The following is a 224242-nucleotide window of genomic DNA, read 5'->3' on the forward strand; positions in this document are numbered from 1 at the left end:
CGGCCGGCTCGAGCAGCAGCACCGCCGCCCCGGCGCGCACCGTGGCGCCGGGCGTGGCCAGCACGCGCAGCACGGTGCCGGTGGCAGGCGCGTCGAGCGTGTGCTCCATCTTCATCGCCTCGATCACCGCCAGCGGCTGGCCGCGCCGCACCACATCGCCGACGGCCACCTGCACCGCGGCGAGCGCGCCGTCCATGGGCGCGGCCACGGCGAGGGCGTGATCGGGCATGGGCTCGCCGGCCTCGGGCGCCGGCCCGGCCGTACCGGCGCGCGCACTATCCGCGCGCGCGTGCAGGGCGGGGTGCGGGTCGGCCGCCGCGGCACGGGCCGCCAGTGCCGGCAGGGCCTCGTCCAGGTACTGTGTGTGCACAGCATTGGTCCGCACGGCATCCTGCTGCAGCAGTTCCTGCAGCAGGCGCCGGTTGGTTTCGATGCCCTCGATGCGGAATTCGCACAGCGCGCGGTAGGCCAGCGCCAGCGCGCGGCCGTAGTCGCCGCCGGGCTCATGCACGATCAGCTTGGCCAGCAGGGAATCGAAGCGCGGGTTGACCGCCATGCCGGCGAAACCCGCGCCGTCGACGCGCACGCCCGGGCCGCTGGGCGGCTCGTAGGCGGTGAGGGTGCCCGCGGCCGGGCGCAACTGGCCGCTTGCATCGACCTGTTCGGCATTGACGCGCAACTGCACGGCCACGCCACGCGGCGCCGGCGGCGTGGCCAGTCCCAGCCCGGCCAGGGTGGCGCCGCCGGCCAGGGCGAGCTGGAGCTGCACCAGGTCCACGCCGCTGACCATCTCGGTGACGGTGTGCTCAACCTGCAGGCGCGGGTTGGCCTCCATGAACCAGATCGCGGGTTCGTGCCGGCCGCCACGCGCTGGCTCCACCAGGAACTCGAAGGTGCCGATGCCACGGTACGCCGACGCGCGCGCCAGGGTCAGCGCCGCCTGCGCCAGCCGTGCGCGCGTACGCTCGTCCAGCGCGGGGCTGGGTGCGATCTCCACCAGCTTCTGGTGGCGGCGCTGCAGGCTGCACTCGCGCTCGCCCAGCGCGATGGCAGCGCCTGCGGCGTCGGCCACTACCTGCACCTCGATGTGGCGCGGGGCGTCCACGATGCGCTCGACATAGACGGCGCCGTTGCCGAAGGCCGCGCTTGCCTCGGATACGCAGCGGGCGTAGGCCTCGTCGATCTGAGAGGCGTCGCGCACCGCGCGCATGCCGCGCCCGCCGCCGCCGGCCAGTGCCTTGATCATCATGCCGGCGCCGGGCACTTCGGCCTGCTGCGCAGCGAAGAAGGCGTGGGCGGCAGCCAGCGTGGTCGGACCGGTGCTGCCCGCGACTACCGGCACATCGTGCTCGCGCGCCAGCGCCCGCGCGCGCGCCTTGTCGCCGAACAGGCGCAGCACGTCGGGCGCCGGGCCGATGAAGGTGAGCCCGGCATCCTGGCAGGCCTGGGCGAAGTCGGCGTTCTCCGACAGGAAGCCGTAGCCGGGGTGGACCAGGGTGCAGCCGGCGGTGCCCGCCGCGGCCACGACCTGCTCGATGTCGAGATAGGCGCGCGGGCCGGTGCCGGGCAGCGCCTGCGCCGCATCGGCCTTGCGCACATGGAGCGCGTCGCGGTCGTCCTCGCTGTAGAGCGCGACGCTCGGGATGCCCATCGCGGCCGCGGCGCGGGCAAGACGGATGGCGATTTCGCCGCGGTTGGCGATCAACAGCTTGGGGGTGGTCATGATACGGGAGTCGAAGCGAAGGAGTGGAATCGGGAGCCGGCGCGCGCGTTGCCGGCCGGGGGGCAGCGCCCCCCGTCAGCGGACTAGCTAGCTAGCGCACCTGGGCGGCGACATCGGCCAGGTCCTGCTTGCGCACCTTGCCGGTGGCGGTCAGCGGCAGGGCATCGACGATGCGCAGCAGCGGTACCTTGTAGATGGCCATATTGGCGCGGCACCAGGCGGTCAGCGCGGCCTCGTCGAGCGTGCCTGCGGCCTCGGGCTTGAGCATTACGAAGGCGACCGGCAGCTGGCCGCGGTCTTCGTCGGCGCGGCCCAGCACCGCGGAGCCCAGCACGGCGGGGTGCTGGCCGAGCAGGGCCTCGATCTCGGCGGGAAACACGCTCATGCCGTTGACCTTGAGCATCTCCTTGCGCCGGCCCAGGTAGTGGATGTAGCCCTGTTCGTCGATCACGCCGATATCGCCGGTGTGGAACCAGCCGTCGCGCAGCGACTCGCGCGTGGCCTCGGGCTTGTTCCAGTAGCCCTTGAGCAGCGTCGGGGTGCGCACGCACAGCTCACCTTCGCTGCCCGGCGGCAGCAGCGCGCCGCTGTCGAAGTCGCAGATCTTGAACTCGGTGCCCGGCACCGGCAGGCCGACGAAGATCGGCTGCGAGCGCAGGTCGAGATCGTCGTCCTGCATGCCCAGCGTGAAGGTGTTGCAGGTCTGGGTCTCGGTCATGCCCCAGGCGGTTTCGGCGATGGTCGCGCCGGTCAGCGCCTGCCAGCGGCGGCGGTAGTCCAGGTTCAGCTTCTTGACGAAGGACGACACGCCGACATGCCGCAGAGACTGCAGCGCATATTGCGATACGTTCGGGTGATCCATCACCTCGACCACGCTGTCGACCAGCATCGAGGCGTTGGTGACGCGGTAGCGCTGCACCGCCGCCATGAAGGTCTCGGCGTCCCAGCGCGCGAGCAGCACCAGCGGCACGCCGAAGAAGGCGGGGAAGATCAGGCACAGGTTCTCGCCGGCGATCCAGAACTCGGGGAAGAAGCCGAGCATCACCGCGTTGTCGTCCAGCGGCAGCGAGACTGCGCCGAAGGCAGCCGCCATGTCGACCATGTCGCCCTGGGTGTGGATGCAGCCCTTGGGCAGGCCGGTGGTGCCGCCCGTGTAGTTCAAGGCCGCCACGGCATCGAGCGCGGGCGGGACCTGCGGCGCCGGCGCGGTGCACGAGGCAAGGGCGGGCAGCAGGTCGATGGCGCGGTCTTCCGGCTCGGCGGGGCAGCGCGGCGCCATGGCCATCGGCGGCAGCGGCAGCGTCGGTTCGGCCGGTGCCACGTCGGCGAAGCTGGTGTAGAACAGGCTGGCGATGGGATCGTCGGCGCCTAGGGCGGTGCGCGTCTCGCGTACCAGCGGCAACAACTGGTCGAGCGTGACCAGGGCGCGCGGCGTGCTGTCCCGCAGCGCATGCAACAGCTCGGCGCGCTGGGAGAGCGGGCTGATCGGCACGTAGACCGCGCCCAGTTTCAGGATGCCGAAGAAGACGATATGGAACTGGGGGCAGTTGGGCATCAGCACCGCCACGCGGTCGCCGGCGCGGATGCCTTGCTCGGCCAGCAGCGCGGCGCAGCGGTCGCTCTGAGAGTCGAGTTCGTCGTAGCTGGTGTGGTGCCCATAGAAGATCACGGCAGGCCGGTCGGGGCGCACGCGTGCCCAATGGCGCAGCGATTCGCTCAGCGGCTGTCGTCCCAGCGGGTAGCGCGGTTCGCGCGGCGTGCCGGCAGGCCAGGCATGCTGCCAGCGCTGGTGCAGGTCGGCGAGATAGGCGGCTTCGTCGGCGGCCGCTGCCGGCCTCTTTGCGGTCTGGTCCATCGGTGCGTGTCTCCTCGCGGAAGGCGGCGCGCCGGTGATGCCTGCGCACCTACCTTTTGGTATATTTATTTACCTGTTGGTACAATGCTAGGGAGATCGCCGCGCGCCGTCAAGCGGCGCGCCGCCGCCAAGTGGCGTCGGTGCGCTGGCGTGCGAGAATTCCGACATGTCCATTCCACAGAACTCCGCACTCGTCGAAGCCGTTCCCGCCCGCTCGCATATCGCGGAGCGGCAGGAGGCCCGGCGCCGACAGATCCTGGACACGGCGGCCCAGCTCTTCTACACCAAGGGCTACCCCGGCATGACGATGAACGACTTGTGCCGCGCGCTGGGCGTGACCAAGCCGGCCGTCTACTACTACTTCACCGACAAGTACGAGATCTTCGACATCTTGTGCCGGGAATCGGCGCAGACCTGTCTGCCGGTGATCCGGGAGACGGCGGACCCGTCGCTGCCGGTGCGTGAGCGCCTGGAGGCGTGCCTGCTGGAAATGGCGCGGCGCTGCATCGCCTGCTACGTGCCTGCGACGCTGAGCTTCCGCGACCACCAGTACCTGCGTCCGGACACCTTGGCCTGGCTGGGCGAGATGGCACGCGCCTTCTACCGCGACCTCTACGCCCTGCTGGAGGAGGGCAAGCGCGCCGGCGTTTTCGCCTATGGCGAGGCGCGCGTGACGGCCCACGCGATCGGCAGCGTAGTCGGCTTCATGTACACGTGGCACGACCCGCGCCGCCTGGATGGCGAGGCGCTTGCGCGCGAACTGGCCACCAATATGATGAAGCTGGTGCTGCCGGGCTGAGCCGCCCTGAGCCACCCTGGCAGCGCCAGGTAGGAATCTTCCGAGTGGGTCGCTGGGCTCTTCCTCATCAGGGTATTCCCGAGACTGCCAACGTCCGGTGACGCCAGATCCACGATATGCTGTCCCTGGTTTCCCGAGGACTTCATCTAACGGTGTTGTCGAACCCCGGTGGCGCGTTTAGCATCGCAAAAATCGAACGACCATTCAGAAATCAGAAAACAGGAGACGGTGGCTATGGAGAGATTTTGGCTGAAGCAGTACCCGACGGGCGTCCCCGCCGAGATCGATGCCAGCCAGTACCGCTCGCTTGCCGAGCTGCTGGAAGAGTCTTTCCGCACCTATGCCGGCCGCCGCGCCTTCGTCTGCATGGACAAGGCCATCACCTACGGCGAACTGGACCATCTCTCGGCGCAGTTCGCGGCCTGGCTGCAGTCGCGCGGGCTGCGCCCCGGCGCACGCGTCGCCATCATGATGCCCAATGTGCTGCAGTACCCCGTGGTGCTGGCGGCGGTGCTGCGCGCGGGTTTCGTGGTGGTCAACGTCAACCCTCTCTACACGCCGCGCGAGCTGGAGCACCAGCTCAAGGACAGCGGCGCGGAGGCCATCGTCCTGCTGGAGAACTTCGCCACCACGCTGCAGCAGGTATTGCCGAACACGCCGGTCAAGCATGTGGTCGTGGCCAGCATGGGCGACCTGCTGGGCGGGCTGAAGGGCGCCATCGTCAACTTCGTGGTGCGCAACGTCAAGAAGATGGTGCCCGCCTGGGAACTGCCGAACTGCGTGCGTTTCAATGACGTGCTGCGTGAAGGCAGCCGCATGCAGCTCAAGCCGGCGTCGACCGGTCCGGACGATATCGCCTTCCTGCAGTACACGGGCGGCACCACCGGCGTGTCCAAGGGCGCGGTGCTGCTGCACCGGAACATCGTCTCCAACGTGCTGCAATCCGAAGCCTGGATGCAGCCGGCGCTGCACAAGGGCGGCGAGATCGACCAGGTGATCACCATCACCGCGCTGCCGCTGTACCACATCTTCGCGCTGACGGTCTGCTGCCTGCTGGGCATGCGCAGCGGCGGCATGAGCGTGCTGATCCCGAACCCGCGCGACATTCCCGGCTTCGTCAAGGAACTGCAGAAGTACAAGTTCCACATGTTCCCGGCGGTCAACACGCTGTACAACGCGCTGCTGAACAGCCCGGACATCGGCAAGGTCGACTTCTCCAAGCTGCGCGTCGCCAACGGCGGCGGCATGGCGGTGCAGGAAGCCGTGGCCAAGCAATGGCTGGCCAAGACCGGCTGCCCCATCATCGAGGGCTACGGTCTCTCGGAGACTTCGCCTTCGGCCACCTGCAACCCGACCGATACCGACGCCTTCTCGGGCACCATCGGCCTGCCGCTGCCGTCCACCGACATCGCCATCCGCGACGACGACGGCCGCGACGTGCCGCTGGGCCAGCCCGGCGAAATCTGCATCCGCGGCCCGCAGGTGATGGCCGGATACTGGAACCGGCCCGACGAGACCGCCAAGGTCATGACGCCGGACGGCTTCTTCAAGACCGGCGACATCGGCGTGATGGATGCGCGCGGCTACACCAAGATCGTCGACCGCAAGAAGGACATGATCCTGGTGTCGGGCTTCAACGTCTACCCGAACGAGGTGGAAGCCGTGGTGGCCGAGTGCCCGGGCGTGCTGGAGGTGGCCGCCGTCGGCGTGCCGGACCAGCACTCGGGCGAGGTGGTCAAGCTCTTCGTGGTGAGGAAGGATCCGGGGCTGACCGAGGCCGATGTGATTGCCTTCTGCAAGGAGCGGCTGACGGGCTACAAGCGGCCGAAGTACGTCGAGTTCCGCAGCGAGCTGCCCAAGACCAATGTGGGCAAGATCCTGCGCCGCGAGCTGCGCGACAGCCGCCAGGCGGCCTGATGTCCCTGCGCCCGGCACCCCGGTGCCGGGCATCCGCCGGCGGCGGTGCCAGCGCGGCGCTCAGTGGGGCACTCAGGGCGCGATCAGGCTTGCCTTGAGCCGGCCCAGCAGCTTGAACAGCGCACGCCTGTCGGCGGCGCCCAAGCCGGCCAACATCTCCTCGATCCACTGCTCGTGCGCGCGCGCCATGCGCGAGAAGGCCGCGCGGCCGGCCGGCGTGAGCCGGATCAGGTAGGCGCGGCGGTCGCTGGGCAGCGCCTCGCGCGAGACCAGGCCTTCCTGCTGCAGCTGGTCGGTGATGCCGGTCACGTTGCCGCCGGTGACCATCATGCGGCGTGACAGCTCGCCCATCTTCAGGCCTTCGGGATGGCGGTCGAGCTGGGCCATCAGGTCGAAGCGCGGCAGCGTGCAGGCGAATTCCTGGCGCAGCCGGGAGCGGATGTCGCCCTCCAGCAGGTTGGTGCAGGTCAGCAGGCGCAGCCACAGGCGCAAGGCCTCATGGCCGCTGTCGTCGGCACGGGTTTCGAGGTCTAGCGGCGCCAGTTCTGCGCCCGCATCAACGGGGGAGGGGTTGGGCATCTCTTCAGGCAATCTTTGTGCTGCCGGCCGCCGCCTTCGGCGGCCGGTTATTTCATGCCTCAAGTATATATGCCCTGGCGTCTCAATCCACCTTGGCGCCGGAGTCCTTGACCACCTTGGCCCACTTGATGTGCTCCGCGCGGATAAAGGCGGCGAACTGCTCAGGCGTGTTGCCGACCGGTTCGGCGCCTTGTGCCTGCAGCTTCTCGCGCATGGCCGGCGCGGCCAGGGCCTTGGCCACTTCCTGCTGGATGCGCGCCACGATGTCGTGCGGCGTGCCGGCAGGGGCCAGCAGCCCGAACCATGAGCTGGCTTCGTAGGATGGCAGCTTGGCCAGTTCCGCCACCGTGCCGACCCCGGGCAGCGCGGCGGACGGCTTGGTGCTGGTCACCGCCAGCGCCTTCAGTTTGCCCGCCTTGATCAGGGCCATCGAGGAAGGCAGGTTATCGAACATCAGCTGCATGGTGCCGCCGGCCAGGTCGGTCAGCGCGGGGCCGCTGCCCTTGTAGGGGAAGTGCACCATATAGATATGCGTCTGCGTCTTGAAGAGCTCGCCCGCGAGGTGGATCGAGGTGCCATTGCCGCTAGACGCCATGTTCAGCTTGCCGGGATGGGCGCGCGCATAGGCGATCAGGTCATTGACCGTGCCGATCTGGTTCTGCTGGGCGAAGGCGGGGTTGACCACCAGCACGTTAGGCACGGCCGCCACCTCGGTGATCGGGGCGAAGTCCTTGATCGGGTCGAAGGGCAGCTTGCCATAGAGCGACTGGTTGATGCCATGCGTGCCGACCGTTCCCATCAGCAGCGTGTAGCCGTCGGGCGCGGCCTTGGCGACCATGTCGGTGCCGATATTGCCGCCGGCGCCGGGGCGGTTGTCCACCACAATGTTCCAGCCCGGCAGCTTGGACAGCTCGGCGGCCACCGCGCGCGCCAGGATGTCGGTAGTGCCGCCGGCCGGGAAGGGCACCACCAGCCGGATCGGCTTGGCGGGATAGGCGTCGGCGGCCGCGGCGCCGCTGGTCCAGGCAAAACCTGCGATCGAACCGAGCATCAGCACCAGAATGCTCCTGAGAATTCTGCGCATAAGTCTGTCTCCGGAATTCAGCCACTTCTGGCCGGGTTGGAAGGTGCAAGCATTGTAGGCAGGCCGCATCTGCCGCGCGGAGTGGGTGATGCCCTAGGTGCCAGGGCAGCCGCGGCCATGAAAAAAGGCACCCGAAGGTGCCTTTGCAAGGTACGACGGATGTTCTTGTTAGAACTTGTGGCGCAGGCCGAGAGCAACGCCGGTCATGTTGCTCGAGCCCGGAGCCGGCGTATAGCCGTTGGCGAAGCCGATGGTGGCGTTGTCCAGTCCCAGGCCCGCGTTCTTGGCGTAGGCGGCCATCACGTACACGTCGGTACGCTTGGACAGGTTGTAGTCGGCGACCGCCTGGATCTGCCACGGGTTGGCCGGCTTGACCGTGGTTGTCGGGTTCAGCGCCACGCTCTTCACGCGATCGTAGGTGTAGCCCAGGGTCAGGCCCAGCTGGGCGTTAGCCTGCCAGTTGACGCCAGCCCAGAAGTAGTCGTCGCGGTACGAAGTGAGCGGCGAGGCCAGGCCGGCTTGCGTCTGTGCGTGACCCCAGCGGTAGCCACCCATGACCTTGATGGCGCTGCCGAAGGTGTAGCTGGCGGCGACGGCTGCCTTGCGGATCGTGCCGGTCGCGCCGCCGGCGCCGTTCAGCGACGGGTTGAACTGGTCATAGGCCGCACCGACGCCGAACGGGCCGGCGATATACGAGGCACCCGCACCGTAGCCGGTATCGCGGCGGAACTGGCCCGGCACCTCGCCGGCGCCGAGTGCGCCGTTGCCGAAGGACCAGTGGCCCTCAGCGGTCACGGGGCCGAAGTTGCCGGTGTACTTGGCGGTATTGTCGGAGCGGAAGTTCAGGCCCAGCTGCTGCACCACCGGTTCCCACAGCGTGGCGTAGCCGGTCGGCGAGAAGTTGGCGAGAATATCGAAGATCGTGGTGTACTGGCGGCCCAGGGTCACCTTGCCGTAGGCATTGTTGTTCATGCCCACGAACGCTTGACGACCAAACAGGCGGTTGCCTTGCTGGCTGGCGCCGGTGCCGATGCCGAAACCGCTTTCCAGCACGAACAGCGCCTGGTTGCCGGCGCCGAGATCCTCAACGCCGCGCAGACCCCAACGCGAGCCGGACAGGCCGCCGCCGTTCGCAATACGGAACACATTGCCGGAGCCACCGCTCGGCGTCACCATATGGCTGGCGTACTCGATGGGTGCGTCCACCACGCCGTACAGGGTCACGCTCGACTGCGCCTGTGCCGCGCCGGCGCAAGCGCAGAGCGCCGCTGCCGCGATAAGCGATTTCTTCATGCTCGTTGATCTCCATTTAGAAATTATTGGTGTCATACGGCGAAACCTCCTGTTTCCTCTCCATCCGCCTGCACGACAAACTTCGCAAGAAGTTGCCAAGTAATGTAACAAACAACTTTCTGTTCACCATTAGGCCGCGCCCGGCCTTGTCTGCTTTTCACAACTCAGGGTTTTGGAGCACCGTATACGGCATCTCCCGGCCTGATGCGGCCTGGCGGCCAGGGGCCGTTCGGGCGCAAGGCGCTACAATGCGGGTAATCCCGAGGAATAGACGGACGCTCACGACGGCCGGGTTTCCCCCTCCCTGGTGGGGGGGCGGACCCATGGCAAGCGCAGAACGGATATGGACACCCTGATTCGAGAATTCGATGTCGCCCTGCGGGCGATCGCTGGTGCGACACGGGCCGCGCGCCCGAATCCCGCCGACGCACTGGCGCCGGACGATGCAGCGCTGCAGGAGGGCGAGCGCCGCCATGTGGCCGGCCTCATGCGCATCAATCACGTGGGCGAGGTCTGCGCCCAGGCCCTCTACCAGGCACAGAAGCTGACCGCGCGCACGCCCGAGGTGCGCGCGCAGATGGACACCGCAGCGCGCGAAGAGGAAGACCACCTCGCGTGGTGCGCCGACCGCCTGCGTGAACTCGGTTCGCGCCCGAGCCTGCTGAACCCGCTCTGGTATGCGGGCGCCTTCGCCATCGGCTGGGTGGCCGGGCGCGCCGGTGATCGGGTCAGCCTCGGCTTCGTTGCCGAGACTGAGCGCCAGGTCGAGCAGCACCTGAGCGGCCACCTGGAACAGTTGCCGGAGACTGACTCCCGCTCGCGCGTCATTCTCGAGCAGATGCGCGACGACGAGGTGCGCCATGGCGACGCGGCCCGCCTTGCCGGCGGCATGGATCTGCCGGCCCCGGTGCGTGCCGCCATGCGGTTCGCCTCGCGCGTGATGACTACCGCCGCCTACCGTCTCTGACCGTGCTGGAGCGGCCGGCCAGGCCGGTCCGCACAGGTCGCGCCGCCGGCGTCGAATGTAAAACGTTGTATCCTTCCACTCGGCCGGCGCGCATGGATTTTGCTGGCCGGCGGCAGTCCCTCCCTCTGTAGTTCTCAGGTGGTTTCTCTGCTTTCCTCCATAAGATCTTCATTTCATTAGGAATTCACTTTCGTGGTGCGTGAAGTGTGCGCGCTAAGTCATTGTTCTGATTCAGAAAAACGCGGTTTGCTGCGTCACAGCGAGCCTTGACCCGCTAAATCGCTTCCTCTAAAGTGGGAAATAGTGTGAGGAAGTGTATTTTTGTGTGAGGGAGCGAGGGGTTTGTGGGATCATTTTCCGCAGGCCGAAGCTGGAAGGTTCAGGGCAGGAGCCGGCGGTGACGCCGTCGGCAACAGTCGGGGGCGAGATTGTTTCAGGGAGCTTCGGCGCTGTCGCTGGATGCCAAGGGCCGGATGTCGATTCCGGCGCGGCATCGCGAAGCGCTGCAACAACAGGCCGAGGGCCGGGTAACGCTGACCAAGCACCCGGATGGCTGCCTGCTGCTCTTTCCTCGTCCCGAATGGGAAACCTTCCGTAGCAGGATTGCGGCGCTGCCGATGGATGCGCACTGGTGGAAGCGCATCTTTCTGGGCAACGCCGCCGACGTGGATATGGATGGCGCGGGCCGGGTGCTGATCGCCCCGGAGCTGCGCAGTGCCGCCATGCTCGACAAGGAAGTGATGCTGCTCGGCATGGGCAGCCACTTCGAAGTCTGGGATGCCGCGACCTACACCGCCAAGGAGCAGCAGGCGATGGCGCAGGGCATGCCGGACGCATTGAAGAACTTCTCTTTCTAATTAGGTCATGAGCCCAACCGTAACGCCGGGAACCACCGCCCTGCGCCATCGCACCGTACTGCTGGACGAGGCCGTCGAGGCCCTCGTCTGGCGTGCCGATGGCGTGTACGTGGACGGTACCTTCGGGCGCGGGGGGCATAGCCGGGCCGTGCTGGCCCGGCTCGGACCAGCCGGAGCCCTGGTCGCCTTCGACAAGGATCCGGCAGCAATCGCAGAAGCGGGCACCATCCAGGATGCCCGCTTCTCCATTGAGCACGCGAGCTTCGCGGAAATGGCCACGCGTATGGCGGGCCGTCCGCCCCTGGCCGGCGTGCTGCTCGACCTGGGCATCAGCTCACCGCAGATCGACGAGGCGTCACGGGGGTTCTCCTTTCGTTTCGAGGGGCCGCTGGACATGCGCATGGACACCACGCGCGGCATCACGGCTGCCGAGTGGCTGGCGCAGGCAGATGAGAAAGACATCGCGAGGGTGATACGAGACTATGGGGAAGAACGGTTTGCTGTACAGATTGCAAAGGCGATTGTTGCTCGCCGGCGCGAACCCGGCGATGGCGGACCCATCACCACTACTTCCGATCTTGCCGCGCTCGTGGCGAAAGCCGTCAAGACACGCGAGAAGGGTCAGGACCCTGCGACCCGCACCTTTCAAGCTCTACGGATTCACATCAATCAAGAGCTTGCGGACCTCGAAAGAGGTCTGAGCGCGGCCTATGACCTGCTGGAGGTAGGGGGGCGCCTGGTGGTGATCAGCTTTCACTCGCTGGAGGACCGCATCGTCAAGCGGTTCATGCAGGCGCACGCCCGCCCCCAGCAGGATGCTGACCCGGCGCTGCGCCGCGCACCGCTGCGCGCCGCCGACCTGCCGCAGCCCACGCTGCGTCTGCTCGGCCGCTACAAGCCGGGCCCCGAGGAGGTCGCGGCCAATCCGCGTGCGCGCTCGGCGGTGATGCGCGTGGCCGAAAAGCTGCCTGCGGCGGGAGCGCGCACGTGAACCGCCTGGCCTTCTTCCTGCTCGTGGCGCTGATGCTGTGCGCGCTGTCGCTGGTCAGCGCCCAGCACCAGGCGCGCACGCTCTTTGTCGCGCTCGAGCGGGCGCAGAGCGAGGAGAAGCAGCTCGACGTCGACTGGTCGCGCCTGCAGTACCAGCAGAGCGCGCTCAGCAAGAGCGCGCGGATCGCCGATGCCGCGCGCACCCAGCTCCAGATGTCGCCGGTCAGCCCGGGCCGCACTCAATACCTCTCTGGCATCGTGCTGGCGCCCGCCAGAACCGCGGCGGCCACACGCCCCGAGGCCGGCGCGGAGGCTCAGCCATGACCATGGCCCGGCCCGGCAATGGCATCGGGGGCGCCCGCGCCGAAGGCGCTGCCGCCCGCCCGCGTCCGCGCAGCGGCCAGTTCTCGGCCAGCCCGGTGCTCGGCTTGCGGCTGCCGATGTGGCGCTCCAAATTCGTCGTGTTCCTGATGTTCGCTGCCTTCGTGGCGCTGGCGGCGCGCGCGATGTGGATCCAGGGGCCGGGCAACCGGTTCTATGAGGCGCAGGGCAAGAAGCGCTTCCAGCGTACGCTGGAACTGCCGGCCACGCGCGGCAAGATCCTCGACCGCAACGGCCTGGTGCTCGCCACCAGCCTGCCGGTGCGCGCGATCTGGGCGGTGCCGGAGGACGTGCCCGACCAGGTCGAGCTGGACAAAATCCGGCGCCTGGCCAAGCTGCTCGGCATGTCCGAGAAGGAACTGAGCAAGAAGCTCTCCGAGGACAAGGGCTTCGTCTACCTGAAGCGCCAGGTGGAGCCCGACGTGGCGGAGAAGATCGCCGACCTGAAGATCGACGGCATCCACCAGACCCGCGAATACAAGCGCTTCTATCCCGAGGGCGAGGCGATGGCCCACGTGGTGGGCTTCACCAACGTCGAGGACAAGGGCCAGGAAGGCATTGAACTGTCGCAGGAGTCCGTGCTGGCGGGCAAGCCCGGCGCGCGCCAGGTGATCAAGGACCGGCTGGGCCGCGTGGTCGAGGACGTCGGCGTGCTGAAGGCACCGCGCGACGGCACTGACCTGCAGTTGTCGATCGACGCCAAGATCCAGTACCTGGCCTACAACGAGGTCAAGGCGGTGGTCGAGCGCAACAAGGCCAAGGCGGCCAGCGCGGTGGTGCTCGACGCCCAGACCGGTGAGGTGCTGGCGCTGGCCAACTGGCCTACCTACAACCCGAATGACCGCAGCCGCCTGTCCGGCGAGCAGCTGCGCAACCGCGTGCTGACCGACACCTTCGAGCCGGGCTCGATGATGAAGCCGGTCACCATCGCCCTGGCGCTGCAGCTCGGGCGCGTGACGCCTTCGACCGTGATCCAGACCACCGGCAAGTTCACCTACGAAGGCGCCACCATCACCGACACGCATAACTACGGGGCGCTGACCGTAGCCGGCGTGATCCAGAAGTCGAGCAACATCGGCACGATGAAGATCGCCATGCAGCTCAAGCCGCAGGAAATGTGGGACATGTTCACCAGCGTGGGCCTCGGCCAGGCGCCCAAGCTGGGCTTCCCCGGCGCGGTGGCGGGCCGGGTGCGGCCCTGGAAGAGCTGGCGGCCGATCGAGCAGGCCACCATGTCCTACGGCTACGGCCTGTCGGTCTCGCTGCTGCAGATGGCTCATGCCTACACCATCTTCGCCCATGACGGCGAGCTGATGCCGCTGTCCATCTTCCGCACCAGCGGCGCCGCCACCGGCGAGCGCGTGGTCTCGCCCGAGGTGGCGCGGCAGGTGCGCGCCATGCTGGAGACGGTGACGGCGCCTGGCGGCACCGCGCCACAGGCGCAGGTCATGGGCTACCGCGTCGGCGGCAAGACCGGCACGGCGTACAAGCACGTCGGCCGTGGCTATGACCGCAGCAAGTACCGCGCTTCCTTCGCCGGCCTGGCGCCGATGTCGAATCCGCGCGTGATCGTCGCGGTCAGCGTCGACGAGCCGACCGCGGGCAGCCACTACGGCGGCGCCGTGGCCGGCCCCGTCTTCTCCGCCATCACCGGGGGCGCGCTGCGCGCGCTGAACGTGCAGCCCGACTCGCCGGTCCAACAACTGGTGGTGAGCGACGGGGTGCAGGAAAGCGAGCCCTGGGGCGGAACCCAATGAGCGACAAGGCCATGCTTCCCATCGAACTTGCGGCTGAGGCCGATACTGCGCTGGCGTGGCTGCGCGCGCATGCGCCCGCCACGGCGAAGCTGAGCGGCGACACACGCCGGCTCGCCCAGGGCGACGTATTCTTCGCCTACGTGCTGGGCAACACGCGCCTGTCCACGGATGGGCGTCCCCATATCGCCCAGGCCATCGCCGCCGGCGCTTCGGCCGTGGTCTACGAGGCCGACGGCTTTGCCTGGCCGCATGGTGACGCCATCGCTCATCTCGGCATCCAGGGCCTGCACCGCCTGGCCGGCCCGATCGCCGCCGGCTGGTACGGCAACCCGACGCAGCCGCTCGCCGTGACGGGCATCACCGGTACCAACGGCAAGACCTCGTGCAGCCAGTGGCTGGCCCGTCTGCTGCAGGCAGCGGGCACGCCCTGCGCCGCCATCGGCACGCTGGGCACCGGCTTCCCCGATGCGCTGAAAATGACCGGCTTCACCACGCCCGACGCCGTGCAGCTGCAGGCCAGCCTGGCCGAGCTGCGCGCCGCCGGCGCGCGCGCGGTGGCCATGGAGGTGTCCTCGCACGGCCTGGAGCAGGGGCGGGTGGCGGGTACCCAGTTCGACGTGGCGGTGCTGACCAACCTGACCCAGGACCATCTCGACTACCACGGCAGCATGGCCGAATACGAGGCCGCCAAGACGCTGCTGTTCCAGTGGCCCGGCCTGCGCACCGCCGTGATCAACCGCGACGACGCCATGGGCCGCCGCCTGCTGGCGGCCGGTGGTGCGAAGATCTCGGCGCCGCAGGTGATCGAGTACGGTATCGACGGCCCGGCGGCGGCGAGCATCGCCGGTGCGCGCGGCCAGTGGCTGCGCGCCAGCGCGGTGCAGGCCACCACCGGCGGCACCAGTTTCCGCATCGACGGCAGCTTCGGCAGCGCCGAGGTGGTGACGCCGATGATCGGCGCCTTCAATGTCAGCAACCTGCTGGCCGTGCTGGGCGCCGCCCTGGCCAACGGCGTGGCCTGGGACGCCGCGCTGGCCGCATTGCGCGGGCTCGCGCCGGTGGACGGCCGCATGGAGTTGTTCGGCGGTCATGACGGGCCGCTGGCGGTGGTCGACTACGCCCACACGCCGGACGCGCTCGAGCAGACCCTGGCCGCGCTGCGCCCGGTGGCGCAGGCGCGCGGCGGGAGGCTGTGGTGCGTGTTCGGCTGCGGTGGCGACCGCGACCCGATCAAGCGCCCGCTGATGGGCGCGGTGGCCGAGCGCCTGGCCGACGAGGTGGTGCTGACCAGCGACAACCCTCGCAGCGAGGACCCGCAGGACATCCTGGAGGCCATCGCCGACGGCATGCAGGAGCGCACGCGCGCGCGCCAGATCGAAGACCGCGCCGCGGCCATTCTTTACGCCATCCGGCACGCCGGCACGGCCGATGTGGTGCTGGTGGCCGGCAAGGGTCACGAGGCCACGCAGGAAGTGCAGGGCCGCAAGCGGCCTTTTTCCGACCGGGAACATGTGCGCCTGACGCTGGGCGCGCGCGGAGTCTCGGCATGAGCAGCATGAACACCGGACACACCGAACAGATGACCACGATCGCCCAGGCGGCAGCCTGGATCGACGGCGCCGGCGTGCGCGGCGACGGCGCGCGCAGCTTTTCCCGTGTGCATACCGACAGCCGCACCGCGGCGCCGGGCGATCTCTTCGTCGCGCTCAAGGGCGAGCGCTTCGATGCGCACGATTTCCTGCCCGAGGTGGTGGCACGCGGCGTGGCCGCCGTGCTGGTCGCGCAGGAGACCGATGCCGGCGTGCCGGCCATCGTCGCGCCCGACACGCGGTTGGCACTGGGCCAGCTCGCTGCCGGCTGGCGACGCCAGTTCCAGCTGCCCACCGTGGCGGTGACCGGCAGCAACGGCAAGACCACCGTCAAGGAAATGATCGCGGCGATCTTCGCCGCGGCGGTCGGCACCGAGCAGCGCCTGGCAACCGGCGGCAACCTGAACAACGATATCGGCCTGCCGCTGACCGTGCTGCGCCTGCGTGCGGAGCACCGGCTGGCCGTGCTCGAACTGGGTATGAACCACCCGGGCGAGACCGTCTACCTGGCGGGCATCGCACAGGCCACGGTGGCGGTGATCACCAACGCCCAGCGCGAGCACCAGGAATTCATGGTCAACGTGGAAGCGGTGGCGCGTGAGCACGCCGCCGCCATTGCCGCGCTGCCGGCCGACGGCGTGGCGGTGATCCCGCACGACCCCGAGGGCGGCTGCGCGCATGCGGCGATCTGGCGCGAGGCCGCCGGCGCGCGCCGGGTGCTCAGCTTCGGCCTGGCGCCGGGCGCCGACGTGGGCGCGGACGTGACACTCGAAGACGGCGTGCAGTGCCTGCAGGTGCGCTCGCCGGCAGGCGGGTTCACGGCGCGCCTGCCGCTGCTCGGCGCGCACAACGTGCGCAATGCGCTGGCGGCGATCGCCTGCGCGCTGGCGGCGGGCGTTGCGGTGCCGGCCATCCAGCAGGGCCTGGCCGGCTTCAGCGCGGTCAAGGGCCGGCTGCAGGTCAAGCACGGCCAGCGTGGTGAGCTGGTGATCGACGACAGCTACAACGCCAACCCGGATTCCGTGCGGGCGGCGGTCGATGTGCTGGCGGGTTTCGCTGCCCCGCGCCTGCTGGTGCTGGGCGACATGGGCGAGGTGGGTGACCAGGGCATGCCCTTCCACGCGGAGATCGGTGCCTATGCGCACGAGCGCGGCATCGAGGCGCTGTGGGCGACGGGCGAACTGGCGACCCATGCGGTGCAGGCCTTCGGGCCGGGCGGCCGCCATTTCGCGCGCGCGGAAGACCTGGCGCAGGCGCTGGTGTCAGATCAACAAGGGACGGTGACGCGGGCAGCCGCGGTGCTGGTAAAGGGATCGCGCTTCATGCGCATGGAACGGATGGTGGATGCGCTGGTCGGATCACCCATCGCTCAGTGAGCCGCTGGATACCCCGGCGGTCTTCGAAAGGAATACGGAAACACGATGTTATTGGCTCTGGCCCAGTGGCTGCAAGACGACTACGGCTTCCTGCGGGTCTTCAACTACCTGACCTTCCGCGCGGTGATGGCCAACCTCACCGCGCTGGTGATCGGCCTCGCGCTCGGGCCGTGGGTGATCCGCAAGCTCACCGAGCTGAAGATCGGCCAGGCCGTGCGCACCATCGGCCCGCAGACCCACCTGGTCAAGGCCGGCACGCCCACCATGGGCGGGGTGCTGGTGCTGCTGTCCATCGCGATCTCGACCGTGCTGTGGTGCGACTGGGGCAACCGCTTCATCTGGGTGGTGATGCTGGTCACCCTGGGCTACGGCGCGATCGGCTGGGTCGACGACTACCGCAAGGTGGTCTACCGCGACCCGCGCGGCATGTCGAGCCGCGAGAAATTCTTCTGGCAGACGCTGATCGGGCTGGTGGCTGCCATCTACCTGGCCTTCTCGGTGTCGGAAAGCAGCAACGTACGGGTCTGGCAGTTGTTCCTCGGCTGGGTGGAGAGCGGAATGTCGCTGGACATGCCCTATAAGTCCAACCTGATCGTGCCCTTCTTCAAGGAAGTGAGCTACCCGCTCGGCGTGGCCGGCTTCATCGTGCTGACCTATCTGGTCATCGTCGGCTCCAGCAACGCGGTCAACCTGACCGACGGCCTCGACGGCCTGGTCATCATGCCGGTGGTGCTGGTCGGCAGCGCGCTCGGCGTGTTCGCCTACGTGATGGGCAGCGCGGTGTACAGCAAGTACCTGCTCTTCCCGCACATCCCCGGGGCAGGGGAGCTGCTGATCTTCTGTTCGGCGATGGCCGGGGCGGGCCTGGCCTTCCTCTGGTTCAACGCGCATCCGGCCCAGGTCTTCATGGGCGACGTGGGCGCGCTGGCGCTGGGCGGTGCCCTGGGCACGGTCGCCGTGATCGTGCGCCAGGAGATCGTGCTGTTCGTGATGGGCGGCATCTTCGTGGTGGAGACGCTGTCCGTGATGCTGCAGGTGACCTGGTTCAAGATCACCAAGCGGCGCTACGGCGAGGGCCGGCGGCTGTTCCGCATGGCACCGCTGCACCACCACTTTGAACTGAGCGGCTGGAAGGAAACGCAGGTCACCGTGCGCTTCTGGATCATCACCATGCTGCTGGTGCTGATCGGGCTGTCCACGCTGAAGCTGCGTTGAGCGCACGCTCGAACAGCGGTTATCGGATCCACAACAGGTAAGAAGGCAGGAATACAAAGTGTTTGGCGAGTTGCAACAACCTCATGTGCTGGTGCTGGGCCTTGGCGAATCGGGCCTGGCGATGGCGCGCTGGTGCGGCCGGCACGGCTGCGCCGTGCGCGTGGCCGACACGCGCGAGGCGCCCGCCAACCTTGTCTTCCTGCAGGCCGAGCTGATGACGGCCGAGTTCGTCGGCGGGGCCTTCAGCGAGGCGCTGCTCGACGGCATCGGGCTGGTGGCGATCAGTCCTGGCCTGTCGCCCAACGAGGGCGGCACCGCCGAGCTGCTGGCGGCGGCGCGCGCGCGCGGCATTCCGGTGTGGGGCGAGATCGAGCTGTTCGCCCGCGCCCTGGTGCAGCTGCAGGCCGACATCGGTTACGCGCCGCATGTGCTGGCCATCACCGGCACCAATGGCAAGACCACCACCACCGCGTTGACCGGCAGGCTGGCCGAGCGTGCTGGCAAGACCGTCGCCGTGGCCGGCAATATCAGCCCCTCGGCGCTGGACAAGCTGGCCGCCTGCATCGCCGCTGACGCGCTGCCCGAGGTCTGGGTGCTGGAACTGTCCAGCTTCCAGCTGGAAACCACGCACACGCTGTCGCCGCACGCCGCCACCGTGCTCAATGTGACGCAGGACCACCTGGATTGGCACGGCAGCATGGAGGCCTATGCCGCTGCCAAGGCCCGCATCTTCGGGCCGGCGGGCACCAGCGTGCAAGTGCTCAATCGCAATGACCGCCTGACCATGGCGATGGCCCGGCCCGCATCCGTGCCCGTCACCTTCGGCACCGACCTGCCCGAGGTACCCGGCAGCTTTGGCATTCTGCGCGAGGGCGGCATGCCCTGGCTGGTGCTGGCCGAGACCGACAGCGAGGCCGAGGCGGAAGCCAAGCCGCGCCGCCGCAAGGCCGCCGCGGGCGCTGCGCAAGAGGCGGTGCCGGTGCGGCACAAGCGCCTGATGCCTGCCGATGCGCTGCAGATCCGCGGCATGCACAACGCCACCAACGCCATGGCCGCGCTGGCGCTGTGCCGCGCCATCGACCTGCCCTTGAACGCACTGCTGCATGGCCTGCGCGAATACCGCGGCGAGCCGCACCGCGTCGAGCATGTGATGACGCTGGACGATGTCGAATACTTCGACGACAGCAAGGGCACCAATGTGGGCGCCACCGTCGCCGCGCTGTCCGGCCTGGACAAGCGCGTGGTGCTGATCGCCGGCGGTGAAGGCAAGGGCCAGGATTTCTCCCCGCTGGCCGCGCCCGTCGCGCAGTACGCGCGCGCCGTGGTGCTGATCGGCCGCGCTGCGGGCGAGCTGCGCGCGGCGCTGGAGGGCAGCGGCGCCGAGCTGGTCGACGCTGCCACGCTGGAAGAAGCGGTGAACCTGGCGTCGCAGCGGGCCCAGCGGGGTGATGCCGTGCTGCTGTCGCCCGCCTGTGCCAGCCTCGACATGTTCCGCAACTACGTCCACCGCGCCGAAGTGTTCCGCGCCGCGGTGGAAGAACTCGCGCTATCCCGGGGGATCATGCCATGAGCGACTCGCAGGTCAAGCGCAGCGGCTTCATCGGCGCCACCATCGGCAACGCCTGGGGTGGCCTGCGTGACGCGGTTTCCGGCGTCAAGCCGACCCGTTCGCGCATGATGGAATACGATCAGCCCCTGCTGTGGGTATCGATCGTGCTGCTCGCCTTCGGCCTGGTGATGGTCTACTCGGCATCGATCGCGCTGCCGGATGCGCCGCGCTATGCGAACTACGGCGAGGGCCATTTCCTGATGCGGCACGCGTTCGGGCTGTTGGTCGGCCTGTCCTGCGGCCTGGTCGCCTTCCAGATTCCGGTCAAGTTCTGGGACCGCTACGCGCCCAAGCTGTTCATTCTCGCGCTGGTGCTGCTGGTGGTGGTGCTGATCCCGCACGTCGGCAAGGGCGTGAACGGTGCGCGCCGCTGGATCCCGCTGGGCGTGATGAACTTCCAGCCGTCGGAACTGATGAAGCTGGCCGTGGTGCTCTACGCAGCCAACTACACCGTGCGCAAGCAGGAATGGATGCAGACGGTGTCCAAGGGCTTCCTGCCGATGGGCGTGGCCGTGGTGGTGGTGGGCATGCTGCTGCTGCTCGAGCCCGACATGGGCGCCTTCCTGGTGGTGGCCGCGGTGGCCATGGCCATCCTCTTCCTCGGCGGCATCAACGGCAAGCTGTTCGCCGGCCTGGTGGGCGTGGCCATCGGCGCCTTCGCGCTGCTGATCACGGCCTCGCCGTGGCGGCGCGAGCGGATCTTCGCCTACCTGAACCCGTGGGAGGAGAGCAATGCGCTGGGCAAGGCCTACCAGCTCACCCACTCGCTGATCGCCTTCGGCCGCGGCGAATGGAGCGGCGTCGGCCTGGGCGGCAGCATCGAGAAGCTGCACTACCTGCCCGAGGCGCACACCGACTTCATCCTCGCCGTGATCGGTGAGGAATTCGGCTTCATCGGCGTGCTGGTGATGATCGTGCTGTTCTACTGGCTGGTGCGCCGCGCCTTCGGTATCGGCCGCACCGCGCTGCAGCTCGACCGCACCTTCGCCGGCCTGGTGGCCAAGGGCATCGGCGTGTGGGTCGGCTGGCAGACCTTCATCAATATGGGCGTGAACCTGGGCCTGCTGCCCACCAAGGGCCTGACGCTGCCGCTGGTGAGCTATGGCGGCTCGGGCATCCTGATGAACTGCGTGGCGCTGGCGATCCTGTTGCGGATTGACTATGAGAATCGTGTGCTGATGCGTGGAGGGAAGGTATGAGCGCGGCGCATCGCACCCTGCTAGTCATGGCCGGTGGCACCGGGGGGCACGTGTTCCCCGGGTTGGCGGTCGCGCGCGCGCTGCGTGAACAGGGCTGGCGGGTGGTCTGGCTGGGCAACCGCACCGGCATGGAAGCCACCCTGGTGCCGAAGTACGACATCCCGATGGAGTTCATCCAGTTCGGCGGCCTGCGCGGCAAGGGTCTGATGACCAAGCTGCTGCTGCCGCTGAACCTGCTGCGCGCCTTCTGGCAGAGCCTGGGCGCGCTGCGCCGCGTGCGCCCCGACGTGGTGCTGGGCATGGGCGGCTATATCACCTTCCCGGCCGGCATGATGGCGGTGCTGGTCGGCCGGCCGCTGGTGCTCCACGAGCAGAATTCCATCGCCGGCCTGGCCAACAAGGTGCTGGCCAAGGTGGCCGACCGCGTGCTGTGCGCCTTCCCCGATGCGCTGCCCGATGCCGAATGGACCGGCAACCCCGTGCGCGCCGAGGTGGCCGGCCTGCCGGCGCCCGAGTCGCGCTACGACGGGCGCAGCGGTCCGCTGCGGGTGCTGGTGGTGGGCGGCAGCCTGGGCGCGGCCGCGCTGAACGAGGTGGTGCCCAAGGCGCTGGCCCTGATGCCGCAGGCCGAGCGGCCGCGCGTCATGCACCAGGCCGGCGCCAAGCAGATCGATACCCTGCGCGCGAACTACGCAGCCGCCGGCGTCGAGGCCGAGGCGGTGCCCTTCATCGATGACATGGCGCGCGCCTACGCAGAAGCCGACCTGGTGATCTGCCGCTCGGGCGCGATGACGGTCTCGGAGGTGGCGGCAGCCGGCGTGGCGGCACTGTTCGTGCCGTTCCCGCATGCGGTGGACGACCATCAGACCACCAATGCCGAGTTCCTGTCGCGTCAGGGCGCGGCGCTGCTGGTGCAGCAACACGAATTGGGGCCGGAGGGACTGGCGCGCACGCTCGCCGGCCTGCAGCGGCCGCAATTGAAAGAGATGGCGCGCCTGGCGCGCGGCCTGGCCAAGCCGGATGCGACCCGGCGCGTGGCCGAGGTCTGCGCCGGCATGGCCAAGCCTTGAAAGCTACGTATTTATGAAGCATATCGTCAAAAACATTCACTTCGTAGGCATCGGCGGCGCCGGCATGAGCGGCATCGCCGAGGTCCTGCTGAACCTGGGCTACAAGGTCTCGGGCTCCGACCTGGGCAGCAATGCCGCCACGCAACGGCTGAGCTCGCTCGGCGCCAAGGTCATGCACGGCCACGACGCAGCCTACGTCAACGGCGCCAATGCCGTGGTGATCTCCACGGCCGTCGGCGACGACAATCCCGAGGTGCTGGCCGCGCGCGCCAAGCGCATCCCGGTGGTGCCACGTGCCGTCATGCTGGCCGAACTGATGCGCCTGAAGCAGGGCGTGGCCATCGCCGGCACCCACGGCAAGACCACCACCACCAGCCTGGTGGCCTCGGTGCTGGCCGAGGGCGGGCTGGACCCGACCTTCGTCATCGGCGGCCGGCTGAATTCGGCCGGCGCCAATGCGCGCCTGGGCACCGGCGACTTCTTCGTGGCCGAGGCGGACGAGTCCGACGCCTCCTTCCTGAACCTGTTCCCGGTGATGGATGTCATCACCAATATCGACGCCGACCACATGGCCACCTACGGCCATGACTTCGCGCGCCTGAAGCAGGCCTTCATCGAATTCACGCAGCGCCTGCCCTTCTACGGCATTGCCGTGCTGTGCGTGGATGACCCGAACGTGCGCGAGATCCTGCCCTTCGTGTCCAAGCCCATCGTGCGCTACGGCTTCGCCGAGGACGCCCAGGTGCGGGCAGTCAATGCACGCGCGGTCGACGGGCAGATGCATTTCACCGTGCTGCGCCAGCTCAACGGCCACGCCGAGCCGCCGCTGGACGTGGTGCTGAACCTGCCGGGCCTGCACAATGTGCAGAACGCCCTGGCGGCGATCGCCATCGCCACCGAGCTGGAGGTGCCCGACGCCGCCATCGTCAAGGCGCTGCGCGAGTTCCACGGCGTCGGCCGCCGCTTCCAGCGCTATGGCGAGGTGGCCACGGCCGACGGCGAGGGTACCTTCACCCTGGTCGACGACTACGGCCACCATCCGGTCGAGATGGCGGCGACGCTGGCCGCTGCGCGCGGTGCCTTCCCCGGGCGCCGCCTGGTACTGGCCTTCCAGCCGCACCGCTATACGCGCACGCGCGATTGCTTCGAAGACTTCGTCAAGGTGCTGGGCAACGTCGACGCGCTGCTGCTGGCCGAGGTCTATGCCGCGGGCGAGGCGCCCATCGTTGCCGCCGACGGCCGCGCCCTGACGCGCGCGCTGCGCGTGGCAGGCAAAGTCGAGCCCGTCTTTGTCGAGCACATCGACGAGATGCCGGCCGCCATCCTCGCCGCGGCGCGTCCCGGCGATGTCGTCATTACCATGGGCGCCGGCTCGATCGGCGCCGTTCCCGGCCAGGTGGTGTCGCACCAGCTGCCGGCAGGAGGTCAGGCATGAGCTTCGTCGCCCATCCCAATATCGATCCGAAGTCGCTGGGCAAGGTCGGCGTGCTGTTCGGCGGCCGTTCGGCCGAGCGCGAGATCTCCCTGATGTCGGGCGGCGGCGTGCTGGCGGCGCTGCAGGCGCGCGGCGTCGACGCGCACGGCTTCGACCCGGCTACGCAGAATATCGCCGAGCTGGCCGCGGCCGGGTTCGACCGCGTCTTTATCGCGCTGCATGGCCGCTACGGCGAGGACGGCACGATGCAGGGCCTGCTCGAGCAGCTCGGCATTCCCTACACGGGCAGCGGCGTGCTGGCCTCGGCGCTGGCCATGGACAAGCAGGCGACCAAGCGCTTGTGGATGACGCATGACCTGCCGACGCCGCGCTTCGCCATGCTGCATGCTGGCAGCGATTTCGCCGCCGTCGCGGCCGATCTGGGCCTGCCACTGATCGTCAAGCCGGCGCGCGAGGGTTCGTCGATCGGCCTGAGCAAGGTGACCGACGCCGCCCAGATGCGCGAGGCCTACGAGAAAGCCGCGGCGCTGGATCGCGATGTCATCGCCGAGACCTTCATCGACGGTGCGGAGCTGACCTGCCCGATCGTCGGAGAAGGGGAGGGCGCCGCCGCGCTGCCGGTGATCCGCATCGTTGCACCTGGCGCGAACTACGACTATCAAAATAAGTACTTTACTGACGATACCCAATACCTGTGCCCATCGGGTTTGCCGGCCGAGGTCGAGCGCGAGGTGCAGGCCCTGGCCGTGCAGGCCTACCGCGTGCTGGGCTGCCGCGGCTGGGCGCGGGCGGACGTGATGCTGCGCGCCGACGGCAAGCCTTTCCTGCTGGAGATGAATACCTCGCCCGGCATGACCGGCCATTCGCTGGTGCCGATGGCGGCGCGCGCGGTGGGCATCAGCTATGAGGATTTCGTGATGCAGGTGGTGGCGACCGCGGCGCTGGACCTGCACCCCAACGAACACTGGAAACCCGAGTAAGGCGGGGGAGCCCGCACCGGACCGACAGCCGGAAGACGAACGAAATAGGCGAAGCAACTGAACCGACCAACCGAAGCACTGACAAACACTGGCTAGACCGATACCCGACATGTGGCACAACGCACGCCTGCTCAACCTGATTGCCTCCGCGCTCTATGCGCTGGTGGCGCTGATGGCGCTCGCGGCCGGCCTGCTCTGGCTGGCGCAGCGGCCGGTGTTCGGCATCACCCATGTCGAGCTGACGGCCATGGACGGCGCGGTGCTTCGCCACGTCAACGCGCCCAGCGTGCGCACCAATGCGCTGGGCAAGTTGAGCGGCAATTTCTTCACGCTGGACCTGAACGCGGCGCGCCAGGCCTTCGAGGCGGTGCCCTGGGTGCGCCGCGCCAGCGTGCGGCGCGAATGGCCGAATGGCCTGGCGGTCGAGGTCGAGGAGCACGAGGCGCTCGGCACCTGGGATGGCGCCGACAGCGGCCGGCTGATCAACACCTATGGCGAAGTCTTCGTCGCCAACACGGCGGAAGCCGAGGAGGACGCCCAGCTGCTGGCCCTGGAGGGCCCCTCCGCAAGCGAAGAGGACGTGGTGGAAAAGCTCGAGGTGATGCGCGAATGGTTCAAGCCGCTGCAGGTCGAGCCGCTGGCGGTTTCGCTGTCCGGGCGCTATGCCTGGCGCGCCAAACTGTCCAACGGCATGGTCGTCGAGCTGGGCCGTGAACAGAACGACGAGGACCGGGCCGCCATGGACCAGCGTGTCAGGCGCTTCGTGGCAGCATGGCCGGAAGTGACCAAGCAGTGGGGCAAGCAGATCGAATACGCGGACCTGCGTTATCCGAACGGCTTTGCCATCCGCGCCGCCAACATCCGCTTCCTGACCGATGCCCAGGCAGCGGCTGCAGCAAAAGCCAAGGCATCCCCGGCTAAACCAAGCAATAACAATACGACGCGACTGAAGAGCAAGAACGCGGAGAAATCGCGATGAGCAAGGAATACAAGGACCTCCTGGTCGGTCTCGACATCGGCACCTCGAAGGTGGCGGCGGTGGTCGCGGAATTGCGCCCCGACGGCAGCTACGAAGTCATCGGGATGGGCCAGTCCGAGTCAAAGGGTCTGAAGAAAGGGGTAGTGGTCAATATCGAGGCCACGGTGCAGTCCATCCAGCGCGCGCTGGAAGAGGCCGAACTGATGGCCGACTGCAAGATATCCGAGGTCTTTACCGGCATTGCCGGCAGCCATATCCGCAGCTTCAACTCCAGCGGCATGGTGGCGATCAAGGACAAGGAGGTCACCCAGACCGATGTGGCGCGCGTGATAGAGACCGCGAAGGCGGTCAATATCCCGACCGACCAGCAGATCCTGCACATCCTGACGCAGGAATTCATCATCGACGGCCAGGAGGACGTGCGCGAGCCCATCGGCATGAGCGGCATCCGCCTGGAAGTGAAGGTGCATATCGTCACCGGCGCGGTCAGCGCGGCGCAGAACATCGTCAAGTGCGTGCGCCGCTGCGGCCTGGAGGTGCACGACCTGATCCTGCAGCCGCTGGCTTCCAGCCTGGCGGTGCTGACCGAGGACGAGAAGGAGCTGGGCGTGGTGCTGGTCGACATCGGCGGCGGCACCACCGACATCGCCATCTTCAGCGAAGGCGCGATCCGGCATACGGCGGTGATTCCCATCGCCGGCGACCAGATCACCAACGACATCGCCATGGCGCTGCGCACGCCGACGCCGGACGCCGAGGACGTCAAGATCCAGTACGGCATCGCCAAGCAGGCCATCGCCGATCCGGAGGACATGATCGAGGTGCCGGGCGTGGGCGACCGCGGCACGCGCACGCTGTCGCGCCAGGCGTTGGCGGCCGTGATCGAGCCGCGCATCGAGGAACTGTTTTCGCTGGTGCACCAGGTGGTGCGCGAGTCGGGCTATGAGGAGATCCTTTCCTCGGGCGTGGTGATCACCGGCGGCACGGCGATGATGCCGGGCATGGTGGAGCTGGGCGAGGACATCTTCCTCAAGCCGGTCCGCGTGGGCGTGCCCGAGTACCGCGGCAACCTGCACGAGGTGGTGAAGAGCCCGCGCTACTCGACCGTGATGGGCCTGCTGCTGGAAGGCCGGGTGCAGCGCATGCGCGGGCGCAAGGTCGCCGTGCAGAGCGGCTCGGTCAAGCAGGTGTGGGGCCGCATGAAGGATTGGTTCGTCGGCAACTTCTGAGCGCGGAGGCCGTGCCCCCGGCACGGCCGCCAAGCGCGGGCCGGATGGAATTTTGCAGGGCAGAGGGTTTTCTTAATCGTTGGTTTCTTGTTCAGGAACCAAGGGCTGCGGCGGGGAGGCTGCAGCGTTTGGGGACTGATTCTTCTTGGAGGCAGTGATGGACTTTGACATGATCGAAACGGAAATGCAGGACGGCACCATCATCAAAGTGGTCGGCGTGGGCGGCGCGGGCGGCAATGCCGTGCAGCACATGATCAGCCGCGGCGTGCAGGGTGTGGAATTCATCTGCATGAACACCGATGCGCAGGCGCTCAAGCGGTCTTCCGCCGAGCGCGTGCTCCAGCTCGGCAATACCGGCCTGGGCGCCGGTGCCAAGCCCGAGGTCGGCCGCAACTGCGCCGAGCAGGCGCGCGATCAGATCGCCGACTCGCTGCGCGGCGCGCACATGGTCTTCATCACTGCCGGCATGGGCGGCGGTACCGGCACCGGCGCGGCGCCCATCGTCGCCCAGGTGGCGAAGGAAATGGGCATCCTGACCGTGGGCGTGGTCAGCAAGCCGTTCGAATTCGAAGGCGCGCGCCGCGCCAAGGTCGCCGAGCACGGCTCGGGCGAGCTGGAGTCCTGCGTTGACTCGCTGATCGTGGTGCTCAACGAGAAGCTGTTCGAGGTGATGGGCGACGACGCCGAGATGGACAAGTGCTTCCAGTGCGCCGACGACGTGCTGCACAACGCGGTGGCGGGCATTGCCGAGATCATCAATGTCGATGGCCTGGTCAACGTCGACTTCGAAGACGTCAAGACCGTGATGGGCGAGCAGGGCAAGGCCATGATGGGCACGGCTACCGTGTCCGGCGTGGACCGCGCGCGCCTGGCCGCCGAGCAGGCCGTTGCCAGCCCGCTGCTGGAAGGCGTGGACCTGTCCGGCGCGCGCGGCGTGCTGGTCAACATCACGGCCAGCCACTCGCTCAAGCTGTCGGAAACCAAGGAAGTCATGAACACCATCCGCAGCTATGCCGCGGAAGACGCCACGGTCATTTTCGGCACCGTGTACGATGACTCCATGGGCGACGCGCTGCGCGTGACCGTGGTGGCGACCGGCCTGGGCCGTTCGGCCAAGAAGCAGCAGCCGATGACGCTGCTGAAGACCGGCACCGACAACATGCCTGTGCAGATGATGGCAGCCATGGCCCCGGTAGCGCAGCACACCCCCGACTACAGCGGCCTGGACACGCCGGCGGTGTGGCGCAGCTCGCGTGAGTCGGCGTCGGCCCACGTGGCAGCGCTGCAGGAGAAGGGCGTCGACACCTACGACATCCCGGCCTTCCTGCGCAAGCAGGCGGACTGAGCCGGCCCGGCAGGGCGGTATGCTCGCCGGCCGGCTGGCTGGCCAGCGATCCGATGCGGCGAAGCACGCAGGCGCTCCCTCGCCCGTGCATAGCCCGGATCGTGTTGGCCCGCTTAGCCCGCACGGCAGATCCCGCTCGCGCTGAAGCCTGCCTCCTCCCCATCCCGTCGCCGGGACAGGCGTGCCACGGCTGCCTCCCCGGAATGGTTTCCTGCCTGTCTGGCCGGGATGCGCCGTGGTCCGCGCGCTGCGCCGCAAGGTGCACCGCGCGGCGCAATCTTCCCCCTCATCGCCAACTGTCCGCGCTGCCGCCCCCGGCTTTGAGCGCAGCCTGTGGCGACCTATGATGCAAACTGTCACATTACGACGACATGGTCGCGCGCGGTCCTTTCTGCGCCGGCAAGTCCCATCTACCGCAGTACCGAACAGAGTAGAGCGCACATGATTGCCATCGGAGACCGCGTACCGGACGCGAAGCTGAACGAATTCCTGGACACCGAGCGCGAAGGCTGCAGCCTGGGTCCGAACGCATTTGCCGTGTCCGAGCTGGTCCGGGGCCGCAAGATCCTGGTGTTCGGCCTGCCCGGGGCCTTCACGCCGACCTGTTCCGCCAAGCACGTGCCGGGCTATGTCAGCCTGGCCGAGCAGTTCCGCGCAGCCGGTGTCGATGAGATCTGGTGCGTCTCGGTCAATGACGCCTTCGTGATGGGGGCCTGGGGCCGCGAGCAGCACGCCGGCGGCAAGGTCCGCATGATGGGCGACGGCAGCGCGCACTGGACGCTTGCCCTCGGACTGGACCAGGACCTGGGTCCGCGCGGCATGGGCATCCGCTCGAAACGCTACGCCATGCTGCTCGACGACGGCGTGGTGAAGAGCCTCGAGGTGGAAGCCCCAGGGGAGTTCCGTGTCAGCAGTGCCGAAGCCATGCTGGCAGCGTTGCGCGGGTAAGACACGCTTGCCGGGAAAAATGTGGTGCATATGCATCACATGCAACACGTCTAACACGGCGAAACAAAATGGTGCGGCGCAAGAGACCAAGGAGTGGTAAGATTACTTATTGAATCAAGTATTCAATAGCTTTTAATAATAACTGAGGCCGTCATGCTCAAACAGCGCACCATCAAATCCCTGGTGAAGACGGTCGGCATCGGTTTGCACTCGGGGCGCAAGGTCACGCTGACGCTCAGACCCGCCGCCGCCGATGTCGGCATCGTGTTCACCCGCGTCGACCTGCCCGAGCCGGTGGAGATTCCCGTCTCCGCGATGGCGATCGGCGACACGCGCCTGGCCTCGGTGCTGCAGAAGGATGGCGCGCGTGTTTCTACAGTCGAGCACCTGATGTCGGCCTGTGCCGGCCTGGGCATCGACAATCTTTATGTCGACGTCGACGCCGAGGAAATCCCCATCCTGGACGGCAGCGCGGCGTCCTTCGTCTTCCTGCTCCAATCCGCCGGCATCGAAGAGCAGCCGGCGGCCAAGCGCTTTATCCGGGTCAAGAAGCCGGTCGAGATCCGTGAAGGGGATAAAGTGGCCCGCCTGGAGCCGTATTTCGGCTTCAAGCTCACCTTCACCATCGACTTCCGCCACCCGGCGGTGGACAAGACCGGGCAGACCTTCTCCATCGATTTCGCCGACACCAGCTATGTGCGCGAAATCGCGCGCGCGCGCACCTTCGGCTTCGCCCACGAGTTCGAGGCCCTGCGCGAGATGGGCCTGGCGCGCGGCGGCAGCCTGGACAACGCCATCGTGCTGGACGAGCACCGCATGCTGAACAATGAGGAACTGCGCTATGGCGATGAGTTCGTGCGCCACAAGATCCTCGACGCCATCGGCGACCTGTACGTGGTCGGCCACCCGGTGATCGGCGCCTACGTCGCGCACAAGTCGGGCCACGGCATGAACAACCAGCTGCTGCGCGCCCTGCTGGCCGACCAGGAAGCCTACGAAATCGTCAGTTTCGACCGCGTCGAAGACGCGCCGCACGCCTTCCTGCCGCAGGCGCAGCCGGCCTTCGGCTGATCCCCCGCCCGCGCCGGGGCGACGCCGTAAGAATCTCCCGCTGTAAGAATCTCCGCTTGTCAGCAAGCTGAAGCCGATCCCTGGATCGGCTTTTTTCATGGGCATCGGCGCACCGAAGGGCGCCCGCGCGATGGACGCCGCCGCAGGCTGACAGGCTGCCTGGCCGCGGCGGCCCGCTTCAGCGGTGGTGGGAGAGCAGCGTCTGCAGGGCGTCGCGCAGCGGCGATTCGGGTAGGCTGCCGGCCAGCTCGCTGATGCTGGCCAGCCCGGCGGCAGTCATGCGGCCGGTGCGCGGCCGTGCAGCGGGCGGTGCGTCCCATTCGCCACGGCGCGAGACGTCCGGCTGGATGCGCACGCGGATGGCGGTGATCGTCGAGCCGCGCTCTTGCAGCCGGGCAAGCAGCGTGGGCACCACCTGGCGCACGCGGGCGGCAGCGGCGCCATGGGCGGCCAGCAGCAGCAGGGTCTGCTCCTGCGGGTTGCCCCGGTTGTCGCGCTTGACGCCAGCCACGGCGATGCCGGCGCGCAGCCCGGGCGGCAGCAGGGCCAGCACCTCGCCCTCGAGCTGGGCCAGCTCGCGCGCGGTCTGCATCAGGGCGGAGACCGGGCCGGCCCGGTCGAGCCAGTCATTGAGCGGCTTGGCGACAGGGGGCTTGAGGGCGTGGTGAGTGAACAGGCGCATGCGCGCATTCTAGCGTGGCGGGGCGCCGCCGGCTGGCTATTGAACCCGGCCGCCGCGCCCCGATCTCAGTTTGAGCGGCGGGCGCCGTGGACCGGGCTCCGGGTGGGGCGCGGCCCAGGTGGCGCCTCGCCTGGCGGCCGGGGCGCGCGGGCCTCCAGGCGCCCAGGAATTGCCTCGCGCGCATGATAAACTCGGCGTTTTGCGCCAACTCTCCATATCCGCGCGCCCGCTCCCGGACCAGCCCGCTCTGCTGGCGGCCAGGCCGGTCTCGCGCAGGTGAAAGCAATCGATGATCACGGGCCTTCTGAAGAAAGTCTTCGGCAGCCGCAATGAGCGGCTGATCAAACAATATCGGCGGACCGTTGCGCAGATCAATGCGCTGGAGCCACAGTTCGAGAAGCTGTCGGACGATGAGTTGCGGGGCATGACCGAGACTTTCCGCCAGCGCCACGCGGCCGGCGAGTCGTTGGAGTCCATGCTGCCCGAAGCCTTCGCGGTGTGCCGCGAGGCCAGCAAGCGCGTGATGAAGATGCGCCACTTCGACGTGCAGCTGATCGGCGGCATGGTGCTCAACGACAACAAGATCGCCGAAATGCGCACCGGCGAGGGCAAGACGCTGACCGCCACCTTGGCGGTCTACCTGAACGCCATCACCGGCAAGGGCGTGCACGTGGTCACGGTCAACGACTACCTGGCCCAGCGCGATGCGGAGTGGATGGGGCGCCTGTACAACTTCCTGGGCCTGTCGGTGGGCGTGAACCTGTCGCAGATGGCGCACGACCAGAAGCAGGCTGCGTACAACTCCGACATCACCTACGGCACGAACAACGAGTTCGGCTTCGACTACCTGCGCGACAACATGGTCTACGATCCGTCGCAGCGCGTGCAGCGCCCGCTGCACTACGCCATCGTCGACGAAGTGGACTCGATCCTGGTCGATGAGGCGCGCACGCCGCTGATCATCTCGGGCCAGGCGGAGAACCAGACCGACCTGTACCAGCGCATGAACGGCATTCCCAAGCTGCTGGAGCGCCAGATCGGCGAGGAGAAGGCCGACGGCACCGGCGTGGAGAAGCCCGGCGACTACTACGTCGACGAGAAGGGCCACCAGGTCTACCTGACCGAGTCCGGCCACGAGAAGGCCGAGGTCATCCTGTCCGAGATGGGCCTGATCGGCGAGGGCGAGTCGCTCTACGCGCCGCAGAACATCACGCTGATGCACCACCTGTACGCCGCCCTGCGCGCCTACAGCCTGTTCCACCGCGACCAGCACTACGTGGTGCAGAACGACGAGGTCATCATCGTCGACGAATTCACCGGCCGCCTGATGACGGGCCGCCGCTGGTCCGACGGCCTGCACCAGGCGGTCGAGGCCAAGGAAGGCGTGACCGTCCAGCAGGAAAACCAGACGCTGGCCACCATCACCTTCCAGAACTACTTCCGCATGTACGAGAAGCTGGCCGGCATGACCGGCACGGCCGACACGGAAGCCTATGAATTCCAGGAGATCTACGGCCTGGAAGTGGTGGTGATCCCGACCAACCGCCAGGCCCAGCGCAAGGACCTGCAGGACCAGATCTACAAGACGTCCAAGGAGCGCTACGACTCCGTGGTGCGCGATATCCGCGAGTGCTACGAGCGCGGCCAGCCGGTGCTGGTGGGCACCACCTCGATCGAGACCTCGGAATACCTGTCCGACCTGCTGAACAAGGAAAAGCTGCCGCACCAGGTGCTCAACGCCAAGCAGCACGCGCGCGAGGCCGAGATCGTCGCGCAGGCCGGCCGGCCCAAGATGATCACCATCGCCACCAATATGGCGGGCCGCGGCACCGACATCGTGCTGGGCGGCAACGTGGAGAAGCAGGCCGGCTTCATCGAGGCCGACGAGAGCCTGTCCGATGCCGAGAAGTCGGCGCGCATCACCACGCTGAAGGACGAATGGACGTCGCTGCACGAGCAGGTCAAGGCTTCCGGCGGCCTGCACATCGTGGGCACCGAGCGCCATGAGTCGCGCCGCATCGACAACCAGCTGCGCGGCCGTGCCGGCCGCCAGGGTGACCCGGGCTCCTCGCGCTTCTACCTGTCGCTGGATGACCAGCTGCTGCGCATCTTCGCCGGCGACCGCGTGCGCGCCATCATGGAGCGCCTGAAGATGCCCGAGGGCGAGCCGATCGAGGCCGGCATCGTGACCCGCTCGATCGAGTCGGCGCAGCGCAAGGTGGAAGGCCGCAACTTCGACATCCGCAAGCAGCTGCTGCAGTACGACGACGTCGCCAACGACCAGCGCAGGGAAATCTACAAGCTGCGCAATGAAGTGCTCGAGGCCAATGAGGTCGGCGAGTTGGTGAAGAACCTGCGTGAGAGCGTGATCGAGGAACTGTTCCGCGAGCACGTGCCGGCCGACACCATGGAAGAGCAGTGGGACGTCCGCGGCCTGGAAGCCAAGCTGCGCGACGAATGGGGCCTGCAGGTACCGCTGGCTTCGACCATCGAGGCGGCGCAGAGCATCGAGGACGAGCAGCTGCTGACCATGATCATGGGCGCCGCCAACGAGCACTATGACGGCAAGGTCGCCCTGGTCGGGCGCGAGTCCTTCTCGGGCTTCGAGCGCTCGGTCATGCTGCAGAGCATCGACACGCACTGGCGCGAGCACCTGGCCGCGCTTGACCACCTGCGCCAGGGCATCCACCTGCGCGGCTATGCGCAGAAGGATCCCAAGCAGGAATACAAGCGTGAATCGTTCGAGCTGTTCGCGCGCCTGCTGGACGTGATCAAGAACGAGGTCACGCGCGTGATCTTCAACGTGCAGATCCAGTCGCCGGAAGAACTGGAACAGGCATCCGAGCAGATCGAGGAAGGCCTGTCGCACCTGGAGAACGTGCAGTACAAACACGACGAGCTGGACGAGGGCGGCGAGCCGATGGAGGAGGCGCAGCCGGCACGCACGGCGATTGCCGCCGGCGCCGCGGCTGCCGCGGGCATGGCCAAGGTGGGCCGGAACGACCCCTGCCCGTGTGGCTCGGGCAAGAAGTACAAGCAGTGCCACGGCAAGCTGAGCTGAAGCCGCGTGCACAATAAGACGAATATGCCCGCGCAAGCGGGCATATTCGTCAGGCGGACCAGGCCGCCGCGGCCGCCGCGGACCGCTCCTAGGCCGGCTGAGGCGCGGCGCGCCAGCGGGCTGCCCAATCCGAAACATCGAGCTTTAGAGCAAACAGAGCAAACAGAGGAAACATCATGGCCGTCAACCTGCCGCTGCCCCTTGCGGAAAACCTGAAACCCGTCGCTGGCTTCGATCTGGGCTGGGCCGAGGCGGGCATCCGCAAGGCCAACCGCAAGGACGTGCTGGTCGCGCGTGTGGCCGAAGGCAGCACGGTCGCCGGCGTGTTCACCCGCAACCGCTTCTGCGCGGCGCCGGTCCAGGTCTGCCGCGAACACCTGGCCGCGGGCCAGGGCATCCGCGCGATCGTGGTCAACACCGGCAATGCCAATGCCGGCACCGGCGAGCCGGGCCTGGCCAATGCGCGCGCCACCTGCGCCGCGCTGGCCAAGGAACTCGGCATCGCGCCCGAGCAGGTGCTGCCGTTCTCGACCGGCGTGATCCTGGAGCCGCTGCCGGTCGACCGCCTGGTCGCCGCGCTGCCTGCCGCCATCGCCAATGCGCGTCCCGACAACTGGCTGGCCGCCGCTGAATCGATCATGACCACCGACACGCAGCCCAAGGCGGCTTCGCGCACGGTGCAGATCGACGGCAAGACCGTGACGCTGTCCGGCATCAGCAAGGGCGCGGGCATGATCCGCCCGAACATGGCCACCATGCTGGGCTTTATCGCCACCGACGCCGCCGTGGCGCAGCCCGTGCTGCAGGCGCTGGTCTCGCACGCCGCCGACCACTCCTTCAACAGCATCACCATCGACGGCGACACCTCGACCAACGACTCCTTCGTGCTGGTCGCCACCGGCCGTGCCGGCGTCGCCATCGACCGTGCCGAGGGCGCGGCCTTCGAGGCACTGCGCGAGGCGGTCACGTCGCTGGCGCAGGAACTGGCGCAGATGATCGTGCGCGATGGCGAAGGCGCCACCAAGCTGATGACGATCCGCGTTGAAGGCGGCGCCAATGTGGCCGAATGCCGCCAGATCGCCTATGCGGTCGCGCACTCGCCGCTGGTCAAGACCGCCTTCTATGCCTCGGACCCCAACCTGGGCCGGATCCTGGCAGCGGTCGGCTACGCCGGCGTGGACGATCTCGACGTCGACCGCGTCAACCTGTGGCTGGACGACGTCTGGGTCGCGCGCGACGGCGGCCGCAATCCGGAGTACCGCGAGGAAGACGGCCAGCGCGTGATGCAGCAGGCCGAGATCACCGTGCGCATCGCGCTGGGCCGCGGCGACGCCACCGCCACCGTCTGGACCTGCGACCTGTCGCACGACTACGTCTCGATCAACGCCGACTACCGCTCCTGAGGCTCCTGAGCCGCCGCCCCAACCGCCAACGGAAACCACGCAGCCATGTCTGACCTCGCCGCCCGCCTCGACAACTTCCTTGCCCGACTCGAACAATGGCTGCCCCCGCAGCTAAGCGAGGCGGACTGGAACGAGGCAGTGGCCTTCCGTTGGCGCAAGCGGCAGAGCCTGTTCGGCAACATCGGCTATCTGCAGGCGATCCGCCAGCTTCCGCCGATCCACCTGGACGACCTGAAGAACATCGAGCGCCAGAAGGACGCGATCGTGGCCAATACGCGCCAGTTCGTGGCCCGGCTGCCGGCCAATAACGTGCTGCTGACCGGCGCGCGCGGCACCGGCAAGTCCTCGTTGATCAAGGCCTGCCTCAATGCCTTCGTCAAGGAAGGGCTGCGCCTGGTCGAGGTGGACAAGGACGACCTGGGCGACCTGGGCGACATCGTCGAGCTGCTCGCCGGGCGGCCCGAGCGCTTCGCGATCTTCTGCGACGATCTCTCCTTCGAAGAAGGGGAGTCGGGCTACAAATCGCTGAAATCCGCACTGGATGGCTCCGTCGCGGCGCAATCGGACAATGTGCTGATCTACGCGACCTCAAACCGCCGCCACCTGTTGCCGGAGTACATGCGGGACAACGAGAGCTACCGGCACACCGACGACGGCGAGATCCATCCCGGCGAAGTGGTCGAGGAGAAGATCTCGCTGTCGGAGCGCTTCGGGCTCTGGCTGTCCTTCTATCCGCCCAAGCAGGACGAGTACCTGACCATCGTCGGCCACTGGCTCAAGCACTTCGGCTGCAGCGATGACGACATCGCCGCGGCGCGCGGCGACGCGCTGGTATGGGCGCTGGAGCGCGGCTCGCGTTCCGGCCGCGTGGCCTGGCAGTTCGCGCGCGACTGGGGCGGCAAGCACGGCCGGCGTGCCGTGACCGCAACGGAGCAGTCATGAGCCGTGCGGCTGACATCGCGCCGGACGGCGTGCGCAAGGTCACCGAGGTGGCGGTGGGCGTGCTGGTGCGCCCGGACGGCAGTTTCCTGCTGGCGCAGCGCCCGGCGGGCAAGCCCTACGAGGGCTACTGGGAGTTCCCCGGCGGCAAGCTGGAGCCGGGCGAGTCGGTCGAGTCAGCGCTGGCGCGCGAGCTGCACGAGGAACTCGGGCTGGACGTGACGCGCAGCGAACGCTGGAAGGTGCTGGAGCACGACTATCCGCACGCCTATGTGCGGCTGCATTTCTGCAAGGTGGTCGGCTGGCTTGGCGAGCCCCACGGCCGCGAAGGCCAGGCATTCTCCTGGCAGCACGCGCCGGTCTCGGTCGGGCCGCTGCTGCCGGCGACGATCCCGGTGGTGGAGTGGCTGGCGGCGGAGGCCGCCTGAGCCGGCACGACGCCGGCGCGGCCCATCCCGCCTAGTCCGCTGAATCATTGAAATGGGAGGTGAAGGCCATGCCATGCGGGAATCAGCGCTAGGCGCAAAGCGCAGCAATAGCACGGCTATTGCGAGCATTTGCAACGACGCGATGAGCCCGCATGGCGTGGCAGGCACCGACCGATTTCAGTGATTCAGTGGACTAATGGTCTTCGTCGTCGGGCAGGTCCGGCGACGGTGTCTCTTCGGGCTTGCCGCCGATCACATACTTCTCGGCGGCCCAGGCGCCCAGGTCGATCTGCTTGCAGCGTTCGGAGCAGAAGGGGCGGAAACGATTCTCCGTCACCCAGGCCACATCCTTGCCGCAAGTGGGGCATTTGACGACGGTCGGCATGGTATTGCGATGAACTTCAGCGATGAACTTCAGAAATTGCAGAGCTTGAGCAGGAAGGGGATGTCCGCATCGACCGATTTCGGTCGCAGGTCCCCATCCTGTTGCGTGAAACGCACCCACAGCATGTACTTGTTGGCGCTCATCTCGGGAATGAAGGCCAGCAGCGAGTCATCGAGCAGCACCTGCATCAGCTGGTAGCTGCGCCCTGACAGCATCTGCTGGTAGCTGCCGCCAGTGGCGATGACCTTGCCGCTCTGGCTGGACTCCCGCAGCAGGCGCAGGACCGTGGACGTGCCTTGGCGCAGCGGCAGCAGCGGGCGGGCCCATTTGACGATATCGATGCGGCGCTCTTCGGCGGGACGGTGCTGCCATGCATAGTAGGCGGGCAGGTCGAACTCGCAGGTGCCGCCCGGGATGATGGCGCGGCTGCGGATGCTGGTCAGCCATTCATTGTCGACCAGCAGCTGGCCGGCCTTGCCCACGGTCTGGTTGAGCAGCGCGATGGCCTGTTCGATCTCTCCGATCACCGCATCCAGCGCCTTCTGGTCGATCTGCGGGTTGGCGCGCAGTACCGACAGCGCCTGGCGCTGGCGTTCCAGCTCCTTGATCAGGTCGGTCTTGAGGTCGGCCCGGCCGGCCACGTCGATGATCTCGAACAGCGTCGTCAGCGCAACGTGGTGCTGCAGCGCATGATCCTGGCCGAGGAAGAAATCCAGGCGATCGAACAGGTCCTCCAGGCGCAGGAGAGTCCTGATGCGTTCGTTGAAAGGATATTCGTACAGAATCAAGAGAATGTCCGTGCAGCGTGTGGGTCGGCGCGCCAGCTGCGGCGCGGCTCCCACTTGGAAACCATTCGGCGCGGGAATGTTCCCGGCACCGGACTTCGGGTTATCGGGTACTGGCGGCGGGCGGAATCTTGCCCGCCATGATCAGCGCATTCTATGCGAGTCCGCGCCGCGCGACAACGTAAGGTGCGTGATGCACCATGCTCGTTTGATACGGCCTGTCTGCGGCCTGTCATGCGGCCGGATGTGGGCGCGCTGCCGCCGCAGGCGAGCGGTAGATGCGATCCAGCCGCGCCACCTGCGGCTCGAGCGCCTCGGGCGGCCCCTCGTTGTCGATCACGTCGTCCGCGTGGGCCAGCCGCTGCTGGCGCGTGGCCTGGCGGGCCATGATGGCCTCCACCTGGGCCTGGCTGAAGCCGTTGCGCGCCATCACGCGCGCGATCTGCGTCGCCTCGCTGCAATCGACCACCAGCACTCTTCCGACGCGCTGGCGCCAGCTCCCCGATTCCACCAGCAGCGGCACCACATAGATCAGGTAGGGATGTGCGCCGCCCGCCCGCACGGCGGCGGCGCGGCTTTCGGTCAACTGGCGGATGAGCGGGTGAGTGATGCCTTCGAGGCGCGCCTTGGCCGCCGGGTCGGCAAAGACCAGGGTTCGCATCGCATCGCGGTCCATGGCGCCGTCCGGACGCAGGCATTGCGGGCCGAAGGCTTCGGCCAGCGCGGGGATGGCCAGCCCGCCGGGCGCGGTGATCTCATGGGCGAGCTGGTCCGTGTCGATCACCGCGGCGCCGTGCGCGGCGAACAGATCGGCCACGCGGGTCTTGCCGGAGCCGATGCCGCCGGTCAGTCCGATTTCAAGCATGGGGGGAGTACCGTGTAGATTGCCTCGTTGACGCGAGTCTAGCCTAGTGTCTGCATCGTTGGCGCGGATCGGAGGCGCCAGGCGGACTTACCGGCCATCAGGCTATGCGCCCGGCATGCCCAGCACGAGCGGTAGCGCGCCGGCGCCGAAGAACAGGACCAGCAGTCCGGCGCCCGCGATGAACGGGCCGAAGGGGAAGGGCGTGTCGCGCTGCTGCCGGCGCAATGCGATGCGCGCCAGGCCGAACAGCAGGCCCACCACGGAGGACAGCAGCACCAGCGCAGGCAGTGCCTGCCAGCCGAACCAGGCGCCCAGCGCGGCCATCAGCTTGAAGTCGCCGTAGCCCATGCCCTCCTTGCCGCGCAGCAGCTTGAAGGCCCAGTAGACGCTCCAAAGCAGCAGGTAGCCGGCCATGGCACCGATCACGGCGTCGGCCAGCGGCACGAACACGCCGGCGAGGTTCAGCAGCAGGCCCAGCCAGAGCAGCGGCTGGGTGATCTGATCGGGCAGCAGCTGGGTGTCGGCATCGATCATGGTCAGCGCCAGCAGCGCCCACACCAGCACCAGCGCCGCCAGGGCCTGCCAGGTCGGACCGAAGTGCCAGGCCGTCAGCACGCACAGCACGGCGCTGGCCAGCTCCACCAGCGGGTAGCGCATCCCGATCGGCGCATGGCAGGCCGAGCAGCGCCCGCGCAGCAGCAGGTAGCTGAGGACCGGGATGTTCTCCCAGGCTGCCAGTGTGTGGCCGCAATGCGGGCAGGCCGAACGCGGCACCGCCAGGTTGTAGCGCGCGGGATGGGGCAGCGGTTCGTCGCGCAGCGAGGCGATGTAGTTGGCCTCGTCGTGCTCCATCATGCGCGGCAGGCGGTGGATCACCACGTTGAGAAAGCTGCCGACCGCCAGGCCGAGCAGGCCGGCCACCAACAGCAGGAACCAGGATGGCAGCGGCGCCAGCACCGCCACCGTAAAGCCGCTGTGCGGCAGGAATGCAGACCACATGCCTCAGACCACCTGTCCCAGTTTGAAGATCGGCAGGTACATGGCGATCACCATGCCGCCGATCAGGACACCCAGCACCACGATGATCAGCGGCTCGATCAGGCTGGAGATGGCCGCCACGGCATCGTCGACCTCCCGCTCGTAGAATTCCGCCACCTTCAGCAGCATATTGTCGAGCGCGCCCGACTCTTCGCCGATCTGGGTCATCTGCAGCACCATGTTGTCGAACACATGGGTGGCCTGCATCGCGTTGGTCAGGCTGGTGCCGATGCGCACCGCCTGCTCGATCTCGCGCGTGGCGTCATGGTAGACCCAGTTGCCGGCCGCGCCCGCCACCGATTCCATCGACTCCACCAGCGGCGTGCCGGCAGCGAACATGGTGGCCAGGGTGCGCGTCCAGCGTGCGATCACGGCCTTGCGGAACAGGCTGCCGAAGATCGGCAGCTTCAGCAGCGCCCGGTCGGTGCCGCGCTGCACCTTTTCCGACTTGCGCAGGGCGCGCAGATAGAGCGCGATGCCCGCGACCGGCACGCCGATCATGATGTACCAGTAGGCGACGAAAAAGTCCGAGATGTTGATCACGACCAGCGTGGGCGCCGGCAGGTTGGCGCCGAAGCTGGCGAACACGCCCTTGAAGGCCGGGATCACGAACAGCATCAGGATCACCGTCACGGCAAAGGCCACCGTCAGCACCGCGATCGGGTAGATCATGGCGGACTTGATCTGGCTCTTCAGCGCGATCGTCTTTTCCATGTACAGCGACAGCCGCTCGAGCAGCGCATCCAGGATGCCGCCCTGCTCGCCCGCGTCGATCAGGTTGCAATAGAGCGTGTCGAAGTACGTGGGGTGGCGGCGGAAGGCCTGCGCCATGCTGCTGCCCGCCTCGATGTCGAAGCGGATCTGCGACAGCAGCTGCGTGAAGTTCGGGTTGGCATGGCCGCGCGCGATGATGTCAATCGACTGCAGCAGCGGCACGCCGGCCTTGAGCATGGTGGACAGCTGGCGCGTGAAGTAGGCGATGTCCTTTTGCGTGATCTTGCGGCCGCGCGCTGCCTTGCGCCGCTTCATCTTGACCACGGTCAGGCCCTGCTTGCGCAGCGTGGCGTTGACCTCGGCCTGGTTCTCGGCACGCAGCTCGCCGGTGAAGGTCTTGCCCTTGCGGTCCTTGCCTTCCCACTCGAAGATGTACTGCGTTGGCGCCTTGCGGCTGGCCTTGCCTCGCGACGGCGCCGCCGTCCGGGCCGCCGCGGCTGGTGCACGCGTTGCCATGATTGACCCCCGACAAAGTGTTCTTGTTTTACATATTCGTTGTTGCCAGCACTTCTTCCAGCGAGGTGACGCCTTGCTTCACCTTGAGCAGGCCGGCTTCCCGCAACGATAGCACGCCGTCGTGACGCGCCTGTTCGGCGATCTGCAAAGCTGTGCCATGCGACAGGATGATCTGCTGCATCGCCTCGGTAATGGGCATCACCTGGTAGATGCCGCAGCGGCCCTTGTAGCCGCTGTGGTTGCAGCGCTCGCAGCCGACCGGATGGTAGGGCTGCCAGCTGCCATCCAGCGCGCTTTCCTGGAAGCCCGCGTCGAGCAGCACGTCGCGCGCCAGCGCCCCGGAACGCTTGCAGGTGCAGAGCCGGCGCGCCAGCCGCTGGGCCGTGATCAGCAGCACGCTGGAGGCGATATTGAAGGGCGCTACGCCCATGTTCATCAGCCGCGTCAGCGTGGTCGGCGCGTCGTTGGTGTGCAGGGTGGACAGCACCAGGTGGCCGGTCTGCGCGGCCTTGATCGAGATGTCGGCGGTTTCCAGGTCGCGGATCTCGCCCACCATGATGATGTCCGGATCCTGGCGCAGGAAGGAGCGCAGCGCGGCCGCGAAGGTGAGGCCCGCCTTCTCGTTGACATTGACCTGGTTGATGCCGGGCAGCTGGATTTCCGCCGGGTCCTCGGCGGTCGAGATATTGATGTCGCCCTGGTTGAGCAGGTTCAGGAAGGTATAGAGCGACACCGTCTTGCCGCTGCCGGTCGGGCCGGTCACCAGGATCATGCCGTAGGGGCGCTTGATGGTGTCGAGCAGCAGCGCCTTCTGCTCGGGCTCATAGCCGAGCTGATCGATGTCGAGCTTGTCGGACGAGGACTCGAGAATCCGCATCACGATCTTCTCGCCGAACAGCGTGGGCAGTGTGGAGACGCGGAAGTCGATCGCCTTTTCCACCGTCTCCTTGTTGTCCTTCGCGTCCTTGTCCTTGGGCAGCGGGATCAGCAGCTTCATGCGCCCGTCCTGCGGCACGCGCTTCTCTGAGATGTCCAGGCGGGACAGCACCTTGATGCGCGTGGCGATCTTGTCGCGGATGTCGAGCGGTGGGCGGGCTACCTCCTGCAGCACGCCGTCGACGCGGAAGCGCACGCGATAGAAGGTCTCGAAGGGTTCGAAGTGCAGGTCAGAGGCGCCACGATGGAAGGCCTCGGTCAGCAGCTTCTGCAGGAAGCGCACGACCGGCGCGTCGTCAATGTCGTTGGGCGCCTTGTTGCGCTGGGAGGCGGCCGAGGCAACCGGATCGTACTCGATCAACTTGCGCTCGCTCGCCACTGGTCCGGCCGTGCGCAGCGTGCCGGCTTCCGCGCCGGCCGAACGCACATACTTCATCAGCTTGTCGTGCTCGACCACGACGGTGTCTACCGGCAGGTTCAGCTTCTGCTTGATGGCGTCGACGCCCGCCTGGTTGGACGGGTCAGACAGGGCCACGATCAGCCGATTGTCCCGCCGCCCCAGAGGCAGCAGCCGGTGGGCATGGAACTCGCGGTTGCCGGCCAGTGCGGGCGGTACCGTGGCGAAGTTGAACTGGCTCAGGTCGAGCAGCGGCAGCTGGTATTTGTCAGCGGCGAAGGTGGCCAGGTCGCGCGCGCTCATGGTGCCGCTGGCCACGATCTCGTCGATCAGCTGGGACTTCTTCTCCCGAGCCGCCTGTTCGAGCTGGGCAAGAAGGGCCGGGGCGATGCGGCGGCTCTGCGCGAGAGCGAGACCTAGTGTCATGGCAAAAGCAGGACGGCCCGCGAGGGCAGCGAGGCAGGGCGCACGCCCTGGACCGCGGCAGTTTGCAGCCGGGGTCACTTTTTGTAAAGGCGTGCGCGGGCGCGCGTTGGCATTTGTGCGACAGCGAAGCAACCCCGCTTTGGGGTGGGGGAGGGCGCCGATGCCTGCGGGCCGGCGCGGGCGGCATGGCGATGTCGCCGCCGCGTATCAGGCCGGGCTGCATGACGGCAGGGCGTGATTTGCTTCTGTCTGGGACAACGACCGGAGGCAAAGACAGAAACAAAAAAGGCCGCACTTTCGTGCGGCCTTCTTGTGGTCTCAATGACCAGGAAACTGGTCGGGGTGAGAGGATTCGAACCTCCGGCCTCTACGTCCCGAACGTAGCGCTCTACCAGGCTAAGCTACACCCCGTTTTTTGTTTTTCTGCGCTACGACTGTCGTTGCAGCGAGAAAGCACACAAGTGTATCAGCGTTTCTTTCAGTTGTGAAGAGGGAAATTGCATTGCGGCTTTTTCCGCTGCTTCTGCCTCGCGCTGCGCGGCCTGGAAGGTGACCTCCAGCGCGCCGCTGGCGTGGATCGCGGCGAAGACGGCGTCGAAATGCTCGGTGCCGCCTTGCACGATGGCTTCGCGCGCCAGTGCGCGCTGCTCGGCGGTGCCGTGCTCGATCAGGTGCAGCAGCGGCAGCGTGGGCTTGCCTTCGCGCAGGTCGTCGCCGGCGTTCTTGCCCATCTGTTCGGCGCTGGCCGTGTAGTCGAGCATGTCGTCGATCAGCTGGAAGGCGGTGCCGATGCGGCGGCCGTACTCGGCGGCGGCTTCTTCCAGGGCGGCGTCGGCGCCGGCCAGCACCGCGCCGATCTGGGCCGAGGCCTCGAACAGCTTGGCGGTCTTGTAGCGGATCACCTTGAGGTAGCGCTCCACGGTGACGTCCGGGTCGTGCATGTTCAGCAGTTGCAGCACCTCGCCTTCGGCGATCACATTGGTGGCGTTGGAGAGGATCTCCATGATGCGCATGCTGCCGGCTTCCACCATCATCTGGAAGGCGCGCGAGTAGAGGAAGTCGCCCACCAGCACGCTGGCCGCGTTGCCGAAGGCCGCGTTGGCGGTCTCGCGACCGCGGCGCAGCTCGGACTCGTCCACGACGTCGTCATGCAGCAGCGTGGCGGTGTGGATGAACTCGACCACGGCGGCGAGGTCGTGGTGGCGGTTGCCATCGTAGCCCAGCGCGCGCGCCACCAGCAGCAGGATCACTGGGCGCAGGCGCTTGCCGCCGGCGCCGATGATGTATTCGCCGATCTGTTCGATCAGCGGCACCTCGGAGGCGAGGCTGCGGCGGATGACTGCGTCGACGGCGCGCATGTCAGCAGCGACCGGGGCGAGCAGGGCAGTGGCGGAAGACTGGGACAAGATGATCACCGTTGCGCAAAACCGGACGATTATATGCGATGGACGTGTATGTATGTCCGTCCTCCAGGGGGCTTTCGGGCGCGGGTGGCGTCCCGGAGACGGAGGAGGCGGGGCTGCTAAGATCACGGCCTGGGCAAGTCCGGCAAATCCTGCCGTCGTACCCGCCGCGCAGCCTGGTGGCTGGCCTTCACGCCCTGGCGGGATTCCTGCTGGCCGGCCCGATCTGAGCCCGGCAGTGCAGGGCTCGCAAGGCACAAAGTGCGCCGGGCGACGCCGCCTTGGCTATGTGCCTGTTTTCTTTGCGCTTTTCTCTGGTTTCGTATAGAATGCGCAGTTCTCTCCGGTAGCTTTCGTGCAGCGTGCCGGCCATGCGCTTCCCAGTGTTCACTAGCGGTTCACCAGCGGGGGTATGCAGCGGCCCGGTTGGCGCGGTATGTGGGGCGCAGCTTGCCCCGTTCGTGCACCGGCGGGAGATAACCGGGCCAGCCTGATGGCCGCCGGTTCCGGCTTCGTCCACGACGAAGCTGCGTGGCGGTGCCGGTGCTGGCATTCGGCGTTTCATACACATCGAGAGGTTCGACAATGTACGCGGTCGTAAAAACCGGCGGCAAGCAATACAAGGTTGCTGCTGGCGAAAAACTGAAAGTAGAACAGATACCGGCTGACATTGGCGCTGAAATCACGCTCGACCAGGTGCTCGCAGTGGGCGCAGGCGACCAGATCAAGTTTGGTACGCCGCTGGTTAGCGGGGCTTCCGTCAAGGCTACCGTTATCTCCCAGGGTCGTCACGACAAGGTGAAGATCTTCAAGATGCGCCGTCGCAAGCACTACCAGAAGCGTCAAGGCCATCGTCAGAATTACACCGAGCTGCGCATCGAAGCCATCGTTGCCTGAGCCTCTGCTCAGTCTGCATCGAAATCGAGCGTAACCAGGTAAAGCGACAGGAGTTAAGTCATGGCACAGAAAAAAGGCGGCGGTTCCACCCGGAACGGCCGCGATTCCGAATCGAAGCGCCTCGGCGTGAAGGTGTTTGGCGGCCAGGCCATCAATGCCGGCGGCATCATCATCCGCCAGCGTGGCACCCGCGTGCATGCCGGCGAGAACGTCGGTGTGGGCAAGGACCACACCCTCTTCGCCCTGGTGGACGGCCACGTGCAGTTCGCCGTCAAGGGCGCTGCGAAGAAGCAGCAGGTCAGCGTCGTCCCGGCAGCCTGATCTCCGCCTTTGCAGCACGAAGGCCCCGCAACGCTTGCGGGGCTTTTTCTTTTCTGGCGACAATATCGATGCTCGCCATCCGCCGCGGCCGCCCGACATCTGCAGGCGCAGCGGCCCGCACCAGCCACGGAAACCCAACATGAAGTTCATCGACGAAGCCCGAATCGAAGCCATCGCCGGCAACGGCGGCAATGGCAGCGCCTCGTTCCGGCGTGAGAAGTTTGTGCCCTTCGGCGGTCCGGATGGCGGCGACGGCGGACGTGGCGGCAGCGTGTTTGCCGTGGCGGACCGCAATATCAACACCCTGATCGACTTCCGCTATGCCAAGAAGCACGTGGCGAGGAATGGCGAGAATGGGCGCGGTGCCGACTGCTACGGCGCGGCGGGCGACGACGTCACACTGCGCATGCCGGTGGGCACGCTGATCGCCGACATGGACACCGGCGAACTGATCGCCGACCTGACCGAACACGGCCAGACGGTTTGCCTGGCCGAAGGCGGCATGGGCGGTTGGGGCAACCTGCACTTCAAGTCGAGCACCAACCGTGCGCCGCGCCAGCAGGTGGACGGCAAGCCGGGCGAGCGCCGCATGCTGAAGCTGGAACTGAAGGTGCTGGCCGATGTGGGCCTGCTCGGCATGCCCAATGCGGGCAAGTCGACCTTCATCTCGCATGTCTCCAACGCGCGCCCCAAGGTCGCGGACTATCCCTTCACCACGCTGCACCCGAACCTGGGCGTGGTGCGAGTCGACCACCAGCAATCCTTCGTGGTCGCCGACATTCCCGGCCTGATCGAGGGCGCGGCCGAAGGGGCGGGCCTGGGACACCAGTTCCTGCGCCACCTGCAGCGTACCGGCCTGCTGCTGCATATCGTCGACCTGGCCCCCTTCGACGAGGCGGTCGACCCCGTGGCCGAGGCGCGCGCCATCGTCAACGAGCTGAAGAAGTATGACGAGACGCTTTATGAGAAGCCGCGCTGGCTGGTGCTGAACAAGCTGGACGTGGTGCCCGATGAAGAGCGCGAGACGCGCGTCAAGGACTTCATCAAGCGCTACAAGTGGAAGGGGCCGGTGTTCCGCATCTCGGCGCTGACCGGCGAGGGCTGCCGCGAGCTGATCTACGCGATCAAGGACCATCTGGCGGCGATCAAGGCCGAGGAAGCGGCCGCGCTGGCCGAGCCGGACATCCGGCTGGACGACCGGCTGCACAACGTCGCCCGGGACGGCAGCGAGCCGGCCTGAGCGCGGCCGCGCGGCGCTTGCGGGCGCCGCCGGATGGTGGTGGCAGGACAATCACAAGAAAGAGGCGGCGCACCCGCGCCCGCCCTGCAGCATTCTCCCAATCTCCTCGAGACAGGAAGTTCACCATGCAATCGGTCATCGCGCAGGCAAAGCGCATCGTCGCCAAGGTCGGATCCAGCCTGGTGACCAATGACGGCAAGGGGCTGGACCATGAGGCCATCGCCCGCTGGGCGGCGCAGATCGCCAGCCTGCGCGCGGGTGGCAAGGAAGTGGTGCTGGTCAGCTCGGGCGCCATTGCCGAGGGCATGCAGCGCTTGGGCTGGAGCAAGCGGCCGCGCGAGATCCACGAACTGCAGGCCGCGGCCGCCGTCGGCCAGATGGGCCTGGCCCAGGTCTACGAGAGCCAATTCGGCAGCCACGGCATCCGCACCGCGCAGGTGCTGCTGACCCACGCCGACCTGGCCGACCGCGAGCGCTACCTGAACGCGCGCTCGACCTTGCTGACGCTGCTTGCCCTGGGCGTGGTGCCGATCATCAACGAGAACGACACCGTGGTCACCGACGAGATCAAGTTCGGCGACAACGATACGCTGGGCGCGCTGGTGACCAACCTGATCGAAGGTGATGCGCTGGTGATCCTGACCGACCAGCGCGGCCTCTACACCGCCGATCCGCGCAAGGACCCGGCCGCCGAATTCGTGCACGAGGCACTGGCCGGCACCCCCGAGCTGGAAGCCATGGCAGGCGGCGCCGGCACGTCGATCGGCCGCGGCGGCATGCTGACCAAGATCCTGGCCGCCAAGCGCGCAGCCAAGTCCGGTGCCCATACGGTGATCGCTTCCGGACGTGAGCCCAAGGTCCTCGAGCGGCTGGCGGCGGGAGAGGCGATCGGCACGCAGCTGCTGGCGCCGACCGGCCGCCTGACGGCACGCAAGCAGTGGATGACGGATCACTTGCAGATGCGTGGCCGCGTGGTCATCGATGCCGGCGCGGTGGCCAAGCTGACCGCCAGCGGCACGTCACTGCTGCCGATCGGGGTGGTGGAGGTGCAGGGCGAATTCGCGCGCGGCGAGGTGGTCGCCTGCGTCGACCAGGCTGGCCGCGAAGTGGCGCGGGGCATGAGCAACTACTCCAGCGCCGAGGCGCGCCTGATCGCGCGCAAGCCTTCATCGGAGATCGAGGCCGTGCTCGGGCACGTCTACGAGCACGAGCTGATCCATCGGGACAACCTGGTCCTGATGTGATGCCGCGGCCGGGATATCACCCGGCCGCATCATTGCAGGCGGCGGTGCCTGGTCCGATTCAGCGGACTAGCGATAGGTATCCCGCGTCGGCTGGTCGCTGCGCAAGCGCTTGACGATGTCCTTGGCACTGCCGAAAGCTGAGCGGCCATCGCAGAGGTAATCGCGCCCCAAGGCGGCCGCGTAGTTGTTGCGGGCGCCCTGGCTGAGGCGCAGCCAGCCTTCGCGGCCATCGCTGCGGTTGCGCACCCAGGCATTGGCGCCCGGCGGCAGCGTGGCGTAGAGCTTGCGCTCGAAGGTGTCGCAGCGCAGGCCCTCGAAGCTGACATTGCGCACGCCGCTGGGGCTGGTGATGACCACCGTGTAGCGCACTGCGCCGTCGGCGCCGACCAGGACCGACTTGGCGTCGACCGCGAACTGCAGCGTCGTGTTGGTCGGGCCGAACTCGAAGGGGATCAGGTCCGCATCCTGGGGCAGGGCCGGCAGCGAGACTTCGACTTCCGTGAAGGGCTTGCCGCCGAACAGGTCGTCGAACAGGTCGCCCTTCTTGGTGGGAAGGTCTTCCTCTTCTTCCTTGACGGGCTGGGGTTTGCTCGGCGTGCTGCTGCAGGCAGCCAGGCCGAGGCAAGCGGCGGCCACTGCCAGCAGGCAGAAGGCACGCAGGCGCGGGTAATGGCCGCGCCCGGCGAAATCAGTCATCGGTACTCCGTTCAGGATTCGCCGGCACGGCCGGCGGGATCAGGCTTGGGTTGCAGCCGGCGGCATGGCGGCCGTGGTGGCCATGGTGGACGTGTCCGCCATAGGGGCTCTGCGGCGTGCGGCCGCGCTGCAGGAAGCGCGACAACTCGGTCAGCGCCATCTGGTAGACCTCGCGCTTGAATTCGATCACGGCCTCGAGCGGCACCCAGTACTGGCTCCAGCGCCAAGCGTCGAACTCGGGGTGGTCGGTGGCGCGCAGGCGGATGTCGCAATCGCGCGCAGCCATGCGCAACAGGAACCAGATCTGCTTCTGGCCCCGGTAATGGCCGCGGATCTCGCGGCGGATGAACTTGTCCGGCACCTCATAACGCAGCCAGTCGCGCGTGCGACCGACGATACGGACATGTTCGGGCAGCAGTCCGACCTCTTCATGCAGTTCGCGGTACATCGCCTGTTCCGGCGTCTCGCCGTATTTGATGCCGCCTTGAGGAAACTGCCACGAATGTTCGCCGATACGTTTGCCCCAGAACACCTCGTTCCGTGCGTTGATGAGGATAATGCCGACGTTCGGGCGAAAGCCTTCACGATCGAGCATGACTGCACCTCGAATCCTTTAGAATTACGTCGATTATAAAGGATGCGCGCGGTACGGCCGGAGTGGGCGGGTGCTGGTTTTCCCCAGCCGGAAGCGCCGCTTCAGGCGCGTGCGCGCAGGATTTGGTGCGGTGGCATCCCGGATTCCTCCGGAGATGGCCGGACCCTAAGAGAAAGCTACGGATGAAAGCCTCGCAATTCTTCATTTCCACCCTCAAGGAAGCCCCCGCCGACGCGGAAATCGTGTCGCACAAGCTGATGACGCGCGCCGGCATGATCAAGAAGCTGGGCGCGGGCATCTACAACTACATGCCGATCGGCCTGCGGGTGATCCGCAAGGTGGAGAACATCGTGCGCGAGGAGATGAACCGGGCCGGCGCGGTCGAGCTGTCGATGCCGGTGATCCAGCCGGCCGAGCTGTGGCAGGAAACCGGCCGCTGGGACAAGATGGGCCCCGAGCTGCTGCGCCTGAAGGACCGGCACGAGCGCGATTTCGCCGTGCAGCCGACCTCCGAGGAGGTCGTCACCGACATCGCCCGCAGCGAGATCCGCAGCTACAAGCAACTGCCGGTCAACTTCTATCAGATCCAGACCAAGTTCCGCGACGAGCGCCGGCCGCGCTTCGGCATCATGCGCGGGCGTGAGTTCACCATGAAGGACGCCTACTCCTTCGACCGTGACCTGGACGGCATGAAGGTGTCCTACCAGAAGATGTTCGACGCCTACGTGCGCATCTTCCAGCGCTTCGGCCTGGAATTCCGCGCGGTGGCGGCCGACAACGGCGCCATCGGCGGCTCGGGCTCGCATGAGTTCCACGTTATCGCCGACACCGGCGAGGACGCCATCGTCTACTGCCCGGACTCCGACTACGCCGCCAACATGGAAGCGGCCGAGGCGCTGCCCCTGCTGGACAGCCGCGCCGCGCCGGCCGAGCCGCTGGTCAAGGCCTCGACCCCGGAAAAGGCCAAGTGCGAGCACGTGGCCGAGTTCCTCGGCATCCCGCTGCAGCGTACCGTCAAGTCGATCGTGCTGGCCACCGACAGCGAAGCCGGCACCCAGATCTGGCTACTGCTGATCCGCGGCGACCACGAGCTGAACGAGATCAAGGCGTCGAAGGTGGCCGGCCTGGCCGACTTCCGCTTCGCCACCGAGAACGAGATCGTCGATACCTTCGGTTCGCCGCCGGGCTACCTGGGCCCGGTGGGCACCAAGAAGCCGGTCAATCTGGTGGTGGACCGCACCGTCGCCAATATGAGCGATTTCTGCTGCGGCGCCAATGACCGCGACTACCACTACACCGGCGTCAACTGGGGCCGCGACTTGCCCGAGCCGCAGGTGGCCGACCTGCGCAACGTGGTCGAGGGCGATGCCTCGCCCGACGGCAAGGGCCGCCTGTCCATCTGCCGCGGCATCGAGGTGGGCCACGTGTTCATGCTGGGCACCCGCTACTCGGTGGACATGAACGCCAACTTCCTCGACGAGAACGGCAAGACCCAGCCGATGCAGATGGGCTGCTACGGCATCGGCATCACCCGCATCCTGGGCGCCGCCATCGAACAGAACTTCGACGAGCGCGGCATCATCTGGCCAGCGGCGATCGCCCCCTTCACGGTGGTGGTGTGCCCGGTCGGCTATGACCGCAACGAGGCCGTCAAGGCCGAGGCCGACCGCATCCACGCCGAGCTGCTGGCAGCCGGCGTCGACGTGATCCTGGACGACCGCGGCGAGCGCCCCGGCGTGATGTTCGCCGACTGGGAGCTGATCGGCGTGCCGCACCGCGTGGTGGTGGGCGACCGCGGCCTGAAGGAAGGCAAGGTCGAGTACCAGGGCCGCCGTGACGCGCAGGCGACTTCGGTGGCGGTGGCGGACGTGGTCGGCCACGTGCGCGGCCAGCTCGCCAACTGACGCGCGCCGACGGTGCAGCCCGCCCGCCACCCCGCCGGTACTGCTGGCTTCCGGCCTGGTGACGGGCGTGGGCGGCTTGCCCGCGCCGGCGGCGCGCTGCTGCTGGCCCTGGCCGCCGCAAGCGCCCAGGCCGGGGCGCAGAAGGAAGAGGACCTGGCGGACTCGGTACGCGGCGCGCTGGCGGCAGCCATTGCCGACGGCCGGCCGGTGCGGCCGGTCTTTGCCACGGGGGGCGAGCGGCTTGCCTACCTGAAGTGGCTGGGTGAGATGTCGCGCCGGCTGGAAGGCCGCATCCCCGAAGCGCAGCCGCGCATCGAACTGATCGAGACCGCCTACTACGAAGCCAAGCGCGCCGGCCTGGAGCCCGCGCTGGTGCTGGGCCTGATGCAGGTCGAGAGCAATTTCCGCAAGTACGCGATCAGCGGCGCGGGCGCGCGCGGCCTGATGCAGGTGATGCCCTTCTGGACCCACAGCATCGGCGACGGCGACGCGCGCAAGCTGTTCCACCTGCAAAGCAATCTGCGCTACGGCTGCAGCATTCTTCGCTATTACCTGGACCGCGAGCAGGGCGACCTGTTCCTTGCGCTGGGCCGCTACAACGGCAGCCGCGGCCGGCCCGAATATCCCAATGCGGTGCTGGCGGCCTGGAAGCGCTGGCAGTACTCCGAAGCGTCGGTCACCGTCGCCGGCGACCCCGTTGCCGGCGGCCAGCGCGTGCTGCCGCGCGAGGCGCCGGCACGCAACCCCTTCTCCGCGCAGCGCCTGGCCAATCCGTCATGAGCGCGCGGACCGCCAAGCCGGCCGGCGGTGCCGGCCACGCGATCTCGTCGCCGGAACTGGAGCGCTGGCTGGTGCGCCACGTTGCACTGGGCTTCGGTGCCGACGCGCTGGTGCAGTCGATGTGCCGCGCCGGCTACGAGGCCGGCTTCGCCCGGGCCACTGTGCTGGCCGCGCTCGCCGCGGCACAGGGGAGCGCGCCGCAAGTGCCGCCGCAGGCCAAGGCCGCCGCCGCGCAGGCGGCGACCGCTGCGCGGCCCGCGCACAATATGCTGCACCACACGGACCGCGACGTCCCCGTTCTGTTCTCGCTGCAGGCGCCGCGCATCACGCTCTACCAGCAGTTGCTCGACACAGGCGAGTGCGATGCCCTGGTGGCGCTCGCGCGCGGCCGGCTGGAGCGCTCGCCCGTGGTCAATCCCGATACCGGCGACGAAAACCTGATCGACGCGCGCACCAGCATGGGCGCGATGTTCCAGGTGGGAGAACATCCCCTGATCGCGCGCATCGAGGCCCGCATCGCCGCGCTGACCGGCGTGCCCGCCGAGCACGGTGAGGGCCTGCAGATCCTGAACTACAAGCCTGGCGGCGAGTACCAGCCGCATTTCGATTTCTTCAATCCGGCGCGGCCGGGCGAGGCACGCCAGCTGCGCGTGGGCGGCCAGCGCATCGCCACGTTGGTGATCTACCTGAACAGCCCGCCCGCGGGCGGCGCCACCGCCTTCCCGCGGCTGGGCCTGGAGGTGGCGCCGGTCAAGGGCAACGCCGTGTACTTCGCCTACCGCATGGCCGATGGCCGGCTCGACGAGCGCACCTTGCATGCCGGGCTGCCGGTGGCGTCGGGCGAGAAGTGGATCGCTACCAAGTGGCTGCGCGAGCGGCCGTACCGGAACGCGCCATGACTGCCAGCCGGGCCGCCGCCGCACGCATCTGGTTCGACCCCGCGCTTCCGTTCGCGGAGTACCGGCAGGCGAGCGACAGCGGCGCCGCCTACCTGCCGCACACCCATCCGACCCTTTCGGTGGGCGCGGTCGACAGCGGCGGCAGCGTATTCCAGTGGGCCGGCGGTACGGCGCGTCTCGCGCCCGGCGCTGTGGTGGTGGTGCCGGCGGACCGCGTGCATGCCTGCAATCCGCTGCCGGACGGCCGCTGGGGCTACCAGATGCTGCATCTCGACGCGCGCTGGGCGCGCGCCGTGCTGGCGGAGATCGCGGCCGACGGCGGCGTGGCCGAGCGGCTGGCCGAGGTCGGCGTCAGGCGCGATGCGGCAAGCTACCGGGCGCTCGGCACCTTGCGCGACCAACTGTTCGCGCCGGCCGATGCCGAGGCCAAGGAGGCGGCACTGGTCGGCCTGGTCGGCGACCTGTTCGCCGGCCATTGCGCGGGGGCGTGCCGCCAGGAGGCCGGCGCTGCCGCGCCATCCGGGGCAGGCACGGGCGGGCAAGGCCCGCGCCTTTCCGCTGCGCGGCTCGCGCACCTGAAGGCGCTGCTGCAGGCGCGCCACGCCGAGCGCCTGCCGCTTGCCGAGCTGGCACGGGAGGCCGGACTGAGCCGCTACCACCTGATCCGCGCCTTCCGCGCCGAGACCGGCATGACGCCGCACGCCTACCAGCTCGACCAGCGCATCAACCACGCGCGCCTGCTGCTGCGGGCGGGCGGAACGCTGGCCGACGTCGCGCAGTTGCTGGGCTTCGCGGACCAGAGCCATTTCCAGCGCGCCTTCAAGCAGCGTGTGGCGATGACGCCGCGGGCCTACCAGCTCGGCCCGGGCCGGACCGCGGCCTAGGCGGCCAGGGCGCCGCACGGGCATGCCATGCTTGGTGTCCATCTATCCATTCCGCAGGAGACGTCTATGAGTACCCGAGGCAAGGACTGCCAGATCGACAATATCGAGTTCAACGTCGGCGATATCGAGCGCAGCAAGCGCTTCTACGGAACCGTCTTCGGCTGGACGTTCACCGACTACGGGCCGGGCTATTGCGAGTTCAGCGACGGCCGCTTGAGCGGCGGCTTCACCACGGGCGAGGCGGTGCGCCCGGGCGGGCCGCTGGTCATCCTGTACGCCGATGACCTGGCGGCTGCGCAGCAGCGCATCGTGGCCGCAGGCGGGCGCATCAGCCGCGAGGTGTTCGCCTTCCCCGGCGGCCGCCGTTTCCACTTCACCGATCCGGACGGCTACGAACTCGCGGTCTGGACGGCGCCGTAGGCCGGCATCCGAGCAATTTCCTTCAATACGCCGCCGCGCCGCGGGCCGACACTGCCGTCTTCCGATGGAGGATGGATATGGATCTGTTGAACGCAACCGGCGGCCTGGCGCCGCAATTCGCCATGGTGGCCGGCGCTCACCTGCTGGCCCTTTTGAGTCCGGGCCCCGATTTCCTGCTGGTGGTGCGCAGTGCCCTGGTGCACGGCCCGCGCAAGGCCGGCGGCGTCTGCCTTGGCATTGCGCTGGGCAATGGCGTCTTCATCGTGCTGGCGCTGGCCGGCCTGGCCGCCAGCCGCGCCAGCCAGGGCTGGCTGGACGCGCTGCAGTGGGCCGGCTGCGCCTATCTTGCCTGGCTGGGCTGGCGCTTCCTGCGCGCGCGCGGCGGCTTCGCCATGCCCGGCGCCGGCACGCGTTCGCAGCCCCCAGCGGGCGGCGAGCGCGTGTCCTTCGCCGCGCAACTCGGCACCGGCATGCTGTCGGCGCTGCTCAATCCCAAGAACGCCTTGTTCTACGCCAGCCTGTTTGCCGTGCTGGCCGCGCACGGCACGCCGTTCGGCGTGCAGATCGGCTACGGGCTGTGGATGTTCTGTGCCGTGCTGGGTTGGGACCTGCTGGTGGCGCGCGGGGCGGGGCATCCCGCAGTCGCGGCGCGCTTCGCGCGCTCCACCGTCGCGGTCAGCCGCTGCACCGGCATCGCCTTGTGGGGCATTGCCGCCGCCGTGGCGGTCCGCTCGTGGCGGGCTTAGGCCACAGGGCGCAAGGCATATAGGCACATTTCAGGGCAACTGTACCGGTACTGTTCTGGTCTCCGTCGCTAGACTGGAAGCAAATTCCATTTGCCCCCTAGACGGAGTCTCCCCATGGCGCTGCTTCCGCTCGCTGCCGGCTCCGGCGTGTTCGCCGCCTTCTGCGGCTTCGCGCTGGTGTCCTCGGTCACCCCCGGTCCCAACAACACGATGTTGCTGGCCTCAGGCGTCAACTTCGGTTTCGCGCGCACGATACCGCATCTGCTCGGCGTCAGTATCGGCTTTGCCTTGATGGTGGCGCTGGTCGGACTTGGCCTGGGCTCGCTGTTCAGCGCGCTGCCGTGGACCTGGCAGGTGCTGCGCGTGGTGGCCACGGCCTATCTGGTCTGGCTGGCGTGGAAGCTGGCCACGGCCGGTGGCGTGCAGGAGCGCCAGGTGGCGCAGCCGATGGGCTTCCTGCGCGCCGCCGCCTTCCAGTGGGTGAACCCCAAGGCCTGGGTGATGGCGGTGAGCGCGTGCAGCACCTACGTGCTGCACGGCAATCTGTGGATCAACGTGCTGCTGCTGTCCGGCATCTTCGCCGTGATCAACTTGCCCAGCGTGGCGATGTGGGTAGCGTGCGGCTCCGCACTGCGGCGCTGGCTGGCGCGCCCGCGCGTGCTGCGGGTGTTCAACGTGGCGATGGCATTGCTGCTGCTCGCCTCGCTGTGGCCCATCCTCAGCGCAAGGCCCTGATCGAATCGAGGTTGCGCCAGTAGCCCTTGGCGTCCATGCCGCAGCCGAAGACATAGCGCTCCGGCACGCTGAAGCCGCAGAAGTCGGGGTGCATCGGCTTGGCCTTGGCCAGCGTCTTCTCGCACAGCACGGCCGCGTGGAATTCGCGCGCGCCCATGTCCATGATGCGCTCGCGGATGGCCGCCATGGTCTCGCCCTCGTCGAGGATGTCGTCGAGCACCAGCACCACGCGGTCCTTGACCGACTCGCGCGGCGCCACGCGCCATTGCATCTCGCCGCCCACGGTCTTGTTGTTATAGCGGGACAGGTGGATGTAGTCGAACTCCAGCGGGAAGGCCAGCTTGGGCAGCAGCATGCCGGTGAAGACCACGGCGCCGCCCATCACGGACAGCACCAGCGGGAAGGTGTCGCCGATCTTGGCGGTGATCTCGGCCGCCATGCGGTCGAGCGATTGCTGCACGGCTTGCGCGCTGACGATTTCCTCGGAATTGGCCCACAGTTCGCGGGCCTGCTCGGCGGTCAACATGGTGATTCTTCCTATCTCGTTCTCTTGCGGGGGCGTACTTTCAAGGGCGCGGGCGGGGCCGCGCAGGCGGGCCGACGAGTTCAGCGGTTGAACAGGCCCTTCATCCCGCCCTTCATGGCGCCCATCGAGCGCATCAGCTTCATCATGCCGCCGCCCTTGAGCTTCTTCATCATGCTTTGCATCTGGTCGAACTGGTTGAGCAGGCGGTTGACCTCCTGCACCGGCACGCCGGCGCCGGTGGCGATGCGGCGCTTGCGGCTGGCCTTGATCAGGTCGGGCTTGGCGCGCTCGGCCGGCGTCATGCTGTTGATGATGCCTTCCATGCGGCGCACCTGCTTCTCGGCCTGGTCCATGTTGGCACCCTGGGCCTGCTGCGCGAACTGGGCCGGCAGCTTGTCCACCAGGCTGCCCAGGCCGCCCATCTTCTTCATCTGGCCGATCTGGGCCTTGAAGTCTTCCAGGTCGAAATCGCCGGTTTTCTTGATCTTCTTGGCCAGCTTCTCGGCGGCTTCCATGTCCACGCCGCGCTGCGCTTCCTCGACCAGGGCCAGGATGTCGCCCATGCCCAGGATCCGCTGGGCCATGCGCTCGGGGTAGAAGGGCTCCAGGCCGTCGAGCTTCTCGCCGACGCCGACGAACTTGATTGGCCGGCCGGTGATGTGGCGCACCGACAGGGCCGCACCACCGCGGGCGTCACCGTCGAGCTTGGTCAGCACCACGCCCGTCAGCGGCAGCGTGTCATTGAAGGCCTTGGCCGTGTTGACCGCGTCCTGGCCCAGCATGGCGTCGACCACGAACAGGGTTTCGGCGGGTTTGAGCTCCGCGTGCAGCGCGGCGATCTCCTGCATCATCAACTCGTCGATGCCCAGGCGGCCGGCCGTATCGACGATCAGCACGTCGACATAGTGCTTGCGTGCCCAGTCCACCGCCGCGCGGGCGATGTCGACCGGCTTCTGGTCGGGCTGCGAGGGGAAGAACTCGGCGCCGACCTGCTCGGACACGGTCTTGAGCTGGGCGATGGCGGCGGGGCGGTAGACGTCGCAGGAGACCGTCATCACCTTCTTCTTCTTGTTTTCCTTGAGCCACTTGGCCAGCTTGCCGACCGTGGTGGTCTTGCCCGCGCCCTGCAGGCCGGCCATCAGGATGATGGCGGGAGGCTGCACCGCCAGGTTCAGCTCGGCGCCCTTGCCCTGCAGGCTTTCTTCGCCGCCGATCACCGCGGTCAGCTCGCGCTGCACCACGCCGACCAGGGCCTGGCCCGGCGTGAGGCTGGTGACCACCTCTTCGCCCACGGCCTTTTCCTTCACGCGTGCGACGAACTCGCGCACCACGGGCAGCGCCACGTCGGCCTCGAGCATGGCGAGGCGCACTTCGCGCAGCATTTCGGCGGTATTGGCCTCGGTCAGGCGAGCCTCGCCGCGCATGGTCTTGACGACCCGCGCCAGGCGTTGAGTGAGATTGTCCAGCATGGCAGAAATCGGGGGGGAGGGTAGGCGCTCGGGCGCGGCGTTACCGGTACGCCACCAGCATGGGGCGCTAGGGTAAACTGTGCAAATGGCCATTGTACTGTATGCCTTGACGGCACTTCTCTATTGCGGCCTGGCCTATCACGGCTGGGCGGCGCGGCATGCCAGGCTCGCGGCCCTGGCACAGGGCGGCGGCGGCTCGGCCTTGCTGCTGTCTGGCGCGGCCGGCTCGGAAGAGGCGCAGCCGGCCTGGTGGCACGTGCTGATGGTGGCCGTGCTGGCGAGCCACGGCCTGCTGCTGCACGAAACCATCTTTCCCGCCGACCGCATGATGTTTGGCTTCGCCTATGCGCTGTCGGCCATGCTGTGGCTGGGCGTGGGCATCTACTGGATCGAGAGCTTCTTCTTCTCGCTGGCCGGCCTCGGCCTGATCGTGATCCCGGTCGCGCTGGTGGCCAGCCTGTTGCCGCTGGCCTTTCCCGGCTCGCAGATCCTGGGCTACGCTGCCAAGCCGCTGTTCAAGATGCACTTCATCATCGCCAACGTGGCCTACGGATTGTTCACGCTGGCTGCCTTCCACGCATTCCTGATGCTGCTGGCCGAGCGCCGCCTGCACGGCTTCAACCGGCCGACCGGCGCCGCAGGCCAGGCCGAGCCGCGCTGGCTGGGCCGCTGGCTGGATCTGCTGCCGCCGCTGCTGACGCTCGAGAAGCTGCTGTTCCGGCTCATCGGTGCCGGCTTCGTGCTGTTGACGCTGACCATCGCCTCCGGCCTGCTGTTCTCCGAGCAATTGTTCGGCAGTGCCTTCCGGCTCGATCATAAGACGGTCTTCGCGCTGCTGTCCTGGGGCATGTTCTGCGGCATCCTGATCGGCCGGCGCTTCTACGGCTGGCGGGGGCGCGCCGCGCTGCGCTGGGTGATCGCCTCCTTCGGCACGCTGCTGCTGGCCTACGTCGGCAGCCGCTTCGTGATCGAAGTGATCCTGCATCGCGTCTGAGACCTGGCCATGGCACGCATCCTTCTCGTCCTTGCCGTGGTGCTGGGATTCTTCTGGTGGCTGCGCAGGCGCGCCGAGGAGCGCCTGCGGGCGGAGCGCCGGGCCGCGCGCCCGGACCCGGCCCCGCGCGGCGGCGAAGCGATGGTGCAGTGCGCGCAGTGCGGGGTGCATGTGCCCCTCAGTGAGGCGATCGCCTACCGCGGCCTGCACTATTGCCGGCGCAGCCATCTGCCGGACGACAGCGGTCCGGCCGCATGAAGGCGCGGCCCACCGCCGCGCCGCGCGCGGGCGTGCTGCACGCCCTGCTGCGGACGTGGCGCCAGCCGGAACCGCCGGAGTTCCATTGGCGGCTGCTGCGCTATTTCTGCTGGACCCGCCTGGCCGTTGCGCTGTTGCTGTTCGGCTACAGCTGGCTGCCCGCGCAGCGCGGTGATGTCCTTCCCGGCGGCCTGCCCGAGGTCTGGCCCGGCGCCACCCCGACGCATGCGGTGCTGTCCTATGTGGTGGTGGCATTAGCGATGGCGGCCGGCGCGCTGTGGCGCCGCCAATTCCATTTCCGCGTGCGGCTGCAAGTGCTGGCCGACCTGGTGCTGCTGGCCTGGCTGTTCCATGTGCTGGGGCGGCACGGCGACGGGCTGGCAATGATCTTCCTGCTGCCGGCACTGGAGGCCGGTGCGCTGACCAGCCTGCCCTTCGCGCTCTTCGCCGCCGCCATCTCGGCGCTGACCGTGCTCGGCGAGCCGATGATGCAGACCTTGGTGGCCCGCCAGGCCGCGCCGGCCCTGCTCGGCGCCGGGCTCTATGGCCTGGTGTTCATGATCGCGGCGCTGCTGATGTACCTGCTGGCCAACCGCCAGCTCGCCCAGGAGCAGCTCGCGCTGGCGCGCGAGCAGGAGCTGCGGCTGCAGCAGCTGGTCAACCGGCTGATGGTCAACGACATGCAGGACGGCGTGATGCTGCTACGCGCGAGCGGCGCCGTGGTGGCGGCCAATCCCGCCGCGATCGTGCTGCTCGGCGTGCAGCCGTCCGAGCGCGGCGGCGACCCCAGGGCGCGGGGCGGGCAGCACGACGCCGTTCTCTTCGACCTGCGCCGCATCCCGCGGCTGCAGCCGCTGGCGGAGATGCTGCGCGACTGGCTGCGCAGCAAGGACGACGCGCCGCGCCTCCTGCAACTGCTGCCGCTGCCGCTGCGCCCTTCTTCCAGTGGCGTGCCGATCCTGCATACGCGCTTGCGGCTGCGTTTCCTGTTGCCGGGCGTGGCCGGCCTGCGCTCGACCTTCGCCGCCTCGCTGCCGAATGCGTTCAGCACCACGTCCGGCATACGTACTGCCGCCTGGAACGAGATGACGCCGGAGGCGGCGGCGCGGCTGCGGCTGGCCATCGCGCAGAACGAAGCGATGGCCTGGAGCCCGGAGGACGAGGCGCTGCTGCGCAGCGAGATGCGCGATACCGTGCTGGTCCATATCGAAAGCTGGGAGCGCATTGCCGAGCAGGTCCAGCAGGAAAAGCTGGCGGCCATGGGCCGGCTGGTGGCCAGCGTGGCGCACCAGATCCGCAATCCGCTGGCCGCCATCAGCCAGGCCAGCGAGCTGTTGGCGGATTCGGGGCGGCGCGGCGCGCGCGCCGAGGGCGACGTGGATGCGCGTCTGCTGCGCATCATCAGCGACAACGTCAGGCGCTTGGACCAGGTGGTTTCAGACGTGCTGCAGATGTCGCGCCGGCCGCGCACCGAGCGCAGCGCGGTGGACCTGAACCAGGCGCTGCCGGAGATCGTCACGCGCTGGCGTACCGAGATGCGTTCGCGCGCGGCACCCACCGGCAGCGCCGGCGGGGAGCGCGAAGTCAATGCCAATGCCATCCGGCTGACCGTGGACGTGGCCAGGCCCGTCATCTTCGAACTGTCGCAGCTCCAGCAGGTGGTGGGCAATCTGCTCGACAACGCCTGGCGCTACTGCAGCCGCCTGCCCGGCGCGATCCGGCTGCTGGCGCACGCGCTGGACCAGCATCACGTCGAGCTGATCGTCTGGAACGATGGCGCCGAGGTCTCGCGCGAACATCAGCGCAGCCTATTCGAACCCTTCTTCACCAGCAATGCCCAGGGCACCGGCCTGGGGCTCTTCATGGCGCGCGAGCTGTGCGGCGCCAACGACGCCCAGGTGCGCTACGGCACCATCTCGCTGGAGGCCCTGCTGGCGCGCACGGGGATGCTGGCACCGGCCGCGCGCGATACACTGCCGAGCAAGGCCTTCGTGCTGACCTTGCGCATCGATGTACCCGAGGCGGCCGCCGCTGCCGGCTGAGGCCGGCGCCAGCCTTTCGAGCACACACTCAGCCGACCCCCGCGACGATACAGGCGCCAAGACGACCAGACCGACGACCGCACGCCGCCCATGCCACCCAGACATCCAGGCCCAGACCCCATCCTCGTCATCGACGACGAAGCCGACCTGCGCGAATTGCTAGACATCTCGATCCGCCGCATGGGCCACGACGTGGTGCTGGCCGGCTCGCTGGCCGAGGCGCGCGAGAAGCTGGCCCAGCGCCGCTACAGCCTGGTGCTGACCGACATGCGCTTGGGCGACGGCCTGGGCATCGACATCGTGCGGCAGTTGTCGAGCGCGCCCGAGCGCGTGCCGGTGGCCGTCCTGACCGCCTACGGCAGTGCGGACAACGCGGTCGAGGCGCTCAAGGCGGGCGCCTTCGACTACATTGCCAAGCCGATCTCGCTGGAGCAGCTGCGCAACCTGATCCTCAACGCGCTGGGACGGCAGCAGCGCGAAGGCGCGGAAGGTGCTGAGGGCGCGCAGGCGGCGGAGGGCGGCGAGGCGGCCGAGCGTGCCGCGGAACTGCTGCCGGGCCACTCGGTGGCGATGCAGGAGGTGCGCCGCGCGCTCGCTCGCCTGGCGCGCAGCATGGCGCCGATCGTCATCAGCGGCGAGTCGGGCAGCGGCAAGGAGCGCGCCGCGCGGGCCATCCACGCGATCAGCGGGCGCGCCGCCCATCCCTTCGTGGCGGTCAACTGCGGCGCCATTCCGGAAACGCTGATGGAGTCGGAGTTCTTCGGCTACGTGAAGGGCGCCTTCACGGGTGCCGACGCCGAGCGCGGCGGCTTCTTCCAGGCGGCCAATGGCGGCACGCTGATGCTCGACGAGGTCGCCGACCTGCCGCTGGCGATGCAGGTCAAGCTGCTGCGCGTGCTGCAGGAGCGGCGCGTGCGCAAGATCGGCGCCAGCCGCGAGGACACAGTCGACGTGCGTGTGGTCTGTGCCAGTCACAAGGACCTGGCCGCCATGGTGGCGGCCGGCCAGTTCCGCCAGGACCTGTTCTACCGGATCAATGTGCTCGAGCTGCGCATGCCCACGCTGCGCGAGCGTGCCGAGGATGTGCCGGTGCTGGCGCGCGCCATCCTCTCCTACCTGGCCAGCCGCTACGGCGACCCGCGCCCCAAGCGGCTGTCGGCGGCCGCGCTGGAGCGGCTGGCGGCCTATCCCTTTCCGGGCAATGTGCGTGAACTCGAGAACCTGCTCGAGCGCGCCTACGCCTTTGCGGAGGGCGGCGATATCGAGGTGGCCGATCTCGGCCCGCTGGAAGTCAGCATGGAGCGCTCCGGCCTGCTGGCCCCGCCCGCGGCGGCGCTGGCTTACTACGCGCCCTGGCCGGCCGGCGGCCCGAGGGCGGCCGCGCCGGCGGTCGCCGCCGCGTTTCTCCCCGCAGCCCTGTCGGCCGCGCCGGAGCCCGCGCCGGCCCCGGCGGCTGCGCCCGCGGCAATAGAGCCAGAGGCGATGATGGCCGGCACGGTCACGTTCCCGATCGACCTGCCCGCGCGGCTGGAGACGCTGGAGCGCGCGCTGATCCTGCAGGCCTTGCAGCAGACCGGCTTCAATCGCACCGCGGCGGCGCCGCTGCTCGGGCTGAGCTTCCGTCAGTTGCGCTATCGCCTGCAGCAGCTTGGCATCCGCGGTGATGGACGGGAGGACGGGCGCGAGGATGGGCGCGAGGACGGCGGCGAGCCGGCCGAAGGCGCCAGCATGCTGGCCGCGGGGAGGACCGATGCCTGAGCACCAGCCACGCCATCGCAAGCAGGATCCCGCCGGCGCGGAGCGCGCATCCGTGCTGCGCCCCGGCCCGGACGGCTGGGTCGCGGCCGCGCGCCGCGTGCCTTCGCCGAACTTCGATGCGCGCCCCCAAGGCATGCCCGTCGAACTGGTGGTGCTGCACAACATCAGCCTGCCGCCCGGCCAGTTCGGCACCGGCGACATCGAGGCCTTCTTCCAGAACCGGCTCGACGCCTCGCGCCATCCATTCTTCGCCACCATTCACGAGGTCCGCGTCTCGGCCCATTTCCTGGTGACGCGTGGCGGCGAGCTGGTCCAGTTCGTTTCATGCAATGAGCGCGCCTGGCATGCGGGGCAGTCGTCGTTCTTCGGCCGGCCGCGTTGCAACGATTTCTCGATCGGCATCGAGATCGAGGGCTGCGACGACCTGCCGTTCACGCCTGCGCAGTACGCCACGGTGGCGGCGCTGGCGCGTGGCCTGCTGGCGGCCTATCCCTCCGTGGGCGCGCTGGCCGGCCACAGCGATATCGCGCCTGGCCGCAAGACCGATCCGGGCCCGCACTTCGACTGGGACCGGTTCGCGGCGGCGGCGGGCCTGGCCCCGCGCATGCTCCCATACCGCAACGATGGGCCGTCCGGCAAGTGAAACCCCCTGCCGTCCGGGGCTATCGGCTGCCGGAAGGCAATCAAAAAAATTTCTCTACAATGTGCGCTTGCGCACGATGCGGCGCCAAGCCTTGCGCTGGCTGGAATTGCGGACTTGCGGCAGTGCGCAAGGGCCGCGCCGCCGGTCAAAAAACGGCTTGTCAAGACTGGTCAAGCCGCGCTATTTCACTATACTTAGTCCAGTTTTTGGCGCCGGCCACTATATCTAGTGGTCGGCGCGGCGCGCTGGCCTAGGTGTGATCTGTGGGCCGCAGCTGCACGCGATGTTCGAACCGCGGCGGCATGCGGCCTGGCGCACAGGGCAGCCCGTCCTCCGAGTCCCCAGCAGATGTAGCAAGCAACTTGCCGTACCGGCCCTGAGCCGGTGGTGGGATACCTTCAATGCGCATTTGCTGGGGACTCTGTCATTTTTATCCCCGGGAAACAGGAGTGCTTCATGCAGACGGCCCAGAACGAAATCACAGCCGGTGTGGCCAATGCCGCCGGCGCTGCAGCGCCCCAGCAGTCGACTGCCGCCGGCAACACCGGCTACCAGGATTACAAGATCATCCGCCGCAACGGCGCCGTGGTGGCGTTCGAGCCTAGCAAGATCGCGGTGGCCATGACCAAGGCCTTCCTCGCCGTCAACGGCGGGCAGGGTGCCGCTTCCGCGCGCGTGCGCGAGCTGGTCGAGCAACTGACGCAGAACGTGGTGCGCGCCCTGCTGCGCAGCCGTCCGAACGGCGGCACCTTCCATATCGAGGACGTGCAGGACCACGTCGAGCTGGCGCTGATGCGCTCGGGCGAGCAAGAGGTGGCCCGTGCCTATGTGCTGTACCGCGAGAAGCGCGCGCAGGAGCGTGCCCAGGCCAGCGCGCAGGCGGTGGCCCGCGTGCAGCAGGGCGGCGTGTCGGTCAATGTGACCGACGGCGGCCAGACCTACGCGCTCGACCTGGCGGCGCTGCATGCCCTGATCGACAACGCCTGCAGCGGCCTCGGCCAGAACGTCAGCGCCGAGCCGATCCTGAAGGAAACGCTGAAGAACCTGTACGACGGCGTGCCGATGACCCAGGTCTACGACTCGGCCATCCTGGCCGCGCGTACCCTGATCGAGAAGGACCCGGACTACAGCCAGGTCACGGCCCGTATCCTGCTGCACACCATCCGCAAGGAGATCCTCGGCGCCGAGGTGACCCAGACCGAGATGGCTGCGCGCTACGCCGAGTACTTCCCCAAGTTCATCGCACGCGGCATCGCGGCCGAGCTGCTCGACGAGAAGCTGGCCACCTTCGACCTGGCCCGCCTGGGCGCCGCGCTGGATGCCTCGCGCGACTTCCAGTTCAACTACCTCGGCCTGCAGACGCTGTACGACCGCTACTTCCTGCACATCGATGAGGTCCGCATCGAGATGCCGCAGGCCTTCTTCATGCGCGTGGCCATGGGCCTGGCGCTCAACGAGAAGGACCGCGAGGCGCGCGCCATCGAGTTCTACCAGCTGCTGTCCTCGTTCGACTTCATGTCGTCGACGCCGACGCTGTTCAACTCGGGCACCCAGCGCTCGCAGCTGTCCTCGTGCTACCTGACCACCGTGTCGGACGACCTGGAAGGCATCTACGAGGCGCTGAAGGAAAACGCGCTGCTGTCGAAGTTCGCCGGTGGCCTGGGCAACGACTGGACCAACGTCCGTGCGCTGGGCTCGCACATCAAGGGCACCAACGGCAAGTCGCAGGGCGTCGTGCCCTTCCTGAAGGTGGTCAACGACACCGCGGTGGCGGTCAACCAGGGCGGCAAGCGCAAGGGCGCGGTGTGCGCCTACCTGGAAACCTGGCACCTGGACATCGAGGAATTCCTCGAGCTGCGCAAGAACACCGGCGACGATCGCCGCCGCACGCACGACATGAACACGGCGAACTGGATTCCCGATCTGTTCATGAAGCGCGTGATGGAAAACGCCGAGTGGACGCTGTTCTCGCCGTCGACCTGCCCGGACCTGCACGACAAGGTCGGCAAGGCCTTCGAGCAGGCCTACCTGGGCTACGAGGCCAAGGCCGCCCGCGGCGAGCTGAAGCTGTTCAAGAAGATCCCGGCGGTGCAGCTGTGGCGCAAGATGCTGGGCATGCTGTTCGAGACCGGCCACCCCTGGATCACCTTCAAGGATCCGTGCAACATCCGCAGCCCGCAGCAGCACGTGGGCGTGGTGCACAGCTCCAACCTGTGCACCGAGATCACGCTGAACACCAATGAGAGCGAGATTGCGGTCTGCAACCTGGGCTCGGTCAACCTGGTGGCGCACCTGAAGCAGCAGGCCGACGGCAGCTATGTGCTCGACCACGCCAAGCTGCAGAAGACCATCCGCACCGCGATGCGCATGCTCGACAACGTGATCGACATCAACTACTACGCGGTGGAGAAGGCGCGCAATTCCAACCTGCGCCACCGTCCGGTCGGCATGGGCATCATGGGCTTCCAGGACTGCCTGCACGTGCTGCGCGTGCCGTACGCCAGTGACACCGCGGTGAAGTTCGCCGACACCTCGATGGAAGCGGTGTGCTACTACGCCTACCAGGCCTCGACCGAGCTGGCTGAGGAACGCGGCCGCTACAGCACCTACCAGGGCTCGCTGTGGGACCGCGGCATTCTGCCGCAGGACTCGCTCAAGCTGCTGGCCGAGGAGCGTGGCGGCTACCTGGACGTGGACCTGTCCTCGAGCATGGACTGGGACAGCCTGCGCGCCCGCATCAAGCAGCACGGCATGCGCAACTCGAACTGCATCGCGATCGCGCCGACGGCCACCATCTCCAACATCATCGGCGTGTCGGCCTGCATCGAGCCCACCTTCCAGAACCTGTACGTCAAGTCCAACCTGTCGGGCGAGTTCACCGTGGTCAACGACTACCTGGTGCGCGACCTGAAGGCACTCGGCCTGTGGGACGAGGTGATGGTCGCCGATCTGAAGTACTTCGACGGCTCGCTGGCCCGCATCGACCGCATCCCGCAAGACCTGCGCGACATCTACGCGACGGCCTTCGAGGTGGAGCCGACCTGGCTGGTGGAAGCGGCCAGCCGCCGCCAGAAGTGGATCGACCAGGCCCAGTCGCTGAACATCTATATGGCCGGCGCTTCGGGCAAGAAGCTGGACGACACCTACAAGCAGGCCTGGCTGCGCGGCCTGAAGACGACCTACTACCTGCGCACCATGGCGGCCACCCACGTGGAGAAGTCCACCGTGACGCGCGGCTCGCTGAACGCGGTGTCCTCGGGTAGCGACGGCGCCTCCGCGCTGGATGCAGCCGCGGCCGCGGCCCCGGCCATGCCGGAAGCCGAAGGCGCGGTCTGCACGATGCGCCCGGGCGACCCCGGCTTCGAGGAATGCGAGGCCTGCCAGTAAGGCAGGGCGCGCGGCGCTGCCGCTGACCTGCGCGGTCGCGGTGGTGTCGCCAGCCTGCACGGGCCGGTGCCGGGATGTCCCGGCACCGGCCCGTTTCATTTGGGCGGGCCGGTAAGCGCCACCGCCCTGGGCCCGCCTTCCGCCCGCCGCACGGCCTTTCCCGCTTGGCCTAGACTGAAGCAGTAGCCGCGCGGCTCAGGCTGATGCCGCGGTGCGCGGCGGCATGGGGGCATATCGTGGAAGGCTATCAAGTCACCCTGTACACGGTCGAAAGCCGGCGCCACCACGGCAAGCAGCTTTCCCACTGGCTGTTGCAGCTGATGCACGAGTTGAACCTGCAGGGCGCCACGCACCTGGTGGCGGCCGAGGGCATCGGCCATCACCACCGTTTCCATAGCTGGCATTTCGTCGAACTGACAGACCGGCCGGAGCAGATCACGCTGATCGCCACCGCCGCGGAAGTCGAGACGCTGTTCGCGCGGCTGGCGCAGGAAGACGTGGAAATCTTCTATACCCGCTCTCCCGTCGAGTTCGGCCTGGTGGGCGGCGCGGCGGCCAGCTTGTACTGAGCGCGGCGCGGGCTCAGGTCCGCGCGGCCAGTTCCGCGTCGAGCGCCTGCGCCCGCTGCACCGCGGGGCGGGCCTGGAAGCGCTCCAGGTAGGCGGCCACCGCCGGCGAGCGCGGCATCAGATTGAAGGCGCAGATCCAGCCGAGCGCGCTGCCCCACAGCACGTCTGCTGCGGTAAAGCGTTCGCCGAGCAGCCAGGGGCCCGGCCGCAACTGCTGTTCGACCGCGTCCACCACTGCCTCATAGCTTCCATAGGGCGACGTGCTGGCCGGTCCCGCCTCGCGCTGCATGGCGCGATCGACCATGGCCGGCTCGAAGCAGGAGCCATAGAACACCATCCAGCGCAGGTAAGCGCCGCGCAACGGATCGCCGGGGGCAGGCGACAGGCCGCGCTCGGGGTAGAGCTCGGCCAGGTACATGTAGACCGCGGCCTGTTCGGTGACGATGGTGTCGCCGTGGCGCAGGGCTGGCACCTTGCCCATCGGGTTGATGGCCAGGTAGGCCGGCTCGCGCTGCTGTAAGGCCTTCAGGTCCAGCACGTGCAGGTCGTGCTCGGCCTGCAGTTCCTCAACCAGGATGCGCGCACCGGCGGAGCGGCTGTTGGGGGAGTGGAAGAGCGTAATATGGCGGTCTGTAGACATCGTGGGCTCCGCAAGGTGATGGAACTCTCTCGAACTGTCTTTATAGTCCGCGCCGCCTTACCGGTCTTGGAAAAACGCGCATGAGCGCACCGTTGCAGGCAGTGTCCGAACGGCCCAAGGGCGTGGTCGCGCCGGCGCTCGCCAGCCAGGTGTTCCGCCTCGCGCGCTACCAGCCGCCGCCGGAGCTGGCGCCGTTTCTCGATCATTTCTGGCTGGTGGCCTGGGATCTGCGCGGCAAGCCGGCGTACACGCAGCGCACCCTGCCATACCCCTGCGTCAACCTGGTATTCGATGCGGGGCGCACGGCCGTGTTCGGCGTGGTGCGCGGCGTCTTCGACTACACCCTCTCCGGCAAGGGCTGCGCGCTGGGCCTGCGTTTCCGCCCCGGCGCCTTCCGCGCCTTGCTGGGTTGGCCTGTCCATACCATCACGGACCGCGTGCTGCCGCTGCCTGAGGTGTTCGCCGACCTGCGCGAGGATGCCGTTGGCGGTATCGAGCGCAGTGTGCTCGAGGCCGGCGACGATGCCGCCATGATTGCCGCGGCAGCGGAATTCCTGCTCCCCCGATTGCCCGCGCCCGATCCGCGCGTGGAGGCTCTGCAGGCCATCATGGCGCTGGCCAATGAGGACCCACTGCTGACCCGGGTGGAATGGCTTGCCGAGCGGGCCGGCATGGGGGTGCGCGCCCTGCAGCAGCTCTTTTCCGACTATGTGGGCGTAAGCCCGAAATGGGTGATCCGGCGCTATCGCCTGCATGAAGCCGCCGACCGGCTGGCGGGCGGCGAAGCCGTCGACCTGGCCCGACTGGCGCACAGTCTCGGCTACTACGACCAGGCGCATCTCACACGCGATTTCCAGCGCCTGGTGGGCCAGCCGCCGCACGCCTACCGCCGCCAGCAGGCGGGCGCCTGAGCGGCGCAACGGCCGGCACGGGCACAAAAAAAGCGACGCTGACAGCGTCGCCTTCTTCGTGCTTCGTGCTTCGGGGCCGGCACGGCGCCGGACCCGTGCCGATCAATCCCAGGACAGCGCGCCGCCGGTCTGGTACTCGATCACGCGCGTTTCGAAGAAGTTGCGTTCCTTCTTCAAGTCGATCATCTCGCTCATCCACGGGAAGGGGTTTTCCTCGTTGGGGAAGAGGGTGTCGAGGCCGATCTGCTGGCAGCGGCGGTTGCAGATGAAGCGCAGGTAGCTCTTGAACATCGGCGCGTTCAGGCCCAGCACGCCGCGCGGCATGGTGTCCTCGGCATAGCGGTATTCGAGGTCCACGGCCTTCTTGAACAGCTCGGTGATCTCGGCCTTGAACTCGGCGGTCCACAGGTGCGGGTTCTCGAGCTTGATCTGGTTGATCAGGTCGATGCCGAAATTGCAGTGCAGCGATTCGTCGCGCAGGATGTACTGGTACTGCTCGGCGGCACCGGTCATCTTGTTCTGGCGGCCCATGGCCAGGATCTGGGTGAAGCCCACGTAGAAGAACAGGCCTTCCATGATGCAGGCGAACACGATCAGCGACTTGAGCAGCTTCTGATCGTTCTCGGGCGTGCCGGTCTTGAAGGACGGATCGGTCAGCGTGTCGATGAAGGGGATCAGGAACTCGTCCTTGTCGCGGATCGACTGCACTTCGTGATAGGCGTTGAAGACCTCGCCCTCATCCAGGCCCAGCGACTCTACGATGTACTGGTAGGCGTGGGTGTGGATCGCCTCTTCGAAGGCCTGGCGCAGCAGGTACTGGCGGCATTCCGGCGCGGTGATCTGGCGGTAGGTGCCCAGCACGATGTTGTTGGCGGCCAGCGAGTCGGCGGTGACGAAGAAGCCCAGGTTGCGCTTGATGATGCGGCGCTCGTCCTCGGTCAGGCCGTTCGGGTCCTTCCACAGCGCGATGTCGCGCGACATGTTGATTTCCTGCGGCATCCAGTGGTTGGCGCAGCCGGCCAGGTACTTCTCCCAGGCCCACTTGTACTTGAAGGGCACCAGCTGGTTGACGTCGGTGGAGCCGTTGATGACGCGCTTGTCGGCGGCATTGACGCGGCGATTGCTCTGCACGGCAGCGGCGTTCGGGTTGTTGCCCAGGATGCCTTCCGGCTGCTCGGCGCTCGACGCCACCGGTTGCAGCGCGGGTTGCGGGGCAGGCTGCGGCGCAGTCTGCGCAGTGGCTTGAACGTCGTCGTCCCAGCTCAGCATGGTGATCTTCTCCGTGGATGCTTTCGATTGCGGGCGGCGCCGCGTGGTCGCGCGGCCGTCGCTACGGCTATGGATGGCTCGAGGCCAGGAGTGCGATTGCTGCGGCGATGCTAGCCGCAGCAACCTTTGTCTGCGTCACTTCTCCGGGGGGCGCGGATGCCTCGCGGGCGGGACCATTGCATGGCTTTTCGCATTGCTGCTCCCTCGTGAACCGAATGCAGGGAATTCTAGCACTGCGCTTGGCGCGGGGAAAGGAAAAGCCACTATGTATAGTTGCGAAGAATCTCTTGACTACTATCCATAGTGCTGTCCTGCAGCAACCGCGCGGTCTCGCGCCGGGCCGGGCGGCGGCCCGCCCGGCCGCGCCGGACAAGGCTTTTCGCGGGTGGGGCTCAGGCCTGGCGTTCGCCGCCCAGCGCGAGCACCAGGTCGCCCAGCATGCCCGAGAGCTCGCCTGCCATCAGGGCGAAATCCGCGTCGAAGCGCTCGTCCTCGTCCTGCGCGCTGCTGTCGGCCTGTTCCTTGATCACATCCAGCGGCGCCACGCGCTTGACCGCCAGCGATTCGGTCAGCACGAAGGAGACCCGGTCGTTCCAGGTCATCGCCAGCCGCGTGCAGCGCTTGCCGGCGGCGATATGGCGGCGCAGGTCCTCGGGGTCGAGGGGATGGCGCACATAGCGCACGGTGGCCTTGCTCTCGCTGCTCGACTGCAGCTCGATCTCCTGGTCGACGGTGAAGCCGGCCGGGGCGGTATCGGAGGCCAGCCATTCGGTCATGGCCGCCACCGGCGACTGGTTGACCTGCAGGTTCTGCAAGGGGAGACCGTCGATGGCCTTGAACAGCAGGCCGCGCACCTCGTCGGCCTTGGCCGGCGCGGCGGCGTCGATGGCCAGCCAGCCATTGACGGGGTCGATCCACACATGGGTGTCGCGCCGGATGCTGAACGCGCGCGGCAGCAGTTCCTCGGTGACCTGCTCCTTGAGCTCCTTCAGCTGCTTGCGGCCCGGCTTGAAGCCTTGCTGTTCCTCGATCTCGGCGGCACGCGCCTTGGTGACCTGGTTGATGACGGTGGCAGGCAGCAGCTTCTTCTCGGCCCGCATGGTCAGCAGCATCTGCTTGCCCACCTGGTGCACGAGCGCGCCGTTTTCGCGCGGGGAGGCCCAGCCCTGCGTCTGCATTTCCAGGCTGGTGCCGGGATAGAAAGCATGCTTCGACAGGCAGGCTTCGACTTCATCCGCACCGAGGGACCAAGGTGCGCTCAGGCGGTGCAACTGCAGATTCTTGAACCACATAGGGAATTCGGCCAAAGGGACGCATTCTATCCGCTCGCGCGGCGCGTGCGGCAATGTGCTTGCCGCGTCGCGTCGCGCGGCCATGCGCTACAGCTCCAGCTTGGTGATCTTGCTGCCTTGGAGGTTCAGCCCGGCCATCAGGCCAGCATTGGTGACGACGAAGCCCACCACCGGCTGCTGGGCGGTATTGGTGTCGAGCATGCCGTTGGCGCCGACCGTTGCCAGTGCCACCGTGGCATCGACACCGGCGGTCCAGCCCTGGCTGCTGGTGAACTTGTCGAGCGCGTCCTGCGTCATGAACATCAGGATGATGGCCTTGGACTGCGCGCCGATCTGCCAGCCCACGGAGCCGGCCACGATGCTGTAGTAGCCGTGCGTGCTGCCACCCACGCGCAGCGCACCGTCGCCATACTGGCCGCCCAGGATGAAGCCCGCCGACAGGGCGTTGGGGAAGACAAGGATGCCGCGCGAGCGCGCGGCCAGTTCCCGCGAGCCGCCCACGGAACCATACAGCTTATCGAGCGCGCCATCGACGCCGGCATTGATCTCGCGGCGCTTGGCCGCCTTGTCGGTGGACGCGCTGGGCGAGGTGGTGGTACACGCGCCCAGCAGCATGCCGGACCCTGCCACCGCCAGCCCGGCGCCGACTGCCAGAAACGATCTCCGTTGCATTGATCTTCTCCTGTTGTTGGTAGTCAGAGCACTTGCGCCGCTGCCTGCGCGGCGGCGCGCTTCCCGCAACTTCTGGTGCCTGGCCCCGGTATCCGGCCTTGGTACGCGGCCTCAGTATCCGACATTTCCCGCAGCCGTAAGACTCCGCGACGGCATGGCTTGATCCAGGGCAGATCCCGATGCCCGCCCGATACCCGATCAATGCCCAATCGCTATCCGCCTCTCGCGGCATCCTCCGGCATGCTGCGAAGCGTGCCGTTGGCCCGCCGCAGGTCTGTCGCCATGCATGCTGCCGAGTGTGTCCTGCACGCGTGGTCGCGCCGGGGATCTGCACCCGTGGATAGGGTAAGACGGCTGCCGGTGCAGGAGTGTAAGAAAATTCTTCAGCGAGGAACCGCGCTGCGGTGCGTCGGTCGATTGAGCATGAAACCCGCTCTCGTCCTGATTCCCGTCACCTTGCTGGCGGCCGCCTGTGCCTCGCAGCAGCCCACGGATCCCCAGGCCTCGCAAGAGGCCAATGCCAACTGGCAGGCGCTGCGCGGCGCCTACACCGATTGCGCGCGCAGCCAGGCGGACGCGGCCCTGCCGCGCGGCGGTACGCCCCAGGCGCTGGCCGACGGCGCGCTGCGTGCCTGCCGGCCGCAACTGGACGCGGTCCGCGTCGCCTTCCACGATTATCTCGATGCGGAGATGGTGTCCGCGCACGGCCGCAACTCGGCGCGGCAGGCCGCCAACCAGGTCAGCCGTGACACCGAGGCCAAGACCCGCGCCTATCTGGTGCGCTATATCGAGAGCGAGCAGGCGCGGGCCTCGGCTCGCTGATCGGTGGCCTGCCGCGCCAGCGACAGGCCACCGATGATCCAGGCTTCGCGCCCGACGGCGTCCTCTGCCTCAGGTCTCGCTCCACTGCCGCAGCAGGTTGTGGTAGCAGCCGACCAGGGTGCGACGGGCGACGGCGTCCGCATCGCTGGCATTGAGCCGCTGGATGGCGTTGTCGAGATCGAACAACAGGCTGCGCTGCATGTCGTCGCGCACCAGGCTCTGGATCCAGAAGAAGCTGGCCATGCGCACCCCGCGCGTGACCGGCGTGACCTGATGCAGGCTGGTGGCCGGATAGACCACCAGGTCGCCGGCCTCCAGCTTGACGCTGTGCATGCCGTAGGTATCTTCCACCTGCAGCTCGCCGCCGTCGTAGCTGTCGGCGTCGGAGAGGAACAGCGTGGCGGAGACGTCGGTGCGCAGCTTGCGGCCGTCGTGCGGATGGATGCGCACACCGCCGTCCACGTGCGGCCCGAAGGTCATGCCCTCGCCGTAGCGGTTGAACATCGGCGGATAGACGATATTGGGCAGCGTGGCGCTGATGAACAGCGGATGCCGCTCCAGCACGCCGAGGATCAGGCGCTGGCAGGCCAGCGCCACCTCGGAACGTTCGTCGATCTGCTGGTTGAACTTGACCGGCGCACCCGAGTAGCCGGCCGAGGCGCGGCCGTCGACCCAGGCCTCGCCGGCCTGCTCCAGCCGTGTGCGCAGGGCGGCCAGCTGTTCTGCGTCGAGCACCTTGGGAATGCGGATCAACATGCGGTTTCTCGCGTCGAGGGTGGGCGGGCCGCGGCGGGCAGCCGCGGCGCTTACATGCGGTAGACGAAGGACAGCATGGCGGTGCGGCCCGTGCCGGGAACCGCGCGCCCGCCGTCCGACGCAATCAGCGCATCGTAGTACTTCTTATCGAACACATTGAACAGGTTCAGGCGCACATCGTACTTGGGCTGGTGATAGGCCACCATCGCGTCCCAGCGCACGTAGCCGCCGACCTGCACGGTGTTGGTATTGTTGGCGAAGCGCTCCGACATATAGTATGCGCCGCCGCCCACCTCCCATTCGGGCAGCACGCGGTAGCTGGTCCACAGCGTCGCGGTGTGCTTGGGCGTGTTGGCGGGCACCATGCCCTGCGTGCCGGCACCGATGCCGTTCACGATCTGGGCGTCGAGATAGGTGTAGCCGGCGAAGACCTGCCACTTGCTGGTGATGCGGCCCGTGGCGCCCGCGCGGAAGCCGCGCACGCGGATCTTGCCGGTCAGCGCATACGTGGTCGAATCGATCTGGGTGCGCGCATTGTCCTTGGTGATGTCGAACAGCGCCGAGTCCAGCGACAGGTCGCCGCCCATCAGGTCCCATTTGCCGCCCACTTCGTAGGACTTGTTCTTTTCAGGGTCCAGGTTCTGCTGCCCGGTGGTGGCGGTCAGCTGTTCCAGCGAGGGGTTGAATGAGGTGCCGTAGGAGACGTAATAGGACTGTGCCTCGGTCGGCTGCCAGATGCCGCCCAGGCGCACGCTGGTGAAGTTGACGGTCTGCTGGGCGTTGGCCAGCGCCGTGCTGAAGAAAGGAGCGCCCGCGCTGTTGCCCGAATTGATCGAATTGGTGACGCTGGCGGTGTAGCGGTCGTAGCGTACGCCGGCAACGGCCTTCCACTGCTTGGAGAACTCGATCGAGTCGTTCACATAGGCTGCCACCGTGTTGGCCGAGGCACCCTGCAAGTTGCCCGGCGTGCTCGCCGCGTTGGACGGCGAGGTGGTGTACGGCGGGTTGACCACCGGTTCGCACGCCACGAAGCCCGACGTGACCGCCGTCTTTCCTGTCACCAGCGGCTGGCCGTTGCAAGTGCCGTTGCGGTAGTAGTTCTGGTTGTTATAGCCGTCGTGGCCGAGCTCTGCGCCCAACAGCAGGGTGTGCTTGACCGAACCGGTGTCGAAGTTGGCTGTCAGCTCGGTCTGGTTGAAGATCGAGTAGTCGCGGATCTTGCGGTCGTGGCTCTGCAGGCGCACGAACAGCTGGTCCAGCGGCAGCGCGCTGACGGTCAGGGGCGTGAAGCCGCCTGCGCCGACGGTGCCCACCGAGTTGGGGGCAGTTTCGCGGGCATCGGTCTCCACATAGTTGAATTGCGTCTGGTTGCGCAGCTTCAGGTTGGGCGAGAACTTGTGGGTGATGCCGGCGTTGAGCGAGGCGATGTCCTGGTTGGTGCGGTCGTCCGTGAAGCCGTAGAAGGTATTGCGGTTGACGTTGACCGGGTGCCCGTTGAGGTTCGGCACGCCGTAGTCCGGCATGTCGTGATTGTGCTGGAGCAGGGCGGACAGCGTGATCTCGGTCGAGGTGCCGATGCCGGCGCGCCACGAGGGGGCGATGCCGAAGTCCTGCACCGTCATCTGGTCGCGCGTGCTGGGCTTGCCGTTCTGCGCCATGGCCGAGATGCGGAAGGCGGAAGTATCCGAGGTCGGCGTGTTGTAGTCGGCGGTGGCGCGCACCAGGCCGTTGGTGGTGACCGAGCCGCTGACTTCGGTGGCTGCCTTCAGCGTTGGCTTCTTGGTGACCTGGTTGATCGCGCCGCCGGTAGAGCCGCGGCCGAACAGCATCGAGGAGGGCCCCATCAGCACCTCCACCTGTTCCAGCGCAAAGGTGTCGCGATAGTACTGGCCACGGTCGCGGAAACCGTCCAGGTAGACGTCGGTGCGAGCGGAGAAGCCGTTCAGGTTGATGTTGTTGCCGATCGCGCTGCCCTCGGCGGCGCCGATCGTGATGCCGGGCACATTGCGCAGCGCCTCGGCGAGCGAGTTGGCACCCTGCGCCTCCATCAGGGCCTTGTTCACCACGGTCACCGATTGCGGCACGTCGTGCAGGTCCTCGGGCAGCTTGCTGATGGAGCTGCGCACGGCGTTGTAGTCGTCGCGGCTGCCGCTGCCCTGCACGACCACTTCCTGCAGCGTGGTAGCACCTGCGGCGGGCGCAGCGGGTGCAGGCTGGGCTTGTTGGGCGAGGGAGGCGACGGGGGCGGCGAAGAGGGCGAGCAGCGCGGTGGCGATCGGGGTGCGGCGGTTCATTTCGGATGGTCTGGTCTGGTCGGCCCTGCCCGAGCGGCGCCCGCTTGATCGCGTGGCTGCCGCTATCCGGTGGCGCGGGCCGAGGCTGCGGCATGTGCGGAATCGGCGTCGCGAAATATAAATGCGAATGATTTTCGTTGCAATTTGCGTTGCGCGTTTGAGACAGACAATATGAGAACAATCTGAATGTATTTAAGATAGATCATCTGTCATCATTTCTGACGCTGATACGGGGCATCCAGTGCAAATAAGAGTCTCATAATGCTCATATTGGCAGGCGGCAGGCAGCAAAAAGGCCCGCGCGAAGGCGGGCCTGTGCATACATTGGCCGCAGCATGCTGCGGCGGTACTTGAAAAAATCGATCAGTCCGCGCTCATGTTCGCGTTTTTCGCGATACGTCCCAGGCGCTCGCGCTCGGACTTGATGAAGGCCACGAAGCTCTCCACCGAGCCACCCGCGGGCTCGATGCCGTTGGGCAGCAGGCGCTCTCGCGTTTCCTGGGTCTGCATGGCCGCGCTCATTTCCGCGTTCAGCTTTTTCAGGATGGCCGGGTCGGTGCCCTTGGGCGCGAACAGGCCCGCCCAATGGCCGATCCGAACTTCGGGCATGCCTTGCTCGGCCGTGGTCGCAATGTTCGGCGCCGCGCTCATGCGCTTGTCCCAGGTCGCGCCGAGCGCCTTCAGCTTGCCGGCCTTGATCTGCGGCAGCACCACCACGCTTGCCTCGGAGGTGGCCGCCACCTGGCCGCCGATCACCGCGGTGATGCTCTCCGAACCGCTCTTGTACGGCACCGGGGTCAGCACCGCGCCTTTCTCCTTGAGCATCTCCTCGACGAAGTGGGGCGTGCTGCCGCTGCCCGCGGTGGCGAAGTTGACGCCGCCCGACTGCTTCTTCGAGTACGCCACCAGTTCCTTCAGGTTGTTCGCCGGCAGCGACGGCGCGGCGACAATCACCGAGGGGCTCACGGCGATCAGCGAGACCGGCACCAGGTCGTCGGATGCGTAGGGCATCTTGGTGCGGATCAGCTCATTGGTCACGGTGCCCACCGCGCCAACCAGGAAGGTGTAGCCATCGGGTTTGCTCTTGGCCACGTAGTCGGCGCCGACGATGCCGCCCGCGCCGGGACGGTTCTCGATCAGTACGGTCTGGCCCAGGCGCTTGCTGACCGCGTCCGCCGCGGCGCGCGCGACCAGGTCGTTGGCGCCGCCGGGCGTGAACGGCACGACGAACTTCACCACGTGCGTGGGCCATGCGTCGGTAGCGTGGGCGGCGGTGGCCGGCGCGAGGGCTGCTGCGAGCAGCGGTGCGGCGATGGCCAGGGCACGGCCGGTGGTGGAAATGCGCATCAGGGTCTCCTTGGACTGTTCTGGAATGACCGCGCGCGAAGGTTGCCTGAAGGGCAGGAAGGGGATCGCCCGCGGGATCGAGCGATCATACCCAGCGAAGCTGTCAATCCGCTGAATGCGCGCCCGTTCCGGCGCGCACCAGGCCGGCGGTGCCGCAGCGCCTGGCGTGCGCGTTGCCGCCCGGATTTGCACCGGGCAGGGGCGGCTAGCGGTCGCGCACCCAGGTCTGCGTGCGGCCGATCAGGCTGATGCCGATGAAGCCGCGCACGTTCAGCTTGCTGCCGCCGTCGGCGAGCGACATCTTGCTCTTGTAGATCTTGCCGTTCTCGGGGTCGAGGATTTCGCCGCCGCTCCATTCGTTGTCGCCCGTCTTGCGCAGGCCGGTCAGGATCGTCATGCCGATCACGGGCTGGTCCTTGCGCGCGTCGGTGCACTTGTCGCACACCGTGGACTTCACCTCCCCCTCGACAAAGCTCTTGAGCACCTTGCCGCTGTAGACCCCGTCCTTCTCGCTGATCTCGATCAGTCCCCGCGGCTTGCCGGAGGTGTCATCGATGGTCTTCCAGACGCCGGCGGGTGTCGCCTGTGCGAAGGCGGCGGCGCTGCCCAGCAGGGCGGCGGCGAGCATGGCGGCGCGCACGCCGCGGGTAATGCCGTGAGAGGTGTGATGGCGCATCGGGATCTCCTGTTCTGGTTGCATGGCGGGCGAGCGGACTGGCGCTGCCTGGCGCTGCCTGGTGCTGCCTGGTGCTGCCTGGTGCTGCGATAAGCCCGTTCGCGACCCTGCGGCCGACGCGCGGGGAACGGGCACGCTTGCCAATCTACTGTCGGCGGCGCCGGACTGCAATCTCGGTGCGCGCTCGCGCAGACGCTGGCCCGGCTTTCGGCATCGGCTGGAAACGACCGCGTGGTGTGCCATCCAGGCTTTTCGTGGTGCAGCAAAAGAAGCGCCGGCGGCGAATCCGAGACATCCCTCTAGTGTGAGAGCGGGCCTGACACGCAGCTGCGCCATCGGAGCCGCAAGCGGGCAGCGCGCATGGACTCGTGCGGCGGCGGCAGCGGACCCGGTGCGCGGGCCGTCCCTCGTATGCGCGCGCAGCGCCGAGCGCGCACCTTGCGCGACAGTCGCGCGATCGCCTTGCGTCGACGCACGCATGCCGAGCGCGGCTTCGCATCGATGCGCGACTTGCTCCGGTGCATGCCGCGCATGCAGTGCGTGTTGCATGGGTCCGCGACGCGCGTGCATCGACGTGTCGCGATGCGATGCTGTCGCAAACCGTTGCGTGGACGCATCACTTCCATCGTCATACGTCGCGTGTCCGCGACATGCGCTGCGCACTGCGAGCGTGGCTGTCTTGCGTGCCTTCGCGCATCGACGCGTTTGCATGCCGTCTGTGACAGCACGCGCGCAGCGACTCGAGCGTGCCCGTGTTCGAGATGAGCGATGGCGCAGGCAATCACGTGCCCACAGGCATCGCGCGCGAATCCGCGCTGCAACCCGGAGAGCCTTTATCCATGCGGTTCTCGAGCTTGTGCTGTGATCTCTTGCGGTGGTGTTCGGCAGATGGCCGCAAGCATTGCGAGCGCGATGCGCGAGGTATGGCTGGCGCGCGCGACGACTCTCGCGCGAGCGTGCGAATCGACTCGACTCAGCATGCGCGCGAGGTCGATCGTCACGGCGATTCGCGTCTCGACTTCGCGTCGCACGATCGCATCGATGCGTGCGACAGGTCGATGCGAAGTCGAGATAGATCGCATCAACATTGCACGCAAGTTTTTTTGCACTTTTTTCTTAACATCATGGAGCAAACGAATTATGATTCGCCTTGACAAGAGTCTCACTTCATTGCAAGGAAGCAAGACGCAGGAACGAATGACGATGGCGATGCGTTTTGAAGATGCAGTGATGCAGGTAACCGAGGAACACTAGAACGTTGACGCAGACCAGGCCGGGATGGCTTATCAAAATGCGTGCAGTCTCTTGTGCCCCGGAAACGGGTTGGGTCAGCTACCCCCGAATGAATGCCGTCTGCCATGCGCGAGGCCGAGCCCGCATGACAGGCTTGCCGACCGATATCTCCTCATACCAGGCCGGGCGCCGACTCGAAGAGCGGCGCAGGCAAATCGAATATTCCAGGGCGCGGCAAGCGTCGGAAATCCGGATGCCGGTTTCCCGCTGCCGTGATCGTGCCGCCTCGAGCGGCACGCCTGACACCGAATTCATTAGCGTGCGGCCGCTGTCCGGCAGCGCGCCGATGAATCGCTCGCTCGACTGGGGCCGCTGCAAGGTAGTAGGCCTCGGGTCGGTCGGGTCGCCAAACTAGGTCATTCGATATTCACTAGCCAGTGAAGGAGTTATCCATGGCAACGACTGCTAAGAAGAAACCGGCGGCTAAGAAGGCCGCCAAGCCCGCCGCCAAGAAGGCCGCGGCACCGGCCAAGAAGGCCGCAGTGAAGAAGGTCGCCGCCACGAAGGCAGCACCGGCCAAGAAGGCCGCGGTGAAGAAGGTTGCCGCCAAGAAGGCAGCGCCCGCCGCCAAGAAGGCCGCAGTGAAGAAGGTTGCTGCCAAGAAGGTTGCGGTGAAGAAGGTTGCCGCCAAGAAGGCCGCACCGGCCGCCAAGAAGGCTGCAGTGAAGAAGGTTGCCGCCAAGAAGGTTGCGGTGAAGAAGGTTGCCGCCAAGAAGGCAGCAGCGCCGGCCAAGAAGGCCGCGGTGAAGAAGGTTGCCGCCAAGAAGGCCGCGGCACCGGCCAAGAAGGCCGCAGTGAAGAAGGTTGCAGCCAAGAAGGCAGCAGCACCGGCCAAGAAGGCTGCTGCGCCCAAGAAGGCCGCTGCGCCCAAGAAGGCTGCTGCTCCCAAGAAAGCTGCTGCGCCCAAGGCTGCCGCTGCTCCCAAGGCTGCTGCTCCCAAGGCCGCTGCTGCTCCCAAGAAGGCTGCAGCCCCCAAGAAGGCCGCCGCCAAGAAGGCAGCCCCTGCCGCCAAGCCTGCCGCTGCTCCCGCAGTGGCGCCTGCTGCAGACTGCCAAGACGGCCCTGAACCCGGCTGCGGCCTGGCCGTTCCCGACGGGCAACCGTCCGTAAGCGCGCCTTGCCGGTGTCCGTTCACGGTCACCGGCTGTTGCCAGGCACGCGTCGCGTGCCGCCATGACCGAATACCGCGTATCCGGTCAGCAGGACGGCTAGTCTTGCCAACCCGCCGCAGGCACCAGCCCGGCGGGTTTTTCTTTGGGCGCCGCGCCGGCGCCTCCCGTGCTCCGGGCATTCACGAGGACCCAATGAAAAGCGCCGCGCCCTTGCGGGTCGCGGCGCCCTGGCCGGAGCAGCCGGCTGTGCGTCAGTGCGTGACGCGCGTGATGCCACCGGAGGACAGCAGGCGCACGCGCTCGCCCGGGCGGAACAGCTCGTCGGCCTCCTGGGTGATGGCGTGCATATCGCCGTTCTCCAGGCGCACCGTGATCTCCAGGGCGCGGCGCTGGTTGATCTTGTTCTCGGCGGCGCTGCCGGCGATGCCGCCCAGCACTGCGCCGAGAATGCCGGCGGCCACCGAACCGTTGCCGCTGCCGATCAGGCTGCCGGCCGCGACGCCACCGATGGCGCCGCCCGCGATGGTGCCCGCGCCGGTCTGGTTGCCCTGGATCGTCACCTCGCGCACCGATTCCACGACGCCGTAGCGTATCGTCTGCTCGCGCTGGGCCTGCGCGCGCGAGTAGACGCTGTTCGAGTTCGATTCCGTGGCGCAGCCGGCCATCAGGGTTGTGGCTGCGAGCACGGCGGCGGTGCCGATGCGGAGCTTCTGATTCATGGTGTGTCCCGAAAAAACTACGCGTAGTTGTATCCGAAGGCCGCCTGGAAGCGGTCACGGATTTCCTCTTGCGAGGGCTTGTGGTTTTGCGGGCCCTGGTGCGCGATCTTGATCGAGCCCATCAGGCTGGCGAGGCGCCCGGTGGTCTCCCAGTCGAGGCCGTTCTCGATGCCGTAGAGCAGGCCGCCGCGGAAGGCGTCGCCACAGCCGGTCGGGTCGACGATCCGTTCCGCCGGCACGGCGGGAATACTGTACTTGCGCCCGTCGGCGTAAATGCTTGCGCCCTGTTCGCCATGCGTAACGATGAAGGCGCGCACCTTGGCGGCGACATCTTCGCTGCGCCAGCCGCTGCGCGACAGCAGCACCTGCGCCTCGTAGTCATTGACCGTCACGTAGCTGGCGAGTTCAACGAACTGGCGCAGGTCCTCGCCGCCGAACAGCGGCATCGCCTGGCCCAGGTCGAAGATGAAGGGCACGCCTGCCTCGGCGAATTCCTGGGCGTGGTGAAGCATGCCTTCGCGGCTGTCGGGGGCGACGATGCCCAGCTTCGGCGGCGTGGTGCCGCGCACTGCCTCCAGCACGCTGGACAGTTGCGACTGGCTCATCGCGCCGGGGTGGAAGGCGGTGATCTGGTTGTTGTCCAGGTCGGTGGTGATCATCGCCTGCGCCGTGAAGGTGTCCGGCAGCGTGCGGATATAGGTGGTGGGAATGCCGAGCTGCTTCAGGTATTGCAGGTAGGGTTCGGCGTCGGCGCCGACCGTGGCCATGACCAGCGGATCGCCGCCCAGCAGCTTGAGCGTGTAGGCGATATTCCCCGCGCAGCCACCGAATTCGCGACGCATGCCCGGCACCAGGAAGGAAACGTTGAGCATGTGGATCTGGTCCGGCAGGATATGCTCGCGGAACCGTCCTTCGAAGGTCATGATGGTGTCGTAGGCGACGGAGCCGCAAATCAGGCTGGCCATTCTTTCTCCAGGGGGAATTCGGTAAGGTGGGGTGGCATGGCGCGGCACGCGCGGGAGGCGCGCGTGCCGGACGGGAAGGCTTACTTCAGGGCGCTTACTTCAGGGCGGCGATCGCGGCGTCGTAGCTCGGCTCGGACTTGATTTCCGGCACCAGCTGGCTGTACGTGACGGTGTCGTTCTCATCGAGCACGACCACCGCGCGCGCGGTCAGGCCGGCCAGCGGGCCGGTCTGGATGTCCACGCCGTAATTGGTCTTGAACTCGGCGCCGCGCATCAGCGACAGCGTCACCACGTGGTCCAGGCCTTCGGTCGTGCAGAAGCGGCCCATGGCGAAAGGCAGGTCGGCCGAGATGGTCAGCACCACGGTGTTGGCGAGCTTGCCTGCGGCTTCGTTGAAGCGGCGGGCCGATGCCTGGCACACCGGGGTGTCGAGGCTGGGAACGATGTTCAGGATCTTGCGCTTGCCGGCGAAGTCTTCCAGCTTGACGTCCTTCAGGTCCTTGCCGACCAGCGAGAAGGATGCGGCTTTCTCGCCTGCCTGGGGAAACTTGCCGCCGACTTCGATCGGGTTGCCGCCGAGGGTCACGTTGCTCATATTGGCTCCTGTGTGGAAAAGCGGGCCCGCGTGCGTGCATCAAACGGCGCGCGGCGAGCCCGAAGAATTCAGGGATAGAAAAGCAGCACGCGGTAGTTGGCTGGCGCCTGCTGCGTCCGGAATCGTACCCGAACCGCCAGTTCCGTGCCGGCCCGCATGCCGTAGACGGCGAATGCGCGTTGCGCGGGAGAGAGGTACTCGGCGGGCTGGAGCACGCGCCGCAGCAGCAGCTGGTCCTGCAGGTCGGTCATCACCAGTTCGATGGCCGGCAGCGCGGTGGTGGCGCGGCCCTGGTTGCGCAGCGTGACGCTGAGCAGGTAGGCGTCGCTGCCTTCATCCTGCTTCTGCAGTTGCGAGGTGTCGATGCGCAGGGCATCGAGGTCGCGCCAAGGCGGCACGGTGCAGCCCAGCGGCGCGCATGCCGATTCCAGCACGGGGCGCAGCACGGGAAAGTGCCCGGCGAGCTGCGAGCGGGCCAGGTAGGCGACTTGCGCCGCGGCGGCCAGCCCCAGCAAGGCCGCGCCGGCCACCAGCCAGGCGCGCTTGCCTGCGCGGCGCGCAGGGGGCGCCTCGCGCGTGCGCGCATGGCGCAGAAAGTCGGGCGCGAACACGGCGGCCGGCGGCTCCTCCTGGCGCGTCCAGCGGCGCGTGGTCTGTTCGCGCGCAATGGCGGTGGGCGAGCCGTCGATGGCGTCCGGCGTGCTTTCGTTGCGCAGATAGCCACCCACACCGCGCGTGGCGGGATTGCCGGCGGGGGCCGCTTCAGCTTCGCTTCCCGCTGTGGGCGTGGCTTGTGCGGGCGCGCCCGGCGGCAGGGTGACCTCGATGCCGGCCGTTGCCGCGGATGGCGCTTGCGGGCCGGCGCGCGACGACGCGCGCGCGGGATCGTCCAGCGCGCCGGATTCGATCGCGGGCCATGCGGGGGAGGCGGGGGCGTGCGTGGCGGAAGCTGCCGGCATGTGCGCTTCGCGCGCCATGGTGGCGGCATCGGTGCGGCCTGCTGCCTGTTCCTCGTCTTCCGCGTCTTCCTCGTCTTCCGCGGCACGTGCTGCCACGATCGCGGCTGGAGTGTCCGCAGCCGCTTCCGACGCGGCTTCCATGGTTGTTTCCGCAGCTGTTTCCGATCCCGCTTCCGGTACCACTTCGGTCGTGGTGCCTGGCGCGCCCATCATCATCGTCGGCGCGTCCAGTGCCGGCACGTCATAGCCCGGGTCGTAACCCGGATCGAAGGGCGGCGCGGTCCGGGGTGTCTCCTCCGGCTCGTCATATGCCGGCGATACCGGCGGCATTTGCGGCGCGGTTCGGGCGTAGGCCTGGTCGGGGGCGGCGCTGTGGCCGCGTGTGTCGGCCGCGGTACCGAAGGGCGCCGCAGGCCCGGCATGCGCCGCGGCCGCGGGGGAGGCCGCCGGCACGGGCACTTCGATCAGGTGCCGGCGGGCGTCGAATACGGTGTCGCAGCGGCCGCAGCGTACCAGGCCTTCACGCAGCCGCAGCTGGTCGGCCACAAGGCGGAAGGCCGTGCGGCATGCCGGGCAGCGCGTGACAAGCTTGGCGGCAGCCATGTGAGGGCTTCAGGCGCGGGTGCCGTGCAGGCAGACCCAGCCTTCCTCGCTGCGCCACACGCTGAGCGCCAACCAGGGCGCATAGGCGGCGGCGACCTCGTCGGCCTGCCGCTCGAGCACGCCGGACAGCACCAGGCGGCCGCCCGGGCGCACGCGCGCGCTGAGCATGGCCGCCATCAGCTTGAGCGGGTTGGACAGGATGTTGGCCACGACCAGGTCGTAGGTGGCGTCCGACACCGTTTCCGGCAGCGCGAAGCTGGCCTCGACTTGGTTGCGCTCGGCGTTGTAGCGCGAGGCTTCCACGGCGTTGGGATCGATGTCGATGCCGATGGTGTCGCCCGCACCCAGCTTCTTGGCGACGATGGCCAGGATGCCGGAGCCGCAGCCGTAGTCGAGCACGGTTTCGCCCTGCTTCAGGTTCTGCTCCAGCCACTGCATGCACAGCCGCGTGGTCGGGTGGCTGCCTGTGCCGAAGGCCAGGCCGGGGTCCAGTTCCAGCACCACCGCATCGGGTTCCGGGGCATCGTGCCAGGAGGGCACCACCCAGATGCGCTCGCCGATGCGGATGGGCTCGAACTGCGATTGCGTCAGCCGCACCCAGTCCTGGTCCTCGACGGCGCGCAGCACGTAGGGCGGGAGCGGGTCGACGCCGAGCGCGTTGGCGGCCGCGGCCACCACCAGTGCGGGGTCCAGGCTGTCATCGAACAGCGCCACCACGCGCGAGCGGTTCCAGGCCAGGCGCTTGGGCTCCAGCCCGGGCTCGCCGAACAGCGGTTGCTCGTCGGGCGTGTCGGCATCGGCGTCCTCCACCGAAACCGACAACGCGCCAAGATCGAACAGCGCATCGGACCAGGCTTCGGCCTGATCTTCGGCGATCTCGATCACACATTCCTGGAATGCCACGGATGATCCTTCTAATAACCGGTGAGCGGCGCGCGGAGTGGCGCCTGGGTCGGATGGCGGCCCGGGCGCTGCCGGGCCTGCCATAGCCGCCAGTATGACATGGCGGCGGGAGGGAGGGCCGGGATCATCCCGGCCCGGCCTGCTGGCGGCGACGGGCCTCAGGCCTTGTCGCCCTTGGCGACTTCCTTCTGCTGCAGGCGGTGCTCCAGGTAGTGGATGCTGGTGCCGCCTTCGACGAAATTGGCGTCGAGCATCAGCTCGCGGTGCAGCGGCACATTGGTCAGGATGCCGTCCACCACCATCTCCGACAGCGCGATGCGCATGCGGGCGATGGCCTGCTCGCGCGTGGCGCCGTAGGTGATGATCTTGCCGATCATCGAGTCGTAGTTGGGCGGCACGAAATAGCCGTCATAGGCGTGGGAATCGACGCGCACGCCCGGGCCACCCGGCATGTGCCAGGCGGTGATGCGGCCCGGCGAGGGGAAGAACTTGAACGGGTCTTCGGCGTTGACGCGGCATTCGATCGCATGGCCGCGCAGCTGCACGTCCTTCTGGCGGAAGCGCAGCTTCTCACCGAAGGCGATGCGGATCTGTTCCTGCACGATGTCGATGCCGGTGATCATCTCGGTGACCGGGTGCTCGACCTGCACGCGCGTGTTCATCTCGATGAAGTAGAACTCGTTGTTCTCGTACAGGAATTCGAAGGTGCCGGCGCCGTGGTAGCCGATCTTCTTGCACGCCTCGGCGCAGCGGTCGCCGATGCGCTCGATCAGGCGGCGCGGGATGTGGGGTGCCGGCGCTTCCTCGATCACCTTCTGGTGGCGGCGCTGCATCGAGCAGTCACGCTCGCCCAGCCAGATGGCCTGCTTGTGCTGGTCTGCCAGGATCTGGATCTCCACGTGGCGCGGATTCTCCAGGAACTTCTCCATGTAGACCTCGGGGTTGCCGAAGGCACGGCCGGCTTCTTCGCGCGTCATGTTGACGGCGTTGATCAGCGCAGCCTCAGTGTGCACCACGCGCATGCCGCGGCCGCCGCCGCCGCCGGCGGCCTTGATGATCACCGGATAGCCGACGCGGCGGGCGATGGCGATGACCTCCTTCGGGTCCTCCGGCAGTGCGCCTTCAGAGCCGGGCACGCAGGGCACGCCCGACTTGATCATGGCTTGCTTGGCCGAAACCTTGTCGCCCATCAGGCGGATGCTGTCGGCGGTCGGGCCGATGAAGACGAAGCCGGACTTTTCCACGCGCTCGGCGAAGTCGGCGTTCTCCGACAGGAAGCCGTAGCCCGGGTGGATGGCCTGGGCGTCGGTGACCTCGGCGGCCGAGATGATGGCCGGCATATTGAGGTAGGACTGCGGCGAGGGCGCGGGGCCGATGCAGACAGCCTCGTCCGCCAGCTTGACGTACTTGGCTTCTTTGTCGGCTTCCGAATAGACCACCACGGTCTTGATGCCGAGCTCGCGGCAGGCGCGCTGGATGCGAAGGGCGATTTCGCCGCGGTTCGCGATCAGGATTTTTTCAAACATGGTATGTCTCAGCGAGAACTGGGCGGCGAGGCCGCATTGCACAGCAGTGCGCCGGGCGCATGGCCCTGCAATCGGGCCGATGCCGGCGCGGCGCGGCCGCCCTTCGACTCCCCGACCAGGCGGCCGCGTGGAGCGCGATGGGCGGGCGCCCTGGCTTGCCGGTCAGGATCAGCCGACGACGAACAGGGGCTGGCCGTATTCGACCGCCTGGCCGTTCTCGACCAGGATTTCCTTGATCACGCCGGCCTTGTCGGCCTCGATCTCATTGAGCAGCTTCATCGCTTCGATGATGCAGACGGTCTGGCCTTCCTTGACGGTGTCGCCCACGCTGACGAAGGGCGCGGCGCCCGGCGACGGCGCCCGGTAGAAGGTGCCCACCATCGGCGAGGTGATCACGTGGCCGGCCGGCAGCTGGGGCGTGCCCGGATCGGCCGGAGCAGCCACGGCCGGGACCGGCGCGGCGGCGACCGCTTGTACCTGGGGGAACATCTGGGGCGCAGCCACGATCTGGGGCGGCGCCTTGACGATGCGCACCTTGCCCTCGCCTTCGGTCACTTCCAGTTCGGAGATGCCCGATTCGGCCACCAGGTCGATCAGCGTCTTGAGCTTGCGCAGGTCCATCTTCTATTCCTCCAATCGGGTTGTCCGGCCGCCGCCAGGAAGGGCAACGACGGAAAAAATTATTTGCGGCCGCTTCCGGCCTCGCCGCGCACGGCGGAGCAAGGCGCGTCGCGCGCCATCTTTCGTCTTTTGCTGCGAACAGCGGGTGCTCAGGTCCCCGGCGGCGCTTCCTGCCACAGCGCGTAGTCCAGCGCGAGCAGATAGCCGTGCCAGCCCAGCCCGCAAATCACGCCGACCGCCAGGTCGGAGAAATAGGAGTGATGGCGGAAACTTTCGCGGCGATGCACATTGGACAGATGCACCTCCACGAAGGGGATGGCCACCCCGGCCAGCGCGTCGCGCATGGCCACGCTGGTGTGCGTGTAGGCGGCCGGGTTGATGATGATGAAGTCCACGCCTTCGCTGCGCGCCGCGTGGATGCGGTCGACCAGCGCGCCTTCGTGGTTGGACTGAAAGCTGCTGAGTGCCAGGCCGGCCTTCGTGGCGCGCTGTGCCAGCGCGGCGTCGATGTCGGCAAGGGTCGTGTGCCCGTAGGTTTCCGGCTCCCGGGTGCCCAGCAGATTCAGGTTTGGCCCGTGCAGGACCAGTACCTTGCGGTAGCCAGTCTGAGCGTCGGTTTGAGCGGGTAGCGGTCACGGCAGCTCGACCATTTCAACGAAATTGCGCGGAGGTTACCGTAGCTTAGAGGGATTTGTCTAGCGCGAGATACAAGGTATGGGGTAAATCCGAGGACTTCTCGGAGCTATGGGGTGTCGAATCTTGCACTTTTCGGCGCGGGCGCCGAAGTTGCGTCAAGATCCGGGGAGATTCCCCGGGTTCGGCGCAATTCGGCGAATTTTGCTGTCCGCTGCCGTCCGATGCCTTAGGCCTTGGGCAGAACCGCCCGCAGTTCGTCGGCCGTCACCCGGCCGAGCTTGCGGAACTGCACGGTGCCGTCGGGCGTGATCACCACCGTGTAGGGCAGGCCGCCCGCTGCGTTGCCGAAGTTGCGCGCGAGTTCGGTGCCGGCGAAGCCGGCCACGGCCAGTGGGTAGTCGACCGGCACTTTCTTGAGGAACTGCTGGATGTTGCTGGCCGAATCGATGCCGATGCCGACGAATTCCACCTTGCTGCCGGCGAACTCACGGTGCAGCGCGGTCAGGTCGGGCATCTCCTCGACGCAGGGGCCGCACCAGGGCGCCCAGAAATTGACCACCAGCGTCTTGCCCCGCAGCGCGGCCAGGTCGAGACCCGCGCCGGCCGGATCGGGCAGCTTGGCCTGGAAGAAGGCTTCGACGGCTTGATCGGTCGCCGGTTTCGGCGTGAAGACGTAGTGGCTGGCCAGCACGCCGGCCAGCGTGGCCAGCAGGATGGCAGGCAGCCAGATCCACAGGCGCGAACGCCGGGGGGCGGGAGATGGGGTCATGTCTTGCCGCTAGCTTGGTGGTTCGCCCCGGGGAGGGCGGGGTCAGTCACGTGGCGCCTCGGCGGCCTGGCTGCTCTCAGCGGCCGTGGCCAGCAGGGCGCGCACGGCGTTCAGGTCGGCCCGGGCGATCCGGCCGCTGGCATCGGCGCGCACTGCGCCGCGCTCATCGTCCGCATCATACAGTGCTATATGGATGCCGACGGGTGCGCCAAGTTCCGCGCGCACCTCGGCCGCCAGCGCGCGCGCCTCGCGCCCGGCCGGCCACTGGCCGCGCCACAGGAAGCTGAGTGTTTCCACCTCGCCGCGTCCCGCGAAATGCCGGGTCTCGCTGGTGTCGAAGTCCACGCCGGCATTGAGCAGGTGCAGGGCGACGTCCTTGGCGCTGTCGCAGAAGCATTGCAGATAGACATCGGAATGCTCGGTGGCGGTGCCGTTGAGGGCGGCGCCGACCAGATAAGGGCGGAAGCCGGCCAGTTCGGCCATGACCAGCGCGGCCAGCCGGCGCAGCAGCGCCAGGATGCGGGGCTGGCTGTCTGAGTGGAAGAGCGCCTGGTAGGCGCGTACCTCTTCTTCCACCATGTCGTTGTCGGGCAGCCACTCGCCGGCCACGCGCACGTCGCCCAGCAACTGGCGCACGGCCTTGCGCTTGGCCGTGGCGTAGTCGGCACCGTCTTCCGCGATCATGCGGGCGGCGGCCTGGGCGATTTCCTCGCGCAGGCGGGCGGGGTCGGAGGGCAGGCGTCTGGACATGTCATGATGATACCGGAGCCGGCCCGCGCCACTGCCGCGCCGGCGCGGGTCCATCCGGATCGGTCCGGATGCCGCACTGCAGCGAAGCGTGTGGACGCTCGGGTACAATGGCTGACCGTCCGGCGTCCGCGCCGGCCCACGCCATACCGGATTTCATGCACATCCACATCCTCGGCATCTGCGGCACCTTCATGGGCGGCCTGGCAGTGCTGGCCAGGCAGGCCGGCCACCGCGTGACCGGCTGCGACGCCAACGTCTACCCGCCCATGAGCACGCAGCTGCAGGCCCAGGGCATCGAACTGATCGAGGGCTTCGACCCGGCCCAGCTTGCGCTCGAACCCGACCTGTTCGTGATCGGCAATGTGGTCTCGCGGGGCAATCCGCTGATGGAGGCCATCCTCGACCGCAACCTGCCTTATATATCAGGGCCGCAATGGCTGGGCGAGCATGTGCTGGCCGGCCGCTGGGTGCTGGCGGTGGCCGGCACGCACGGCAAGACCACCACCACCTCGATGCTCGCCTGGATCCTGGAGGATGCCGGCTACCAGCCGGGCTTCCTGGTGGGCGGCGTGCCACAGAATTTCGGCGTGTCAGCGCGGCTGACCGATTCCGAGTTCTTCGTGATCGAGGCGGACGAGTACGACACGGCCTTCTTCGACAAGCGCAGCAAGTTCGTCCATTACCGCCCGCGCACCGCCATCCTGAACAACCTGGAATACGATCACGCCGACATCTTCCCCGATCTGGCCGCTATCGAGACCCAGTTCCATCACCTGGTGCGCACCGTGCCGCGCCAGGGGCGCCTGGTCGTCAACGGCATCGAGGAGAGCCTGGCGCGCGTGCTAGAACGCGGCTGCTGGAGCGAGGTCGAGACCTTCGGCGTGGGCAACTGGACCGAGCGCGACGCGGCCGGCGCCAGTTCGCAGGCGGACAGCGAAGCCTTCGAGGTGCTGCTGGACGAAACCTTGCAGGGCCGCGTCGAATGGGCGCTGCAGGGGGTGCATAACCGCATGAACGCGCTCGCCGCCATTGCCGCCGCCCGCCACGTGGGCGTGCCGGCGGCGCAGGCGATCGCCTCGCTGGCCCGCTTCGCCAATGTCAAGCGGCGCATGGAGGTGCGCGGCGAGGTCGGCGGCATCACCGTCTACGACGACTTCGCCCACCACCCGACCGCCATCCAGACCACCATCGGCGGCCTGCGCAAGCGCGTGGGCCAGGCCCGCATCCTGGCCGTGCTGGAGCCGCGCTCCAACACCATGAAGCTGGGCGTGATGAAGGCGCAACTGCCAGCCAGCCTGGAAGGCGCCGACCTGGTGTTCGGCTACGGCGCACCGAGCGGCAAGGACGCGCTGGGCTGGGACCTGGCCGGCGCGCTGGCGCCGCTGGGCGAGCGCGCCCGCGCCTTCGACGATCTCGAGGCCCTGGTGGCGGCCGTGACCGCCGCCGCCCGTCCGGGCGACCACGTGCTGGTGATGAGCAATGGCGGTTTCGGCGGCGTGCACCAGAAGCTGCTGGACGCGCTCGGCAAGCCGGCCGCCTGAGCCGGACGCCACGGACCCGCGCCATGCTGCTGTACCTGCACGGTTTCCGTTCCTCGCCGCGGTCGTTCAAGGCGCAGCTGATCCAGCAGCGCATGCGCGACCTGGGCCTGGGACGCTACTACGCCTGCCCGATGCTCGACGTCTCGCCGGCGCGCGCGATCGCCCAGGCCGAGGCGGCCATCGCCGCGGCGCGCGCCGGCGATGCCGACCAGCCGCTCGCCATCATCGGCTCCTCGCTGGGCGGCTACTACGCGCGCTGGCTGGGCGAGCGCCACGGTTGCCGCACGGTGCTGCTCAACCCTGCCGTCCATCCCTGGACCGACCTGGAATCCTACCTAGGCGCGCAGCCGCTGTGGCACGGTGGCGGCGAAGTGGTGGTCGAGCGCCGCCATCTGCAGGAATTGCTCGACCTGCGCGCCGACACGATCACCGCCCCCGAGCGCTACCTGCTGCTGGCCGCCACCGGCGATGAGGTGCTGGACTACCGTGAAATGGTGGCCGCTTTCCCGGGCGCCCACACCAGGGTGATCCAGGGCAGCGACCACGGCATCAGCGAGTTCGCTGACTACGTCGACGAGGTGCTGGACTTCTGCGGCTACGGGCCCGGCGGCAGCCGGCCCGGCCCATGAGCGGCGCCCACACGCGCCGCTGCGGCTGGACCACGAGCCTGGCCGCCGACGCGGCCCTCCCACCCAATCTGCGGCGCTGGGTCTGCGGCGACGGCTCGCTGACCGTGCGCCTGGTCGCCGCCAGCCTCGAGTTCCGCGTGCGCCGGCTGGCCCAGCGCATGGCGCTGCCGCTGGCCGACGAATGGCGGGCGCTGGGTGCGGCGCGGCCGGTGCCGGTGCTCGAGCGGGACGTGGTGCTGGTCTGCGACGGCGTGCCGGCCGTGTTCGCGCACACCGTCGTGCTGGCGCGCCATGCCCGGCGCGACTGGCCCTTCCTGCGCGGCCTCGGCGAGCGCCCGCTGGGCGGCGCGCTGTTCACCGACCCCCGCGTCAGCCGCGAGCCGTTCCAGTTTGCGCGCCTGCTGCCGCATCATCCGCTGCGCCAGCGGCTGCGCCACGCACTGCCCGGGCTGGCCACCGGCACCATGCTGCCCGCGCGCCGCTCCGTATTCCGGCGCGGCGCCGGCGTCATGCTCGTCACGGAGGTCTTTCTGCCGGACCTGCTGCGGCGAGCGGCTCCCGGGGACCGCGGCGCCAGACCGCGGCCCTCTTTTTCATCCTGACCAAACAAGCGAAGAGAAGACACCCATGAAACTGCAGGGACGCGTAGCGATCATCACCGGCGCGGCGGCCGGCATCGGCTTTGCCACGGCGCAGCGCTTTGCCGCCGAAGGCGCCATCGTCATCCTGTGCGATGTGCAGGAGGCGCGCGTGCGCGAAGCCGCGGCCAGCCTGGCCGCCACGGGCGCTACAGTCGAGGCCTTCAAGGTCGACGTGACGCGCCGCGACGAGGTCGACGCCATGGTCGGCGCCACGCTGGCGAAGTACACCCGCGTCGATATCCTGGTCAACAACGCGGGCATCACCAAGGACGCGCGCCTGGCAAAGATGACCGAGGCCCAGTTCGACTCAGTGATCGACGTCAACCTGAAGGGCGTGTTCAACTGCTCGCAGTCGGTGGCTTCCATCATGGCCGAGCAGGGCCGCGGCGTGATCCTCAACGCTTCCAGCGTGGTCGGCCTGTACGGCAATTTCGGCCAGACCAACTACGCGGCCAGCAAGTTCGGCGTGATCGGCTTCACCAAGACCTGGGCGCGCGAGCTGGGGCCGAAGGGCGTGCGCGTCAATGCCGTGTGCCCGGGCTTCGTCGCCACCGAGATCCTGCAGACCGTGCCGCAGAAGGTGCTCGACGGCATGCAGGAGTCGTGCTGGCTGCGCCGCCTGGCCCAGCCGGCCGAGATCGCCAGCGTCTATGCCTTCCTCGCCAGCGACGACGCCAGCTATATCAACGGCACTGCCATCGAAGCCAGCGGCGGCATGTCGCTCTAAGACCGCGCTAGACCGCGCTGCCGGGGCGCCGTGCGCGCCGCCGGCGGTCATGGGCCGCACCGGCCGTCCGCGCGGTGCCCAGCGCTGGTGCGGTATCATCGCGTTTCTGGCCGGACGATATCGGACGATATGCCGTCCGGCCCCATTCCCTCCCGCAGGACCGGCTTCGCGGGTGCCGCCCCAGGCGCGGCGCCGATGGCGGGGCGCCCGGCATTTCAGAAAGACCCGTATCCATGCAGTTGCTGTTCGAAGAAGGCGGCGAGATCCGCGCCGGCACCGTGCTGAGCCAGCAGGGCGAGGCTTACCAGGTGGAGTTGCCTGCCGGCAAGCGCACCAAGGTCAAGTCGCGCGATGTGCTGCTGCAGTTCGCCCAGCCGTCGGCCGCCGAACTGATGCGCCAGACCGAGGCGCTGGTCACCGAAACCGACCTGGATTTCCTGTGGGAGTGCGCGCCGGCCGAGGAGTTCGGCTTTGCCGAGCTGGCCGCCGAATACTATGGCGCGGATGCCGGTCCGGTGCAGCAGGCCGCGCTGGCCATGGCGCTGCATGGCAATCCCGTCTACTTCCGCCGCAAGGGCCGCGGACGCTATATGCGCGCGCCGGAGGACCAGCTCAAGGCGGCGCTGGCGGGGCTGGAACGCAAGCGCCAGCAGGCGCTGGTGCAGGCCGAATACGAGGCGCAGCTCAAGGCGCGCGAGCTGCCCGAGGCCTTCCGCGGCAAGGTGATGCAGCTCTTGTTCAAGCCGGACAAGAACAGCCTGGAATACAAGGCGATGGACGCCGCCTGCACCGCGCTGGGCATGACGCCGATGCGCCTGATGCTGGAGTCCGGCGGCGTGGAGAGCGCGCGTGCGCTGCACGAAGCCAAGTTCCTGGCCGAGTGCTTCCCCAAGGGCACAGGCTTTCCCGCCATCGACGTGCCCGAGCCGTCGGCTGAGCTGCCGGTGGCCGAGGTGCAGGCCTTCTCGATCGACGACGTCACCACCACCGAGATCGACGACGCGCTGTCGGTGGTCACGCTGCCCGACGGCAAGCTGCGCGTGGGCATCCACATCGCGGCGCCGGGGCTGGGCATCCGCCGCGGCGAGCCGCTCGACGCCGTCGCGCGCCAGCGCCTGTCGACCGTCTATTTCCCCGGCGACAAGATCACCATGCTGCCCGATGCGGTGGTCGACCGCTACACGCTGCAGGAAGGCCGGGTCTGCCCGGCGCTGTCGCTCTACGTGACGGTCGATCTGGGCCTGTCCCTGATCCTGGGCAGCGAGACGCGCGCCGAGCTGGTGCCGATCGCCGCCAACCTGCGCCATAACCTGCTCGAGGACGTGGTGACCGAGCAGGCGCTGGCGGAGGGCACGGGCGACTATCCCTTCCGCGCCGAGCTTGCGCAGCTGTGGCAGTTCGCCGGCCAGCTGTATGACGAGCGCCAGAAGGCGCGCCTGGCCAGCGGCCTGCGTCCGGAATCGCACAACCGCGCCGACTACAGCTTCTATATCGACGAGCTCGAAGGCGGCGCCGAGCGCGTGCGCATCGAGCAGCGCCGGCGCGGCTCGCCGCTGGACAAGATCGTGGCCGAGCTGATGATCCTGGCCAACAGCACCTGGGGCAAGCTGCTGGCCGACCATGGCGTGCCGGGCATCTACCGCACGCAGAAGGCCTGGGGCATGCACCGCACGCGCATGCAGACCTACCCGGCGCCGCACGAAGGCCTGGGCGTGGCCCAGTATGCCTGGAGCACCTCGCCGCTGCGCCGCTATGTCGACCTGGTCAACCAGTGGCAGATCATCGCGGTGGCCCAGCATGGCGTGGCCGCCAAGCTGGTGGCGCCGTTCAAGCCCAAGGACGCCGACCTGCTGGCCGCCGTGGCCGATTTCGAGGGTACCTACGCGGCCTACGCCGACCACCAGTCGACCATGGAGCGCTACTGGTGCCTGCGCTGGCTGGAGCAGGAAAAGCGCGAGCGCATGATGGCGTCCGTGCTCAAGGACGGCGCGGTGCGCTTCGGCGAGATTCCGCTGGTCACGCGCGTGCCCGAGTTGATGCAGGCCGCGCGCGGCACCCAGGTGATGCTGGAGGTCGCTTCCACCGATGAGTTGTCGCTCGAGGTTTCGTGCCGCGTGCTGGAAGTGTTCGCCGGTGACGTTGAATTGACCGACGATATGCTGGAACTGGACGAAGAAGCGGCCGAAGTGTCGGCGGAGGCAGCCGCCGAAGCCGCCGCGGAAGACGCGGCCGAGCAGGCCGCCGAGCAGGTCGGCGAGCAGGTCGGCGAGCAGGTCGGCGAGCAGGCCGGCGAGCAGGCCGCCGAGAGCGGCGACGCGCCGGCGGATGGCGACGCCGGCGAGGCGTCGGGTGCGCGCGACACGGGGGCCGGCGCCGGCGCCTGAGGCATCGGCAAACGCACGGCGCTCCCTTACAATGCCGGACGGATCTTACCGTCCGGCGCGTGATGCAAGCGTCGCCGGACGACGTCCTTTGTCCGTTACGGTTCCGCCTTGTTTTCCGTTTCGTCTTCCGCCACTTCGCCGCCCATCGTGAACGCCGTCCTCGCCCCCCGTCAGTGGTGGAATACCAGCAGCACGATGACGCGCGCGCTGGCCATCTCGCTGGCCGCGCACGCGCTGCTGCTGATGGTGCGCGTGGCGGCGCCGGACGCCTTCGAGATCAAGCGTGCCGACACCGCGCTGGACGTGGTGTTGGTCAATGCCAAGTCGGCCGAGCGGCCGCGCAAGCCGACTGTGCTGGCCCAGGCCAACCTGGACGGCGGCGGGGAGCAGGATGCCCAGCGCGCCACCACGCCGCTGCCGTCCCAGACCCAGGCGCGTGACGGCGACCTGCTGCGCCAGATGCAGCGCCGCGTGACCCAGCTCGAAGAGGAGCAGCGGCGCCTGATGACGCAGGCACGGGAGCCGGCGCCCGCGGTGCGCAGCCAGCCGCTCAAGCCGGGCGACAAGCCCGCCGACGACACGCTGCGCGGCCAGGACGAGCGCACCTCGCTGGACGAGATGGCCAAGCTGGAGGCCGAGATCGGGCGCAACCTGGAGCACTACGCCAAGCGGCCCAAGCGCTACCAGCTCACCGCCACCAGCGCCCAGGAAGTCGACTACGCCCAGTACTACGACCGCCTGCGCCACAAGATCGAGGCACGCGGCACGGCAGACTTCCCCCAGCGCAGCGGCAAGCCGCTGTACGGCCACCTGATCCTGGTGATCAACGTCAACCGCACCGGCAGGCTGGGCTATAACCGCGACGGCTACAATGTCGAGGCGGTCGACGTGGTCAAGAGCTCGGGCGATCCCGCCCTCGACCGCCAGGCCGTGGCCATCGTGCGCGCAGCCGCGCCCTTCGGCGCCTTCACGCCGCAGATGCAGGCGCGCCAGGATATCCTCGAGGTCATTTCCACATTCAAATTTTCGCGCAGTGGGCTGGAAACCCGGCTGCAGGCACGCTGATGACATCTTCCCCGCAAAATCCCGCCGCCGAGCAGGCGCCCGACCGCTATGTCGTGATCGGCAACCCGGTCGCGCACAGCCGCTCGCCCACCATCCATGCCGCCTTCGCCCGCCAGACCGGCGAAGCGATCGTGTACGACCGCCTGGAGGCCCCGCTGGACGGCTTCGTCGAGATCGCGCGCGCCTTCCTCGCGCAGGGCGGGCACGGCTTCAACGTGACCGTGCCGTTCAAGCTCGAGGCCTATGATCTGGCCGACCGCCTGACGCCGCGCGCCGAGGCGGCCGGTGCGGTCAATACGATGTGGCAGGAGGACGGCCTGCTGCATGGCGATAACACCGACGGCGTGGGGCTGGTGCGCGATATCCAGGACAACCTCGACGTGCTGCTCGAAGGCCGGCGCGTGCTGCTGCTCGGTGCCGGCGGCGCCGCCATGGGCGCGATGCTGCCGCTGATCGAATGCCGGCCGTCGCGCATCGTGGTGGCCAACCGTACCGCCGCGCGCGCGGGCGACATGCTGGAGGAATTCGTTGAGGCGGCCGACCAGTACGGTGTGGAACTGTGGGGCGGCGGCCTGGATGCATTGTCGGCACTGGCCGAGGACGAGGGCTGCGACGTGGTGATCAATGCCTCGTCCAGCAGCCTGCATGGCGAGGTGCCGCCGGTGCCCGAATGGATGCTGGGCGAAGGCGTGCTGGCCTACGACATGATGTACGGCGCCGAGCCCACCGTCTTCCTGCGCTTTGCCGAGCGCTGCGGCGCGCGCGTGAGCGACGGCCTGGGCATGCTGGTGGAACAGGCGGCCGAGGCCTTCTACAACTGGCGCGGCGTACGCCCGCGCACGGCCCCGGTGCTGGCCGAACTGCGCGCGGCGCTGCGCGCCGAAGCAGGCCGCTGAGCGCGGCCGGAGCCCCTGGCCGTGACCGCACGCCGCGCCCGCCCGCAAGCCGCGGGCCGGCATCCGCTGCATCCGCTGCGCTGGCTGGCCTACCTGGCCGGCTGCCTGCTGGCGGGCGTGCTGGCCATGCAGCTCTATTTCTTCTTCCAGATCGCCGCCTGGCAGGTGGTCAACCCTTCCACCACCAGCTTCATGCGCGCAGAGCGCTGGCGCCTGTGCGGCGCCAAGTTGTGGGGCTGCGCCATCGATCGCCGCTGGGTACCCTACGATGACATCTCGCGCAATCTCAAGCGGGCGGTAATCGCCAGCGAGGACGCTGACTTCGTCAACCATCCCGGCTACGAGGTCGATGCCATGCTCAATGCCTGGGAGCGCAACAAGCAGCGCGGCCACATCGAGCGCGGCGGTTCCACCATCACGCAGCAGCTCGCCAAGAACCTGTTCCTGTCGCCGGAGCAGCACTACCTGCGCAAGGGCCAGGAGCTCGCCATCGCCTGGATGCTGGAGTTCTGGCTCGACAAGCAGCGCATCTTCGAGATCTACCTGAATTCGGTCGAGTGGGGCGAGGGCGTGTTCGGCGCCGAGGCCGCGGCCCAGCATTATTTCAAGACCAGCGCGGCACGCCTGAGCGTGGGCCAGTCGGCCCGGCTGGCCGCCGCGCTGCCTGCGCCCAAGTGCTTCGACAAGAAGGCTTACTGCGCCAATGTGCGCGTGAATTTCCGCGTGAAGGCCGGCATCATCGCGCGCCGCATGGGCGCGGCGACGCTGCCGGACTGAGCGCGCCGGCGGCGCTCAGCTCAGCCAGCCTTTGCGGCGGAAGTAGATCAGCGGCACCGCGGCCGACACCGCCATCAGCGCGATGGCCCAGGGATAGCCGAGCGACCAGTCGATTTCCGGCATGATCTTGAAGTTCATGCCATAGACGCTGGCGATCAGCGTGGGCGGCATCAGCGCCACCGACACCACCGAGAACAGCTTGATGATCTTGTTCTGGTTGATGTTGATGAAGCCCACGGTGGCGTCCATCAGGAAGTTGATCTTGTCGAACAGGAAGGCCGTGTGGTTCTCGATGGAGTCGATGTCGCGCAGGATCTGGCGCGCCTCGTCCTGTTGCTCGGCCGACAGCAGCTGGCTGCGCATCAGGAAGGAGACCGCACGGCGGGTGTCCATCACGTTGCGGCGGATGCGCCCGTTCAGGTCTTCCTCGCGCGCGATCGTTTCGAGCACGTCTGCCGCCGCGGCATCGGTCACGTTCTCCGCCAGCACGCGGCGGCTGGCTTCCTCCAGCCGCTCGTAGACCTCCTCGATCGAGTCGGCGGAATACTCGGCGTCGGTGGCGTACAGATCCATCAGCACGTCCTTGGCATTGCGCACCGAGCCCGGCCGCATGCGCGCGCGCAGCCGCACCAGGCGGAACACGGGCAGGTCTTCGTCGTGGATGGAGAACAGCACGTCGCGCGTCAGCACGAAGGCCACGCGCACGTTGTGCGAGGCGTCCTCCTCGTCGAGCAGGAAGTCGGTGCGGATATGCAGATGGCCGTCCTCGCCCTCGAAGTAGCGCGCGGAGGCCTCCAGGTCGCCCAGGTCCTCGAGTTCGGGCAGGGCGACGCCGTAGGCCTCCTTGATCCAGGCAAGTTCCTCGTCGTCGGGGCTGACGACGTCGATCCAGATGGGCTTGTGCTGCAGCAGTTCGTTGCGGTCGTCGACTTGCTCCTGTGCAAGCCGCCCTTTCTGCAGGACGAACAGGTTGATCATCCCTGGGGTTCCTCGTTGCGTTCGGCCAAGACAGGCGCGGACAGCTTCGGCTGGCAAGCGTGATCGCGCTGCGCGCGCCGATGCTCACGGCGCCACGCAATGCGATGGCGTTTGCCGGTCATGCCGGCGGGTTGGGAAGGGGAGGATCCGTGGCGTTGCGGCGCATGGAGCGCTGTTCGCCAGGGACGGATGCCGCTCGCCCGCAGGTTGCTGCGGGCCAAGGGCGACTGGCCCGGAGCGCGGCTCCGGCGGCAGTCGTTACGCAGCCCGCAGTGACATGGCATTCGTGCGAGTCGCGGCTATGCCGCGGCTACCCGAACACCCGATGCTACTGCCCACGTAATCTCTCCGGGATTATGGATGGGCGCGAGTGTAGCCCAACGCAGGGGGGCTTGTTAAGCGAAATCTCGCCGTTCGGCGCTGCCTGGCAGTAGCGGCGCCAGCGGCACCTAAGCCCGTGTCGCGCACACCAGGGCGGCCGCGGGGCCCGCACTTCGCTTTGTGCGCAAGGGAACACGAAACGACGGCACGCAGCAGGTAAAATCTGCATATGACCATCGATGCCGCGCAAACGGGGGCGAAACCGCGCCACCCGGCGGCCAACCGGCCGGCCGCGCCGCCGGCCAACCAGGACACCGAGCATTCCATGACCTTCACCGAGCAGCTCGCCGCAGCGTGGCGGCGCAACGATTCCCTGCTGTGCGTCGGTCTCGATCCGGATCCGGGCAAGCTGCCGCTTTCCCTGACCGGCACCGGGGGCGCGATCTTCGCCTTCTGCCGCGAGATCGTCGACGCCACCGCCGACCTGGTCTGCGCCTTCAAGCCGCAGATCGCCTATTTCCATTCCCAGCGCGCCGAGGACCAGCTCGAACAGCTGATCCACTATATCCATGACGCGCATCCGGGCATCCCGGTCATCCTCGACGCCAAGCGCGGCGATATCGGCTCCACCGCCGAGCACTACGCCAGCGAGGCCTTCGAGCGCTACGCCGCGGACGCGGTCACGGTCAGCCCCTATATGGGCTTCGATTCGATGCAGCCCTACCTGGCCTATCCGGACCGCGGCGTGATCGTGCTGTGCCGCACCTCCAATGCCGGCGGCTCCGATGTGCAGTTCCTGCAGGTCGATGGCAAGCCGGTCTACCAGATCGTGGCCGAGGCGGCGCGCGAGCGCTGGAACACCAACGGCCAGATGGGCCTGGTCGTGGGCGCGACCTTCCCGAACGAGATTGCCAAGGTGCGGGAGATCGTCGGCGACATGCCCTTGCTGATCCCGGGCATCGGCGCCCAGGGGGGGGACATCGAAGCCACGGTCAAGGCGGGCCGCACCGCCGACGGCACCGGCATGATGATCAACTCCTCGCGCGCCATCCTGTACGCCAGCCGCGAGAAGGACTTCGCCGCCGCCGCGCGCAATGTCGCGCTGCAGACGCGCGACACGATCAACCGCTTCCGCCAGGGCTGACGGGCGCTGAGGAGCGGCGCACCCCGGGCGCACCCCGCCGCCCGGGCTGCACCGGGCGCGCGGCTCAGGCTTCGCTGCGCACCAGTTCGATCAGGCCGCGCAGCGCGTGCTCGGCCGCCTGGCGGCGGATCTGGTCGCGGTCGCCGCGCAGGCGCAGGGTCTCTACCCGCGTGGTCAGCCGGTTACTCCAGCCGAAGCAGACCATGCCCACCGGCTTGTCCGGCGTGCCACCCGTCGGCCCGGCCACGCCGGTGATCGACAGGGCCACCTGGGCGCGGCTGTTCAGCAGCGCCCCTTCCACCATCGCGCGTGCCACTTCCTCGCTGACCGCGCCATGCTCCCGGATCAGCTTGGCCGGTACGCCCACCATCGTCGACTTGGCCTCGTTCGAATAGGTGACGAAGCCGCGCTCGAACCAGCCGGACGAGCCGGAAATATCCGTGATGGCGGCCGCCACCAGGCCGCCGGTGCAGGACTCCGCGGTGGCGAGCATCAGCGATCGTTCGGCGAGGACGGTTCCCACCTGGATGGCGAGTTGTTCGAGCAGGCGGCTGACGGGCATGGTCGGGACCTGGGGGAAGGTTGGTGGGCTAGATCGAGCGCCAGACGGCGAAGACCAGCAAGGTGTAGAAGGCGGCCAGGATGTCGTCGATCATCACGCCGAAGGCGCCGCGCAGCCCCGGCCCCTTCAGGCTGCGGTCATAGTGGCCGATCGGTGCGGGTTTGGCGATGTCGAACAGGCGGAACCACAGGAAGGCGGCGAACTGGCCCCAGAAGCCGGTGGGCATCACGAAGACCAGCACCAGCCAGAAAGCGATGATCTCGTCCCACACCATGCTGCCGTGGTCGAAGACGCCCATGTCGCGCGCGGTGCGGTTGCAGGCCCACAGGCCGACCAGGAAGCCGCCGCCGATCAGCCACAGCCAGGCAAGCGGTTGCACCCACAGCGAGATCACCACATAAGACAGCCACGCGAACAGCGTGCCGACCGTGCCAGGACTGACCGGCGACAGGCCCGAGCCAAAGCCCAGGGCGATCAAGTGGGCGGGGTGGGACAGCATGAAGCGGGCTGTCGGTCGCGTCACTTTGGCGGTCTGGCCGGCTTCGAGGGTCATGGCGGGATCGCGCGGCGCGGGTCCCGACGGATTGGCGGACATCAAGGCTTGGCTCGTATGGTTCTTGTGTAATCGTCGTCGCGTGCGCGGTCGCAGCGCGATCTCGCATCATGGCATGCCGGCGGCCCTGTTGTCAGTTCGCCAGGCCGCACTGCCGCCAGGCTCAGCCCGGCGCGAAATGGTCGAAGCTCCTGCCCGAAAAAGCGATCGGATGGCCCCAACGGTTGACCAGGCGCAGCCCGGCATCCGCCGTGATGCTGCCGGCTCGCGCCAGGGGCAGATCCAGGCGCCGGCCGATGGCGCGCACCTCGTCGCGCGCGTCGACCGGGGCCGTGAAGCATAGCTCATAGTCGTCGCCGCCCGCGAGCACGCACTCGAGCTGCAGGTCGGCAGGCTGCTGTGACAGCACGATCGAGCGCGGCAGGGCATCGACGTCGAGGAGGGCGCCCACCTGCGAGCGCTCCAGGATATGGCCCAGGTCGCCCAGCAGGCCATCGGAAATATCGAGCGCCGCATGCGCCACCCCGCGCAGCGCCAGTCCGAGCGCCACGCGCGGGGTTGGGCGCTCCATGCGCTGGCGCACCTGGCTGAACTCCGGCTCGGGCAGCAGCCACTCGCCGCGGCAGTCGCCCAGGGCCAGCCGCGCGTCGCCCAGCGTGCCGGAGATCCAGATGTCGTCGCCCGGGCGGGCGGCATCGCGGCGCAGCGCCGACTGCGGCGGGACGTCGCCGAACACCGTCAGGCACAGGTTCAGCGGCCCGCGCGTGGTGTCGCCGCCGATCAACTCGCAGCCGTGGGCGTCGGCCAGCGCCAGCATGCCGCGCGCCAGGCCGGCCAGCCAGTCGGGATCGGCCGCGGGCAGCGCAAGCGCCAGGGTGAAGGCGCGCGGCTCGGCTCCCATGGCAGCCAGGTCGGACAGGTTGACCGCCAGCGCCTTGTGGCCGAGCGCCTCCGGCGAGACGTCGGGGAAGAAGTGCCGGCCACTGACCAGCATGTCGGTGCTGATGGCGAGCTGGTGGCCCGGCCGCACCTCGAGCAGCGCGCAGTCGTCGCCGACCCCCAGCGCGGCCTTTTGCGCGGGACGGGTGAAGAAGCGTCGGATCAGCTCGAATTCGGAAAGCGGAGCGCTGGCGGGGTCAGGCATGGGCGGGCGTGGGCGGATGATGGGACGGCCGGGGCGCGGCGGCGGAAATGGCGACGAAAATGGCAGCAGAAATGGCGGCGGAAATACGGCAATCCGGCCCCGGCCGGCAGGCCGGAAGGGTCCGGACTCGCCAGTCGCGCATGCCGTCTGTTCAGGCCGCGCGGCTTGCGGCATATTGTACAGAAGCGCAAAGCTGCCCCTGGCAGGACGCTTATTGTGAAATCATATTTCACAATATAAAATGATTTTCTGCCTTCAGTGCAAGCTGGCGGCAGCCGTGGAGAAAGAGGCGCGGACGTGTGGAGCCGGTCCGCTGCATCGTTTCCACGCTCGTCAATCCAGGCTCCGACCGGAAGATGCGCCGATGACCAGTTCTCAGCAGCCCATGTCCCAAGAAGAACTCAAGCAGCAGCAGCGCGAGGCGTTGCGCAAGGCCGCGCTCGAGTACCACGAGTTCCCGACCCCGGGCAAGATCTCGGTGACGCCGACCAAGCCGCTGTCGAACCAGCGCGACCTGGCCCTGGCGTACTCGCCGGGCGTGGCTGCCGCCTGCGAGGAGATCGTCGCCGATCCTGCCACTTCCTTCCGCTACACCGCGCGCGGCAACCTGGTCGGTGTGGTGACCAACGGCACCGCCGTGCTGGGCCTGGGCGACATCGGCCCGACCGCGTCCAAGCCTGTGATGGAGGGCAAGGGCGGCCTGTTCAAGAAGTTTGCCGGCATCGACGTCTTCGACATCGAGATCGATGAGAAGGACCCGGAAAAGCTGGTGGAAATCATCGCTTCGCTGGAGCCGACCTTCGGCGGCATCAACCTGGAAGACATCAAGGCGCCGGAGTGCTTCTACGTGGAGCGCACGCTGCGCGAGCGCATGAAGATCCCCGTCTTCCACGATGACCAGCACGGCACCGCCATCGTCGTGGGAGCCGCCGTCATCAACGGGCTGAAGGTGGTCGGCAAGGACATCGCCAAGGTCAAGCTGGTGGCGTCGGGTGCGGGTGCGGCCGCGCTGGCCTGCCTGGACCTGCTGGTCGACCTGGGCCTGCCCATCGAGAACATCTGGGTGACCGACCTGGCCGGCGTCGTCTACGAGGGCCGCACTGAACTGATGGACCCCGAGAAGGCACGCTTCTCCCAGAAGACCGACAAGCGCAAGCTGGCCGAAGTCATCGACGGCGCCGACATTTTCCTCGGCCTGTCGGCCGCGGGCGTGCTCAAGCAGGACATGGTGCAGCGCATGGCCGACAAGCCGCTGGTGCTGGCGCTGGCCAACCCCAACCCGGAGATCATGCCGGAGCTGGTCAAGGAAGTGCGCCCGGACGCGGTGATCGCCACCGGCCGCACCGACTATCCGAACCAGGTCAACAACGTCCTGTGCTTTCCCTTCATCTTCCGCGGCGCGCTCGATTGCGGCGCCACCACCATCACGCGGGAGATGGAGATCGCCGTCGCCGAGGCCTTGGCCGACCTGGCGCGCCAGGAGCAGAGTGATATCGTGGCCACGGCTTACGGCATCCAGGACCTGTCCTTCGGCCCGGAATACCTGATTCCGAAACCCTTCGATCCGCGCCTGATCGTCAAGATCGCGCCGGCGGTGGCCGAGGCCGCGATGAAGGCCGGTGTCGCCAAGCGGCCGATCGAGGACATGGACGCCTACAGCCAGCAGCTGCAGCAGTTCGTCTACCACTCCGGTACGCTGATGAAGCCGATCTATGCGGCCGCCCGCAAGCTGGAGCCGCAGATGAAGCGCATCGTCTTCGCCGAGGGCGAAGAGGAGCGCGTGCTGCGCGCGGTGCAGGTCATCGTCGATGAGAAGCTGGCCAATCCGATCCTGATCGGCCGCCCGGCCGTGCTGGCCCATCGCATCGAGCGTTTCGGCCTGCGCCTGCGCGAGGGCGTTGACTTTACCGTGGTCAACCCCGAGAACGACCCGCGTTTCCGCGAGTATTCCGACATCTATTACCGGATGATGGCGCGCCAGGGCGTCACGCCGCAGTACGCCAAGCTGGAAATGCGCCGCCGCACCACGCTGATCGGTGCGATGCTGATCAAGAAGGGCGAGGCGGACGGCATGGTGTGCGGCACGGTGAGCAGCACGGCTGCGCACCTGCGCTATATCGACCAGGTGCTGGGCTGCACCAATACCGTCTATGCCGCGATGAACGGCCTGGTGCTGCCGGGCCGCCAGATCTTCCTGGTCGACACGCACGTGAACGTCGATCCGAGCGCCAGCGAGCTGGCCGAGATCACGCTGATGGCCGCCGATGAGCTCAAGCGCTTCGGCATCGTGCCCAAGGTGGCGCTGCTGTCGCACTCCAACTTCGGCACCTCCGAGGCGCCCTCGGCGCAGAAGATGCGCCAGACCTTGGCCATCCTGCGCGATCGCGCGCCCGAGCTGGAGGTCGACGGCGAGATGCACGGCGATTGCGCGCTCGACGAGAAGCTGCGCAACCAACTGGTGCCGGACGGCGTGCTGACGGACGAGGCCAACCTGCTGGTGTGCCCGAACATCGACGCCGCCAATATTGCCTACAACCTGCTGAAAGTGGCGGCCGGCAACAACGTGGCGATCGGCCCGATCCTGCTGGGCGTGAAGGCGCCGGCCCATATCCTGACGCCGTCTGCGACGGTGCGCCGCATCGTCAACATGACGGCCCTGGTGGTGGCGGACGCGGCTGCCAAGCGCTAAGCCGTCGTGCGCTGCACAAAGCCGGGTCCGCCCGGCTTTTTTTGCCTCTCGCGCTTATTAGTTAGTGTGCACACACATACTTTTAACATCTTGAAACGATTGGAAAATTCCGCTCCCATCCGGTGCGGGGATTGCTTATTCTGGCGCATGCGCGTAACCTTACGCCTTCGATGCATACGCTCGTGATGCGCGTCTCGATGTTGCTGCAAGCTCAGTCCGGGCAAGCGGTCGTCCCCGATGTCCAGGCCTCAGGCAGATTGCCGGTTCAACCAAGACTACCAAGTGGGTTCCCAGATTCTTCAGACGCAGCGCGCGAAACCGTACTCCCTGGCGCGATGGGCGGCCCGCATGGCGGGTGGCCTGGCGCTGGCCTGCATGCTGGCGCAGCCCGTGCTGGCGCGACAGCAGGTCGAGCAGGTCGATTCGGCGGTGGGAACCATTGCCGTTCAGGAATTGCCCAAGGAAGCACAACGCACCCTGGAACGTATCGAGGCGGGCGGGCCATTTCCCTATGACAAGGACGGTGTGCGGTTCGGCAACTACGAACGCATCCTGCCGCTACAGCCGCGCAATTACTACCGTGAATACACGGTCAAGAGCGGCGGGCACAGCCGGGGGGCCAAACGGATCGTATGCGGCGGCGACCAGCGCGCCGCCAACGATTGCTACTACACGGAAGACCACTACAACAGCTTCAAACGGATAAGCAAATGATGACTGACATTTTCGGACTGGGCGACGCCCTTGCCGCCCGCGAGGAGCGCGGCGCCGGAGATGGCTGGCAGCGGGCACAGAACCAGGCCCGGAATCTATACGACAACGTGCTGGCGATGCCGCGACCCGAGCTCTCGCACACACTCCCCCCCACCGCACCCGTCGCCGCGCATGCCGCGGTTGGCACGGATGGCGGCAACGAGGAAGCCATGAACCTGTTCAAGACGGTGCGTCCGAACATCGTCCAGTCGATCCGGGCTTTCCGCGTGCCCGATCTGGCCAAGGCGGCGGCCGAGCTGGGCCAGCATTTCCTCTACGCCAACTGCGCGCACTGTGCGAACAAGGCCGAGGTGCTGGAGACGATCGCGACGGCATTCCTGTTTCCCAAGCACTTCGGCAAGAACTTCGACGCCTTGGCCGATTGCCTGACCGACTTGATCTACAAGGCGGGCCAGCAGCCCGGCTTCGTCATCGTGCTGGAAGGCCTGCCCGTCGCGCAGAAGTTCGACAAGGAAGCGCGCGAGGTGCTGCTCGACGTGTTCCGCGACGCCGCCGAATTCTGGGGCGAGCGCAAGGTCCAGTTCCGCGTCTTCTATTCCTTCGCCTGAGCCTCGGCCTGGGTGAAAATGCGGCGCTGCTCCGGCGGCGCGCAAGCAAAAAGGCCCGCGTCAGCGGGCCTTTTGCATTTCCGGCGCCGCGGCTCAGGCGGCGGGCGGCACCTGGCCGTTGGGGGTCAGCTTGTCGATCAGCTCCGGCAGGCCTTCGCTCAACTGCGACGCCACGTCTTCCTGCGACATGCCGCTGGCCTGCGCCAGCGAGGCCAATGCCCCGGTGTGGCCGAGGGCGCTGCTCAAGTCCGAGGCGGACACGGGCTGGTTGGCGCCGGTGCCGATCCAGGAATCGACCTGCTGGCCAAGTCCTGCCTGCGCCAGCACCTGCTGCAGCACGCCGATTCCGCCTGCCGCCGCGCCAGCCTGCGCCGCGCCGGCCTGGCCGCCCAGCAGCCCCCCGAGCAACGAGCCGAGTTCGCCCAGGCCGCCAGCGCCAGTGCCACCGGCGCCGCCGGTCAGGCTGCCCAGCAGGCCGCCGAGACCGCCCAGCAGGCCGCCGCCCTCGGACTGGCCCCCCGATTCCTGCGGCGCCGCGCCGCCACCCTGGTGGTGCGCGGCCAGCATCGCCAGCAGGCCGAGTGCCAGCATCAGCTTGGGATTGGCGGCGCCGGCCTGTGCCGTGTCGCGCTGTCCCAGTATCCCACCCAGCACGCTATCGAGTAGTCCCATGATCGACTCCTTTCGCTTTCGTAGAACGACGGCGCTGCCGCTGCCGTCAGAATCCGCCTAGCACGGCGTTCAGTGCGGCCAGGCAGGCAAGCCCGGCCGTCTCGGTGCGCAGGATGCGCGGCCCCAGTGACACGCCGGTGAAGCCGGCGCGCAAGGCGGCGTCCTCTTCGTCCGGGCTCAGCCCGCCTTCCGGGCCGATCAGCAGGGTCAATCCGTTTTCCGTCCAGGCCTCGCGGCGCTGTGCGGCCAGCGTCACCAGCGGCTGCGTGGCGCGCGGGGTCAGCAGCAGGCGCTCGCCGGCGGTTGCCTGGCCGAGCCAGGCGTCGAAGGACGCGACCGGGGCGATGGTGGGCACGCGGTTGCGGCCGCACTGCTCGCAAGCGGCCTCGGCCAGTGCCTGCCAGTGGGCCTGCCGCTTCTGCGCGCGCTCGCCCGCCAGGCGCACCACGCTGCGGTTGGCCTGCAGCGGTTGCACCGCCGACACGCCCAGTTCCACCGCCTTCTCGATCAGCCAGTCCATCTTGTCGCCGCCCGCCAGGCCTTGCGCCAGCGTGATGCGGAAGGGGGCCTCCGTCTCGGCATCCTGGTGCTCGCCGACTCTTGCCATGGCCTGCCGCTTGCCGAGGTCCAGCAACACGGCCGTATGGCTGCCGCCTCGGCCATCGAACAGGGTGACGGCATCGCCGGGATTGAGCCGCAGCACCTGGACATGGCGCACCACGGCCTCCGGCAGGCTCAGGTCGGTTCCGGCCACCAGCGATTCGGCAACGAAGAAGCGCGGCGGCATCAGGCGGCACCCTCCGTGGTGAGCGGCTTGCCGAAGCCCCAGCGGTAGCCGTCGGGGTCCATCACCATGCAGTAGCGGTCGCCCCAGAACTGGTCGGCCGGCGCCATCAGGCTGACGGCGCCGGCGGCCACCGCGCGGGCGTGCATGGCGTCGACGTCGTCGCAATAGACATAGAAGGTCTGCGGGCATTCCACGCCCAGCGAACGGGGGGAGCGTGCCGTGCTGCCCCAGGCGCCCTCAGGCGCGAACATGACGATGAGTTCGCCCTGGTAGCGCATCTCGGCGTGCGTGGGTACGCCGTTCTCGTCGACCACGTCGCCGGGGACGAAGCCGAAGGCGCGCGCATAGAAGTCGAGGGCGGCGCTGGCATTGGCCACGGTCAGGTAGGGCGTGAGCCAGGGCGTGTTGGCCGGTCGGGTCATGATCGTCTCCGTGGTCGTTTCGGCGGCGCGGGAAACCGGGCGCGGGCGCCGGGGGCGTCTCGCGCGGTGCGAGTGTGCATCTTACGCGCCCGCGCTGCCGCTGTCGAAGCGCGCGCTTTCGGCGCATGCGGCGAGCGCACCACCGCCGGCAGCATGGTGCCGCACAGCGCGGTGCCGAGGTCCGGGGCCAGCCGTTCCGTCCATGGCGTGCCAGCCCGGCCAGGCCCGGAAACACCGCTGCCTTCTGGTAAAATCGCGCTTTTCCCGCCAGGTTCCCGTCGCATGTCTGCCCTTGCCCATCCCGCCACAAGTCCCTACGCTTCCCAGCCGGCCAAGCTGATGGCCAACGCGATCCGCGTGCTTGCCATGGACGCCGTCCAGCAGGCCAATTCCGGCCACCCCGGCATGCCGATGGGGATGGCGGATATCGCCGTGGCGGTCTGGAGCCGCCATCTGAAGCATAGCCCGGTCAATCCGAAGTGGTCCGACCGCGACCGCTTCGTGCTGTCCAACGGACATGGCTCGATGCTGCTGTACGCGCTGCTGCACCTGACCGGCTACGATCTGCCGATCGGCGAGCTGAAGAACTTCCGCCAGCTGCACAGCAAGACCCCGGGCCACCCGGAGTACGCCATCACGCCGGGCGTGGAGACCACCACCGGCCCGCTGGGCCAGGGCATCACCAACGCCGTGGGCATGGCGCTGGCCGAGCGCCTGCTGGGCGAGGAGTTCAACCGCCCCGGCTTCGACATCGTCAACCACCACACCTATGTCTTCCTCGGCGACGGCTGCCTGATGGAAGGCATCAGCCACGAGGCGTGCTCGCTGGCCGGCACGCTCAAGCTGAACAAGCTGATCGCGCTGTGGGACGACAACGGCATCTCGATCGACGGCGAGGTGGTGCACTGGTTCGCCGATGACACGCCCAAGCGCTTCGAGGCATACGGCTGGAATGTGATCCGCGCGGTCGACGGCCATGACGTCGACGCGGTGGATGCCGCCATCGCCCAGGCCAAGGCCAGCGACCGGCCCACCCTGATCTGCTGCCGCACCGTGATCGGCAAGGGCTCGCCCAACAAGGAAGGCGGCCACGACGTGCACGGCGCGCCGCTGGGCGGCGCCGAGATCCTGGCCACGCGCGAGGCGCTGGGCTGGGCCCACGAGCCGTTCGAACTGCCCGCCGAGGTGTACTCGGCGTGGGATGCCAAGGCCAACGGCCAGGCGCTGGAAAAGGTATGGGACGCGCTGTTCGCGGCCTATGCGGAGCGCTTCCCGTATGAAGCCGGCGAGTTCCAGCGCCGTATGCGCGGCGAGCTGCCGGGCGCCTTCAGCGCCGCCGCCGAGGCCTTCCTGGCCAAGTGTGAGGAAAAGGCCGAGACCATCGCCAGCCGCAAGGCCAGCCAGAACACCATCGAGGCCTTCGGCCCCGTGCTGCCCGAATTCCTCGGCGGCTCGGCCGACCTGACCGGCTCGAACCTGACCAACTGGAGCGGCAGCAAGGCCGTGCGCGTCGACGGCTGGGGCAATCACATCAACTACGGTGTGCGCGAGTTCGGCATGAGCGCGATCATGAACGGTATCGCGCTGCATGGCGGCTACATCCCCTACGGCGGCACCTTCCTGACCTTCTCTGACTACAGCCGCAACGCGCTGCGCATGGCCGCGCTGATGCGCATCCGCTCGCTGTTCGTGTTCACCCACGATTCCATCGGCCTGGGCGAGGACGGCCCGACCCACCAGTCGATCGAGCACGTTGCCAGCCTGCGCCTGATTCCGAACATGGACGTCTGGCGTCCGGCCGACACCACCGAGACCGCCGTGGCCTGGACCGAGGCAGTGCGCCGCGAGAACGGCCCGAGCTGCCTGATCTTCAGCCGCCAGAACCTGCCGTTCCAGCGCCGCGACGACGCCACCCGCGCCAATGTCGCGCGCGGCGGCTACGTGCTGCGCGACAGCGCCAACCCCAAGACCAAGCGGCCCGACGCCGTGATCCTCGCCACCGGCTCGGAAGTCGCCCTGGCGGTGAGCGCCGCCGACCAGCTGGCTGCCGAGGGCGTGCATGTGCGCGTGGTCTCGGTGCCGGCCACCACGGTGTTCGACAAGCAGGACGCCGCCTACAAGGCTTCGGTGCTGCCCGCCGGCGTGCCGCGCGTGGCGGTGGAAGCCGGCGTGACCGACTTCTGGTGGAAGTATCAGGTGCAGGCAGTGGTCGGCATCGACACCTTCGGCGAGTCCGCGCCGGCCGGCGTGCTGTTCAAGCACTTCGGCTTCACGGCGGAAAACGTCGCCGACACGGTGCGCGCCACGCTGGCCCAGTAATCACCGGCCGCAGCTCCGGGGCGGCCGCCGCGCCGCCCACCCGGCTGGCGCAGCGGCCACGTTGCATTCATCGATCAAGTATTTCAGGAGAGTGACAATGACCATCAAGATCGGCATCAACGGCTTCGGCCGCATCGGGCGCATGGTGTTCCGTGCCGCCGTCGCCAACTTCAACGACATCGAAGTCGTCGGCATCAATGACCTGCTCGAGCCGGACTACCTGGCTTACATGCTGAAGTACGACTCGGTGCACGGCCGCTTCGACGGCGAAGTGTCGGTCGAGGGCAATACCCTGGTCGTCAACGGCAAGAAGATCCGCCTGACCGCGGTCAAGGATCCGGCCGAGCTGAAGTGGGGCGAGATCGGCGCCGACGTGGTGGTGGAATCCACCGGCATCTTCCTGACCAAGGAAGGCGCGCAGAAGCACCTCGACGCGGGCGCCAAGAAGGTGATCATGTCGGCCCCGTCCAAGGACGACACCCCGATGTTCGTCTTCGGCGTCAACGACAAGACGTACAAGGGCGAAGCGATCATCTCGAACGCTTCCTGCACCACCAACTGCCTGGCGCCGGTCGCCAAGGTGCTGAACGACAAGTGGGGCATCAAGCGCGGCCTGATGACCACCGTGCACGCTGCCACCGCCACGCAGAAGACCGTCGACGGCCCGTCCAACAAGGACTGGCGCGGCGGCCGCGGCATCCTGGAAAACATCATCCCGTCGTCGACCGGCGCCGCCAAGGCCGTGGGCGTGGTGATCCCCGAGCTGAACAAGAAGCTGACCGGCATGTCGTTCCGCGTGCCGACCTCGGACGTGTCGGTTGTCGACCTGACCGTCGAGCTCGACAAGCCGGCCACCTACGCCGAGATCTGCGCCGAGATGAAGGCCCAGAGCCAGGGCGCGCTGAAGGGCGTGCTGGGCTACACCGAGGACAAGGTGGTCGCCACCGACTTCCGCGGTGACGCACGCACCTCGATCTTCGACGCCGAGGCCGGCATCGCGCTGGACTCGACCTTCATCAAGGTCGTGAGCTGGTACGACAACGAGTGGGGCTACTCGAACAAGGTGCTGGAGATGGTGCGCGTGGTGGCGAAGTAATCACCCGGCAAGGCGGCCCGACGTGGCCGCCCTCCATGAAAAACGCGCCCCGCGGGGCGCGTTTTCTTTTTTGCGATGGCGTAGGCGCAGCCGCCTGGCTCAGCTGTCGCCGCGCGCGGCCAGCGGCCGTGCATCGACTGCCGCGCCGTCGAGCAGGAAATGCCCGCCGGCGACATGGTGGATGGTGCGCAGCTCGTCATGGCCCTCGAAATGCCAGCGTCCCTTGCTGAATACGCGCGCATCCGCCCAGGCCGCGACCACCTCGCCCAAGAAGAGGTCGTAGCGCTGCTGGATGGCGGGCTCGGGCAGCAGCCGGCATGCCAGCCAGGCCGCGCAGCCTTCCAGCAGCGGGGCGCTGGTCTGCGCGACCGTGAAGCTTTCCAGGCCATAGGCCTCGAACTTGTCCGACCCGTCGCGCTCCACCAGATCGCGCCCGCTGCGCGAGCCGAGTGCCTGCGTCAGGTCGAGCTGGGCCCGCGTCGGCACCTGCAAGGCGAATTCGCCGCTGGCTTCCAGCAGTTCACGTGTCCACGTGCTCTTGTCCAGGACCACGGCGACCTTGGGCGGGTCGAAGTCGAGCGGCATGGCCCAGGCGGCCGCCATGATATTGCGCCGACCGCCGGCGGCGGCGCTGACCAGCACGGTGGGGCCGTGGTTCAGCAGCCGGTAGGCTTTGGAAAGTTCGACGGGGTGGCGATGGCTGGGCATATTTGGAATCGGCTGAAGTTGGCTGGAATCGGCAGCCTGCGCAGGTTGGGGGGATTATATTGCTGCGCATGTGAGTCCGCCTGAGTGTCTCATCGGACTTTTCCCAGACATGGAAATGTAAATTATCCCTGCCAAAGTCGGGTTTTCTCAGTGTGCAGAAAGCGGAATTTGCTTTCCGACGTGGAATTTTCAACTTACACTGCGAATGTTTATTGATATCTGATGTGCAGCTCGTGCAATTGAGACCGCCATCTGTAAAACGGAACTGAGCCGGGCACAAACATGGTGAACGTTGACACCAAGCTGCTGGTGATTTTCACCGAGCTGCTGAGCAAGCGGAATGCCACCTACGTCGCCGAGAAGATGCACATGACGGCGCCGGCGGTCTCGCACTCGCTGGGTCGTCTGCGGGAGATCTTCGACGATCCGCTTTTCATCCGTGTTCCGCACGGGCTGACACCGACGCCACGCGCGCTGGAACTCGGGCCCAAAATCCGCGACATGCTGGACCTGTGGACCTCGATCAACGAGGGCGACGCGGATAACTTCGACCCCGGCATCGCCACCGGCACGCTCCATATCGGTTTTGCGGCGGAACTGGGCGACACGCTTTTCAATCGCTACGTGCTGCGCGTCAAGCAGCTCGCGCCCGAACTGCACCTGCGCCTGGCCGAGTCCCATTCCTGGGAGGCCGACATCGCGGCGATGCGCGCCAATGAGCTGGACCTGGCGTTCTCGCCATATCCGACCCGCCACCCCGAGATCGTCGAAGAGATGGTCAGCTCGCTCGGCCTGTGGGTCTGCGCGCGCAACCATCACCCGCTGCTCAAGGACGGCTGCACGCTCGAGCAGTACCTGGATTGCGGTCACATCTTCATGGCGCCCTCGGGATCGACCGGACGCACCGCACCCTCGCTGATTCCGCTCGATTATGCGCTGCAGCAACGCGGCCTGAAGCGCAATGCCACGCTGACCGTGCATTCCTGGCGCGCCCAGGCCGAACTGGCGGCGCAGACCGACATGATCTTCACGGTCAACGCCCTGACCAAGGACATGGCGTGCGAGACCTACGGCCTGAAGGCCTTCCCGCTGCCCGCCGAGATCAACACCACGCTGGGGCTCAATATGTTCTGGCACCGCAGCCGCAATACGCATCCGATGCTGGTCTGGGCGCGCGGCCTGTTCCGCCAGGTGGTGGGAGAGTTCGAAGGGCTGCCCGCGGCCCAGCGCAGCGCGCACACGGTTGCCGCGGAAGACGTGCTCTGACGGTGCCGGCGACGGCGTGCCGCGCATGCGGCGGCCGGGCGCAGGCGGACGAAAAAAACCGGCGTCATCGCCGGTTTTTTCATATGCGGTCATGGGCCTGTCGACCGTCTGCGCGGTGTGCGCGCCCGGGTAGCCTAGCGCTTGACCCGGTGCGGGCAGTCCGTCTTGGTGCAGTTGCCATAGAGCGACAGTGCATGCTCCTGCAGCGCGAAGCCGCGTTCGCGCGCAATGCTCTGCTGGCGCTGCTCGATCTCCGAGTCGAAGAACTCCTCGACTCTTCCGCAGTCCAGGCACACGAGGTGGTCGTGGTGCTTGCCTTCGTTGAGTTCGAAGATTGCTTTGCCGGATTCGAAGTTGTTGCGTGAGAGCAGGCCGGCCTGCTCGAACTGGGTCAGCACACGGTAGACGGTGGCAAGGCCGATGTCCATGTGCTCGCTCAGCAGGATGCGGTAGACGTCTTCCGCGCTCAGATGGCGCTGTTCGCTGGTCTGGAAGATCTCAAGGATCTTGAGGCGCGGGACGGTTGCCTTCAGGCCGATGTTTTTGAGGTCCGCCGGACTCGGCATAGGCGTGACTCCCTAGAGTACAATGTCTGGATTATTGAATCATAAGGGTTTTGGTGACAAAAGTCGCCCTGGCGCACCCGCGCCAGCCCTGGCCGTGCGGCAATGCGCATCACGGCACACGTGGCCGTCCAGGATGGCCGTGCACGCCGGAATCGGCACATTTCCCTGATACCCGAAGCGAGACACATGCGTTCCTTCCCTTCGTCCGTCATGCGCCCCACGCTGGCCTTCACGCTGCTGGCCTCGGCACTGCTGGCCGCCTGCTCCACCTACGACACCACGTCGCGCAAGCTGACGAATATGATCACCCCGTACCGGATCAATATCGTCCAGGGCAACTTCGTCTCCCGCGAGGCGGCGGCGCAACTGCACGAGGGGATGACGCGCGACCAGGTCAAGTTCCTGCTCGGCACGCCGCTGCTGACCGACGTCTTCCACTCGAACCGCTGGGACTACGTGTTCTCCTTCCGCCGCGGCAATACCCCCGTGGTGCAGCAGCGCCGCTATACCGTCTTCTTTGACGGCGACAAGCTGGTCAAGTTCGGCGGCGACGATCTGCCCTCCGAATACGAGCTGATCGCCGAGATCGATGGCATGAAGAAGGCGCTCAAGGAGCAGACGCCGGGCAAGCTCAGCATCGGCCAGAGCGCCGTGGCCGCCGCATCCGCGCCGGCCGCCGAAGCGCCGCAGGCCAGCGCGCCCGCCGACGCCAGCGCGCCGGCCGCGGCGCCGGCCCAGGCCGCTCCGCAGGCGGAGGCCAGCGCACCCGCTGCCGACGCAGGCAGTGCCTCGGTGCCGGCCGTCGACGCCGCCAACACGCAGGCCAGCACAGGCAAACCGGCCAACTGAGCCCGCCCACGCGCGCTCCGCGCCGGCATGCCGGCACCTTCCTTGCGCCATCCGTCCGCCGCGCGAGACGTGATGGCTTCCTTCATCGCATTCTGATATCGCTATGCAAATCGCTATCGCAGGAGCATCCGGCCGCATGGGCCGCATGCTGATCGAACAAGTGCTGAATACCGAGGGGGTCGAGCTGGCCGGCGCGCTGGACGTGCCGGGCGCTGCCGCGCTGGGCCAGGATGCTGGCCTCTTCCTCGGGCGGCAGACCGGCGTGCTGATCACGTCGGACATCGAGGCCGCGCTGTCGGGCGCGGACTGCCTGATCGATTTCACCCGTCCCGCGGGCACGCTGGCGCACCTGGAAGTTGCCAAGCGCCTGGGCATCAAGATGGTGATCGGCACCACGGGTTTCGACGAGGCGGGCAAGGCCGCGCTGGCCGAGGCGGCCAAGTCGATCGGCGTGGTCTTCGCGGCCAATATGAGCGTGGGCGTCAACGCCACCTTCAAGCTGCTGGAAGTGGCGGCCAAGCTGCTGTCCACCGGCTATGACATCGAGATCATCGAAGCCCACCACCGTTTCAAGGTGGATGCACCGTCGGGCACCGCGCTGGCCATGGGCGAGGTGGTGGCCAAGGCGCTCGGCCGCGACCTGAAGACTTGCGGCGTGTTCGCCCGCGAAGGCCATACCGGCGAGCGCGATGCCAATTCGATCGGCTTCGCCACCGTGCGTGGGGGCGACATCGTCGGCGACCACACCGTGATGTTCGCCGGCATCGGCGAGCGCATCGAGATCAGCCACAAGTCGTCGAGCCGCCAGTCGTACGCGGACGGCGCGGTGCGGGCGGCACGTTTTCTCGCCGACAAGCCCAGCGGCATGTTTGACATGCAGGACGTGCTCGGCCTGAAGTGAGCGCCGGGCGGGCCGAAGCGACCGTCGCCGCACTGCCGACGGTTATAATCGGCCTTTCGCAATCGCCGCACCGAGCAGCACCCAGCAGCACTTTTGCAGCACCAGATCGAGGCGGGCGCCGCAAGGCCGTCCGCCGCTTACGTTTCCACCATCCGCGCACGCCAGCGCCGGCCCGCAGCCGGGCGCAGCCCAGATCGCTGTCCTGACCATGCAAGACAAATATCTTCCCTCCGCCGTTGAACAAGCCGCCCAGCAGCACTGGCAAGACATCGACGCCTATCGCGTGTCGGAGCATGCAAAGGAGGCCGACGGCAAGGAGAAGTCGAAGTTCTACGCCTGCTCGATGCTGCCTTACCCCTCGGGCAAGCTGCACATGGGCCATGTGCGCAACTACACCATCAACGACGTGATGGCGCGCTACCTGCGCATGAACGGCAAGAACGTGCTGATGCCGATGGGCTGGGACGCCTTCGGCATGCCCGCCGAGAATGCCGCGCTGAACAACGGCGTCGCGCCGGCGGCCTGGACCTACGACAACATCGCTTACATGAAGAAGCAGATGCAGTCGATGGGCCTGGCCATCGACTGGTCGCGCGAGGTTGCCACCTGCAGCCCGGACTACTACCGCTGGAACCAGTGGCTGTTCCTGAAGATGCTGGAAAAGGGCATCGCCTACCGCAAGACCGGCACCGTCAACTGGGACCCGGTCGACCAGACCGTGCTGGCCAACGAGCAGGTCATCGACGGCCGCGGCTGGCGTTCGGGCGCGGTGGTGGAGAAGCGCGAGATCCCGATGTACTACCTGCGCATCACCGACTACGCGCAGGAGCTGCTGGGCGACCTGGACGGCCTCGGCTGGCCCGAGCGCGTCAAGGTGATGCAGCAGAACTGGATCGGCAAGAGCGAAGGTGTGCGCTTCGCCTTCCCGCATGACATCCCCGGCGACGATGGCAAGCCCATCAACGGCGGCAAGCTGTACGTGTTCACCACGCGCGCCGACACCATCATGGGCGTGACGTTCTGCGCGGTGGCCGCCGAGCACCCGCTGGCCACGCACGCCGCCGCCGGCAACCCGGAACTGGCCGCCTTTATCGAAGAGTGCAAGCACGGCTCGGTCATGGAAGCCGACATGGCGACCATGGAGAAGAAGGGCATGCCGACCGGTCTCAAGGTCACGCATCCGCTGACCGGCGAGCCGGTCGAGGTGTGGGTCGGCAACTACGTGCTGATGAGCTACGGCGACGGCGCGGTGATGGGCGTGCCGGCGCACGACGAGCGCGACTTCGCCTTCGCGCGCAAGTACGGCCTGCCGATCAAGCAGGTCATCGACGTCAAGGGCCAGGCCTATTCGACCGAGGCCTGGGCGGATTGGTACGCCGACAAGGAACACGGCCGCTGCATCCATAGCGGCAAGTACGACGGCCTGGGCTACGAAGCCGCGGTCGATGCCATCGCGGCCGACCTGGCCGCGCAGGACCTGGGCGAGAAGAAGGTCACCTGGCGCCTGCGCGACTGGGGCATTTCGCGCCAGCGCTACTGGGGCACCCCGATCCCGCTGATCCACTGCGACAGCTGCGGGGTGGTGCCGGTGCCCGAGCAGGACCTGCCCGTGGTGCTGCCCGAGGACCTGGTGCCGGACGGCACCGGCAACCCGCTGGCCAAGGACCCGCGCTTCCTGGACTGCACCTGCCCGTCCTGCGGCAAGCCGGCGCGGCGCGAGACCGACACGATGGATACCTTCATCGACTCGTGCTGGTACTACATGCGCTACACCTGCCCGGACGCGGCCACCATGGTCGATGCGCGCAACGATTACTGGATGCCGATGGACCAGTACATCGGCGGCATCGAGCACGCGATCCTGCACCTGCTGTACGCGCGCTTCTGGACCAAGGTGATGCGCGACCTGGGCCTGGTCAAGTTCGATGAGCCCTTCGCCAACCTGCTGACCCAGGGCATGGTGCTCAACGAGACCTACTACCGCGAGGACGCATCGGGCAAGAAGCACTGGTACAACCCGGCCGAAGTCGACGTGCAGACCGACGAGCGCGGCCGCCCGCTGGGCGCCACGCTGAAGGCGGACGGCCAGCCGGTGGTGATCGGCGGCGTGGAGAAGATGTCGAAGTCCAAGAACAACGGCATCGACCCACAGGCGCTGATCGACCAGTATGGCGCGGACACCGCACGCCTGTTCGTGATGTTCGCCGCGCCACCCGAGCAGCAGCTCGAGTGGAGCGGCTCGGGTGTGGAAGGGGCCTCGCGCTTCCTGCGCCGCGTCTGGAACTATGGTTACGCCCACGCCGAAGCCATCCGCGCGGCGGGCACCGCCGCGCCGGCCGAGGCCGATCGTGCGCTTCGCCGTGAGATCCACGGCGTGCTCAAGCAGGCCAACTACGACTACCAGCGCATCCAGTACAACACCGTGGTGTCGGCCACGATGAAGATGCTCAATGCGCTCGAGGACGCCAAGACGGCTTCGCCGGCGGCGCGCCGCGAGTGCTTCGGCATCCTGCTGCGCGCGCTCTATCCGGTGGTGCCGCACGTCACCCACGTGCTTTGGCAGCAGCTGGGCTACGCCGCCGAAGCTGGCGACCTGCTCGATGCGCCGTGGCCGCAGGTCGATGAGGCCGCGCTGGTGCAGAGCGAGATCGAGCTGGTGCTGCAGGTCAACGGCAAGGTGCGCGGCAGCATCGTGGTGCCGGCCGGGGCCGACCGTGCCGCCATCGAGGCCGTCGCCGCCGCCAGCGAGACGGTGGCGAAGTTCGCCGCGGGCGCCATGCCGAAGAAGATCGTCGTGGTGCCGGGCCGCCTGGTCAACGTGGTGCTGTAAGCGCGCCACCCATCATCCGAGGAACGTCAACGACATGGACCGCCCGAGCACGAACCGCCGCAAGGCGCTCGCCCTGATGCTGGCCGGCGGGGCCGCCGGCCTGCTGGGCGGTTGCGGCTTCCACCTGCGCGGCAATAGCGACTTCGCCTTCAAGCGGCTGTACATCGGCATTCCGGCGAACACGCAGATGGGCGCCGATCTGCGCCGCACGATCCGCGGCGGCTCGGATACCGTCATCGTCGACGATCCGAAGCAGGCGGATGCAATGCTCGACGTGCTGCAGGATTCGCGCGCCAAGACCATCCTGTCGCTGACCACCGCCGGCGTGGTGCGCGAGTACCGCCTCACCCAGCGCTTCAGCTTCCGGCTGCGCGGCGCCGACGGCAAGGAGCTGATTCCGCCTTCGCAGCTGTTGCTGACGCGCGACCTGACCTACAACGAAGCGAACACGCTGGCCAAGGACTACGAGGAGCAGCAGCTCTACCGCGATATGCAGAGCGACATCGTGCAGCAGCTGATCCGCCGCCTGGCGTCGGTCAAGTCGCTCTGAGCGGGGCAGTCTCCGCCGCCCCCAAGCACCGCATGCAGATCAAGCCAGACGCACTCGAAGCGCACCTGCGCCAGGCCAAGACCAAGGGCCTCGCGCCGTTGTATGTGGTGCACGGCGACGAGCACCTGCTGGTGCTGGAGGCCGTGGACCGGCTGCGCCGCGCCGCACGCGAGGCGGGCTTCACCGAGCGCGACGTGCTGGTGGCCGAGCGCGGCTTCCACTGGAGCCAGCTCACCGAGGCCCAGCAATCGATGTCATTGTTCGGCGACCGCAAGGTGGTCGAGCTGCGCATTCCCTCGGGCAAGCCGGGCAAGGACGGCGGCGAAGCCTTGCGCGCCGTGGCGGCCCAGCCCTCTCCCGACGTGTTGCTGCTGGTGACGCTGCCGCGGCTGGACTTCGCCGCGGCCAAGTCGGCATGGTTCCAGGCGCTGGAGGCCGCCGGCGTGTCGATCAAGGTCGACATGGTCGACCGCACCCGCCTGCCGGCCTGGATCGGCGAGCGCCTGGCGCTGCAGCAGCAGCGCGTGGAAGGCGGCGAGGCGGGCCGGCGCGCGCTGCAGTTCATTGCCGACAAGGTGGAAGGCAACCTGCTGGCCGCGCACCAGGAAATCCAGAAGCTGGGCCTGCTCTATCCGCCCGGCGAGCTGAGCTTCGACCAGGTCCATGACGCCGTGCTTAATGTGGCGCGCTATGACGTCTTCAAGCTGTCGGAGGCCATGCTGGGCGGCGACGTGCCGCGCCTCGTGCGCATGCTCGAAGGGCTGCGCGGCGAAGGCGAGGCGACGGTCCTGGTGCTGTGGGCGCTGGCCGAGGAAATTCGCGTATTATCCAAGCTCCGGCAAGGGTTGGCGGCCGGCAAGCCCGCCGCCGTCATGGCGCGCGAACTGCGCATCTGGGGCCCGCGCGAAAAGCTCGCGCCGCAGGCCGCGCAGCGCCTGTCCATGCCGCGGCTGGAGGCCGCCCTGGCACTGGCCGCGCGGCTGGACCGCCAGGTCAAGGGGCTGCAGCCCGGCCCCGGCGAGCCGCTGCCGGCCGAACCGTGGGACGGCCTGCTGCAGCTGGCGCTGATGATCGCGCGCTAGCGCCCACCCGGCCCACCCGGCCACAGGCCGGCACCGGACACGCAACCATCAAGCATTGAGGACAGGGAAGCCCTGGCCAGGAACATGAACGAGCTCGATCTCAACCTTTACATGGACCGCGTCGGCCGGCAGGCCCGCGCCGCCTCGCGCGCGATGACGCGTGCCAGCACCGCCGACAAGAACCGCGCGCTCTTGACCATCGCCGCCGCCATCCGCCGCGATGCCGAGCGCCTGAAGGCCGTCAACGCGCGCGATGTCGAGCGCGCCCGCGCCAATGGGCAGGATGCAGCCTTCATCGACCGCCTGACGCTGTCGGACAAGGCCATCGACACCATGGCCACCGGCCTCGAGCAGATCGCTGCGCTGCCCGACCCGATCGGCGAGATCAGCAATATGAAGTTCCGCCCGACCGGCATCCAGGTCGGCCAGATGCGCGTGCCGCTGGGCGTGATCGGCATCATCTACGAATCGCGCCCCAACGTGACCATCGACGCTGCGGCGCTGTGCCTGAAGTCCGGCAACGCCACCATCCTGCGCGGCGGTTCGGAGGCGATCGAATCCAATACGGCGCTGGCTGCGCTGGTGGCCGAGGGTTTGGCCTCGGCCGGCCTGCCCGCCGAAGCCGTGCAGGTGATCGAGGTGACCGACCGCGCGGCGGTGGGCCGGTTGATCACCATGACCGAGTATGTCGACGTGATCGTGCCGCGCGGCGGCAAGAGCCTGATCGCGCGGCTGATGCAGGAAGCGCGGGTGCCGATGATCAAGCACCTGGACGGCATCTGCCACGTCTTTATCGACGTCGATGCCGACGTGGAGAAGGCGGTGAGCGTCTGCGACAACGCCAAGACGCAACGCTACGCGCCTTGCAACACGATGGAAACGCTGCTGGTGGCGCGCGATATCGCGCCCACCGTGCTGCCGCCGCTGTGCCGCATCTACCAGGACAAGGGCGTCGAGCTGCGCGTGTGCGCCGATACGCGCGCCACGCTGGAGGCCGCCGGCTTCGGCAGCCTGATCGATGCCACCGAGGAAGACTGGCGCCTGGAATACCTGGCGCCGGTGCTGGCCATCCGCACCGTCGACGATGTGGACGCCGCCATCGAGCACATCAATACCTACGGCTCGGCGCACACCGATTCCATCATTACCGAGAATTACTCCACCGGCCTGCGCTTCCTGCGCGAAGTGGACTCGGCCAGCGTGATGATCAACGCCTCCACCCGCTTCGCGGACGGCTTCGAATACGGCCTGGGCGCGGAGATCGGCATTTCCAATGACAAGCTGCACGCGCGCGGCCCGGTCGGCCTGGAAGGCCTGACCTCGCTGAAGTACGTGGTCTTCGGCCACGGCGAGATCCGCACCTGAGCGCGCGGGGCCGGCAGGACCGGCCCCTGCCGCGCGCTGGCATCAGCCGCAGCCGCCCCCCCGCCGTCCTACAACACCTCACGCCACCCCTCGCCACCTTCCGCCTGCCGATGCTCTGGGTCAAAGCGCTGCACATCGTCTTCGTCATTTCATGGTTCGCCGGCCTGTTCTACCTGCCGCGCATTTTCGTCAACCTGGCGATGGAGTCCGACGCCACCAGCGTGCAGCGGCTGCTGCTGATGGCGCGCAAGCTGTTCCGCTTCATGACCATGCTGGCGGTGCCGGCCGTGGCCTTCGGCCTGTGGCTCTACCTGGGCTACGGCATCGGGCGTGGCCCGGGGCAGGGCTGGATGCATGCCAAGCTGGCGCTGGTGCTGGTGCTGATCGGCTACCACCACGGCTGCGGCGTGCTGCTGCGCAAGTTCGAGGCCGGGCGCAATACGCGCTCGCACACCTTCTACCGCTGGTTCAACGAGTTGCCGGTGCTGGTGCTGCTGGCTGTCGTGATCCTGGTGGTGGTCAAGCCGTTCTGAAACGAGGCGCGCGCGGCGGTCTGCCGCGCGACATCGTGCCCTGATACCTAGTCCGCTGAATCATTGAAATGGCAGGCACCGACCAATTTCAGTGATTCAGTGGACTAACCAGCCGTACCGAACCCGCCGGTGCCCGCAGGCCCGGCGCATGACTTAGCGAGACAATGCAGATGAGCAAGCAGGTCGACTACTATTTCACCGCCCCCTCGCCGTTCGTCTACCTGGGCCACGAGCGCTTCGCCGCGATCGTCGCCAAGCATGGCGTCCAGGTCAACCTGAAGCCCTGCGACCTGGGCAAGGTCTTCGCCGTCTCCGGCGGACTGCCGCTGGCCCAGCGCCCGCCGCAGCGTCAGGCCTACCGGCTGGTCGAGCTGGAGCGCTGGAGCCGCTTCCTGGGCATGCCGCTGAATCCGCAGCCGACCTTCTTCCCGGTGTCCGGCGACGCGGCCAGCAGGCTGATCATCGCCACCCAGCTGGCACACGGCACGGCGCGCGCGATGCAACTGACCGGCGCCATCGGCCGCGCCGTGTGGGCCGAGCAGCGCAACATCGCCGATGCCGCCACGCTGGCCCAGATCGCCGGCGAGGCCGGGCTGGACGGCGCGGCCTTGCTCAAGGCGAGCGAAGCGCAGGCGGTGCAGGCCGCCTATGTCCAGCATACGCAGGATGCGATCTCGGCCGGCGTGTTCGGCGCGCCCTGGTATGTCTACAACGGCGAGTCGTTCTGGGGCCAGGACCGGCTCGATTTCCTGGAGCGGGCGCTGGCGGCAGGCTGAGCCGGCCCCGACCTTACCGCCCGTGGCGCGCAGGCGCTGCGGGTATGCTACCGTCCGCCCTGGCGGACGTTTTCGTTTTTTTGCCGGCCGCGCGTCCGGCCTGCCGGCAGCGCGACCTTTCATTGCAGGAACCCCATGACCCAAGCCTTCTTCGCCCCTTGCCCGCGCGGCCTCGAGACCGCCCTCGCCGATGAGTTGCGCGAGATCGCGGCGCGCCCCGGCGTGGCCTCGGTCGCGCCCTTCCAGGTACACCGCGAGGTACCGGGCGGGGTGGAGTTCTCCGGCCCCCCCGCGGCGGCCTATGCGGTCAACCTGCATTCGCGCATCGCCAGCCGCGTGCTGATGCGCGTGGCCGCGCGCGGCTACCGCCGCGAGGACGACGTCTACGCGCTGGTGCGCGCGCAGCGCTGGGAGCAGTGGTTCTCGCCGGACGAAACGCTGCGGGTGGACGTGACCGCGAACAAGTCGCCGCTGCAGAGCCTGAATTTTGTTGCGCTGCGTGTCAAGGACGGCATCTGCGACGCCATGCGCGAGCGCCTGGGCGCGAGGCCCAGCGTCGACACCGTCAGCCCGGACGTGCGCATCTATGCCCACCTGACCGAACGCGACTGCACGCTTTACCTCGATACCTCCGGCGAGCCGCTGTTCAAGCGCGGCTGGCGCATGGAGAAGGGCGAGGCGCCGCTCAAGGAGAACCTTGCGGCCGGCATCCTGCGCCTGGCCGGCTGGGTACCCGGCCAGACCGGACGCCCCTTCTACGACCCGATGTGCGGCAGCGGTACCTTCATGGTCGAGGCGGCCCAGGTGGCGCTGGGGCTGGCGCCCGGTGCCAGCCGCAGCTTCGCCTTCGAATGGCTCAAGGGCCTGGATGGCAAGGCCTGGCAGGCGCTGAAAAGCGACGCGCAGCGCGCCCGCATGCTGGCCAGCGCCGACGGGCTGCAGATTGCCGGCAGCGACATCTCCACCGATATGCTGGCGATGGCCCAGGCCAACTGGCAGCGCGCCGGCCTGCCCGGCGAAGCGCGCCTGAAGCAGGTGGATGCCCGCCATACCCAGCCGCCTTTCGGCGAGCCGGGCTTGCTGTTGATGAATCCCCCCTACGGCGAGCGTATCGCAGTGCGCGGCGCGCGCCGGCAGCCGGAGGACGAGATGCCGAGGGACGAGGCCGAGGAAGCGGCGGCCAACCAGTTCGCCGCGGCCTTTGCCACGACATTGAAGCAACAGTTCGCCGGCTGGCAGGCCTGGGTCTTCACTGGCGACCTCGGCCTGCCGCGGCGGCTGCGACTGAAGGAGTCACGCCGCACGCCGCTCTTCAACGGCAATATCGAGTGCCGGCTGTTCCGCTTCGACATGGTGCGGGGCGGAAACCGCGCCGCGTAGGGGCTATTTGGCCGGGCCGGGGCCCCGGCAATGGGGCAACGGGAAGGTCCCCTCAGCCCTGCTTGAGGCCGGTCAGGGCGCCGGGGTCGCGCGCGAAATCGGCAAGGAAGGACTGGTAGCTGACGACCGGCTCCTGCAGCAGGTGGCGCGGCAGGTCGAACAGCGCGTAGTAGTACGTCTCGCGGCCATCGCAGCGCTCGGCCGGCAGGCAGTACTGTTCCCAGTCGACACAGGCCGGCGTGAACATGCCGTTGCCCGGCCAGAAGAAGGGCACGATACGGCCCTCGCGCAGGCCTTCGACCAGCGGTGCCGGCGCATCATAGGCCTCGGCCGACTCGACCTGGCTCATCAGTCCCGCCTGGGTCTCGATCACCATCAGCGTGCCCTGGCCCTGCGGCGTCAGCATCAGGATGCCGACCGGGTTCGGGTAGAGGTAGTACTCGACGAAGTTGTAGCGCGCCGCGATCTGGCGCACGCGCTCGGCCATCGCCGGGTCCGACAGGAAGGAATACGAGTGGCGTGTCAGCAGGTCGCGCAGCGTGCGCGACAGCACGGTGAAGTACTGCTGCTGCAGCGCATCGATCTCCTGGTTCAGGCGCCCCACCATATTGCTTTCGTGCTTCTTGACGTAGCGGTCGATCAGGCCGTGGTTGAAGCCCTGCACGGCGATGCTCTCGTCGGCGGTGCCGGTCAGCAGGATGGTCTTGCAGGGCAGGTCCTGCAGCGCCTGGCAGAAGCTCAGCCCGTCCATCTGCGGCATCGAGTAATCGACCACCACCACGCCTGGCTGCAGGAAGCGGTGAATGTCGTGGATCTGCCGGTAGATGCGGTCGACGTCGAGCTGCACGGTGCGCCGTTCGCTGAGGAAGGTCAGGTCGTCATGCGTCACGCGCACGGGCAGGAAGCCCGGGAAGCGCGTGGTGTACGAGTCGCGGATCCATTGCAGCGCTTCGCGCGGATCGGTGAAAGAGACCACCGCGCGCGAGGCATCCATCTGGAAGGCCAGGCTGTCGATGAACGACCTGCTGTCGTCCACCAGGACCGTCAGGATCGGGTGATGGAAGACCGACAGGTTCCGGTCGTGCGGGCTGAATGTCATGGCGGTTCGGTCGCCGTGCGGGCCGCACGGCAGGCAAGGGTTCGGCGTCTGGGGCGGGGCCTGCGGGCGCCCGCACTCTGCCTCGGTGGCAAGGCAGTATAGCGCGCCGGTGGTACGGTGCAATCGAACCCTGTCATGGTGCGCCCCGGACGGGGCGCACCGGCGGTCTGTCAGACTGCCTTGACCATGTCCTCGACCACCTTCTTGGCGTCGCCGAACACCATCATGGTCTTGTCCATGTAGAACAGCTCGTTGTCCAGGCCCGCGTAGCCGGCGGCCATGGAGCGCTTGTTGACGATGATGGTCTTGGCCTTGTAGGCCTCCAGGATCGGCATGCCGGCGATCGGGGAGTTCGGGTCGGTCTTGGCCGCCGGGTTGACCACGTCGTTGGCGCCCAGCACCAGCACCACGTCGGCCTGGCCGAACTCGCTGTTGATGTCCTCCATCTCGAAGACCTGGTCGTAGGGCACCTCGGCCTCGGCCAGCAGCACGTTCATGTGCCCGGGCATGCGCCCGGCCACCGGGTGGATGGCGTACTTGACCGTGACGCCCTTCTCGGAAAGCATCTCGGTCAGCTCCTTGAGCGCATGCTGCGCGCGTGCCACCGCCAGGCCGTAGCCCGGCACGATGATCACGGTCTCGGCATTGCCCATCAGGAAGGCGGCATCGTCGGCGGAGCCGGACTTCACGTTGCGCTGGGCCTGGCCGGCCGCGGCCGAGGCCGCCGTTGCGCCGCCGAAGCCGCCCAGCAGCACGTTGAAGAACGAGCGGTTCATCGCCTTGCACATGATGTACGAGAGGATGGCACCGCTCGAACCCACCAGCGAGCCGGCGATGATCAGCATCGGGTTGTTCAGCGAGAAACCGATGCCTGCCGCCGCCCAGCCCGAGTAGGAGTTCAGCATCGACACCACCACCGGCATGTCGGCGCCGCCGATCGGGATGATGATCAGCACACCCAGCACGAAGGCGAGGGCCAGCATGACCAGGAACGGCAGCCAGCCCTGGGTCAGGAAGAAGACCACGCCGAAGCCGATCATGGCCACCGCCAGCAGCAGGTTCAGCCAGTGCTGCCCGGCGAACACCACCGGTGCCCCCTGGAACAGGCGGAACTTGTAGCGCCCAGCCAGCTTGCCGAAGGCGATCACCGAGCCCGAGAAGGTGATGGCGCCGACGAAGCAGCCGATGAACAGCTCCACGCGGTTGCCCATCGGGATCTCGTGCGATTCCGGCGGCGCGATGCCGAAGGCGGCCGGCTCGGAGACCGCCGCCACCGCGATGAAGACCGCGGCCAGGCCGATCAGCGAGTGCATCGCCGCCACCAGCTCGGGCATCTTGGTCATCTCGACCTTCTTCGCCACATAGGCGCCGATGCCGCCGCCGACGACCAGCGCCAGCAGGATCAGCCCGAGGCCGGTGGCGATCGAGGACTGGGCCGCGCCGGCAGCCAGGAAGTCATCCTTGAGCTTGGCGATCAGCGCCACGGTGGTGAGCGCGGCGATGGCCATGCCGACCATGCCGAAGGCATTGCCCTTGCGTGCCGAAGCCGGGTGCGACAGGCCCTTGAGCGCCTGGATGAAGCAGACCGAGGCGAGCAGGTAGAGCAGGGTGACCAGGTTCATGCTGACGAGGCTGCTCATTGCGCACCCTCCTTGGCCAGGGTCGGCTTGCCTTCAGGCGCCTTGGCCTTCGGCTCTTTTTTCTTGAACATCTCCAGCATGCGCTGGGTCACCAGGAAGCCGCCGAAGACGTTGACCGCGGCCAGCGCCACCGCCAATACGCCCATCGCGCGTCCGACACCGCCTTCGGTCAGGCCGGCCGCCAGCATGGCGCCGACGATGATGATGGCCGAGATCGCGTTGGTCACCGCCATCAGCGGTGTGTGCAGCGCTGGCGTGACCGTCCAGACCACGTGGTAGCCCACGTAGATTGCCAGCACGAAGATGATCAGGTTGATCACCGTGTGGTTCACCATCTCCATCGACTTCTCCTCCGTTTGCTTGAATCCGTGCTACCGCTTCTGCTTCTCTGTTCTTGGGCTCTGGCTTGTCACGAATGCCGGCACGGCCGGCGCGGCTGGCCGCGGGGCGGCGCGCCGCCCCTGCCCGCCAGCAGCTTCCCCGCGCCGCCGGCAGGGCAGGGCAGCGCGCGCCGGCTTGCGTCCGGCGAGCGATATGGAACCCTGTGCCAGTGGGCGGATGTCATGAACGAGCGCCTCAGAACTTCTTGATTTCCTTGATGGCGTTCTTCTCGTTGACCAGGATGACCTTGGGCTTGTAGCTGGCGATCTCCTCGTCGCTCATCGGCGCGTAGGTGCAGATGATGAGCTGGTCGCCGAGGTGGGCGCGGCGTGCCGCGGCGCCGTTCAGCGAGATCTCGCCGCTACCACGCTCGCCGATGATGATGTAGGTCGAGAAGCGTTCGCCGTTGTTGACGTTGTACAGCTCGATCTTCTCGAACTCCTTCATGTCGGCCGCGTCGAGCAGATCCGGGTCGATGCCGCACGAACCTTCGTAGTTCAGGTCGGCCTGCGTCACGGTGACACGGTGGAGCTTGGCGCGGAGCATGATGCGTTGCATGGGTGATACGTCCTTTGTTGATGCTGGTCCACTGAATCCATCATTCAGTGGACCGGGTTGGGCCCCTCAGGCCCGTTGAAAATAATAAGTTCAGGATGCCGCCTGCCGCACGACCTCGCCATCCTTGCTCATCAGGCAGGCGGCGACGATGTCGTCTTCCAGGTTGATGGTGAGCTTGCCGTCCTTGTCAACGATCAGCTTGAGGAAGTCAAGCACGTTGCGCGCGTAGAGTGCCGAGGCGTCCGCCGCCACCATGCTGGCCAGGTTGGTGTGGCCCACCAGGGTGACGCCGTGGCGCTGCACGACCTCGTCGGCCACCGTCAACGGGCAGTTGCCGCCCTGCGCGGCCGCCAGGTCCACCACCACCGAGCCCGGCTTCATCTGCTGCACCGTGGCTTCGGGCAGCAGCACCGGCGCCTTGCGGCCCGGGATCAGCGCCGTGGTGATGACGATGTCGGCCTGGATGGCGCGCTGGTGCACGAGCTCGGCCTGCCGCTTCATCCAGTCCGGCGGCATCGGCCGGGCATAGCCGCCCACGCCCTGCGCGATCTCGCGTTCCTCGTCGGTCAGGAAAGGCACATCCAGGAACTTGGCGCCCAGCGATTCGATCTGTTCCTTGACCGCGGGGCGCACGTCGGAGGCCTCGATCACCGCGCCCAGCCGCTTGGCCGTGGCGATGGCCTGCAGGCCCGCCACGCCGGCGCCGAGGATCAGCACGCGCGCGGCCTTCACGGTGCCGGCGGCAGTCATCAGCATGGGCATGAAGCGCTGGTAGTGGTGGGCCGCCTCCAGCACGGCCTTGTAGCCGGCGATATTGGCCTGCGAGGACAGCACGTCCATGCTCTGCGCCCGCGTGGTGCGCGGCGCGGCCTCCAGCGCGAAGGCCGTCAGCCGGGCGCCCGCCATGCGCGCATTGTTGTCCGCGTCGAAGGGATTGAGCATGCCGACCAGCACCGCGCCGGGCTTCATCAGCGCGCGCTCGGCGTCGTCCGGCGCGCGCACCTTGAGCACAAGCTCGGCGCCGAACGCCTCGGCGGCGGTGCCGATGGTGGCGCCGACCGCCTCGTAGGCGCCGTCGGGCTGGCTGGCACGTACGCCGGCGTCCGCCTGCACCGTGACCTTGTGGCCCTGCGCCAGATACTTCTTGACCGTCTCCGGCGTAGCGGCGACGCGCGTCTCACCTGCCCGCGTCTCCTGCGGGATGCCGATGTGCATCGTCAATTTCTCCTTTTGCTGGCTTCCATTCTGTTGGCGGGCGGATTGCCTGGCCCGTCGTGCCTGCTGGCACCAGGCCGCAGCGCACAATTTTGACGCAGCTTACAGGAATCTGACGTGCAATGGTGACGGATCGGTCGGTGATTGCTGAAGTAGTAATGACGTCACAATCAGCCTTTATGGAAACTCTCGACCCTGACAGCCGATCTTGACGCCAATTTGAGGCGTCGCTCCGTATCGTTGCGCCTGCGTCACTTGGCTGCCATCTTCCGTGCGCAGCGCGGCGCTTCCGGCCCGATTTGCATCGATCCGCCGGGACTATTCGGAGCTAGCAGACCATGTTTTCTTCCCTTCTTCCGGCCCGCCGCGCCTCCCTGGCCGGCGCGCTGGTTGCCAGCCTGCACGTCTCGGGTGCCATCGCGCAGAGCAGCGAGGCCGGGGCCGCGCCAGCCGCGACCGCCCCTGTCGCAGCCCCGGCCCCGGCGTCGCCGCACACGTTCACGGCGAACCTGACGCTGGCCAGCGAATACCGCTACCGTGGCCTGATGCAGACCAACGGCCACCCTGCGATCCAGGGGGGCTTCGACTACGCGCACGAAAGCGGCTTCTACCTGGGCAACTGGAACTCGAACATCAGCTGGCTCTCGGACAGCAACGCGCAGGTGTCGGCGCCGATCGAGATGGATTTCTACGGCGGCTTCAAGAACATGTTCGCGCTGGCGGGGCTGGACTGGAGCTATGACCTGGGGGTGCTGCAGTACTACTACCCGGGGGACTATCCGACGGGATTCACGCGGCCATACACGACGGAACTGTATGCGGGGATCGGCAGCGGTCCCGTGTCACTGAAGTACTCGCAGGCGCTGACGAACCTGTTCGGCTTCAGCGGCAGCAAGTACAGCTTCTATATCGATCTGTCGGCGAACGTGCCGCTGAATTTCTGGGACCTGACGTTCAACGCGCACGTTGGCTACCAGAAGGTGCAGCACGTGACGGACGCGTCGTACACGGATTGGAAGATCGGGCTGACCAAGGATCTGGGCAAGGGCTTCGCGCTGGCGCTGGCGTACATCGACACCAATGCGAACAAGTCGGTGTACACGAACACGGGCGGGCGCTATCTCGGCCGCTCCACGGCCTGGGCCTCGCTTTCCAAGACCTTCTGACCTTCTGACCTTCTGACCTTCTGACCTTCTGACCTTCTGACCTTCTGACTTTCTGACCATTTGACCGTCCCATCGCGACGGCATGTCTTGATGGCATTTTGATGCGTGCGCCGGCCAAACCTGCATCAATTTGAGGCCGCCATCCCTAGCATGGAACCATCTTCAACAGACGCCCGCCAACGGGACTTCTTCCCATGCGACAGCCAAGTCTTGCAGCCACCTTTGCCGCCGTGCCCCGACGCCGCCCGACGCGCCATGCCATCAATCGCCCCACGGGGCTCGCGCTCGTGCCGCCCGCGCCGGTGGCCGAGAATGCGGACGCGGATACGGACGCGCAGCCGGGCAGCTGGATCCGCTTACGCCTGGCGGTGGCCTCGGCCCAGGTGCATACGCTGCGCCAATCGCTGCACCGGGCGATCGGCGCGCTGGCGCGAGTCTATGTGGTCGAGGTCGACCATCGCCATGGCCAGGCCACGCTGCACGTGGAAGTGGCGCGTGGCGGGCGGGATGCGGCGATGCACGCGATCATGGTCGCGCTGCCCGCGGCGGAGTTCGGGCTGACCACGCCGCTGGAGGCCGATCATGTGGCCCACTGAGGCAGTCGGCGAGGCAGCCAGCGATATGCGCAGCGGTAGTAGCTGGCGGGAAGGTCCCGATGAGCGCGAACCCGCGCGCGCGGCCCAGGCGGTCGCGGCAGGCCGGCAGCCGCTCGCGCACGGCCTGTGGCTGCCGATGGTGACGCCGCTGCGCGCCGGCGAGCCCGACCTCGAGTGCGCGCAACGCCTGGCCCTGCACTATGCGCAGGCCGGCGTCGACGGGCTCATCATCCTCGGCACCACTGGCGAAGGGGGCTTGCTGCGCCCGCAGGAGCGCCTCGCACTGGCGGCAGCGGTGCTCGAGGCGGTCGATGGCGCCGTGCCGGTGATGGCGGGCGTCGGCGCGGTCGATACTGCCACGGTGCGCGCGCAGGTGCGCCAGCTCGACGGCTTCGCGCTGGCGGGCTACCTGGTGCCGCCGCCTTACTACCTGCGCGTGGGCGACGAGGGCATGGCCTGGCATTTCGAGCAGGTGGCCGCTGCCACCCCGCGCCCGCTGATGCTCTACAACGTGCCCAAGCGCACGGGCTGCCGCATCTCGCCACAGTTGGCGGCGCGGCTGGCGGCGCATCCGCGCATCGTCGCCATCAAGCAGTGCGAGACGCAGGAGATGTGCAGCGGCGGGCCGCAGCCGCTGGATGTGTACTGCGGCGAGGATGCCGCCATGCTGTCGCACCTGCTGGGCGGCGGCGCGGGCATGGTGCCGGCCTCCGCCCATGTGCGCCCGGAGCTGTTCGTGCGCCTGCTGGGGCTCGTGCGCAGCGGCCGGCACGACGCCGCGCGCGACTTGTTTGCGAGGCGCCCCTGGTCACCTTGCTCTTCTCCGAGCCCAATCCTGCCCCGGTCAAGGCCGCACTGGCGCTGTGCGGGCTGGCTGGCGCGGAGGTCCGGCGCCCGCTGCAGCCGCCCAGCCGTGCGCTGTGGGCCGCACTGGAGGGTGCCATCGCGGCATTGCCGGCGTGAGCGCGGGCCGGCAGCTTGGCCTGCTCCTTGCCGCCCTGTCGCTGCATGATGCGCCGGCAACCGGTAAAATGCCGGATTGCCTAAATATTGAGCATCATGTCAAACGATTGGAAGGCCAGCGTCACCGTTGCCGCCGTCATCGAGCGCGGCGGCCGTTTCCTGCTGGTGGAAGAGGAAACCCCGGACGGCCTGCGCCTGAACCAGCCTGCCGGCCATCTCGAAGAGGGCGAGAGCCTGGTCCACGCCGTCATCCGTGAAACGCTGGAGGAAACCGCGCACGTCTTCGAGCCGCGCGCGCTGCTGGGCTGCTACATGGGCCGCGCGAAATCTTCCCGAACCGGCAAGGACGTCACCTATGTGCGCTTCGCCTTCACCGGCGACCTCGGCGCGCTCGACAGCGGCCGCAAGCTCGACACCGGCATCGTGCGCACGGTGTGGATGAGCGCGGAGGAGCTGCGTGGCTGCCCGGAGCGCCACCGCACGCCGCTGGTGCAGGCCTGCATCGACGATTACCTCGCCGGCAAGCGCTTCGCGCTCGACGCGCTGTACACGCACAGCTCCGTGCTGGGCAAGGCAGGGCAGGCATGAGCGGCAAGCGCGTGGTCGTCGGCATGTCCGGCGGCGTCGACTCCTCCGTCACGGCCTGGCTGCTCAAGCAGCAGGGCTATGAAGTGATCGGCCTGTTCATGAAGAACTGGGAGGACGACGATGACGGCGAGTACTGCTCGACGCGCCAGGACTGGCTCGACGTGGTGTCGGTGGCCGACCTGATCGGCGTCGACGTCGAGGCCGTCAACTTCGCCGCCGAGTACAAGGACCGCGTCTTCGCCGAATTCCTGCGCGAGTATTCGGCCGGGCGCACGCCGAATCCCGACGTGCTGTGCAATGCCGAGATCAAGTTCAAGGCTTTCCTCGACCATGCCATGTCGCTGGGCGCCGAGCTCATCGCCACCGGCCACTACGCACGCGTGCGCGAGGCCGCCGGCGGGCGCTTCGAGCTGCTCAAGGCGCTCGACCATACCAAGGACCAGAGCTACTTCCTGCACCGCCTGAACCAGGCGCAGCTCTCGCACACGCTGTTCCCGCTGGGCGAGATGCCGAAGACGCGCGTGCGCGAGATCGCGGCCGAGATCGGCCTGCCCAATGCGAAGAAGAAGGACTCGACCGGCATCTGCTTCATCGGCGAGCGCCCCTTCCGCGATTTCCTCAACCGCTATCTGCCGACCAAGCCGGGGCCGATGAAGACGGCCGACGGCAAGGTGGTGGGCAAGCACATCGGACTGGCCTTCTACACGCTGGGCCAGCGCAAGGGCATCGGCCTGGGCGGCAGCCGCGACGGCAACGGCGATGCCTGGTACGTGGCGCGCAAGGATATGGCGGCCAACACGCTGTACGTAGTGCAAGGGCACGAGCACCCCTGGCTGCAGACGCCGGAACTGGCGGCGGCGGACCTGTCGTGGGTGGCGGGCGAAGCGCCGGCGGCCGGCAAGCGGCTGGCGGCCAAGACGCGCTACCGCCAGAGCGATGCGGCCTGCGTGGTGACGGCATCGGGAGAAGGCACGCTGCGGCTTGCCTTCGATGAGGCGCAGTGGGCGGTGACGCCGGGCCAGTCCGCCGTGCTCTACGACGGCGACGTGTGCCTGGGCGGCGGCATCATCCAGTAGGCGGGAACGGGGCCCGGCGGCGGCGCATGCCGCGGCCGGGCGGTCGCGTTCAGCCGCGCGGCGGTTCGGTATCGATGAAGGACTGGCGCTTGGCCAGCTTGTCCTGGTAGGCGGCCAGATTGGTGTGGCGCTGGCGCCAGGGGATTTCGGGGAAGCGGAAGTCCAGGTAGGACAGCGCGCAGCCCACCGCCACATCGGCCAGTGAATAGTGGTTGCCCGAGCACCAGGGACGGTCGGCGAGGCCGTTGGCCATCGCCACCAGCGCCGCGTCGATCTTGCCGAGCTGGCGTTGGACCCAGCGCTCGCTGCGCTCGCCGGGTTCGCGCTGGATGTGCTCCAGGCGCGCCAGCTGCGCGGCGTCGAGCAGGCCGTCGGCGAGCGCTTCCCAGCAGCGCACTTCCAGGCGCTCACGCCCGCCTTGCGGGATCAGGCGGCTGACGGGTGTCAGCGTGTCCACGTACTCGACGATCACGCGCGAGTCGAAGATCGCGCTGCCGTCTTCCATCACCAGACAGGGTACCTTGCCCAGCGGGTTGAATTGGCCGATGGCGGTGTCGGGTGACCAGACGTTCTCCTCCACGAGCTGGTAGTCGATCTTCTTTTCCGCCATGACCACGCGCACTTTGCGCGCGTAGGGACTCGTCTGCGATGCAATCAGCTTCATATGCTCCCCTTGAGCTTGTTATGAAGTGCATCGGCGCTCAAGGCACGGTATGCGCGGGTACATCCGCGCCCGATGCACTTCGTAACAGGCTACTGGATCGGCGAGCGCGAGTATACCTGCGCGGCCTGCGCGGCGCGCCCATGTGTGGGCCCATGCGTGCGCCCACGCACGCTGCGTTGCGGAGTCAGCACAGGCGCGCGCCGGGGGCGGCCTGGGCGGCTGCACAGCGGGGCGGGGCCAATGGTAAAATCGCGCCTTGCGCCTGGCCGCTGGCGGCCGGGCGCGCCCGATCCGTGCCGGATCCGTCCCACGCCGCCTGCGGCCCGGACCGGCGGCTCCCCCTCCCAACTCCCCCTTTGCGGTTTCCAGCATGTCCACCACCTCGCTTTCGCCACTCACCGCCCTGTCCCCCATCGATGGCCGCTATGCCGCCAAGGCCGACGCGCTGCGCGAGTGGCTGTCCGAGGCCGCCTTCATGCGCAACCGCGTCAAGGTGGAGGTGCACTGGCTGATCGCGCTGGCCCAGGCCGGCCTGCCCGACATGCCGAAGTTCTCGCCGGCCTCCGAGGCGGCGCTGCTGGCCCTGGTCGACAAGTTCTCCGAGGCCGATGCCGCACGCATCAAGGAAATCGAAGCCGTCACCAACCATGACGTCAAGGCGGTCGAGTACTGGCTGAAGGAACAGGTCAAGGGCAACGCCGAGCTCGAGGCGGCCAGCGAGTTCATCCACTTTGCCTGCACCTCGGAAGACATCAACAACACCTCGCACGGCATGATGCTCAAGGGCGCGCGCGAAGCGGTGGTGGTGCCCGCGCTCAAGCGCGTGCACGCGCGCCTGGTCGAGCTGGCCCGCGCCAATGCCGCGCAGCCGATGCTGTCGCGCACGCACGGCCAGCCGGCCAGCCCGACCACGCTGGGCAAGGAGATGGCCAACGTGGCCGCGCGCCTGGCGCGCGCCATCGAGCGCATCGAGCGCGTGGAACTGCTGGGCAAGATGAACGGCGCCGTGGGCAACTACAACGCGCACCTGTCGGCCTATCCCACCTTCGACTGGGAGGCCTTCTCGCGCCAGGTCATCGAGACCCGCCTGGGCCTGACCTTCAACCCCTACACCATCCAGATCGAGCCGCACGACTACATGGCCGAGCTGTTCGACGCCATCGCCCGCGCCAACACCATCCTGCTCGACCTGGACCGCGACGTCTGGGGCTACATCTCGGTGGGCTACTTCAAGCAGAAGACCAAGGCCGGCGAGATCGGCTCGTCGACCATGCCGCACAAGGTCAACCCGATCGACTTCGAGAACTCCGAAGGCAACCTGGGCCTGGCCAACGCGGTGCTGCGCCACCTCTCCGAGAAGCTGCCGGTGTCGCGCTGGCAGCGCGACCTGACCGATTCCACCGTGCTGCGCAATATCGGTGTGGCCTTCGGCTACAGCCTGCTGGCCTACGAGGCCTGCCTGCGCGGCCTGGGCAAGCTGGAAACCAACCCGGAGCGCCTGAACGAAGACCTGGACAACTGCTGGGAAGTGCTGGCCGAGCCCGTGCAGACCGTGATGCGCCGCTTCGGTGTGCCCAACCCGTATGAGCAGCTCAAGGAACTGACGCGCGGCAAGGGCATCTCGCGCGAGGCGCTGCAGACCTTCATCGGCGGCCTGGCGATTCCGGACGATGCCAAGAAGCTGCTGCTCGAGATGACTCCCGCCAGCTACATCGGCAAGGCGGTGGCGCTGGCCGAGCGCGTCTGAACGCGGCCTGCCGCCCGCGCATCGAAAAGCCACCCGCCAGGGTGGCTTTTTCTTTTTGCGGACGGTGACCTGCTTGCTCTCGCCAGCGTACGGGGTTGTTCAAGCCAACAGCCTGTCTCGCAGACCAATGCCGCTGCTACCCAGAAGACCCCAAGCAACAGAAGACCATCTCAACAACAGCCACGCACCGCCCAAAAGAAAAAGGCGCCCGCAAGCCACCCGCCAGGGTGGCTTTTTTCATGCCGCGTGCGATAGGCTTCCGCTCAGCGGCAAGTGAGTGGCAAGGGCGTCGGCCCGGCGGTCGCCCATCGATTCAATTTTTTTGAATAACTGGGTTAAGTTCTGACCGCTTACGATCCACTCCGGCGCACAATAATGCGAGAATTCAAGACGCCGGACGGAACAGCTTCCGTCGGTTTTTCTCAAAGATAGTGACACGCCCGCCTGGGCAGGGAGAGTACATGCGTTCCGATGCAGCATATGGTCCCACCGCGATTGGCTTGCACTGGCTGGTGGCCTTGCTGATCTTCGCGGCCTTCGGCCTCGGTCTGTACATGACGGACATTCCCGGCCTGACGCCGACCAAGCTCAAGCTGTTTTCCTGGCACAAGTGGCTGGGCGTGACCATCTTCGCCTTGGCGGTGATCCGCGTGCTGTGGCGCGCCGCCAACGGCGCGCCCTCGGCGGCGGCCGGCACGCCGGCCTGGCAGGCCAAGGCCGCGGCGCTCGCGCACCATCTGCTCTACGTGCTGATCCTGGCGGTGCCGCTGACGGGCTACTTCTACAGCTCGGCTTCCGGGGTGCCGGTGGTCTACCTGGGCCTGTGGCACATGCCCGCGCTGATCCAGCCGAACGACGAACTGAAGGCCGTGCTGAAGCTCGCCCACGTCTGGCTGAACTACCTGATGGCCGCCGTCGTCGTGGTGCATGCCGCGGCCGCCATCAAGCACCAGGTGATCGACCGCGATGGCACGCTGGGACGCATGCTGCCATTTCTGAAGTGAGCGTCGGCCGTTTCCTCGCCAAGAGTTTCCATTGCCACCGCAACATGGCGCGCTGCGCCACGACTTTGACAGGAGTCATTCGATGAATCGCAATTTTCGCCCGAGCGCGCTGATGCTGGCCGGCGTCGCGGCCTTCGCCGCGGCCGGCGCGGCGATGCAACCGGCCTGGGCCCAGATCGATGCCGCCAAGAGTCTCGGTCACAGCAGTCGCTCGCCAGATCGGCGTGCCGATGGAAGGCAAGTTCAAGAAATTCGATGCGACCGTGGACTTCGATCCGGCCAAGCTCGCGAACTCCTCGGCCAAGATGGAGATCGATGTCGCCAGCTTCGAGATCGGCGATGCGGAAACCACCAAGGAACTGAAGGGCCGCGACTGGTTCGATGCCGCCAAGTACCCCAAGGCGACGTTCCAGTCCACCACCATCAAGGGCGCCGCCGGCGGCAAGTACGAGGTGGCGGGCAAGCTGACCATCAAGGGCAAGACCGTCGACATCGTGGTGCCGGCCACCTATCGCCAGGAGGGCGGCGCCCAGGTCTTCGACGGCGTGCTGCCGATCAAGCGCACGGCCTTCAATATCGGCGACGGCGAATGGAAGGACACCTCCGTGGTCGCCGACGAAGTCCAGATCAAGTTCCATATCGTTACCCCCGCCAGGAAGCAGGGCTGATCCCCGCTCCCTCTCATCGTTCCCCTAACCACCTCTTCACCTCTTGCAGGGAGATCCAATGAAACTGCGCACCATCCTCGCCGCCGTCGCGGCCCTGTCCGCCACCACCGCCATGGGCGTGGCCTCGGCCAACAGCGTGACCTACAACCTCGACCCGACGCACACCTACCCGAGCTTCGAGGCCGACCACCTGGGCGGCCTGTCGAAGTGGCGCGGCAAGTTCGACAAGTCGAGCGGCGTCGTCACGCTGGATCGTGCCGCCAAGACCGGTACGGTCGACGTCAAGATCGACCCGGCCTCGATCAACTTCGGCAACACCAAGCTGAACGAGCACGCCAAGAGCCCCGACATGTTCGACGTGCAGGCCTATCCGGAGGCCTCCTACAAGGGCAAGTTCGTCAAGTTCAACGGCGACGTGCCGACCGAGATCGATGGCGTGCTGACGCTGCATGGCGTGTCCAAGCCGGTGAAGCTGGAAGTGCACGACTTCAAGTGCATCCAGCACCCGATGCTCAAGCGCGAGGCCTGCGGCGCTGATGCGGTCGGCACCTTCAGCCGTGCCGACTTCGGCATCGACTACGGCGTCAAGATGGGCTTTAAGCCCGAAGTGAAGCTGGCGATCCAGGTCGAGGGCGTGCGCGCCGACTGAGGCTGCGCCGACGGCCGGGAGATCCCGGCCACCAATGAAACAGGCCGGCGTTGCCGGCCTGTTTCATTGGTGCCAGGGGCACCGCGATGCTCCACGATGCCCCCTATGCGGGTCGGTTGTACGCCACCCACGGCCACAGTACAATGGTCGGCTCCATACTCCCATACTCCTACCGGGGCAGCGGGGATGCGGCGTGGCGGCAATGCTGGCCCGCGCCGAACCTGTGGCCGGCAACAGCAGAGCGTCATGATTTCCACTCGAAGCACCTGATACCGGTCTGCGCACCGCGTGTATGCCTTGCCCACGTGCTGTACCGGGTCGGCCTGGCCTGAAGCGGCCGGCCCACAGCGTTTTTCGGATTTCCCTGGCGCAATACTGTGTACTCCCAAACGCAAATCGATCCGGTGGTCAGCTTCCGCAACTCGCAGGGCGAGCAGGTGCGAGGCACGATCATCAATCTCCAGAGAAAGTCTCTGGTGATGGAAATCTATAATCCCTATTCGATCGTGCAGGTCAGCGAGGTGCTGTCCGACCTGTCCGTCAAGATGGGGACCAAGAACGCCTATTTCGGCAAGGCCGTGGTGATCAGCCTGGTCAACACCGGCCTGACCGCCGTCGTGTCGGTCACCCTGATCGAGGAGTGGCGCGAACTGTCCGAGATGACGGGCGAGCCCGCCTCGGTGGGCAACGAGTCGCGCGCCTTTGTGCAGGATTGGACCGAGCGCTTCCGCATCCGCCGCGACTACCAGATCGTGGTCAACGAGATGCGCGCCTTCCTGTCGGATGTCTCGCGCTGGGTCGAGCAGGTCGACATGACCACCGTGCTGCCGAAGGAAGGCGACACGCTGCGCATGGATGTCTTCCTGGAACTGGCGCAGCCGATCGGCGACAAGATCCGCCACTACTCGGCGCTGCTCGAGGGCGAGGCGCTGCAAGTCGAGGCCGAGCTGGCGCCGATGCACCGCACCTTCACCCAGTCAGCCCTGCATCCGCTGCTGCTGCGCGCGCCCTTCGTCTTCCGCACCTATACCAAGCCGCTCGGTTACGCGGGAGACTACGAGATGGTGAATCAACTGCTGTCCGACCCGCGGCAGGGGCCGAGCACCTACTTCCAGATCGTCAACGCGACCTTCCTCCAGTCGGCCGTGGCCGCGGCGCACCGCAACCGGATCGACCTGCTGGTCGAGTACCTGGTCGGCCTGGCGGAGAAGGCGCGCGCCGCCGGGCGGCCCTTGCGCCTGCTCAACGTGGGCTGCGGGCCGGCCGTCGAGATCCAGCGCTTCATCGAGACCTATCCCGATCCGGAGCTGCTTTCCTTCCAGCTGGTGGATTTCAGCGAAGAGACACTGGGCTACACGCGCGGCCATATCGAGGCCGCCGCGGCGCGTGCCGGTGCGCGCATGGAGGTCGAATACGTGCACCAGTCGGTGCATGACCTGCTCAAGCGGCGCATCGCGCCGGATCCGGGCCTGCAGGAGTTCGACGCGGTCTATTGCGCGGGCCTGTTCGACTATCTTTCCGACAAGGTGTGTTCGCGCCTGATCAGCTACTTCGCTTCGCGTACCTATCCGGGCGGTTCGGTCCTCGCCACCAATGTGCACGCGAACAATCCCGAAAAATTCAGCATGGAACACATGCTCGAGTGGTACCTGATCTATCGCGACGAGGCCACGATGGAGTCGCTGCTGCCGCCGAACTGCCATGACCCGAAGCTGTACTGCGATTCCACCGGCGTCAATGTGTTCGTGCAGGCCACGGTATCCGACATCGCTGCCTAGTTCAGGACGATCATGCTCAAACGGGTTGTGGGCCGGTACACCAACTATGAGGCTGAACTGCGCGAGTTCCGCCTGGCGAGCAGCAAGGCAGGCGCCCTGACCGCGGTGGTGCTCGTCATGGCGGGCGTACTGCTCGACTACGGGATCTACCCGCACGAGCAGTTGCGCTTCTTCCTCGCACGCCTGTTCGTCTCATTGCTGATCGGCGCGATCTACGCCGTGTTGTCGATGCCGTTCGGCCGGCGCTACGTGCAACCGCTCACGCTGGCGTGGCTGATCCTGCCGCAGTTGATGATCGCCTGGATGATCGGCGTCACCGAGGGGGCCTCGTCGATCTACTACGCCGGGCTGAACCTGGTCATCTTCGCCGTCGGCATCGCATTGCCGATGGGCCTTTGGCAGACCATCGGCTTCGGCGCGGTCACCTACCTGTTCTACGTGCTGGCGTGCCTGGTGCATCCGCTCGGGCTGACCGACCGCGGGCACTTCTTCGTCAATTCGATCTTCATCGCGTTCTCGATCACGGCCAGCGCCGTCTACACCTTCATGAACGAGCGCGGGCATTTTCATCTGTTCCGCCTGAAGGAAGAGCTGGCCAACAAGAACCTGGAGCTGGCGGAGATCAACCGCAACCTGGCCGAGATCAAGGGACAGATGCTGCAGCAGGAGAAGATGGCAGCCATCGGTACGCTGGCGGCCGGCCTGCTGCACGAGGTCAACAATCCGGTCAACTTCTGCCTGATGGCCATCGAGGTGGCCATGGAGGAGCCCGAGAGCAAGGCGAACGCCTCGCTGGAGGAATGCCTGGTCGATGCCAAGCAGGGCATGCAGCGCATCCAGCATATCGTGTCCGACCTCAAGACTTTCGCCTACCGCAAGCCGGGAGCCGAGGCCGAAGGCGTGCCGTTCCTGCTCGAGAAGGCGCTGGACTCCTCTTGCCGGCTCACCGCGCACGAACTGCGCGGCGTCACGTTGTCGCGCAACCTGCCAGACGACACGCTGGTCCTGGGCGACGAGGCGGCCGTCATCGGCGTACTGATCAATCTGTTCTCCAACGCCGCACTGGCGATGCGCAAGGCGCAGACCCCGAAGCCGGCGATTCACACGCAAGCGCACTGGGAAGGCGGCCGCCTGCATATCCGGGTGCGCGACAATGGGCCGGGCATCCCCGCCGAGAACCTCGCCCGCGTGTTCGAGCCGTTCTTCACCACCCGCGCCGTCGGCCAAGGCCTGGGGCTGGGCCTGTCCATCAGCTATGCCGTGGTCGAGCGCCATGGAGGCACGCTGTACGCCGAGAGCGAACTGGGCGAATGGACGGCCTTCACCTTCGACCTGCCGAGAGCCGAGTGAGGATGCGATGAGCAGCGACACGGGCCAGGCGAAGGCCACCATCCTCTACGTCGACGACGAGGATATGGCCCTCAAGTATTTCGCTCGCGCTGTCGGCGCCGAATACGAGGTACTGCTGGCCTCCGGGGCCGAGGAGGCGATGGAGCTGCTGCGTAGCCACGGCGCGCGCATTGCCATCCTAGTCACCGATTTCCGCATGCCCGGACGCAATGGCGGGGACCTGCTGCGCCAGGTGGCGCAGGAGTTTCCTACCGTGGTGCGCATCCTGGTGACGGCCTATGCGGACAAGGACACGCTGCTCGATACCGTCAACACCGGCGAAGTCTTCCGCATCCTTGAGAAGCCGCTGGGTCTCGCGCAGGCTCGCGAGGTGCTGCGTGCCGCGGTCGAACGCCACCGCGAGCGCGAGGTGCGGCACCAGCGGCTGACTGCCATCGACGAAACGCTGGCCTTCCTCGCGCACGAGCTGAACACGCCGCTGGCGGCCATCGCCAATTTCGCCCAGGGTGTGCAGAACCGCAGCGAGGCCGAGTACAGCGCGCAGCGCCAGGGCGAGATCGGGCAGGCCGCTGCCGTGATGTACAGCAACGCACAGTACTGCCTGGCCGTGATCTCGTCCTTCCTGCAGTCGGTGCGCAACACGGCCGGTGGCGCGCCGGCCAAGTCGGGCGTGGACGTCAGCGCAAGCGCCCTGATCGCGGCGCTGCTCGACACCTATCCCTTCGCCGAGGCGCAGCGCAGCTGGGTGCAGGTCGAAGCGTTCGGCGACTTCCCGGTCTATACGCTGCCGAACTGTGTCTCGCTAGTGCTGTCCTCGGTGATGAGCAACGCCTTGCGTGCGCTCGCCGGCGTGCCGTCGCCGTCGCTGCGCTTCGTGGTGGAAGCTGGTCCGAGCCCAAGGATTCGCATCTGCGACAACGGCCCGGGCATTCCGCCCGAGGTCATGGCGCGGCTGCTGGTCGATCCCGTGACGACTCACGCGGAGGCCGGCGGCAGCGGCCTGGGCATGATTTTCTGCAACCGCGTCATGCAATCCTTCGGCGGCGGGATCCAGATCGACTCGCAGTCGGGCGCCGGCACGATCGTGACGCTTGAATTTCCCAATACCAAAAGTCGAATGCATAGGAGTGATCGATGAACGATCCGATTGCCACGCAGACACCTCCACCGGCGATTCTGTTCGTCGATGACGAGGCTACGGCGGTCAAGTACTTCCAGCGCGCCATTGGGGCACTGGCGCCGGTGGTCACCGGCGGATCGGTGGAAGAAGGCAAGGCGATGCTGGACGCGCATGCCGACAGCCTGGCCGTGCTGGTCTCGGATCAGCGCATGCCCGGCGAGTTCGGCAATGAACTGCTGCGCTACGCACGCGAACGCTATCCGCATATCGTCCGTATCCTGACCACCGCTTATTCCGAACTGGAGCACACCGTCGAGGCGGTGAACCAGGGGCAGATCCATCGCTATATACGCAAGCCGTGGGACATCACCGCGCTGCGCATGGAGATGCGCCAGGCGCTGGAACTGGCCGGGCTGCGCAAGGAGCGCGACCAGCTCTTGCGCGAGAAGCTGGTCGTGCTGCAGAAGCAGACCACGGCCTCGCGCGTCGGCATGATCCACGCCCTGTGCGCGAGCCTGGTCGGTCCGGGCCGCTTCCAGCCCGTGGAAACCTACTTGGCTGGCGCGGTGCTGGGCGGGGCGAGCAATGTCGAGCCGGACTGGCTGCTGATGGACTACTCTGACCTGATCAGCGCGGAAAGCCGCCGCAGCGGCGACTTCGGCCACGCACTGACGGCACGGCTGGCCGCACTGCGCGCGCAACTGGCCGGCCGCGGCGCGGCGGATGCCGTTGCCGTGCTGGCTGAGGTGCTTGGGGATGGCGTGGTGCGGCGTGAGGGAGATGTCCTGAGGTGGGCGGCTCCCCAGTTGCTCTCCGAATTCCTCAGCCTGCCTGTTGGCGAGGCCGTTTCTGCGAGCCATGTGGATTGGCTTGCCTGTCTGCTCTGGCTGGAGGAGGCTGGTGGGGCGTTGCAGTTTGCTCGCGAGGGGGAGGCCATCCTGTGTCGGGGTGGGGCGCGTGTGGATAGCTTTGCGGCAAATCGGTTGGCGGTTTGGATTGAGCAGTTCTGAGCCGGAACGGGTTTGTTGGAAGGGAAGGGCGCCTGCGGGCGCCTTTTTCTTTGGGCGGTGCGTGGCTGTTGTTGAGATGGTCTTCTGTTACTTGGGCCTTCTGGGTGGTCTGCGGGGCAACATGTTGATTGCAGGCAGCGGTCTTGGTTGTTCGGGCCAACAGCCTGTTTCGAGTCCCCCTGCGGGAGCCGATCTGCTCTAGCGGTATTGGTCTGCGAGGCAACAGCCTGTTTCGACTCCCCTGCGGGGAGCCGACTCACTTTCTTTGTCTCACCAAAGAAAGTAAGCAAAGAAAGGCGACCCGGGTGCGGCGAAACCCCCTCGCGAATTCGGCACGGCCGCCGCGCCCGTCCGAACTCGCGGCCTGCGGCCGCTCAAACAGCGGACGGGCTTCATCGGCGGCCGTGCCGAATTCGCGAGGCGCCGCACACGGGAGGGAAAGGCCAAACCGTCGGTGTGCCAGCGGCATGGTTGATTGCGTGACGACTTGGTTCGCGATGATCTTGTGTTCGGCCAGCGAGCTGGCCGAACACCTGTCACCCGATGCGAAGCGAGGCGTGGCGTCCTTACCCTGCCGTATGCGGCGCCTCGCGGGCTGGCGAAAAGAGCGGAAAAGAGGGCCCCCTGTCTGAGGATCGCCTTAAGGCGATCCGAGTTGGGGCCCGGCCGCTCTTTTCGCCAGCCCGCGAGGGGGTGTTAAGCCGCATCCGGCGCGCCTTCTTTGCCTACTTTCTTGGCAAGACAAGAAAGTAGGTCTGTAGTGGTCCAATGATCTTGGACACCTCAAAAGGTAGACTTTCGGTCAACCAGTGAGGTGTAAATGGGACGTAAAGATTTCTCGGACGAGTTCAAGTCAGATGCGGTCAATCTGGTCTTGGAGCAAGGCTACAGCGTCAGTAAGGCCGCGCAGGCGCTGGGCATTGGCGAGACGGCACTGCGGCGCTGGCTGGGCCAGCGGCAAGCCAAAGCCAAACCGGCGCAGAGCCCGGTCACGAGTGATCTGACCCCGGAGCAGCGCCGCATCCGGGAGTTGGAGCAGCAGGTGGCGCAGTTGGAGCGGGAGCGTGACATCCTAAAAAAGTCCACGGCCTTCTTCGTCAAGGAACTCGATCGCCATACGAAGTGATTTGGCTGATGGAGAAGGCGTGGCCGGTCGCAGTGATGTGCACGCTGCTGGGAATGCCGCGTAGCAGCTACTACGCGTGGAAGGCCCGAAGGGATCGACCGCGTGCCCAGCGTCAGGCGCTGGTGCACGAGGTCAGGGTGATCCATCAAGCCAGCGGGCAAAGCTACGGTAGTCGTCGGATGGCGCAGGAGCTGCGGCGACGCGGCCACGACATCGGCCGGCACCGGGCGCGCGGGCTGATGAAGGAAGCCGAGGTCGTCGTACGCGCTCGGCGCCGGCATTACTACAGCAAGGGCGGCACATCGTCGGCCATCGCGCCAAACCGGCTCAATCGCCAGTTCGAGGTGGCTCGGCCCAATCGGGTCTGGGCTGGGGATGTGACATTTATCTGGACCCAGCAAGGCTGGCTCTACCTTGCCGTTGTGATTGACCTGTACTCACGGCGCGTGGTGGGCTGGGCCTTTTCGTCTTCGGCTGACACGCGCCTGGTGAGTCGGGCGCTGAGGCTGGCGCTGGAGAGCCGACGCCCCGACAAAGGGCTCATGTTCCACTCGGATCAGGGCAGTCAGTACTCCAGTCTCGCCTTCCAAGCGATGCTGCACGACGAGGGCATTACCCCCAGCATGAGCCGAGCCGGCAACTGCTGGGATAACGCAGTGGTGGAGCGGTTTTTCTGCTCACTGAAGGGCGAACGCATACGGGACCGGGCCTACCGCGACCATGCTCAGGCCCAGGCGGACATCACGGACTACGTGCTGTTCTTCTACAACCAGCAGCGATTGCACTCGGCGGCGATGAACATGCCGCCGGCCGAGTACGAGGCTTTCAAACGAAGGGCTGCCTGAAAAAGTGTCCAAGATTACTTGACCACCACAGTCGGCTCCCCGCAGGGGAGTCGAAACAGGCTGTTGCCTCGCAGACCAAAGCCGCTGCCTAGTACCGAAGCCCTAAGCACCCAAAGAAAAAGGCGCCCGCAGGCGCCTTCTTGCTTTCAAACAGCACAACAACCCATCAAGCCTGCGCCCCAAAATTAGGATCGCCACGATCAGTGCCGTCAGCCTTCTTCTCACTCTTGACCAGATCCTCACGCTTAACGCCCAGCCACATAGCCAGCGCCGCAGCAACGAACACCGAAGAGTAGATGCCGAACAGAATACCCACCGTCAGCGCGAGCGCGAAGTAGTGCAGGGTCGGGCCGCCGAAGAAGAACATCGACAGCACCATCATTTCGGTCGAGCCGTGGGTGATGATGGTCCGCGACATCGTGCTGGTGATCGCGTTGTCGATGATCTCGTGGGTGGTCATCTTGCGATACTTGCGGAAGTTCTCGCGGATCCGGTCGAAGATCACGACCGACTCGTTGACCGAGTAGCCCAGCACCGCCAGGATGGCCGCCAGCACCGACAGCGAGAATTCCCACTGGAAGAAGGCGAAGAAGCCCAGGATGATCACCACGTCGTGCAGGTTGGCGATCACGCCGGCCACCGCGAACTTCCACTCGAAGCGGAAGGACAGGTAGATGATGATGCCGATCACCACGCACAGCAGCGCCAGCAGGCCGTCGGTGGCCAGTTCCTTGCCCACCTGCGGCCCGACGAACTCGACGCGCTGCAGCTTGACGTCAGGCGAGGCGGCGCTCAGCGCGCCCATGACCTGCTCGCTCTGCTGGGCGGAGGTAACCTGCTTGCCGTCCGGGCCCTTCTGCAGCGGCAGGCGGATCATCACGTCGCGCGAGGTGCCGAAGTTCTGCACCTGGACGTCGGCGTAGCCCAGCTTGCCCACCTGGCCACGGATCTTCTCCAGGTCGGCGGCCTGCTGGTAGTTGACCTCCATCACCGTGCCGCCCGTGAATTCGATCGACAGGTGCAGGCCCTTGTGCCAGAGGAAGAACACGGCTGCGGCAAACGTCAAGAAGGAGATCACGTTGAAGATCAACGCGTGCTTCATGAACGGAATGTCGCGCCGGATGCGGAAGAATTCCATATCGGATCCTGTTGTGTCCTGCTGTTATCTGCGGGCGGTCCCGCGCGCCGCGCGGGACCTGCCGGTTACTTCGTCGTGCTGCTGCCCTGGTCGGCGTCCGGCTTCCAGATCTGGCCGATGGCCACGCTCTGCAGGCGCTTCTTGCGGCCGTACCAGAGGTTGACCAGGCCGCGGTTGAAGAACACCGCCGAGAACATCGAAGTCATGATGCCCAGGCAGTGCACCACCGCGAAGCCGCGCACCGGGCCGGAGCCGAAGGCGAGCAGCGCCAGGCCGGCAATCAGCGTGGTCACGTTGGAGTCCAGGATGGTGGCCCAGGCGCGCGCGAAGCCGGTGGCAATGGCGGTCTGCGGCGCGGCGCCGGCGCGCAGTTCCTCGCGGATGCGCTCGTTGATCAGCACGTTGGCGTCGATGGCCATGCCCAGCACCAGCGCGATAGCGGCGATGCCCGGCAGGGTCAGCGTGGCTTGCAGCATCGACAGCACGGCGATCAGCAGCAGCAGGTTGGTCGCCAGCGCCGCCACCGAGAACATGCCGAACAGCATGTAGTACAGCATCATGAAGACGGCGATGGCGCCGAAGCCGTAGGCCACCGAGTCAAAACCCTTGCGGATGTTGTCGGCACCCAGCGACGGGCCGATGGTGCGTTCCTCGATGATGTCCATCGGCGCGGCCAGCGAGCCGGCGCGCAGCAGCAGTGCCAGGTCGCTGGCGGCCTCGGTCGAGTAGGAGCCGGTGATCTGGAAGCTTGAGCCCAGTTCGGACTGGATGGTCGCCACCGTCAGCAGCTCGCCCTTGCCCTTCTCGAACAGCACGATGGCCATCGGCTTGCCGATGTTCTCGCGCGAGACGTCGCGCAGCACGCGGCCGCCCTGGGCGTCGAGCTTGATGTTGACCGAGGGGCGCTGGTTCTGGTCGAAGCCGGCCGAGGCGCTTTCGATGCGGTCGCCGGTGAAGATCACCTGCTTCTTCAGGATCGCCGGCGCGCCGTTGCCCTGGGTGAACAGCTCGCTGCCATAGGGCACGGGGTCGCCCGGGCGCGGCACGCGCGGCGCGTTGGGGTCGACCAGGCGGGCTTCCAGCGTTGCGGTGCGGCCGATGATGTCCTTGGCCTTGGCGGTGTCCTGCACGCCGGGCAGCTGCACCACGATGCGGTCGGCGCCTTGCTGCTGGATCACCGGCTCGGCCACGCCCAGTTCGTTGACGCGGTTGTGAAGGGTGGTGATGTTCTGCTTGACCGCCGCGTCCTGCACGGCCTTGCGCGCCGCGTCAGTGAACAGGCCGACCACGTCGTTGCCGTCCAGGCTGAAGGCCAGTTCGCGCAGATTGTCCGCCAGGATGCCGCGCGCCTTGCCGGCATCGTCGGCGTTGTTGAAGTGGATGGTCAGCTTCTCGCCGTCGCGGTCGACGCCGCCATGGCGCACGTTCTTGTCGCGCAGCAGGGTGCGCGCGTCGGTGGCCAGGCTGTCGAGCTTCTTGTCGACCGCGCCCTTCATGTCGACCTGCAGCAGGAAGTGCACGCCGCCGCGCAGGTCCAGGCCGAGGTACATCGGCAGCGCGTGCAGCGTGGTCAGCCAGTGCGGCGAGCCGGACAGCAGGTTCAGCGCGACGACGTAGGTCGGGTCGCTCGCATCGGGATTGAGCGAGCGGTTCAGGATGTCCTTGGCCTTGAGCTGCTCGTCGGTGGTGCGGAAGCGCGCCTTGACCGAGCCGGACTGGCCGGAGACGTCGAAGAAGATGCCGTCAGGCTGCAGGTTGTTCTGCGCCAGGATCTGCTCGACCTGCTTCTGCATGGCGAGGTCGACCTTGACCGTGGCCTTGCCCGACGAGACCTGCACGGCAGGCGCCTCGCCGAAGAAATTCGGCAGCGTGTAGATGATGCCGATGGCCAGGGCCACCAGGATCACGAGGTATTTCCAAAGCGGATAACGATTCATCTTTGGCCAGTCATTCTGCGGTCGGAGGTGCCGGCGCCGGGATCAAAGGCGTTGCGGCAGGGGCCGATCCGGTTGGCAAACAGCCGCCTGGCATGCGCGGGCGTTCCCGGGCTGGATCAGGCGGCTGCTTGGGCATGCGCCCGGGCCGTGGGGCCCGGGCATGCCGGAAGTGGCGAGAAGCGGCATGGCGCGTGGGCGCGCCGGCGCCGAGGCGATCAGAGCGCCTTCAGCGTGCCCTTCGGCAGGATCGTGGTGACGGCGTTCTTCTGCACCGTGATCTCGGTGCCTGCCGCCACCTCGACGCTCACATACTGCTCGCCCACCTTGGTGACCTTGCCGAGGATGCCGCCAGCCGTCACGACCTCGTCGTTCTTGGCCAGCGCTTCGAGCATGGACTTGGTTTCCTTCTGGCGCTTCATCTGCGGGCGGATCATGATGAACCACAGCACCGCGAACATCAGGATGATGGGCAGGAAACTCATCAGGCCGCCCGCCGCGCCGCCGGCACCAGCGGTCTGGGCAAATGCGTTGGAAATCAACACGTTGCTTCTCCGTCACTAAATATATTTGATGAATCGGGCATTCTACCACCCGTGTATGACCGTTCTGGCGCCTTGCGGGGCGCCTTAGGGGTTTGTTCGGGGCGCCGCCTGCGCCGCCTGTGCCGCGTCCTGGCAGCGAGCGGGCCCTCGCATTCGACCCGCCCAGGCAGGAAAGTTCGCAGCCGCCCCGTTCAGCGCGTGCCGCGCGCGCGGTCGGCCGCGAACTGCACGCGGAAAGCGTCGAAGCGGTGCTGCTCGATGGCCTCGCGCATCTCGCGCATCAACTGCAGGTAGTAATAAAGATTATGGATGGTGTTTAGCCGGGCGCCCAGAATCTCGCCGACCCGGTGCAGGTGGTGCAGGTAGGCGCGCGAAAAGTTGCGGCAGGTGTAGCAGGCGCAACTTTCGTCAAGCGGGCGCGGGTCGTTGCGATGGGCCGCGTTCTTGATCTTGACGTCGCCGAAGCGGGTGAACAGCCAGCCGTTGCGCGCATTGCGGGTGGGCATCACGCAGTCGAACATGTCCACCCCGGCGGCCACGCCGGCCACCAGGTCCTCGGGCGTGCCGACGCCCATCAGGTAGTGCGGCTTGTTGGCGGGCAGGCGCGGCGCCACGTGCTGCAGGACGCGCATCATGTCTTCCTTGGGCTCGCCGACCGACAGGCCGCCGATGGCGAAACCGTGGAAGTCCAGTTCGGACAGGCCGGCCAGGGATTCGTCGCGCAGGTCCTCGAACATGCCGCCCTGGACGATGCCGAACAGCGCATTGGGGTTGGCCAGGCGCTCGAACTCGTCGCGCGAGCGCTTGGCCCAGCGCAGGCTCATGCGCATCGAGGCGGCGGCTTCCTCGTGGGTGGCCGGGCGGCCCTCGATCTCATAGGGCGTGCACTCGTCGAACTGCATCACGATGTCGGAGTTCAGCGTGTGCTGGATCTGCATCGAGATCTCGGGCGACAGGAACAGCTTGTCGCCGTTGACCGGCGAGGCGAAGGTCACGCCTTCCTCGGTGATCTTGCGCAGCTCGCCCAGCGAGAACACCTGGAAGCCGCCCGAATCGGTCAGGATGGGCTTGTCCCAGCCGACGAAGCGGTGCAGGCCGTCGTGGGCGCCGATCACATCCAGGCCCGGGCGCAGCCACAGGTGGAAGGTGTTGCCCAGGATGATCTGCGCGCCGATCTCGTTCAGTTCGAGGGGCGACATGGCCTTGACCGAGCCATAGGTGCCCACCGGCATGAAGATGGGCGTCTCGACCACGCCGTGGTTGAGCGTGACGCGGCCGCGGCGGGCGTTGCCGTCGGTGGTGAGGAGTTCGAATTCGAGCATGGCGGGTTCGGGGCGTGTCAGGTCGGTTTCTGAGATGGGTGGGCGCCAGGCGGCTCAGGCGCCGGCCGGTACGGCCACTGCGGCCGCCTGGTCCTGGCGCGTCAGCAGCATGGCGTCGCCGTAGCTGAAGAAGCGGTAGCGCTGCCCGACCGCATGCTGGTAGGCGGCGCGGATGGTCTGCACGCCGGCCAGGGCCGACACCAGCATCAGCAGCGTCGACTTGGGCAGGTGGAAGTTGGTGATCAGCGCGTCGACCAGGCGGAAGCGGTAGCCCGGGGTGATGAAGATGTCGGTGTCGCCGCTGCCGGCGGCCAGCGTGCCGTCCTCGCGCGCGGCCGATTCCAGCGCACGCAGCGAGGTGGTGCCGACTGCGATCACGCGGCCGCCCGCGGCGCGCGTATCGCGCACGGCCTGCGCCAGCTCGGGCGAGATCGCGTACCACTCCGAGTGCATCTTGTGCTCGGCCAGGTTCTCGGTGCGCACCGGCTGGAAGGTGCCGGCGCCCACGTGCAGGGTCAGGAAGGCGCGGCGCACGCCCATGGCGTCGAGCCTGGCGAACAGCGCGTCGTCGAAATGCAGGCCAGCCGTGGGCGCGGCCACCGCGCCGGGGTTGCGCGCGTAGACGGTCTGGTAGCGGGTCTCGTCGTAGGCGTCGGGATCGTGCGTGATGTAGGGCGGCAGCGGCAGCCGGCCGTAGCGCTCGATCAGGTCCAGCGCCGGCTCGGGAAAGCGCAGCGTGAAGAACTCGCCGGCGCGCGGGCCCACGGTGACCTCGAAGGCATCCGCCAGGCGCAGCGTGCTGCCCTCGGCCGGCGTCTTGGAGGCGCGCACCTGGGCCAGCACGGTGTGGCTGTCGAGCAGGCGCTCGACCAGCGCCTCGATCTTGCCGCCGCTGGCCTTGTGGCCGAAGAAGCGCGCCTTGATCACGCGGGTGTCGTTGAAGACCAGCAGGTCGGACGGGCGCAGGTAGTCGACGATGTCGGCAAAGGCGCGGTCCAGCAGCCGGGTGGCCTCGGGGCCGTTACCCGGCGCCAGCCGCTCCACCACCAGCAGGCGGCTTGCGCTGCGCTCGGGCAGGGCGGACTGCGCGATGAGCTCGGGTGGCAGCGGGAAGTCGAAATCGGACAGCGTCAACATATTGGAAGCGGCAATGCAGAAGCCGCCGCGCGGCGGCGGCGGCTGGCATGGGTACAATCGGCGAATCCGATATTGTAAGGCTTGGGCGGCCGGTGCCGCCCGGACGCGGGTGATACCGCCCATCGGCGATGCACCGTCGCGCGCCTGCCATGCTCCGCGCGCGGACTCGCCGTCACGCGCCGCCCCGCGGCACGGCATGGCTCGCCACCGACACGACTGACCACGACTGACCACCATTGACCGCCGCCCGATCCCGCCCGATGCCTGGAACCGCGCCAACCCCGGACACCGACGCTGCCGCTGAGGCCAGGTCCGCCACGCCCGCCAAGCCCGCGCCGGCCGCCAACGGCAAGCCGTCCTCGGCCATGGCGCGGCTGGCCAAGATGGGCCTGAAGCGCGACGTCGACCTGGTGCTGCACCTGCCGCTGCGCTACGAGGACGAGACCACGCTGCTGCCGGTGGCCGAGGCCATCTCGCGCGCCGGCCTGGGCCTGCCGGTGCAGGTGGAGGGCGTGGTCACCTCGAACGAGGTCACGCTGCGCCCGCGCCGGCAATTGGTGGTGAAGCTGGCCGACGACAGCGGCGAGCTGATGCTGCGCTTCATCAATTTCTACGGCAGCCAGGTCAAGCAGATGGCCGAAGGCATGCGGCTGCGCGTGCGCGGCGAACTGCGCGGCGGTTTCTTCGGCGCCGAGATGATCCACCCCACGGTGCGTCCGGTGACCGAAGGCGAGGCGCTGCCCGACCGCCTGACCCCCGTCTACCCGGCCACCGCGGGCATCTCGCAGGCCTATCTGCGCAAGGCCATCGGCGGCGCGCTCACGCGCACGCCGCTGCCCGAGACCCTGCCGCAGCCCGTGCTGCAGGGCCCGCTGGCGCGGCTGCGCCTGCGGCCGCTGGCCGAATGCCTGCGCCTGCTGCACACGCCGCCGCAGCAGGTGGACGAGGCCGCGCTGGCCGAGCGCCGCCACCCGGCCTGGCAGCGCGTCAAGTTCGACGAGCTGCTGGCCCAGCAGTTGTCTCTCAAGCGGGCCCAGGCCGCGCGGCGCGACAAGAGCGCACCGGCCATGGCGCGCCGCGAAGGCGGCCTGCTGACCCGCTTCCTCGCGGCGCTGCCGTTCCGGCTCACAGGCGCGCAGCAGCGCGTGGTCGAGGAGATCGCCGCCGACATGGCCGCGCCCCATCCGATGCACCGGCTGCTGCAGGGCGACGTCGGCAGCGGCAAGACGATCGTGGCGGCACTGGCGGCCTGCCAGGCCATCGACGCCGGCTACCAGGCCGCGCTGATGGCGCCCACCGAAATCCTGGCCGAGCAGCACTACCGCAAGCTCTCGGCCTGGCTGGAGCCACTGGGGGTGCCGGTGGTATGGCTGGCCGGCAGCCTGAAGGCGCGCGCCAAGCGCGAGGCGGTGGCGCGGGTGGAGTCCGGCGAGGCGCAGCTGGTCATCGGCACGCACGCGCTGATCCAGGACGCGGTGCGCTTCGCCCGCCTCGGCCTGTCCGTGGTGGACGAGCAGCACCGCTTCGGCGTGGCGCAGCGGCTGGCGCTGCGCGGCAAGGCCGAGGGTGGAGCGGAGGGTGGGGCCGATCGCGCGGCCGCCGAGGGCGAGGGCGCCCAGACCGTGCCGCACCAGCTGATGATGTCCGCCACGCCGATCCCGCGCACGCTGGCGATGACCTACTACGCCGACCTCGACGTGTCGGTGATCGACGAACTGCCGCCGGGCCGCTCGCCGGTGGTGACGCGGCTGGTCAACGACTCTCGCCGCGACGAGGTCATCGCGCGCGTGCACCACGCCGCGGCGGAAGGCCGGCAGATCTACTGGGTGTGCCCGCTGATCGAGGAAAGCGAGGCCTTGCAGCTGCAGACGGCGGTGGAGACCCATGAGACCCTGGTGGCGGCCTTGCCCGAGCTGAAGGTGGGGCTGGTGCACGGGCGCCTGCCGCCGGCCGACAAGGCCGAGGTGATGGCCGGCTTCTCCGCCAACCAGCTGCAGGTGCTGGTGGCCACCACGGTGATCGAGGTGGGCGTGGACGTGCCCAACGCCTCACTGATGGTGATCGAGCATGCCGAGCGCTTCGGCCTGGCCCAGCTGCACCAGTTGCGCGGGCGGGTGGGGCGGGGCAGCGCCGAATCGGTCTGCCTGCTGATGTACCAGGCGCCACTGTCGCCCACCGCGCGCGAGCGCCTGGCCACCATGCGCGAGACCACCGACGGTTTCGAGATCGCCCGGCGTGACCTGGAGATCCGCGGCCCGGGCGAGTTCCTCGGCGCGCGCCAGTCGGGCGAGGCCATGCTGCGCTTTGCCGACCTGGAGCACGATGCCTGGCTGGTCGAATATGCGCAGGAAGCCGCCGAGTTGATGCTGGCGCGCTACCCGGAGGCCGTCGAGGCCCATCTTGGGCGCTGGCTGGGCGGGCGGGAGCAGTACCTCAAGGCTTAAGGGTCATGCGCCGGCGGCCCGCCGCCGCGCGCTGCGGCCGGCGCCACAGGTGCAATAGGCGCAGTAGACGCAGTAGACACAATAGGTGCGAAAGTGATGCCCGCTCTGCTTGCCTGCTATCGATCTGACAAGGCGGGCAATCGAAGGTAAAATCTATCGCCTAACCAGAATTCATTGATAGCCATGACGCTCACTGAACTCAAGTACATCGTCGCCGTGGCGCGTGAGCGCCATTTCGGCCGGGCGGCCGAGGCCTGCTTCGTGTCGCAGCCGACCTTGTCGGTGGCCATCAAGAAGCTGGAAGACGAACTCAATGTGCAGATCTTCGAGCGTGGCACCTCCGAGGTGTCGGTGACGCCGGTAGGTGAGCAGATCGTGGCGCAGGCGCAGCGCGTACTCGAGCAGACCATGGCCATCCGCGAGATCGCCAAGCAGGGCAAGGACCCGCTCGCCGGGCCGCTGCGCGTGGGCGTGATCTATACCATCGGGCCCTACCTGCTGCCGGCGCTGGTCAAGCAGATGATCGAGACCGTGCCGCAGATGCCGCTGATGCTGCAGGAGAACTACACGGTCAAGCTGATCGAGCTGCTCAAGCAGGGCGAGATCGACTGCGCCATCATGGCCGAGCCCTTTGCCGATTCCGGCCTGACCGTGCAGCCACTGTACGACGAGCCCTTCGTCGTCGCGGTGCCGCGCGGCCACCAGCTCGCGCAGGAACCCAAGGTGGACCCCGATGAACTGAAGCAGCAGACCATGCTGCTGCTGGGCAGCGGCCACTGCTTCCGCGATCACGTGCTGGGCGTGTGCCCCGAGCTGTCGCGCTTCTCGCAGGCCGCCGACGGCATCCAGAAGACCTTCGAGGGCTCCTCGCTGGAAACGATCCGCCATATGGTCGCCAGTGGTGTCGGCATCACGGTCCTGCCGCGCACCTCGGTGCCCGACATGAAGCCCAAGAACGACATGCTGGCCTATGTGCCGTTTGCCGAACCGGTGCCCGACCGCCGCGTGGTGCTGGCCTGGCGCAAGAGCTTCACCCGCCTGCCGGCTATGCAGGCGCTGTCCGCCGCGGTGGCTGCCTGCGAGCTGCCGGGCGTGCGCAAGCTGCCTGCCAAGGCGCTGGCCGAAGCCGCCTGAGCCCGGCCTTTCCCCGGCCTTTCCCCTGCGCCGCGCGTGACCGCGCGGCATCCCGGGGCCGGCGCACATGCGCCGGCCATCGCGCCGCTTTCCGTTCCTTCTGCTTCCAGACTTCCTTCGTTCGCATGGCTGTGCCATTCCGAACTGACCGTAAGAATAGGAATTCTCTAATTCATAGTTAGGAATTATTGAATCTACATTTCGATAGTGCTTAGGTAGACTCCTTTCACCGACGCAGCCTGCGCCGCGCCCACAAAGGAGTCCAACATGAACGACATCCCCCTCCCTCCCGGGCGCGCCAGCCTGCTGTCGTGGCGCGCTTTCGGCCAAGGCCTGGCCGACTGTCTCGCTTGCTACGCGGCGGCCATCTGAACCTGTACGACAGGCCATTGCCCCGCTTCCCCAACCCATCCCGGAGAGGACACGATGAGCAAGGATATTCTTACCAATGCATCCGGCGCACCGGTCGCCGACAATCAGAACTCGCTTACCGCGGGTCCGCGCGGCCCGATGCTGCTGCAAGACGTGTGGTTCCTCGAAAAGCTCGCTCACTTCGACCGCGAGGTGATTCCCGAGCGCCGCGTGCACGCCAAGGGGTCGGGCGCGCATGGCAGCTTCACCGTGACCCATGACATCACCCGCTACACCAAGGCCTCGATCTTCGCCGAGGTGGGCAAGACGACGCCGCTGTTCATGCGCTTCTCGACCGTCGCCGGCGAGCGTGGCGCGGCCGACGCCGAGCGCGACGTGCGGGGCTTCTCGGTCAAGTTCTACACCGACGAGGGCAACTGGGACATCGTGGGCAACAACACGCCGGTGTTCTTCGTGCGCGACCCGCTCAAGTTCCCCGACTTCATCCACACGCAGAAACGCAACCCGCGCACCAACCTGCGCGACCCGATCGCCGTGTGGGACTTCTGGTCGCGCCACCCGGAATCCCTGCACCAGGTCACCATCCTGATGAGCGACCGCGGCCTGCCGCAGAACTACCGCCAGATGCACGGCTTCGGCTCGCACACCTTCTCCTTCATCAATGCGGCCGGCGAGCGCTTCTGGGTCAAGTTCCACTTCAAGTCGCAGCAGGGCATCGCCAACTGGACCAACGAGGAAGCGGCCAAGGTGGTGGCGGGCGACCGCGAGAGCGCGCAGCGCGACCTGTACGAGAACATCGAGGGCGGCAACTTCCCGCGCTGGCATGTGCGCGTGCAGATCATGCCCGAGGCGGATGCGGCCCAATACCAGATCAACCCCTTCGACCTGACCAAGGTCTGGCCGCACAAGGACTATCCGCTGATCGACGTGGGCGTGATGGAGCTCAACCGGAACCCGGACAACTACTTCGCCGAGGTCGAGCAGGTGGCGATGAACCCCGCCAACGTGGTGCCCGGCATCGGCTTCTCGCCTGACAAGATGCTGCAGGGGCGCTTGTTCTCCTACGGCGACACGCAGCGCTACCGCCTGGGCGTGAACCACAACCAGATCCCGGTCAATGCGCCGAAGTGCCCCTTCCACAACAGCTACCACCGCGACGGCGCGATGAGAGTGGACGGCAACCAGGGCGGCAAGCTGAACTACGAGCCCAACCGCGAGGGCGCCTTCGCCGCCGGCGAGCGCGCCGCCGAGCCGCCGCTGACGCTGGACGGGCAGGCCGCCGGCCACTGGGATCACCGCGTCGACAGCGACTACTACAGCCAGCCCGGCACCTTGTTCCGCCTGTTCGACGAAGGCCAGCGCCAGCGCCTGTTCGTCAATATCGCCGCGGCGATGCAGGGCGTGCCGGAGGACATCGTGCGCGTCCAGCTCGAGCATTTCGGCAAGGCCGATCCGGCCTATGGCGAGGGCGTCAAGCGCGCGCTCAAGCTGAAGTAAGCGGCGCGCGGGCGGGCCGGGCACCGTCGCCCAGCCCGCCCGCGTCATCGACTAATGCCATAATGCAGACGCGATATCGCACGCATGTGCGCCCGGCGCGGGCCGCGCCCCGTTCTCATGCTTGCGGCAAACCTCGTGACCTCACTGGAATGGAGTGTATCTACCATGGCAAAGAAGAATGAGATGAGCGTGAACATCGGCATCTCCGACAAGGACCGCAAGAAGATCGCCGAGGGCCTGTCCAAGCTGCTGGCCGACACCTACACCCTCTACCTCAAGACCCACAACTTCCATTGGAACGTCACCGGCCCGATGTTCAACACGCTGCATCTGATGTTCGAGACGCAGTACACCGAGCTGGCACTGGCGGTGGACGCCATCGCGGAACGCATCCGCGCGCTGGGCTATCCGGCGCCTGGCACCTACAAGGAATACGCCCGCCTGTCCTCGATTCCCGAAGAGGATGGCGTGCCCGATGCCACCGATATGATCCGCAAGCTGGTGGAAGGGCAGGAGGCGGTGGTGCGCACCGCGCGCTCGATTTTCCCTCTGGTCGATGCGGCCGCCGACGAGCCGTCGGCAGACCTGCTGACCCAGCGCATGCAGACGCACGAGAAGACAGCGTGGATGCTGCGCGCGATGCTGGCCTGATGGCCAGAAACCAGCCGGCGCCCGCGCGCCGGCGCCACGCGTCGCGGCCGTCCGGGCCGCGGCGCGTTTTCGTTTTTCCGCACCACCTGTCGTCGCTGTCTTTGTCGTCGTTGTCCCTGCCGTAGCCTGCCATGCCCTCCGCCATCCCGAACCAGCCCACCCTGTCTGAACGCCTCGCTCTCTATGCGCGCCTCGTGCGCATCGACAAGCCGATCGGCACGCTGCTGCTGCTGTGGCCCACGCTGTGGTCGCTGTGGATGGCCGCCGGCGGCTGGCCGGGCTGGCAGCTGTTCTGGATCTTCACCGTCGGCACCTTCCTGATGCGCTCGGCCGGCTGCGCGGTCAACGACTGGGCCGACCGCGATTTCGACAAGCACGTCAAGCGCACCAAGGAGCGGCCGCTGACCGCGGGCAAGATTGCCGCGTGGGAAGCGCTGATGGTGGCCGGCGTGCTGGCCTTCCTGGCCTTCCTGCTGGTGATCCCGCTCAACGGCCTGACCAAGTGGCTGGCCGTGGTGGCGCTGTTCGTGGCGGGCAGCTACCCCTTCTTCAAGCGCTTCTTCGCCATCCCGCAGGCCTACCTCGGCATTGCCTTCGGCTTCGGCATTCCGATGGCCTTCGCCGCTGTGCAGGGCCAGGTGCCGGTGGTGGCGTGGGTGATGCTGGTGGGCAATGTGTTCTGGGCGGTCGCCTACGATACCGCCTACGCGATGGTCGACCGCGACGACGACCTGCTGATCGGCATCAAGACCTCGGCCATTACTTTCGGAAGCTTCGACGTGGCGGCCATCATGCTGTGCTACGCGGCCTTCCTCGGACTGATGGCCTGGGCCGGCGCGCAGTTCGCACTGGGCTGGCCGTACTGGGCAGGCCTGGCGGCAGCCGTCGTCTGCGCGCTCTACCACTACAACCTGATCCGCGGGCGCGACCGCATGCAGTGTTTTGCCGCGTTCCGCCACAACAACTGGCTGGGCGCCTGTGTGTTTGCGGGGGTGGCGGGGGCGTATCTGCTGCGCTGAGGGGGTTTGCCGGCGTTCTGCTCTCTTGTTCCTGCGCCGGCGTGATGCCGGCGCTTTCGTTCTGGCGCTTGCTGGCCGTCACCGCCGGCAAGCGCCAACGCCTCTCTCAATCCTTGCCGAATTCCGCCCCCATCTCCGCCCCGCGCTCGGCCGCCGCGTGCATGGCGCGGACGAAGGCCGCGCCGATGCCGGCGCCTTCCATCGCCGTGAGCGCTGCGTAGGTGGTGCCACCCTTGGAGGTCACCCGCTCGCGCAGCGTGCTGACCGGCTCGGGCGACTGCCCAGCCAGTGCTGCCGCGCCGCGGAAGGTCTCCACCGCCAGCTTGCGTCCCTGCTCGGTCGTCAGGCCCAGTTCGGTGGCCGCACGCTCCATCGCTTCGATGAAATAGAAGACATAGGCCGGCCCGCTGCCCGAGATGGCGGTGACTGCGTCGATCTGGGCGTCATTCTCCACCCAGAGACATTGCCCGACCGCCTCGGCCACCGCGCTGGCGACGGCACGGTCCTGCTCGCCGAGACCGGCCGGCGCGGCCAGGCCGGTCATCCCCATGCCGGCCAGCGCCGGCGTGTTGGGCATGGCACGCACCAGGCGGCTGCGGCCGCCCAGCCAGCGCTGCATGTCTTCCAGGCGGATGCCTGCAGCCACGCTGATGATCAGGGGGTCGCGCCCGCTGGCTTGCAGCTGCGGCAGCAGTTGCGCCGCGGCTTCGCGGAACTGCTGCGGCTTGACGGCCAGCACGAGTACATCGCTGGCGGCCAGCGCCGCGTCAGGCGCGGCGCTCGCGTGCACGCCGAAGTCGCGCGCGAGGCGCGCCTGTGCCTCGGGGAAGGGGTCGGCCACCCGGACCGACCCGGCGGGCACGCCGCGTGCGACGAGGCCGCCGATCAGCGCGCTGGCCATATTGCCGCCGCCGAGGAATCCGAAGGTGAGGGTTTCGAGCATCTCAGTCTCTCGCAGAAGAAGGGGAGAAGAAAGGGAAAAGGCCTTGGCCGGTTCAGCCGTGCGGTGCGTGCGCCGGACGCGCGCCGAAGATGGCAGTGCCGATGCGCACCAGCGTGGCGCCTTCGGCGATGGCCGCATCCATATCGGCCGACATGCCCATCGACAGGGTGTCCAGGGCGAGGCCGGCCGCGCGCAGTTGATCCAGCAGCTCGCGCATGGCGGCGAAGGGCCGGCGTTGCGCGGCGGGATCCGCCTCCGGCTCCGGGATGGCCATCAGCCCGCGCAAGCGCAGATTGGGCAGCGCCGCCACCGCGCGCGCCAGCGCCAGCGTTTCTGCCGGCACGACGCCGCTCTTGCTGGCTTCGCCGCTGATATTGACCTGGATGCAGACCTGCAGCGGCGCCATGCCGGCCGGGCGCTGCGCCGACAGCCGCTCGGCGACGCGCAGCCGGTCGATGGCATGCACCCAGTCGAAGTGTTCCGCCACCAGCCGCGTCTTGTTGCTCTGCAGGGGCCCGATGAAGTGCCAGACGATCTGCTCGCGCAGGTCCGCCAGCGCCGCCACCTTGGCCACGCCTTCCTGCACGTAGTTCTCGCCGAAGGCGCGCTGGCCGGCCTCGAAGGCCTCGCGCACGGCGCCATCCGGGAAGGTCTTGGAGACGGCGAGCAGGGCGACTTCGCCAGGCTGGCGGCCGGCTTGTTGTGCGGCCGCCGCGATGCGCCGGCCGACGGCTTGCAAGTTGGCGGCGATTACAGACATAATCCGGCGGACATGGCAGAGACTGGCTGGCGGTAGGAAAAGGAAGTCAGGAAGACCTGTCAGTACAAAAGCAGTACAAAAAGCAAAAAGCAGAAACACGAAAAAGGCGTGACGGAGCGCGGGGCGAATTCCCGCACGCGCAATGCGCCACGCACATTTCCGGGTGGGGTCATTATAGATGGACATCGCGCAGCTATTGGCTTTCGCCGTCAAGAACAAGGCGTCCGATCTCCATCTGTCGGCGGACATGCCGCCGATGGTGCGTATCCACGGCGACATGCGGCGCATCAACGTCGCCGCAATGGCGCACAAGGACGTCCATGCGATGGTGTACGACATCATGAGCGACGTCCAGCGCAAGGCCTATGAAGAGCGCCTCGAGGTCGATTTCTCCTTCGAGATCGCCGGCCTGTCGCGCTTCCGGGTCAACGCCTACACCACGCAGCGCGGCGCCGCCGCGGTGTTCCGCACGATTCCCTCCAAGGTATTGACACTGGACGACCTGCGCGCGCCAGCGGTGTTCGCCGACCTGTGCATGAAGCCGCGCGGCCTGGTGCTGGTGACCGGCCCGACCGGCTCGGGCAAGTCCACCACGCTGGCGGCCATGGTCGACCACCGCAACGAGAACGACATGGGCCACATCCTGACGGTGGAGGACCCGATCGAATTCGTGCACCAGTCGAAGAAGAGCCTGATCAACCAGCGCGAACTGGGTCCGCACACCCATTCCTTCGCCAACGCGCTGCGCTCGGCGCTGCGCGAAGACCCTGACGTGATCCTGGTGGGCGAACTGCGCGACCTGGAGACGATCCGGCTGGCGCTGACGGCCGCCGAGACGGGCCACCTGGTCTTCGGCACGCTCCACACCAGCTCCGCGGCCAAGACCATCGACCGCGTGGTCGACGTGTTCCCGCCCGAGGAAAAGGACATGGTGCGCACCATGCTGTCCGAATCGCTGGAGGCAGTGATCTCGCAGACGTTGCTGAAGACGCGCGACGGCAACGGCCGCACGGCGGTGCACGAGATCATGATCGCCACCCCGGCCATCCGCCACCTGATCCGCGAGAACAAGATCGCCCAGATGTACTCGATGATGCAAACCAGCAGCGGGCTGGGCATGCAGACGCTGGACCAGGGCCTGGCGGACCTGATCAAGCGCAGCGTGATCCACTACAACGACGCGCGCGCCATCGCCAAGAACCCCGACGCCTTCGCTGCCTGAGGCGGGACGCCGGGCCGATCCGCCACCTCGTTCAACCGCCCAACCGCAGGACTGCGCCATGCTCGATCGCGAATCCGCTGCCAAGTACATCCACGAGCTGCTGGTGCTGATGGTAGGCAATCGCGGCTCCGACCTCTTCATCACCGCCGACTTCCCGCCCGCCATCAAGGTGGATGGCAAGATCACGCCGGTCTCGCAGCAGCCGCTCAACCCCACGCAGGCACTCGGCCTGGTGCGCTCGATCATGAACGAGCGCCAGATCGCCGAATTCGACAACAGCCGCGAATGCAACTTCGCGCTGTCGGTGCCGAACGCAGGGCGCTTCCGCGCCTCGGCCTTCATCCAGCAGGGCAAGGCCGGCATGGTGCTGCGGACCATCAACACGCGCATTCCCACCGTGGCCGACCTGGACCTGCCGGCCACGCTGCACGATATCGTGATGGCCAAGCGCGGCCTGGTGATCGTCACCGGCGCCACCGGCTCGGGCAAGTCCACCACGCTGGCGGCCATGCTCGATCACCGCAATGCGCATTCCTATGGGCACATCATCACCATCGAGGACCCGATCGAGTACGTGCACGCGCACCAGAACTGCATCGTCACGCAGCGCGAGGTGGGTATCGACACCGACAGCTGGCACGTGGCGCTGAAGAACACGCTGCGCCAGGCGCCCGATGTGATCCTGATCGGTGAGATCCGTGACCGCGAGACCATGGAATACGCGATGCAGTACGCGGAAACCGGCCACCTGTGCCTGGCCACGCTGCACGCCAACAATGCCAACCAGGCCATCGACCGCGTCGTCAACTTCTTCCCCGAGGAAAAGCGCCAGCAATTGCTGATCGACCTGTCGCTGAACCTGAAGGCCATGGTTTCGCAGCGCTTGCTGCCGCTCAAGGGCCGCAAGGGCCGGGTGCCGGCGGTGGAGATCATGATCGGCACGCCGATGGTGGCCGACCTGATCTTCAAGGGCGAGATCCACGAGCTGAAGGAGGTCATCAAGAAATCCCGCGAACAGGGGATGATCAGCTTCGACCAGGCGCTGTTTGATCTGTACGAGGCAGACAAGATCAGCTACGAGGACGCGCTGCGCAATGCCGATTCGCTCAACGACCTGCGCCTGATGATCAAGCTGCACAGCGCCAGTAGCCGGGACAGCGACCTTGCCGCCGGCACCGAGCACCTGAACGTGATCTGAGCGGCGGGCACGCCGGCGCGCGTAACAGCGCCGGCCGCGCTATGCTTTGGCCGTCCCCATCGGAGAGTCCATCATGAGCAATGTCTACCAGTTCGAGGCCGCCTCGCTGGGCGGCCAGCCGATGCCGCTGTCGCAGTTCCGCGGCAAGGTGCTGCTGGTCGTCAACACCGCCAGCGAGTGCGGCTTCACACCCCAGTACGCCGGCTTGCAAGCGCTGCAGGAAGCCTATGCCGGGCGCGGCTTCGACGTGCTCGGCTTTCCCTGCAACCAGTTCGGCAAACAGGAGCCCGGCGACGCGCAGCAGATCACGCAGTTCTGCGAGACGCGCTTCCAGGTCAGCTTCCCGATGTTCGCCAAGATCGACGTCAAGGGGCCGGAAGCCCATCCGCTGTACCGCTGGCTGACTACGGAGAAGCGGGGGGTACTGGGCACCGCGGCCATCAAGTGGAACTTCACCAAGTTTCTGCTGCGCCGCGACGGCTCGGTGTTCAAGCGCTATGCGCCGTCCACCAAGCCTGATGAGCTGAAGCGCGACATCGAGGCGCTGCTGGCCGAGACGGCGCCGGCCGCCTGAGAGTTGCAGGCCAGCGCAGGCGCTATGCCCCGCTGGCCTGCACTGCCCGCAGGAAGCCGTTCAGCGAGCGGTCGGGCGTTTCGTGAAATTGCGCATCGAGCATGCGGATGGTGCGGCAGCGATCGAGGCGGAAGCTGCGGTAGTCGGTGCGCGTGGTGCACCACGCAGCCAGCAGCCAGGCATTGCCCCAGAAGAACAAGCCCAGCGGCTGCACCACGCGCTCGGTGATGCGCTGCTGGGCATCGCAATAATCCAGCTCCAGCAGGCGTTGTCCGCCCAGAGCGGCGTGGACCACATCGAAGGTGTCGCGCACGCGCGCCGGGTTGACGAACTCGGGCGCGAAGATGCGGCTCTGCTGCGCGGCGATGCGGCGCGCCGGCGGCAGCGCCGCCACCAGCTTCTCCAGCGCCGGGTCCGCCGCCGCCGCCAGTGCGCCGCCGCCCCAGGCCTTGAGCAGGCGCAGGCCGGCCACCATGGCCTCAACTTCCAGTGCATCGAACATCAGCGGCGGCACATCGAAATCGGCGCGCAGCCGGTAGCCGATGCCGGCCTCGCCTTCCACCGGCACCCCCGACAGCGACAGCGCCTGGATGTCGCGGTAGACGGTGCGCTCGGACACGCCCAGGCGCTGCGCGAGCAGCGCGGCCGTGGTCAGCCGGCGCCCGCGCAGCACCTGGACGATCTGGAAGAGGCGGTCGGCGCGGCGGCTCATCGGCGGCTCATTGGCGGGCCTGTCAGCCGTGCGCGGCGCCCGCGGGCGGCTCGTGCAGGCCGATGCGGTTGCCCTCGCTGTCGGCGAAGTGCGCGATGCGGCCGATGTTGTCGGGCAGCAGCAGCGGTCCGAACAGGACATTGCCGCCAGCCTCCTTCACGCGCGCCAGCAGGGCGTCGAGCAGGGGGGCATGCAGATAGGGCAGCGGGCCATCGGCGCCGGGACGGAAGCCTTCCCCGGCGACCAGCGCGCCGCCCGGGTCGGGGTTGGGGAAGACTGCCATGTCCAGGTCGCTCATGGTCTCGCGCTTGAGCTTGACGTCGAATACGCGCTCATAGAAGCGCATGGCGCGCGCCATGTCGGCCACCGGGATCTCCAGCCAGTTGATCAGACCGTGTTTCATGATGCCTCCTGCAGTCAGGGTTGGGGGAGATCGCATCATGCGCGGCCGCTCCTGACAGCGTCCTGTCAGTATCGTGTGCGCCGCCTGCTCAGCGTGGCATCCAGGCCGCCAGGATGGGCACCAGGATGGCCGTCAGCACGCCGTTCAGGCCCATGCCGAGCGCCGAGAAGGCGCCTGTTTCCTGGTTGACCTGGAAGGCGCGCGCAGTGCCGATGCCGTGCGCCGCCACGCCGGTGGCGAAGCCGCGCACGCTGTCGTCGCGGATGCGCAGCAGGTTCAGCACGCCGCTGGCGCTGACCGCACCGATGATGCCGGTCAACATCACCAGCACCGCCGTCAGCGAGGGCAGGCCGCCGATCTTCTCGGCCACGCCCATGGCGATCGGGATGGTGACCGACTTGGGCGCCAGCGAGAGCAGCGTCTGCGGCGAGGCACCCAGCATCCAGCCGATGCCGACGGCCGACACCACTGCCACCAGCGAGCCAGCGAACAGGCCGCCTAGCAGCGGCAGTACGTGGGTGCGCAGCTTGGGCAGTTGCAGGTAGAGCGGTACCGCCAGCGCCACCGTGACCGGCCCCAGCAGGAAGTGCACGAACTGCGCGCCGTCGAAATAGGTCTGGTAGGGCGTGCCGGTCACGGTCAGCACCGTCACCAGCAGGGCCACCGCGATCATCACGGGATTGGCCAGCGGCGAGAAACGCGCGCGTTCGTAGATCCGGTGCGCGAACACATAGGCCAGCAGCGTGGCAGTCAGCCCAAGCAGCGGCGTGGCCGCGAGGTAGACCCAGATCTCGTTCAGGCGGGGCGTCATGGTCATGGCTGCTCGCCTCCCTGCGCGGGCGCGGCACGGCGCATCAGCATGCGCGTGACCACTGCCGTGGTGGCGATCGCCAGCCAGGTCGACAGCACCAGCGCGATGGCGATGGGCAGCCACTCGCCCTCGATGCGCCGCACATGAACCATGATCCCGACCCCGGCCGGCACGAACAGCAGGGACAGGTGCTTGAGCAGTTCGCTGGAGGTGCCCTGAATTACGGGCAGCAGGCGGTCGTCGAAGACCAGCCAGGCGAACAGCAGGATCATGCCGATTACCGGGCCGGGGACGGGCAGGTGCAGGGCGTAGCTGATCACCTCGCCGATGGATTGGAATACCAGGAGGATGGCGAAGGTTTGGAGCATTGGGGGTCGAGGCCCTTTCAGGGGGGAGACTTGGTCGCGGGATATGGTACTCCACGGGGGGCTCTGTCCTTCTATTGCTACTGCTATTGCACGGCCGTTTGCACTGGGTATCGTGCTTTCTCGGGCGGTGTTGGCTGTTGGACCCAACGACCGTACGACATCCCCCTTCGGGGGCTGCCGGTCACTTTTCTTTGCGTTCTGCAAAGAAAACTAACGAAAAGAAAGCAGACCCTGCCGGGGGCAGAGCAATAAGGCTTCCGGAGGGCGTTGCCAGCTGTCGTGGGCTTATCGCTTTTGCTGGCCTCTACCGTTCGCGAGGCGGGCAACCACGGATTTGCCGCCATCCTGACTTGTATTGCTCTGCCCGTGATGACGGGCGACAGTGGTAGTTCGACCATCTGCCGTTACCGGCTCGGATCGCCACTTCCTGATCGGCATGGATGGTCGCATTGCAGGCCTGGGGCCCCCCAGCGGGGCGGACAGCAAGCGCGATTGCGTGAGGATTTCAGCGAAGGAACGTACGGATCGCGGGCCCCATCTAGAGTGACACTCCACATCGACCACTTTGCGTTTCACTCGCGAGCGCTCGCAGTAGCGCCCAGGCTTCAAACCGGGGGGCCACTTCCCTGCAATGAAACCAGCACCGCTCGGTAGATAGCGGCCACCCGCCCCGGTAACGGCAGATGGTCGAACCACCGTTGCCGCCCGCCATCACGGGCAAAGCAATACAACTCAGGAAGGCCGCAAGGACGTGGTCAGTGGCAACGCGACCGGCAGAGGCCAGCAGAGCCGACACGCCCACCCCAGCTGGCGACAACCCAAGCGAGCCTTATTGCTCGGCCCCCGGCAGGGTCTGCTTTCTTTTCGTTAGTTTTCTTTGCAGAACGCAAAGAAAAGTGACCGGCAGCCCCCGAAGGGGGATGTCGTACGGTCGTTGGGTTCAACAGCCAACGCCGCTAAACAAAACGCGACGTCACAAGCAGACCAAAGCCCGAAGCCCGAAGCCCAAAGCCCAAAGCCCAAAGCCCAAAGCCCAAAGCCCGAAGCCCGAAGCCCGAAGCCCGAAGCCCGAAGCCCGAAGCCCGAAGCCCGAAGCCCGAAGCCCGAAGCCCAAAGCCAAACCACTCACCCCAACACCCGATCCACCAACTCAATCCAATGCATCACCGGCGTCTCCGTCCCACTCTGAAGATGCGTGATACACCCGATATTGGCCGACACGATAGCCTCCGGCTCACAAGCCTGCAGCTTGGCCAGCTTTTCGTCGCGCAGCTTGTAGGAGAGTTCGGGCTGCAGCACCGAATAGGTGCCTGCCGAGCCGCAGCACAGGTGGCTGTCGGCGCATAGCTTGACCTCCACACCCAGGCGGCCCAGTAATGCTTCAACCTTGCCGCGGATCTGCTGCCCGTGCTGCAGCGTGCAGGGCGGGTGGTAGGCCACGCGCCGGCCTTCGCGCGGCACCGCGCCGGCCTGGGCTTGCAGGTCGGCGGCGAAGTCCGGCAGGATTTCCGACAGGTCGCGTGTCAGCGCCGAGATGCGGCGCGCGCGGTCGGCGTAGCGGGGATCGTGGCGCAGCAGGTGGCCGTATTCCTTGACCATCACGCCGCAGCCCGAGGCCGTCATCACGATGGCCTCGGCGCCGGCTTCGACGTGCGGCCACCAGGCGTCGATATTGCGGCGCATATTGTCGAGCCCGCCGACATGGTCGCCCATGTGGTAGCGGATCGCGCCGCAGCAGCCAGCCTCGCGCGCCACCACCATTTCCACGCCGAGGCGGTCGAATACGCGCGCGGTGGCGGCATTGATATTGGGCGACATCGCGGGCTGCACACAGCCTTCCAGCAGCAGCATCTTGCGCGCAAGCGCGCGGCGCGGGCGCGTGCCGGCGTCTTGCAGCGGCGGCACCTTATTGCGCAGCGCCACGGGCAGCAGCGGACGCACCATCTGCCCCAGGCGCAGCGCCGGGCCGAACAGCGCGGGGCGGGTCAGCGTTTCGCGCAGCACCCAGCGCATCGCGCGCTCGGCGGCCGGGCGTTCCACCCCGGCGGCTTCCAGGCGGTCGTCCACCACTTGGCGCCCGATGTCCACCAAGCGGCCATATTGCACGCCCGAGGGGCAGGTCGATTCGCAGTTGCGGCAGGTCAGGCAGCGGTCCAGGTGCAGCCGGGTGGATTCGGTGACCGGCTGGCCTTCGAGCACCTGCTTCATCAGGTAGATGCGCCCGCGCGGGCCGTCCAGCTCGTCGCCCAGCAGCTGGTAGGTGGGGCAGGTGGCGGTACAGAAGCCGCAGTGCACGCACTTGCCGACGATGGACTGGGCTTCCTCGCCTTCGGGCGTGTTGCGGAGAAAATCGGCCAGTGTGATTTGCATGGTCTCGGTGCCGTGGGGTCAGTGTCTGGCGGGCGCGGGCATCAGAGCCCGGGGTAGAGCCGTTGCGGGTTGAAGATGCCGGCCGGGTCGAAGGAGGCCTTCAGCCGCGCGTGGATGGCCGCCAGCGGCGCGGACAGCGGCGTGAACACGCCCACCGACTTGTCGCCGTTGCGGAACAGCGTGGCGTGGCCGCGCGCGGCCTGCGCCGCCGCGCGTACCTTGGCCGCGGTGCCGGGGCTGTCGTCCTCGGCGAACCACCAGCGCTGGCCGCCGCCCCATTCGACCAGCTGCGCGCCGGGCAGGTCCAGCGGCGCGGCCGTGGTCGGCACGGCGATGCGCCACAGCGCGCGTCCGGCCGCCGACGGGGCGAAGAAGGGGTGGGTCTGTTCGCGCAGCGCGTGCCACAGGGCGGGCGCCGCCTCTTCCGCGACGGCTTCGCCGCCGAGTTGCGCGCGCGCCGCGCGCAGCGCTGCCTCCGCGCCGGACAGGCGCACGTGCAGCGCGCCGTCGTGCCAGGCCGAGGCCGCGATCGGCAGCGGGCGGCCGCCCCATTCATTGAGCGCGTCGAGCGCCTGCTGCTGCGTGAAGTCGAAGCGCAGCGTGGCGTCGGCGAAGGGGATCGGCAGCACCTTGAGCGAAACTTCGAGGATCAGGCCGAGCGTGCCCAGCGAGCCGGCCAGCAGGCGCGAGACGTCGTAGCCCGCCACGTTCTTCATCACCTGGCCGCCGAAGTTGAGCACCTCGCCGCGGCCATCCATCAGCTGGACGCCGAGCACGAAGTCGCGCAGCGCGCCCGCCGATTGCCGGCGCGGCCCGGACAGCCCGGCCGCGACCGCGCCGCCGACCGTGGCCAGTCCGGCGCCGCCATCGAAATGCGGCGGCTCGAAGGCCAGCATCTGGCGCTTCTCGGCCAGCGCCGCCTCCAGCTCCGCCAGCGGCGTGCCGCAACGGACCGTCACCACCAGCTCGGCCGGATCGTATTCGACGATGCCGCGCCAGCCACGCGTGTCGAGCAGCTCGCCGGCAGGCGTCTGGCCATAGAAGTCCTTGCTGCCGCCGCCGCGCAGGCGCAGCGGGGTGCGCCGGTCGGTGGCCTGGCGGATGGCATCGCGGAAGGCGTCGAGCTTGTCTTGCATGGGGTTCTGTCTCGGTTCTGTCTCTGTTCTATCGGCATCGGCCGCGGGTGGTCAGGGCCTGGGCAGCGGTTTGCCCGCGGGGATGTCCATGTCGTTCTGGTGTGGCGCCATCGCGCTGCCGCAGTGCTTGCAGAAGTGCGCGTCGGCATCGTGCCCCTCACTCAGGCAGTGGGTGCAGGTGCGCGTGGTGAGCGGGCGCCGGATGATGTTGGCGGCCAGTTCCGCGCCCACGATGCCGGTGGGGAAGGCGATGATGCCGTAGCCGAGCAGGATGGTGAGCGAGGTGATGAATTGGCCCAGCGGGGTCTTGGGCACCATGTCGCCGAAGCCAGTGGTGGTCAGCGTCACCACCGCCCAGTACATGCTGGTCGGAATGCTGGTGAAGCCCTGGTCCGGACCTTCGACCACATACATCACCGTGCCCAGGATCACGGTGATGATGCAGACGGTGCAGAGGAAGACGCCGATCTTGCGGCGGCTGTTGGCCAGCGCCGTGTAGAGCAGCTGCGCTTCCTCGAAGTACACCGTCAGCTTCAGGATCCGGAACACGCGCAGCAGCCGCAGCAGGCGCACGTCGATCAGGAAGGCCAGCTCGGGCACAAAGAAGGCAAGCCAGGTCGGCACGATCGAGATGAAGTCGATGATGCCGAAGAAGCTGAACACGTAGCGCAGCGGCCTGCGTACCACCAGGATCCGCATCGCGTACTCGGCGCTGAACAGCAGCGTGAACATCCACTCCAGCGCCGTGAAGAAGGAGCCCAGGCGCTGGTGCACGGCGGGCAGGCTGTCGAGCACCACCACCAGCACGCTGGCGACGATGGCCGCCAGCAGCGTGATGTCGAACAGCCGGCCGGCGCGTGTGTCGGCCTCGAAGATGATGGTGTACCAATGCTGGCGCCAGCCGGTCTCGGGCCGGCCCAGCCGCTGGCGCAGCATCTCTTGTTGCATCGGTCGGGACATGGTGGCCTCAGAAGCGCGGCAGGTCCGGATGGGGCAGCAGGCCCCGGCGCACGTGCATCTTGCCGTACTCGGCGCAACGCGCCAGCGTGGGGATGGCCTTGTCCGGGTTCAGCAGCCGCGCGGGGTCGAAGGCGGCCTTGACGGCGAAGAAGGCCTCGCGCTCGGCCGGCGCGAACTGCACGCACATGGAGTTCAGCTTCTCCACGCCCACGCCATGCTCGCCGGTGACCGTACCGCCCAGCTCGACGCAGGTCTCCAGGATGTCGGCGCCGAACAGCTCGGCGCGGTGCCATTCGTCCTGGTCCGAGCCATCGAACAGGATCAGCGGGTGCATATTGCCGTCGCCGGCGTGGAAGACGTTGATGCAGCGCAGGCCGTACGTGCCTTCCATCTGCTCGATGCGCTTGAGCAGCGTGCCGATGTGCTTGCGCGGGATGGTGCCGTCCATGCAGTAGTAGTCCGGCGAGATGCGGCCGGCGGCGGGGAAGGCGTTCTTGCGCCCGCTCCAGAAGCGCAGCCGCTCGGCCTCGCTCTGCGAGACGGCGATGCGCGTCGCGCCCGAGGCGCGCAGCACCTCGCTCATGCGCGCGATCTCCTCGGCCACCTCCTCGGGGGTGCCGTCGGACTCGCACAGCAGGATGGCGGCGGCGTCCAGGTCATAGCCGGCGCGCACGAATTCCTCCACCGCGGCGGTGGCCGGCTTGTCCATCATCTCCAGGCCGGCCGGGATGATGCCGGCGGCGATCACGTCGGCCACGGCATTGCCGCCCTTTTCCACGTCGTCGAAGCTGGCCATGATGACCTGGGCTAACTGCGGCTTGGGGATCAGGCGCACGGTGACCTCGGTCACCACCGCCAGCATGCCTTCCGAGCCGATCATCACGGCCAGCAGGTCCAGGCCGGGAGAGTCGGGCGCCTCGGAGCCGAACTCGACCACCTCGCCCTCCATGGTGACCGCGCGCACGCGCAGCACGTTGTGCACGGTCAGGCCGTACTTCAGGCAGTGCACGCCGCCCGAGTTCTCGCTGACATTGCCGCCGATGGTGCAGGCGATCTGCGAGGACGGGTCCGGCGCGTAGTAGAGGTTGTAGGGCGCGGCGGCCTCGGAGATGGCCAGGTTGCGCACGCCGGGCTGGACCACGGCGGTGCGCGAGCGAGAGTCCACGCCGATGATGCGCTTGAACTTGGCCAGCGACAGCACCAGGCCGTTGGCGACGGGCATCGCGCCGCCCGACAGGCTGGTGCCGGCGCCGCGCGGCACCACCGGCACGCCCAGCTTGTGGCACAGGCGCAGGACGGCGACGACCTGGTCCTCGTGGTCGGGCAGGGCGACGGCCAGCGGCAGCTGGCGATAGGCGGCCAGGCCGTCGCACTCGTAGGGTGCGGTGTCCTCCGGCCGGGTCAGCAGGGCCGCGTCGGGCAGGATCGCGGCCAGGCCGTCGAGCAGCGCCTTGCGGCTTGCCTCGGTGACGGGCTTGGCTTCGTGCGGGGCATTCATGGCAACTCCTGTGGTGGCCTTGCGCGGCGCGCGCCGGGGCGCGCAGCACAGGGGCCGATGACTATAGCGCAGCCGTGCGTCGGGCTTGCCCGTGGCAGGCGTGGATTCGGCGCGCCAGGCCGATCAAGACCGTTCATGCCGCGCGGCGGCCGCTGCCGCGCCGCGCGCATGGGTTTCCCATTGGCATGATAGGGCGGGCGAGAGGCTTTCTACCAGAGCCGGTGCCGCGGCAGCAACGCGTTTGAACCGCGATGCCATGGGCCGGCGGCAGGGCGCATTCAACGCGCCGGGCGGAAGATCTTGCCCGGGTTCAGGATGTGCTTGGGATCCAGCGCCGTCTTGATCGCGCGCATCAGGTCCAGCGCATCCTCGCCATGCTCGCGCACCAGGAAGTCCATCTTGTGCAGGCCCACGCCGTGCTCGCCGGTGCAGGTGCCGCCCATGGCCAGCGCGCGCTCGACGATGCGCCGGTTCAGCGTCTCGGCCTCTTCCATCTCCTGCGGCTGGTCCGGATCGACCAGGATCACCACGTGGAAATTGCCGTCGCCCACGTGGCCGACGATGGGGCTGGGCAGGGAGGACGCCTTCAGGTCGCGCTCGGTCTCGCCCACGCAGTCGGCCAGGCGCGAGATCGGCACGCACACGTCGGTGGTCACCGCGCGGCAGCCCGGCTTGAGCTGCAGCATGGCGAAGTAGGCGTTGTGGCGCGCGTTCCAGAGCCGGCTGCGGTCTTCGGGGCGGGTCGCCCACTCGAAGCCCTGGCCGCCGTGGTCGGCGGCGATCTGCTGCACCGTCTCGGCCTGCTCGCGCACGCCGGCCTCGCTGCCGTGGAACTCGAAGAACAGGTGCGGCATTTCCGGCAGCGTCAGCTTGTCGTGCCGGTTGATGGCGCGGATGGCCAGCGGATCGACGAATTCCACGCGCGCCACCGGCACGCCGAGCTGGATGGTCTCGATCACGGCCTGCACGGCGCTGCGCATGCTGGGGAAGGCGCACACCGCTGCCGAGATCGCCTCGGGCTGCGGATAGAGGCGCACGGTGATCTCGGTGAGGATGCCCAGCGTGCCTTCGCTGCCGACGAAGAGCCGGGTCAGGTCGTAGCCCGCGGAGGACTTGCGGGCGTGGGTGCCGGTCTTGATCACGCGCCCGTCGGCCGTCACCACGGTCAGCGCCAGCACGTTCTCGCGCATGGTGCCGTAGCGCACCGCATTGGTCCCCGAGGCGCGCGTGGCGCACATGCCGCCCAGTGAGGCGTCGGCGCCCGGGTCGATGGGGAAGAAGAGCCCGGTCTCCTTGATTTCCTGATTCAGCTGCTTGCGCGTCACGCCCGGCTGCACCGTGACGGTCAGGTCCTCGGCCTGCACTGCCAGCACGCGGTTCATCTGCGACAGGTCCAGGCTGATGCCGCCGGCCACGGCCAGCAGGTGGCCTTCCAGCGAGGAGCCGGCGCCGTAGGCGATCAGCGGTACCTCGTGTTCGTTGCACAGCCGCGCCACCTCGGCCACTTCCTCGGTGCTGCGGGCGAAGACCACGGCGTCCGGCAGCGCGGGCGGGAAGGGCGACTCGTCGCGGCCGTGGTGCTCGCGCACTCCGGGCGAGGTGGTGAAGCGTTCGCCAAAACGGGCCTGCAGGGCTGCGACGACCACCGGCGGCAGCGGGCGGTGCGGGGTGGGGTGGTTCATGCGTGTCTCCGGCGGGCCCGGTCCTGGCCCCTGGCCGGCCCGGGGCCGGCAGGCGCGGGCGGGCGTGGGCGGGCCCGGTTTCGAATGTGCAATTTCCGTTATTTTACGCCGCGGGGCCCGTACGCCATGGGCGCAGCCCGAAGGGGCCTGCTCCGGCCGATGAAAGGGCGCCATAATGTTCCGTTTTCGAGCGCAGTGATAACCCGGGAGATCACATGGGCAAGCGCCTGAGCAAAATCGTCACCCGTACCGGGGACGACGGCAGCACCGGCCTGGGCGACGGCAGCCGCACAGGCAAGGACAGCCTGCGCATCGCCGCCATCGGCGATGTCGACGAGCTGAACTCGCAATTGGGCCTGCTGCTGACCGAAGACCTGCCCGAGCCGGTACGCGCGGCGATGCTGCATGTGCAGCATGACCTGTTCGACCTGGGCGGCGAACTGTGCATCCCGGGCTACACGCTGCTCAAGCCTGCCCAGGTGGCGCAGCTCGACGACTGGCTGGCGCACTACAACGCCGATCTGCCGCGCCTGGCCGAATTCATCCTGCCCGGCGGCAGCCGGGCCGCCGCCCAGGCCCACGTCTGCCGCGCCGTGTGCCGGCGCGCGGAGCGCAGCCTGGTGGCCCTGGGCGCCGCCGAGGCGCTCAACGAGGCGCCGCGCCAATACCTGAACCGCCTGTCCGACCTGCTCTTCGTGCTGGCCAGGGTGCTGAACCGCGCCGGCGGCGGCAGCGATGTGATGTGGCAGCGGGCCCGCGAATAAGTGTTTCTTTAGGCTCTTTTCGCGCCGAGGGCGCCGGCCCGGCTCAAGCCGGGCGAGAAACTGCCGTTGGCCTGCGAGAAGTCGAGAAAATTACTCGGAAAAGCGGTTCGCGCCCTTGAAATGCCCCTGGACGCCACAATTTCGGCCTCAGGTTGAATTGCAGCCCGCGCATAGCGACGGCTCAAGAGGAGAGAATAAATGGGTAAGATCATCGGTATCGACCTCGGTACCACCAATAGCTGCGTGTCGATCCTGGAGGGCAACACCCCCAAGGTCATCGAGAACTCGGAAGGCACCCGCACCACGCCTTCGATCATCGCCTACATGGAAGACGGCGAGATCCTGGTGGGTGCGCCCGCCAAGCGCCAGGCGGTCACCAATCCGCGCAACACCCTGTACGCGGTGAAGCGCCTGATCGGCCGCAAGTTCGAAGAAAAGGAAGTGCAGAAGGACATCGGCCTGATGCCGTACTCCATCGTCAAGGCCGACAACGGCGACGCATGGGTGTCGGCGCGCGACCAGAAGCTGGCGCCGCCGCAGGTTTCCGCCGAAGTGCTGCGCAAGATGAAGAAGACCGCCGAGGACTACCTCGGTGAGCCGGTGACCGAAGCGGTCATCACCGTGCCGGCCTACTTCAACGACAGCCAGCGCCAGGCCACCAAGGACGCCGGCCGCATCGCGGGCCTGGACGTCAAGCGCATCATCAACGAGCCGACCGCGGCCGCGCTGGCCTTCGGCCTGGACAAGAACGAGAAGGGCGACCGCAAGATCGCCGTGTATGACCTCGGCGGCGGCACCTTCGACATCTCGATCATCGAGATCGCGGACGTGGACGGCGAGAAGCAGTTCGAAGTGCTGTCGACCAACGGCGACACCTTCCTCGGCGGCGAGGACTTCGACCAGCGCATCATCGACTACATCATCGGTGAGTTCAAGAAGGAGCAGGGCGTCGACCTGTCCAAGGACGTGCTCGCGCTGCAGCGCCTGAAGGAAGCGGCCGAGAAGGCCAAGATCGAACTGTCGAGCTCGCAACAGACCGAGATCAACCTGCCGTACATCACGGCCGATGCCTCGGGTCCGAAGCACTTGAACCTGAAGATCACCCGCGCCAAGCTGGAAGCGCTGGTCGAGGAACTGATCACGCGCACCATCGAGCCTTGCCGCATCGCGATCAAGGACGCCGGCGTCAAGGTCAGCGACATCGACGACGTGATCCTGGTCGGCGGCATGACCCGCATGCCCAAGGTGCAGGAGCAGGTCAAGGAGTTCTTCGGCAAGGAAGCGCGCAAGGACGTGAACCCTGACGAGGCCGTGGCCGTCGGCGCCGCGATCCAGGGCTCGGTGCTGTCGGGCGACCGCAAGGACGTGCTGCTGCTGGACGTGAGCCCGCTGTCGCTGGGCATCGAGACGCTGGGCGGCGTGATGACCAAGATGATCAGCAAGAACACCACGATCCCGACCAAGCACGCGCAGGTGTTCTCGACCGCCGACGACAACCAGCCCGCGGTGACCATCAAGGTCTTCCAGGGCGAGCGCGAGATGGCCTCCGGCAACAAGCTGCTGGGCGAGTTCAACCTCGAGGGCATCCCGCCGTCGCCGCGCGGCACGCCGCAGATCGAGGTGTCCTTCGACATCGACGCCAACGGCATCCTGCACGTGGGCGCCAAGGACAAGGCCACCGGCAAGGAAAACCGGATCACCATCAAGGCGAACTCGGGCCTGTCGGAAGACGAGATCCAACGCATGGTCAAGGACGCCGAGGCCAACGCCGAGGAAGACAAGAAGGCCCGCGAGCTGGCTGATGCCCGCAACCAGGCCGATGCGCTGATCCACTCGACCAAGAAGGCGGTCACCGAATACGGCGACAAGCTGGAAGCCGGCGAGAAGGAGAAGATCGAGGCGGCCGTCAAGGCGCTGGAAGACGCGGTGCGCGGCGGCGACAAGGCCGACATCGAGGCCAAGATCAACGCCCTGTCGGAAGCCAGCCAGAAGCTGGGCGAGAAGGTCTACGCCGACATGCAGGCCAAGGCCGGCGAAGCCGGCGCTGCCGGTGCGGCCGGCGGTGCGCAGCAGCAGGCGCAGCCGCAGGACGACAACGTCGTGGATGCCGAGTTCAAGGAAGTCAACGACAAGAAGTAAGCGGGACAGCGGGGTGCGGCGCGGGCAGTGCGCCCCCGCCGCGCCCCGTCCCGACGCCGGGCGACGGACATCGGACCAAGCGGGTGACCGCCGTCGGATGCCTCGCTCGGCTTTTTTGCTATTCGCCCGGTGCGCGCGCCATGCGTACCCGGCCACTCAGGTAAGCAGCCACCATGGCAAAACGTGACTACTACGAAGTGCTCGGGGTGGGTAAGAACGCGAGCGACGACGAGATCAAGAAGGCCTATCGCAAGCTCGCGATGAAGTACCACCCGGACCGCAATCCGGACAGCAAGGATGCCGAGGATAAGTTCAAGGAGGCCAAGGAGGCCTACGAGATGCTCTCGGATCCGGAAAAGAAGGCGGCCTACGACCAGTACGGCCATGCCGGCGTCGACCCCAATATGGCGGGCGGCTTCGGTGGCGGCCAGGGCTATGGCGGCTTCGCCGAGGCCTTCGGCGACATCTTCGGCGACATCTTCGGCCAGGGCGGCGCCGGCGGCGGCCGTCGCGGCGGCGGGCCGCAGGTCTATCGCGGCGCCGACCTGCGCTACAGCATGGAGATCTCGCTGGAGCAGGCCGCGCACGGCCACGAGGCGCAGATCCGCGTGCCCCACTGGGACGAATGCGACCGCTGCCACGGCGACGGCGCCGAGCCGGGCAGCCACGTCGAGACCTGCCCGACCTGTAACGGCGTGGGCCAGGTGCGCGTGTCGCAGGGCTTCTTCAGCATGCAGCAGACCTGCCCGAAGTGCCACGGCAGCGGCAAGTTCATTCCCAAGCCGTGCAGCAAGTGCCATGGCCAGGGCAAGCTGAAGTCGCAGAAGACGCTGGAGGTCAAGATCCCGGCCGGCATCGACGAGGGCATGCGCATCCGCTCCTCGGGCAACGGCGAGCCGGGCATCAACGGCGGCCCCCCGGGCGACCTGTATGTGGAGGTCCATATCAAGCAGCACGCCGTGTTCGAACGCGATGGCGACGACCTGCACTGCCAGATGCCGATCTCCTTCGCCACCGCGGCGCTGGGCGGCGACCTGGAGGTGCCCACGCTGGGCGGCAAGGCCTCCTTCCCGGTGCCCGAGGGCACCCAGGCGGGCAAGACCTTCCGCCTGCGCGGCAAGGGCATCAAGGGCGTGCGTTCCGGCTATCCGGGCGACCTCTACGTGCACGTCAATGTGGAGACGCCGGTCAAGCTGACCGAGGGCCAGAAGGAAATGCTGCGCCAGTTCGACCGCTCGGTGCACGAGGGCGGTTCGCGCCACAGCCCGCAGGAGCAATCCTGGCTGGACAAGGTGAAGAACTTCTTCAGCTGATTCAGCTGGGAGGAATGGGCAGAGGCGATGCCTCGATGAAGGTGGCCGCGCGCAAGCGCGGCCATTTTTTTTCAGCCGGGAGGCATGGGGGCGACGGGCGATGGCTGGAGGTGACGCGTTGGACAACACCGAAGGCTTCGTCTTTGCCCTGGTGTGTTGGACCACACCGGCGGCTTCGTCTTTGCGGGGTGCCTTGCTAGACCACCCCTCTCCCCATGAGGGGAGAGGGAGCCAAGACCTCGTGCTTTGCCCACGCCGTTGGCGCATCCTGGCGGCTTCGGCAGGCGCAATGAGATTCGCGCCGCGCCGGTTTGCTCCCCTCTCCCGCTTGCGGGAGAGGGGCTGGGGGAGAGGGCGGGCGCTTGGCCGAAGCGACGCGCCCGGTGCCACCACCGAGGCACCATCAAGCGGCGCGTGGACCTGTTTCCGTGCCCGGTACGTGGCAATCCGCGCCGGAGCCCATGGTCTTTCCCGCCTGCCGCCGCTTGGCGCGATAATGGCGGCTCCCCGCCGCATGGCGCGGCGCCTCTTTCTCCTCATTCCTCTCCACAGTGGCAGTCCCCCCGCTTTCCTCCCATCCCTCCGTGCCCATGTCCGAGCCTTTCGTGCTGCTCGACGATGCCAGCGCCGCCCCGGGCGTGGCGACCTCGCGCCTGTACACCGGCTTTGTCCGCGAAGACAGGCTGGATGCGGCAGGCGGACAGGCCGGCATCGGGGCGCTGGATACGTTGCTGGCCGAAGGCTGGCGCCAAGGCTGGCAGGCGGTGCTGTTCGCGCCCTACGAATTCGGCGGGCCGCTGGTCGGCGCGCCGGTGCATTGCGGCGAGGCCTTGCCGTTCCACGATGGCGCGCTGCGCCTGCTGTGGTTCCGCGCGCTGCAACGGCTGGACGCGGCGGCGGTGGCCGGCTGGCTGGCAGGCCATCAGCCGACGGGCGGTGGCCCGGCAGGGGTGATGCAGGTCGCGTCGGACACCTCGCGTGAGGCGTTCGAGGCCGCCATCGCGCGCATCCACCAGTGGATCGAGGCGGGCGATACCTACCAGGTCAACTACACCCAGCGCCTGCGCTTCGCCGCATTCGGCGCGCCCGTGGCGCTCTACGCGGCACTGCGTGCGGCCCAGCCGGTGCCTTATGGCACGCTCGCGCACCTGCCCGGCGATGGCTGGGTGCTGTCGCTGTCGCCCGAGCTTTTCGTCAGCCATGACGGCGCCGGAGGGCTGCTGGCGCGGCCGATGAAGGGCACCGCGCCGCGTGGTGCCGATGCCGCCAGCGATGCCGCCGCCGCCGCCGCCCTGGCCGCGGATGAGAAGAACCGCGCCGAGAACGTGATGATCGTCGACCTGCTGCGCAACGACCTGGGCCGCATCGCCCAGCCCGGCAGCGTGGCGGTGCCGGACCGCTTCACCGTGCAGCCCTTCGGCCGCGTGCTGCAGATGACCTCCACCGTCACCGCGCGCGCGCGCGCCGGCATCACGCCGGCCGCCATGCTGGACGCGCTCTTTCCCTGCGGCTCGATCACCGGCGCGCCCAAGCGCCGCACCATGCAGATCATCGCCGAACTGGAAGCCGCGCCGCGCGGCCTTTATACCGGATCGATCGGCTGGATCGACCCGCCGGCAGCCGGCCGGCAGATGGGTCCCTTCACCCTGTCGGTGGCGATCCGCACGCTGGTGCTCGGCGCGCTCGCTGCGGATGGCACGCGCCCCGGGGAGATGGGGGTCGGCGGCGGCATCGTGCATGACAGCGTGGCCGCCGACGAGTTTGCGGAGTGCGGCTGGAAAGCGCGCTTCCTGACCGCGCTCGACCCGGGCTTCACCTTGTTCGAGACGCTGCGCGCCAGCGCTGGGCAGTGCCAGCGCCTGGACCGCCATCTGGCGCGCCTGGCCGCTTCCGCGGCATGCTTCGGCTTCGCCTTCGACACAGCGGCGGCCGAGAGTGCCGCCGCCGGCGAGGCCGCGCGCCTGGGCGCGGGCGAATGGCGCGTGCGGCTCGCACTGGACAAGGCGGGGGCGCTGCAAGTGGCCAGCGGGCCGCTGGCGCCACTGGCCCAGCCCGAAGACTGCGTCTGGCTCGACCGGGCATCCGAGCCGCTGCCGGACACCGATCCGCTGCGCCGCCACAAGACCAGCGCGCGCGCGGTCTACGATGCAGGCTGGCAGGACGCCGAGCGCGGCGGCGCCTTCGATCGCCTCTTCTTCAATACGCGCGGCGAACTGCTCGAAGGCGGGCGCAGCAGCATCTTCGTGAAGGTGGACGGCCGCTGGTTGACCCCGCCGCTGGACGCCGACATCCTGCCCGGGGTGATGCGTGCGGTGGTGCTGGCGCAGGGCTATGCGCTGCTGGACGGCCCCGCCGCCGAGGGCGTGGTCACGCGGGAGATGCTGGCGCGCGCGCAGGCGCTGGTGGCGGTGAACTCGCTGCGCGGTGTGCTGCGCGCGCGGCTCAAGCCAGCCGGCTGAAGCGGCGCGCGGTGACCGTCGCCGGGCGGGCGTGGCGCGCCGGCTTGGCAGTCTTCCCGGTCCAGGCGCGGCCCAGGCTCAGCCTCAGGCCGACGCGAGCGGCCGGTGCACCACCAGCGCGTCGCAGGGCAGGCAGTCGAGCAGCCGTGCCGACGTGCTGCCCAGCAGTGCGCTGGCGAGGGCGCTGCGTCCCTGCGCGCCCATCACCACCAGGTCGGCCTCCCGACGGCGCACGTACTGCGTCAGCTGCAGCTCCAGCGCGCCGTGCAGGATCAGCGGCCGGACCCGGGTTCCGGCGGGCAGGCCGCTGCCCGCGATGAAGGCGTCATAGGCATCCTGCTCCGCCTGGGGGACGCCGCCTGCCGGCGGTGCGGCGTCGGTGAGGCCGGCATAAGGCTGCTGGTAGGTGTGGAAGACGGTCAGCTCCTGCTCGGGGAACAGCCGGGCGGCGCTCAGCAGCGCGTCGCGCGAGGCGGGCGAGAAGTCACAGGCCACCACGATCTCGCGATAGGGCGCATGCGCGCGGTTGCGCACCACCAGCAGCGGCTGCGGCAGGCTGCGCGCCAGCCGCTCGACGCTGGAACCCAGCAGGAAGCGCCCCAGCAGCTCGTAGCGCGCCACCCCGGTGATGACCAGGTCGGCGCCGGCTGCATCAGCCATGTCGCGGATCCCGGCTGCCACGTCCTTGGACTTGGAGATCCGCATGTCGGCCGGCACCGGCAGCCCGGCCAGGTCGCGGCGGAGCTGCTGGCGGGCGATGCGCAGCATGTCCGCGTCGCCGGTGCCGGCGGCCCAGGCAAGGGCGTGGTCCGGATGTGCGGCGGGATCGATCACGTGGCCGACGATCAGCTCGGCCTGCCATTGCCCGGCGAGCTGGGCGGCGCGGTCGAGCGCGCGGTCGCTGCGGGCGGAGAGATCGGTGGCCAGCAGCAGGCGGCGGGGGAGGGATGGGGCGGAGGGCGCATTCACGGACATCTCCCGGATTCGGGGGCAGCCTGCGGGCGGCCGGCCAAGGGCCGAGCGGCAGGCGCCGGATCACGATCTACAGAAGTTCGGCGCCGCAGGACACCAGCAGGCCTTTGCGGCTACCCATGCTATTCAGCATATGCCGGCGATCGAGCAGGTAGAACCTCTGCGCGGCGACCACCGAGATGACCACCGCATTGAGCGCCATCGTGCGCGCCCGCTCCAGGCCGGTGCCGTCGGCCAGCTCCCACGGAAACTGGCCGAGCGCGCCGGCCCGACTTAGGCCGAGAAGGTGTGCTCGACGGCAGGGAAGCTGCCGTCCTTGACGGCGGCCACGTAAGCGCGCACCGCCGCCTCGATCGAGGTCTGGCCGTCCATGAAGTTGCGCACGAACTTGGCCTTGCGCCCCGGGTAGATGTTCAGCATGTCCTGCAGCACCAGCACCTGGCCCGAGCAATCCGCGCCTGCGCCGATGCCGATGGTGGGGACGGTGAGCATCGCCGTGACCTCGGCGGCCAGCTTGGCCGGCACCGCTTCCATCAAGACCAGCTGGGCGCCCGCGGCCTGCAGGGCGACCGCGTCGCGCTTGAGCTGCTCGGCACCGGCATCGGTCTTGCCCTGCACCTTGAAGCCGCCGAAGGCATGCACCGACTGCGGCGTCAGGCCGATGTGGGCGCACACGGGAATGCTGCGCTCGACCAGGAACTTCACGGTCGGGGCCAGCCATTCGCCGCCCTCGACCTTGACCATCTGCGCCCCGGCGCGCATCAGCGCGGCGGCGCTGGCGAAGGCGGCCTCGGGCGTCGGGTAGGTGCCGAAAGGCAGGTCGGCCATCAGCAGTGCGGTCTGGTTGCCGCGTGCCGCGCAACTGGTGTGGTAGACCATGTGCTCGAGCGTGACGGGCAGCGTGGTCGTCTGGCCCTGCATCACGTTGCCGAGCGAGTCGCCTACCAGGATCACCTCGACGCCGCAGTAGTCGAGCAGGGCGGCGAAGCTGGAATCATAGGCGGTCAGCATGGCGATCTTGTCGCCGGCGGCACGCATCGCCTGCAGCGCGGGGACGGTGACGGTCTTGCGGGAGGGATCGAGGAGGTAGCTCATGGCGTGGCCTGTCTGCAGCGATTGCCGGTGCGGCGGGTCGGGGCCGCCGGGGCGCGGTGCGCTCCGGTCCGTATGGCCGCCTGCCGGCAACGGAGGCTGTCGTTATCGTAGGAACCTGGCAAGCCGGGGCCTGTCAGGGCGCAGCGAGATTGAGAAAAGCCTTGCGGCCGCGCATCGTTTCGATGCGCGTCAGTAGTGTACGGAAATCGACGTCATTGTCCACCGGATTGAAATGCGCGGTGTCCACGATCAGTACCGGCGCCTCGTCATAGCGGTGGCACAAGTCGCCGTAGGCGGCGCACAGCCGCTCCAGGTAGGCCAGGTCGATGCCGGCCTCGCCGGGTCTACCTTGAGCAGCTGTGCGCCGCGCGATGCGCTCGTGCAGCAGCGCGGGCGTGGCCTGCAACACGATGACCAGGTCGGCGCGCTGCGCCGCCGGTGTCATGCGGGCCGCCATCGCATCGTACAGCGCCAGTTCGTCGGCGGGCAGGTTCAGCTCGGCGTAGAGGCGGTCGCGCGCGTGCAGGCAGTTCGACACCATGCGCTGGCCCGCCAGCAGCGCTTCCTGCCACCGCTGTGCCTGCGCGGCGCGCTGGTTCAGGCAGGCGAGCTGCATCGGCAGCGCGTAGCGCTCGCGATTGCGGTAGAAGCGTTCGAGAAAGGGATTGTCGCGCGCGTCGTCGAGCAGTGTGCCCGTGCGCAGCGTGTGTGCGAGCCGCAGGGCAAGCGCGGCCTTGCCGGCCCCGATGGGGCCTTCCACCACGATGCGGCGCAGATGGTCGAGCATGCTTGCAGCGCGTTGGATCAGGCGGTGCGGTGCGGGACTGGCGTCGCGATCAGAGCGCGGGCCGGGTCTGGTGGCCCTGCTGCTGGCGCGTGCAGCGGCAGGAGGTCACCTTCTCGATGCGCTGGGCGGACACCGCGGGCAGGTGATCGGCCGCGCGTCCCCGGCCGGGGATCACCACTTCGGGGTCGAGCTCCAGCAGCGGCACCAGCGTGAAGGCGCGTTCGGCCATGCGCGGGTGCGGCACGGTCAGGTGTTCCTCATCGTACTGTTCGTTGCCGAACAGAAGCAGGTCCAGGTCGAGTGTGCGCGGCGCGTTGTGGAACGGGCGCTCGCGGCCGAACTGGTCTTCGATGTGGTGGCAGATGCGCAGCAGCTGCGCCGCGGTGAAGGAGGTCTCCACCTTGACCACGGCGTTGTAGTAGTCCTCGCCCTGCGCGTCGACCGGCGCGGTGCGATAGAGGGATGATCTCGCCAGCACGGTAATGCCGACCTGCTGCGCCAGGCACACGACGGCATCCTTCAGCGCCTGGCGGGCATCGCCCAGGTTGGCGCCGATGCCGATAAAGGCAAGTGTCATTCCGATTCCTCCGGCTGGCTGCGGGTTTCGCCCGCTTCCAAGTCGCTCTGGGAGGAAACTTTATCCGATTTCCGCGGACCGCGCCGACGGCGCTTCTTGCGTGCGCCACCCTCGCCCTCCGCGGCCTGGCCGCGCGCGCCGCGGGCGGACTCGATCAGTGCCTCGCGGCCGTCGGAATCCGCGTTCTGGAAGGACTGCCACCAGTCGGCCATTTCTTCGGGCAGTTCGCCCGACTGGCAGCGCAGGTGCAGGAAGTCGAAGCCGGCGCGGAAGCGCGGCGATTCCAACAGGCGGAACGGCATGCGGCCCACGCGCTTCTCGAAGCGTGGCTGCATGCCCCAGATGTCGCGCATGTCGGTGACGAAGCGGCGCTGGATGGCGAGCTGTCCGGTCTGGCGCTCGAGCACGTCGTCCATCGCGGTGTTGAGCGCTGCGATCGGGTGCTCGCCGGCTTCGCGCAGCGCGGTCCAGCGCTGCAGCACGTGATGCCACAGCAGCGCGGCGAACAGGAAGCCCGGCGAGACCGGCTTGCCGGCCTGCACGCGGCGGTCGGTATTATCCAGCGCGAGCTGCACGAAGCGCTGGCCCAGCGGCTGTTCCAGCGCGACGTCCAGCAGCGGCAGCAGGCCCTTGTGCAGGCCGGCCTTGCGCAGCTCCTGCAGCGAGGCCCAGGCGTGGCCGGACATCAGCAGCTTGAGCATCTCGTCGAACAGGCGCGCGCTGGGCACGTTGTGGATCAGCGAGGCCAGGCCGGCGATGGGCTGGCGCGTGGACTCGTCGATGTCGAAGCCGGTCTTGGCCGCGAAACGCACCACGCGCAGCATGCGCACCGGATCCTCGCGGTAGCGCGTGACCGGGTCGCCGATCATGCGCAGCGTGCGTGCGCGCATGTCTTCCATGCCGTGGTGGTAGTCGTACACGGTCTGCGCGGCCGGATCGTAGTACATCGCGTTGATGGTGAAGTCGCGGCGTTCCGCGTCTTCCGCCTGCGTGCCCCACACGTTGTCGCGCAGCACGCGGCCCGAGGCGTCGATGGCGTGCGTCTTGCTGTCGAGCTCGGCGCGCTTCAGGCGCCGCCCCTCGGGCAGGGTCTCGCTGGCCACCGCGTCGACCAGCGCGCGGAAGGTGGAGACCTCGATGATCTCCTGCTCGCGACCGCCGTAGAAGGTCACGTGCACGATCTGGAAGCGCCGGCCGATGATGCGCGAGCGGCGGAACAGCGCCTGCACCTGCTCGGGCGTGGCATTGGTGGCGACGTCGAAGTCCTTGGGCTTGATGCCCAGCAGCAGGTCGCGCACCGCGCCGCCGACGATGAAGGCCTGGTAGCCGGCCTGTTGCAGCGTCGAGGTGACCTTGACGGCGTTGCGCGAGATCAGCGCGGGATTGATGCCGTGCTCCTCGACCATGATGATGCGCGGCGCATGGGCGCGGCCGAGGCGGCGCTGCTTCGGCCCCGGCTTGCCGAGCAGCCGGTTGATGAGCTTCTTGATCACGTCAGAACAGGTCCATGATGCGCCAGCCAGCAGCGGCGGCGTGGTGGCGCAGGCGGTCGTCCGGGTTGGCGGCGACCGGTTCGCTGACCTTCTCCAGCAGCGGCAGGTCGTTCGCCGAGTCGCTATAGAAGGTCGTGGTTTCGAAGGCGTCCCAGTTCGTGCCCATGCCCGCGAGCCAGCTCTCGACGCGCGTGATCTTGCCCTCGCGGAAGCTCGGCACGCCGGCCACGTCGCCGGTGAACTGGCCGTCGGGATTGCCGTTGGCGGTGGCCGGCTCGGTCGCGATCAGGTGCTCGATGCCGAAGGCGGACGCGATCGGCGCGGTGACGAAGCTGTTGGTGGCGGTGACCACGGCGCACAGGTCGCCGGCCTCCAGGTGCTTGTAGACCAGCGCGCGCGCCTGCGGCGTGATGACCGGCTCGATCACCTCGTGCATGAAGCGGTTGCGCCACTCTTCCAGCCGCGCGCGCGGGTTGGCCGCCAGCGGTGCCAGCGCGAAGCGCAGGAAGGCCTGGATGTCCAGGGTGCCTGCCTTGTATTGCCCGTAGAACTCGTCGTTCTTGCGGCGATAGGTTTCCTCATCGACCGCGCCGAGGCGCACCAGGAAGCGGCCCCATTCGTGGTCGCTGTCGGTCGGAAGCAGGGTGTGGTCGAGGTCAAACAGTGCCAGATTCATGGGCGGCGATTTTACATTAAGCCGGTGGAGGCGGTCGGAAGCGGCCGGTGGCCGTCATTCACGGAACTCGGCGAACATCTCGCGCAGCAGCGGCAGCGTGACCGCGCGCTTGCGCTCCAGCGAGTACGTGTCGAGGGCATCGAGCAGCGCCATCAGGCTCGGCATGTCACGGTAGTGGCGCGTGACCAGCCAATGCGGGATTTCCGGCGATAGCTGCAGGCCACGCTCGCGCGCCGCCTGCAGCAGCGCGGCCATCTTGTCCTCGTCGGACAGCGAGGCGAGCTGGTAGACCAGGCCCCAGCCCAGCCGCGTGCGCAGGTCTTCGCGCACCGGCATGGCACGGGGCGCCGCGCCGCCTGCCACCACCAGGGCGGTACGGGCATAGGCGCGCACTTCGTTGTACAGGGAGAACACCGCCACCTGGCGCGCCTCGTCCAGCACCTCGACGTCGTCCACGGTATAGAGCTGGCAGTCCGGGTCGAAGATGAAGTCGGACAGGGCGTGGTGCGGGCTCAGGTAGCGGCAGCGCATGCCGGCCTGCAGGGCAGAATCGCAGAGCGCATGCAGCAGGTGGGTGCGCCCGGAGCCGGCCTCGCCCCACAGGTAGATCAGCCGGTCGCTGGCGCGCTCCTGGGCCAGGGCGGACGGCAGTTCGCGCAGGCGCTGCACCGGCTCGCGGTTGGCTGCCACGAAGAAGTTCTCGAAGGTGGACGGCGGTGGGCTGCCGAGTTCGAGCGATAGCTGCTTGGGACGCTGGAACATGATGTATCCGTTACTTTCCTGCATGCGCGCCTATTTGCGGTAGAGATCGCTAGCCAGATAAACGCGCCGGATCTGCCTGGCGCCGACCAGCAGCACGGCGCAGGTGGGCAGCGCCAGCAGCACGCCGAAGAAGCCGAAGAGCTGGCCGAAGGCGAGCAGGGCGAAGATCACCACCAGCGGGTGCAGCCCGATGCGCTCGCCGACCAGGCGCGGCGTCAGGTAGAAGCCCTCTATGCACTGGCCGATGCCGTAGACCACCGCCACCGCCGCCAGCCCGTACCAGTTGCCGAACTGCAGCAGCGCGGCCACCACGGCCAGCGCCAGCCCCATGCCGAAGCCGATATAGGGGATAAAGACGGCCAGGCCGGTGAAGACGCCCACCGGTATGCCGATCTCGAAGCCGGCGATGGTCAGCCCGATCGAATAGAGCGCCGCCAGGATCAGCATCACCAGGATCTGGCCGCGCAGGTATTGCGACAGCAGGGCGTCGGTCTCGTTGCTCAGCTCGCGCACCTTGGGCACCCAGCGCCGCGGCACCACGTTCTCGATGCGCCGCATCAGTCGGTGCCAGTCCATCAACAGGTAGAACATGGCGATCGGCACGATGAACAGGGTGCCCGCCACTGTGATCAGCGCCGAGCCGGACACCTTCAGGTAGGTCAGCACCGTGTCGAACATGTCCTCCGGGCTGGCGGCGAAGCGCTCGGACAGCATGTGGCGCAGCCCGGGGAAATCGAAGCGCACGCGCACGCCGATCTCGGCCAGGCGCGGTGCCACCACGGCGTTGAGCTTCTTGAGCAGCGCCGGCAATTGGTCGCGCAACTGCGGTACCTCACGCTGCAGCACGGCCACCAGCAGCAGCGACAGCAGCACGCAGATCACCAGCAGCAACAGGATCATCAGCGCGGTGCCGATGGGGCGGGGCACGCGATGGCGTTCCATCCAGTCCACACCCGGATTCAGGATGTAGGCGAAGATGAAGGCGAACAAGAAGGGGGTGAGCACCGGCGCCAGTGCCACGATGGCCGCGAACAGCACGGCGGCCAGCACCACCCAGAGCAGGATGCGCTTGGCTTCTTGCGACAGCAGGGGAGCGTTCATCGGGAAGTGGTTGCGGCGGCCTTCATGCCGGAAACTGGAAGCCGGGAGCCTGTATCCGTTAAAATTACGATTCTACTGGACTCGCGGCCGCCAACCGACCTGGCGGCGCGGCGCGCATGCCGGTTTCCGCACTTCGGCTTCCGCACTTCTCAATTCCTCAAAGACAAGCAGATTCTCATGAGCGCAACTCCGACCTCCGGCCAGGCAGGCCTTTCCTACCGCGACGCCGGTGTTGACATCGACGCCGGCGACGCGCTGGTCGACCGCATCAAGCCGTTCGCCAAGCGCACCATGCGCGAAGGCGTGATGGCTGGCATCGGCGGGTTCGGCGCCCTGTTCGAGCTGTCGAAGAAGTTCCGCGAGCCGGTGCTGGTGTCCGGCACCGACGGCGTGGGCACCAAGCTCAAGCTGGCCTTCCAGCTGCAGCGCCACGACACCGTGGGCCAGGATCTGGTGGCCATGAGCGTCAACGACATCCTGGTGCAGGGCGCAGAGCCGCTGTTCTTCCTCGACTACTTCGCCTGCGGCAAGCTGGACGTCGACACCGCCGCCACCGTGATCCAGGGCATCGCCCGCGGCTGCGAACTGGCCGGCTGCGCGCTGATCGGCGGCGAGACCGCCGAGATGCCGAGCATGTACCCGGACGGCGAGTACGACCTGGCCGGTTTCGCCGTCGGCGCGGTCGAGAAGAGCAAGATCATCGACGGCACCACCATCGCCCCGGGCGATGTGGTGCTGGGCCTGGCATCGTCGGGCGCGCATTCCAACGGCTATTCGCTGGTGCGCAAGATCATCGAGGTCGCCAAGCCCGACCTGAACGCCGACTTCCACGGTCAGCGCTTGCAGGACGCCATCATGGCGCCCACCCGCATCTACGTGAAGCCGCTGCTGTCGCTGATGGAGACGCTGCCGGTCAAGGGCATGGCCCACATCACCGGCGGTGGCCTTACCGAGAACGTGCCGCGCGTGCTGGGGCAGAACCTGACCGCCGTGCTGCAACGCGACGCCTGGACCCTGCCGCCGCTGTTCCAGTGGCTGCAGGCCCAGGGCCAGGTGGCCGACGCCGAGATGCACCGCGTCTTCAACTGCGGCATCGGCATGGTCGTGATCGTGGCCAAGGACGACGCCGACCGCGCCATCCGCCACCTGCAGGCCGCCGGCGAGGCGGTGTGGCAGATCGGTGAGATCCGCGAGCGCGAGGAAGGCCAGGCGCAGACCGTGGTGGTCTGACCGGCGTCGGGCGCCACGCCGGCGCCCGCTGTAGCCACGCTGTAAGCAAATTGAGAGAAGCCCGCACGCCAAGGCCTGCGGGCTTTTTTTTCGGCCCGCGGCCGGCCGGATTGCGGTGCCTCAGCTTGCCCCGGGTTCCGGGGTGCCCAGCTGCGCCAGCGCCTCGCCGGTCACGCGGCAGATGCGCCAGTCCGGCATCACGTCGGCCCCCATCGCCCGATAGAAGTCGATCGAGGGCGTATTCCAGTCCAGCACGCTCCATTCGAAACGGCCGCAGCCGCGCTCCAGCGCCAGCGCCGCGAGGTGCTTGAGCAGCCGCTTGCCGAGGCCGTGGCCGCGCCAGGCGGGCTCGACGAACAGGTCCTCCAGGTACAGGCCAGGCTTGGCCAGGAAGGTGGAGAAGTTGTGGAAGTACAGGGCGAAACCCACACTGCGGCTGCCCTCGGGCGTGGCTGCGTCGACCAGCACGGCCTCGGCATGGGCGCGCGGGCCGAACAGGGCCTGCTCCAGCTTGGCCGGCGTGGCTTCGACCAGGTGGCTCAGCTTCTCGTATTCGGCCAGCGCCGAGATCAGGCGGACCAGGGTGCCGCAGTCGGCGGCGGTGGCGGGGCGCAGCGTGAACGTTGCTTGGGTTGCTGAGGTCATGGCAGTGTCGGGATCAGGCGGGGAGAACAGGATTATCGCCTGATCATCACTTTCTTCGTCGCCCGGCCGGCTGCTGTGGCTCCTGCTGTGGCCCCCGCTGTGGCCCCAATTGGGCCCGATTCAGCCGCCCAGGCCGGCCAGCGTTGCCACCTGGCGCACATAGTCGGGCGCCAGGCAGTCCACCACCAGGCGCTCGGGCGTGCTGCGCAGCCAGGTGAGCTGGCGCTTGCAGAGCTGGCGGGTGGCGGCGATGCCGCGCTCACGCATGGTGGCGCGGTCGCACTCGCCGTCCAGGTATTCCCAGGCCTGGCGGTAGCCCACGCAGCGGATCGAGGGCAGGCCCGGATGGAGGTCGCCGCGCGCGCGCAGCCGTTCCACCTCCTCGATCAGGCCGCCGGCCAGCATGGCATCGAAGCGCGCGGCGATGCGCGCGTGCAGCACGGCGCGGTCCGCCGGTTCCAGCGCGATCACGCGGAAGCGCGTGCCGGCGCTGCCGGCAAAGGTGCGGCCTTCGGCCTGGCGTGCCAGCAGGGCCGACATCGCTTGTCCGGTGAGGCGGTGGATCTCCAGCGCGCGCTGGATGCGCTGCGAGTCGTTGGGTGCCAGCCGCGCCGCCGTGACCGGATCCACCACGGCCAGCATGGCGTGCAGCGCGGGCCAGCCCCGCTCGGCGGCCAGCGCGTCGATCTCCGCGCGCACGCCCGCGTCGGCCTGGGGCAGGTCGTTCAGGCCCTGCGTGAGCGCCTTGTAGTACAGCATGGTGCCGCCGACGATCAGCGGCTCGCGGCCGCGCGCGCGGATCTCGCCGATCAGGCGCTCGGCATCGGTGACGAACTGGGCCGCCGAATAGCTGTCGGCCGGGTCGATGATGTCGATCAGGTGGTGCGGCACCGCGGCCAGCTCGTCCGCCGTCGGCTTGGCCGTGCCGATGTCCATTTCGCGGTAGACCAGGGCCGAGTCCAGGCTGATGATCTCGACCGGCGCGCGCGCGGCCAGCGCCAGGGCGGCAGCGGTCTTGCCGGAGGCGGTGGGGCCGAGCAGGCAGACGACCGGGTTTGGCGTGGTGACGGACATGGGACGGCGGACAGGTGAATCGGTGGTGCGGATGAGATTGGAACGGCGGCCTTGGTGCGGCTGGCAGGCGGCCGCGAGGCTTACTGCCCGCGCAGGAAGAGCCGGTCGAGTTCGCCTACTGACAGCTGCACCCAGGTCGGACGCCCGTGGTTGCACTGGTCGGCGCGCTCGGTCTGCTCCATCTGGCGCAGCAGTGCGTTCATTTCTTCCAGTGTCAGCTTGCGGTTGGCGCGCACCGCACTGTGGCAGGCCAGGGTGGCCAGCAGTTCGTTGCGGCGCTCGGCCAGCACGCGCGAACCGCCGTAGGACTGCAGGTCGCGCAGCACGTCGCGCGCCAGGGCCTCCGCATCGGCCTGCTTGAGCAGAGCGGGGATGGCACGCACGGCCAGCGTGGTCGGCGACACCGGCGCGATGTCGAAGCCCAGCAGCGCCAGCGTTTCCTGGTGCTCCTCGGCGGCGCCGATCTCGACCGGGCTGGCCGGCAGCGTGACGGGGATCAGCAGGGGCTGGACGGCCAGCTCGCGTGTGTCCAGCGCGGTCTTGATCTGCTCGTAGAGAATGCGTTCGTGGGCGGCGTGCATGTCGACCAGCACCAACCCCCGCGCATTCTGTGCCAGCACGTAGATGCCGTGCAGCTGGGCCAGCGCGAAGCCGAGCGGCGGGCCGCCGCTTTCTTCTGCGTCGTCGGCCGCGGCGCGCATGCCGGCGCCCTCGGGGCGGGCCGCTAGCGCGTCCAGCAGGCCTGGCGGGTCGCTTTCGCGCGCCGCCTGCGCATCGGCCAGCCAGGCCGGGGGTGTGGCGGAAGGTGCGAAGGGTACCGGGGGTGGCGATCCGTATGCGGGCCCGGCACCGCCCGTGCGCGCCGGCGCCATGGCGTCGCGCACCATGCCCAGATAGGCCTGGCGGGGCTGCTCGATGCCCAGCGTGGTCTGCCGGGCCGCCGCGGTGTAGTCGACCCACTGGCTGCCGCGCGCCTGCCCTGCGCCCGCCGGGAGCCCGGCGGGCCGGCCGCCAGCGAGCCCCGCGTCACCCGTGTCACCTGCGTCGCTGTGCAGGCTGTCGCCCTGCTCGCCGGCCTGGCGCGCCAGGCAGCGCTGCACCGCGTGGTAGACGAACTGATGCACGGCCCGCGACTCGCGGAAGCGCACCTCGATCTTGGAGGGGTGGACATTGACGTCCACCATTTCGGGCGGCAGGTCCAGGCACAGCACGTAGGAGGGGAAGCGATCCCCGTGCAGCACGTCCTGGTAGGCGCTGCGCACCGCGTGCGTCAGCAGCTTGTCGCGCACGAAGCGGCCGTTGACGAAGAAGAACTGCTGGTCCGGGCGGCCGCGCGAGGCCGTCGGCAGCCCGGCGAAGCCATAGAGATGCAGGGTGCCGGCCTCTTCGTCGAGCGGCAAGCGCGCCCGGGCGAAGTCGCCGCCCAGCACCTGGCCGGTGCGGCTGGCCACGTCGCCCCCGTTCCAGTGCTCCATCGGCTTGCCGTTGTGGTGGACGGAAATCGTCACGTCGGGGCGCGCCAGCGCCACACGGCGTACCATCTCCAGGCAGTGGCCCAGCTCGGTTTGCTCGGACTTGAGGAACTTTCTGCGCGCTGGCGTGTTGAAGTACAGGTGCTGCACGTCCACCGTGGTGCCGACGCCGCCGGAGGCGGGTTGCAGTGCGCCGCTTTCGGCGCTGACCTGGGTGGCGTGTGGCTCCGCTGCGGTGCGGCTGGTCAGCGTGAGGTGCGAGACCGATGCAATCGAGGCCAGCGCCTCGCCGCGGAAGCCCAGGGTCAGCACCGCTTCCAGTTCGTCGAGCGAGGCGATCTTGCTGGTGGCATGGCGCATCAGTGCCACCGGCAGTTCGGCGGCGGGGATGCCGCAGCCGTTGTCGGTAATGACGATGCGTCGCACGCCGCCTTCCTCCAGCCGGATGGAAAGCTGGCTGGCGCCGGCGTCGAGTGCGTTCTCGAGCAGTTCCTTGACCACGGAGGCCGGCCGTTCGACCACCTCGCCGGCGGCGATCTGGCTGATCAGCTGGTCGGGCAGGGGACGGATCGGGCGCGTCGGCTGCGCGGTGCGTGTGGCGGAAGCAGGCATGGGCGGATTATACGTGCGGCGCATGGGCCAACGTGCCCGACGTGTCCAAGGTGCCCAACGTGCCCAACGTGCCCAACGTGCCCATGGCCACACTGCAAATTGCGGATCGAGGGGAGAACTGCAAGCTCTCTCTTGTATGATGTGAGGCTAATTTCAGAATTTTCAGAATTCAGAACGGGGATCGAATTGGATATCGCATTGCAGATGATCGACATGCTGCTGCACGTCGACAAGTATCTGGGTACCGTCATCCAGCAGTACGGATCATGGGTCTACGCCCTGCTGTTCCTGATCGTCTTTGTCGAGACGGGCCTGGTGGTGGTCCCCTTCCTGCCGGGCGATTCGCTGCTGTTCATCGCCGGCGCCTTCTGCGCCACCGGGGCGATGAACGAATGGGCGCTGATCGCGCTGCTGCTGGTGGCGGCCATCGGCGGCAACACCCTCAACTACATGATCGGCAGCTGGATCGGCCCCAAGGTGTTCGACATGCACTGGCGCTTTCTCGACCAGAAGGCGCTGCGCCGTACCCATGATTTCTACGAGCGCCACGGTGGCAAGACGCTGGTGATGGCGCGCTTCGTGCCCATCGTGCGCACCTTCGCGCCCTTCGTGGCGGGTGTGTCGCAGATGAGCGTCGGCCGCTTCCAGATGTTCAATGTGATCGGCGCGGCCGGCTGGGTGCTCGGCCTGGTGTTCGCCGGCTATTTCTTCGGCAACCTGCCTTTCATCAAGCAGTACCTGAACCTGATCGTGCTGGCCGGCATCGGGGCGGCCGTGGTGCCGCTGGTGCTGGGCGGCCTGTGGAAGCTGGTGCGGGGCGGGCGCGGCGACGCGTCGGGCGCGCAGCGCTGATCCTGTGCGGCCGCCGCGTGCGGCCCGGATGGACAACGGGGATGGACAACGGGCCGCTTGCGCGGCCCGTTTGCTTTTGGGGTTTGGACTCAGTCTTCAGTTCAGGCTGCGGCTCATCAGCCGCAGTGCCGGCATGCGGTCGCGGATCTGGGTGCTGTCGGCGGCATCGGGCCGCGCCGTCACATAGGCTTCCAGGTCGGCCAGTGCCGGGCGGAAGCACTCCAGGTTGGCATAGGCGAGGCCGCGGTCGCGCACTTCCTCGATCGAGCCGGGCAGCAGGATCACCAGCCGGTTCTGCACCGCCAGCAGCCGCTGCCAGCGCGACTCCTGTAGATAGATGGCCTTCAGGTTGCGCAGCATGCGCGCGATGATCTCGCGATGGCTGGCCGTCTGCAGGAAGAGCCCCAGCGGCACCTCAGCGGGATCGCGGATGCCTTCCTGCTCGAGGTATGGGTCCAGCATTTCCTGCAACTGTTCCTTCGACAGCGTCTCGCCCGTCAGCGGGTCCAGCACCACCTCGCCTGCCGGGATCGACATCCTGACCAGGAAATGGTTGGGGAACGACACGCCCTTGAGTGGCAGGCCGATCTGCTGCCCGAGTTCCATATACAGTACCGCCAGCGAAATCGGGATGCCGCGCCGCTGCTTGATGACGACGTTCAGGTAGGAATTGTCGGGGTTGTAGTAGTCGTTCGCGTTGGCGGTGAAACCGAGGTCGCGGTAGAAGAAATGGTTGAGCAGGCGCAGGCGCTGGATGGCCGGCGTGCCCTCGGCAATCCGTCGCTTGAGCCGCAGCGCCAGCAAGTCCAGCGCGGCCAGCTCACTTTGCAGGTCGAGGTCGGGGTAGGCATCCTGGGCAATGGACAGGGCCGTCTCGGTCAGCGGGATGCCGCCGTCGTCAGCCACGAGGCTGGCGAAGTAATCCAGGACTTTCGTGGTGCTCATGTCGGGTTCCTGAAGCGGCGTGACCTGCCGCGCCAAGGATGGCGCGATGGCAGGCGCACCGGGCGCGTTGGCGACTTGACCCTAGCCGGCTTTCCGCTTGAACGCGGTATATCTCAGCCCCATGAGCCACAGTGTACCGAAGTAGACGACCGCCGCAAGTACCAGGCACGAAGCCAGCAGGGCGACGCGCAGCAGCGGCGTGCTTCCCAGGCCCACCCAGTCGAAGCTGCGCGCGCACCACAGCAGCAGGCCGGCCAGCAGCGTCACGGCGGCCAGCAGTTGCGCGAGGAACAGGCTCCAGCCCGGTGCCGGCTTGTAGAGGCCGCGCCGGCGCAGGCCGAAGAAGAGCATCAGCGCGTTGAGGGTGGCACCCAGGCTGATCGACAGCGCCAGGCCGGCGTGGGCGAACTGCGGGACGAAGACGAGGTTGGCCAGCTGGGTGATGACCAGCACGGCCACGGCGATCTTGACCGGGGTGCGGATATCCTGGCGCGCGTAGAAGCCCGGCGCCAGGATCTTGATCAGGATCAGGCCCAGCAGCCCCGTGCCGTAGGCGACCAGCGCCTGGCGGGTCATCTCCACCGCATGGCCGTTGAACTTGCCATAGTTGAACAGCACCGCCGTCAGCGGGGTGCCGAATACGAACAGGCCGACCGCACAGGGCAGGGCGAGCAGGAAGGTCAGGCGTAGCCCCCAGTCGAGCAGGCCGGAGTACTCGTCGTAGTTGGCCTCGGCACTGGCCTTGGACAGGCTGGGCAGCAGAATCGTCCCTAGCGCCACGCCGAGCAGGGCGGTCGGGAATTCCATCAGGCGGTCGGCATAGGTGAGGTATGACACGCTGCCCGCCGCCAGCCGCGAGGCGATGTTGGTATTGATGATCAGGCTGATCTGCGCCACCGAGACCGCCGCCAGCGCCGGCACCATCTGCGTCAGGATGCGCCGCACGCCGGGATCGGACCAGGCCTCGCGCACGTTCACATGGAGACGCGGCATCATCCCCAGTTGCTTCAGCGCGGGGATCTGGATCGCCAGTTGCAGGATGCCGCCCACCAGTACGCCCCAGGCCTGGGCGTAGATCGGCTCGCGCATATGCGGGCCGACGAACAGCGCTGCGAAGATCAGGCACAGGTTGAGCAGCACCGGCGTGAAGGCCGGCACCGCGAAGCGCCGCCAGGTGTTGAGAATGCCCGAGGCGAGCGCCACCAGCGAGATCAGCCCGATATACGGAAACATCACGCGCGTCATGAAGACGGCGGCGGTATAGGTCTCGCTCTCCCCGCGGAAGCCGGTCGCCACCACCGTCATCACTACCGGGGCGCCGATCACGCCCAGCAGCGAGACGCCCATGAGCACCCAGGCCATCACCGTGCCGACGGCGTCGATCAGGCGCCCCGTCTCGACGTCGCCGCGCTTGCTGTGGTACTCGCCCAGGATGGGCACGAAGGCCTGCGAGAACGCGCCCTCTCCGAAGATGCGGCGCAGCAGGTTGGGGATGCGGAAGGCGACGTTGAAGGCATCGGTCATGTCCGAGGCCCCGAAGGCGCGTGCAATGAGGATCTCACGTATCAGGCCCGTGATGCGCGAGAGCATGGTCAGGCTGCTGATGGTGGCGAGCGCTTTGAGCAGGTTCAAGATGGACTGGAGCGAGCAAGGCGCCGGCGCGGGGCCGGGAAGGCGCGGCGTCGGTGCGGAATCGGGTTGGCTTGTACCGGCGGGCCTGTGGCCAGGCCGCCGGACCAGGGGTCAGACGGCCCAGGCGGGCCAAAGTTGCAGTGGCGCCACGCGTCGGTGTGGCGCATATTATACGGATCGGATGTGCGCGGCTCCGCCTGTTGCCGCGCGTTGGGATTTGTCCTTGCAATCTGTCCTGGCGTGTGTGTATAATCGCCGATTCACAAGGACAGTTGCGTTCCGGATTCGGTTGTCTGTGCTTTACCGTGCATCCCGGGCCGCTTATGTGCATTTTTGGCTGTGTCCCCGGGGCACGCATCTGAATTCAGGAAATCTACGTAAATGGCAAATTCCGCACAAGCCCGCAAGCGCGCGCGCCAAGCCGTCGCCCAAAACGCTCACAACTCCAGCCTGCGCTCGCGTCTGCGCACCGCTGTGAAGGCCGTTCGCAAGGCCATCGCCACCGGCGACAAGGCAGCTGCTGCTGAGATCTTCAAGAACTCGCAAGCTGTGATCGACAGCATCGCCGACAAGAAGATCGTGCACAAGAACAAGGCTGCACGCCACAAGTCGCGCCTGTCGGCCGCCATCAAGTCGATGGCTGCCTAAGTTAGGCACCTAAGTTAGGCACCTACCTGTGCGGCCAAGGCTGCACGGGTTGGCGGGCCCTCCTTCCGAGGGCCTAGCCAAGCAAAAAGCCCGTCATGCGACGGGCTTTTTCATTTCCTGCGGCCTGTTTGCCGCTGCTTCCATTTCCATTTCTCGTTTCGATTGCCGCCCGGTCGGTCCTCGGGCGCGGGGGCAACCATTCGGGCCGCTCGGCCTGTCCGGCCCGTCAGTCGAGCGAGCAGGCTTCGACCAGTTGCAGGCTGTTGTCGCGCGCGAAGTTCAGCACGAAATCCAGCGCCTTGGGCTCGATCTCCCTGAGCCGCACGTCGACCACCACGCTCTTGATGCCGCCGGCGATCACGGGGCGCACATAGGGGGAGTAGGTCAGGCGGGGGTCGCCGGTGTCGCCTTCGGGGCGGAACTGCGCCATCACGCCGCACAGTCGTTCTGCCCAGTCGCTCGGGCGGAAGGTCTTGCCTTCCTTGGTAATGCCTTGGATGAAAAATTCGCGAACGTTGGGGGTCATGAGACGACTGCAGACTGGAGGGTGACTCGGCGTTAGACCCGTAGGCACGGGCGCCTTCTTCGACGCGGCGGGCAAGCTTTGGTTCGCTTCATTCCGCCGGTCAGCGGGGCGTCGGTGCTTTGCGGGGGCACTTTTGATGCCTGCGGCGGGCGTAGGCATCGGTATGCCGGGCCCCGCGTGAATCAGCGAGTATTATATCTTATATAAGACCTGCGCATAAGGGCGGGGCGGATGCGGACGCCGGATCGGGGTCCGCACGGACTCGCCAAAGGGAAAATAATCCCTTATGATTCTTACAGTTAAATTGCGCAAGCGACGCGAAAGGCGGCTCCGCGACGCGCCTGGCCACCCCCGTCGGCGGTGGCGGCGAGTCCCCACCGAGCCGCCTTCTTTGTTTTATGAGCCCAACCCCGATCAAGCATTACCTCCAGTTCAGCGACCTGACTCACGAAGAGTACGAGTACCTGCTGGACCGCGCGCGGATCCTCAAGGCGAAGTTCAAGAACTACGAAACATGGCACCCGCTGCACGACCGCACGCTGGCCATGATCTTCGAGAAGAATTCCACGCGCACGCGGCTGTCTTTCGAAGCCGGCATCCATCAGCTGGGCGGCCACGCCGTGTTCCTGAACACGCGCGATTCGCAGCTCGGCCGTGGCGAGCCGATCGAGGATGCGGCACAGGTGATCTCCCGCATGGTGGACATCATCATGATCCGCACCTTCGGCCAGGACATCATTGACCGTTTCGCCGCCCACTCGCGCGTGCCGGTCATCAATGGCCTGACCAACGAGTACCACCCCTGCCAGGTGCTGGCCGATGTGTTCACCTACATCGAGCAGCGCGGCGCCATCCGCGGCAAGACCGTGACCTGGATCGGCGATGCCAACAACATGGCCTATACCTGGATCCAGGCGGCCGAGCGGCTGGGCTTCCAGTTCCATTTCTCCGCACCGCCGGGCTACCAGCTCGATCCGGCGATGGTGCCGGCTTCGGCCGCGCCCCATCTCAAGGTGTTCGACGATCCGCTGGCGGCCTGCCAGGGCGCAGACCTCGTGACCACCGATGTCTGGACCAGCATGGGCTTCGAAGCCGAGAACGAGACCCGCAAGCGCGCCTTCCAGCAATGGATGGTCACCACCGAGATGATGGACCGCGCCAATGCGGATGCGCTGTTCATGCACTGCCTGCCTGCCCATCGCGGCGAGGAGGTGGAGGCTGCGGTGATCGACGGCCCCAAGAGCGTCGTCTGGGAAGAGGCGGAGAACCGCCTGCACGTGCAGAAGGCGCTGATGGAATATCTGCTCTGCGGCCGCTATTGACGCAGTGCGGGCAGGATGATCATGCAGGAGGGGCCGCTTGGCCCCTCTTTTCACGCTAGGATTCGAAAACCAGGCCAGGGACCGGCAGGCGCCGGCGATCGGCCAGCAGCAAGGAGTGTTTGCATGTCCCAGTTCGACAACGTTTCCGTCGTCAAGAAGGCCAACCTGTATTTCGACGGCAAGTGCGTCAGCCACACCGTGTTGTTTGCAGACGGCACCCGCAAGACGCTCGGCGTGATCTTCCCGGCCAAGCTGAACTTCGGCACCGCGGCGCCCGAGATCATGGAGATCAACGGCGGCAGCTGCCGCATCCGCCTGGCGGGCTCGGACGAATGGCAGACCTATGGCGCCGGCCAGCAGTTCAGCGTGCCGGGCAACAGCAACTTCGACATCGAAGTGCTGGAAACGCTGGACTACGTCTGTCACTACGGCTGACCTGCGCTGCCGGTCCCGCGGCGGGCGGCGCGGCTGTCCGCAAGGGACCGCTGCGCAGGCCGCCAGGTCTGCGGGAGGAAGCGCCATGACGCAAGGTCATAAGCCGATCAACCTCGCCCTGCAGGGCGGAGGCTCGCACGGCGCCTTCGGCTGGGGTGTGCTCGATGCCCTGCTGGAAGACGGCCGGCTGGATTTCGACGGCATCAGCGGCACCAGTGCCGGTTCGATGAACGCCGTGCTGGTAGTGGACGGCATGGCCGAAGGCGGGCGCGACCGCGCGCGGGAGAAGCTGCATGCCTTCTGGTACGGCGTCTCGCGCACGGGCTCGCCGTTTTCCACGCTCGGCCAGCAGACAGCCGACTGGCTGTCGGGCAACCATCACGGCGGCTGGCCGCTGCAGGAATGGATGAAGATGTGGTCCGGCTGGTGGAGCGCCTCGGCCAACGGCGGCAAGTTCAATCCGCTGCGCGACCTGCTCTCGACCCACGTCGACTTCGAGCGCCTGCGCTGCTGCGCCGGGACCAAGCTCTTCGTGGCCGCCACCGACGTCAACAGCGGCAATGTGCGCGTGTTCCAGAAGCACCAGATCACGCTCGAGGCGCTGCTCGCGTCCGCCTGCCTGCCCTATCTGTACCCGGCCGTCGAAATCGACGGGCACCACTACTGGGATGGTGGCTACATGGGCAACCCCGCGCTGTTCCCGCTCTTCTATGAGACCGAGACGCGCGACATCCTGATCGTCCACATCAACCCGATCCAGCGCGACGACGTGCCCAGGCAGCCGCAGGAAGTGATGGAGCGGCTCAACGAGATCACCTTCAACGCCTCGCTGCTGCGTGAATTCCGCGCCATCGCCTTCGTGCAGAAACTGCTGGAGGAAGACTGGCTCAAGCCGGAGTATCGCAGCCGGCTTAAATACATCCTGCTGCATTCGATCCGTGCCGACCAGGCGCTCGCCGACCTGTCCTCATCGACCAAGCTGGTCACGCACTGGAACTTCCTCGTCATGCTGAAGGAGCGCGGCCGTGCTGCCGCTCAGGCCTGGCTCGCCGCGCATTTCAAGGATGTGGGCAAGCGCGGCTCGGTGGACATCCGCCGCGAGTTCCTGGGCGACCAGCCCTTCTAGTGTCCTGATCTTCAAATCACTAGGCGATTTCGCGACTAGGAATTTGGCGGAACAGGACACTAGCCCCGCGCGGACAGCGCCGCGGGCGCTCAGAGCACCACCGGTTCCGGCTCGATGCGCACCCCGAAGCGTGCCTGGACGGCGTCGGCGATGCGCGTAGCCAGGTCCAACAGTTGCCGGCCGCTGCCGCCGCCATGGTGCACCAGTACCAGGGCCTGCTTGCCGTAGACGCCCACGGGGCCGTCGCGCAGCCCCTTGAAGCCGCACTGGTCGATCAGCCAGCCGGCGGCCAGCTTGACGCTGCCGTCCGCCTGCGCGTAATGCGCCAGGCCGGGAAAATCCACCAGCAGCGCCTCGCATTGCGCGGCGCTGACCACCGGATTCTTGAAGAAGCTGCCCGCGTTGCCGATCTGGGCCGGATCAGGCAGCTTGCGGGTGCGGATGGCCACCACCGCGTCACGGATCTCCGCGGCGCAAGGCGATGCCTTGTCCTGCAGCTCGCGCGCGAGTTCCGCGTAGGCGAGCACGGGCTGCCAGGGACGCGGCAGGCGCAGCGTGACTGCCGTGATGATGTAGCGGCCGTGGCCGCCGTGCTTGAACAGGCTGTCGCGATAGGCGAACGCGCACTGCGCGGCATCGAGGCTGACGAAGGCGCCGGTCTCCCGGTCGTAGGCGCGCACCGCGGCGAACCGCTCGCGCAGCTCGACGCCATAGGCACCGATGTTCTGGATGGGCGCGGCGCCGGCGGTGCCGGGGATCAGCGCCAGGTTTTCCAGTCCCGGCATGCCTTCGGCGATGGTGCGGCAGACCAGGGCGTGCCAGTTTTCGCCGGCGCCGGTCGTGACCAGCCAGGCATCGTCGGCCTGCCGCGCGGTGAAGCCTGGAATCTCCATCAGCAGCACCAGCGCCGCCAGGTCGTGCGTCAGCACCACATTGCTGCCGCCGCCCAGCACGACCACCGGCAGCCCTTGGACTCTCGGGTCCGCCAGGGCGGCCTGCAGGTCGTCTTCGCTGCGCACGCGGGCGGCAAAGCGCGCGCTGGCGTCGAATCCGAATGTATTGTGCTGGCGCAGGGGATAAAATTCGAGGAGCTCTGCCATGCGAGGTCTGGGTGATGCGGCCGCGGTGGCACCGGGAAACGGGGCCGGCCTGGACTGCGGGGATGGCAGGATTATACGGAAGCGCCGGCGCGAGGCCCGGCGATTCCGCGGCAAGTGTTTATCAGGAGAAAGAAATGCCGTCGTTTGACGTAGTGTGCGAAGCGAACATGGTCGAGGTGAAGAATGCGGTCGAGCAGACCAACAAGGAGGTCTCGACGCGCTTCGACTTCAAGGGATCCGATGCGCGCGTCGAGCAGAAAGAGGGCGAACTGACCGCCTTCGCCGACGACGACTTCAAGCTGGGCCAGGTCAAGGACGTGCTGATCAACAAGATGGCCAAGCGCAACGTGGATGTGCGCTTCCTCGACTACGGCAAGGTCGACAAGATCGGCGGCGACAAGGTCAAGCAGGTCATCACCATCAAGAAGGGCGTGACCGGCGACCTCGCCAAGAAGATCGTGCGCATGATCAAGGACAGCAAGATCAAGGTGCAGGCCAGCATCCAGGGCGACGCCGTGCGGGTGTCGGGCGCCAAGCGCGACGATCTGCAGGGCGTGATCGCCATGCTGCGCAAGGATGTTTCCGAGGCGCCGCTGGATTTCAACAACTTCCGCGACTGACCCTCACCGCCAGTCCGCGCGGCGGGGCGACGGCGCCCGCCGCGCTTGCCGGCGTCAGCGCGCCTGCTGCAGCGACTGCAGCCCGCCGATACGCGTGCCGGCCTTGATTCCCTTCTGCGCGAACCAGCCCTTGTTCATTTCCAGCGCATAGCGCACCGCCGCCCGCGGGCAATGGTTGTTCTCGGTCTGCGGGGCCATGTCCTCGATGTTGACGATGGTGCCGTCATCGGCCAGGAAGGCGATCGACAGCGGCAGGTCGGTGTTCTTCATCCAGAAGCAGTGTCCCGCCTTCTCATCGAAGACGAACAGCATGCCGTTGCTGGCCGGCATGGTCTTGCGGAACATCAGGCCGGTCTCGCGCGTGTCGGGGGTGGCCGCCACCTCGGCATGGATGGCGTACATGCCGGCGTTGAGCTGTACCACCGGCAGGCCGGTCTGCGGCTGCGGCTGCGCCTGCGCGGCCGCGCCCTGCGCGAAGGCGAGCGCGGTGGTAGCAGCGGCGGCAAGTTTGAGCAGGGTCTTGGGCGCGATGGGCATGGCGTGGGCGTGGGATCGGCGTTAGGGTGAACGGAATGGAGCAGGCGCAAGGATAACCCGGACGCGGGCAAGGGTGCCGCGCCGCAAGGCCATAAAAAAAGGCAGGACGCCCTTGCGGGACGACCTGCCTTTGCGCCATCCGCCAGGGCGGAGGCGGCGACTTCCGAAGTCTTACTTCGAAGCGCCTTCTGCCGGAGCAGCAGCGGCGGGTGCAGCTTCTGCCTTGGAAGCGGCCTTCTTGGCGTGGTGCTTCTTGTGGTTGTGGTTCTTCTTGGCAGCCGGCTTCGCTTCTGCCTTGGCGGCGGGAGCAGCTTCAGCAGCAGCCGGGGCCGAGGCTTGGGCGAATGCGCCGGTGGCGAACAGGCCGGTAACCAGAGCAGCAGCGATCAGTTTGTTCATTGCGATTCCCTCGAAATTTGAACGCAGTCGGAAGTAATGACCCGTTATTTGACGTGTCACGATCAACAACGGGGGCCGTGAAGGATCGGTTGACGCGATCTCGCGGCAAAGTTTGCCGCCATTTGTTAGCGTTTGTAACGATTTTGTTTTTCTTTTGATGCAGGGCGCCGCGGCGCGCCGGAGGCGGCGTCAGGCAGGCCGAGCAGGGCCGGTGCAATTTCCCTCCATTCGCCGGGATTCAGGCCCAGCGTGAGCAGGTCGAGGCGTCCGATTGCCGTGCGCACCAGGCGCAGCGTCGGATGGCCGACCGCGGCCGTCATGCGCCGGACCTGGCGGTTCTTGCCTTCGCGGATACGCAGCTCCACCCAGGTGGTGGGAATCGCCGCGCGGAAGCGGATGGGCGGCGTGCGCGGCCATAGCGTCGGCGGTTCATCCACTAGCCTGGCCTGCGCCGGCAGCGTACGGAAATCGCCCAGGTCGATCCCCTCGCGCAGGGCGCGCAGCGCTGCCTCGTCCGGTATCCCTTCGACTTGCGCAAGATAGGTCTTTACCAGCTTGTGGTGCGGGTCCGCGATGCGGGCCTGCAAGGGACCGTCATCGGTCAGCAGCAGCAATCCTTCGCTGTCGGCGTCGAGCCGGCCTGCAGGGTAGACGCCGGGTACCGCCACGCAGTCGGCCAGCGTCGGCCGCGTCGGATGCGGCGAGAACTGGCTCATGGTGTTGAATGGCTTATTGAGAGCGAGCAGGGTCATGGGGCCGAAGTATGCCGCAGGCGCGGCGCGCGGCACACCCGCGCGGATGGCCGGCGGCGATGGCGGTTGATGGGATTTTGCTGCATAATATAAAATTGGTCTTATGTCTTATATAAGACTTCAGGACCGGGATTGCGCGATGCCGCGAATGCAAGACAGGCGTGCCCGCTACAATCCCCCGCTGTGCCCCCAATCTCGCCGTCCGGTCACGAACCTGGCGGCGGCCGTTGCAACCCTCGTTCCGTACTGGAGACGTCATGTACCAACACATCAAGGTTCCGGCCGGCGAAAAGATCACGGTCAACAAGGACTTTTCGCTGAACGTTCCGGATAACCCCATCATCCCGTTCATCGAAGGTGACGGCACGGGCCTCGACATCACGCCGGTGATGCTCAAGGTGGTCGACGCCGCCGTGGCCAAGGCCTACGCCGGCAAGCGCAAGATCTCCTGGATGGAGATCTACGCCGGCGAGAAGTCGACCAAGGTCTATGGCCCCGATGTGTGGCTGCCCGACGAGACCCTGCAGGTGCTCAAGGACTATGTGGTGTCGATCAAGGGACCGCTGACCACACCGGTCGGTGGCGGCATCCGCTCGCTGAACGTGGCGCTGCGCCAACAGCTCGACCTCTACGTCTGCCTGCGTCCGGTGCGCTACTTCAAGGGCGTGCCCTCGCCGGTGCGTGAGCCCGAGAAGACCGACATGGTGATCTTCCGCGAGAACTCGGAAGATATCTACGCCGGCATCGAGTGGGAAGCCGAGAGCGAGCAGGCCAGGAAGATCATCGCCTTCCTGCAGAACGAGATGGGCGTCAAGAAGATCCGCTTCCCGGAAACCTCGGGCATCGGCATCAAGCCTGTGTCCAAGCAAGGCACCCAGCGCCTGGTGCGCAAGGCCATCCAGTACGCCATCGACAACGACAAGCCGTCGGTCACGCTGGTGCACAAGGGCAACATCATGAAGTTCACCGAGGGTGGCTTCCGCGACTGGGGCTATGAGCTGGCCCAGACGGAGTTCGGCGCCGAGCTGGTCGACGGCGGCCCGTGGTGCAAGTTCAAGAACCCGAAGACCGGCCGTGACATCGTCATCAAGGACACCATCGCCGACGCCTTCCTGCAGCAGATCCTGCTGCGCCCGGCTGAGTATTCTGTGATCGCCACGCTGAACCTGAACGGCGACTACATCTCCGACGCGCTGGCCGCGCAGGTCGGCGGCATCGGCATCGCCCCCGGCGCCAACCTGTCGGACTCGGTGGCCATGTTCGAAGCCACGCACGGCACTGCGCCCAAGTATGCGGGCAAGGACTACGTGAACCCGGGTTCGGAAATCCTGTCGGCCGAAATGATGCTGCGCCACATGGGCTGGACCGAGGCGGCCGACCTGATCATCGCCTCGATGGAGAAGTCCATCCTGTCGAAGAAGGTCACCTACGACTTTGCCCGTCTGCTGGAAGGCGCGACCCAGGTGTCGTGCTCGGGCTTCGGCCAGGTGTTGATCGACAATATGTAATCGCGACCCGCGGCGCGCCGGCCATCTCCGGCGCGTGCGACAAGGCCCCGGGGACGCTGCGCGCCGCCGGGGCCTTTTTTCTGGCGGCGGTGTGCCCGGGCTGTGCGGCTTGCAGTCCGCGGTTCGGAATCAGAACCGGACCCCGGCCCCGCATCCCGCGAAGAAGCCGCCATTGCTGCTGGCGCTGGCGCAGCCGAACATGCCGCAGCCGGCCAGCAGCAGCGCTGCCGAGGCCAACAGGATCAGAATGGGCAGGCGCCTGGGCATCGCGGATCCTCGCTTGCGGTTGTGGGTGGGCTCCCCTGGGGCGGCGCCGGCTGGCGCATTCCTTGCGCGATGGTAGCGCGGCCGACTGTCCGGGCGGACATCGGGGTGCAGCGCGGGGTGCAGCGTTGCGTCATGCCAAAGAAAAAGCCGGCCACGCGGGCCGGGCTTTCTTGCCGGATGCGGCAACGAACAGCCGATTCTGACCAGGAGGCGGGCATCCGCCACCAGCCGCGTGAAACGGCTGGGGACGGCTGCTCGCCTCCCGGCATTTCCCGTTCCCAGAACCCTCCCGCATCCCCGTTGGACCGCCTCTCGCTCTATCGGCGGGTGCGGTCCGGCGCGCTCAGGTCGCGTCCTGGATGTTGGTGGCTTGCTTGCCCTTAGGGCCTTGCACGACTTCGAAGGAGACGCGCTGGCCTTCCTTCAAGGTCTTGAAACCGTTCATCTGGATCGCCGAGAAATGCGCAAACAGCTCTTCTTCACCATCGTCAGGCTTGATGAACCCGAAGCCCTTGGCGTCGTTGAACCATTTGACGATACCGCTTGCCATAAACTCCCCCCAACAAAGAAACGAATTATTAAGCGGGGAAGCCTGCAGACCGGCCGGACAGCGCCCGTCGCCCGGCCGGGCCGCGCGACGGCCCGCAACGGGCTTGCCGGCGACGACAGCTCGGACCTTGCATGAAGGCGTGATGGTCGTTCCCGAGATCGGGGTCAGTGGGCCTCCCTGCCCACCAAGCACCCAGGTCCGGCCTGATATTTTGGCTCGCGTAACCAGACTAGGATGCACTTTTGATTTTTCGGGCAAAGTGTAGGGCTGTCAAGCTGGCAGAATCCCCACTTCTGGCTGGATGTCGCAGGAATGGGACGGCCGCGCGCCGCGCGTGCCGGACGTGGCGGCAGCGTGGCGGACGGTCTTGGGTGCGAATGTGTGCGGCGCTGCCTTTCAGGGCGACGGCCTCTTGAATCCGGTCGCATCTCCCCAAATTGCAGAGTTGTGAGTAAGGGTTAGAATAAAGCCATGGCTACGAGGCTGGCGAATGTCCCACAACGCGAAGCGGACACTGTACTGGAACGGAAAGAGCAGGCGCTCAAACCGCCCGCCATGTACAAGGTGGTGCTTCTGAATGACGACTACACTCCGATGGAGTTCGTCGTCATGATCCTGCAACAGTATTTCAGCAGGGACCGAGAAACGGCGACGCAGATCATGCTCACGGTGCATCGGGAAGGTAAGGGCGTCTGCGGTATCTATACCAGGGATATCGCAGCGACGAAGGTCGAGCTGGTGTCAACGCACGCACGGCAGGCGGGTCACCCGCTGCAGTGTGTGATGGAGGAAGCATGATTGCGCAAGAATTGGAAGTCAGCCTGCATATGGCCTTTGTCGAGGCCAGGCAGGCACGCCACGAGTTCATCACCGTGGAGCATCTGCTGCTGGCGTTGCTTGACAACCCCACCGCGGCCGAAGTCTTGCGCGCCTGCGCGGCCAATATCGAGGACCTGCGCACCAGTCTGAAGAACTTCATCGCTGACAACACGCCCGTGGTGCCCGGCACCGACGAGGTCGACACCCAGCCCACGCTGGGCTTCCAGCGCGTGATCCAGCGCGCCATCATGCACGTGCAGTCCACTTCCAACGGCAAGAAGGAAGTGACCGGCGCCAATGTGCTGGTGGCCATCTTCGGCGAGAAGGACTCCCACGCGGTCTACTACCTGCAGCAGCAGGGCGTGACCCGGCTGGATGTGGTCAACTTCATCAGCCACGGCATCCGCAAGGACCAGTCCGAGCCCGCCAAGCAGGGCGAGGGCAACGCCGAGGGCGAGGGCGGCGACGGCAAGGAAAGCCCGCTCGAGCAGTACACCCAGAACCTGAACGCGCTGGCCAAGGCCGGCAAGATCGATCCGCTGATCGGCCGCGAGGCCGAGGTCGAGCGGGTGGTGCAGGTGCTGTGCCGCCGGCGCAAGAACAACCCGCTGCTGGTCGGCGAGGCCGGCGTCGGCAAGACCGCCATCGCCGAGGGCCTGGCCTGGCGCATCACCAAGAACGAGGTGCCCGACATCCTCGAGCGCGCGGTCGTCTACTCGCTGGACATGGGCGCGCTGCTGGCCGGCACCAAGTACCGCGGCGATTTCGAGCAGCGCCTGAAGGGCGTGCTGAAGTCGCTCAAGGACAATCCCAACGCGATCCTCTTCATCGACGAGATCCACACGCTGATCGGCGCGGGCGCTGCCTCCGGCGGCACGCTGGATGCGAGCAACCTGCTCAAGCCGGCGCTGTCCTCGGGCCAGCTCAAGTGCATCGGCGCGACCACCTTCACTGAATACCGCGGCATCTTCGAGAAGGACGCGGCGCTGTCGCGGCGCTTCCAGAAGATCGACGTGGTCGAACCCTCGATCGACCAGACCGTGCAGATTCTGCGCGGGCTGAAGTCGCGCTTCGAGGAACACCACGGCGTCAAGTACGCCGCTGCGGCGCTGACCGCCGCGGCCGAGCTGTCGGCGCGCTTCATCACCGACCGCCACCTGCCGGACAAGGCCATCGACGTGATCGACGAGGCGGGCGCTGCCCAGCGCATCCTGCCCAAGTCCAAGCAGAAGAAGACCATCGGCAAGAGCGAGATCGAGGACATCGTCTCGCGCATCGCGCGCATCCCGCCCCAGAGCGTCAACCAGGACGACCGCAGCAAGCTGCAGACCCTGGACCGCGACCTGAAGTCGGTGGTGTTCGGGCAGGACCCGGCCATCGAGGCGCTGGCCTCGGCCATCAAGATGTCGCGCGCGGGCCTGGGCAAGACCGACAAGCCGATCGGCTCATTCCTGTTCTCCGGCCCGACCGGCGTGGGCAAGACCGAGGTGGCCAAGCAGCTCGCCTTCATCATGGGCATCGAGCTGATCCGCTTCGACATGTCCGAATACATGGAACGCCATGCGGTGAGCCGGCTGATCGGCGCGCCTCCGGGCTACGTCGGCTTCGACCAGGGCGGCCTGCTGACCGAGGCCGTCACCAAGAAGCCGCACTGCGTGCTGCTGATGGACGAGATCGAGAAGGCGCATCCGGACATCTTCAACATCCTGCTGCAGGTGATGGACCACGGCTCGCTGACCGACAACAACGGCCGGCGCGCGGACTTCCGCAACGTGATCATCATCATGACGACCAATGCGGGCGCCGAGACGATGAACCGCGCGACCATCGGCTTCACGAACACCCGCGAGACGGGCGACGAGATGGCCGACATCAAGCGCATGTTCACGCCCGAGTTCCGCAACCGCCTGGACGCCATGATCAGCTTCCGCGCGCTGGACGAGGAGATCATCCTGCGCGTGGTGGACAAGTTCCTGATGCAGCTCGAGGAGCAGTTGCATGAGAAGAAGGTGGAAGCGACCTTCAGCGAGCGGCTGCGCAAGTTCCTGGCCAAGAAGGGCTTCGACCCGCTGATGGGCGCCCGTCCGATGCAGCGCCTGATCCAGGACATGATCCGCAAGGCGCTGGCCGACGAACTGCTGTTCGGCAAGCTGGTGTCGGGTGGCAAGGTGATGGTGGACCTCGACGAGGAAGACCACATCAAGCTGGACTTCGCCGAGGCGGACGTGGAGCCGCCCGAGGCGCCGGAGAGCGAACAGAAGGCAGAAGCCTGAGCGTTTGCGGGCGGGGCACCAAAAGTGCGGCATTCAGCGCCAATGCCCCGCAAATCGTGGTATCCTCGGTCAAAATATGGGGCGGCAGCAATGCCGCCCCAACTTTTTCGTGCCGGCGCCGCCGCCAGCACCTCGCACGAGTAACCGATGTCCAGTCACGAACGCCAGCAGGCGCGCCGCCTGCTGCTCAAATCGCTGCCGCTGGGTGCGATGCCGTTTTCCCTGCTGCCGTCCCCGGCGCGTTCCGCGCCGGACTCCGTCAATGCCGCGGCAGGCAATGGCAGGCCGATCACGATCGTATTGCCCTTCCCGCCGGGCGGCAGCGTCGACATCGTGGCCCGCCAGTTGCAGCCGGGGCTGAAGGGCGCGCTTGGGCAGACCGTGGCGATCGACAACAAGCCCGGCGCCGGCGGTCTGGTCGCGTCGAACCTGGTGGCACGCGCCAAGCCGGACGGCAACACGCTACTGATGGCCTTCGATACCCACGCCATCAATCCCTTCGCCTACAAGCGACTGCCCTACGATACCTTCGAGGATTTCACCCCGATCTCGCAGTTGGTGCGTTTTCCCTTCGTGATCGCCGCGCATCCTTCGTTGCCCGCCGCCAATGTGCGGGAACTGGTGGCACACGCGCGCGAGGAGCCGGGGAGCGTGCGCTATGCTTCGTCGGGCGTCGGCAGCCTGAACCAGCTGGCGGCCGAGGCCCTGGCCACGGAGGCGGGGGTGCATTTCCTGCACGTGCCTTACAAAGGAGCCGGGCCGGCTGTGCAGGCGGTGCTCGCCGATGAGGTCAATCTCTGTTTCAGCAGCTATGCTGCAGTGCAGGCCCATATCGCGGCGAAGACCATCAAGGTGCTGGGCGTGACGGGCAGCACCCGCCTGCGCGAATTGCCGCAGGTGCCCACGGTTGCCGAGCAGGGCTTCCGTGGCTTCGAGGCCTACTCGTGGATCGGCGTGTTCGGCCCGGCCGGCATGTCACAGTCCATGGTGGCGCGGCTCTATGCCGCGCTGACCGGTGCGCTGCGGCAGCCGCGCGCCGTCGAAGCGCTGGGCCACCAGGGCTTCGAGATCGTGGCCGGCAGTCCCGCCGAGCTCGAGCGCCTGGTGCGGCACGAGCACGACAAATGGCTGGCCGTGGCCCGCAAGGCCAATATCCGGTTCGACTGAGCAGACAGGGCGAGGAGACGGTATCGACATGGCAACGAGCAACGCGGAACCCTTCGATCATGCGGTCGTGGTCTGCCCCGACCTCGACGCGGCGGCCCTGAACTGGCGCAGGCTGGGCTTTACGCTCACGCCGCGCGGCTACCACACGCTTGGCTCGCAGAATCACTGCGCCATGCTGGATGCCGACTATCTCGAACTGTTGCATGTGACCGAGCCCATTCCGAGCCGGCGCTACTACTGGGACGTCCAGGCGGGCGGTGGGGGTTGCGCCGCCGTCTCGTGCAAGAGCGGGGACGCTTTCGGCACGGCCGCGGCGCTGCGCGCCGAAGGCTGGTATACCTCCGACCCGATCGAGTTTTCGCGTCCGGTGCGGCTGGATGACGGCAGCGAGCGGCAGGCCACATTCCGCCTCATGGCCATCGATGATGCGCCCGGCGCACGCTACTTCGTCTGCGAGCATCGCACGCCCGAGCTGCTTTGGCGGCCGGAATGGACCATGCATGCCAATGGCGCGTACGCCATCGCCACCATGTTCCTGGTGGTGGCGCCCGCCCTGGTCGAGGCTGCCGGGCGCGCCTATGCGGAACTGACCGGAGCGGAACTGACCCAGCTGAGCGAGCATGTCTGCAGCCTGGCCGTCGCTGGCGCCACGCTGGTGATCAGCACGCCGCAGGCGCTGGCCTCGGCCACCGGCACTGTGCATGTGCAGCGGCGCGTGCCGGGCTATGCGGCGATCCGGCTGCGTACCACCGACCTGGACGCGGCCCGTGCCCATTGGCGCGAGGCCGGCGTGCAGACGGCCGAACTGGGGCCGCGCGAGACACTGGTGCCGGCCAGCCAGGCCGGCGGCGTGGCGCTGCTGTTCGAGCAGGCCAGCTGAGACCGTCCCGGCAAGGCCGGGAAGCGGGGGCGGGGGCCGGGGCCGCGCAACGGCTGGCCCCGTCGACAATCAGGCCGCTGCCCCCTTGTGGTGCACGCCGGTCGAGCCGAAGCCGCCGCTGCCGCGCTCGCTGTCGGCCGAGAATGCCTCGACTGTAGCGAAGACCGGGCGCAGCACCGGCACGAACATCATCTGCGCGATGCGCTCGCCCGGCTGGATCACGATCGGCTCGGTACCGGGTGCATTGCGGTTCCACACGCTGACCATGATCTGGCCCTGGTAGTCGGCATCGATCACGCCGATGGAGTTGCCCAGCACCAGGCCCTTCTTGTGGCCCAGTCCCGAGCGCGGGACGATGGTGGCGGCCATGTAGGGGTTGCCCATGTGCACGGCGAAGCCGGCCGGCACCAGCTGGGCCGGGGTGCCGGGCTCGATCGCCAGCGGCGCATCCAGGCAGGCGTGCAGGTCGATGGCGGCGGCCATCTCGCTCTGGTAGGCCGGCAGGCCCCATTCATGCAGGCGTGCGTCCAGCACCTTGATTTCGACGGACGGGTTCAGTTCAGGGGTCATGGCGGGAAGTCGGTGTGACGAAAAGCGGAAATCCAATGAGAGAAGGCCGGAAGCGGTGCCGGTGCCGGTGCGTCTGCGGCGCCGGCGAGCCGTGATGATAGCCGAGCGTCGGCGCGTTGCCGGCGGCTCAGGCTGGCCCGGGGGCCTGCCGGCCTCCGGCAGCGGGCTCAGGCGCCGGCCTGCAGCGAGAAGGCCTGGGCCAGCAGCTCGTAGGTGCGCAGCCGCGCGGCGTAGCTGGCGGCCACGCTCAGGACCACCAGTTCGTCGGCCGCGAACTGCTCGCGCAGCGCGAGCATGCGCTCGCAGACCTGGTCCGGGGTGCCGCAGATGGTGCGCGGGCGCTCGCGGGCGATGATCAGCCGGTCGCGCTCCGTGGGCTCGTGGGCAGCCGCCTGCGCCAGCGAGGGGATGGGCGCGTTGAGGCCATAGGCCATCTGCAGGCGGCGCAGGTCGACCGCGCGTTCCAGCGCGGCGGCCTCCGCCTCGGTGTCGGCACAGATGACGAAGACCGCCGCCGCGCTGTAGGGCTGCGGCGCGTAGCCTGGCGTGAAATTGTCGCGGTAGTGGCGCGCCACCGCGTCGCCGCCGTGCGCATTGATGAAGTGGGCGAAGGCGAAGCGCACGCCCAGCTTCGCGGCCAGTGCGCCGCCGTAGTCGCTCGAACCAAGCACCCAGATCTCGGGCCGCGTGTCGATCTGCGGCTGCAGCAGCACGCCTTCGGCCAGGTGGTCGGGCGGCACCTGGCCGGACAGCAGGCAGCACAGGTCGCGCACCTGTTCGGCGAACTGCGCGCCGCGGTTGTAGTCACCCATCGCCACCGCCTGCGCGGTGCGCATGTCGCCGCCCGGCGCGCGTCCCACGCCGAGGTCGATGCGGCCGGGAAAGAGCGCTTCCAGCATGCGGAACTGCTCCGCCACCTTGAAGGGGCTGTAGTAGGGCAGCATGACGCCGCCCGAGCCCAGGCGGATGCGCCGCGTGACGCTGCCCAGCCGGGCCAGCAGCACTTCGGGCGCCGGGTTGCACACGCCCTGCAGGCCATGGTGCTCGGCGCACCAGTAGCGTGTGTAGCCGAGCTCGTCGGCGGCCTGGGCCAGTTCGATGGTGGCGGCCAGCGCGTCGCGCGCGCTATGCCCGGCGATGACCGGGCTCTGGTCCAGCACGGACAGCCGCATGGCGGGGCGGGAGGTGGCGTCGGTCATGGCAGGTCAGGCGCGGCCGGGCAGGCGCTCGGCGATGGCAGCCACCAGCAGGCGCGCCAGCGTCAGCTTGTCCGCGCGCGGCAGCCGCGTCATGCCGCGCGCATCGAACAGCACGATCTCGTTGTCGTCCAGGCCGAAGGTATGGTGGCCGATATTGCCGATCAGCAGCGGCACGCGCTTGCGCTGGCGCTTCTGCTCGCCGTAGGTCTCCAGGTTCTCGCTCTCCGCGGCGAAGCCGACGCAGTAGGGCGCGTCCGGCCGCGCGGCCACGGTGGCCAGGATGTCAGGGTTCTGCACGAACTGCAGCGTCGGCGTGTCGGTGTCGTTGGCCTTCTTCAGCTTCTGCGCGGCCACCTGCGCGGGGCGCCAGTCCGCCACCGCGGCCACCGCGACGAAGACGTCGGTGCCATGCAGCTGCGCCAGCACCGCGTCGTGCATCTGCTGCGCGCTCTGCACGTCGGAGCGCGTCACGCCGCGAGGCGTCGGCAGCCCGGTCGGGCCGGCCACCAGGTGCACCTCGGCGCCGGCCTCGCGCGCCGCGCGCGCGATGGCGAAGCCCATCTTGCCCGAGGAGCGGTTGGTGATGCCGCGCACCGGGTCGATCGCCTCGAAGGTGGGGCCGGCGGTGAGCAGCATGCGCCGGCCGGCCAGCAGCTTGGGCTGGAAGAAGGCGATGATGTCTTCAAGCAGTTCTTCGGGTTCCAGCATGCGGCCGTCGCCGACCTCGCCGCAGGCCTGGTCGCCGCTGGCCGGGCCGAGCACGGTGACGCCGTCCGCGCGAAGCTGGGCGACGTTGCGCTGGGTGGCCGGCGCCGCCCACATCTGCCGGTTCATCGCCGGCGCCACCAGCAGCGGGCAGTCGCGCGCGATGCACAGCGTGCTGAGCAGGTCATCGCACAGGCCATTGGCCAGGCGCGCCAGGAAGTCGGTGGAGGCGGGCGCGATAACGATGGCGTCGGCTTCGCGCGACAGGTCGATGTGGGCCATATTGTTGCCCACGCGGTCGTCCCATTGCGACAGGAACACCGTGCGTCCCGACAGCGCCTGCATGGTGACGGGGGTGATGAAGTGCGTCGCCGCCTCGGTCATGGCCACTTGCACGGTGGCCCCGGCCTTGGTGAGCAGGCGGACCAGCTCGGCGGACTTGTAGCAGGCGATGCCGCCGGTCAGGCCGAGGACGATGTGCTTGCCGTGCAGATCCATGGATGGGCTCTCGGAAAAGGGGATGCGTTGGTGCGCCCGTTGGTGCGCCAGGGGCACACCGCATCATACCGGCTCGCCGCCAGCGCCGCCGGGACAGGTCTCGGGCCGCCCCGGCAGTGCCGGGGCGCCAGCGCACTCAGTGGCGGCGTACGCGCCGCAGCTCGTCGATGATCAGCAGTGCCGCGCCGATCGTGATGGCGCAGTCGGCCAGGTTGAAGGCCGGCCAGTGGTAGCGGCCGACATAGAAGTCGAGGAAGTCGACCACGTGGCCGTAGATGATGCGGTCCACCACATTGCCCACGGCGCCGCCGAGGATCAGCGATATCGCCAGGCAGAACATGCGCTGCCCGGTATGCCGGTACAGCAGCCAGATGATGAACAGGCCCACGACGACGCCGAGCCCGGTGAAGAACCAGCGCTGCCAGCCACCCGCGTCAGCCAGGAAGCTGAAGGCGGCCCCCTTGTTATAGACCAGCACCAGGTTGAAGAAGCCCGTCACCGCGCGCGATTCGCCATAGGCAAAGCTGCGCACGATCACGACCTTCAGGAACTGGTCGGCCATCACGACCAGCAGGGCGAAGGCCATCCACAGCCAGGGCGTGGTGCCGGCCGCCTTGCTCGGGCGCTTGCTCGAACGCGCCGCGCGCGTGCCCGCGGCGGCCATCAGGCGTGGCTCCGGTGCTCGCCCGCGCCGAACAGGTTGCTTACGCAACGGCCGCACAGCGTGGGATGGGCGGGATCCTGGCCGACGTCTTCGCGGTAGTGCCAGCAGCGCTCGCACTTGGCGTGGGTAGACGGCGTCACCGTGACCAGCAGGTCGCCGCTTTCGGGGGCGGGCGACACGGTGGCGGCCGAGGTCAGCAGCACGAAGCGCAGGTCATCGTCCAGGCTCTGCAGCGCGGCTAGAGTCGGGCCGCCGGCGCTGATCGAGACTTCCGCCTGCAGCGAAGAGCCGATGCCGCCTTCGACGCGCACCGCCTCGAGCTGCTTGGTCACCTCGGCGCGCACGGTACGGATCTCGTGCCACTTCTGCAGCAGGTCGTCGGCCTGGTCGATGGCCGGCGCCGCATAGTAGGTGCTGGTGAAGATGGTCTCGCCGTGGCTGGTGCCGTGGCGGAAGACCTGCCACGCCTCTTCCGCCGTGAACGACAGGAAGGGCGCCATCCAGTGCAGCATGGCCTGGGTGATGTGGTACAGCGCGTTCTGCGCGGCGCGGCGCGCGCGCGAGTCCGGCGCCGTGGTGTAGAGGCGGTCCTTCAGCACGTCGAGGTAGAAGCCGCCCAGGTCCTCCGAGCAGAAGGTCTGCAGCTTGGCCACCACCGGGTGGAATTCGTAGACGTCGTAGTGGGACAGCACTTCCTTCTGCAGCTGCGCGGTCAGCGCCACGGCATAGCGGTCGATCTCCAGCCACTCCGACGGCGGCAGCGCGTGCTGCGCATGGTCGTAGTCGGTCAGGTTGGCCAGCAGGAAGCGCAGCGTATTGCGGATGCGGCGGTAGCCTTCCACCACGCGCTTGAGGATCTCGTCGGAGATCGACAGCTCGCCCGAGTAGTCGGTCGAGGCCACCCACAGGCGGATGATCTCGGCGCCCATCTTGTTGGAGATGTCCTGCGGCGACACCGTGTTGCCGACAGACTTCGACATCTTGCGGCCTTCGCCGTCGACGGTGAAGCCGTGCGTCAGCAGCGCCTTGTAGGGCGGCTTGCCGTACAGCATGGAGGCGGTCAGCAGCGAGGAGTGGAACCAGCCGCGGTGCTGGTCCGAGCCTTCCAGGTAGAGGTCGGCCAGGCGGCCTTCCGCCGTGTCGGCCGACGCATCGTACAGTTCTTCGCGGTGCGAGCCGCGGATCACGGTCCAGTGCGTGGTGCCCGAGTCGAACCAGACGTCCAGGGTGTCGCGGTTCTTTTCGTACTGGTCGGCCTCGTCGCCCAGCAGCTCCTTCGGGTCCAGCGTCTGCCAGGCCTCGATGCCCTGCTGCTCCACGCGCTTGGCCACCGCTTCCAGCAGCTCAGGCGTGCGGGGGTGCAGCGCGCCGGTTTCCTTGTGCACGAAGAAGGCCATCGGCACGCCCCACTGGCGCTGGCGCGACAGCGTCCAGTCAGGCCGGTTGGCGATCATATTGTGCAGGCGCTGCTTGCCCCAGGCCGGATAGAAGGCAGTCGCCTCGATGCCGGCCAGCGCCGTCTCGCGCAGCGTGGGGCTGCCATTGCCGTCGCCGTCGACCGGATCGACATCCATGCCGGCGAACCACTGCGAGGTGGCGCGGTAGATGATCGGGGTCTTGTGCCGCCAGCAGTGCATATAGCTGTGCGGGTAGTTGTGCGAGTTGAAGAGGTTGCCCGAGGCCTTCAGCGCCACGACGATCTTGGGGTTGGCGTCCCAGATCTTCTCGCCGCCGAACAGCGGCAGCCAGCTGGCGTAGACGCCGTCGCCCATCACGGGGCTGATGATGTCCTGGTCGCGCATGCCGTGGGCCTTGCACGACTGGAAGTCTTCCACGCCGTAGGCGGGCGCCGAATGCACGATGCCCGAGCCGGTGTCGGTGGTGACGTAGTCGCCCAGGTAGATCGGCGACAGGCGGTCATAGCCGGCATCCATCTTGGCCAGCGGATGGTGGAAGCGGATCTCCGACAGCGCCGCGCCGCGCGCGGTGGCGACGACCTTGCCTTCCAGTTCGTAGATCTTGAGCTGTTCCTCGACTCTCTCGGTGGCCAGGATCAGCCAGCCGCGCGGCGTATCGACCAGCGCGTATTCCACCTCGGGGTGCACGTTCAGCGCCTGGTTGGACGGGATGGTCCACGGCGTGGTGGTCCAGATCACGATCCAGCCGGGGCGGGCGGCGAGCTGGTCGGCCGGCACCTTGAAGGCGTGGGCGAGCTTGTCGGTCTCGGCGAAGGGGAAGCCCACGTCGATCGACAGGTCGGTCTTGTCCTTGTACTCGACCTCGGCCTCGGCCAGCGCCGAGCCGCAGTCGAAGCACCAGTTCACCGGCTTCAGGCCGCGGTACACATAGCCCTTCTCCATGATCTTGCCGAGGGCGCGCAGTTCGTCGGCCTCGTTGTGGAAGTTCATGGTCAGGTAGGGGTTGTTCCAGTCGCCCAGCACGCCCAGGCGCTCGAAGTCCACCTTCTGGCGGGCGATCTGCTCGGTCGCGTAGGCGCGCGCCTTGGCCTGCACCTCCTGCACCGGCAGCCCCTTGCCATACTGCTTTTCGATCTGGATCTCGATCGGCATGCCGTGGCAGTCCCAGCCGGGCACGTAAACCGCGTCCAGGCCGGACAGGCCGCGCGCCTTGACGATCATGTCCTTGAGGATCTTGTTGACGGCGTGGCCGATGTGGATGTCGCCGTTGGCGTACGGCGGGCCGTCGTGCAGGATGAACTTCTTCGCGCCCTGGCGCGCTTCGCGGATCTTCCGGTAGATCTGCTTCTCCTGCCATTGCTTGACCCACTGCGGTTCCCGCTTGGGCAGGTCGCCGCGCATCGGGAAGGCGGTGTCGAGCAGGTTGACCGGGTACTTGCTTTTCTCGGGCTTGGCGCGTTTGTCGTCGGACATGTCGATTCTCGGGGCAATTCGTCTGGCGCGCGGCGGGCTGACGGCCCGGGCCGGCGCGGATAAGGCAGTAGGGGCGGCGTGCGGGCGATCCCGCATCCCGCTGCCGGGCGGGATGCGGCCGCTAGCTAATTCGGTCGGTCGCGGATGTCGCGAAGTCGCGGCCGGCGCCGGTCTCCGGCGTGGCGGGAACGGTCAGGCCGAAGAACTCGCGGGCATCGGTGCAATCCTTGGCGATGGCCGCCGTCAAGGCGTCGAGGCTGTCGAAGCGGGCCTCCTCGCGCAGCTTCTTCATGAATTCCACGCGCACCAGCTTGCCGTACAGGTCGCCGCTGAAGTCGAACAGGTGCACCTCGAGCAGCACGCGGCCGGCGTCCTCGACGGTCGGACGCACGCCGATGCTGGCCACGCCGGGCAGCGGGTGCTCGGCCAGGCCATGGACCTGGACCACGAAGATGCCATTGACCGCCGGCCGCTTGTGCGAGATGCGCAGGTTCAGTGTCGGGAAGCCCAGGTCGCGCCCCAGCTTGCGGCCGTGGATGATGTGGCCGCTGATGGCGTAGCCGTGGCCCAGCAGGCGGCGGGCGTGCTCCAGGTCGCCGTCGGCCAGCGCCTGGCGCACGGCCGAGCTGGAGATGCGCACTCCGCCCTCGGAGACCGAGCCCATCTGCTCGACATCGAAGCCGAAGTGCTTGCCGGCCTCCTGCAGGTAGGTGAAGTCGCCCGCGCGCTTGGCGCCGAAGCGGAAGTCGTCGCCCACCAGCACCCAGCGGGCATGCAGGCCGTGCCACAGCACGTTCTCGACGAATGCCTGCGGCGACTGGCCGGCGAAGTGGGCGTTGAAATGCTCCACCACCACGCGGTCCACGCCGTTGCGGCGCAGGCTTTCCAGCTTGTCGCGCAGCAGGGCGATGCGGGTCGGCGCGCGCTCGGGCATGAAGAATTCGCGCGGGTGCGGCTCGAATGTCATCACGCACAGCGGCAGGCCGCGCGCGTCGGCAGCCGCGCGCGCGCGCGCGAGCAGCGACTGGTGGCCGCGATGCACACCGTCGAAATTGCCGATGGTGAGCGCGCAGGGCGCCCGGCTCTCGGCGTTGGGCAGGCCGCGGAAGACTTTCACGAGGACGGCGACAAGCGTTCGGGTAAAGCGAGCATTATAAGGCGAATGGGAGGCAGGGACTGCCGCCGGCCTGGTTCCGGGGCGTCAGCCGTAGAATTTTGTGCTTGCCAATGCATTTCAGCGTGGCGCCGGAGGCTAAAAGTAGGCATGATATGGCCGATCGCATTGTTGCTCACGCCTCCTCTTGAACGCGCTGCTCAACCGATTCCTGCCGCCGCCCGGCCCGCCGCTCGACATCGAGACCCGCGCGAAGCTGCTTGCCACCGTCCATCGCGTCACGCCCACGGCTATCGTGGCGTCGACGCTGCTGCCGTTGCTGACCGCCGTCGCCTTCTGGAAGGCCGCCGTGCAGGGGGCCCTGCTGGCCTGGTGCGCGGTGATGATGTCGCTGACCCTGGTGGCCGCCTGGTTCTATCTCGGCTACCGCCGCGATGCTACGACCATGAGCCGTTCGGCACACACGCGCAAGTGGTGGAAGCACATGCGCGCGCTGGCCTTCCTGACCGGCCTGACCTGGGGCAGCTCGGCCTTGCTGCACTTGTATACCGCTTCGACGGTCTTCTCCAGCGTGCTCTACCTGCTGACGCTGGGCGTGCTGGCCGGCAGCGCGACCGCGCAGTCGCCCGTGCCGAGCAACCTGATCTATGTCGGCGTCCCCATCCTGGTGCCCAACCTGCTGCTGGCCGAGCTGGCATTTCCCGACCATAGCGTCTACGTGCAGATGCTGCTGCTGGTCTATGTGTTTATGCTGGCGCGGCATGCGCTGAACCTGCACCACACCCTGGTCAGGGCGATCCAGCTCGAAAGCGACAGCCGGCGCCTGGCCAAGCGTTTCCAGGAAGAAAAGGAGAGGGCGTTGCACGCCAGCGAGGAAAAGTCGCGCTTCCTGGCCGCCGCCAGCCACGATCTGCGCCAGCCCGTGCACGCGCTGGTGATGCTGGTCGAGGCGCTGCGCGCGCGCAACCAGTCATCCTCCTTGCACCCGCTGGTGGAACAGGTTGCCGCTGGCACGCAGACCATCGACCTGCTGTTCCGCTCGCTGCTCGACCTGTCCAAGCTGGAGGGCCGCAAGGTGCTGCCCACGCTCGAGCCGTGCGAACTGGGCAGCCTGATCCGCGACGTGAACAGCCAGTTCGCGGCCGACGCGCGTGAAGGCAACCTGTCGCTGACGGCGCGCGTGCCCGAGGAACTGTACGCGATGGCCGAGCCTGTGCTGCTGCGCCGCGCCCTGTTCAACCTGGTGCAGAACGCATTGCGCTACACCAAGCGCGGCGGCGTGCTGGTGACCGCGCGCCAGCGGCGCAAGCATGTCCGGCTGGAGGTGTGGGATACGGGCGCCGGCATCACGCCGGAGCACCTGCCCGACATCTTCTCGCCCTATTACCAGGTCGCCAATCCGGAGCGCGATCCGTCCCATGGCCTGGGGCTGGGGCTGGCCATCTTCAAGGAGTGCGTGCGGCTGATGCGCGGCACCTACGGCGTGCGCTCCGTGCCTGGGCGCGGCTCGGTGTTCTGGTTCGCGCTGGCGCCGGTGCCGGCCGACACGGTTGCGACGATCCGCGCCGGCCGCGACGCCGCGCGCGCCGAGGATGCCCGCATCGAGAGCCTGCGCGGCACGGTGCTGGTGGTCGACGACGACAACCAGATCCGCACGGCGTGGATCGCGCTGATGGAAGCCTGGGGTATCCAGGTCGCCTGCGCCGCGGATGGCGCCGACGCCGACCGGCTGTTCGCTAAAGGCCTGCGCCCGGACATCATTTTCTGCGACCTGCGCCTGCCCGGCAGCGAGAACGGGCTGGACCTGCTGGAGCGCTGGCAGAACACGCAGCCGCAGGCGCGCAGCGCGCTGCTGACGGGCGATCTGAAATCGGATGCGCTGGCCGCGGCCGAGGAAGCGGGTTACTTCGTGCTGCCCAAGCCGGTCGACCCGGCCTCGCTGCGCCTGTTGCTCAGGCGCTGGCTGCATCCCGCCTGAGGCGGCGGGCGCCGGCCTGCTGGCTCCTGCCGGCCGTTCCCGCGACGTGGCGCGCGGGCTGCCGGGCCCGCGCTCACTGGCGCAGGCGGAACCGTTCCATGCGCGACATCACCTGCATGCGCGTGCGCACGCCCAGGCGCTGGAGGATGGCGGATACGTGCTCCTTGACCGTGTTCTCGGTCAGGCCGAGGCGGCGCGCGATCACTTTGTTCGGCAGCCCCTCCAGCACCAGCGCCAGTACCGCGCCCTGGCGCGGCGTCAGGCCCAGTTCGGCGGGCGTGACGGGAATGCCGTGGGCGGGCCCGAAGGACTGCGCGTGTCCGCTCAGTGCTTCGTCGGTCGGGAAGGCCGTGTCGCCGGCCAGCACTTTCCGCACGGCGGCGGTGAAAGCGTTGGCGTCCAGGTGCTTGCCGACGAAGCCGCAGGCAGATAATGCCCGTGCGCGGCCGACGATCTCGGGCGTGGCCTCGGCGGACATGAAGATAAAGCGCGCACCGGGGATCACGGTCTTGAACGACTGCATGGCATCGAAGCCGGTGCCGTCGTTGAGCCAGATGTCCAGCAGGACGATATCCGGCCGCAGGCCCTCCTGCAGGCTGCAGAGTGCCTCGCGTGCGCTGCCTGCCGCGTGTACCGCGACATCAGGCATGACTTCCGCCAGGAAGGCGGTCGTTCCGGAGAGGGCCATAGGATGATCATCGACCACCAACAGCGTCGGTGCTGCGTTCGACATACTTATTCCCGTCTAATTTCCCGTTTCGCCCTTTTTTGTCATCGATAATGTCCTATCAGGAAGACAAGGCCGACGCGCGGACGTAGGGCCATGCTAGCAGAGGGGGCGAAGCGTCACAATCCATCATTCGGGTGTAGCTGGACTGTGTCTGCTGTGCTACAGGCCATTGACGGCGCGGGTTTCCGGTCTTTTAAGCGGCTGCTGAACGAAGTCTACCGCAGGAGAGGTGCGCCGCCTTGGTAGAATTGCGCGATGAAAAACATCGTTATCCTGATTTCCGGGCGAGGCTCCAATATGGAGGCCATCGTCCGAGCCTGCGCCGGCGAAGGCTGGCCGGCCCGCGTGGCGGCGGTGATCGCCAGCCGGCCGGATGCGGCTGGCCTGGCCTTCGCGGCCGCGCAGGGCATCGCCACCGGCGTGGTGGACCACCGCCAGTACCCCGACCGGGCCGCCTTCGACGCGGCCCTGGCCGCCGCCATCGACGCCCATGCCCCTGACCTGGTGGTGCTGGCCGGCTTCATGCGCATCCTGACGGACGGATTCGTCAAACACTTTGCCGGGCGCATGCTGAACATCCATCCCTCGCTGCTGCCCAGCTTTCCTGGCCTGCATACCCATCGCCAGGCGCTGGAGGCGGGGGTCAAGGTGCACGGTGCCTCGGTGCACTTCGTCACCCCGCAGCTCGACCATGGCCCGATCGTGGTGCAGGCCGCGATCGACGTGCTGGCCGGCGATACGCCGGAATCGCTGGCTGAGCGGCTGCTCGCCTGCGAGCATCGGATCTACCCGCGCGCGGTGCGCTGGTTCGTGCAGGACCGCCTGCGCGTCAATGGTGGCGTTGTGCGGGTCGAGCCGCCTGAGCCGCAACTTCTATTCGAACTGCGTGGCGCGGAGGTAACGCAATGAGCCGTAACAACAACACCAATGGACCCCGTTCCGGCCGCGAAGGCCGCGAGGGTCGCGAAGACGCGCGCCAGCCCGGCCGCGGCAAGCAGCGCAAGGCCTCGCCACTGCGCCAGCCGGCCCGCCCGGCCGGCGAGGGCCGGTCGGTCCACGGCGGCCTGCACGCCTCCCATATCCAGCATATCGACCGGCTGCTCGGCAAGGTGATGCTGTTCGCGCGGCCGGCCGATGCCGTGGTCAGCTACTATTTCCGCGAGAATCCCAAGCTCGGCCACCGTGAGCGCGGCATCATCGCGGAGGCAGTGTTCGCCGTATTGCGCCGGCGCGTCGAGTTCGCCCAGTTCGCCGAGAGTGGCTCGGGCGCGGCGGCGCGCCGCCTGGCCCTGCTGGGCCTGGCCGCCACCCAGGGCCGGGACATGCTGACGTCTTTCCTCTCGCCCGACGAGGCCGAGTGGCTGGACCGCCTGACCACCATCGAGCGGGCCAGCCTGGCACCGCGCGTGCGCGCCAACCTGCCGGAATGGCTGTACGACGATCTCGTCGCGCGCTACGGCGAAGCCTTCACCGGCGCCCTGGCCGATGCCTGGCTGCGCCCGGCGCCGCTGGATCTGCGCGTCAACCTGCTCAAGGGCTCGCGCGAAGATGCGCTGGCCGAGCTCGCCGCCGCCGGGCTGCGCGCCGAGCCCACGCCGATGGCGCCTGCCGGCATCCGCCTGTCAGGCAAGCCGGCGCTGAACAAGCTGCCGCTGTTCGTCAACGGGCTGGTCGAAGTGCAGGACGAGGGCAGCCAGCTGTTGTGCCAGCTGCTGGCACCGCGGCGCGGCGAGATGGTGGTCGACTTCTGCGCCGGCGCCGGCGGCAAGACGCTGGCCTTGGGCGCGGCGATGCGCTCCACCGGCCGGCTCTACGCCTTCGACGTGTCGGAAAAGCGCCTGGCCAACCTGAAGCCGCGCCTGGCCCGCAGCGGCCTGTCGAACGTGCATCCGGTGCTGATCGATTCCGAGCATGACGCCAAGATCAAGCGACTGGCCGGCAAGATCGACCGCGTGCTGGTGGATGCGCCCTGCAGCGGCCTGGGTACGCTGCGCCGCAATCCGGACCTGAAATGGCGGCAGACGCCGCAGTCGGTGCTGGAGCTGAGTGCCAAGCAGAGCGCCATCCTCGACTCGGCCGCACGGCTGGTCAAGGCGGGCGGCCGGGTCGTCTATGCCACGTGCAGCGTGCTGGAGGCGGAGAACGAGGCGATCGTGCGCGATTTCCTCGCCGCCCATCCGGACTTCCGCCTGGTGCCGGCGGCAGAGGTGCTGGCCGAGCAGAAGATCACGCTGACGCCGCCGGCGGCCGAAGGCGAGATGTTCGCGCTGTACCCCCACCTGCACCAGACCGATGGCTTTTTCGCCGCGGTGCTCGAGCGGCAGCGCTGAGCGCGCCTGCCGGCGGGGCATGCGCCGGGCCATGGCGCTGCTGTGCGCCGGGTGGCTGCTGGCCGCCGCCGGCGGGCCGGCAGTCGCGGCACCGCCGGTGCTGCCCGCGCGCGGTACCGTGCAG

General features: G+C 67.6%; 204 protein-coding genes, 1 tRNA gene and 2 pseudogenes (2 of these 207 cut by a window edge). 112 read left to right on the forward strand and 95 right to left on the reverse strand.

The window, feature by feature from the left end; all coding sequences use genetic code 11:
- Together AC1Z3O_RS01120 and AC1Z3O_RS01125 are read right to left on the reverse strand one after the other, a co-directional pair.
- Positions 1 to 1723, reverse strand: the 5' portion of a protein-coding gene (locus tag AC1Z3O_RS01120; protein ID WP_483512861.1) for an acetyl-CoA carboxylase family protein. 1616 nt of this gene lie to the left of the window's left edge; 1723 of the gene's 3339 nt are visible here — the first part of the coding sequence; it begins with the start codon at positions 1721 to 1723; its stop codon lies beyond the left edge, outside the window.
- A gap of 91 nt (positions 1724 to 1814) precedes the next feature.
- Positions 1815 to 3578 (reverse strand): AMP-binding protein, encoded by a 1764-nt coding sequence (locus AC1Z3O_RS01125; RefSeq protein WP_483512862.1) that lies wholly within the window; start codon positions 3576 to 3578, stop codon positions 1815 to 1817.
- A 166-nt stretch (positions 3579 to 3744) separates the two neighbouring features.
- Between AC1Z3O_RS01125 and AC1Z3O_RS01130 the strand changes: the two genes are divergently transcribed.
- Together AC1Z3O_RS01130 and AC1Z3O_RS01135 are read left to right on the forward strand one after the other, a co-directional pair.
- Positions 3745 to 4377: a TetR/AcrR family transcriptional regulator gene (locus tag AC1Z3O_RS01130; RefSeq protein ID WP_483512863.1), complete on the forward strand. Its 633-nt coding sequence runs from the start codon at positions 3745 to 3747 to the stop codon at positions 4375 to 4377.
- 234 nt (positions 4378 to 4611) lie between these two features.
- Positions 4612 to 6294: a long-chain-fatty-acid--CoA ligase gene (locus tag AC1Z3O_RS01135; protein WP_483512864.1), complete on the forward strand. Its 1683-nt coding sequence runs from the start codon at positions 4612 to 4614 to the stop codon at positions 6292 to 6294.
- Between the two features lie 72 nt (positions 6295 to 6366).
- On the opposite strand, the gene AC1Z3O_RS01140 is transcribed toward AC1Z3O_RS01135, so the two are convergent.
- The 3 genes from AC1Z3O_RS01140 to AC1Z3O_RS01150 form a co-directional block, all read right to left on the reverse strand.
- Positions 6367 to 6873, reverse strand: a complete 507-nt coding sequence (locus AC1Z3O_RS01140) for a MarR family winged helix-turn-helix transcriptional regulator (RefSeq protein WP_483512865.1) — start codon at positions 6871 to 6873, stop codon at positions 6367 to 6369.
- An 82-nt stretch (positions 6874 to 6955) separates the two neighbouring features.
- Positions 6956 to 7924: a tripartite tricarboxylate transporter substrate binding protein gene (locus AC1Z3O_RS01145; protein ID WP_483517487.1), complete on the reverse strand. Its 969-nt coding sequence runs from the start codon at positions 7922 to 7924 to the stop codon at positions 6956 to 6958.
- Between the two features lie 201 nt (positions 7925 to 8125).
- Positions 8126 to 9250 (reverse strand): porin, encoded by a 1125-nt coding sequence (locus tag AC1Z3O_RS01150; protein ID WP_483512866.1) that lies wholly within the window; start codon positions 9248 to 9250, stop codon positions 8126 to 8128.
- A gap of 343 nt (positions 9251 to 9593) precedes the next feature.
- Between AC1Z3O_RS01150 and coq7 the strand changes: the two genes are divergently transcribed.
- The 18 genes from coq7 to lpxC all read left to right on the forward strand — a co-directional run bounded on the left by coq7 (position 9594) and on the right by lpxC (position 30247).
- The gene (coq7, locus tag AC1Z3O_RS01155) at positions 9594 to 10217 is read left to right on the forward strand and encodes a 2-polyprenyl-3-methyl-6-methoxy-1,4-benzoquinone monooxygenase (RefSeq protein WP_483512867.1); all 624 of its coding nucleotides are present in this window, start codon (positions 9594 to 9596) and stop codon (positions 10215 to 10217) included.
- Positions 10218 to 10645: 428 nt separating this feature from the next.
- Entirely contained in the window at positions 10646 to 11074 is a 429-nt protein-coding gene (mraZ, locus tag AC1Z3O_RS01160; protein WP_483512868.1) for a division/cell wall cluster transcriptional repressor MraZ, read from the forward strand.
- A gap of 7 nt (positions 11075 to 11081) precedes the next feature.
- Positions 11082 to 12065 carry a 16S rRNA (cytosine(1402)-N(4))-methyltransferase RsmH gene (gene rsmH / locus AC1Z3O_RS01165; RefSeq protein ID WP_483512869.1) on the forward strand — a complete coding sequence of 328 codons (984 nt, stop codon included), beginning with the start codon at positions 11082 to 11084 and terminating at the stop codon, positions 12063 to 12065.
- Positions 12062 to 12388 (forward strand): cell division protein FtsL, encoded by a 327-nt coding sequence (gene ftsL, locus AC1Z3O_RS01170; RefSeq protein WP_483512870.1) that lies wholly within the window; start codon positions 12062 to 12064, stop codon positions 12386 to 12388. The genes rsmH and ftsL overlap by 4 nt, the downstream gene beginning before the upstream one ends.
- On the forward strand, positions 12385 to 14202 hold the full coding sequence (locus AC1Z3O_RS01175; RefSeq protein ID WP_483512871.1) for a peptidoglycan D,D-transpeptidase FtsI family protein: 1818 nt from the start codon (positions 12385 to 12387) through the stop codon (positions 14200 to 14202). The genes ftsL and AC1Z3O_RS01175 overlap by 4 nt, the downstream gene beginning before the upstream one ends.
- Complete coding sequence (locus tag AC1Z3O_RS01180; protein ID WP_483512872.1) at positions 14199 to 15752, forward strand: UDP-N-acetylmuramoyl-L-alanyl-D-glutamate--2,6-diaminopimelate ligase; 1554 nt, start codon at positions 14199 to 14201, stop codon at positions 15750 to 15752. The genes AC1Z3O_RS01175 and AC1Z3O_RS01180 overlap by 4 nt, the downstream gene beginning before the upstream one ends.
- Positions 15749 to 17167, forward strand: a complete 1419-nt coding sequence (locus AC1Z3O_RS01185) for a UDP-N-acetylmuramoyl-tripeptide--D-alanyl-D-alanine ligase (protein ID WP_483512873.1) — start codon at positions 15749 to 15751, stop codon at positions 17165 to 17167. Before AC1Z3O_RS01180 ends, AC1Z3O_RS01185 begins: the two co-directional genes overlap by 4 nt.
- A 45-nt stretch (positions 17168 to 17212) precedes the next feature.
- Entirely contained in the window at positions 17213 to 18382 is a 1170-nt protein-coding gene (gene mraY, locus AC1Z3O_RS01190) for a phospho-N-acetylmuramoyl-pentapeptide-transferase (protein WP_483512874.1), read from the forward strand.
- Positions 18383 to 18440: 58 nt separating this feature from the next.
- Entirely contained in the window at positions 18441 to 19952 is a 1512-nt protein-coding gene (murD, locus tag AC1Z3O_RS01195) for a UDP-N-acetylmuramoyl-L-alanine--D-glutamate ligase (RefSeq protein ID WP_483512875.1), read from the forward strand.
- Complete coding sequence (gene ftsW, locus AC1Z3O_RS01200; RefSeq protein ID WP_483512876.1) at positions 19949 to 21190, forward strand: putative lipid II flippase FtsW; 1242 nt, start codon at positions 19949 to 19951, stop codon at positions 21188 to 21190. The genes murD and ftsW overlap by 4 nt, the downstream gene beginning before the upstream one ends.
- On the forward strand, positions 21187 to 22260 hold the full coding sequence (murG, locus tag AC1Z3O_RS01205; protein WP_483512877.1) for an undecaprenyldiphospho-muramoylpentapeptide beta-N-acetylglucosaminyltransferase: 1074 nt from the start codon (positions 21187 to 21189) through the stop codon (positions 22258 to 22260). The genes ftsW and murG overlap by 4 nt, the downstream gene beginning before the upstream one ends.
- Before the next feature lie 13 nt (positions 22261 to 22273).
- Positions 22274 to 23695 carry a UDP-N-acetylmuramate--L-alanine ligase gene (gene murC / locus AC1Z3O_RS01210; protein ID WP_483512878.1) on the forward strand — a complete coding sequence of 474 codons (1422 nt, stop codon included), beginning with the start codon at positions 22274 to 22276 and terminating at the stop codon, positions 23693 to 23695.
- On the forward strand, positions 23692 to 24675 hold the full coding sequence (locus AC1Z3O_RS01215; protein ID WP_483512879.1) for a D-alanine--D-alanine ligase: 984 nt from the start codon (positions 23692 to 23694) through the stop codon (positions 24673 to 24675). Before murC ends, AC1Z3O_RS01215 begins: the two co-directional genes overlap by 4 nt.
- 109 nt (positions 24676 to 24784) lie before the next feature.
- On the forward strand, positions 24785 to 25654 hold the full coding sequence (locus AC1Z3O_RS01220; protein ID WP_483512880.1) for a cell division protein FtsQ/DivIB: 870 nt from the start codon (positions 24785 to 24787) through the stop codon (positions 25652 to 25654).
- On the forward strand, positions 25651 to 26883 hold the full coding sequence (gene ftsA / locus AC1Z3O_RS01225) for a cell division protein FtsA (protein ID WP_483512881.1): 1233 nt from the start codon (positions 25651 to 25653) through the stop codon (positions 26881 to 26883). Before AC1Z3O_RS01220 ends, ftsA begins: the two co-directional genes overlap by 4 nt.
- Positions 26884 to 27040: 157 nt before the next feature.
- Positions 27041 to 28228 (forward strand): cell division protein FtsZ, encoded by a 1188-nt coding sequence (gene ftsZ, locus AC1Z3O_RS01230; protein ID WP_483512882.1) that lies wholly within the window; start codon positions 27041 to 27043, stop codon positions 28226 to 28228.
- Positions 28229 to 28669: 441 nt separating this feature from the next.
- Entirely contained in the window at positions 28670 to 29176 is a 507-nt protein-coding gene (locus tag AC1Z3O_RS01235; protein WP_483512883.1) for a redoxin family protein, read from the forward strand.
- Between the two features lie 153 nt (positions 29177 to 29329).
- A complete protein-coding gene (gene lpxC, locus AC1Z3O_RS01240; protein WP_483512884.1) occupies positions 29330 to 30247 on the forward strand; it encodes a UDP-3-O-acyl-N-acetylglucosamine deacetylase in 918 nt (305 codons plus the stop codon).
- Between the two features lie 178 nt (positions 30248 to 30425).
- Here the strand turns inward: lpxC and AC1Z3O_RS01245 are convergent, their stop codons facing one another.
- Positions 30426 to 30929 carry a DciA family protein gene (locus AC1Z3O_RS01245; protein ID WP_483512885.1) on the reverse strand — a complete coding sequence of 168 codons (504 nt, stop codon included), beginning with the start codon at positions 30927 to 30929 and terminating at the stop codon, positions 30426 to 30428.
- A gap of 289 nt (positions 30930 to 31218) precedes the next feature.
- Here AC1Z3O_RS01245 and secA point away from each other — a divergent pair, with 289 nt between their 5' ends.
- The 4 genes from secA to AC1Z3O_RS01265 all read left to right on the forward strand — a co-directional run bounded on the left by secA (position 31219) and on the right by AC1Z3O_RS01265 (position 36760).
- Positions 31219 to 33990 (forward strand): preprotein translocase subunit SecA, encoded by a 2772-nt coding sequence (gene secA, locus AC1Z3O_RS01250; protein ID WP_483512886.1) that lies wholly within the window; start codon positions 31219 to 31221, stop codon positions 33988 to 33990.
- Positions 33991 to 34166: 176 nt separating this feature from the next.
- Positions 34167 to 35393, forward strand: a complete 1227-nt coding sequence (gene argJ / locus AC1Z3O_RS01255; protein WP_483512887.1) for a bifunctional glutamate N-acetyltransferase/amino-acid acetyltransferase ArgJ — start codon at positions 34167 to 34169, stop codon at positions 35391 to 35393.
- A 45-nt stretch (positions 35394 to 35438) separates the two neighbouring features.
- Entirely contained in the window at positions 35439 to 36335 is an 897-nt protein-coding gene (locus tag AC1Z3O_RS01260; protein WP_483512888.1) for an ATP-binding protein, read from the forward strand.
- Positions 36332 to 36760 (forward strand): NUDIX domain-containing protein, encoded by a 429-nt coding sequence (locus tag AC1Z3O_RS01265; protein WP_483512889.1) that lies wholly within the window; start codon positions 36332 to 36334, stop codon positions 36758 to 36760. The genes AC1Z3O_RS01260 and AC1Z3O_RS01265 overlap by 4 nt, the downstream gene beginning before the upstream one ends.
- Before the next feature lie 193 nt (positions 36761 to 36953).
- Here the strand turns inward: AC1Z3O_RS01265 and AC1Z3O_RS01270 are convergent, their stop codons facing one another.
- From AC1Z3O_RS01270 to ispB, 8 genes are all read right to left on the reverse strand, one after another.
- The gene (locus AC1Z3O_RS01270; RefSeq protein ID WP_483512890.1) at positions 36954 to 37145 is read right to left on the reverse strand and encodes a DNA gyrase inhibitor YacG; all 192 of its coding nucleotides are present in this window, start codon (positions 37143 to 37145) and stop codon (positions 36954 to 36956) included.
- Between the two features lie 29 nt (positions 37146 to 37174).
- Positions 37175 to 37933 carry a cell division protein ZapD gene (zapD, locus tag AC1Z3O_RS01275; protein ID WP_483512891.1) on the reverse strand — a complete coding sequence of 253 codons (759 nt, stop codon included), beginning with the start codon at positions 37931 to 37933 and terminating at the stop codon, positions 37175 to 37177.
- Between the two features lie 229 nt (positions 37934 to 38162).
- Complete coding sequence (gene coaE, locus AC1Z3O_RS01280; RefSeq protein WP_483512892.1) at positions 38163 to 38795, reverse strand: dephospho-CoA kinase; 633 nt, start codon at positions 38793 to 38795, stop codon at positions 38163 to 38165.
- A 102-nt stretch (positions 38796 to 38897) separates the two neighbouring features.
- Entirely contained in the window at positions 38898 to 39794 is an 897-nt protein-coding gene (locus AC1Z3O_RS01285) for a prepilin peptidase (protein ID WP_483512893.1), read from the reverse strand.
- Between the two features lie 3 nt (positions 39795 to 39797).
- The gene (locus AC1Z3O_RS01290; protein WP_483512894.1) at positions 39798 to 41063 is read right to left on the reverse strand and encodes a type II secretion system F family protein; all 1266 of its coding nucleotides are present in this window, start codon (positions 41061 to 41063) and stop codon (positions 39798 to 39800) included.
- Between the two features lie 28 nt (positions 41064 to 41091).
- Positions 41092 to 42822, reverse strand: a complete 1731-nt coding sequence (gene pilB, locus AC1Z3O_RS01295; protein ID WP_483512896.1) for a type IV-A pilus assembly ATPase PilB — start codon at positions 42820 to 42822, stop codon at positions 41092 to 41094.
- A gap of 334 nt (positions 42823 to 43156) precedes the next feature.
- A tRNA-Pro gene (locus tag AC1Z3O_RS01300) sits at positions 43157 to 43233 on the reverse strand.
- A 17-nt stretch (positions 43234 to 43250) separates the two neighbouring features.
- Positions 43251 to 44180 (reverse strand): octaprenyl diphosphate synthase, encoded by a 930-nt coding sequence (gene ispB, locus AC1Z3O_RS01305; protein ID WP_483517488.1) that lies wholly within the window; start codon positions 44178 to 44180, stop codon positions 43251 to 43253.
- Positions 44181 to 44810: 630 nt separating this feature from the next.
- On the opposite strand from ispB, the gene rplU reads away from it, so the two are divergent.
- The 4 genes from rplU to proB all read left to right on the forward strand — a co-directional run bounded on the left by rplU (position 44811) and on the right by proB (position 47927).
- On the forward strand, positions 44811 to 45122 hold the full coding sequence (gene rplU, locus AC1Z3O_RS01310; RefSeq protein ID WP_006576525.1) for a 50S ribosomal protein L21: 312 nt from the start codon (positions 44811 to 44813) through the stop codon (positions 45120 to 45122).
- A gap of 60 nt (positions 45123 to 45182) precedes the next feature.
- Complete coding sequence (rpmA, locus tag AC1Z3O_RS01315; protein WP_483512897.1) at positions 45183 to 45443, forward strand: 50S ribosomal protein L27; 261 nt, start codon at positions 45183 to 45185, stop codon at positions 45441 to 45443.
- Between the two features lie 139 nt (positions 45444 to 45582).
- Positions 45583 to 46683: a GTPase ObgE gene (gene obgE, locus AC1Z3O_RS01320; protein WP_483512898.1), complete on the forward strand. Its 1101-nt coding sequence runs from the start codon at positions 45583 to 45585 to the stop codon at positions 46681 to 46683.
- A 125-nt stretch (positions 46684 to 46808) separates the two neighbouring features.
- Positions 46809 to 47927: a glutamate 5-kinase gene (proB, locus tag AC1Z3O_RS01325; protein ID WP_483512899.1), complete on the forward strand. Its 1119-nt coding sequence runs from the start codon at positions 46809 to 46811 to the stop codon at positions 47925 to 47927.
- Positions 47928 to 47993: 66 nt separating this feature from the next.
- Here the strand turns inward: proB and AC1Z3O_RS01330 are convergent, their stop codons facing one another.
- Both AC1Z3O_RS01330 and AC1Z3O_RS01335 read right to left on the reverse strand, forming a co-directional pair.
- Entirely contained in the window at positions 47994 to 48623 is a 630-nt protein-coding gene (locus tag AC1Z3O_RS01330) for a CNP1-like family protein (protein ID WP_483512900.1), read from the reverse strand.
- Positions 48616 to 49218, reverse strand: coding sequence for an RNA pyrophosphohydrolase (locus tag AC1Z3O_RS01335; RefSeq protein ID WP_483512901.1), 603 nt, complete (start codon positions 49216 to 49218; stop codon positions 48616 to 48618). Before AC1Z3O_RS01335 ends, AC1Z3O_RS01330 begins: the two co-directional genes overlap by 8 nt.
- Before the next feature lie 182 nt (positions 49219 to 49400).
- Here AC1Z3O_RS01335 and AC1Z3O_RS01340 point away from each other — a divergent pair, with 182 nt between their 5' ends.
- The 7 genes from AC1Z3O_RS01340 (at position 49401) to AC1Z3O_RS01370 (ending at position 55586) form a co-directional block, all read left to right on the forward strand.
- Positions 49401 to 51122 carry a proline--tRNA ligase gene (locus AC1Z3O_RS01340; RefSeq protein WP_483512902.1) on the forward strand — a complete coding sequence of 574 codons (1722 nt, stop codon included), beginning with the start codon at positions 49401 to 49403 and terminating at the stop codon, positions 51120 to 51122.
- 96 nt (positions 51123 to 51218) lie between these two features.
- Positions 51219 to 51902 carry a lytic transglycosylase domain-containing protein gene (locus AC1Z3O_RS01345; protein ID WP_483517489.1) on the forward strand — a complete coding sequence of 228 codons (684 nt, stop codon included), beginning with the start codon at positions 51219 to 51221 and terminating at the stop codon, positions 51900 to 51902.
- Positions 51899 to 52801 carry a 2OG-Fe(II) oxygenase gene (locus AC1Z3O_RS01350; RefSeq protein WP_483512903.1) on the forward strand — a complete coding sequence of 301 codons (903 nt, stop codon included), beginning with the start codon at positions 51899 to 51901 and terminating at the stop codon, positions 52799 to 52801. Before AC1Z3O_RS01345 ends, AC1Z3O_RS01350 begins: the two co-directional genes overlap by 4 nt.
- A complete protein-coding gene (locus tag AC1Z3O_RS01355) occupies positions 52798 to 53685 on the forward strand; it encodes a helix-turn-helix domain-containing protein (RefSeq protein ID WP_483512904.1) in 888 nt (295 codons plus the stop codon). The genes AC1Z3O_RS01350 and AC1Z3O_RS01355 overlap by 4 nt, the downstream gene beginning before the upstream one ends.
- A 66-nt stretch (positions 53686 to 53751) precedes the next feature.
- Positions 53752 to 54105 carry a VOC family protein gene (locus AC1Z3O_RS01360; protein WP_483512905.1) on the forward strand — a complete coding sequence of 118 codons (354 nt, stop codon included), beginning with the start codon at positions 53752 to 53754 and terminating at the stop codon, positions 54103 to 54105.
- A 71-nt stretch (positions 54106 to 54176) separates the two neighbouring features.
- Positions 54177 to 54851, forward strand: a complete 675-nt coding sequence (locus tag AC1Z3O_RS01365; RefSeq protein WP_483512907.1) for a LysE family translocator — start codon at positions 54177 to 54179, stop codon at positions 54849 to 54851.
- 114 nt (positions 54852 to 54965) lie between these two features.
- Complete coding sequence (locus tag AC1Z3O_RS01370; RefSeq protein ID WP_483512908.1) at positions 54966 to 55586, forward strand: LysE family translocator; 621 nt, start codon at positions 54966 to 54968, stop codon at positions 55584 to 55586.
- Here AC1Z3O_RS01370 and AC1Z3O_RS01375 read toward each other — a convergent pair.
- Together AC1Z3O_RS01375 and ffh are read right to left on the reverse strand one after the other, a co-directional pair.
- Positions 55570 to 56112 carry a hypoxanthine-guanine phosphoribosyltransferase gene (locus AC1Z3O_RS01375; RefSeq protein ID WP_483512910.1) on the reverse strand — a complete coding sequence of 181 codons (543 nt, stop codon included), beginning with the start codon at positions 56110 to 56112 and terminating at the stop codon, positions 55570 to 55572. The two genes, AC1Z3O_RS01370 and AC1Z3O_RS01375, sit on opposite strands and share 17 nt — an antisense overlap.
- Before the next feature lie 80 nt (positions 56113 to 56192).
- Entirely contained in the window at positions 56193 to 57581 is a 1389-nt protein-coding gene (gene ffh / locus AC1Z3O_RS01380; RefSeq protein ID WP_483512911.1) for a signal recognition particle protein, read from the reverse strand.
- Between the two features lie 85 nt (positions 57582 to 57666).
- On the opposite strand from ffh, the gene AC1Z3O_RS01385 reads away from it, so the two are divergent.
- From AC1Z3O_RS01385 to AC1Z3O_RS01415, 7 genes are all read left to right on the forward strand, one after another.
- A complete protein-coding gene (locus AC1Z3O_RS01385) occupies positions 57667 to 58575 on the forward strand; it encodes a cytochrome C assembly family protein (RefSeq protein WP_483512913.1) in 909 nt (302 codons plus the stop codon).
- Positions 58576 to 58584: 9 nt separating this feature from the next.
- On the forward strand, positions 58585 to 58833 hold the full coding sequence (locus AC1Z3O_RS01390; RefSeq protein ID WP_483512914.1) for a PP0621 family protein: 249 nt from the start codon (positions 58585 to 58587) through the stop codon (positions 58831 to 58833).
- A complete protein-coding gene (locus AC1Z3O_RS01395; RefSeq protein ID WP_483512916.1) occupies positions 58830 to 60875 on the forward strand; it encodes a histidine kinase dimerization/phospho-acceptor domain-containing protein in 2046 nt (681 codons plus the stop codon). Before AC1Z3O_RS01390 ends, AC1Z3O_RS01395 begins: the two co-directional genes overlap by 4 nt.
- 90 nt (positions 60876 to 60965) lie before the next feature.
- Positions 60966 to 62633 carry a sigma-54-dependent transcriptional regulator gene (locus AC1Z3O_RS01400; RefSeq protein ID WP_483512918.1) on the forward strand — a complete coding sequence of 556 codons (1668 nt, stop codon included), beginning with the start codon at positions 60966 to 60968 and terminating at the stop codon, positions 62631 to 62633.
- Complete coding sequence (ampD, locus tag AC1Z3O_RS01405; RefSeq protein WP_483512920.1) at positions 62626 to 63276, forward strand: 1,6-anhydro-N-acetylmuramyl-L-alanine amidase AmpD; 651 nt, start codon at positions 62626 to 62628, stop codon at positions 63274 to 63276. The genes AC1Z3O_RS01400 and ampD overlap by 8 nt, the downstream gene beginning before the upstream one ends.
- 456 nt (positions 63277 to 63732) lie before the next feature.
- On the forward strand, positions 63733 to 66663 hold the full coding sequence (locus tag AC1Z3O_RS01410; RefSeq protein WP_483512922.1) for a ribonucleoside-diphosphate reductase subunit alpha: 2931 nt from the start codon (positions 63733 to 63735) through the stop codon (positions 66661 to 66663).
- 236 nt (positions 66664 to 66899) lie between these two features.
- Positions 66900 to 67232, forward strand: a complete 333-nt coding sequence (locus tag AC1Z3O_RS01415) for a DUF190 domain-containing protein (protein ID WP_483512924.1) — start codon at positions 66900 to 66902, stop codon at positions 67230 to 67232.
- 13 nt (positions 67233 to 67245) lie between these two features.
- On the opposite strand, the gene AC1Z3O_RS01420 is transcribed toward AC1Z3O_RS01415, so the two are convergent.
- Positions 67246 to 67872 (reverse strand): glutathione S-transferase family protein, encoded by a 627-nt coding sequence (locus tag AC1Z3O_RS01420; protein ID WP_483512926.1) that lies wholly within the window; start codon positions 67870 to 67872, stop codon positions 67246 to 67248.
- A gap of 80 nt (positions 67873 to 67952) precedes the next feature.
- On the opposite strand from AC1Z3O_RS01420, the gene AC1Z3O_RS01425 reads away from it, so the two are divergent.
- A complete protein-coding gene (locus AC1Z3O_RS01425; RefSeq protein WP_483512928.1) occupies positions 67953 to 68783 on the forward strand; it encodes an AraC family transcriptional regulator in 831 nt (276 codons plus the stop codon).
- Positions 68784 to 68885: 102 nt separating this feature from the next.
- Here the strand turns inward: AC1Z3O_RS01425 and AC1Z3O_RS01430 are convergent, their stop codons facing one another.
- The 3 genes from AC1Z3O_RS01430 to AC1Z3O_RS01440 form a co-directional block, all read right to left on the reverse strand.
- On the reverse strand, positions 68886 to 70052 hold the full coding sequence (locus AC1Z3O_RS01430; RefSeq protein ID WP_483512930.1) for a ribonucleotide-diphosphate reductase subunit beta: 1167 nt from the start codon (positions 70050 to 70052) through the stop codon (positions 68886 to 68888).
- A gap of 392 nt (positions 70053 to 70444) precedes the next feature.
- Positions 70445 to 71344 (reverse strand): recombination-associated protein RdgC, encoded by a 900-nt coding sequence (locus AC1Z3O_RS01435; RefSeq protein WP_483512932.1) that lies wholly within the window; start codon positions 71342 to 71344, stop codon positions 70445 to 70447.
- Between the two features lie 87 nt (positions 71345 to 71431).
- On the reverse strand, positions 71432 to 72016 hold the full coding sequence (locus AC1Z3O_RS01440; protein WP_483512934.1) for a BPSL1445 family SYLF domain-containing lipoprotein: 585 nt from the start codon (positions 72014 to 72016) through the stop codon (positions 71432 to 71434).
- Between the two features lie 423 nt (positions 72017 to 72439).
- Here AC1Z3O_RS01440 and AC1Z3O_RS01445 point away from each other — a divergent pair, with 423 nt between their 5' ends.
- Complete coding sequence (locus tag AC1Z3O_RS01445) at positions 72440 to 72838, forward strand: hypothetical protein (protein WP_483512936.1); 399 nt, start codon at positions 72440 to 72442, stop codon at positions 72836 to 72838.
- Between the two features lie 69 nt (positions 72839 to 72907).
- Here the strand turns inward: AC1Z3O_RS01445 and AC1Z3O_RS01450 are convergent, their stop codons facing one another.
- The 4 genes from AC1Z3O_RS01450 to AC1Z3O_RS01465 all read right to left on the reverse strand — a co-directional run bounded on the left by AC1Z3O_RS01450 (position 72908) and on the right by AC1Z3O_RS01465 (position 77911).
- Positions 72908 to 73594 (reverse strand): Fe2+-dependent dioxygenase, encoded by a 687-nt coding sequence (locus tag AC1Z3O_RS01450; RefSeq protein WP_483512938.1) that lies wholly within the window; start codon positions 73592 to 73594, stop codon positions 72908 to 72910.
- A gap of 50 nt (positions 73595 to 73644) precedes the next feature.
- Positions 73645 to 75888, reverse strand: coding sequence for a TonB-dependent receptor (locus tag AC1Z3O_RS01455; protein ID WP_483512940.1), 2244 nt, complete (start codon positions 75886 to 75888; stop codon positions 73645 to 73647).
- Positions 75889 to 76251: 363 nt separating this feature from the next.
- Positions 76252 to 77235: a Bug family tripartite tricarboxylate transporter substrate binding protein gene (locus AC1Z3O_RS01460; RefSeq protein WP_483512942.1), complete on the reverse strand. Its 984-nt coding sequence runs from the start codon at positions 77233 to 77235 to the stop codon at positions 76252 to 76254.
- Between the two features lie 205 nt (positions 77236 to 77440).
- A complete protein-coding gene (locus AC1Z3O_RS01465) occupies positions 77441 to 77911 on the reverse strand; it encodes a DUF2147 domain-containing protein (RefSeq protein WP_483512944.1) in 471 nt (156 codons plus the stop codon).
- A gap of 888 nt (positions 77912 to 78799) precedes the next feature.
- Here AC1Z3O_RS01465 and AC1Z3O_RS01470 point away from each other — a divergent pair.
- The gene (locus AC1Z3O_RS01470; protein WP_483512946.1) at positions 78800 to 79165 is read left to right on the forward strand and encodes a hypothetical protein; all 366 of its coding nucleotides are present in this window, start codon (positions 78800 to 78802) and stop codon (positions 79163 to 79165) included.
- Positions 79166 to 79596: 431 nt separating this feature from the next.
- A pseudogene (locus AC1Z3O_RS01475) lies at positions 79597 to 80314 on the forward strand (histone H1-like DNA-binding protein).
- A gap of 253 nt (positions 80315 to 80567) precedes the next feature.
- On the opposite strand, the gene AC1Z3O_RS01480 reads toward AC1Z3O_RS01475, so the two are convergent.
- The 10 genes from AC1Z3O_RS01480 to AC1Z3O_RS01525 form a co-directional block, all read right to left on the reverse strand.
- Entirely contained in the window at positions 80568 to 81035 is a 468-nt protein-coding gene (locus tag AC1Z3O_RS01480) for an outer membrane lipoprotein (protein ID WP_483512948.1), read from the reverse strand.
- Positions 81036 to 81052: 17 nt separating this feature from the next.
- Positions 81053 to 82000, reverse strand: a complete 948-nt coding sequence (locus AC1Z3O_RS01485) for a carbohydrate kinase family protein (RefSeq protein WP_483512950.1) — start codon at positions 81998 to 82000, stop codon at positions 81053 to 81055.
- A gap of 94 nt (positions 82001 to 82094) precedes the next feature.
- Positions 82095 to 82595: a thiol peroxidase gene (gene tpx, locus AC1Z3O_RS01490; RefSeq protein WP_483512952.1), complete on the reverse strand. Its 501-nt coding sequence runs from the start codon at positions 82593 to 82595 to the stop codon at positions 82095 to 82097.
- Between the two features lie 68 nt (positions 82596 to 82663).
- On the reverse strand, positions 82664 to 84157 hold the full coding sequence (locus AC1Z3O_RS01495; protein WP_483512954.1) for a DUF3426 domain-containing protein: 1494 nt from the start codon (positions 84155 to 84157) through the stop codon (positions 82664 to 82666).
- A gap of 9 nt (positions 84158 to 84166) precedes the next feature.
- On the reverse strand, positions 84167 to 85060 hold the full coding sequence (gene prmA, locus AC1Z3O_RS01500) for a 50S ribosomal protein L11 methyltransferase (protein ID WP_483512955.1): 894 nt from the start codon (positions 85058 to 85060) through the stop codon (positions 84167 to 84169).
- Between the two features lie 158 nt (positions 85061 to 85218).
- Complete coding sequence (accC, locus tag AC1Z3O_RS01505) at positions 85219 to 86586, reverse strand: acetyl-CoA carboxylase biotin carboxylase subunit (RefSeq protein ID WP_483512957.1); 1368 nt, start codon at positions 86584 to 86586, stop codon at positions 85219 to 85221.
- Positions 86587 to 86754: 168 nt separating this feature from the next.
- A complete protein-coding gene (gene accB, locus AC1Z3O_RS01510; protein WP_483512958.1) occupies positions 86755 to 87207 on the reverse strand; it encodes an acetyl-CoA carboxylase biotin carboxyl carrier protein in 453 nt (150 codons plus the stop codon).
- 149 nt (positions 87208 to 87356) lie between these two features.
- A complete protein-coding gene (gene aroQ, locus AC1Z3O_RS01515; protein WP_483517490.1) occupies positions 87357 to 87794 on the reverse strand; it encodes a type II 3-dehydroquinate dehydratase in 438 nt (145 codons plus the stop codon).
- A gap of 275 nt (positions 87795 to 88069) precedes the next feature.
- Positions 88070 to 88612, reverse strand: coding sequence for a TlpA family protein disulfide reductase (locus AC1Z3O_RS01520; protein ID WP_483512960.1), 543 nt, complete (start codon positions 88610 to 88612; stop codon positions 88070 to 88072).
- Positions 88613 to 88654: 42 nt separating this feature from the next.
- Positions 88655 to 89362, reverse strand: coding sequence for a UDP-N-acetylmuramate--alanine ligase (locus AC1Z3O_RS01525; protein WP_483512962.1), 708 nt, complete (start codon positions 89360 to 89362; stop codon positions 88655 to 88657).
- Between the two features lie 155 nt (positions 89363 to 89517).
- Between AC1Z3O_RS01525 and mpl the strand changes: the two genes are divergently transcribed.
- From mpl to mtgA, 8 genes are all read left to right on the forward strand, one after another.
- Complete coding sequence (gene mpl, locus AC1Z3O_RS01530; RefSeq protein WP_483512964.1) at positions 89518 to 90903, forward strand: UDP-N-acetylmuramate:L-alanyl-gamma-D-glutamyl-meso-diaminopimelate ligase; 1386 nt, start codon at positions 89518 to 89520, stop codon at positions 90901 to 90903.
- A gap of 23 nt (positions 90904 to 90926) precedes the next feature.
- Positions 90927 to 91532 (forward strand): YqiA/YcfP family alpha/beta fold hydrolase, encoded by a 606-nt coding sequence (locus tag AC1Z3O_RS01535; protein ID WP_483512966.1) that lies wholly within the window; start codon positions 90927 to 90929, stop codon positions 91530 to 91532.
- Positions 91529 to 92134 carry a chorismate--pyruvate lyase family protein gene (locus tag AC1Z3O_RS01540; RefSeq protein ID WP_483512968.1) on the forward strand — a complete coding sequence of 202 codons (606 nt, stop codon included), beginning with the start codon at positions 91529 to 91531 and terminating at the stop codon, positions 92132 to 92134. The genes AC1Z3O_RS01535 and AC1Z3O_RS01540 overlap by 4 nt, the downstream gene beginning before the upstream one ends.
- A 25-nt stretch (positions 92135 to 92159) precedes the next feature.
- Entirely contained in the window at positions 92160 to 92900 is a 741-nt protein-coding gene (fabG, locus tag AC1Z3O_RS01545; protein WP_483512970.1) for a 3-oxoacyl-ACP reductase FabG, read from the forward strand.
- 233 nt (positions 92901 to 93133) lie between these two features.
- A complete protein-coding gene (locus AC1Z3O_RS01550) occupies positions 93134 to 95284 on the forward strand; it encodes a ribonuclease catalytic domain-containing protein (protein ID WP_483512972.1) in 2151 nt (716 codons plus the stop codon).
- 195 nt (positions 95285 to 95479) lie between these two features.
- On the forward strand, positions 95480 to 96349 hold the full coding sequence (locus tag AC1Z3O_RS01555; RefSeq protein WP_483517491.1) for an energy transducer TonB: 870 nt from the start codon (positions 95480 to 95482) through the stop codon (positions 96347 to 96349).
- Positions 96349 to 97245 carry a shikimate dehydrogenase gene (aroE, locus tag AC1Z3O_RS01560; RefSeq protein WP_483512974.1) on the forward strand — a complete coding sequence of 299 codons (897 nt, stop codon included), beginning with the start codon at positions 96349 to 96351 and terminating at the stop codon, positions 97243 to 97245. Before AC1Z3O_RS01555 ends, aroE begins: the two co-directional genes overlap by 1 nt.
- Before the next feature lie 15 nt (positions 97246 to 97260).
- Complete coding sequence (gene mtgA / locus AC1Z3O_RS01565) at positions 97261 to 98022, forward strand: monofunctional biosynthetic peptidoglycan transglycosylase (protein ID WP_483517492.1); 762 nt, start codon at positions 97261 to 97263, stop codon at positions 98020 to 98022.
- 15 nt (positions 98023 to 98037) lie between these two features.
- On the opposite strand, the gene corA is transcribed toward mtgA, so the two are convergent.
- Positions 98038 to 99000 (reverse strand): magnesium/cobalt transporter CorA, encoded by a 963-nt coding sequence (corA, locus tag AC1Z3O_RS01570; RefSeq protein WP_483512975.1) that lies wholly within the window; start codon positions 98998 to 99000, stop codon positions 98038 to 98040.
- A gap of 646 nt (positions 99001 to 99646) precedes the next feature.
- Between corA and pyrF the strand changes: the two genes are divergently transcribed.
- Positions 99647 to 100465: an orotidine-5'-phosphate decarboxylase gene (gene pyrF, locus AC1Z3O_RS01575; RefSeq protein WP_483517493.1), complete on the forward strand. Its 819-nt coding sequence runs from the start codon at positions 99647 to 99649 to the stop codon at positions 100463 to 100465.
- 64 nt (positions 100466 to 100529) lie between these two features.
- Here the strand turns inward: pyrF and AC1Z3O_RS01580 are convergent, their stop codons facing one another.
- The 3 genes from AC1Z3O_RS01580 to thiL all read right to left on the reverse strand — a co-directional run bounded on the left by AC1Z3O_RS01580 (position 100530) and on the right by thiL (position 102724).
- Entirely contained in the window at positions 100530 to 101027 is a 498-nt protein-coding gene (locus AC1Z3O_RS01580) for a CinA family protein (protein ID WP_483512976.1), read from the reverse strand.
- A 28-nt stretch (positions 101028 to 101055) separates the two neighbouring features.
- Positions 101056 to 101622 (reverse strand): phosphatidylglycerophosphatase A family protein, encoded by a 567-nt coding sequence (locus tag AC1Z3O_RS01585; protein ID WP_483512978.1) that lies wholly within the window; start codon positions 101620 to 101622, stop codon positions 101056 to 101058.
- Positions 101623 to 101743: 121 nt separating this feature from the next.
- Positions 101744 to 102724 carry a thiamine-phosphate kinase gene (thiL, locus tag AC1Z3O_RS01590; RefSeq protein ID WP_483512980.1) on the reverse strand — a complete coding sequence of 327 codons (981 nt, stop codon included), beginning with the start codon at positions 102722 to 102724 and terminating at the stop codon, positions 101744 to 101746.
- A gap of 364 nt (positions 102725 to 103088) precedes the next feature.
- On the opposite strand from thiL, the gene AC1Z3O_RS01595 reads away from it, so the two are divergent.
- The 3 genes from AC1Z3O_RS01595 to AC1Z3O_RS01605 all read left to right on the forward strand — a co-directional run bounded on the left by AC1Z3O_RS01595 (position 103089) and on the right by AC1Z3O_RS01605 (position 106735).
- Positions 103089 to 105413 carry an NADP-dependent malic enzyme gene (locus AC1Z3O_RS01595; RefSeq protein WP_483512982.1) on the forward strand — a complete coding sequence of 775 codons (2325 nt, stop codon included), beginning with the start codon at positions 103089 to 103091 and terminating at the stop codon, positions 105411 to 105413.
- A 348-nt stretch (positions 105414 to 105761) separates the two neighbouring features.
- Entirely contained in the window at positions 105762 to 106127 is a 366-nt protein-coding gene (locus AC1Z3O_RS01600) for a guanyl-specific ribonuclease (protein ID WP_483517494.1), read from the forward strand.
- A complete protein-coding gene (locus tag AC1Z3O_RS01605) occupies positions 106124 to 106735 on the forward strand; it encodes a barstar family protein (RefSeq protein ID WP_483512984.1) in 612 nt (203 codons plus the stop codon). Before AC1Z3O_RS01600 ends, AC1Z3O_RS01605 begins: the two co-directional genes overlap by 4 nt.
- Positions 106736 to 106828: 93 nt before the next feature.
- Here the strand turns inward: AC1Z3O_RS01605 and AC1Z3O_RS01610 are convergent, their stop codons facing one another.
- Genes AC1Z3O_RS01610 through AC1Z3O_RS01620 form a run of 3 tightly spaced genes read right to left on the reverse strand, consistent with a single transcriptional unit; the run spans position 106829 to position 108616 of the window.
- The gene (locus AC1Z3O_RS01610) at positions 106829 to 107407 is read right to left on the reverse strand and encodes a YidB family protein (RefSeq protein WP_483512986.1); all 579 of its coding nucleotides are present in this window, start codon (positions 107405 to 107407) and stop codon (positions 106829 to 106831) included.
- A gap of 46 nt (positions 107408 to 107453) precedes the next feature.
- The gene (locus AC1Z3O_RS01615; protein WP_483512988.1) at positions 107454 to 108194 is read right to left on the reverse strand and encodes a 16S rRNA (uracil(1498)-N(3))-methyltransferase; all 741 of its coding nucleotides are present in this window, start codon (positions 108192 to 108194) and stop codon (positions 107454 to 107456) included.
- Positions 108194 to 108616, reverse strand: coding sequence for a VOC family protein (locus tag AC1Z3O_RS01620; RefSeq protein ID WP_483512990.1), 423 nt, complete (start codon positions 108614 to 108616; stop codon positions 108194 to 108196). The genes AC1Z3O_RS01615 and AC1Z3O_RS01620 overlap by 1 nt, the downstream gene beginning before the upstream one ends.
- Before the next feature lie 282 nt (positions 108617 to 108898).
- On the opposite strand from AC1Z3O_RS01620, the gene tkt reads away from it, so the two are divergent.
- Both tkt and gap read left to right on the forward strand, forming a co-directional pair.
- Positions 108899 to 110935 (forward strand): transketolase, encoded by a 2037-nt coding sequence (gene tkt / locus AC1Z3O_RS01625; protein WP_483512991.1) that lies wholly within the window; start codon positions 108899 to 108901, stop codon positions 110933 to 110935.
- Positions 110936 to 111032: 97 nt separating this feature from the next.
- The gene (gene gap, locus AC1Z3O_RS01630) at positions 111033 to 112031 is read left to right on the forward strand and encodes a type I glyceraldehyde-3-phosphate dehydrogenase (protein WP_483512993.1); all 999 of its coding nucleotides are present in this window, start codon (positions 111033 to 111035) and stop codon (positions 112029 to 112031) included.
- 99 nt (positions 112032 to 112130) lie between these two features.
- Here gap and AC1Z3O_RS01635 read toward each other — a convergent pair whose 3' ends face one another.
- Positions 112131 to 112739: a flavin reductase family protein gene (locus tag AC1Z3O_RS01635; RefSeq protein WP_483512995.1), complete on the reverse strand. Its 609-nt coding sequence runs from the start codon at positions 112737 to 112739 to the stop codon at positions 112131 to 112133.
- Positions 112740 to 113021: 282 nt separating this feature from the next.
- On the opposite strand from AC1Z3O_RS01635, the gene AC1Z3O_RS01640 reads away from it, so the two are divergent.
- Positions 113022 to 114005 (forward strand): LysR family transcriptional regulator, encoded by a 984-nt coding sequence (locus AC1Z3O_RS01640; protein ID WP_483512997.1) that lies wholly within the window; start codon positions 113022 to 113024, stop codon positions 114003 to 114005.
- A 134-nt stretch (positions 114006 to 114139) separates the two neighbouring features.
- Here AC1Z3O_RS01640 and fur read toward each other — a convergent pair whose 3' ends face one another.
- Positions 114140 to 114571, reverse strand: coding sequence for a ferric iron uptake transcriptional regulator (gene fur, locus AC1Z3O_RS01645; RefSeq protein WP_483512998.1), 432 nt, complete (start codon positions 114569 to 114571; stop codon positions 114140 to 114142).
- A gap of 186 nt (positions 114572 to 114757) precedes the next feature.
- Between fur and AC1Z3O_RS01650 the strand changes: the two genes are divergently transcribed.
- From AC1Z3O_RS01650 to AC1Z3O_RS01690, 9 genes are all read left to right on the forward strand, one after another.
- Positions 114758 to 115420, forward strand: a complete 663-nt coding sequence (locus AC1Z3O_RS01650; RefSeq protein ID WP_483513000.1) for an outer membrane protein assembly factor BamE — start codon at positions 114758 to 114760, stop codon at positions 115418 to 115420.
- Positions 115421 to 115523: 103 nt separating this feature from the next.
- Positions 115524 to 116321 (forward strand): 4-hydroxy-tetrahydrodipicolinate reductase, encoded by a 798-nt coding sequence (dapB, locus tag AC1Z3O_RS01655; protein ID WP_483513002.1) that lies wholly within the window; start codon positions 115524 to 115526, stop codon positions 116319 to 116321.
- A 208-nt stretch (positions 116322 to 116529) separates the two neighbouring features.
- Positions 116530 to 119151, forward strand: a complete 2622-nt coding sequence (leuS, locus tag AC1Z3O_RS01660; RefSeq protein WP_483513003.1) for a leucine--tRNA ligase — start codon at positions 116530 to 116532, stop codon at positions 119149 to 119151.
- Between the two features lie 34 nt (positions 119152 to 119185).
- Entirely contained in the window at positions 119186 to 119701 is a 516-nt protein-coding gene (locus tag AC1Z3O_RS01665; protein WP_483513005.1) for an LPS-assembly lipoprotein LptE, read from the forward strand.
- Between the two features lie 32 nt (positions 119702 to 119733).
- Positions 119734 to 120783: a DNA polymerase III subunit delta gene (holA, locus tag AC1Z3O_RS01670; protein WP_483513007.1), complete on the forward strand. Its 1050-nt coding sequence runs from the start codon at positions 119734 to 119736 to the stop codon at positions 120781 to 120783.
- A gap of 84 nt (positions 120784 to 120867) precedes the next feature.
- On the forward strand, positions 120868 to 122148 hold the full coding sequence (locus AC1Z3O_RS01675) for a glutamate-5-semialdehyde dehydrogenase (RefSeq protein WP_483513009.1): 1281 nt from the start codon (positions 120868 to 120870) through the stop codon (positions 122146 to 122148).
- Positions 122149 to 122258: 110 nt separating this feature from the next.
- Positions 122259 to 122681, forward strand: a complete 423-nt coding sequence (locus AC1Z3O_RS01680; protein WP_483513010.1) for a CopD family protein — start codon at positions 122259 to 122261, stop codon at positions 122679 to 122681.
- Positions 122682 to 122851: 170 nt separating this feature from the next.
- Positions 122852 to 123457, forward strand: coding sequence for a DsbA family protein (locus AC1Z3O_RS01685; RefSeq protein ID WP_483513011.1), 606 nt, complete (start codon positions 122852 to 122854; stop codon positions 123455 to 123457).
- A gap of 135 nt (positions 123458 to 123592) precedes the next feature.
- Positions 123593 to 124837, forward strand: coding sequence for a THUMP domain-containing class I SAM-dependent RNA methyltransferase (locus AC1Z3O_RS01690; RefSeq protein WP_483513012.1), 1245 nt, complete (start codon positions 123593 to 123595; stop codon positions 124835 to 124837).
- Between the two features lie 52 nt (positions 124838 to 124889).
- Here AC1Z3O_RS01690 and AC1Z3O_RS01695 read toward each other — a convergent pair whose 3' ends face one another.
- From AC1Z3O_RS01695 to AC1Z3O_RS01715, 5 genes are all read right to left on the reverse strand, one after another.
- Positions 124890 to 125936, reverse strand: coding sequence for a response regulator (locus AC1Z3O_RS01695; protein ID WP_483513013.1), 1047 nt, complete (start codon positions 125934 to 125936; stop codon positions 124890 to 124892).
- A 170-nt stretch (positions 125937 to 126106) separates the two neighbouring features.
- Positions 126107 to 127576 carry an NAD(P)(+) transhydrogenase (Re/Si-specific) subunit beta gene (locus AC1Z3O_RS01700; RefSeq protein WP_483513014.1) on the reverse strand — a complete coding sequence of 490 codons (1470 nt, stop codon included), beginning with the start codon at positions 127574 to 127576 and terminating at the stop codon, positions 126107 to 126109.
- A complete protein-coding gene (locus AC1Z3O_RS01705) occupies positions 127573 to 127917 on the reverse strand; it encodes an NAD(P) transhydrogenase subunit alpha part 2 (RefSeq protein ID WP_483513015.1) in 345 nt (114 codons plus the stop codon). The genes AC1Z3O_RS01700 and AC1Z3O_RS01705 overlap by 4 nt, the downstream gene beginning before the upstream one ends.
- Positions 127918 to 128152: 235 nt before the next feature.
- Entirely contained in the window at positions 128153 to 128515 is a 363-nt protein-coding gene (gene panD, locus AC1Z3O_RS01710) for an aspartate 1-decarboxylase (RefSeq protein ID WP_483513016.1), read from the reverse strand.
- A 90-nt stretch (positions 128516 to 128605) separates the two neighbouring features.
- Positions 128606 to 129730 (reverse strand): Re/Si-specific NAD(P)(+) transhydrogenase subunit alpha, encoded by a 1125-nt coding sequence (locus tag AC1Z3O_RS01715; protein WP_483513017.1) that lies wholly within the window; start codon positions 129728 to 129730, stop codon positions 128606 to 128608.
- Positions 129731 to 130068: 338 nt separating this feature from the next.
- On the opposite strand from AC1Z3O_RS01715, the gene AC1Z3O_RS01720 reads away from it, so the two are divergent.
- The 5 genes from AC1Z3O_RS01720 to mnmA all read left to right on the forward strand — a co-directional run bounded on the left by AC1Z3O_RS01720 (position 130069) and on the right by mnmA (position 134119).
- Positions 130069 to 130896, forward strand: coding sequence for a TorF family putative porin (locus AC1Z3O_RS01720; RefSeq protein ID WP_483513019.1), 828 nt, complete (start codon positions 130069 to 130071; stop codon positions 130894 to 130896).
- Positions 130897 to 131090: 194 nt separating this feature from the next.
- Positions 131091 to 131492, forward strand: coding sequence for a hypothetical protein (locus AC1Z3O_RS01725; protein WP_483513020.1), 402 nt, complete (start codon positions 131091 to 131093; stop codon positions 131490 to 131492).
- On the forward strand, positions 131479 to 132504 hold the full coding sequence (locus AC1Z3O_RS01730) for a dihydrodipicolinate synthase family protein (RefSeq protein WP_483513021.1): 1026 nt from the start codon (positions 131479 to 131481) through the stop codon (positions 132502 to 132504). The genes AC1Z3O_RS01725 and AC1Z3O_RS01730 overlap by 14 nt, the downstream gene beginning before the upstream one ends.
- A gap of 47 nt (positions 132505 to 132551) precedes the next feature.
- Positions 132552 to 133043, forward strand: a complete 492-nt coding sequence (locus AC1Z3O_RS01735; RefSeq protein WP_483513022.1) for an NUDIX hydrolase — start codon at positions 132552 to 132554, stop codon at positions 133041 to 133043.
- Positions 133040 to 134119 (forward strand): tRNA 2-thiouridine(34) synthase MnmA, encoded by a 1080-nt coding sequence (mnmA, locus tag AC1Z3O_RS01740; protein WP_483513023.1) that lies wholly within the window; start codon positions 133040 to 133042, stop codon positions 134117 to 134119. The genes AC1Z3O_RS01735 and mnmA overlap by 4 nt, the downstream gene beginning before the upstream one ends.
- 49 nt (positions 134120 to 134168) lie before the next feature.
- On the opposite strand, the gene AC1Z3O_RS01745 is transcribed toward mnmA, so the two are convergent.
- Positions 134169 to 134783: a glutathione S-transferase C-terminal domain-containing protein gene (locus AC1Z3O_RS01745; RefSeq protein ID WP_483513024.1), complete on the reverse strand. Its 615-nt coding sequence runs from the start codon at positions 134781 to 134783 to the stop codon at positions 134169 to 134171.
- Between the two features lie 370 nt (positions 134784 to 135153).
- On the opposite strand from AC1Z3O_RS01745, the gene purB reads away from it, so the two are divergent.
- From purB to AC1Z3O_RS01790, 9 genes and pseudogenes are all read left to right on the forward strand, one after another.
- Positions 135154 to 136530, forward strand: coding sequence for an adenylosuccinate lyase (purB, locus tag AC1Z3O_RS01750; protein WP_483513025.1), 1377 nt, complete (start codon positions 135154 to 135156; stop codon positions 136528 to 136530).
- Between the two features lie 461 nt (positions 136531 to 136991).
- Entirely contained in the window at positions 136992 to 137534 is a 543-nt protein-coding gene (locus AC1Z3O_RS01755) for a cytochrome b (RefSeq protein ID WP_483513026.1), read from the forward strand.
- A gap of 154 nt (positions 137535 to 137688) precedes the next feature.
- A pseudogene (locus AC1Z3O_RS01760) lies at positions 137689 to 138202 on the forward strand (YceI family protein).
- A gap of 58 nt (positions 138203 to 138260) precedes the next feature.
- Complete coding sequence (locus AC1Z3O_RS01765) at positions 138261 to 138851, forward strand: YceI family protein (protein ID WP_483513027.1); 591 nt, start codon at positions 138261 to 138263, stop codon at positions 138849 to 138851.
- A gap of 377 nt (positions 138852 to 139228) precedes the next feature.
- Positions 139229 to 140629 carry a class I SAM-dependent methyltransferase gene (locus tag AC1Z3O_RS01770; RefSeq protein WP_483513028.1) on the forward strand — a complete coding sequence of 467 codons (1401 nt, stop codon included), beginning with the start codon at positions 139229 to 139231 and terminating at the stop codon, positions 140627 to 140629.
- Between the two features lie 12 nt (positions 140630 to 140641).
- Positions 140642 to 141979 (forward strand): ATP-binding protein, encoded by a 1338-nt coding sequence (locus AC1Z3O_RS01775; RefSeq protein ID WP_483513029.1) that lies wholly within the window; start codon positions 140642 to 140644, stop codon positions 141977 to 141979.
- A gap of 7 nt (positions 141980 to 141986) precedes the next feature.
- A complete protein-coding gene (locus tag AC1Z3O_RS01780) occupies positions 141987 to 143117 on the forward strand; it encodes an ATP-binding protein (protein ID WP_483513030.1) in 1131 nt (376 codons plus the stop codon).
- On the forward strand, positions 143114 to 144109 hold the full coding sequence (locus tag AC1Z3O_RS01785; RefSeq protein WP_483513032.1) for a response regulator: 996 nt from the start codon (positions 143114 to 143116) through the stop codon (positions 144107 to 144109). The genes AC1Z3O_RS01780 and AC1Z3O_RS01785 overlap by 4 nt, the downstream gene beginning before the upstream one ends.
- Before the next feature lie 820 nt (positions 144110 to 144929).
- A protein-coding gene (locus tag AC1Z3O_RS01790; protein ID WP_483513033.1) for an IS3 family transposase occupies positions 144930 to 146080 on the forward strand; the annotation gives its coding sequence in 2 pieces (ribosomal slippage) (positions 144930 to 145191 and positions 145191 to 146080; 1152 coding nt in all).
- A gap of 166 nt (positions 146081 to 146246) precedes the next feature.
- Here AC1Z3O_RS01790 and secF read toward each other — a convergent pair.
- The 5 genes from secF to queA all read right to left on the reverse strand — a co-directional run bounded on the left by secF (position 146247) and on the right by queA (position 152156).
- Positions 146247 to 147218: a protein translocase subunit SecF gene (gene secF / locus AC1Z3O_RS01795; RefSeq protein WP_483513034.1), complete on the reverse strand. Its 972-nt coding sequence runs from the start codon at positions 147216 to 147218 to the stop codon at positions 146247 to 146249.
- Positions 147219 to 147283: 65 nt separating this feature from the next.
- On the reverse strand, positions 147284 to 149155 hold the full coding sequence (secD, locus tag AC1Z3O_RS01800; protein ID WP_483513036.1) for a protein translocase subunit SecD: 1872 nt from the start codon (positions 149153 to 149155) through the stop codon (positions 147284 to 147286).
- Positions 149156 to 149370: 215 nt separating this feature from the next.
- Positions 149371 to 149697, reverse strand: a complete 327-nt coding sequence (gene yajC / locus AC1Z3O_RS01805; RefSeq protein ID WP_483513037.1) for a preprotein translocase subunit YajC — start codon at positions 149695 to 149697, stop codon at positions 149371 to 149373.
- Between the two features lie 191 nt (positions 149698 to 149888).
- Positions 149889 to 151019, reverse strand: a complete 1131-nt coding sequence (tgt, locus tag AC1Z3O_RS01810; protein WP_483513038.1) for a tRNA guanosine(34) transglycosylase Tgt — start codon at positions 151017 to 151019, stop codon at positions 149889 to 149891.
- Positions 151020 to 151073: 54 nt separating this feature from the next.
- Positions 151074 to 152156, reverse strand: a complete 1083-nt coding sequence (gene queA, locus AC1Z3O_RS01815) for a tRNA preQ1(34) S-adenosylmethionine ribosyltransferase-isomerase QueA (RefSeq protein ID WP_483517495.1) — start codon at positions 152154 to 152156, stop codon at positions 151074 to 151076.
- A 260-nt stretch (positions 152157 to 152416) separates the two neighbouring features.
- On the opposite strand from queA, the gene recG reads away from it, so the two are divergent.
- The 5 genes from recG (at position 152417) to ubiA (ending at position 159273) form a co-directional block, all read left to right on the forward strand.
- Complete coding sequence (gene recG / locus AC1Z3O_RS01820; protein WP_483513039.1) at positions 152417 to 154600, forward strand: ATP-dependent DNA helicase RecG; 2184 nt, start codon at positions 152417 to 152419, stop codon at positions 154598 to 154600.
- A 183-nt stretch (positions 154601 to 154783) separates the two neighbouring features.
- Positions 154784 to 155734, forward strand: a complete 951-nt coding sequence (locus AC1Z3O_RS01825; protein WP_483513040.1) for a LysR substrate-binding domain-containing protein — start codon at positions 154784 to 154786, stop codon at positions 155732 to 155734.
- 426 nt (positions 155735 to 156160) lie between these two features.
- Positions 156161 to 157603 carry a catalase gene (locus AC1Z3O_RS01830; RefSeq protein ID WP_483513041.1) on the forward strand — a complete coding sequence of 481 codons (1443 nt, stop codon included), beginning with the start codon at positions 156161 to 156163 and terminating at the stop codon, positions 157601 to 157603.
- 165 nt (positions 157604 to 157768) lie between these two features.
- The gene (locus AC1Z3O_RS01835; RefSeq protein ID WP_483513043.1) at positions 157769 to 158254 is read left to right on the forward strand and encodes a Dps family protein; all 486 of its coding nucleotides are present in this window, start codon (positions 157769 to 157771) and stop codon (positions 158252 to 158254) included.
- Positions 158255 to 158385: 131 nt separating this feature from the next.
- Complete coding sequence (ubiA, locus tag AC1Z3O_RS01840; RefSeq protein WP_483513045.1) at positions 158386 to 159273, forward strand: 4-hydroxybenzoate octaprenyltransferase; 888 nt, start codon at positions 158386 to 158388, stop codon at positions 159271 to 159273.
- Between the two features lie 106 nt (positions 159274 to 159379).
- Here the strand turns inward: ubiA and proC are convergent, their stop codons facing one another.
- Together proC and AC1Z3O_RS01850 are read right to left on the reverse strand one after the other, a co-directional pair.
- On the reverse strand, positions 159380 to 160216 hold the full coding sequence (proC, locus tag AC1Z3O_RS01845; protein ID WP_483513047.1) for a pyrroline-5-carboxylate reductase: 837 nt from the start codon (positions 160214 to 160216) through the stop codon (positions 159380 to 159382).
- 52 nt (positions 160217 to 160268) lie between these two features.
- Positions 160269 to 160976 (reverse strand): YggS family pyridoxal phosphate-dependent enzyme, encoded by a 708-nt coding sequence (locus AC1Z3O_RS01850; RefSeq protein WP_483513049.1) that lies wholly within the window; start codon positions 160974 to 160976, stop codon positions 160269 to 160271.
- Between the two features lie 178 nt (positions 160977 to 161154).
- Here AC1Z3O_RS01850 and AC1Z3O_RS01855 point away from each other — a divergent pair, with 178 nt between their 5' ends.
- From AC1Z3O_RS01855 to AC1Z3O_RS01865, 3 genes are all read left to right on the forward strand, one after another.
- Complete coding sequence (locus tag AC1Z3O_RS01855; protein ID WP_483513051.1) at positions 161155 to 162198, forward strand: type IV pilus twitching motility protein PilT; 1044 nt, start codon at positions 161155 to 161157, stop codon at positions 162196 to 162198.
- Positions 162199 to 162256: 58 nt separating this feature from the next.
- Complete coding sequence (locus AC1Z3O_RS01860; protein WP_483513053.1) at positions 162257 to 163396, forward strand: PilT/PilU family type 4a pilus ATPase; 1140 nt, start codon at positions 162257 to 162259, stop codon at positions 163394 to 163396.
- A 73-nt stretch (positions 163397 to 163469) separates the two neighbouring features.
- A complete protein-coding gene (locus AC1Z3O_RS01865; RefSeq protein ID WP_483513055.1) occupies positions 163470 to 163970 on the forward strand; it encodes a glutathione peroxidase in 501 nt (166 codons plus the stop codon).
- 22 nt (positions 163971 to 163992) lie between these two features.
- Here the strand turns inward: AC1Z3O_RS01865 and AC1Z3O_RS01870 are convergent, their stop codons facing one another.
- From AC1Z3O_RS01870 to AC1Z3O_RS01910, 9 genes are all read right to left on the reverse strand, one after another.
- A complete protein-coding gene (locus AC1Z3O_RS01870; protein WP_483513057.1) occupies positions 163993 to 164682 on the reverse strand; it encodes a helix-turn-helix transcriptional regulator in 690 nt (229 codons plus the stop codon).
- Between the two features lie 22 nt (positions 164683 to 164704).
- On the reverse strand, positions 164705 to 165085 hold the full coding sequence (locus AC1Z3O_RS01875; RefSeq protein ID WP_483513059.1) for a VOC family protein: 381 nt from the start codon (positions 165083 to 165085) through the stop codon (positions 164705 to 164707).
- 88 nt (positions 165086 to 165173) lie between these two features.
- A complete protein-coding gene (locus AC1Z3O_RS01880; RefSeq protein WP_483517496.1) occupies positions 165174 to 165896 on the reverse strand; it encodes an LrgB family protein in 723 nt (240 codons plus the stop codon).
- A 2-nt stretch (positions 165897 to 165898) separates the two neighbouring features.
- Complete coding sequence (locus tag AC1Z3O_RS01885) at positions 165899 to 166264, reverse strand: CidA/LrgA family protein (protein ID WP_483513061.1); 366 nt, start codon at positions 166262 to 166264, stop codon at positions 165899 to 165901.
- A 1125-nt stretch (positions 166265 to 167389) separates the two neighbouring features.
- Positions 167390 to 168634, reverse strand: a complete 1245-nt coding sequence (glcF, locus tag AC1Z3O_RS01890) for a glycolate oxidase subunit GlcF (protein WP_483513063.1) — start codon at positions 168632 to 168634, stop codon at positions 167390 to 167392.
- A 41-nt stretch (positions 168635 to 168675) separates the two neighbouring features.
- Positions 168676 to 169770, reverse strand: coding sequence for a glycolate oxidase subunit GlcE (gene glcE / locus AC1Z3O_RS01895; RefSeq protein ID WP_483513065.1), 1095 nt, complete (start codon positions 169768 to 169770; stop codon positions 168676 to 168678).
- 51 nt (positions 169771 to 169821) lie between these two features.
- Entirely contained in the window at positions 169822 to 170730 is a 909-nt protein-coding gene (locus AC1Z3O_RS01900) for an ion transporter (protein ID WP_483513067.1), read from the reverse strand.
- Positions 170731 to 170737: 7 nt separating this feature from the next.
- Positions 170738 to 172228 carry an FAD-linked oxidase C-terminal domain-containing protein gene (locus tag AC1Z3O_RS01905; RefSeq protein WP_483513068.1) on the reverse strand — a complete coding sequence of 497 codons (1491 nt, stop codon included), beginning with the start codon at positions 172226 to 172228 and terminating at the stop codon, positions 170738 to 170740.
- 278 nt (positions 172229 to 172506) lie between these two features.
- The gene (locus AC1Z3O_RS01910; protein WP_483513069.1) at positions 172507 to 173910 is read right to left on the reverse strand and encodes an FAD-binding oxidoreductase; all 1404 of its coding nucleotides are present in this window, start codon (positions 173908 to 173910) and stop codon (positions 172507 to 172509) included.
- Between the two features lie 215 nt (positions 173911 to 174125).
- Here AC1Z3O_RS01910 and AC1Z3O_RS01915 point away from each other — a divergent pair, with 215 nt between their 5' ends.
- The 4 genes from AC1Z3O_RS01915 (at position 174126) to AC1Z3O_RS01930 (ending at position 180585) form a co-directional block, all read left to right on the forward strand.
- Positions 174126 to 174674 carry a cob(I)yrinic acid a,c-diamide adenosyltransferase gene (locus AC1Z3O_RS01915; RefSeq protein ID WP_483513070.1) on the forward strand — a complete coding sequence of 183 codons (549 nt, stop codon included), beginning with the start codon at positions 174126 to 174128 and terminating at the stop codon, positions 174672 to 174674.
- A 198-nt stretch (positions 174675 to 174872) separates the two neighbouring features.
- Positions 174873 to 176813 carry a molecular chaperone DnaK gene (dnaK, locus tag AC1Z3O_RS01920; protein WP_483513071.1) on the forward strand — a complete coding sequence of 647 codons (1941 nt, stop codon included), beginning with the start codon at positions 174873 to 174875 and terminating at the stop codon, positions 176811 to 176813.
- Between the two features lie 173 nt (positions 176814 to 176986).
- Positions 176987 to 178126 carry a molecular chaperone DnaJ gene (gene dnaJ, locus AC1Z3O_RS01925; RefSeq protein ID WP_483513072.1) on the forward strand — a complete coding sequence of 380 codons (1140 nt, stop codon included), beginning with the start codon at positions 176987 to 176989 and terminating at the stop codon, positions 178124 to 178126.
- A 590-nt stretch (positions 178127 to 178716) separates the two neighbouring features.
- The gene (locus AC1Z3O_RS01930) at positions 178717 to 180585 is read left to right on the forward strand and encodes a chorismate-binding protein (protein WP_483513074.1); all 1869 of its coding nucleotides are present in this window, start codon (positions 178717 to 178719) and stop codon (positions 180583 to 180585) included.
- A gap of 84 nt (positions 180586 to 180669) precedes the next feature.
- On the opposite strand, the gene AC1Z3O_RS01935 is transcribed toward AC1Z3O_RS01930, so the two are convergent.
- The 9 genes from AC1Z3O_RS01935 to AC1Z3O_RS01975 all read right to left on the reverse strand — a co-directional run bounded on the left by AC1Z3O_RS01935 (position 180670) and on the right by AC1Z3O_RS01975 (position 188048).
- Positions 180670 to 181554: a universal stress protein gene (locus AC1Z3O_RS01935; RefSeq protein ID WP_483513075.1), complete on the reverse strand. Its 885-nt coding sequence runs from the start codon at positions 181552 to 181554 to the stop codon at positions 180670 to 180672.
- Between the two features lie 73 nt (positions 181555 to 181627).
- Positions 181628 to 181759, reverse strand: coding sequence for a hypothetical protein (locus AC1Z3O_RS01940; RefSeq protein ID WP_483513077.1), 132 nt, complete (start codon positions 181757 to 181759; stop codon positions 181628 to 181630).
- 71 nt (positions 181760 to 181830) lie between these two features.
- A complete protein-coding gene (panB, locus tag AC1Z3O_RS01945) occupies positions 181831 to 182652 on the reverse strand; it encodes a 3-methyl-2-oxobutanoate hydroxymethyltransferase (RefSeq protein WP_483513079.1) in 822 nt (273 codons plus the stop codon).
- Positions 182653 to 182785: 133 nt separating this feature from the next.
- On the reverse strand, positions 182786 to 183439 hold the full coding sequence (locus tag AC1Z3O_RS01950) for a deoxynucleoside kinase (protein WP_483513080.1): 654 nt from the start codon (positions 183437 to 183439) through the stop codon (positions 182786 to 182788).
- A 49-nt stretch (positions 183440 to 183488) separates the two neighbouring features.
- Complete coding sequence (folK, locus tag AC1Z3O_RS01955; RefSeq protein WP_483513082.1) at positions 183489 to 184016, reverse strand: 2-amino-4-hydroxy-6-hydroxymethyldihydropteridine diphosphokinase; 528 nt, start codon at positions 184014 to 184016, stop codon at positions 183489 to 183491.
- The gene (gene pcnB, locus AC1Z3O_RS01960) at positions 184013 to 185509 is read right to left on the reverse strand and encodes a polynucleotide adenylyltransferase PcnB (protein WP_483513084.1); all 1497 of its coding nucleotides are present in this window, start codon (positions 185507 to 185509) and stop codon (positions 184013 to 184015) included. The genes folK and pcnB overlap by 4 nt, the downstream gene beginning before the upstream one ends.
- Position 185510: 1 nt before the next feature.
- Positions 185511 to 186185, reverse strand: coding sequence for a histidinol-phosphatase (locus AC1Z3O_RS01965; RefSeq protein WP_483513085.1), 675 nt, complete (start codon positions 186183 to 186185; stop codon positions 185511 to 185513).
- Between the two features lie 54 nt (positions 186186 to 186239).
- Entirely contained in the window at positions 186240 to 186947 is a 708-nt protein-coding gene (gene hda, locus AC1Z3O_RS01970) for a DnaA regulatory inactivator Hda (protein WP_483513087.1), read from the reverse strand.
- A 30-nt stretch (positions 186948 to 186977) separates the two neighbouring features.
- On the reverse strand, positions 186978 to 188048 hold the full coding sequence (locus AC1Z3O_RS01975) for an AI-2E family transporter (protein ID WP_483513089.1): 1071 nt from the start codon (positions 188046 to 188048) through the stop codon (positions 186978 to 186980).
- Between the two features lie 177 nt (positions 188049 to 188225).
- Here AC1Z3O_RS01975 and purM point away from each other — a divergent pair, with 177 nt between their 5' ends.
- The gene (gene purM, locus AC1Z3O_RS01980; protein WP_483513090.1) at positions 188226 to 189278 is read left to right on the forward strand and encodes a phosphoribosylformylglycinamidine cyclo-ligase; all 1053 of its coding nucleotides are present in this window, start codon (positions 188226 to 188228) and stop codon (positions 189276 to 189278) included.
- 120 nt (positions 189279 to 189398) lie between these two features.
- On the opposite strand, the gene AC1Z3O_RS01985 is transcribed toward purM, so the two are convergent.
- The 3 genes from AC1Z3O_RS01985 to mutL form a co-directional block, all read right to left on the reverse strand.
- Positions 189399 to 189923 (reverse strand): N-acetyltransferase family protein, encoded by a 525-nt coding sequence (locus AC1Z3O_RS01985; RefSeq protein ID WP_483513092.1) that lies wholly within the window; start codon positions 189921 to 189923, stop codon positions 189399 to 189401.
- Positions 189924 to 190043: 120 nt separating this feature from the next.
- Positions 190044 to 190997: a tRNA (adenosine(37)-N6)-dimethylallyltransferase MiaA gene (gene miaA, locus AC1Z3O_RS01990; protein ID WP_483513094.1), complete on the reverse strand. Its 954-nt coding sequence runs from the start codon at positions 190995 to 190997 to the stop codon at positions 190044 to 190046.
- 80 nt (positions 190998 to 191077) lie between these two features.
- Positions 191078 to 193081 (reverse strand): DNA mismatch repair endonuclease MutL, encoded by a 2004-nt coding sequence (gene mutL / locus AC1Z3O_RS01995; protein ID WP_483513095.1) that lies wholly within the window; start codon positions 193079 to 193081, stop codon positions 191078 to 191080.
- A 213-nt stretch (positions 193082 to 193294) separates the two neighbouring features.
- On the opposite strand from mutL, the gene AC1Z3O_RS02000 reads away from it, so the two are divergent.
- On the forward strand, positions 193295 to 193933 hold the full coding sequence (locus tag AC1Z3O_RS02000; protein ID WP_483517497.1) for a VTT domain-containing protein: 639 nt from the start codon (positions 193295 to 193297) through the stop codon (positions 193931 to 193933).
- A gap of 96 nt (positions 193934 to 194029) precedes the next feature.
- On the opposite strand, the gene AC1Z3O_RS02005 is transcribed toward AC1Z3O_RS02000, so the two are convergent.
- Both AC1Z3O_RS02005 and murJ read right to left on the reverse strand, forming a co-directional pair.
- Positions 194030 to 194878: a SirB1 family protein gene (locus AC1Z3O_RS02005; RefSeq protein ID WP_483513096.1), complete on the reverse strand. Its 849-nt coding sequence runs from the start codon at positions 194876 to 194878 to the stop codon at positions 194030 to 194032.
- A gap of 81 nt (positions 194879 to 194959) precedes the next feature.
- On the reverse strand, positions 194960 to 196510 hold the full coding sequence (murJ, locus tag AC1Z3O_RS02010) for a murein biosynthesis integral membrane protein MurJ (RefSeq protein WP_483513097.1): 1551 nt from the start codon (positions 196508 to 196510) through the stop codon (positions 194960 to 194962).
- 381 nt (positions 196511 to 196891) lie between these two features.
- Here murJ and rpsT point away from each other — a divergent pair, with 381 nt between their 5' ends.
- Positions 196892 to 197158, forward strand: coding sequence for a 30S ribosomal protein S20 (gene rpsT / locus AC1Z3O_RS02015; protein WP_071015234.1), 267 nt, complete (start codon positions 196892 to 196894; stop codon positions 197156 to 197158).
- Positions 197159 to 197384: 226 nt separating this feature from the next.
- Here the strand turns inward: rpsT and AC1Z3O_RS02020 are convergent, their stop codons facing one another.
- Positions 197385 to 197684 carry a DUF3579 domain-containing protein gene (locus tag AC1Z3O_RS02020; protein ID WP_483513099.1) on the reverse strand — a complete coding sequence of 100 codons (300 nt, stop codon included), beginning with the start codon at positions 197682 to 197684 and terminating at the stop codon, positions 197385 to 197387.
- A gap of 398 nt (positions 197685 to 198082) precedes the next feature.
- Here AC1Z3O_RS02020 and argF point away from each other — a divergent pair, with 398 nt between their 5' ends.
- The 3 genes from argF to AC1Z3O_RS02035 all read left to right on the forward strand — a co-directional run bounded on the left by argF (position 198083) and on the right by AC1Z3O_RS02035 (position 200567).
- Positions 198083 to 199006, forward strand: coding sequence for an ornithine carbamoyltransferase (gene argF, locus AC1Z3O_RS02025; RefSeq protein WP_483513101.1), 924 nt, complete (start codon positions 198083 to 198085; stop codon positions 199004 to 199006).
- 123 nt (positions 199007 to 199129) lie between these two features.
- On the forward strand, positions 199130 to 199441 hold the full coding sequence (gene ppnP, locus AC1Z3O_RS02030; RefSeq protein WP_483513103.1) for a pyrimidine/purine nucleoside phosphorylase: 312 nt from the start codon (positions 199130 to 199132) through the stop codon (positions 199439 to 199441).
- 85 nt (positions 199442 to 199526) lie between these two features.
- Complete coding sequence (locus AC1Z3O_RS02035) at positions 199527 to 200567, forward strand: patatin-like phospholipase family protein (RefSeq protein WP_483513104.1); 1041 nt, start codon at positions 199527 to 199529, stop codon at positions 200565 to 200567.
- 89 nt (positions 200568 to 200656) lie between these two features.
- Here AC1Z3O_RS02035 and murB read toward each other — a convergent pair whose 3' ends face one another.
- Positions 200657 to 201667 carry a UDP-N-acetylmuramate dehydrogenase gene (gene murB, locus AC1Z3O_RS02040; protein WP_483513106.1) on the reverse strand — a complete coding sequence of 337 codons (1011 nt, stop codon included), beginning with the start codon at positions 201665 to 201667 and terminating at the stop codon, positions 200657 to 200659.
- Between the two features lie 134 nt (positions 201668 to 201801).
- On the opposite strand from murB, the gene AC1Z3O_RS02045 reads away from it, so the two are divergent.
- Positions 201802 to 202287 (forward strand): YajQ family cyclic di-GMP-binding protein, encoded by a 486-nt coding sequence (locus AC1Z3O_RS02045; RefSeq protein WP_483513107.1) that lies wholly within the window; start codon positions 201802 to 201804, stop codon positions 202285 to 202287.
- 54 nt (positions 202288 to 202341) lie between these two features.
- Here the strand turns inward: AC1Z3O_RS02045 and AC1Z3O_RS02050 are convergent, their stop codons facing one another.
- The 3 genes from AC1Z3O_RS02050 to AC1Z3O_RS02060 form a co-directional block, all read right to left on the reverse strand.
- A complete protein-coding gene (locus AC1Z3O_RS02050) occupies positions 202342 to 202824 on the reverse strand; it encodes a DUF192 domain-containing protein (RefSeq protein ID WP_483513109.1) in 483 nt (160 codons plus the stop codon).
- A gap of 171 nt (positions 202825 to 202995) precedes the next feature.
- Positions 202996 to 203223: a hypothetical protein gene (locus AC1Z3O_RS02055; protein WP_483513110.1), complete on the reverse strand. Its 228-nt coding sequence runs from the start codon at positions 203221 to 203223 to the stop codon at positions 202996 to 202998.
- Between the two features lie 125 nt (positions 203224 to 203348).
- Positions 203349 to 203975, reverse strand: a complete 627-nt coding sequence (locus AC1Z3O_RS02060) for a pseudouridine synthase (protein WP_483513112.1) — start codon at positions 203973 to 203975, stop codon at positions 203349 to 203351.
- A 257-nt stretch (positions 203976 to 204232) separates the two neighbouring features.
- On the opposite strand from AC1Z3O_RS02060, the gene icd reads away from it, so the two are divergent.
- A complete protein-coding gene (gene icd / locus AC1Z3O_RS02065) occupies positions 204233 to 205483 on the forward strand; it encodes an NADP-dependent isocitrate dehydrogenase (RefSeq protein WP_483513113.1) in 1251 nt (416 codons plus the stop codon).
- 129 nt (positions 205484 to 205612) lie between these two features.
- Here icd and AC1Z3O_RS02070 read toward each other — a convergent pair whose 3' ends face one another.
- Both AC1Z3O_RS02070 and AC1Z3O_RS02075 read right to left on the reverse strand, forming a co-directional pair.
- Complete coding sequence (locus tag AC1Z3O_RS02070) at positions 205613 to 205750, reverse strand: hypothetical protein (protein ID WP_483513115.1); 138 nt, start codon at positions 205748 to 205750, stop codon at positions 205613 to 205615.
- Positions 205751 to 206093: 343 nt separating this feature from the next.
- The gene (locus tag AC1Z3O_RS02075; RefSeq protein WP_483513117.1) at positions 206094 to 206300 is read right to left on the reverse strand and encodes a cold-shock protein; all 207 of its coding nucleotides are present in this window, start codon (positions 206298 to 206300) and stop codon (positions 206094 to 206096) included.
- 471 nt (positions 206301 to 206771) lie between these two features.
- Between AC1Z3O_RS02075 and clpS the strand changes: the two genes are divergently transcribed.
- From clpS to AC1Z3O_RS02095, 4 genes are all read left to right on the forward strand, one after another.
- Positions 206772 to 207098, forward strand: coding sequence for an ATP-dependent Clp protease adapter ClpS (clpS, locus tag AC1Z3O_RS02080; protein ID WP_483513119.1), 327 nt, complete (start codon positions 206772 to 206774; stop codon positions 207096 to 207098).
- The gene (gene clpA, locus AC1Z3O_RS02085) at positions 207095 to 209392 is read left to right on the forward strand and encodes an ATP-dependent Clp protease ATP-binding subunit ClpA (protein WP_483513120.1); all 2298 of its coding nucleotides are present in this window, start codon (positions 207095 to 207097) and stop codon (positions 209390 to 209392) included. Before clpS ends, clpA begins: the two co-directional genes overlap by 4 nt.
- Before the next feature lie 147 nt (positions 209393 to 209539).
- Positions 209540 to 210559 carry a Bug family tripartite tricarboxylate transporter substrate binding protein gene (locus tag AC1Z3O_RS02090; RefSeq protein WP_483513122.1) on the forward strand — a complete coding sequence of 340 codons (1020 nt, stop codon included), beginning with the start codon at positions 209540 to 209542 and terminating at the stop codon, positions 210557 to 210559.
- Between the two features lie 28 nt (positions 210560 to 210587).
- Positions 210588 to 211439, forward strand: a complete 852-nt coding sequence (locus AC1Z3O_RS02095) for a VOC family protein (protein ID WP_483513124.1) — start codon at positions 210588 to 210590, stop codon at positions 211437 to 211439.
- A gap of 69 nt (positions 211440 to 211508) precedes the next feature.
- Here AC1Z3O_RS02095 and dut read toward each other — a convergent pair whose 3' ends face one another.
- From dut to AC1Z3O_RS02125, 6 genes are all read right to left on the reverse strand, one after another.
- Positions 211509 to 212009: a dUTP diphosphatase gene (gene dut / locus AC1Z3O_RS02100; RefSeq protein WP_483513126.1), complete on the reverse strand. Its 501-nt coding sequence runs from the start codon at positions 212007 to 212009 to the stop codon at positions 211509 to 211511.
- 167 nt (positions 212010 to 212176) lie between these two features.
- Positions 212177 to 213208, reverse strand: a complete 1032-nt coding sequence (locus tag AC1Z3O_RS02105) for an LLM class flavin-dependent oxidoreductase (RefSeq protein ID WP_483513128.1) — start codon at positions 213206 to 213208, stop codon at positions 212177 to 212179.
- Between the two features lie 6 nt (positions 213209 to 213214).
- Positions 213215 to 214411 carry a bifunctional phosphopantothenoylcysteine decarboxylase/phosphopantothenate--cysteine ligase CoaBC gene (gene coaBC / locus AC1Z3O_RS02110; protein ID WP_483513130.1) on the reverse strand — a complete coding sequence of 399 codons (1197 nt, stop codon included), beginning with the start codon at positions 214409 to 214411 and terminating at the stop codon, positions 213215 to 213217.
- A 136-nt stretch (positions 214412 to 214547) separates the two neighbouring features.
- Positions 214548 to 215075, reverse strand: coding sequence for a signal peptidase II (gene lspA / locus AC1Z3O_RS02115; protein ID WP_483513132.1), 528 nt, complete (start codon positions 215073 to 215075; stop codon positions 214548 to 214550).
- Complete coding sequence (gene ileS / locus AC1Z3O_RS02120; protein ID WP_483513134.1) at positions 215075 to 217966, reverse strand: isoleucine--tRNA ligase; 2892 nt, start codon at positions 217964 to 217966, stop codon at positions 215075 to 215077. The genes lspA and ileS overlap by 1 nt, the downstream gene beginning before the upstream one ends.
- Before the next feature lie 121 nt (positions 217967 to 218087).
- Positions 218088 to 219083, reverse strand: a complete 996-nt coding sequence (locus AC1Z3O_RS02125) for a bifunctional riboflavin kinase/FAD synthetase (RefSeq protein WP_483513136.1) — start codon at positions 219081 to 219083, stop codon at positions 218088 to 218090.
- 184 nt (positions 219084 to 219267) lie between these two features.
- Between AC1Z3O_RS02125 and AC1Z3O_RS02130 the strand changes: the two genes are divergently transcribed.
- Entirely contained in the window at positions 219268 to 221058 is a 1791-nt protein-coding gene (locus AC1Z3O_RS02130; protein WP_483513138.1) for a sensor histidine kinase, read from the forward strand.
- A gap of 73 nt (positions 221059 to 221131) precedes the next feature.
- On the opposite strand, the gene AC1Z3O_RS02135 is transcribed toward AC1Z3O_RS02130, so the two are convergent.
- Complete coding sequence (locus AC1Z3O_RS02135; protein WP_483513139.1) at positions 221132 to 221791, reverse strand: response regulator; 660 nt, start codon at positions 221789 to 221791, stop codon at positions 221132 to 221134.
- Between the two features lie 252 nt (positions 221792 to 222043).
- Here AC1Z3O_RS02135 and purN point away from each other — a divergent pair, with 252 nt between their 5' ends.
- The 3 genes in view from purN to AC1Z3O_RS02150 are tightly spaced (at most 19 nt apart) and all read left to right on the forward strand, a layout consistent with a single transcriptional unit that may run on beyond the window.
- Positions 222044 to 222697, forward strand: coding sequence for a phosphoribosylglycinamide formyltransferase (gene purN / locus AC1Z3O_RS02140; protein ID WP_483513141.1), 654 nt, complete (start codon positions 222044 to 222046; stop codon positions 222695 to 222697).
- A complete protein-coding gene (locus AC1Z3O_RS02145; RefSeq protein ID WP_483513142.1) occupies positions 222694 to 224118 on the forward strand; it encodes an RsmB/NOP family class I SAM-dependent RNA methyltransferase in 1425 nt (474 codons plus the stop codon). The genes purN and AC1Z3O_RS02145 overlap by 4 nt, the downstream gene beginning before the upstream one ends.
- A 19-nt stretch (positions 224119 to 224137) precedes the next feature.
- Positions 224138 to 224242 carry the beginning of a phospholipase D family nuclease gene (locus tag AC1Z3O_RS02150; protein WP_483513144.1) on the forward strand. It continues 474 nt past the right edge of the window, so the window shows 105 of its 579 coding nt (coding positions 1-105); its start codon is at positions 224138 to 224140; its stop codon lies off the right edge, out of view.

The organism is Cupriavidus sp. 09_S30 (genome assembly GCF_056930435.1).

Excerpts from the sequence above, each read along its gene's own strand:
- AC1Z3O_RS01700 (WP_483513014.1), bottom strand. The coding sequence starts at position 127,576 with ATGAGCAGCCTCGTCAGCATGAACCTGGTCACCCTGCTCTACCTGCTC.
- AC1Z3O_RS01480 (WP_483512948.1), bottom strand. The coding sequence starts at position 81,035 with ATGAATCAGAAGCTCCGCATCGGCACCGCCGCCGTGCTCGCAGCCACA.
- AC1Z3O_RS01350 (WP_483512903.1), top strand. The coding sequence starts at position 51,899 with ATGAGCGCGCGGACCGCCAAGCCGGCCGGCGGTGCCGGCCACGCGATC.
- AC1Z3O_RS01875 (WP_483513059.1), bottom strand. The coding sequence starts at position 165,085 with ATGAAACACGGTCTGATCAACTGGCTGGAGATCCCGGTGGCCGACATG.
- AC1Z3O_RS01600 (WP_483517494.1), top strand. The coding sequence starts at position 105,762 with ATGGCGGGTGGCCTGGCGCTGGCCTGCATGCTGGCGCAGCCCGTGCTG.
- AC1Z3O_RS01335 (WP_483512901.1), bottom strand. The coding sequence starts at position 49,218 with ATGCTCGATCGTGAAGGCTTTCGCCCGAACGTCGGCATTATCCTCATC.
- AC1Z3O_RS01535 (WP_483512966.1), top strand. The coding sequence starts at position 90,927 with ATGCTGCTGTACCTGCACGGTTTCCGTTCCTCGCCGCGGTCGTTCAAG.
- miaA (WP_483513094.1), bottom strand. The coding sequence starts at position 190,997 with ATGTCCGTCACCACGCCAAACCCGGTCGTCTGCCTGCTCGGCCCCACC.
- obgE (WP_483512898.1), top strand. The coding sequence starts at position 45,583 with ATGAAGTTCATCGACGAAGCCCGAATCGAAGCCATCGCCGGCAACGGC.
- AC1Z3O_RS01705 (WP_483513015.1), bottom strand. The coding sequence starts at position 127,917 with ATGGAGATGGTGAACCACACGGTGATCAACCTGATCATCTTCGTGCTG.
- murB (WP_483513106.1), bottom strand. The coding sequence starts at position 201,667 with ATGGCAGAGCTCCTCGAATTTTATCCCCTGCGCCAGCACAATACATTC.
- purB (WP_483513025.1), top strand. The coding sequence starts at position 135,154 with ATGTCCACCACCTCGCTTTCGCCACTCACCGCCCTGTCCCCCATCGAT.
- rpmA (WP_483512897.1), top strand. The coding sequence starts at position 45,183 with ATGGCACAGAAAAAAGGCGGCGGTTCCACCCGGAACGGCCGCGATTCC.
- AC1Z3O_RS01580 (WP_483512976.1), bottom strand. The coding sequence starts at position 101,027 with ATGCCCGTCAGCCGCCTGCTCGAACAACTCGCCATCCAGGTGGGAACC.
- AC1Z3O_RS01855 (WP_483513051.1), top strand. The coding sequence starts at position 161,155 with ATGGACATCGCGCAGCTATTGGCTTTCGCCGTCAAGAACAAGGCGTCC.
- rplU (WP_006576525.1), top strand. The coding sequence starts at position 44,811 with ATGTACGCGGTCGTAAAAACCGGCGGCAAGCAATACAAGGTTGCTGCT.
- thiL (WP_483512980.1), bottom strand. The coding sequence starts at position 102,724 with ATGCCTGACCCCGCCAGCGCTCCGCTTTCCGAATTCGAGCTGATCCGA.
- AC1Z3O_RS02105 (WP_483513128.1), bottom strand. The coding sequence starts at position 213,208 with ATGACCGACGCCACCTCCCGCCCCGCCATGCGGCTGTCCGTGCTGGAC.
- AC1Z3O_RS01735 (WP_483513022.1), top strand. The coding sequence starts at position 132,552 with ATGTCAAACGATTGGAAGGCCAGCGTCACCGTTGCCGCCGTCATCGAG.
- AC1Z3O_RS01860 (WP_483513053.1), top strand. The coding sequence starts at position 162,257 with ATGCTCGATCGCGAATCCGCTGCCAAGTACATCCACGAGCTGCTGGTG.
- purN (WP_483513141.1), top strand. The coding sequence starts at position 222,044 with ATGAAAAACATCGTTATCCTGATTTCCGGGCGAGGCTCCAATATGGAG.
- ispB (WP_483517488.1), bottom strand. The coding sequence starts at position 44,180 with ATGCGCGCCGTCGACGCAGTCATCCGCCGCAGCCTCGCCTCCGAGGTG.
- icd (WP_483513113.1), top strand. The coding sequence starts at position 204,233 with ATGTACCAACACATCAAGGTTCCGGCCGGCGAAAAGATCACGGTCAAC.
- hda (WP_483513087.1), bottom strand. The coding sequence starts at position 186,947 with ATGTTCCAGCGTCCCAAGCAGCTATCGCTCGAACTCGGCAGCCCACCG.
- ftsW (WP_483512876.1), top strand. The coding sequence starts at position 19,949 with ATGAGCGACTCGCAGGTCAAGCGCAGCGGCTTCATCGGCGCCACCATC.
- AC1Z3O_RS01485 (WP_483512950.1), bottom strand. The coding sequence starts at position 82,000 with ATGGCCAGCCTGATTTGCGGCTCCGTCGCCTACGACACCATCATGACC.
- ffh (WP_483512911.1), bottom strand. The coding sequence starts at position 57,581 with ATGCTGGACAATCTCACTCAACGCCTGGCGCGGGTCGTCAAGACCATG.
- AC1Z3O_RS01360 (WP_483512905.1), top strand. The coding sequence starts at position 53,752 with ATGAGTACCCGAGGCAAGGACTGCCAGATCGACAATATCGAGTTCAAC.
- dut (WP_483513126.1), bottom strand. The coding sequence starts at position 212,009 with ATGACCCCTGAACTGAACCCGTCCGTCGAAATCAAGGTGCTGGACGCA.
- AC1Z3O_RS02000 (WP_483517497.1), top strand. The coding sequence starts at position 193,295 with ATGCTGCTGCACGTCGACAAGTATCTGGGTACCGTCATCCAGCAGTAC.
- gap (WP_483512993.1), top strand. The coding sequence starts at position 111,033 with ATGACCATCAAGATCGGCATCAACGGCTTCGGCCGCATCGGGCGCATG.
- AC1Z3O_RS01130 (WP_483512863.1), top strand. The coding sequence starts at position 3,745 with ATGTCCATTCCACAGAACTCCGCACTCGTCGAAGCCGTTCCCGCCCGC.
- AC1Z3O_RS02135 (WP_483513139.1), bottom strand. The coding sequence starts at position 221,791 with ATGTCGAACGCAGCACCGACGCTGTTGGTGGTCGATGATCATCCTATG.
- ampD (WP_483512920.1), top strand. The coding sequence starts at position 62,626 with ATGCCTGAGCACCAGCCACGCCATCGCAAGCAGGATCCCGCCGGCGCG.
- AC1Z3O_RS02060 (WP_483513112.1), bottom strand. The coding sequence starts at position 203,975 with ATGACCCTGCTCGCTCTCAATAAGCCATTCAACACCATGAGCCAGTTC.
- AC1Z3O_RS01285 (WP_483512893.1), bottom strand. The coding sequence starts at position 39,794 with ATGTGGTCTGCATTCCTGCCGCACAGCGGCTTTACGGTGGCGGTGCTG.
- fabG (WP_483512970.1), top strand. The coding sequence starts at position 92,160 with ATGAAACTGCAGGGACGCGTAGCGATCATCACCGGCGCGGCGGCCGGC.
- AC1Z3O_RS01605 (WP_483512984.1), top strand. The coding sequence starts at position 106,124 with ATGATGACTGACATTTTCGGACTGGGCGACGCCCTTGCCGCCCGCGAG.
- clpA (WP_483513120.1), top strand. The coding sequence starts at position 207,095 with ATGATTGCGCAAGAATTGGAAGTCAGCCTGCATATGGCCTTTGTCGAG.
- AC1Z3O_RS01665 (WP_483513005.1), top strand. The coding sequence starts at position 119,186 with ATGGACCGCCCGAGCACGAACCGCCGCAAGGCGCTCGCCCTGATGCTG.
- leuS (WP_483513003.1), top strand. The coding sequence starts at position 116,530 with ATGCAAGACAAATATCTTCCCTCCGCCGTTGAACAAGCCGCCCAGCAG.
- AC1Z3O_RS02090 (WP_483513122.1), top strand. The coding sequence starts at position 209,540 with ATGTCCAGTCACGAACGCCAGCAGGCGCGCCGCCTGCTGCTCAAATCG.
- AC1Z3O_RS02055 (WP_483513110.1), bottom strand. The coding sequence starts at position 203,223 with ATGAACAAACTGATCGCTGCTGCTCTGGTTACCGGCCTGTTCGCCACC.
- AC1Z3O_RS01430 (WP_483512930.1), bottom strand. The coding sequence starts at position 70,052 with ATGCTGAGCTGGGACGACGACGTTCAAGCCACTGCGCAGACTGCGCCG.
- AC1Z3O_RS01900 (WP_483513067.1), bottom strand. The coding sequence starts at position 170,730 with ATGTCCCGACCGATGCAACAAGAGATGCTGCGCCAGCGGCTGGGCCGG.
- AC1Z3O_RS01375 (WP_483512910.1), bottom strand. The coding sequence starts at position 56,112 with ATGTTGACCGCCGAGCAGGCCCGCGAACTGTGGGCCAATTCCGAGGAA.
- AC1Z3O_RS01835 (WP_483513043.1), top strand. The coding sequence starts at position 157,769 with ATGGCAAAGAAGAATGAGATGAGCGTGAACATCGGCATCTCCGACAAG.
- AC1Z3O_RS01470 (WP_483512946.1), top strand. The coding sequence starts at position 78,800 with ATGGCCGCAAGCATTGCGAGCGCGATGCGCGAGGTATGGCTGGCGCGC.
- AC1Z3O_RS01715 (WP_483513017.1), bottom strand. The coding sequence starts at position 129,730 with ATGCACATCGGCATCCCGCAGGAGACGCGGGCAGGTGAGACGCGCGTC.
- AC1Z3O_RS01220 (WP_483512880.1), top strand. The coding sequence starts at position 24,785 with ATGTGGCACAACGCACGCCTGCTCAACCTGATTGCCTCCGCGCTCTAT.
- folK (WP_483513082.1), bottom strand. The coding sequence starts at position 184,016 with ATGACACTTGCCTTTATCGGCATCGGCGCCAACCTGGGCGATGCCCGC.
- AC1Z3O_RS01440 (WP_483512934.1), bottom strand. The coding sequence starts at position 72,016 with ATGCAACGGAGATCGTTTCTGGCAGTCGGCGCCGGGCTGGCGGTGGCA.
- AC1Z3O_RS01975 (WP_483513089.1), bottom strand. The coding sequence starts at position 188,048 with ATGAACGCTCCCCTGCTGTCGCAAGAAGCCAAGCGCATCCTGCTCTGG.
- AC1Z3O_RS02070 (WP_483513115.1), bottom strand. The coding sequence starts at position 205,750 with ATGCCCAGGCGCCTGCCCATTCTGATCCTGTTGGCCTCGGCAGCGCTG.
- AC1Z3O_RS01880 (WP_483517496.1), bottom strand. The coding sequence starts at position 165,896 with ATGACGCCCCGCCTGAACGAGATCTGGGTCTACCTCGCGGCCACGCCG.
- glcF (WP_483513063.1), bottom strand. The coding sequence starts at position 168,634 with ATGCAAATCACACTGGCCGATTTTCTCCGCAACACGCCCGAAGGCGAG.
- AC1Z3O_RS01720 (WP_483513019.1), top strand. The coding sequence starts at position 130,069 with ATGTTTTCTTCCCTTCTTCCGGCCCGCCGCGCCTCCCTGGCCGGCGCG.
- AC1Z3O_RS01260 (WP_483512888.1), top strand. The coding sequence starts at position 35,439 with ATGTCTGACCTCGCCGCCCGCCTCGACAACTTCCTTGCCCGACTCGAA.
- rpsT (WP_071015234.1), top strand. The coding sequence starts at position 196,892 with ATGGCAAATTCCGCACAAGCCCGCAAGCGCGCGCGCCAAGCCGTCGCC.
- coq7 (WP_483512867.1), top strand. The coding sequence starts at position 9,594 with ATGGACACCCTGATTCGAGAATTCGATGTCGCCCTGCGGGCGATCGCT.
- AC1Z3O_RS01150 (WP_483512866.1), bottom strand. The coding sequence starts at position 9,250 with ATGAAGAAATCGCTTATCGCGGCAGCGGCGCTCTGCGCTTGCGCCGGC.
- AC1Z3O_RS01135 (WP_483512864.1), top strand. The coding sequence starts at position 4,612 with ATGGAGAGATTTTGGCTGAAGCAGTACCCGACGGGCGTCCCCGCCGAG.
- AC1Z3O_RS02075 (WP_483513117.1), bottom strand. The coding sequence starts at position 206,300 with ATGGCAAGCGGTATCGTCAAATGGTTCAACGACGCCAAGGGCTTCGGG.
- AC1Z3O_RS01695 (WP_483513013.1), bottom strand. The coding sequence starts at position 125,936 with ATGACATTCAGCCCGCACGACCGGAACCTGTCGGTCTTCCATCACCCG.
- AC1Z3O_RS01235 (WP_483512883.1), top strand. The coding sequence starts at position 28,670 with ATGATTGCCATCGGAGACCGCGTACCGGACGCGAAGCTGAACGAATTC.
- AC1Z3O_RS01445 (WP_483512936.1), top strand. The coding sequence starts at position 72,440 with ATGAAACCCGCTCTCGTCCTGATTCCCGTCACCTTGCTGGCGGCCGCC.
- coaE (WP_483512892.1), bottom strand. The coding sequence starts at position 38,795 with ATGCTTGAAATCGGACTGACCGGCGGCATCGGCTCCGGCAAGACCCGC.
- mnmA (WP_483513023.1), top strand. The coding sequence starts at position 133,040 with ATGAGCGGCAAGCGCGTGGTCGTCGGCATGTCCGGCGGCGTCGACTCC.
- secF (WP_483513034.1), bottom strand. The coding sequence starts at position 147,218 with ATGGAATTCTTCCGCATCCGGCGCGACATTCCGTTCATGAAGCACGCG.
- AC1Z3O_RS01465 (WP_483512944.1), bottom strand. The coding sequence starts at position 77,911 with ATGCGCCATCACACCTCTCACGGCATTACCCGCGGCGTGCGCGCCGCC.
- AC1Z3O_RS01870 (WP_483513057.1), bottom strand. The coding sequence starts at position 164,682 with ATGAGCCGCCGCGCCGACCGCCTCTTCCAGATCGTCCAGGTGCTGCGC.
- holA (WP_483513007.1), top strand. The coding sequence starts at position 119,734 with ATGCAGATCAAGCCAGACGCACTCGAAGCGCACCTGCGCCAGGCCAAG.
- AC1Z3O_RS01785 (WP_483513032.1), top strand. The coding sequence starts at position 143,114 with ATGAACGATCCGATTGCCACGCAGACACCTCCACCGGCGATTCTGTTC.
- rsmH (WP_483512869.1), top strand. The coding sequence starts at position 11,082 with ATGAGCCCAACCGTAACGCCGGGAACCACCGCCCTGCGCCATCGCACC.
- secA (WP_483512886.1), top strand. The coding sequence starts at position 31,219 with ATGATCACGGGCCTTCTGAAGAAAGTCTTCGGCAGCCGCAATGAGCGG.
- AC1Z3O_RS01620 (WP_483512990.1), bottom strand. The coding sequence starts at position 108,616 with ATGACCCGACCGGCCAACACGCCCTGGCTCACGCCCTACCTGACCGTG.
- AC1Z3O_RS01915 (WP_483513070.1), top strand. The coding sequence starts at position 174,126 with ATGGGCAAGCGCCTGAGCAAAATCGTCACCCGTACCGGGGACGACGGC.
- AC1Z3O_RS01745 (WP_483513024.1), bottom strand. The coding sequence starts at position 134,783 with ATGAAGCTGATTGCATCGCAGACGAGTCCCTACGCGCGCAAAGTGCGC.
- AC1Z3O_RS01885 (WP_483513061.1), bottom strand. The coding sequence starts at position 166,264 with ATGCTCCAAACCTTCGCCATCCTCCTGGTATTCCAATCCATCGGCGAG.
- dnaK (WP_483513071.1), top strand. The coding sequence starts at position 174,873 with ATGGGTAAGATCATCGGTATCGACCTCGGTACCACCAATAGCTGCGTG.
- tpx (WP_483512952.1), bottom strand. The coding sequence starts at position 82,595 with ATGAGCAACGTGACCCTCGGCGGCAACCCGATCGAAGTCGGCGGCAAG.
- AC1Z3O_RS02005 (WP_483513096.1), bottom strand. The coding sequence starts at position 194,878 with ATGAGCACCACGAAAGTCCTGGATTACTTCGCCAGCCTCGTGGCTGAC.
- AC1Z3O_RS01455 (WP_483512940.1), bottom strand. The coding sequence starts at position 75,888 with ATGAACCGCCGCACCCCGATCGCCACCGCGCTGCTCGCCCTCTTCGCC.
- AC1Z3O_RS02095 (WP_483513124.1), top strand. The coding sequence starts at position 210,588 with ATGGCAACGAGCAACGCGGAACCCTTCGATCATGCGGTCGTGGTCTGC.
- AC1Z3O_RS01615 (WP_483512988.1), bottom strand. The coding sequence starts at position 108,194 with ATGCCGCCGCGCTTCTTCGTTGCCGAATCGCTGGTGGCCGGAACCGAC.
- lpxC (WP_483512884.1), top strand. The coding sequence starts at position 29,330 with ATGCTCAAACAGCGCACCATCAAATCCCTGGTGAAGACGGTCGGCATC.
- corA (WP_483512975.1), bottom strand. The coding sequence starts at position 99,000 with ATGATCAACCTGTTCGTCCTGCAGAAAGGGCGGCTTGCACAGGAGCAA.
- ftsZ (WP_483512882.1), top strand. The coding sequence starts at position 27,041 with ATGGACTTTGACATGATCGAAACGGAAATGCAGGACGGCACCATCATC.
- AC1Z3O_RS01765 (WP_483513027.1), top strand. The coding sequence starts at position 138,261 with ATGAAACTGCGCACCATCCTCGCCGCCGTCGCGGCCCTGTCCGCCACC.
- AC1Z3O_RS01965 (WP_483513085.1), bottom strand. The coding sequence starts at position 186,185 with ATGAATCTGGCACTGTTTGACCTCGACCACACCCTGCTTCCGACCGAC.
- AC1Z3O_RS01930 (WP_483513074.1), top strand. The coding sequence starts at position 178,717 with ATGTCCGAGCCTTTCGTGCTGCTCGACGATGCCAGCGCCGCCCCGGGC.
- AC1Z3O_RS01520 (WP_483512960.1), bottom strand. The coding sequence starts at position 88,612 with ATGACCCCATCTCCCGCCCCCCGGCGTTCGCGCCTGTGGATCTGGCTG.
- AC1Z3O_RS01595 (WP_483512982.1), top strand. The coding sequence starts at position 103,089 with ATGACCAGTTCTCAGCAGCCCATGTCCCAAGAAGAACTCAAGCAGCAG.
- tkt (WP_483512991.1), top strand. The coding sequence starts at position 108,899 with ATGTCTGCCCTTGCCCATCCCGCCACAAGTCCCTACGCTTCCCAGCCG.
- AC1Z3O_RS02035 (WP_483513104.1), top strand. The coding sequence starts at position 199,527 with ATGACGCAAGGTCATAAGCCGATCAACCTCGCCCTGCAGGGCGGAGGC.
- purM (WP_483513090.1), top strand. The coding sequence starts at position 188,226 with ATGAGCGCAACTCCGACCTCCGGCCAGGCAGGCCTTTCCTACCGCGAC.
- queA (WP_483517495.1), bottom strand. The coding sequence starts at position 152,156 with ATGTTGACGCTGTCCGATTTCGACTTCCCGCTGCCACCCGAGCTCATC.
- AC1Z3O_RS01270 (WP_483512890.1), bottom strand. The coding sequence starts at position 37,145 with ATGCCGACCGTCGTCAAATGCCCCACTTGCGGCAAGGATGTGGCCTGG.
- AC1Z3O_RS01435 (WP_483512932.1), bottom strand. The coding sequence starts at position 71,344 with ATGTGGTTCAAGAATCTGCAGTTGCACCGCCTGAGCGCACCTTGGTCC.
- AC1Z3O_RS01460 (WP_483512942.1), bottom strand. The coding sequence starts at position 77,235 with ATGCGCATTTCCACCACCGGCCGTGCCCTGGCCATCGCCGCACCGCTG.
- proC (WP_483513047.1), bottom strand. The coding sequence starts at position 160,216 with ATGCTCGAAACCCTCACCTTCGGATTCCTCGGCGGCGGCAATATGGCC.
- AC1Z3O_RS02045 (WP_483513107.1), top strand. The coding sequence starts at position 201,802 with ATGCCGTCGTTTGACGTAGTGTGCGAAGCGAACATGGTCGAGGTGAAG.
- AC1Z3O_RS01780 (WP_483513030.1), top strand. The coding sequence starts at position 141,987 with ATGAGCAGCGACACGGGCCAGGCGAAGGCCACCATCCTCTACGTCGAC.
- murC (WP_483512878.1), top strand. The coding sequence starts at position 22,274 with ATGAAGCATATCGTCAAAAACATTCACTTCGTAGGCATCGGCGGCGCC.
- AC1Z3O_RS02050 (WP_483513109.1), bottom strand. The coding sequence starts at position 202,824 with ATGCCCATCGCGCCCAAGACCCTGCTCAAACTTGCCGCCGCTGCTACC.
- lspA (WP_483513132.1), bottom strand. The coding sequence starts at position 215,075 with ATGGCCGCCGCGGGCACGCGCGCGGCGCGTTCGAGCAAGCGCCCGAGC.
- proB (WP_483512899.1), top strand. The coding sequence starts at position 46,809 with ATGCAATCGGTCATCGCGCAGGCAAAGCGCATCGTCGCCAAGGTCGGA.
- AC1Z3O_RS01140 (WP_483512865.1), bottom strand. The coding sequence starts at position 6,873 with ATGCCCAACCCCTCCCCCGTTGATGCGGGCGCAGAACTGGCGCCGCTA.
- AC1Z3O_RS01365 (WP_483512907.1), top strand. The coding sequence starts at position 54,177 with ATGGATATGGATCTGTTGAACGCAACCGGCGGCCTGGCGCCGCAATTC.
- AC1Z3O_RS01940 (WP_483513077.1), bottom strand. The coding sequence starts at position 181,759 with ATGGCGCTCAATGCGGTGGTCATCTCGGTGGTCGCCGCGCAGAGGTTC.
- AC1Z3O_RS02020 (WP_483513099.1), bottom strand. The coding sequence starts at position 197,684 with ATGACCCCCAACGTTCGCGAATTTTTCATCCAAGGCATTACCAAGGAA.
- AC1Z3O_RS01910 (WP_483513069.1), bottom strand. The coding sequence starts at position 173,910 with ATGAACCACCCCACCCCGCACCGCCCGCTGCCGCCGGTGGTCGTCGCA.
- accC (WP_483512957.1), bottom strand. The coding sequence starts at position 86,586 with ATGTTTGAAAAAATCCTGATCGCGAACCGCGGCGAAATCGCCCTTCGC.
- aroE (WP_483512974.1), top strand. The coding sequence starts at position 96,349 with ATGACATCTTCCCCGCAAAATCCCGCCGCCGAGCAGGCGCCCGACCGC.
- dnaJ (WP_483513072.1), top strand. The coding sequence starts at position 176,987 with ATGGCAAAACGTGACTACTACGAAGTGCTCGGGGTGGGTAAGAACGCG.
- coaBC (WP_483513130.1), bottom strand. The coding sequence starts at position 214,411 with ATGGATCTGCACGGCAAGCACATCGTCCTCGGCCTGACCGGCGGCATC.
- AC1Z3O_RS01175 (WP_483512871.1), top strand. The coding sequence starts at position 12,385 with ATGACCATGGCCCGGCCCGGCAATGGCATCGGGGGCGCCCGCGCCGAA.
- AC1Z3O_RS01390 (WP_483512914.1), top strand. The coding sequence starts at position 58,585 with ATGGCACGCATCCTTCTCGTCCTTGCCGTGGTGCTGGGATTCTTCTGG.
- AC1Z3O_RS01540 (WP_483512968.1), top strand. The coding sequence starts at position 91,529 with ATGAGCGGCGCCCACACGCGCCGCTGCGGCTGGACCACGAGCCTGGCC.
- mraY (WP_483512874.1), top strand. The coding sequence starts at position 17,213 with ATGTTATTGGCTCTGGCCCAGTGGCTGCAAGACGACTACGGCTTCCTG.
- AC1Z3O_RS01555 (WP_483517491.1), top strand. The coding sequence starts at position 95,480 with ATGACGCGCGCGCTGGCCATCTCGCTGGCCGCGCACGCGCTGCTGCTG.
- AC1Z3O_RS01905 (WP_483513068.1), bottom strand. The coding sequence starts at position 172,228 with ATGAATGCCCCGCACGAAGCCAAGCCCGTCACCGAGGCAAGCCGCAAG.
- AC1Z3O_RS01685 (WP_483513011.1), top strand. The coding sequence starts at position 122,852 with ATGAGCAAGCAGGTCGACTACTATTTCACCGCCCCCTCGCCGTTCGTC.
- AC1Z3O_RS01680 (WP_483513010.1), top strand. The coding sequence starts at position 122,259 with ATGCTCTGGGTCAAAGCGCTGCACATCGTCTTCGTCATTTCATGGTTC.
- AC1Z3O_RS01825 (WP_483513040.1), top strand. The coding sequence starts at position 154,784 with ATGACGCTCACTGAACTCAAGTACATCGTCGCCGTGGCGCGTGAGCGC.
- AC1Z3O_RS01640 (WP_483512997.1), top strand. The coding sequence starts at position 113,022 with ATGGTGAACGTTGACACCAAGCTGCTGGTGATTTTCACCGAGCTGCTG.
- argF (WP_483513101.1), top strand. The coding sequence starts at position 198,083 with ATGAGCCCAACCCCGATCAAGCATTACCTCCAGTTCAGCGACCTGACT.
- mpl (WP_483512964.1), top strand. The coding sequence starts at position 89,518 with ATGCACATCCACATCCTCGGCATCTGCGGCACCTTCATGGGCGGCCTG.
- panB (WP_483513079.1), bottom strand. The coding sequence starts at position 182,652 with ATGAGCTACCTCCTCGATCCCTCCCGCAAGACCGTCACCGTCCCCGCG.
- dapB (WP_483513002.1), top strand. The coding sequence starts at position 115,524 with ATGCAAATCGCTATCGCAGGAGCATCCGGCCGCATGGGCCGCATGCTG.
- argJ (WP_483512887.1), top strand. The coding sequence starts at position 34,167 with ATGGCCGTCAACCTGCCGCTGCCCCTTGCGGAAAACCTGAAACCCGTC.
- AC1Z3O_RS01330 (WP_483512900.1), bottom strand. The coding sequence starts at position 48,623 with ATGACTGATTTCGCCGGGCGCGGCCATTACCCGCGCCTGCGTGCCTTC.
- AC1Z3O_RS01690 (WP_483513012.1), top strand. The coding sequence starts at position 123,593 with ATGACCCAAGCCTTCTTCGCCCCTTGCCCGCGCGGCCTCGAGACCGCC.
- AC1Z3O_RS01355 (WP_483512904.1), top strand. The coding sequence starts at position 52,798 with ATGACTGCCAGCCGGGCCGCCGCCGCACGCATCTGGTTCGACCCCGCG.
- AC1Z3O_RS02145 (WP_483513142.1), top strand. The coding sequence starts at position 222,694 with ATGAGCCGTAACAACAACACCAATGGACCCCGTTCCGGCCGCGAAGGC.
- AC1Z3O_RS01265 (WP_483512889.1), top strand. The coding sequence starts at position 36,332 with ATGAGCCGTGCGGCTGACATCGCGCCGGACGGCGTGCGCAAGGTCACC.
- AC1Z3O_RS01725 (WP_483513020.1), top strand. The coding sequence starts at position 131,091 with ATGCGACAGCCAAGTCTTGCAGCCACCTTTGCCGCCGTGCCCCGACGC.
- AC1Z3O_RS01370 (WP_483512908.1), top strand. The coding sequence starts at position 54,966 with ATGGCGCTGCTTCCGCTCGCTGCCGGCTCCGGCGTGTTCGCCGCCTTC.
- tgt (WP_483513038.1), bottom strand. The coding sequence starts at position 151,019 with ATGCTCGAATTCGAACTCCTCACCACCGACGGCAACGCCCGCCGCGGC.
- mutL (WP_483513095.1), bottom strand. The coding sequence starts at position 193,081 with ATGCCTGCTTCCGCCACACGCACCGCGCAGCCGACGCGCCCGATCCGT.
- AC1Z3O_RS01985 (WP_483513092.1), bottom strand. The coding sequence starts at position 189,923 with ATGACCTCAGCAACCCAAGCAACGTTCACGCTGCGCCCCGCCACCGCC.
- AC1Z3O_RS01185 (WP_483512873.1), top strand. The coding sequence starts at position 15,749 with ATGAGCAGCATGAACACCGGACACACCGAACAGATGACCACGATCGCC.
- AC1Z3O_RS01125 (WP_483512862.1), bottom strand. The coding sequence starts at position 3,578 with ATGGACCAGACCGCAAAGAGGCCGGCAGCGGCCGCCGACGAAGCCGCC.
- AC1Z3O_RS01850 (WP_483513049.1), bottom strand. The coding sequence starts at position 160,976 with ATGTCTGTAATCGCCGCCAACTTGCAAGCCGTCGGCCGGCGCATCGCG.
- AC1Z3O_RS01290 (WP_483512894.1), bottom strand. The coding sequence starts at position 41,063 with ATGGCAACGCGTGCACCAGCCGCGGCGGCCCGGACGGCGGCGCCGTCG.
- AC1Z3O_RS01410 (WP_483512922.1), top strand. The coding sequence starts at position 63,733 with ATGCAGACGGCCCAGAACGAAATCACAGCCGGTGTGGCCAATGCCGCC.
- AC1Z3O_RS01180 (WP_483512872.1), top strand. The coding sequence starts at position 14,199 with ATGAGCGACAAGGCCATGCTTCCCATCGAACTTGCGGCTGAGGCCGAT.
- AC1Z3O_RS01395 (WP_483512916.1), top strand. The coding sequence starts at position 58,830 with ATGAAGGCGCGGCCCACCGCCGCGCCGCGCGCGGGCGTGCTGCACGCC.
- AC1Z3O_RS01950 (WP_483513080.1), bottom strand. The coding sequence starts at position 183,439 with ATGCTCGACCATCTGCGCCGCATCGTGGTGGAAGGCCCCATCGGGGCC.
- murG (WP_483512877.1), top strand. The coding sequence starts at position 21,187 with ATGAGCGCGGCGCATCGCACCCTGCTAGTCATGGCCGGTGGCACCGGG.
- AC1Z3O_RS01525 (WP_483512962.1), bottom strand. The coding sequence starts at position 89,362 with ATGTCCAGACGCCTGCCCTCCGACCCCGCCCGCCTGCGCGAGGAAATC.
- AC1Z3O_RS01830 (WP_483513041.1), top strand. The coding sequence starts at position 156,161 with ATGAGCAAGGATATTCTTACCAATGCATCCGGCGCACCGGTCGCCGAC.
- recG (WP_483513039.1), top strand. The coding sequence starts at position 152,417 with ATGCCTGGAACCGCGCCAACCCCGGACACCGACGCTGCCGCTGAGGCC.
- AC1Z3O_RS01340 (WP_483512902.1), top strand. The coding sequence starts at position 49,401 with ATGAAAGCCTCGCAATTCTTCATTTCCACCCTCAAGGAAGCCCCCGCC.
- AC1Z3O_RS01865 (WP_483513055.1), top strand. The coding sequence starts at position 163,470 with ATGAGCAATGTCTACCAGTTCGAGGCCGCCTCGCTGGGCGGCCAGCCG.
- glcE (WP_483513065.1), bottom strand. The coding sequence starts at position 169,770 with ATGCAAGACAAGCTCGACGCCTTCCGCGATGCCATCCGCCAGGCCACC.
- AC1Z3O_RS01450 (WP_483512938.1), bottom strand. The coding sequence starts at position 73,594 with ATGTTGATCCGCATTCCCAAGGTGCTCGACGCAGAACAGCTGGCCGCC.
- AC1Z3O_RS01585 (WP_483512978.1), bottom strand. The coding sequence starts at position 101,622 with ATGTCCGCCAATCCGTCGGGACCCGCGCCGCGCGATCCCGCCATGACC.
- AC1Z3O_RS01675 (WP_483513009.1), top strand. The coding sequence starts at position 120,868 with ATGAACGAGCTCGATCTCAACCTTTACATGGACCGCGTCGGCCGGCAG.
- AC1Z3O_RS01245 (WP_483512885.1), bottom strand. The coding sequence starts at position 30,929 with ATGCGCCTGTTCACTCACCACGCCCTCAAGCCCCCTGTCGCCAAGCCG.
- AC1Z3O_RS01495 (WP_483512954.1), bottom strand. The coding sequence starts at position 84,157 with ATGGCTGCCGCCAAGCTTGTCACGCGCTGCCCGGCATGCCGCACGGCC.
- secD (WP_483513036.1), bottom strand. The coding sequence starts at position 149,155 with ATGAATCGTTATCCGCTTTGGAAATACCTCGTGATCCTGGTGGCCCTG.
- AC1Z3O_RS01730 (WP_483513021.1), top strand. The coding sequence starts at position 131,479 with ATGTGGCCCACTGAGGCAGTCGGCGAGGCAGCCAGCGATATGCGCAGC.
- AC1Z3O_RS01385 (WP_483512913.1), top strand. The coding sequence starts at position 57,667 with ATGGCCATTGTACTGTATGCCTTGACGGCACTTCTCTATTGCGGCCTG.
- fur (WP_483512998.1), bottom strand. The coding sequence starts at position 114,571 with ATGCCGAGTCCGGCGGACCTCAAAAACATCGGCCTGAAGGCAACCGTC.
- AC1Z3O_RS01425 (WP_483512928.1), top strand. The coding sequence starts at position 67,953 with ATGAGCGCACCGTTGCAGGCAGTGTCCGAACGGCCCAAGGGCGTGGTC.
- panD (WP_483513016.1), bottom strand. The coding sequence starts at position 128,515 with ATGCAACGCATCATGCTCCGCGCCAAGCTCCACCGTGTCACCGTGACG.
- ppnP (WP_483513103.1), top strand. The coding sequence starts at position 199,130 with ATGTCCCAGTTCGACAACGTTTCCGTCGTCAAGAAGGCCAACCTGTAT.
- AC1Z3O_RS01550 (WP_483512972.1), top strand. The coding sequence starts at position 93,134 with ATGCAGTTGCTGTTCGAAGAAGGCGGCGAGATCCGCGCCGGCACCGTG.
- ftsA (WP_483512881.1), top strand. The coding sequence starts at position 25,651 with ATGAGCAAGGAATACAAGGACCTCCTGGTCGGTCTCGACATCGGCACC.
- AC1Z3O_RS01635 (WP_483512995.1), bottom strand. The coding sequence starts at position 112,739 with ATGCCCAGCCATCGCCACCCCGTCGAACTTTCCAAAGCCTACCGGCTG.
- AC1Z3O_RS01400 (WP_483512918.1), top strand. The coding sequence starts at position 60,966 with ATGCCACCCAGACATCCAGGCCCAGACCCCATCCTCGTCATCGACGAC.
- clpS (WP_483513119.1), top strand. The coding sequence starts at position 206,772 with ATGGCTACGAGGCTGGCGAATGTCCCACAACGCGAAGCGGACACTGTA.
- AC1Z3O_RS01755 (WP_483513026.1), top strand. The coding sequence starts at position 136,992 with ATGCGTTCCGATGCAGCATATGGTCCCACCGCGATTGGCTTGCACTGG.
- ileS (WP_483513134.1), bottom strand. The coding sequence starts at position 217,966 with ATGTCCGACGACAAACGCGCCAAGCCCGAGAAAAGCAAGTACCCGGTC.
- pilB (WP_483512896.1), bottom strand. The coding sequence starts at position 42,822 with ATGACACTAGGTCTCGCTCTCGCGCAGAGCCGCCGCATCGCCCCGGCC.
- AC1Z3O_RS01650 (WP_483513000.1), top strand. The coding sequence starts at position 114,758 with ATGCGTTCCTTCCCTTCGTCCGTCATGCGCCCCACGCTGGCCTTCACG.
- AC1Z3O_RS01775 (WP_483513029.1), top strand. The coding sequence starts at position 140,642 with ATGCTCAAACGGGTTGTGGGCCGGTACACCAACTATGAGGCTGAACTG.
- accB (WP_483512958.1), bottom strand. The coding sequence starts at position 87,207 with ATGGACCTGCGCAAGCTCAAGACGCTGATCGACCTGGTGGCCGAATCG.
- AC1Z3O_RS01420 (WP_483512926.1), bottom strand. The coding sequence starts at position 67,872 with ATGTCTACAGACCGCCATATTACGCTCTTCCACTCCCCCAACAGCCGC.
- pyrF (WP_483517493.1), top strand. The coding sequence starts at position 99,647 with ATGACCTTCACCGAGCAGCTCGCCGCAGCGTGGCGGCGCAACGATTCC.
- AC1Z3O_RS01145 (WP_483517487.1), bottom strand. The coding sequence starts at position 7,924 with ATGCTCGGTTCGATCGCAGGTTTTGCCTGGACCAGCGGCGCCGCGGCC.
- AC1Z3O_RS01610 (WP_483512986.1), bottom strand. The coding sequence starts at position 107,407 with ATGGGACTACTCGATAGCGTGCTGGGTGGGATACTGGGACAGCGCGAC.
- ubiA (WP_483513045.1), top strand. The coding sequence starts at position 158,386 with ATGCCCTCCGCCATCCCGAACCAGCCCACCCTGTCTGAACGCCTCGCT.
- AC1Z3O_RS01215 (WP_483512879.1), top strand. The coding sequence starts at position 23,692 with ATGAGCTTCGTCGCCCATCCCAATATCGATCCGAAGTCGCTGGGCAAG.